Raw genomic sequence first — 230,686 nt, 5'->3', positions numbered from 1 at the left:
GCCGCTTTCTGCACCACGCCGGGCTGCAACGCGGCGGCATCCGCCAGCGGCTCATCAATCACGTTGATAATGCCGGGCGCGAAGTGCGCATCTTTGACCTGGTCGAGCACGCGCAGTTCAGCCTGCGGCGTGACATTGAGTCCCATCACCCGACGCAGCGTGTTGGCGCAACCCACCACCACGGCAGGCACGCCCGCTAACTCACCTTCTGCCAGCGCTTTAATGATGATCTCCGGGCCAATGCCCGCCGGATCGCCCATGGTAATCGCAATAATTTTACTCACTCGACTTCTCCTCAATAAAACGAATGGCTTCTACCAGGGTGTTTTCGTCACCAAAGCCACCTGCTTTGGTCATCACCGGCAGGTGTAATTCACTGTTAAGCAAAACCCCGTGCGGCACGCAGCCCGCCACAAGGCCCTGAATCTGGAAACCGCTCGCGCCAAACGCCTGTGCCACGGCAATCGCCACATCACCGCCAGAGAGATACAGCCCAGCGGGCTGCACCTCGCGGCACACGCGGCGGATTATCTGCGCGAGAAACTGGCAGATGCGCTCGCCCAATAACTGACGTGAAACCTGATGCTGTTGGCATAACTGCTCGATCTCATGACGCTGATCGGCGTGTTGCGTAGTGCGCACCACGCAATGCGCGCGGTCGTACAGCGCCTGCTGCATTGCCTGCTGCCACTGTTCAGCCTGCGGCCAGGCCGGTTGGGCAAACAGCTGGCGGATATCAATATCGATAACGCGGATGTCGCGCTGGCTGGCGAGGCGCGTAATCTGCTGCTGCGCAATCGCGCTCATCGAGCCAACCACAGCCAGCACCGGACGCGGCTGACGCGCCGCCAGCATCGCGCCAAGCGCATCGCTGAGCCCGGACGCACCGGCCAGCAATGGACGCGCCTCCAGCGTGGCTGCCGCGGCCATTAATAAGGCAATGTCGCCGTCCTGCTCGATATCCACCACCAGCAAACCTTGCTTGCTGCCAAGTACCTGCGCCAGCTGGTCGCCACGCAGCGTGGCGAGATCGAGGGTTTCACCCGGCAAGGTGCTCTGCATCTGCAATCGCGTCAGCACATGACCGCTGGTGACCGGCGTTTTAGGATCGCTGGCGAATTCGCTGTCGATCAGGCGTTGCTGATGGATCCACACTTCACCCGCACGCGTGGTGCGTCCAAGCTTCGGCACCGCCGGCACCACTAAGGCCAATGTTTTGCCGCTGGCCTGCATTGCGGCTTCGATTTCCGCGCCGGGATTGCCGCGCAGCGTGGAATCAATCTTCTTAAACAACCAACCATCGTTAGCGATGGCCTGATGTTGCTCAATCGCCGCCCGCGTGCGGCGGGCCGCTTCCTGTTCGCTGAGCGCACGGCTATCGGTGCTGATCACCAGCACATCGGCGGCATCAGCGTCATGCGGCGTGCTGCTATCAAACAGCACATGCACACGCGCTCCGGCTTGTGCCAGCCCGCTGCCCGCGTCATTGGCGCCGGTGAAATCATCGGCAATCACCAGGACTGGCGTTTTCCATGGCGGTAAAGTCATGCTCTCTCCTCTTCCGGCCGCTGCCGTGCTGCAATGATTATATTCAATCATGATTGATTATATGTGAGCAAGATCAAATTAATCGAAATCAATTTGTCCTATAAAATTAGGCACTGTAGTGATAGACCTCGCGCTGCTTGAGCAAATTTAATCATTCGGCACAAAAAAACGTAAGGGTAAGAGATGAATATCAACAGCACCGTGATCAGTGGCTTTCAGGCGCTTAATGACCTCAGCTATTTACTGCAAGGTAAAGAAAAAGCGCTGCTGGTGACCGATAAGAATATTGAAGGCATTCCGGCGGTGCAGACGCTAATCGCCCAACTGAAACAGCAGATTGCCAGCCTGAGCATCGTCAATACGGTGCCGCCAGAACCCAGCCAACACGATGTGGCAGCCATTGTCGCCGCGCTGCCGAGCACCGATGTGGATCTGGTGATTGGCGTCGGTGGTGGCAGCGTACTGGACGTCGCCAAGCTGCTGTCGATTCTGTGTGTCGAAGGCGCGCCGACACTGGATGCGCTGCTGGCGGGTGAAAAACCGCAGACGCGCACCACTTCGCTGCTGATTCCGACCACCGCAGGTACCGGCTCAGAAGCCACGCCTAACGCGATTCTGGCAATCCCCGAGAAAGAGACCAAAGTCGGCATTATCACGCCGGTGATGCTGCCAGATTATGTCGCGCTGGTGCCAGAACTTACTACCAGCATGCCACCGCACATCGCCTCTTCCACCGGTATCGATGCGCTGTGCCATTTAATCGAGTGCTTTACCGCTACCGTGTCGAATCCGGTGAGCGATAACTATGCGCTGATCGGCATGAAAAAGCTGTTTGCCAGCCTCGAAACCACCATCGCGGAGCCGGATAACCTTGAAGCGCGCCTGAATATGCTGTGGGCGTCTTATTACGGTGGCGCATCGATTGCGCATGCCGGTACGCATCTGGTACATGCAATGTCTTATCCGCTGGGCGGCAAATATCACCTGCCGCACGGCGTCGCCAACGCCATTCTGCTCGCGCCCTGTATGCGCTTTGTGCGTCCGGCGGCGGTGAGCAAATTCGCTCAGGCTTACGATCTACTGCCGGATGCCGATACCTCGCTGGACGACGAAGCCAAATCCCACGCGCTGGTGGCGTATTTTGCCGCGCTGGTGAAACGCCTGAAGCTGCCCGCCAGCCTGGAAGAGCTGGGTATCGGCCCGGATCATCTGCCGTATCTGGTGGAAGCCGCGCTCGACGTGCAGCGCCTGATGAAGAATGTACCGATGAAAGTGGGCGCCGATGACGTACGCAACGTCTACCTGACGCTATTTCCGGCTTTGAATCACTAAGGATTATCGAGGACAACATGAGCAAAAAAATTCAGGGCGTGTTAACCGCCATCGTCACCACCTTCGATCGCGACGGCGCATTCAATCCAGCCGCTCAACGCGAACAGGTTCAACGTCAATTAAGCGCTGGCAACGGCATCTTCTGCGGCGGCACCAACGGCGAATTCTTCGTGTTGAACGAACAGGAGAAGCTGGCGGTGACGCAAACCTGCGTTGATGAAGTGAACGGCAGCGCGCCGGTGGTGGCGCACATTGGCGAGATCTCCACACGTGAAACCATTCGCCTTGGGAAACAAGTGGCGAAGCTGGGCGTGGATGCGGTTTCGGTGATCACGCCCTATTTCGTGCCGCTGAAGCAGGAAGAGCTGATTGCCCACTATCGCGCGGTGGCCGACGCCATCGACGTGCCGCTGTTCCTCTACAACATTCCGGCGCGCACCGGCAACACGCTGCAGCCGGAAACCGTATGCACGCTGGCCGCGCACCCGAACATCATCGGCATTAAAGACAGCGCCGGCAGCTACGAAAGCCTGAGCGGCTTCCTGCAAGCGGCTGCAGGAATCGACAGTTTTGATGTGCTGAACGGCCCGGATTCGCTGATTCATCAGGGCTTTGTCGACGGCTGCTCAGCCTGTATTTCTGGTCTCGCTAACGTGGCACCTAAAGAGATCAATGCGATTTGGGCACGCTTTCATGCCGGCGATATCGAAGGTTCGCGCCTGGCGCAGGAAAACGTCACCGGTCTGCGCACCGATCTGTATAGCGTGGGCTTCTCTCCCGCCGCAGTGAAAAAAGCGGTGACGCTGCTGGGCTTTGAGGTTGGCGACAGCCGCTATGCGGTGAGTTTCTCTGCCGAAGAAGAGCAGAAGATCCGCCAGATTGTGAATCAGTATTTGCAGTAATGCAGGTGCGCCGTTGGTTTGGTCACCCTAAAGGGCGACCCTACGGCGTATGAATGCGGGTACGAACGCACATATGAATGCGGTTTTGTAGGGTCGCCATTTATGGTGACCTGGCCAATTTGGCAGCATTTACTAATCCCGGGAAGAATCATGAAAGTCATCTGTACTTCACCGTCATTCGCCAAATACGACGCGGCACCGATTGAGGTGCTGCAGCAGCACGGTTTTGAGCTGATCACGCTGCCCGCCGATGCGCCGCTGAGCGCACTTGAGCCACATCTGGCTGACACCGTAGCGATGATTGTGGCCTTTACCGACATCAATGAAGAACTGCTGGCATTAACGCCGCAGCTGAAAATCGTCTGTAAGCACGGCGTTGGCGTCGACAACATCAATCTGGAAGCGACGCGCGCACACGGTATTTACGTCACCAACGTGCCGGATGCCAACAAACACGCGGTTGCCGATTTCGCCTTTGCTTTGATCCTCAACAGCGCGCGTCAGATCACCCAGGCCGCCATTGAAACCCGCGCCGGCAGCTGGCCGCGAATTTTTGCCACCGACGTCTACGGCAAAACGCTGGGCATCATCGGGCTGGGCAATATCGGCAAGCAGGTTGCGCTGCGCGCCAAAGGCTTCAACATGCGGGTGATCGCGTTCGATTTTTATCCCGATGAACAGTTTGCTGCCGAGCACGGCATCGAATTCGTCACGCTGGATCAGCTGACCGAAACCAGCGATTTCATCACTCTGCACATGCCGCTTACCGACAAGACGCAAAATTTATTTGATGCCGCACGCCTCAAACGCATGAAGAAAACTGCCTTCCTGATTAATGCCTCACGCGGCGGCGTGGTGAACGAACAGGATCTCTATCAGGCGCTGCTGGATAACGTGATTGCCGGTGCGGCGGCTGATGTGTTTGTGCAGGAACCGCTGACCGAACATCCGCTGTTCACGCTCAGCAACTTCATTCCCACTTCGCACATTGCCGGTTACACCGACGGCGCAATCAGCGCGATTGGTGAACGTTGCGTGTCGCAAATTGTGCAGTGCATCCAACAGGGCGAACGCCCAATCAACGTGATGAACGGGCTGGAATAACACGCCGCCTTTCTCTGTAACCCTTTTTCGAGTGGATAATTATTATGACTAACTCTGCGCGCTCGAGTCGTATCCGTTGGTGGATTGCTGGCCTGATGTGGCTGGCCATCGCCATTAACTACATTGACCGCACCGTGCTCTCGGCAGCGGCACCGCATCTGATCAAAGAGCTCGATATCAATCCTGAAATGATGGGCTTCATCATGGCGGCGTTCTTCTGGTCGTATGCGCTGTTGCAGATCCCGGCGGGCTGGTTCGCCGATCGCTTCGGTCAGAAAAAAGGCCTCGGCATCGCCGTCGGCTGGTGGTCAATCGCGACCATGGCGATGGGCCTCGCGACCGGATTTAAATCGCTGCTGGCGCTACGTTTAGCCCTCGGCGTCGGTGAAGCCGCCGCCTATCCCAGCAACGCGGGCATTACCGCGCGCTGGTTCCCGGACCGCGAACGCGCCACGGTTTCTGGCCTGTTCGACAGCGCCTCCAAGTTTGGTGGTGCGGTGGCCATGCCGCTAATTGTCTTTATGATTGCCCTGTTCGACTGGCGTCTGACCTTCCTCGCCATTGGTGCGCTCGGTTTGTTCTGGGTGATTGCCTGGTACTTTATCTACGCCGAGAACCCGGAAGATCATAAGTCGATCAGCAAAGAAGAAGTGCGCTTCATCCGTGACGGCCAGGCGCAGAAGCACGGCGACAAAAGCGTGCGTCCGATGAAGTGGTACAAACTGCTGCGCTACCGCAATATTTGGGCGATGTGCATTGGCTTCTTCACCATCAACTACACCTCTTATTTCTTTATCACCTGGCTGCCGACCTATCTGGTGAAAGATAAAGGCATGGATTTCCTCAAAATGGGGATGGTGGCCGCGCTGCCGCTGATCTGCGGCATGGTGATTGAAGTGCTGGCGGGTTGGGCATCGGATCGTATGGTGCATAACAAAGTGCTGTCGCTGACCGCCACACGCAAACTTTTCCTCACCATCGGCCTGCTGATGGCGCTGTGCATCGGCTTTGCTCCGTTCACCGATTCAGTGTTTATGACCGTGCTGCTGCTGTGTATCGCCAAATCAGGTACGACTGTGGCGGCATCACAAGTGTGGGCCTTGCCGGGCGATGTGGCGCCGCAAAACAGCGTGTCGATTGTGGCGGGCCTGCAGAATACCGTTTCAAATATGGGCGGCGCGGTGGGCCCGATTATTACCGGCGCGATTGTTGGCGCCACCGGTCACTTTACCTGGGCGCTGGTGTTCTCGGCGGTACTGGTGGTGATTGGCATCCTTAACTATCTGTTCCTGATGGGTAAAGTTGAACCTATCGTTGATGAGGAACAGGTTTCACATTCACATTCCGTTGCAAGCGGCGCCTAAGCGCCAAACCTCGCCGCATCGTTCTGATGCGGCGTTTCCCCTACAGAAAATAAAAAACAATTGGAGGCGATAATGTCGCTTAATTCCAATGGATCACCTGCTGCAATTTCGGCAAGTAACGCGAAAGGGAAATTTCGTTTCGTCATTCTCACGGTGCTGTCGGTCGGCATCGCAATCAACTATATCGACCGCGCCGCGATGAGTGTGGCGATGCCATTCATGAGCCAGGAACTGCACTTCTCGCCCACCGACAGCGGCTTACTGCTCTCGGCGTTTTTCTGGAGCTATGTGCTTTTTCAACTGCCCGGCGGTTGGCTGGTTGATAAGCTTGGCCCACGCATCACCTTCGCAGCCAGCAGCCTCGGCTGGGGCTTAGCAACGGCGGCCTGCGGACTCGCCAGTTCGATTGCCGCGCTGGTCGGCTTCCGCTTTGTGCTCGGCGCGGTAGAAGCGCCAAGCTATCCCGCCAGCTCCTCCACGGTAACGCGCTGGTTCCCGCGTCAGGAGCGCAGCTTTGCCGCCGCCACCTTTAACAACGGCAGTAAAATTGGCGGTACGCTGGCGATCCCAATCATTTCGTTTTTGATTGCGCTGGTTGGCTGGCGCATGACTTTCGTCATTTCCGGTGTGGTGGCGATGATTTGGGCGCTGACATGGTATCTGTGGTATCGCGATCCGCGCGAACACAAGAGCGTGACGGCTGAGGAAGTGGAATTTATCGAAGCCAATCAGGACCCACAAACCGGCGATCCAATGAGCGTGCGTCAGCTGCTGGGTCAGCGCACCGTGCAAGCGATGATGGCCGGTTTCTTCTGCATTAACTTCGTCTCCTACTTCTTTTTTACCTGGTTCCCGACCTATTTGGTGGAAACCTTCCATCTGTCGCTAATGAAATTCGGTCTGCTCGGCATGCTGCCGGGCGTGGCAGCCATTATCGGCGGCTGGTGCGGCGGCTTGTTATCTGATGCGCTGGTACGTCGCGGTTATTCACTCAGCGTGGCACGCAAAATCCCCCTGGTCGGCGGCATGCTGGGTAGCGCGACCATCGGATTAGCCGCCTTCTCACCAACCGTTGGTCTGGCGTTAGCGGCGCTGTGTTTTGCTAATTTCGCCGCTACCTTTGCCTCTGCGGCTTTGTGGGCTCTGCCTTCAGACGTCGCCCCGAACCGCGCCAATGTTGCCACCATCGGTGGTATCCAGAATATGGCAGCTAATCTCGCGGGGATTATTTCGCCGATTCTGATTGGTGTGCTGATGCAGTTCACCCATTCGTTTGTGATTCCGCTGGAAATTGCCGGCGTCATCGGCGTGATTGGCGCGCTGATCTACGCATTCTGGCTGCCACGCGTGCAGCCGATGGGGACAGACAATAATGCGGCGCTGGAAGGCAACTTAAGGAGAGAAGTATGAATACGCGCTGGAAAAAACGTCCGGAGCCCTCAACATGGGGCGACTTTGGCCCGGACGATCAGCTCGGGCGTCTTAATCTGCTCACCGCCACTAAAGTGCGCGAAGGCGTGGCAGAAGTGCAGACCGGGAAAACCTTTTGCCTGAGTTTACCGCTCGATCTGCCAGGCGGCACGGCGATGAATCCGCGCCGTCAACCGCCGCAGCTCAATGCCACACGACGCGGCGAACATGCCAACATGACCTATCCCTTATCGCGCGACAATCCGCAGCTTAGCGATGTGATTTGCGATGATAGCGTGACGCTAGCGCTGCAATACTCGACGCAATGGGACAGCCTGGCGCATATGGGCCAATGGTTTGACGTTAACGATAATGGCAAACCAGAAATGGTGTTCTACAACGGCTATAAAGCCAATGTGGATATCATCGGTGAAACCGATTATCGCAGCGGCTGTGGCTGCAATCATGGCAGCCATCTCGGTGCTAAAGCATTAGGCATTGAGAACATGGCGGCGCATGGCATGCAGGGTCGCGCGGTGATGATTGATATCAAGCGCCACTTCGGTAGCGAGCGTTTTGCCTTTGGTTACGCGCATCTGCAACAGATTCTGCAGGCCGATAACATTGAGGTGCGACCGGGTGATTTCGTCTGCTTCCGCACCGGCATGGATGAGGCGATTCTCGCCATGCAGGGCAAACCGGACATGGCTTTCCTCAATAGCCACTTTGCCGGGTTGGATGGCAGTGATACGGCTTTGCGTAACTGGATTGTCGAGAGCGGCGTGGTGGCGCTGTTGGCGGATAATCCTGCGGTTGAGATATTGCCAGCGCGGCCAATGAACGATGATTTTTATCCATCACATCCGCTGCACGATCTCTGCTTGTTCCGGCTGGGCGTCTATCTCGGTGAGCTGATGTTGCTAAGTCCGTTGGCGGATTGGCTGGCGCAGCATCAGCGCTATGCGTTTCTGCTGACGGCGCCGCCATTGCGTTTGCCCGGCGCGGTGGGATCGCCGGCAACGCCGATTGCAACAGTGTAGAAAAGTGCGGTTGTTGGTTAGGTCGCCATGAATGGCGGCCCTACGTTATTTACCGGCGATAAACAGCCGATAAGCGGCAATCACCGCGAGAAAATCTTCGACGCCGCAGAAAGAGAGGCTCTCTTCGTCGTAATAGGTCATGCCCTCTTCCATGCCGTCATCTTCCAGCGCCAGCTGGTTGGCACGAATCATCACCTCTTCTTCATCCAGCCACAGCGTGTATTCATGTCCAACGCGCTGCCACTGATTAATGGTGCCTTTCACCTGCTGGGCGGCGGCCTCAACCTCATCCAGCAACGGCAGATTGTCTTTGACCTCTTCGTTGAACCAATGCCCCACCGCTTCGTGGTCCATCGACATACGCACTTTGACCTGACCGGTCAAATCACGCAGAAATTCGTACTCCATGGGTTTGCCTCATACTGATGACGCGCCGTGCGGCACCGTGTTAGTGCATTTTGTGCGCAGCACGCTGAATAAAGTGGGATCGCGCTCGCATTATGCCTGGAGATGTCAGCGGAAAAAAGGGCATAAAAAAAGGGACGATCTTCATCGTCCCCTTGTTCATCCCGAAAGCCGATCAAACGGCAGTCTGGAAGATCACGCTATCCGCTTTTTCAGTGTATTGTCCCAGCTGATCAAAGTTGAGGTAGCGATAAGTGTCAGCCGCGGTCTTATCAACCTGCAGCATGAACTGCTGATACTCGTCCGGCGTTGGCAGCTTGCCAAGCAGCGAAGCGACCGCCGCCAGTTCAGCTGACGCCAGGAAGACGTTCGCGCCGGTACCCAGACGGTTCGGGAAGTTACGGGTTGAGGTGGAAACCACCGTCGCGCCGTCCGCCACACGCGCCTGGTTACCCATGCACAGTGAACAGCCCGGAATCTCGATACGCGCACCGCTCTTACCGAAGACGCTGTAATAGCCCTCTTCGGTCAGCTGTGCGGCGTCCATTTTGGTTGGCGGCGCAACCCACAAGCGGGTTGGCAGCTGGCCTTTATGGGCATCCAGCAGTTTACCGGCCGCGCGGAAGTGACCAATGTTGGTCATGCACGAACCAATGAACACTTCGTCGATCTTCTCGCCCTGCACGTCAGACAACCAACGCGCGTCGTCTGGATCGTTAGGTGCGCACAGAATCGGCTCTTTAATCTCGGCCAGATCGATATCGATCACCGCCGCGTATTCCGCATCCGCATCGCCTTCCAGCAGTTGCGGATCGGCCAGCCATTTCTGCATGCCTTCAATGCGGCGCTCCAGCGTACGACGATCGCCGTAGCCTTCCGAGATCATCCACTTCAGCAGCACGATGTTCGAGTTCAGGTACTCGATAATCGGCTCTTTATCCAGCTTGATGGTACAGCCTGCAGCAGAACGCTCAGCCGAGGCATCGGTCAGCTCAAATGCCTGCTCTACTTTCAGTTTCGGCAGACCTTCGATTTCCAGCACGCGGCCAGAGAAGATGTTTTTCTTACCTTTCTTCTCAACGGTCAGCAGGCCCGCTTTGATCGCGTACAGCGGAATAGCGTGTACCAGATCGCGCAGGGTGATGCCCGGCTGCATTTCGCCTTTGAAGCGCACCAGCACCGATTCCGGCATATCCAGCGGCATTACGCCGGTCGCAGCAGCAAACGCTACCAGACCAGAACCTGCCGGGAATGAAATACCGATTGGGAAACGGGTGTGCGAGTCACCGCCGGTACCAACGGTATCTGGCAGCAGCATACGGTTCAGCCAGCTGTGGATAACGCCATCGCCCGGACGCAGCGACACGCCGCCACGGTTCATGATGAAGTCTGGCAGCGTATGGTGCGTGGTCACGTCAACCGGCTTCGGATAGGCGGCGGTGTGACAGAATGACTGCATCACCAGATCCGCGGAGAAGCCGAGGCACGCCAGGTCTTTCAGTTCATCACGGGTCATTGGACCGGTGGTGTCCTGAGAACCGACTGAAGTCATTTTGGGTTCGCAGTACGCGCCCGGACGAACGCCGTCTACGCCACATGCGCGGCCAACCATTTTCTGCGCCAGTGAATAACCACGGGTGCTGGCAGCGACATCTTTGGCTTGCACGAACACATCACTGTGCGGCAGGCCCAATGACTCGCGCGCTTTGGTGGTCAAGCCACGACCGATGATCAGCGGAATACGACCGCCAGCACGGACTTCGTCCAGCAGCACGTCGGTTTTCAGTTCGAAGGTCGCCAGCACTTCATCAGTTTCGTGATTGCGCACTTCGCCTTTGTATGGGTAAACGTCGATGACATCGCCCATGTTCAGACGATCAACGTCAAGCTCGATTGGCAAGGCACCCGCATCTTCCATGGTGTTGAAGAAGATTGGAGCGATTTTACCGCCGAGGCACAGACCGCCGCCCTTTTTGTTCGGCACGTAAGGGATATCGTCGCCCATAAACCACAGCACCGAGTTGGTGGCGGATTTACGCGAAGAACCGGTACCGACCACGTCGCCCACATAGGTCAGCGGGAAGCCTTTGGTCTGCAGTGCTTCGATCTGTTTGATCGGGCCAATGTTACCAGCATCGTCGGGTTCGATGCCTTCACGGGCGTTTTTCAGCATTGCCAGCGCGTGCAGTGGAATATCCGGGCGTGACCATGCATCCGGCGCCGGAGAGAGGTCGTCGGTGTTGGTTTCGCCGGTCACTTTGAACACGGTGGTGGTGATTTTTTCAGCCAGTTTTGGACGCTTCAGGAACCATTCGGCATCGGCCCAGGACTGGATGATTTTTTTCGCGTGTGGGTTACCCGCTTTGGCTTTCTCTTCGACATCGTAGAAGTTATCGAACATCAGCAGCGTGTGAGACAGGGCTTCGGCAGCGATGGGTGCTAAGACTTCATCTTCTAACGCTTCAATCAGCGCATGGATGTTATAACCGCCCTGCATGGTGCCCAGCAGCTCAACGGCTTTTTCGCGAGTAACCAGAGGAGAGTGGGCTTCGCCCTTAGTGACAGCTGCCAGGAAACCGGCTTTAACATACGCCGCTTCATCAACACCTGGTGGAACACGATTGACCAACAGGTCGGTAAGGAATTCTTCTTCACCCGCTGGCGGGTTTTTTAGCAGTTCAACCAGCGCGGCCATCTGGGAAGCATCTAACGGCTTAGGTACGATTCCCTGGGCAGCACGCTCGGCAACGTGCTTACGGTATTCTTCTAGCACGACGTTCTCCTCGCTCTCATTGTATAGCTTTCCGGTGCACCCCTTGATGCTGTCGAACAGTAGGGTGAGGTGCCCGGTTCCGCGTGGGGCAGCATAGCAGCATTTCGCCTGATTGTTAATCTGTTTACAAAAAAGCAACATCCGTGCTTTTTTTAGCAGCTTCATCTGCAAATTGAGCGGGATCACATAAAAAAGCAGGCTTTGAAAGCCTGCTAGTTCTCATTTTCGGAGGAGAGTTTTAACGATCGACCAGCACAAACTCGCTGTCGTTATAGCGCTGGCCCAGAATGTTTTTCTCGCTAAACACCTCATCCAGCGTGGCGACATCCGCATGACGTAATGCTAAATCGGCGGCGGCGCAGTTCTGTTCCAGATGGGCGATTTTGCTGGCACCGGGAATCGGCACAATATTCTCGCCTTTGGCCAGCACCCACGCCAACGCCAGCTGAGCGGCGGTTGCGTCATAACCTGCAGCCATCTCAGTGAGCTGATTCACTAACTTTTGGTTATGCGCCTACGCATCCTGCTGAAAACGCGGCAGTGAACGACGGAAGTCATCTTCCGCTAAGGTTGTGGCGGCCGGGAATTTCCCGGTGAGGAAGCCGCGCCCCAGCGGGCTATACGGGACAAAGCCGACGTTCAGTTCACGGCAGGTAGCGAGGACATCTTGCTCCGGATCGCGTGACCACAGCGAATATTCGCTTTGCAGCGCCGAAATCGGATGCACCGCATGCGCACGGCGCAAGGTGGCGGATGACACCTCAGACAAACCGAGATACTTCACCTTCCCTTCCCGCACCAGATCGGCCATCACGCCCACCACCTCTTCAATCGACACCGCCGGATCGAGACGATGCTGATAGAGCAGTTCGATGGTTTCCACTCCGAGACGTTGCAAAGATCCTTCGACCGCACGTCGAATATGCGCCGGATCGCTATTCACCCCAGTAATTCGTTCCCAACCTTCTCCCTGATCGGTAATGCGAAAACCAAACTTGGTCGCCACTTTGATATCGCTGCGCCCTTTAATTGCTTTTGCCAACAAGCTCTCGTTGGTGAATGGACCATATACTTCTGCGGTATCGAGGAAATTCACGCCCAGCTCAAACGCCCGCGCCAGCGTGTTCAGCGCCTGTTTTTCATCGTTCTGCCCATAGGCGAAACTCATACCCATGCAGCCTAATCCCAGCGCCGAAACCTGTAATCCCTGATTGCCTAATTGACGTTGTTGCATTGTTTAATCCTCTTCGCTGTTGGTGTTAATGTTATAAACCTCAGCAATCACGGCAACAATTGAGGCATTTTTGCCGATTTAGTGAGTAAAACTCAGCAATGAATAAATACCGTGCGTCTATGCAGGAACTGGAGATGTTTGCTGCCATCGCGCAGCATCTGAGCTTTCGTAAAGCAGCGGAGGAGCGCAATGTCACACCTTCCAGCCTGAGCCACGCGATGCGCCATTTCGAAGCGCGTTTAGGTGTGCGGCTGCTCAATCGCACCACGCGCAAAGTGGCGCTCACCGAAGCCGGTGAACGCTTTTTACAGCGCATTCAGCCTGCGCTTGCCGATCTGTCGCAAGCGGTGGATGAGCTCAACGACTGGCGCAGCGATCCACGCGGCGTATTGCGCATTAGCATGCCGCGATCGGCGGAAGCACTTTTCTTCGATACGCTCATTTTGCCGTTCTTGCTGCGCTATCCCGAGATTACGCTGGAGATCGACAGCAACGATTCACTGCTGGATATCGTAGAGGCCGGATTTGATGCCGGCGTGCGCTACGGCGATGTGCTGGCGCAGGATATGGTGGCAGTGCCGTTTGGCGCAGCGATGCGGGCGCTGGCGGTGGCGAGCCCGGCGTTTATTGCGCAGCATGGCGCGCCACAGCAACCCGCTGAGCTGCTGCAGTTTCCCTGCATTGAGCGACGCTTTCCCAGTGGCCGACGTTATCGCTGGGAATTTTGGCAGGATGGCCGCAAACAGGAAGTGGCGGTAAAAGGATCGCTGGTGCTGGATAACAATGAGCGAATATTACAGGCAGCGCGTGCGGGCGTAGGCATTGCCTTTCTGCATGAAGGTACGGTGCGGGAAGATTTAATTCGCGGTGAGTTAGTGGAAATATTGGCAGACTTCACTCAGGTAGAAGAAGGTTTTTGGCTTTACTATCCTAGCCGTAAATATATTTCCGCACCGCTAAGGCATTTTATTGATTGGCTTAAAGAAATTAACTTCCAATTAAAAAAACCATTACGCGATCTATTTAAATGGTTAGATAATATATAAATCCATTAATTAGAAATAATTTAAAAATTAAGATGAAATAAAAGAAGTTTGGCGTAGACTGCCTGCGGGCGCTTGAGGCAACTTGCTTCAAGCTGAAAAGATTGAGGTGGGTTGTGGAGCGTAAAACCGTGCAGTTAACTTTCATTAACCGCACGGGCAAGCGAACTACCCTACACGTCAGAAATGTCAGGGTAGTCGCTTGCTCGTGCTAAATCAAGAGGAACGTGACTATGAAGTCAATATTCAGCAAGCTGATTATCAGCGGGCTCATTCTATTAGGATTGTGTCTGGTTAATCGCAGCTCACTCTGTGAATTACGATTACGGATATTCACTGCTGAATTATCGGCTGTTATGGCTTACGAAGCACAACAGTAAAACTTCACTAGCGGGAGTTCGCTCCCGCTATTCCGGCATGACTCACAAAGTAGCTCACGCGCCTTTTTTACTTGTTTATTTAAATAGAAGCCTTAATAAAAAACGGCTCCTTAAAGGAGCCGTTAATTTATTCAAAGCGCAAACTTATTTCTTTTTCGCTTTAGGGTTCGGCAGGTCAGTGATGCTACCTTCGAACACTTCGGCAGCCAGGCCGACAGACTCATGCAGCGTTGGGTGCGCGTGAATGGTCAGGGCGATATCTTCGGCATCACAGCCCATTTCGATCGCCAGACCGATTTCACCCAGCAGCTCGCCGCCGTTGGTACCGACAATCGCACCACCGATAACACGGTGAGTTTCTTTGTCGAAGATCAGTTTGGTCATACCGTCTGCACAATCAGAAGCGATAGCACGGCCAGAAGCTGCCCACGGGAAGGTGGACACTTCGTAGCTGATGCCTTTCTCTTTGGCTTCTTTCTCGGTCAGACCAACCCAGGCAACTTCTGGCTCGGTGTAAGCAATTGATGGGATCACTTTAGGGTCGAAGTAGTGCTTCAGGCCCGAGATCACTTCCGCCGCTACGTGGCCTTCGTGCACACCTTTGTGCGCCAGCATTGGCTGACCCACGATGTCGCCGATAGCATAGATGTGCGGTACGTTGGTGCGCATCTGCTTGTCGACGCGGATAAAGCCGCGATCGTCCACTTCCACGCCAGCTTTACCAGCATCAAGGCCTTTACCGTTCGGTACGCGACCAATCGCCACCAGCACCGCGTCGTAACGCTGTGCATCGGCTGGGGCTTTTTTGCCTTCCATTGAGACGTAGATACCGTCGTCTTTCGCTTCAACAGCGGTAACTTTGGTTTCCAGCATCAGGTTGAATTTCTTGCTGATACGCTTGGTGAAGACTTTCACCACGTCTTTATCGGCAGCCGGGATCACCTGGTCGAACATCTCAACCACGTCGATCTCTGAACCCAACGCTTTATAAACGGTGGCCATTTCCAGACCGATGATGCCGCCGCCCATTACCAGCAGACGCTTCGGCACTTCTTTCAGTTCCAGCGCATCGGTAGAGTCCCACACGCGCGGATCGTTGTGCGGAATGAATGGCAGTTCGATTGGACGAGAACCGGCCGCGATGATCGCGTTATCGAAGTTAATGGTGGTTGCGCCACCTTCACCTTCAACCACCAGCGTGTTAGCACCGGTGAATTTGCCGAGGCCAGTGACCACTTTCACTTTACGACCTTTCGCCATACCCGCAAGGCCGCCAGTGAGCTGGTTAATAACCTTCTCTTTCCACGAACGAATTTTGTCGATGTCAGTTTGCGGCTGGCCAAACACGATACCGTGCTCTTCCAGGGCTTTTGCTTCGTCGATCACTTTGGCGACGTGCAGCAGCGCTTTTGACGGGATACAGCCTACGTTCAGACAAACACCGCCGAGGGTGCTGTAACGCTCAACGATTACGGTTTCCAGACCTAAATCAGCGCAACGGAAGGCTGCAGAGTAACCTGCAGGACCTGCCCCAAGTACCACGACTTGAGTTTTAATCTCTGTACTCATCATGACCTCTTGTTTGATTACCGGCAGTCAGGAGAAAGCTTTTCCCAAGCTATAATGCCCTATATCCGCCGGGACATTTCACCGCGAGAGTTTACAGAATTGTTAACAAACTGCCAACCGCGGCAACATTGAATGCTTACAACAAGGCCGGCTTTCGCCGGCCTTGATTAACTTCACATCACCAGACGGCGAATGTCGGACAGTGTGTTGTTGATGATGGTGATAAAGCGCGCACCATCAGCACCGTCGATCACGCGGTGGTCGAAGGAGAGTGAGATCGGCATCATCAGACGCGGCTCAAACTCTTTACCGTTCCACACCGGCTCCATCGCTGACTTGGAAACACCGAGGATAGCCACTTCAGGCGCGTTGACGATTGGCGCGAAGTGCGTGGTGCCCAGGCCGCCAAGGCTGGAGATGGTGAAGCAACCGCCCTGCATATCGCCAGCGGTCAGCTTGCCATCACGCGCTTTCTTGGAAATCGCCATCAGCTCGCGAGACAGTTCAGTGATGCCTTTCTTGTTCACATCTTTGAACACTGGAACCACCAGACCGTTTGGCGTATCGACCGCCACACCGATGTTGATGTATTTCTTCAGCGTCAGTTTCTGTGCATCTTCAGACAGTGAACTGTTGAAGCGTGGCATCTGCTCAAGAGCAGCGGCAACGGCTTTCATAATGAACACCACTGGCGTGAATTTCACATCCAGTTTGCGTTTCTCAGCTTCGGCATTCTGCTGTTTGCGGAACGCTTCCAGGTCGGTGATATCGGTTTTGTCGAAGTGCGTAACGTGCGGGATAACCACCCAGTTACGGCTCAGGTTGGCACCCGAGATTTTCTGGATACGGCCCAGTTCCACTTCTTCGATTTCGCCGAACTTGCTGAAGTCCACTTTCGGCCAAGGCAACAGACCTGGCAGGCTTCCGCCGCTGGCTGCAGCAGCCGGAGCCGCTTCAGCGCGTTTCACCGCGTCTTTAACGTAAGTCTGCACGTCTTCTTTCAGGATACGACCTTTACGGCCGGTGCCTTTGACTTTCGCCAGATTCACACCGAACTCGCGCGCCAGGCGACGAATCACCGGCGTAGCGTGTACATAAGCGTCGTTCTCAGCAAACTCGCCTTTTGCATCGGCTTTCGCTGCTGCCGGAGCCGCTGCAGGTTTCGCTGCTTCTGCCGCTGGAGCCGCTTCCTGCTTAGCTGCAGGCGCCGCAGCCGGTGCTGCGCCTTCCACTTCGAACACCATGATCAGTTTACCGGTGCTGACTTTATCGCCAGTCGCCACTTTCAACTCTTTCACGGTACCGGCGAACGGTGCAGGCACTTCCATTGAGGCTTTGTCGCCTTCAACCACGATCAGTGATTGCTCAGCAGCGACTTTGTCGCCCACTTTTACCAGAATCTCGGTGACTTCAACTTCGTCGCCACCAATGTCCGGCACGTTGACGTCTTTCGCGCCAGAAGCCGCAGGAGCTGCAGCTGGTGCGGCTTCCTGTTTGGCTGCTGGAGCGGCAGCGGCTGGCGCTGCGCCTTCTGCTTCGAACACCATGATCAGTGAGCCGGTGTTCACTTTATCGCCGGTGGCGATTTTGATCTCTTTTACCACGCCCGCGAACGGTGCTGGCACTTCCATTGAGGCTTTGTCGCCTTCAACGGTGATCAGCGACTGCTCAGCGGCAACTTTGTCGCCAACTTTCACCAGGATCTCAGTGACTTCAACTTCGTCGCCGCCGATGTCCGGTACGTTGACCTCTTTGCTGACCGCAGCAGCAGCGGCTGCTGGAGCAGGAGCGGGTTCCGCTTTCTTCTCTTCGGCTGGCGCTGGCGCCGCTTCTGCGGCACCTTCAGCTTCAAAGATCATGATCAGTTTGCCGGTTTCTACTTTGTCGCCGGTAGAGATTTTGATCTCTTTAACCACGCCCGCCTGTGGCGAAGGCACTTCCATGGAGGCTTTATCGCCTTCCACGGTGATCAGCGACTGTTCAGCTTCAACTTTGTCGCCCACCTTGACCAGGATTTCGGTGACTTCAACTTCGTCTGCCCCGATGTCCGGTACGTTAATTTCGATAGCCATTACTCTCTTACCTCTTAAGCCAGACGCGGGTTAACTTTATCGGCGTCGATATTGAACTTGGTGATTGCTTCTGCCACCACTTTCTTATCGATTTCGCCGCGTTTAGCCAGCTCACCCAGCGCAGCCACAACCACATACGATGCATCCACTTCGAAGTGGTGACGCAGGTTTTCACGGCTATCGGAACGACCGAAGCCATCGGTACCCAACACGCGATAATCGCTGGAAGGTACGTAGCTGCGAACCTGTTCTGCGAACAGCTTCATGTAGTCGGTTGACGCGACGGCCGGTGCTTCGTTCATCACCTGAGCGATGTACGGAACGCGCGGGGTTTCTGTTGGATGCAGCATGTTCCAGCGCTCGCAATCCTGACCATCACGCGCCAGCTCGGTGAACGAGGTCACGCTGTAGACGTCAGAACCGATGCCGTAATCTTTCGCCAGGATCTGCGCGGCTTCACGCACGTGACGCAGAATTGAACCTGAACCCAGCAGCTGCACTTTGCCTTTACTACCGTCTACGGTTTCCAGCTTATAGATACCCTTACGGATACCCTCTTCCGCACCCTGCGGCATCGCAGGCATGTGGTAGTTTTCGTTCAGCGTGGTGATGTAGTAGTAGATGTTTTCCTGCGCTTCGCCATACATACGCACCAGACCATCTTGCATGATGACCGCAATTTCGTACGCGTAAGACGGATCGTAAGAGATACAGTTCGGGATAGTCAGCGACTGAATGTGGCTGTGACCATCTTCGTGCTGCAGACCTTCGCCGTTCAGGGTAGTACGACCTGAAGTACCGCCAACCAGGAAGCCGCGTGCCTGCATATCACCTGCCAGCCACATCAGATCGCCGATGCGCTGGAAGCCGAACATCGAGTAATAGATGTAGAACGGAATCATCGGCAGGTTGTTGGTGCTGTAAGAGGTCGCCGCAGCCAGCCAGGATGAACCTGCGCCCAGCTCGTTGATCCCTTCCTGCAGAATCTGGCCTTTCTCGTCTTCTTTATAGTAAGCAACCTGCTCGCGGTCCTGCGGGGTGTACTGCTGACCGTTCGGGCTGTAGATACCAATCTGACGGAACAGACCTTCCATACCGAAGGTACGCGCTTCGTCCGCGAGGATCGGAACCAGACGATCTTTGATCGACTTGTTCTTCAGCATCACGTTCAGGGCACGCACGAAAGCGATGGTGGTGGAGATCTCTTTGTTCTGCTCTTCCAGCAACGGACGGAACTCTTCCAGCGTAGGCATTTCCAGCTTCTCGCTGAACTCCGCCTGACGCGTTGGCAGGTAGCCGCCCAACTTCTCACGCTGACCGTGCAGATAGTTGTACTCTTCAGAACCTTTCTCGAAGGTGACGTATGGCAGCTCTTCGATTTTGTCGTCGGCAACCGGCACATTGAAGCGATCGCGGATGTAGCGAACGCCATCCATGTTCATCTTCTTAACCTGGTGCGCGATGTTTTTACCTTCGGCAGTGTCACCCATACCATAACCTTTGATGGTATGTGCCAGAATCAGCGTTGGCTGACCTTTGGTGTCCTGCGCTTTTTTCAGTGCTGCGTAGACTTTCTTCGGATCGTGGCCGCCGCGGTTCAGCGCGAAGATCTCTTCGTCTGACCAGTCTTTCACCAGAGCTGCGGTTTCCGGATATTTACCGAAGAAGTGCTCACGCACGTACGCGCCGTTACGGGATTTGAAGGTCTGATAATCGCCATCAACGGTTTCGTTCATCAGTTGGATCAGCTTGCCGCTGGTGTCCTGACGCAGCAGTTCATCCCAACGACCGCCCCAAATCACTTTGATCACGTTCCAGCCAGCACCGGCAAAGATGCCTTCCAGCTCGTTGATGATCTTACCGTTACCGGTGACCGGGCCATCCAGACGCTGCAGGTTACAGTTGATGATGAACACCAGGTTGTCCAGCTTCTCACGGGTGGCGATGGTGATCGCACCTTTGGATTCCGGCTCATCCATCTCGCCATCACCAAGGAAGGCGTAAACGGTTTGTGCTGAGGTGTCTTTCAGACCACGGTGTTCCAGATACTTCAGGAATTTCGCCTGATAGATCGCGTTCAGTGGACCCAGGCCCATTGAAACGGTTGGGAACTGCCAGAAGTCCGGCATCAGTTTCGGGTGCGGATAAGAAGAGAGACCTTTACCCTGCACTTCCTGACGGAAGTTATTCATTTGATCTTCGCTCAGACGACCTTCAAGGAAGGCGCGCGCGTAGATACCTGGAGAAATGTGACCCTGGAAGAAAACCAGATCGCCGCCGTCTTTGTCGCTACGTGCGCGGAAGAAGTGGTTAAAGCACACTTCATAAATGGTCGCGGAAGATTGGAAGGAGGACATATGGCCGCCCAGCTCCAGATCTTTCTTCGACGCACGCAGCACCGACATGATGGCGTTCCAACGAATTGCGGAACGGATACGACGTTCAAGAGAGGTGTTGCCCGGATAGTCCGGCTCATCTTCAACTGCAATAGAGTTAATGTAGTTGCTGATTGCAGAGGAACCTGCGGCAACTTTCACGCCACCTTTGCGTGCTGCACTCATTACCTGATCAATCAGATACTGCGCGCGCTCAACACCTTCTTCACGGATGACCGATTCGATCGCTTGTAGCCAATCACGAGTTTCGATCGGATCCACGTCATTCTGTAAACGTTCTGACATGGGGTGTATTCCTTATCTGTGTCTAATACGTTGAAATTATCAGGAGCCTGTCTGCTTGTGCTTTGCTTCTGGTTCACAGCACAAGAAGACAGGCCCGTCGTGTTTTCCGCACGTTCGTTGCCGTGCGTTATTCCTTACGTTGCTGTAAACGACGCAGGGAGCGTTCACGACGACTCTGCTCCCGACTTCTATCCAGCAAGATTTCCTCAATGAACGCCAGGTGACGATGAGATGCCTCGCGTGCTTGTTCTGGCTCACGCGCCACAATCGCCTCGTAGATACTGGCGCGGTGACCGCTCACTTTCGCCAGCATTTCCCGACGAGCGTAGAGCAATTCAAAATTCTGACGGACGTTTTGTTCCAGCATAGGGCCCATGGAACGCAGCAGATGCAGCAGCACCACATTATGGGCTGCTTCTGTGACAGCGATCTGATACTTCATCACTGCATCGGCTTCGGCATCGAGATCGCCGCTGTCCTGTGCCTGCTGAATATGAACATGGCAGTCGCGGATGCGCTGCAGATCTTCATCGGTTCCCCGCAGTGCCGCGTAATAGGCAGCAACGCCTTCCAGCGCGTGGCGGGTTTCCAGCAGGTCAAACTGAGATTCTGGATGTTCGGCAAGCAGACCGACCAGCGGGTCGCTCAGGCTTTGCCAGAGATTTTTTTGGACGAAGGTGCCACCACCCTGACGACGTAGCAGCAGGCCTTTAGCTTCCAGGCTCTGAATCGCTTCGCGCAGGGATGGACGTGAGACATCAAACTGTTTCGCCAGTTCACGCTCAGGGAGCAGTTTTTCACCCGGCTGGAGCGTCCCTTCCATAATGAGGGATTCCAGCTGCTGCTCAATCGCATCGGAGAGCTTGGGTTGGCGAATTTTACTGTAGGCCATCTTCCCTTCTTATCAGCCAAACGTCCGGAGTAAATTGGTAATACCAATTGAAAAATGGTGCCGGTAAAGTAACAAAGTATTCACCTTGTGTCTATATGGCGGGCTTCACACTTCCGGGGACGATAGCAATGGCGCTGCACTAACTTACCGAAATAAGGTAGGAAAATGTTGGCCTGCGGCAAATGTTAAATAATTGTGTTTTTACCAAACCTTACACTGAGTTAGCGGAGTAAATGGTGCATAACCATAAGCGAAAGCTATTCGTGTTCACGGTTTTTTCATGGCAGAAATAATGCGACGGGCGCGCAGAGGATGCTGCTGCTTTTTCAGTCATCTCTCAGCACAAAAAGCAAAAGCAGGTGCAAAGCGGCGCGCTTATCACTATTCTGAACGCCGTGGTAGCTCATGCATGCACACAGCACGCCAGATACCGTAAAGAAAAGAATACATTAGGGTAAACAGCCTTACAGTGCGCGCACTGCAGGTGCACAATAACAACATCACGAGGTTTGTATGGAACAACAGCATGGCGACACGCTGCATCGCGGCTTAAAGAATCGCCATATTCAGCTGATTGCGCTGGGCGGAGCCGTAGGTACTGGTCTGTTTCTGGGCAGCGCATCAGTGATTAAATCGGCCGGTCCTGCCGTTATTCTCGGTTACGCGATCGCCGGTTTTATTGCCTTTCTGATTATGCGCCAACTGGGCGAAATGGTGGTTGAAGAGCCGGTTGCCGGCAGCTTCAGCCACTTCGCCTACAAATACTGGGGCAACTTCGCCGGTTTCGCCTCGGGCTGGAACTACTGGGTGCTGTATGTGCTGGTGGCGATGGCTGAGCTGACCGCCGTCGGTAAATACGTGCAGTTCTGGTGGCCAGATTTCCCAACCTGGGCCACGGCGGCCATCTTCTTTGTGCTGATCAACGCCATCAACCTGACCAACGTGAAAGTGTTTGGTGAGATGGAGTTCTGGTTCGCGATTATCAAAGTGGTCGCGGTCATCGGTATGATCCTGTTCGGTGGCTGGTTGCTGTTTAGCGGCAACGGTGGCCCACAAGCAAGCGTCAGCAACCTGTGGGATCAGGGCGGCTTCCTGCCACATGGCATGACCGGGCTGGTGATGATGATGGCGATCATTATGTTCTCGTTTGGTGGTTTAGAGCTGGTGGGAATCACTGCCGCAGAAGCCGACAATCCACAAGAGAGCATTCCAAAAGCCACCAATCAGGTGCTGTGGCGTATCCTGATTTTCTATATCGGTTCACTGGCGGTGCTGCTGTCGCTGCTGCCGTGGACGCGCGTAACGGCGGATACCAGCCCGTTCGTACTGATCTTCCATGAGCTGGGCGATGCTTTTGTGGCCAACGCGCTGAACGTGGTGATCCTGACGGCGGCGCTGTCGGTCTACAACAGCTGCGTTTATTGCAACAGCCGCATGCTGTTCGGCCTCGCGCAACAGGGCAACGCGCCGAAAGCGCTGCTGAAAGTTGATAGCCGTGGCGTGCCGGTCGCGACCATTCTGGTCTCAGCCGTAGCGACCCTGCTGTGCGTACTGATCAACTACCTGATGCCAGGCGAAGCCTTTGGCCTGCTGATGGCGCTGGTGGTCTCTGCGCTGGTGATCAACTGGGCGATGATCAGCCTCGCGCACCTGAAATTCCGTAAGAAGAAAGACCAGCAAGGTGTGACCACGCGCTTCAAAGCGGTGCTCTATCCGCTGGGTAACTGGATCTGCCTGGTGTTCCTCGCCGGTGTGCTGGTGATCATGCTGATGACGCCGGGTATGGCGATTTCGGTCTGGCTGATTCCGGTTTGGCTGGTGATTCTGGCTATCGGTTACACCATCAAGAACAAACTACAGAAAGCGTAATGTTGTTCTCTGCCCGGTACGCCGTTGCCGGGCAGCACTTCTGATCTGGCTCACACTTTTCCCCGCCCGCGCGTTTTGTCCATCTACCCGACAATTTGCTCCCCAGCAGATTACTGATTTAGCACAGATAATTCCTGCTCATCATATCGCTGGAGACGATCAATGAAAGGAGCAGCTCTCTCGTTCAGGGAGAAACTGGGATATGGCATGGGCGATGCCGGATGCAACATGATTGGCGGTGCCATCATGTTGTTCCTCAATTATTTCTACACTGATGTATTCGGTTTAGCTCCGGCGCTAGTCGGCACGCTGTTGCTGTCAGTGCGCGTACTCGACGCGGTTACCGATCCGATCATGGGCGCGATTGCCGACCGTACGCAAAGCCGCTGGGGCCGTTTCCGCCCGTGGCTGCTGTGGGTTTCCGTGCCTTACGTGCTGTTCAGCGTGTTGATGTTTACCACGCCGGAGTGGAGCTACGACAACAAGGTCATCTGGGCGTTTGTCACCTACTTCCTGATGTCACTCACTTACACCGCCATCAACATTCCTTACTGCTCGCTGGGCGGCGTGATTACCAACGATCCGGGTGAGCGCGTTTCCTGTCAGTCTTATCGCTTTGTGATGGTGGGCATTGCCACGCTGATCCTCTCACTTTCGCTGCTGCCGATGGCCGAATGGTTTGGCGGCGACAACAAAGCGCGCGGCTATCAACTGGCAATGAGCGTGCTGGCACTGATTGGTCTGGTGATGTTCCTGTTCTGCTTTGCCACGGTGCGCGAGCGCATTCGCCCTGCCACGCCAAGCAACGATGATTTGAAACAAGACCTGCGCGACGTATGGAAAAACGATCAGTGGGTGCGCATTCTGCTGCTGACCTTCTGCAACGTCTGCCCCGGTTTTATCCGCATGGCCGCCACCATGTATTACGTCACCTGGGTGATGGGGCAATCAACGCACTTTGCCACGCTGTTTATCAGCCTTGGCGTGATCGGCATGATGTTCGGCAGCACGCTGGCGAAAATCCTCACCGATCGCTGGTGCAAGCTCAAGGTGTTCTTCTGGACCAACATTGCGCTGGCGCTGTTCTCCTGCGGCTTCTACTGGATTGATCCGTACGCCACTGTTGCGGTGGTGATCGCCTACTTCCTGCTGAATATCCTGCATCAAATTCCGTCGCCGCTGCACTGGTCGCTAATGGCCGACGTGGATGATTACGGCGAATGGAAAACCGGCAAACGCATCACCGGCATGAGCTTCTCCGGCAACCTGTTCTTCCTCAAAGTAGGATTGGCGGTTGCAGGCGCGATGGTCGGTTTCCTGCTGTCAATTTACGGCTACGATGCTGGCGCAAAACAGCAGGCACCCAACGCCATAAACGGCATCATGCTGCTGTTCACGGTAATTCCGGGCGTCGGATATCTGATTACCGCCGGCGTAGTGCGTTTAATGAAAGTGGATCGCAACTTAATGCGTACGATTCAGGCCGATCTGGCGCTGCGCCGTGCCCATTCACACCACGAATCCCCTATCGCGTCCTCTGCGACTGCGCAACCTGGAGAGATCAAATGAGCTGGCCCAATCCTTTTATTACTCAACGCGCCGATCCCTTTATTCTGCGCCATGCCGATGGCTACTACTTTATCGCCTCGGTGCCGGAATATGACCGACTGGAGATTCGCTATGCCTCGACGCTGGCTGGCCTGATTGAGGCAGAAGCGGTAACGGTGTGGCACAAGCCGGATACCGGCCCGTTCAGCGCGCTGATTTGGGCACCGGAGTTGCATCACATCAACGGGCAATGGGTGATCTATTTCGCCGCTGCACCGACGCGTGCAATTAAAGATGGCCTGTTCCAGCACCGCATGTATGCGCTGGTATGTAATGATGCCGACCCGCTAAGCGGTAACTGGCAGCCCTGCCGCCGCGTACATACGCCCATCGACTCCTTCTCTCTCGATGCGACGTATTTCCAGCATCAAGGCAAACACTGGTATCTGTGGGCGCAAAAAGATCCGGCGATTCCCGGAAACTCCAACCTGTATCTCGCTGAGTTACTCAATCCGTGGACGTTGAAAAGCGCCCCGCTGATGTTGAGCCGACCGGAGTATGAATGGGAGTGCGCGGGATTCAGCGTCAACGAAGGACCGGCGGTAATTCAGCATGGCGACAAGCTGTTTATCACCTATTCCGCCAGCGCGACTGATGAAAATTACTGCCTGGGAATATTAAGCATTGATGTGTTAGCCGATCCGCTCAACATCAGCGCCTGGCATAAGTCCGCGCGGCCGGTATTTGCCACCAACTGGGATAATCAGCAATACGGACCGGGACACAACAGCTTTACGGTGGATGAAGCGGGAAGAGCGGTGCTGGTGTATCACGCGCGCAATTACACCGAAATTGAGGGCGATCCGCTATGGGATCCGAATCGCCATACGCGTTTGAAATACTTTGACTGGCGCGAAGACGGCACACCGGATTTCGGCGTGCCGCCCGCCGATCACACCAGCGTGCCGTAGATAGTCAACAGCGCGACCACCACCACCAGCACCAGAGAAATACGTTTCGCCAACGCCACCGCAACCCGTGGCGTTTCGACTTTATCCATGTGCGGATCGCGTGCCAGAGAGAACTGCGCCAGGCTGGTCAGCACCTGATATTGTGGGCGATGCAGATCGCCCAGCGCGGCAAACCAGGCTGGCAGCGCACGTTCACCGTGGCCGAGCAACGCGTAAGCCACGCCGGCCAAACGCACCGGGATCCAGTCCAGCACATGCAGCAGACGATCAACGCCAGACTGCGAGCGCTCCAGCGGCGAATGATGTTTGGCCAGCCAGCTCTGCCAGGCGCGCAGAAACGCATAGCCCACCAGCAGCACTGGGCCGTAAGGTCCGCCGACCACAAACCAGAACAGCGGCGCAAGATAGAAACGGAAGTTAATCCAAATCAGCGCGTTTTGCAGTTCACGCAGGAACTCGCGCTCGCTGCACTCGACCGGCACACCGTGAATCAGCGTCAGTTCGGCCGCCATCGCCTGATGCGCCGCTTCATCGTCATGGCTCGCGGCCTTGAGATAGCTGTGATAGTGCAGTCGCACCGAACCCGCGCCTATACACAGCAATCCCACCACAATCCAGAACAACAGTTGCGCCACGCCAAACAGAATGCCTTTCAGGCTCCACACCACCAGCCAGACGATCAGCATCGCTATCACTGTCATCATCAGCGTACGCAGCAGGGAAAAACGCTGACGGCCCCGGAACAGCGGCTCAAGCCGATGGTCCAGTTGCCAATGCTCACCCAATTTAAAAAGGCGTTCCCAACCTAAAACTAATAACAAGCTAAACAACGTCATACCTGCTCCTGCTGTCTCAGGGATTCTCCTGCCTGATGGATTCTTTATAGCGCAACCAGTCAAAAGAGGAACCGGGATCGGTTTTCCGCTCTGGTGCGATATCGCTATGGCCGGTGATGCGCGCAGGCGTCAACGGATAGTGCTGCAACAGCAGGTGAGTCACCTGTTGCAAAGTCGCGTACTGCGCATCGGTATAGGGCAGCGTGTCGGTGCCTTCCAGTTCAATGCCCATGGAAAAATCGTTGCAGCTTTCGCGGCCTTCAAACTGCGACACGCCGGCGTGCCAGGCGCGCTGATCGAAAGAGACGTATTGCACCAGCTCGCCGTCGCGGCGGATTAAACAATGCGCCGCCACGCGTAAATGGGCGATATCAGCAAAATAGGGATGCGCATCGGCAGGCAACGTGCCGGTAAACAAGCGATCGATCCACGGCCCGCCAAACTCACCGGGCGGTAAGCTGATGTTATGAATCACCAACAGCGAAGGCACTTCATCATTTGGACGCTGATTGAAGTGTGGTGAAGGTACTTTACGCGCGCTGGTGATCCAGCCCTCTTCCAGTTTCATGCTGTTAAATCCTAAGCAAAATCAGGCTGAGAATAACATGTTTCATCCAGCAGACTTGCGACTTAATGCGCCGCTGCAGGTGAGTTCAGGATACTAAACATTTCACCGCCAGCAACTGGCAATGACCGATAAATCAGGCTAAGGTGAGCGCACAAAATCTCGTCTTGTGGAGTGGCAAAACCATGGCAACGCGTCGTTACGATCCCGATCATCGCCGTCAGGAACTGATTAAACGTATAGAGCAGGACATCCCGGAAGCCGTTGCCCGGGCGCTTCAGGAGGATTTAGGCGGCGAAGTGGATGCGGATCGCGATATCACCGCGTTGCTGCTGCCGGCAGAAAAACAGGCGGTGGCAAAAGTCATCACCCGTGAAGCCGGTGTTTTTTGTGGTAAACGCTGGGTGGAAGAAGTCTTTATCCAGCTTGGCAATAAAGTCACCATCACCTGGCATGTTGAAGATGGACAAACACTGGTTGCCGATCAGTTGCTGTTCGAGCTTACCGGTCCGGCGCGCCTGCTGTTAACCGCAGAGCGCACCGCGCTCAATTTCGTGCAAACGCTGTCCGGCGTGGCCACCGAGGTCAGCCGTTATGTCGCCCTGCTGGCGGACAGCGAAACCCAACTGCTTGATACGCGCAAGACCTTGCCAGGCCTGCGTACCGCGCTGAAATATGCAGTGCTGTGCGGTGGCGGTAAGAACCATCGTTTAGGCCTGTCGGATGCTTTTCTTATCAAAGAGAACCACATTATCGCCAGCGGCTCGGTGCGTAACGCCGTGGAAAAAGCGTTGTGGCTCTCGCCCGATGTGCCGGTAGAAGTTGAAGTCGAATCGCTGGCGGAACTGCAGGATGCCATCGATGCTGGAGCGGACATCATCATGCTCGATAACTTCAGCCTTGAGATGATGCATGAAGCGGTTGCGCTAACCAACAAGCGAGCTTTGCTGGAAGTCTCTGGCAACGTAACCGAAACCACGCTGCCGCAAATTGCCCAGACCGGCGTTGATTATGTTTCTGTCGGCGCGCTGACCAAACATGTGCATGCGCTGGATCTGTCGATGCGTTTCCGCGAGCTCTAATGCTCTAAGTCTGCCGCCTGTTAGCGCGGCAGATATGCGAGATGGCTTCCAAAACGCTGTTATCTCCGCTGTAATCCTGACGATTCTCTGCGTGATGCTTTCCAGCCTCGCGCAGGCCTGACTTCCGCTTTTCCTCGCCCTTTTCTACCGTAGCGGTTCCACAACAAGGAGCCTCACTATGGACAGACAACGCGGTTTTACCCTTATCGAATTGATGATTGTGATTGGCATCGTCGCCATTCTCAGCGCCATCGGTTTACCGGCCTACCAAAACTACCTGCAACGCGCAGCACTCACCGACATGCTGCAAACCATGGTTTCGTACAAAACAGCCGTAGAACTCTGCGCCATTGAACGTGGCGGACCGGCGCAGTGTCAGGCAGGACAACGCGGCATTCCGGTGGCCAAAGGTTCGCGCTATGTGGCAACGCTCAGCGTCGTTAATGGAACCATCAACCTGACCGGCCAGGAAAGTCTCAGCGGATTGACGGTTGAAATGCTGCCAATCTGGAGCGCAACCGATGGCACGTTGAGCTGGCAACGCAGTTGCACCAGCGATAACAGCAGCCTACGCGATAGCTGCCTCGAGCAGTTCCGCTTTGCTGATAAGGATGCCAACTGATGGACAATCCTAATAGTGCGCTGAATGCGTTGTGCGCACGTTATCAGGCGGTGATTCTGCATCACGACGCTACGCTGCTGCGCGTTGCAGTAGCCGACACGCCCGATCCACTGCTGCTGGAGGCGTTACAGTTCGCTAGTCAGTGCAAGGTGGATGTCGAGTGCTGGCCTGCAGCACGCCTTGAGCAGTTACTGCACGAACCGGATGCCGCCGCAGCACCGCGAGAACATGCCAGCGCGGAGTCAGCGATTAACGCGGTCGATCAGATTTTGCGTCAGGCCATTCAGCGCCGTGCCTCAGATGTGCATTTCGAACCACAGCGCCATGGATTGCGGGTGCGCCTGCGCATCGATGGCGTGTTGCACAAACTGCCTCAGCCCTCAGAAGCACAACCCGCTGCGATTTTGGCGCGCCTGAAAATCCTCGGTGGATTGGACATCGCCGAACGGCGTCTACCGCAGGACGGACAGTTTACGCTGGCAATAGACGACAAACTGGCAGCGTTTCGTCTTTCAACGCTGCCGGTAAGTCAGGGTGAAAAAGCCGTGGTACGGCTGCTGCAAAGTGAAAACAGCGCCATCACGCTCGATAAACTCGGCATGCCCGCAGCACAGCTGCGTTTGCTGAAAAGTGCGCTGGCGAAACCGCAGGGTTTGATTCTGGTCACCGGCCCGACCGGCAGCGGTAAAACCTTCACGCTCTATAACGGATTAAGCGCGCTGAACGTGCCGGAAAAGAATGTATGCAGCGTGGAAGATCCGGTTGAGATCCCGCTGGATGGCATTAATCAAACGCAGATCCAGCCGCGCAGCGGACTCGATTTCAACCGTGTACTGCGCGCCCTACTGCGTCAGGATCCCGATGTGATTATGGTGGGGGAAATCCGTGACGCCGAGACGGCCAGCATCGCCGTCAAAGCAGCTCAGACCGGCCATCTGGTGCTTTCCACACTGCATACCAACTCAACCGCAGAAACGTTGACACGTCTGCGCCAGATGGATATTCCCGGCTATCTGCTGGGTCCCGCTTTGCAGTTGGTGGTGGCGCAGCGTCTGGTCAGGCGCCTGTGCGTGCATTGTCGCCAGCCGGGACAAGCTATCGCCCATCTGCCAGCCGAACTCTGGCCGGGTACGCTGCAAACCTGGCGAGCGCCCGGCTGCGATCACTGCTTCTCCGGCTATTACGGGCGGCTGGCGCTGTTTGAAGTCTTGCCGGTAACCAGCAAATTGCAAAATGCTATCTCGGCTGATATGCCGCTGGAACATCTGCTCACGCTGGCAAATGAACAGGGAATGAAAACCTTGCTGGCTGCGGGGCTGGAAGCAGTAAGTCGCGGCGATACGTCCTTTGAAGAGATGCAGCGCGTGGTGGGATTGGGCGATGGCTAATCTCTATCATTTCCGCTGGCAGGCGCTCGATATCATGGGCGTGCTGCAGGAAGGCGAATCACTCAATGCCAGCCAGGATACGTTGCTCAATCAACTCTCCGATCGCGGCATGCTGACGGTGAGCTGGCAGCGTGGAAAATGCTGGCGTTCGCGCGACTGGAAGTGGCAGCAGAAAATCGACCTGGTGCGGCAACTGGCGACGCTGCTGAAGGCCGGCTTGCCGCTGGCGGAAAGTTTGATTCTGTTGGCAGAAGGCCATCCCCATGCCGGTTGGCGGGTATTACTTAAGGGATTGCAGCGCCGCGTTATCGCCGGTGAGCCCTTCTCGCAAGCCTTGAAGGAGTGGCCGCAGATCTTTCCACCATTGTTTCCCGCTTTGATGCAAGTGGGTGAGTTAACCGGCCAGCTCGATGAGTGCTGTCGCCAGTTGGCACAGCAGCAAAGTAAACAGCAATACTTACGGCAGAAAGTGGTCAAGGCGCTGCGTTATCCGCTGTTTATCTTGCTGGTGGCGCTGGCGGTCAGTGCTGGCATGCTGCTGTTTGTTTTGCCGGAGTTTGTCTCCGTCTATGCCAGCTTTGATGCACCGCTGCCCGCTTTTACTGCCGCAGTGATGTCGCTCTCAGAACTGCTGCAAAAAGCTGCACTGCCGCTGTCGCTGATATGCGCCGTATTTATCGGGATTGTGCAGCAAATTTATCGTCGTTCAGTAGCGTGGCAAAAGCGCGTCCATCAATGGCTGCTGCGCATGCCGCTGTTATCACCGCTGTGGCGCGGCGGGCAGCTCAGCCAGATATACGCCATCCTGCAACTTACGCAGCAATCCGGTTTAACCCTGCTGCAAAGTCTGCAGGCGGTTGAGGTGACGCTGGTTTCCCGGTTGTGGCGCGATGCCATCATTCAGTTGCAGCAACACATTGCTGCGGGTGCGCCGCTGCATCAGGCGCTGCAACAACATCTGCTGTTCACTCCCCTTTGTGCCCAGCTAATCCGAGTAGGCGAAGAAGCGGGTGCGCTGGATGTGATGCTGGCGCGTCTGGCGGAATGGCATGAAGCACAAACGTTAGCGCGCGCTGATGCTCTGGCGGCATCGCTGGAACCGATGATGATGGTGGTAATTGGCGGAATTGTTGGCACGTTAGTGATTGCGATATATCTGCCGGTATTTGGTCTTGGCGATGCAATTCGCTAACGGGCACGCGCGATGCGCGCCCGTTGTCTGAGATCAACGCGTGAACACGCGGTTCTCTTGTTCAGCGACGCGGATAAAGGTGGTGCGTTTCGTCAGCTCTTTCAATCGTTCGGCACCGACGTAGGTACAGGCTGAGCGCAAGCCACCGAGGATATCTTTAACCGTCTCCTCAACCGGGCCGCGCACCGGTAGGCGCACGGTTTTTCCTTCCGCCGCACGGTATTGCGCAACACCGCCAACGTGGCGTTTCATTGCCGATTCGGAGCTCATGCCGTAGAACAGCATAAATTTCTCGCCCTGATCTTCAACGACGGTTCCTTCGCACTCATCATGGGCCGCAAGCATGCCGCCGAGCATGGTGAAGTCTGCGCCACCACCAAAAGCTTTGGCAATGTCACCCGGAACCGAGCAGCCGCCGTCGCTGACGATCTGTCCGCCTAAGCCGTGTGCCGCATCCGCGCACTCGATAACGGCCGAAAGCTGAGGATAGCCAACGCCAGTTTTAACGCGTGTGGTGCAAACCGAGCCGGGACCAATGCCCACTTTGACGATGTCTGCGCCAGACAAAATCAGCTCTTCCACCATTTCACCGGTGACCACGTTACCTGCGCAGATGGTTTTACCTGGGAAGCTTTCACGTACGCGCAGCAGGAACTGAACAAAGTGCTCAGAGTAGCCGTTAGCAACGTCGATGCAGATAAAGTTAAGCTGCGGCGATAACGCCAGAATGGCAGATAATTTGGTGAAATCTGATTCTGAGGTACCGGATGAGACCATTACATGACCCAGCACCGCCGCTGGCACGCGCTGCACAAATGTCTGCCACTCTTGCACGCTGTAGTGTTTATGCACTGCGGTCAGAACGTTAAAACTCGCCAGGGCTTCAGCCATCGTGAAAGTACCGACGGTATCCATGTTGGCGGCAATAATCGGTATGCCGCTCCAGTTCAAGCCTGAGTGTTTAAAGGTGAAGGTGCGTTCCAGTTCAACCTCGGAACGGCTTTTCAATGTGGAACGTTTTGGGCGGATCAAAACATCTTTAAAGCCCAGTTTTAGATCTTCTTCAATGCGCATAGCTGATTATCCTGGTTAGTGACGACGAACCGCGGTTCGGGTAGCGCTCACGGCTCCAGTGTCGTTATCATACGCGCCATTCGTTCCGCGACAAGACTGCGAATTTCACTTTATTTAGGCTACAATCCCTTAAATTTAGCTGAGAAAATTGATTGTGATCATGCTCTCATCTTGCTGTGGTTAATCGCCACTCACGATATAAATTTTGCGAGAACGCTATGCCTTATACCGTTGCGCTCACCGGCGGCATTGGCAGTGGTAAAACCACTATTGCCAATGCTTTCGCAGCGCTAGGCGTTGATATTATTGACGCTGACGTCATTGCCAGAGAAGTTGTTGAGCCAGGAACGCCGGCCTTAAAGGCGATTGCTCAACGTCATGGAGACACCATTCTGACGGCAGAAGGCACGCTCTATCGTGCACGGCTTCGTGAAATTATTTTCCAGCAGCCGCAAGAGAAAAACTGGCTCAATCAATTGCTTCATCCACTCATTAATGCCCGCACGCAACAATTAAAGTTACTGGCTACTTCACCTTATGTGCTTTGGGTGGTGCCGCTGTTGGTCGAAAACGGCTTACAGCATCAGGCCGATCGCGTGTTGGTTGTGGATGTGGATACCGCCACGCAGTTGCAACGCACACAACAGCGGGATGGCATTTCGCTGAGTCAGGCGAAAAATATTCTTGCCGCACAGGCCAGTCGCGAACAGCGCATAGCCTGTGCGGATGACATCATTGATAACAGCGGTACACCTGAGCAGGTGCTACCGCGTGTTGCTGAGCTTCACCAGCGCTATCTGCGCCTGGCAGCAACCGGAAAGGATTAACATCATGAGCACAGTGGTTCTGTTTGAACACCCTTTGAATGAGAAGATGCGTACCTGGCTGCGCGTCGAATATCTGATTGATCAGTTGCATGAAACGGTGCCGGTTAGCGGTTCGGTATCAGCACTTGGCGTGTTCCGCATCCTCAGTGATTTGCTGGATATTTTTGAGCGCGGCGATATGCGCACTGAATTGCTAAAAGAACTGGAGCGCCAACAGCAAAAGTTACGCGCATGGCTGGATGTGCCGGGCATTGACGAACTGCGCGTGAATAATTTGCGTCAGCAGTTGAAGCAATACTCAAGCGAACTGATGGCAGCACCGCGCATGGGCCAACAGTTACGAGAAGATCGCCTGGTTGCTCTGGTGCGTCAGCGTCTGAGCATTCCCGGCGGCTGCTGCAGTTTCGATCTACCAAGCCTGCATATCTGGCTGCATCAGGAGCAAGCGGTGCGTGATATTCAGGTCAATGGCTGGCTGGAATCACTGAATCCGCTGCGCAATAGTTTGACCATGATCCTCGACTTAGTGCGTCAGTCTGGCGTCTTTCGTCATCAAACCAGCCTCAACGGCTTTTATCAGGATAACGCCGAAGGATCTGATTTGCTGCGCCTGCAATTGACGCTGGAAGACGCGCTCTATCCGCAAGTCTCGGGCCACAAAAGCCGTTATGCGATTCGTTTCCTGCCGTTAGACAGCGAACGCGGAGAAGTACCAGCGCGACTAAATTTTGAACTAGCTTGTTGTTAGAGGAAGTTATGCCGGAAGAGATGATTACCGTACCTTGCCCCAACTGTCGTCGCGATGTGATTTGGGATGAGTTGAGCCCGTGGCGGCCATTCTGCAGTAAACGTTGCCAGCTGATTGATTTAGGTGAATGGGCAGCAGAAGAGAAACGCATTCCCAGCAGTGGTGACCAGATGGACAGCGACGACTGGAGCGAAGAACAGCAGTAAAAAGTAAGGGGCTTTCCGCCCCTTCACTTAAATTTCGCCAGCCACTAATCGGCTGATCAGTTCATGGTTCGCAGGCGGAAATTCATCCGCGATCAAATCCTGCTGTTCGACCCAACGCTGTGGCTGACCTTCACGGCCATAAGGCTCGCCGTTCCAGCCTTCAACCAGAAAGAAATGCAGCGTAACGCGCAGATCTTCATAACTGTGATCGGCCTGACCAATTGCGCTTGCCGATGTGACTTCAATACCGGTTTCTTCCATCAACTCACGCTTGAGCGCCTGCTCGGCAGATTCATCTTGTTCAATTTTTCCGCCAGGAAACTCCCATTTATTAGCCATATAGGAGCTTGCCGCACGCTGGGCAAGGAAGATTTGACGTTCTGTATTGCGAATGATGCCCACCGCAACCTGCAGGTGTTTCATAAGCTGGATTCCGCTTTTAATAAATGAGCGCTGAGTGTAAATCAGACATGGAGTGATGTTAACCGTTGAGAGGAAAGTGACGTCCCGCGCCGCACAAAAGCCAGTGATTAAGACATGTCGTAATGATCGCAACCGGGAATGTTGGGAATACTCGCAGCCACTTTCTTCTGCCAAACCCGATTACCTATGGAATTCAAAGAAACAACGTTTCTGGCGCAAAATACGCCGGAACAATTACATGCCCTACGCCATCTGGTATTTCATGACATCCTGACGTTAGACAGTGCTAAGAACACCTTAACATGGTGGCCTGAACACAAAGTTATTTCGTTGAATGAAGCGCAAAAACGATTTTTCTCCTGCCTGCTGCTGCGGATTACCTCAAAGCGTCAGATTATTGCCACGGTATGGAATGAGAGCTATCCGAGCATTAGCGACAACAATTACCATCAGCTACTGTTCCAAAGCCGGGCGCTGTTAAAGCGAGCTGGCTTGCCGGATGGTCTGCTGGTGACGCTGCCGTATCATGGCGTGCGCCTAAACGAAGAGAAACTAATGGCGATAACTCGCTAAATCGTAAGCGAAAAAAAGGAGCCCGAAGGCTCCTTTTTTATCAGGCCAGACGACCGTGGCACTGTTTGTATTTTTTGCCGGAACCACATGGGCAAAGATCGTTACGCCCCACTTTACGCTCTCCGCCTTGTGCGGCTAACGCTTCGGCTGCGGCGGTGGCATCATCAACGTGGCTCAGCTGTTGCTGCTGCGCTAAACGCTCTGCTTCCTCACGGCGCTGTTGCTCCATCGCTTCCACTTCTTCTGGCATGCGCACCTGAACTTTGCTCAGGGTGCTGATTACTTCGTATTTCAGTGATTCCAGCATCGCCGCAAACATAGAGAAGGATTCACGCTTGTATTCCTGCTTCGGATCTTTCTGCGCATAACCACGCAGATGAATACCCTGACGCAGATAATCCATCGCCGCAAGATGCTCTTTCCACAACGAATCCAGCGTTTGCAGCATCACGCCTTTCTCGAAGTTGCGCATCATCTCTTCGCCGACCACTTCTTCTTTGGCAGCATAGTTTTCCGCAGCGTGAGTCATGATGCGTTCGCGCAGCGTCTCTTCATGAAGATCGGGCTCTTTATCCAACCACTCAGCAATAGGCAGATTCAGATCAAAGTCGTTACGCAGACGCTCTTCCAGACCGGCAACATCCCACATCTCTTCCAGTGACTGCGGCGGAATGTAGGTATCAATGGTGGTTTTGTAGACGTCTTCACGAATGCTGTTGATGGTTTCAGACACATCAGACACATCCAGCAGTTCGTTACGCTGGCTGTAGATGGCGCGACGCTGATCGTTAGCAACGTCATCGTATTCCAGCAGCTGTTTACGAATATCGAAGTTGCGGCTTTCCACTTTACGCTGAGCGTTGGCAATCGCTTTGGTCACCCATGGATGCTCAATTGCTTCGCCTGGCTTCATGCCCAGTTTACGCATCATGTTCGATACGCGATCTGAAGCAAAGATACGCATCAATGCATCTTCCATCGACAGGTAGAAGCGTGAAGAACCAGCATCACCCTGACGACCCGCACGACCACGCAGCTGGTTATCGATACGGCGAGATTCGTGACGCTCAGTACCAATGATGTGCAGACCGCCCGCAGCCAGCACCGCATCGTGACGCAGTTTCCACGCCTCTTTCATCGCCTGAATCTGTTCTTCGGTTGGCTCGTCCATCGCGGCAAGCTCAGCCTGCCAGCTACCGCCCAGCACGATATCGGTACCACGACCGGCCATGTTGGTTGCGATGGTAACCGCTGCAGGTTGACCCGCCTGAGCAACGATATCCGCTTCGCTGGCGTGGAATTTGGCGTTCAGTACGCTGTGCTTAATGCCCGCGCGCGTCAGTTCGTTGGAAACGACTTCCGATTTTTCAATCGAAATGGTACCCACCAACACCGGCTGCCCTTTGGCGGTACAGGCACGGATGTCTTCGATAATGGCGTCGATCTTCTCTTTCTCGGTCATGTAGACCAGATCGGCCATATCTTTACGCACCATCGGACGGTTGGTTGGCACCACGATAGTGTCGAGTTTGTAGATGGAGCTGAATTCAAATGCTTCTGTATCTGCGGTACCGGTCATGCCGGCCAGTTTCTCGTAGATACGGAAGTAGTTCTGGAAGGTTATGGAAGCCAGCGTCTGGTTTTCATTCTGGATTTCCACGCCTTCTTTCGCTTCAACCGCCTGATGCAGACCATCTGACCAGCGGCGACCTTGCATGGTACGACCGGTGTGCTCATCAACGATGACCACTTCGCCATCTTTAACGATGTAATCAACATCGCGAGTGAAGAGTGCATGAGCACGCAGCGCCGCAGTAACATGGTGCATCAACATGATATTGGTCGGTGAGTAGAGTGACTCGCCTTCTACCATGATGTTTTGGCTTACCAGCAGCTCTTCGACTTTTACCAGACCGCGCTCGCTCATGTGTGCCTGGCGCGCTTTTTCATCGACCCAGAAATCACCTTCGCCCTGGAAGGTTTCAGAGTCTTCTTTTTCCTGACGCACCAGATGCGGGATGATCTTATTAACTTTGGTATACAGCTCAGAACTGTCTTCAGCTGGACCAGAGATGATCAGTGGCGTACGCGCTTCATCGATCAGGATTGAGTCGACTTCATCCACCAATGCGTAATGCAATTTACGCTGCACACGCTCTTCCGGGCTGAACGCCATGTTGTCGCGCAGGTAGTCGAAGCCGTATTCGTTATTGGTGCCGTAGGTAATATCAGCGGCATAAGCTGCACGCTTCGCCACGGCCGGCATGTTTGGCAGGTTAATGCCGATGGTCAGGCCAAGGAATTCAAACAGTGCACGGTTATTTTCGGCGTCACGCTGCGCCAGATAGTCGTTGACGGTAACAACGTGCACACCTTTGCCACTCAGCGCGTTCAGGTAAGCGGGCAATGTCGCAGTCAGGGTTTTACCTTCACCAGTACGCATCTCTGCGATGCAGCGCTCGTTGAGCACCATGCCGCCAATCAACTGCACATCAAAGTGACGCATACCGAATACGCGTTTACTTGCTTCACGTACGGTGGCAAAGGCTTCAGGAATCAGGCTCTCAAGGCTCTCGCCTTTTTTTAGACGCTCACGGAACAGGTCAGTTTTCGCTTTCAATTCATCGTCAGAGAGCTTAACGAAATCCGGCTCCATCTTATTGATGACGTCTACGATTTTACGCATACGGCGCAGAGTACGATCATTGCTGCTGCCGAACACTTTAGTTAACAATTTGATTAACATGATAAATTTTTCTCAATTCAGCCGTGATCTCACGGACTGCAAAATCTAATACAGGATGTGGAAAAAACGTTAGCAGTTAAGCAATGAAAGGCCCGGCGCGGATGCCATGAATAGCAGCCTGCCAATCAGCAGAGGAAAGGATTTGCGGTTCGTTGTGACGCAGGTTTTGTTGCGGCTCAACAACAGTCAGCGCTTGCGCCGGCGAAGTCAGCAGCGCCTGAAGCGAACCAATCAACGCCAGCTTTTGTGCCGCCAGCGGCACAGCTTGATCGGCCTCAGTCTGAGCGGGCGGCGTCATGCTAAACGAAAGGTGGCGAATAACCGTGCGAATCGCATGCTGGTGCCAGTAATCGACGTTAAAATTCGGTCGACGCGCGCTTTCCTGCAGACGAATAAGATGATCAAAGTGGACAACATTGCCGACAAACAAGCTGCTGATCGGCGAATCATTTGCTTTGGGCTCAGCACTTTGCGCGCAGGCAGGCAAACCTAAACTGGCCGCCACCATCCCCAACAGGAGATGTGGCCAGAAATAGCGTCTGCCTAATTGTCGCCAGCGTGAGAAAATCCCGATCACAATCCGTCCACAATGCATTGAATAAAGTGATAAAGCGGTCGCCAAAATTAGCGTTACCCAGCTTATATGAGCGCCAGATGATAGCACTTATGTGGGGCTTCGACACCAGTGATTAAAGGGGCTTCGGCGGAATTCACGTTTTTTTGTACAGGGTTTCGCCACTCACTACAGCGAATTGAGATCGGTTTGGCAGGATTAAAAGCGAGGCAATAAAAAACGGCAGGTTCAACTGAACGGAGAGGGTGTCAGCGAAACCTGCCGTTTTATGTCTGACTTACGCCAGAACTAAATTTGGTGCTTTGAATGCCAGTGGCAGTTCAGCTTCATCTTCGAAGGTCGCCCATTCCCAGGCTTCCTGCTTAGCCAGAACCGCTTGCAGCAACTTGTTATTCAACGCATGGCCAGATTTAAAGGCGGTAAACGCGCCGATAACATTGTGGCCGCACATGAACAGGTCGCCGATCGCATCGAGCATTTTATGACGAACAAATTCGTCTTCAAAGCGCAGACCGTCTTCGTTTAATACGCGGAAATCATCGAGGCCAATCGCACAATCTAAACTACCGCCCAGGCACAGGCCTTTAGACTGCAGATATTCGATTTCACGCATAAAGCCAAAAGTGCGCGCACGGCTGATTTGGCGAACAAAGTTCTCAGCCGAGAAGTTGAGCTGGTAACGCTGCGAGCTTGAGTCAATCGCTGGATGTTTGAAGTCGATAGTAAAGTCGAGTGAGAAACCGTTATACGGTTTGATCTCGGCCCACTTATCGCCATCTTCCACACGCACCGTTTGCTTAACGCGTACGAATTTCTTCGCGCTGTTCAGCTCTTCGATGCCTGCGTCCATCAGCAGATAGACAAAAGGCGCGGCACTGCCATCCATAATCGGGATTTCCGGTGCATCAACTTCGACAATAATGTTGTCAATGCCCAAGCCCGCCAATGCGGCGTTCAGATGTTCGACTGTTGAAATACGCACGCCTTCATCATTCACCAGGCAAGTACTCAGCATGGTGTCGCGCACATATTTTGCATCAGCCGGGAAATCTACCGGTGGATTCAAGTCAGTGCGACGATAGATGACCCCGGTGTTAGCCGACGCAGGGCGTAACGTCAGTGTGACTTTCTTGCCGGTATGTAAACCGACACCAGTCGCCTGAACAATACGTTTTAATGTCCTTTGTTTGATCATCGCTTTATCTCGCAATATTACCTGTCCGACCGCCAGTATAAATTACCAGCGGGCGAATACTTTAGCACAAAGAGCGGAGAATCCCAATTCTCGGGATATTCTTAGTCTGCCTGCTTACGCAAGAAGGCTGGAATATCAAGGTAATCGGGTTCTTTGCTGGATGCCGCCGGTTGGTCATTCACCACTTTCGCAGCCGGTTTCTGCTCCTGCGGCAGCGGCGCCATGCCGTGCTGCTGGTAGCGATGATCCATCACTGGCTGAGTGGCCGGTTTGTTGGTCACCAGAGTAATTTCAGGGCGCTTATCCATGCCGATGCCGGTTGCAACGACGGTCACACGCAGTTCGTCGTTCATCTCTGGATCCAGAGAAGTACCGATAACTACGGTTGCGTTGTCAGATGCGAAGGCGCGGATGGTGTTACCCACGGTTTCGAACTCATCAAGACGCAGGTCGAAGCCCGCAGTGATGTTGACCAGCACGCCGCGCGCGCCAGACAGATCGATGTCTTCCAACAGTGGAGAAGAGATCGCCATTTCTGCCGCTTCTTCTGCACGGTCTTCACCACATGCCACGCCGGAACCCATCATGGCGTAACCCATTTCTGACATCACGGTACGCACGTCCGCGAAGTCGACGTTCATCAGGCCAGGACGCGTAATCAGTTCAGCGATACCCTGTACTGCGCCTTTCAATACGTCGTTGGCTGCACCGAACGCATCCAACAGAGAAATACCGCGACCCAGAACTTTCAGCAGCTTGTCATTTGGAATAGTGATCAGTGAATCGACATGCTTCGACAGTTCTGCGATACCCTGCTCAGCAAAAGCCATACGCTTTTTGCCTTCAAAGTTGAATGGCTTAGTCACCACCGCAACAGTCAGGATACCCAAATCTTTTGCCACTTCAGCCACAACTGGCGCTGCACCGGTACCGGTACCGCCGCCCATGCCTGCTGCGATGAACACCATGTCTGCACCATCCAGCGCAGCACGCAGTGCTTCGCGATCCTCTTCTGCAGAGTTACGACCCACTTCTGGGTTCGCACCTGCACCAAGACCTTTAGTGATATTGGTCCCGATCTGGATCGTCTGGCCGACCGCTGTCTTACGCAACGCTTGCGCGTCGGTGTTTACAGCGAAGAATTCCACACCTTCGATACGCTCGCGTACCATGTGCTCTACGGCGTTGCCACCGCCACCGCCGACGCCGATGACTTTAATCACCGCGTCATTGGTTAATTCCATAGGTTCAAACATGATTTCTCTCCGTTATGTGCCTGTCGCCTGGAGATCATAAACATTGCCAGCATGATCTCCTTTTTCAAAAATTAAAATTCTTTCTTCAGCCAGCTGTTGATTCGTTTAAACCAGTTGCCCACTGAAGCACGTTTTTCCGTTTCTGCATCACCGTTCATGTGTGACTCTTTGCCGTAATGCAGCAGGCCAACTGCCGTAGAGTAATACGGCTCCTGCGCATAATCTGTCAGGCCGGTGATGTTAAGCGGCTGTCCGATGCGCACTTGCGTGTGGAACACGCGCTGTGCGCAGGCTGCCAAACCTTCAATCTGCGCCGCACCACCGGTCAGCACGATACCGGCCGCCAGATGATGTTTCACGCCTTGCTGGCGCAGCTGCTCCTGTAATTGCAGAATCTCGTCGTTGACCAGATTCAACAGTTCGGTGTAACGCGGCTCGATCACTTCAGCCAACGTTTGACGCTGCAGGCTACGTGGTGGACGTCCACCTACGCTCGGCACTTCGACATTTTCGTCTTTGCCGACAATCGAGCCCAATGCACAACCGTGACGCACTTTAATCGCTTCTGCGTCGGTCGGCGGTGTACCAAAAGCGTAGGCGATATCGCTGGTTACCACGTTCCCGGCATAAGGAATCACTTTGGTATGACGCAGTGCGCCGCCAGTATAGACAGCGATATCCATTGTACCGCCACCGATATCAACAACACAGACGCCCAGCTCACGTTCATCTTCTGTCAACACTGAGAAACTGGATGCCAGGCCGGCAAAAATCAGTTGGTCAACTTTCAGGCCACAACGTTCAACGGCTTTGACAATATTTTTTGCCATATCGTTGTGGCAGGTGATCAAATGTACTTTCGCCTGCATACGCACGCCGGAAAGTCCCACTGGATTCTTGATGCCTTCCTGATAATCGATGGCATATTCCTGCGGAATGACATGCAGGATACGATGCTCATCACGTACGCGAACGGATTTCGCCGTATGCACCACGTTCTCTACATCATCCTGAGTCACTTCCTCTTCCGAAATCGGAACCATCCCGATTTCGTTCTGGCAACTGATATGTTTGCCCGATAAAGCAAGGTAGACCGATGAAATCTGGCAATCCGCCATCAATTCAGCCTGATCGATGGCGCGCTGTACGCATTTCACCACCGACTCCAGATCGTTTACGCCGCCTTTATCCATGCCACGAGACGGGCAACTGCCCACCCCAATAATATTGACCATACCATCGGGCAGAATTTCCCCAACCAGGGCGGACACCTTCGCGGTGCCAATTTCGAGTCCTACTACCAGTTTTCTGTCCGTTGCCTTGATCATTGTGGTTTAGCCTGTGCCTGGTTCTGTTGCTGATTACTGTCCTGTGGCTCTATCGGTGCAGCGGCCCAACCGACTGCGGCGCCCGAATCGTAGCGCAAATCAACGTACGTGATGCGCTGGTTCTGACTCTGGCCCTGCTGCTGCAAATCCGGATAAAGCTCAATAAAACGGTTCAGACGCTTCATGGTATCGCTGCGACCTAATTCGATGCGCACATCGTCACTGGTCACTAATTGCCACGAGCGCCGCGCCGTCATCGACGCGACCTTCAGGGTAAACTTGTTAGCCTTTAACACATCACTCATGGTGTGATAGCCAGCTAACACCTCGTTTTCACTGCCTTCCGGGCCGTACAGCATTGGCAACGCTTCTTTACCAACGTGACTGGCCGGGACGCTGAAGGAGACGCCATCGGCGTCCACCATGTGTGAGTCGTTCCAGCGTGCCACCGGAACGTACTCCACCAGATTTATCTTCAGCTCATCAGGCCACTGCTTGCGCACACTGACCTGCTTAATCCAGGGTAAACGCTCAATCTGCTGCTGGATGATATCCACGTTCTGCGACATGAAAGTTCCCGGCGCGCCAAGCGATAAAATGGCCTGGCGAATATCGTCATGCGTGGTGTAGTGGGTTTGCCCGGTCACCACCAGCTTCGATAACGGCAAGCGTGACGCGTCATTCATCCACTTCAGCACCACGAGGCCGCCCGCCACCATAATGCCCAGCACAATCAGCAGGAACACCATGCCAAACAGTCGCGCACCGTTGCTACGCCCGGAGCGTGTCCGCTCCTGAGGTTCGCGATTGCGTACTCGTATCGCCGCCTGAGACATATCAGTCAGCTAGCTCCAGAATACGCGCTACCAGCTGCGGGAAGCTGTATCCCGCTTGCTTCGCGGCCATCGGCACTAAGCTGTGGCTGGTCATGCCAGGCGAAGTATTCACTTCCAGCAGTTGGAAGTTGCCCTCACCGTCAGCCATCACGTCGACACGACCCCAGCCGCTGCAACCCAATGCGCGCCAGGCTGACCACACCAACGTCTGCAATTCTGCTTCCTGCTCGGCGCTTAATCCGCTCGGGCAGAAGTATTCAGTATCGTCAGAAATGTATTTAGCTTCATAGTCATAGAACTCGCTGGCGGTTTTAATTCTGATGGAAGGCAGAATTTGCTCACCCACGATGCCCACGGTGTACTCCGCGCCGCTCAGAAAAGCTTCGATCAGTACGTCATCATCATGACGAAAAGCTTCTTCAAGCGCTGCGGGTAATGCATCCGCATGGTTCACGCGGCTGATACCGACGCTAGAACCTTCGCAGCTTGGCTTCACAAACAGCGGTAAGCCCAGCGCCTCAATGGCGGCGGTGGTATCGGCGTCTAAACCTTGCTCATGCTGCTGACGCGTCAGCCAGACAAATTTGCCTGAGGGTAATCCCCTGCCCTGCCACAGCAATTTGCTGCGCAGTTTGTCCATTGTGATGGCGGAAGCCATCACGCCGCTGCCGGTATAGGGCAGTTGCAGGAACTCCAGCACCGCTTGCAGCGTGCCGTCTTCACCACCACGACCGTGCAAAGCAATAAACGCTTTAGCGAAGCCCTGCTGTTTCAGATCCAGCACCGACACATCACGCGTATCGACCGCATGCGCATCGATGCCCATTTCACGCAGTCCGGCTAGCACCGCCGCACCGGACATCAGCGACACGTCACGCTCTGCCGAAGTGCCGCCCATCAATACTGCAACCTTCTCAGTCATGACGCGCCTCCGTCTTAATGGCAGGCTGCAATTCGTTTTCGGCCAGCTTGCGGGCAATCTTGCCGATGTTGCCTGCGCCCTGCACGATCACCAGATCGTCGCCCGACAGCAACGGCGCCAGCGCATCTGGCAGCGCGTCATGCTCAGAGACCAGAATCGGATCAACCTTGCCACGGTTACGAATCGCGCGGCACAGCGAACGGCTGTCAGCGCCCGGAATCGCGGCTTCACCCGCCGGATAGACATCCAGCATCAGCAACACATCCACCTGCGACAGCACATTCGCGAAATCATCAAACAGGTCACGGGTACGCGTATAACGATGCGGCTGGAACACCATCACCAGCTTCTTGTCAGGCCAGCCTGCACGTGCGGCTTTGATGGTGACATCTACTTCGGTAGGATGATGGCCGTAATCGTCGACCAGCATCGCGCTGCCTGGATTACCGTTAACGGCGGCGGTATCGAACTCGCCCAGCACGTCAAAGCGGCGTCCGGTGCCCTGGAAGCTCTCCAACGCGGCCAGAATCGCGTTATCTTCGATACCTTCTTCGCTGGCGACAGCTACCGCAGCAGCTGCGTTCAGGGCGTTGTGGCGGCCCGGCGCATTCAGCGTCACTTTCAGCACCGGCTTATCCTGACGGATGATGGTGAAGTGCCCTTGTGCGCCACGCTGCTCATAATTCTCGATACGTACATCTGCGTCATCGCTGAAGCCGTAAGTTGTTACCTGGCGGCCTACGCGCGGAATCAGGTCACGAATCACCGCGTCATCCACGCACATTACCGCGCGTCCGTAGAACGGCAGGTTGTGCAGGAAATTAATGAACGTCTGCTTCAGGTTCTCAAAATCGCCCTGATACGTGTCCATGTGATCCGCTTCGATGTTGGTGACAATCGCCACCATCGGTTGCAGATGCAGGAAGGACGCATCACTTTCATCTGCTTCTGCAATCAGGTAACGGCTGCTGCCCAGGCGCGCATGCGTACCTGCGGCTTTAACCAATCCGCCGTTAACGAAGGTCGGATCCAGTCCGCCTTCCGCGTAAATGCTGGTCACCATCGCGGTGGTGGTGGTTTTACCGTGCGTACCGGCAACAGCAATGCCGTGACGGAAACGCATCAGTTCTGCCAACATCTCAGCACGACGAATGACGGGAATACGCTGCTCACGTGCGGCAACCAGCTCAGGGTTATCCTGCGCAACGGCTGTCGACACTACGACAACGCTGGCATCGGTGACGTTTTCCGGACGATGGTTGAAATAAATCGTCGCGCCCAGCGCCGCCAGATGCTGTGTCACCGCGTTCGGTGCCAGATCAGAACCGCTAATGTGATAGCCTTCGTTCGCCAACACCTCGGCAATACCGCCCATGCCAGCACCACCGATGCCGACAAAGTGAATGTGCCGGACGCGACGCATCTCGGGCACAATAGAACGCAGTTTTGCCAATTGTTGTGTATTCATCTGTTTCAATTACCTGTTTTTCCCGTTTGCACCTGCTAAAGGTACGGGCCAAATCAACTGGCCGATTAATTACTTCGCGACGCGCGCCACTTCATTTGCAACCCGCTCGGTTGCATCGGGAATCGCGACCTGACGGGCTTTTTCTGCCATCGCCAACAATGTGGTGCGATCCCAGTGACGCAGCGTGTCCGCTACCACAGCTGCGGTAAATTGCGGCTGCTCGAAAATTTTGGCTGCGCCCGCTTTTTCCAGCGGCAACGCATTCCAGTACTGCTGACGATCTTTGTGCTGAAACGGCACGAAAATCGCCGGTAAACCTGCGGCGGCCACTTCGCTCACCGTCAATGCGCCCGAACGGCACACCACCACATCAGCCCATGCATAAGCTTCGGCCATGTCATCGATAAACTCGGTGACTTTGTGCTGCGGCTGGCCCGCTGCGCGGTAAGCCTGCTGCACGGTTTCCAGTCCACCTTTGCCGGTTTGATGCCAAACCGTAATGGCTTCACCCAACTCTGCAGCCACTTGTGGCACGGTTTGATTAAGGATGCGCGCGCCCTGGCTGCCACCGACGACCAGCACGCGAATCGGGCCGGAACGTGCGCTCAGTCGCTCTGCCGGTAACGGCAGCGCTAACACATCGGTACGCACCGGATTGCCAACCACTTCAGCATTTGGAAACGCACCGGGAAACGCCTGCATCACTTTGGTGGCGATTTTCGCCAGCCACTTGTTGGTCAGTCCGGCAATGCCGTTCTGCTCATGCAACACCACCGGGATACCGCAGCTCCACGCCGCTAAACCGCCGGGCCCCGAAACGTATCCGCCCATTCCCAGCACCACATCCGGCTGCCAGCTCTTCATGATGCGACGCGCCTGGCGCCAGGCATTGAAGATGCGCACCGGTGCCAGCAACTGCGCTTTCAGGCCTTTACCGCGTAAACCGCTGATGCGGATAAAATCAATTTCAATGCCGTGTTTCGGTACCAAATCCGCTTCCATTCGGTCAGCGGTTCCCAGCCAGCGCACCTGCCAGCCTTGTTCCATCAGGTGATGGGCAACGGCCAGACCGGGGAATACGTGTCCGCCAGTACCGCCTGCCATGACCATCAGCCGTTTGCCACTCATCGAGCACCTCGGGTAAACGCCTGCGCTTTCGCCAGACGCGTTTCATAATCTATGCGCAATAAAAACACGATGGCGGTCGACATGATGATCAGACTCGAACCACCGTAACTGATCAGCGGCAATGTCAGACCTTTGGTCGGCAGCATGCCCGCAGCCGCACCGACATTAACCAGCGCCTGGAAGCTAAACCACACGCCAATTGAGCAAGCGAGGAAGCCTGAAAAGCGCTGATCGATCTCCAGAGCACGGCGACCAATCGACATCGCGCGAAAAGCGACGAAGAATACCATCAACAGCGCTAAAACCACACCGACATAACCCAACTCTTCACCGATGATGGAGAAGATAAAGTCGGTATGTGCTTCTGGCAGATATTCCAGTTTCTGCACCGAGTTGCCTAAGCCCTGTCCCCAGAACTCACCGCGCCCAAACGCCATCAAAGATTGCGTCAGCTGGTAGCCGCTGCCGAAGGGATCTTCCCACGGGTTCCAGAAGGACGTTACACGGCGCATACGGTACGGTTCAGCAATGATTAGCAGCACCACGGCGAAAATGCCGGAGCCGATGATCGCCAGGAACTGCCACATTTTCGCACCGGCGAGGAACAGCATCGCCAGCGTAGTAACAAACAGCACAACCACCGTACCGAGGTCCGGCTGCGCCAGCAGCAGCACGGCCAGCACCACCATCACGCCCATCGGCTTACAGAAGCCCCAGAAGTTGTTACGCACCTCTTCTACTTTGCGCACCAGATAGCTGGCGAGATAGCAGAACAGCGTCAACTTCGAGAGCTCAGCCGGCTGAATACGCAGCGGGCCAAGGGCAATCCAGCGCGATGCACCGTTCACCGAGCTACCGACCACCAACACGATAAGCAACATCACCACTGAAACCATCAGCATCACGTTGCTGTAGCGCTGCCAGAAATCCATTGGGATACGCAAGGTCACCAGCGCCATGCCGAAGGCCAAAGCGATATAGAACGCATCACGCTTGGCAAAGTAGAACGGATCTTCGTTCAGACGTTGCCCAACAGGCATCGACGCCGACGTCACCATCACAAAACCGATCAGCGCCAGACCAAAGGTCAGCCACAGCAGCGTGCGGTCATACAGCACCACCGGCGCATCATCATTGTCGCGTGCGCCCATCACCCAATCGCGCAGGCGCACGGACAGATAATTGGCGATACCGGCTCCAGGAATGCGCATCAGCTCAACTCCTTCGCCAGTTGCGCGAACTGATCGCCGCGCTGTTCAAAATTACGGAACTGATCGAGGCTGGCGCAGGCCGGTGATAACAGCACCATATCGCCCGCTTTTACCTGTGCGGCAATTTGCGTCATCGCCTGCTGCATGGTTTCTGTGCGCGTGGCAATGTCGGGACGCAGTGCCGCTAACGCATCGCCATCGCGACCAAAACAGAACAGCTTCACGTTGTCGCCCTGCAGATAGCGCGCCAGCGGGCTGAAGTCAGCCGATTTGCCATCGCCGCCCAGCAGCAGCCACAAAGTGCCTTTTACCTGCAGGCCATTCAGCGCCGCTTCGGTGCTGCCAACGTTGGTGGCTTTGGAATCGTTGATCCAACGCACGCCTTTGGCTTCATGCACCAGCTGGAAGCGGTGCGCCAGGCCGGTAAAGGTGGTTAAGGCTTTCAGGCTGGAAGCGCGCGGGATGTTCACCGCGTCGGCTAATGCCAGCGCTGCCAACGCGTTGGTGTAATTGTGTTGACCTACCAGCGTCATCTCATCGGTGTTCAGGACTTTCTCGCCCTTCGCTCGCAGCCAGGTGCTGCCTTGCTGCTGATTAAGATGATAATCGCCAAGGTTGATGCCGAAGCTCACACAGCGCTGATCAACACCGCGCACCGGCATGGTCATGCCATCGTCAGCATTCACTACGCAGACGCTGGCGTTTTCGTAAATGCGCAGCTTGGCGGCACGATATTGCTGCATGCCCAGCGGATAGCGATCCATATGATCCTCGGTGAGATTAAGGATCGTCGCGGCGGCCGCTTTCAGGCTGTGTGTGGTTTCCAGCTGGAAGCTGGAGAGTTCGAGTACATAAAGCTGTGCTGGCGATTTCAGTAGTGTTAGCGCCGGCAAACCGATGTTGCCGCCCACGCCCACCTGCCAACCTGCGGCACGCGCCATTTCGCCCACCAGCGTCGTCACGGTGCTTTTGCCGTTCGAACCGGTAATCGCCACAATCGGTGCCTGCGCTTCACGGCAGAACAGCTCGATATCGCCGATGATTTCAATCCCGGCATCGGCGGCTTCGCTTAAAGCAGGATGCGCCAGCGCGATGCCTGGGCTGGCGATAATCAGATCGGACGCCAACAGCCAATCGCTATTAATACCGCCAACATAGCGCTCCACCGAGGCTGGCAGCTTGTCCAGCCCCGGCGGCGAGACACGGGTATCCATCACGCGTGGCGTTACGCCTTGCGCGAGGAAGAAATCAACACAGGAGAGGCCAGTAATGCCTAATCCAATGATGACGACTTTTCTGCCCCGATAGTCAGCCATGATTAACGTACCTTCAGCGTTGCCAGGCCAATCAGCACCAGCATCAGCGAAATAATCCAGAAGCGCACGATGACGCGCGGCTCCGGCCAGCCTTTCAATTCATAGTGATGGTGAATCGGCGCCATGCGGAAAATGCGTTGACCGCGCAGCTTGAACGATCCCACCTGCAGAATCACCGACAGCGTTTCGACCACAAACACTCCGCCCATGATTAACAGCAAGAATTCCTGACGCAGCAGCACGGCGATCGTGCCGAGCGCGCCGCCTAGCGCCAGTGAGCCGACATCGCCCATGAACACTTGCGCTGGATAGGTGTTGAACCACAAAAATCCGAGTCCGGCTCCGACAATCGCGGTACAGACAATCACCAATTCACCCGCGTGCCGTAAATAAGGAATGTGCAGATATTCGGCAAACTTGACGTTACCGGTCGCCCACGCCACCAGCGCAAAGCCTGCTGCCACGAATACCGTTGGCATAATGGCTAAGCCATCAAGGCCGTCCGTTAAGTTAACCGCGTTGCCGGTACCGACAATCACGAAGTAGGCCAGCACCACGTAGAACAGGCCCAGCTGCGGCATGATGTCTTTAAAGAACGGCACCACCAGCTGCGTCGCAGGCGTATCTTTACCGGCGATAAACAGCGCGAATGCAACGGCCAGCGAAATCACCGACATCCAGAAGTATTTCCAGCGCGCGATCAGCCCTTTGGTGTCTTTGCGCACCACTTTGCGATAGTCATCCACAAAGCCGATGATGCCAAAACCAACCAGTACCACCAGTACGCACCAGACGTATGGATTGGATGGATAAGCCCACATCAACACCGAAATGGTGATGGAGGTGAGGATCATCACGCCGCCCATGGTTGGCGTGCCGCGCTTGCTGAAGTGTGATTCTGGACCGTCGTTACGCACCACCTGGCCGATCTGCAGTTTCTGCAGCCAGGCAATCAGGCGCGGCCCCATCCACAGAGAAATGAACAAGGCGGTCAGCAGGCTGACAATGGCGCGAAACGTCAGATACGAGAAGACGTTAAAGCCGGAATAAAATGCGACCAGATGTTCGGCCAGCCAGACTAGCATGTTCCTTTCTCCTGTAAGCTCTGTACTACCTGCTCCATGGCGGCACTACGTGAACCTTTAACCAAAATAGTGATGTCCTGATGTTCGGACAGCAATGTGCGTAAACGTTCAGTCAGCGCGGTTTTGGTGGCGAAATGCTCGCCTTTCCCGCTGTTTTCACCAATCAACTGGCTCAGAGTTCCGGTGCTCAGCACGCAATCAATGCCGGCCGCTTTAGCCGCATCGCCCACCTGGCGATGACACAGTTCGGCTTCATCGCCCAGCTCAGCCATATCGCCCACCACCATCACGCGGTAACCCGGCATATCGCCCAGCACCTGCGCGGCAGCCGTCATAGAACCGACGTTGGCGTTGTAGCTGTCATCCAGCAGCAGTTGATTGGCCGCCAGACGAATCGGGAATAGTCGACCAGGAACAGGCTGCAAGGTTTTAAGGCCAGCTTGAATCGCCGTCAGCGGCGCATCCACCGACAACGCCAGCGCTGCAGCGGCTAACGCATTTGCGATGTTATGACGGCCTGGCAGCGGCAACTCCACGGCGATATCACCGCGTGGCGTATGCAGCGTGAACAGCGTGGCATCGGCACGCAGCACGATTTCACTGGCGCGGAACTCTGCATCAGCCATCGGCTGCGGCGAGAAACGCCACAGGGTTTTATCCACAAACTGTGATTGCCAGTTGACCAGATCGTTGCTGTCAGCGTTGACGATCGCAGTACCGTGTACCGGCAAGCCGCCAAAAATTTCGCCTTTAGCTTTCGCCACACCGGCCAGTGAACCAAAGCCTTCCAGATGAGCGGCGGCCAGGTTATTAACCAGAGCGGTCTCTGGACGTACCAGATCGGTGGTGTATGCAATCTCACCTTGATGGTTGGCACCCAGTTCGATTACGGCATAAGCATGTTCTTTAGTGAGACGCAGCAGCGTCATCGGCACGCCGAAGTCGTTGTTCAGGTTGCCTGCGGTGTAGAGCGTTTCACCGCACTGACGCAGAATCGCGGCGGTCATCTCTTTGACCGAGGTTTTGCCGGATGAACCGGTTAAAGCAACCACGCGCGCTTTCGCCTGTTGGCGTACCCACGCAGCGAGTTGCCCGAAAGCAATGCGCGTATCAGCAACAACTACCTGCGGTACAGAAACCTTCAGCAGCTTACTTACCAGCAGCGCCTGCGCGCCGTTATCAATCGCATCGTTAGCGAAATCGTGCGCATCAAAACGTTCACCCACCAGCGCCACAAACAGGCTGCCGGCGGTGACTTTACGTGTATCGGTGGTGACATCGGCAATGGTTAAGTCCGCGCCGTGCAGTTGACCGCCGCTGATTTCGGCCAGTGTGTTGAGAGAAACGGGAATCATGCCATCACCCCCAACAAACGGGCGACTGTGTCGCGATCGGAGTAATCCAGACGACGGTTGCCAATGATTTGATAATCTTCGTGACCTTTTCCGGCCACCAATACGATGTCATCCGCGCCGGCTTGCATCACGGCGTTGGTGACCGCCTGCGCACGACCGGAAACCACGCGCGCACGGCCCGGATCGAGCAAGCCGGTGAGAATGTCATTCACAATCGCCATCGGCTCTTCGCTGCGCGGATTATCGTCGGTGATCACCACGATGTCGGAGAATTGCTCAGCAATCGCGCCCATCAGCGGACGTTTGCCTTTGTCACGATCGCCACCGCAGCCAAACACGCACCACAACTGACCTTTGCAGTGCAGACGCGCCGCTTCCAGCGCTTTTTCCAGCGCATCTGGCGTGTGAGCGTAATCGACAACAACAGTAGGTTTTTCTGGCGCAGTAAACACTTCCATGCGACCACACACCGGCTGCAGCTGCGGCGCCGTGGCGACCAGCGCATCAAGCGGATAATCCAGCGCCAGCAGCGTAGCCAACGCCAGCAACAAGTTGCTCACGTTGAAAGCGCCCATCAGGCGGCTATCAAACTCGCCGTTGCCCCAGCTGGAGCTGAACTGAATATGCGCACCGCCATCGTGATAATCCACCGCCGTGGCTTTGAGCCAGCGACCATGACAGCCCGATTGCAGATTGTCTTCTATGGTAACCGCTACCGCATCCGGCAATTTCGCCAGCCAGCGACGACCTACTTCATCATCAGCGTTGATGATGGCTTCAGCGACCTGATGCTCAGAGAACAGTAACCATTTAGCCGATTCATAGCTCTGCATATCACCGTGATAATCGAGGTGATCGCGGCTCAGGTTAGTAAACACTGCGGCCGCAAACGGTAAAGCTGCAACGCGATGCTGCACCAGACCGTGTGAGGAGACTTCCATTGCCGTCAGGGTTGCACCCTGCCCGACCAAATTATTCAGCACATGCTGCACATCCACCGCAGAACCGGTGGTGTTTTCGGTTGCCACAAGTTGACCATAAAGGCCGTTGCCGACGGTGCCCATCACGGCGCCGGTTTCACCCAGCAAATTGGCCCACTGCGCCATCAGTTGCGTGGTGGTGGTTTTGCCGTTGGTGCCGGTAACACCGATTAATTTCAGTTTGCTTGCAGGCTGCTGATAAAAGCGTCCGGCCAGTGCAGAGAGACGCTGCTGCAACTGCGCCAGATAGATAACCGGGACGCCATGCATCTCACGGATATCTCCATCGCTGGCTTCACCTTCGGCTTCGGCAATCACTGCCGCCACGCCTTGTGCAATAGCCTGCGGAATAAAACGACGTCCATCAGCATGATGGCCCGCCACGGCGATAAACAGATCGCCAGAAGCCGCAGCGCGGCTATCCAGTGTCATGTCACGGAGTGGACGCGCCGGCGCACCCGGCACCCACGGGGCCAGTAAGTCGCGCAGGTTACGATCTGTCACTTGATTCCTCACTTCTATTCTTCACCAACTCGTTCTTATCAACTGTCGGCAGCGCATCAGGTTCGATATTCATGGTACGCAACACGCCGCCCATGATGGCGCCAAACACCGGTGCAGAAACCGCACCACCATAATATTTACCGGCCTGGGGATCGTTGATCACCACCACCAGCGCAAAACGAGGACGGCTGGCAGGCGCGACGCCTGCGGTATAAGCAATGTATTTGTTGACGTAACGTCCATCCGGTCCAACCTTCTTGGCGGTACCGGTTTTGATGGCAATGCGATAGCCCTTGATGGCGGCTTTGACCCCACCACCGCCAGGCAACGCAACGCTTTCCATCATGTGCATCACCGTTTTCACCAGGTCTTCCTGGAAAACACGTTCACCCGCTACCGGCGGGTCAACTTTGGTGATCGACAGCGGGCGATTGATGCCGTAGCTGCCAATGGTTGCGTAGACTCGCGCTAACTGTAACGGCGTTACCATTAGCCCGTAGCCAAAAGAGAAGGTGGCCCTCTCTATGTCAGACCACCGTTGTTTTTGAGGGTATAAGCCACTACTTTCCCCGACCAGCCCCAAATTGGTCGGTTTACCCAGCCCAAAGCGCGCGTAAGTATCTACGAGTGCTGAGGAGGGCATCGCTAACGCCAAACGTGAAACCCCGACGTTACTCGACTTCTGTAAAACCCCGGTAAGGGTCAATTCGTTGTAGCGCGCCACGTCTTTGATCTCATGACCATTGACGCGGTACGGCACGGTATTCAATACGCTGTTCTCTTTCACCACACCGCGCTGCAAGGCCGTCATCACCACCATCGGTTTCACGGTGGAACCTGGCTCAAAGATGTCGGTAATGGCACGGTTGCGCATCACGTCTTTCGGCGTGTTGCTGAGATTATTCGGGTTGTAAGCGGGGCTGTTCGCCATCGCCAGCACTTCGCCGGTGTTCACATCAACTAGCACGGCGGTGCCTGATTCGGCTTTGTTGAACGCTACGGCGTTATTCAGTTCGCGATACACCAGCGCTTGAAGCCGTTCATCAATGCTCAGCGTCAGGTTGTGCGCGGCGCGGCTGTCTACCGAGGAGATATCTTCAATGACGCGGCCGTTGCGGTCTTTACGCACCGTACGTTCGCCCGGTGCGCCAGTCAGCCATTTGTCGAAGCTCTTTTCGATGCCTTCGATGCCCTGACCATCAATGTTGGTGAAACCAATCAGGTGTGCGGTAACCTGGCCCGCCGGATAGTAGCGGCGCGACTCTTCACGCAGATAGATGCCCGGCAGCTTAAGCTTTTTCACGTACTCGCCAATCGCCGGATTTACCTGGCGTGCCAGATAGACAAAGCGCCCTTTCGGGTTGGCGTTGATACGTGCAGCGAGTTGATCAAGCGGAATCGATAACGCATCTGATAGCGCTTTCCAGCGGCTATCCAGCGAGACGCCGCCGTGTTCGGTCAGCTCTTTCGGATCGGCCCAAATCGCATTCACCGGCACGCTCACCGCCAATGGACGACCGGCACGATCGCTGATCATGCCGCGCGCGGTTGGCACCGATTGCACGCGCAGCGAACGCAAATCGCCCTCTTTCACCAGCTTGTCAGGGTTGATCACCTGCAGCCATGCTACGCGCGACAGCAGTCCGCCCAGCGCCAGTAAAATGCACCCGCACAGTAACGCAAAGCGCCAGCTTACAAAGCTGGCCTTATCTTCTTGTTTTTTTAACTTCAGCGTTTTGCCTGCGCCACTCATTGAGTTCTGCGATTCCTTATTTCTGCACCACAATATTTTCCTGCGAAGGATCAACATGCTGCATTTGCAGTTTATCGGTTGCTATACGCTCTACGCGGCTGTGATCGCCAAGTGCGTTCTCTTCAAGAATCAGGTTGCGCCATTCGATATCTAGCGCATCACGCTCCAGCACCAGCTGTTCACGTTGCGCCGTTAGCAGGCGCGTCTTGTGCGTGGTGGTCACAACAATCACCGAGGACACCAGCACCGCGATCAACAGCAACAGCGGGATCTTGCCAAATCGCAGCAAGTCCCCACCAATGACACCGGGTAAGCTGTGGCGCTCGTTGCCAATCATGACGCCGTTCGCTCCGCGATACGCAACACCGAACTGCGCGCACGTGGGTTTTCGTTCACTTCGGCTTCACCTGGAATCAGCTTGCCCAGCGTTTTCAGTTCACGTCCGCCTAAGGCTTTGAGCTGCGACTCGGTCATCGGAATGCCTGCTGGCACCTGCGGACCGCGGCTCTGATCGCGCATAAAGCGCTTCACTAAGCGATCTTCCAGTGAGTGGAAGCTGATGATCGACAACCTGCCGCCTGGCGCGAGAACCGATAATGCCCCTTTCAACGCAGTATCAATCTCTTCCAGCTCGCTGTTGATCCAGATACGAATCGCCTGGAAAGTACGCGTTGCCGGATGCTTAAATTTGTCTTTGACGGGCATCGCTGCGGCAATCACCGTTGCCAGCTCTTTGGTGCGCGTCATCGGCTGTTCACGGTTGCGCTCAACGATGGCGCGCGCAATACGTTTACCAAAACGCTCCTCACCGTAGGTTTTGATCACGAAAGCGATATCTGCCTCTTCCGCGCTCATCAGCCATTCAGCGGCTGATTGCCCGCGCGTTGGGTCCATACGCATATCCAGCGGCCCATCACGCATAAAGGAGAAGCCGCGTTCGGCATCATCCAGCTGCGGTGAAGAGACGCCCAGATCGAGTAGAACACCATCGATCTTGCCGGTCAGCCCGCGCTCTTCGACGTATTCCGCTAATGCCGAAAACGGCCCGTGCACGATCGAAAAACGCGGATCGTTTATCTCAGCGGCTGCGGCTATCGCTTGCGGATCGCGATCAATCGCTATCAGTTGCCCTTTCTCGCCAAGCTGAGAAAGAATTAAGCGCGAGTGACCGCCGCGACCAAAAGTGCCATCGATATAAATGCCGTCTTCCCTGATATTGAGGCCGTTTACCGCCTCATCCAGCAGCACTGTGGTGTGTTTGAAATTTTCCTGCATAGCTATAGCGACAAGTCCTGCAACCGCTCAGATAAAGGCTCCTGAGCCGACTGTTCTGTGTCAATATCATCCTTAACTTGTTGATACCAGGTCTGTTCATCCCACAGCTCAAACTTGTTGAACTGTCCAACCAGCATCACTTCTTTGGTCAGGCCGGCGTGTTGGCGTAACGTGTTCGCCAACAACAAACGACCCGCATTATCCATCTGGCATTCACTGGCATGTCCTAACAGCAGCCGCTGTACGCGACGCTCGGCTGGATTCATGCTGGATAAGCGAGACAGCTTTTTCTCAATGATTTCCCATTCGGGCAGGGTATAAAGCAGCAGGCATGGCTGGTGGAGGTCAATGGTGCATACCATTTGCCCCTGAGACTCTGCGACAAGCAATTCACGATAGCGCGTTGGTACTGCTAATCGTCCTTTGCTGTCGAGATTGACTAACGTTGCTCCACGGAACATGCCAGCCTTACCCCTCAATCACCCGTTTTCACCACTTTATCCCACTTTTTACCACGAAACGAGTTTACGGAGCCGATGAAATCCTTGTCAAGCCGCAACGGCAAGTGAATATCACTATTTACATCGGGTGAAATTAATCAGAGAGGGAATTAATCGACATGGATTCGCAAAATAAAAAATTAACCTGATGAATAATTGAATAAAAATTTTCGCACATTGAAAAATGGCGAAAAATAAAGCGCTTTTAAGCGGAATTATATTTGCCCTGCAATCTGCGACGACGGCGGCATTTTAGGGGATTTCTGAAAGGAAGCCCAGCATCATCGCGCCAGCTCTGCTACGCCTCGCTGCTGGAGATGTAAACAATTAAGAAAAGTCAGCAAGGTTAAATTGTTAGCTGGAGTGGCGATTATTTACGCTTATTTACGCCGGAAGGTTCGCAGGAAATATCTGCAGGTTAAATTAACGCTGGGCAGCGAACTGCCCAGCATTTCATTTAGCGCGGCGGCTTAATTGTCCGCGGCGGAATAAATTACGACGAATGCGGGTTAAACCCGGTTTCGGTTTACGCGGTTCATCCAGCGAGGCCAAAACCAGCTCCAGCACGCGCTCAGCCACGTCGCGATGACGCTGCCCCACCGCCAGCACCGGGCACTCAAGGAAATCCAGCAATTCGTGGTCGCCAAAAGTGGCAATCGCCAGATCGGTTGGCAAGCGGCCATCACGCTTCAGCGTAACGTCCATTACGCCCTGCAGCAGCCCAAACGACGTGGTGAATAGCGCTTCTGGCATCGGATGATCTTCGAGGTACTTCTCAAACAGCGTGGCAGCGGCGGCACGATCAAAGCTGTTGCAATAGATGTAATCAATGGGCCGTTCGTCGTCTTTCCACGCATCGCGGAAGCCGAGTTCACGCAGGAAACTCACCGACAATTCCGGCAGCGCCCCGAGGAACAGCACGTTTTTCACCGGAAGCTGACGCAATTCAGCCGCCAGCGTCTGCGCATCATCCTGATCGGCACCCACCACGCTGGTAAAGTGTTCACGATCCAGCGCGCGGTCCAGCGCGATAATCGGTAAAGGATCATTGATCCAACGCTGATAGAACGGATGCTCTGGCGGCAGAGAAGTTGAAACGATGATGGCATCGACCTGGCGCTGCAACAGATGCTCGATGCAGCGCATTTCGTTGTCCGGCTGATCTTCCGAGCAGGCAATCAAAAGCTGATAACCGCGCTGACGCGCCTGACGTTCCAGATAGTTGGCAATGCGCGTGTAACTGGTGTTTTCCAAATCAGGAATCACCAAACCAATTGAACGGGTGCGTCCGGCACGCAGCCCAGCCGCGACGGCATTCGGGTGATAGTTGTGTTCACGCACCACCGCCATCACTTTCTCGACGGTTTTTTCGCTGACACGATACTGCCGCGCTTTGCCATTGATTACATAGCTGGCCGTGGTGCGCGACACGCCTGCCAGGCGCGCAATTTCATCCAGTTTCACGGTGACACCTTAATTCTAATAAGCCAGCGCTGGCGAAAATATCCGCAGAGTAGCTATGGGTAAAACATTTGTAACATCTAACCGCAGAACACTACGCCGAGCAACCGCTTTTCTCTCGCATCCTGGATAAGCGCATAAAATAAAAAAACCCGGCATTTCGCCGGGTTAGAATCAGATGAAATCGTTACTTAAGGTGATTAACGCATTACGCGATCGCCGCGCGAAACACCCACGATTCCTGAGCGAGCCACTTCAACAATTTCTGCTACGTCGCGAACGGTGTTAAGAAACGCGTCAAGTTTATCACTGGTGCCTGCCAGCTGAACCGTGTAAAGCGTTGGCGTGACATCGATAATCTGACCACGGAAAATTTCCGCGCTGCGCTTCACTTCTTCACGGCCGTAACCGCTGGCCTGGATTTTCACCAGCATGATTTCACGCTCAACGTAAGCGCCCTGCCCCAGCTCGCTGACTCGTAACACGTCCACCAGCTTGTGTAGCTGCTTCTCGATCTGCTCCAGCACTTTCGCGTCACCAACCGTTTGGATCGTCATGCGTGACAAGGTCGGATCATCGGTTGGCGCGACAGTAAGGCTTTCGATGTTGTAACCGCGTTGAGAGAACAGTCCCACTACGCGGGACAATGCGCCGGATTCGTTTTCCAGCAGAACCGATAAAATACGACGCATAATTAAGTCCTCTCCGTTTTGCTCAACCACATCTCATCCATCGAACCACCACGAATTTGCATCGGGTAAACGTGCTCGCTGCCGTCAATATTCACATCCACAAACACCAGACGGCCTTTCGCCAGCGTATCCAGTGCCAGCTGCAGCTTCTCTTCCAGCTCCGCAGGATGCGCAATGGAGATACCCACATGACCATAAGCTTCGGCCAGACGCACGAAGTCAGGCAGCGATTGCATGTAAGACTGCGAGTGGCGGCCGGAGTAAATCATGTCCTGCCACTGCTTAACCATGCCGAGGAAGCCGTTGTTGAGATTTAATACCAGCACTGGCAAATCGTACTGCAGCGCGGTCGACAGTTCCTGAATGTTCATCTGGATGCTGCCATCGCCGGTAACGCAGATAACCGTTTCATCCGGCAGCGCCATCTTCACGCCCAGCGCAGCAGGCAAGCCGAAGCCCATGGTGCCCAAGCCACCGGAGTTGATCCAGCGACGCGGCTTGTCAAACTGGTAATAAAGTGCGGCAAACATCTGATGCTGACCGACGTCAGAGGTGACGTAAGCTTCGCCTTTGGTCAAACGACAGATGGTTTCGATGACAGCCTGCGGCTTGATTTTGTCACTGGTGCGATCGAATTCCAGACACTTGCGGCCACGCCAGCCTTCAATGGTCTGCCACCAGTCGCGCAGGCTATCGAGTTCCTGCTTCGCATCGCTTTGCGCCAGCAGCTCTAACATCTGCGCCAGCGTCTGCTTCGCATCGCCGACAATCGGAATGTCCGCGCTGACGGTTTTGGAGATCGACGTCGGATCGACATCGATATGCATAATGGTGGCGTTCGGGCAGTACTTCGCCAGATTGTTGGTGGTGCGGTCGTCAAAACGCACGCCAATACCGAAAATCAGATCGGCGTTGTGCATGGTCATGTTGGCTTCGTAAGTGCCGTGCATACCCAGCATGCCAATGCACTGGCGATGGGTGCCAGGGAACACGCCCAGGCCCATCAGCGAGGTTGTCACCGGAATATTCAGTTGCTCAGCCAGCTGCAGCAATTCTGCTTCGCAGCCCGACATAATCGCCCCGCCACCGGCGTAAATCACCGGCTTGTGCGCAGCCAGTAACGTTTGCAGCGCACGCTTGATCTGTCCTTTATGGCCCTGAATGGTCGGATTGTAAGAGCGCATGCTCACCGTTTCCGGCCAGACGTACGGCAACTTGTTGGCTGGGTTCAAGATATCTTTTGGCAGATCGATAACCACCGGCCCCGGACGACCGCTGGCTGCCAGCCAGAAGGCCTTTTTCAGCACGGTTGGGATCTCTTCGGCGTTTTTCACCAGGAAGCTGTGCTTCACCACCGGGCGGGAGATACCGACCATGTCGCACTCCTGGAACGCATCGTAACCAATCAGTGACGAAGGCACCTGACCCGACAGAATCACCATCGGGATCGAATCCATATAGGCGGTTGCAATACCGGTAATCGCGTTGGTGGCGCCCGGACCGGAAGTCACTAGCACCACGCCCACTTCACCGGTCGCACGCGCAAGGCCATCGGCCATATGCACCGCGCCTTGTTCATGACGGACCAATACGTGGTCAATGCCACCGACCGTTTGCAGCGCATCGTAAATATCGAGCACCGCTCCGCCCGGATAACCGAATACCTGCTTAACGCCCTGATCGATTAACGAACGGACGACCATTTCGGCTCCTGACAACATCTCCATTTTCTGCCTCCAGGCTTGAGGGACTGAATCCACTGACGTTCGCGTTTCCCGCACGCCACTGATATCCGGCCCCCGATCGCCAATTAAGATCAAAACCTTATGTTTATGCTCAGAAGGCGGCGTTCTGTCCGCCTTCCAGGTACAGGGAATCTACTTGAGTTAATTATATGAGAGTAGGTCGATTACCATAACCGCAGACAACCCGGCCTGCAAACGCCAGGACGCCACGTCGCGCCCAATCCGGCAATAAAGGCACTGATGCGTGATTATTGCCTGCGAGGATTAAACTAATGCTTCGTCATAACCACAGAGGAAAATGCTGGTTTAGAGATTATTTGCAGCGTGTTCTAAGAAATATGATTTTCATATTGCCTGACCACTCAGTCCACAATCTTTTGTGATAATTACTTTCTGGCGTGATTAGCTATAAAACGGCCTAATCACATCATATTCTTCTTAACAACAAGCCTAATCTTGTTTTACCAGCAATGCGCATTGTCGACATAAGCCAATAATTATCAATTAGTTAAAATAAATTCTATTTTCTAAATGATTTTTTAAGTGGATGTAATCACTTATCCTGTTACTAATTAATGCCATTGCTCTGCGCCGCTGAAAAATCACAGCACATCGCCCTTTTTACCTCACAGAAATACCCTTGCACTTAAGGTTGACTTCACACGTCAATTCCAGTACCAATATGTGCATCCAAAAATTTACGAGGTTTGAATCATGTTTCATTCTTTCCGCCTACTCGGTCTACTACTAATCGCATCCAGTTTGCGCGGTAGACTCGTGGGCGGAATCAATAACTGATTCGAACCTGCAGAAGTTTAAGAAACCCGCGCCAATGCGCGGGTTTTTTTATGCTCGTAGCACCGGCAACGTTAATGCATAAGGAAGATTACGATGAGCCAGCAAGTTATTATTTTCGATACCACTCTGCGTGATGGCGAACAGGCTTTACAGGCCAGCCTGAGTGTTAAAGAAAAACTGCAAATCGCTCTGGCGTTGGAACGTATGGGCGTGGATGTGATGGAAGTGGGCTTCCCCGTTTCCTCTCCAGGCGATTTTGAATCCGTACAAACCATCGCTCGTACCATTAAAAACAGCCGCGTCTGCGGACTGGCACGCTGCGTTGAGAAGGACATTGACGCCGCATACGAATCACTGCGTGTGGCTGAAGCGTTCCGTATTCACACCTTCATCGCGACTTCGCCGATGCATATCGCGACTAAATTGCGCAGCACGCTGCCAGAAGTGATTGAACGCGCGGTGCATATGATCAAACGCGCTCGCAACTACACCGACGACGTTGAGTTCTCCTGTGAAGATGGCGGTCGTACGCCAATCGACGATTTGTGCCGCATGGTTGAAGCCGCGATCAATGCCGGTGCAACCACCATCAACATCCCGGACACCGTTGGCTACACCTTGCCAGGCGAATACGCCAACATCATTGGCCAATTGGTGGCTCGCGTTCCCAACATCGATAAAGCCATCTTGTCCGTTCATACCCATGACGATTTGGGAATGGCGACCGGCAACGCCATCGCCGCAGTATTGGCCGGTGCGCGTCAGGTTGAAGGCACGTTAAACGGTTTAGGTGAGCGCGCCGGTAACTGTGCGCTGGAAGAAGTGATCATGGCGATCAAAACCCGCCAGCAGATCATGAACGTCCACACCAATATCAATCATCAGGAAATCTACCGCACCAGCCAAACCGTTAGCCAAATCTGCAACATGCCAATTCCAGCCAACAAAGCGGTGGTCGGTTCTAACGCCTTCGCCCACTCTTCCGGTATTCACCAGGATGGCGTGCTGAAGAACCGCGAAAACTACGAAATCCTGACGCCAGAATCTATCGGCCTGCACAAAATCCAGCTGAACCTGACTTCCCGTTCTGGCCGCGCTGCGGTGAAACACCGCATGGAAGAGATGGGCTACAAAGAGTCTGATTACAACCTCGACACTTTGTACGACGCCTTCCTGAAGCTGGCCGACAAGAAAGGTCAGGTCTTCGATTACGATCTGGAAGCGTTGGCCTTCATCAACAAGCAGAACGAAGAGCCAGAATATTTCCAGCTGAACGAATTCAACGTGCAGACCGGCTCAAGCGTGACCGCAACCGCCTCCGTGCAGTTGGGCTGCGGTGAAGAGACCAAAGCGGACGCCGCAACCGGTAACGGTCCGGTTGATGCGGTTTATCAGGCGATCAACCGCATCACCGGCTTTGAAGCCGAACTGATCAACTACAAGTTGACGGCAAAAGGCCACGGCGAGAACGCGCTGGGTCAGGTCGATATCGTGGTCAACTACAACGGTCGTAAATTCCACGGCGTTGGCCTGGCGACCGATATCGTCGAATCATCGGCGAAAGCGATGGTGAACGCGTTGAACAATATTTGGCGTGCTAAGCAGGTGGAAAAAGAACTGCAGCGTAAATTTAAAGATCAGAAGGAAACGGTGTAACTATGTCTAAGTCTTCTCATATCGCGGTATTGCCAGGCGACGGAATTGGTCCGGAAGTGATGGCGCAGGCCATGAAAGTTCTCGATGCAATTCGTACGCGTTTCGACATGCGTATCACCACCAGCGAATATGATGTTGGCGGTATCGCCATCGATCGTCATGGTGAACCGCTGCCACCGGCTACCGTTGCCGGCGCAGAGCAAGCGGATGCGATTCTGTTTGGCTCGGTAGGTGGCCCGAAGTGGGAACATCTGCCGCCTGCACAGCAACCTGAGCGCGGCGCGCTGCTGCCGCTGCGTAAGCACTTCAAGCTGTTCAGCAACTTGCGCCCTGCCGCGCTGTATAAAGGTCTGGAAGCGTTCTGCCCGCTGCGCAGCGATATCGCCGAGCGCGGTTTTGACATCCTGTGCGTGCGCGAATTGACCGGCGGCATCTACTTCGGTCAGCCGAAAGGCCGTGAAGGCAGCGGCCCACATGAGCGCGCTTTCGATACTGAGGTTTATCACCGTTTCGAAATCGAGCGCATCGCGCGTATCGCGTTTGAATCAGCGCGTAAGCGCCGCAACATCGTTACCTCAATCGATAAAGCCAACGTGTTGCAGACTTCCGTGATGTGGCGCGAGATTGTCAACGAAGTGGCAAAAGATTATCCGGATGTGCAGTTGAGCCACATGTACATCGATAACGCCACCATGCAGCTGATTAAAGATCCATCACAGTTTGACGTGCTGCTGTGTTCTAACCTGTTTGGCGACATCCTGTCAGACGAATGCGCGATGATTACCGGTTCGATGGGCTTGCTGCCTTCTGCCAGCCTGAACGAAGAAGGTTTTGGCCTGTTTGAGCCAGCGGGCGGTTCCGCACCGGATATCGCCGGTCAGAACATTGCCAACCCGATTGCGCAGATTCTGTCGCTGTCATTGCTGCTGCGTTACAGCCTGAATGCGGATGAAGCAGCCGCAAGCATTGAACGCGCTGTCAGCCGCGCGTTGGAAGCGGGTTATCGTACCCGTGATTTGGCCGGTGACGGCAAAGCCGTGAGCACAGATGAGATGGGCAGCATCATTGCCGGTTTCATCGCCGAGGAAAAATAATAAAATGAAAAGCTTATACCAGAAGTTATTTGATGCACATGTCGTCCACGAAACGCCTAACGAAACCCCGTTACTCTATATCGATCGCCATCTGATCCATGAAGTGACGTCACCGCAGGCCTTTGATGGCCTGCGCGCGCACGGCCGCAAAGTGCGCCAGCCGTCGAAAACCTTCGCCACCATGGATCACAACGTTTCGACGCAGACCAAAGATATCAACGCGTCTGGCGAGATGGCGCGTATTCAGATGCAAGAGCTGATCAAGAACTGTGCTGAGTTCGGCATTCAGCTGTATGACCTGAATCACCCATTCCAGGGCATCGTACACGTGATTGGGCCAGAGCAAGGCATGACGTTGCCGGGCATGACCATTGTGTGCGGCGATTCCCACACCGCCACCCACGGCGCGTTCGGTTCACTGGCATTCGGTATCGGTACTTCCGAAGTTGAGCATGTGTTTGCCACGCAAACCCTGAAGCAGGGCCGCGCGAAAACCATGAAGATTGAAGTGCTGGGCGAAGCTGCGCCGGGCATTACCGCCAAAGACATCGTATTGGCGATCATCGGTAAAACCGGCAGCGCTGGCGGTACTGGTCACGTTGTCGAATTCTGTGGCCCAGCGATCGAAGCGCTGAGCATGGAAGGCCGCATGACGCTGTGTAACATGGCGATTGAAATGGGTGCCAAAGCGGGCTTGGTTGCGCCGGATGACACCACTTTCGCTTACCTCAAAGACAAGCAGTTTGCGCCGAAGGGCGAGCAGTGGGAACAAGCGGTCGCTTACTGGCGCACACTGAAGTCCGACAGCGATGCCAAATTCGACAGCATCGTCACGCTGCACGCAGAAGATATCGCTCCGCAAGTGACCTGGGGCACCAATCCAGGCCAGGTGATGGCGGTCGATCAAGCGATCCCGAATCCACAATCCTTTGCCGATCCGGTTGAGCGCGCTTCTGCAGAGAAAGCGCTGGCGTACATGGATCTGCAGCCAGGCATCAAACTGACTGACGTAGCGATCGATAAAGTGTTTATCGGTTCCTGCACCAACTCACGTATTGAAGATCTGCGTGCCGCTGCCGCAATTGCCAAAGGTCGCAAAGTAGCGCCGGGCGTAGTAGCGATGGTGGTACCAGGTTCCGGTCCGGTGAAAGCACAAGCCGAAGCCGAAGGTCTGGACAAAATCTTCCTCGAAGCCGGTTTTGAATGGCGTTTACCGGGTTGCTCAATGTGTCTGGCAATGAACAATGACCGCCTGAATCCAGGCGAACGTTGCGCATCAACCAGCAACCGTAACTTTGAAGGCCGTCAGGGCCGCGGTGGACGCACGCACCTGGTGAGCCCGGCGATGGCCGCTGCGGCTGCCGTAACCGGTCGTTTTGCCGACATTCGTGAATTGACTCAGGGAGCCTAAACCATGGCGAACAAATTTACTCAACACAGCGGAATTGTGGCGCCATTAGATGCGGCCAACGTCGATACTGATGCCATCATTCCAAAGCAGTTCCTGCAGAAAGTGACGCGCACCGGTTTTGGCGCGCACCTGTTCCACGACTGGCGTTTTGAAGATGATGCGGGCACAGTGCCAACTGCCAGCTTCGTGCTGAACAAACCCGAATTCAAAGGCACCAGCATTTTGCTGGCGCGTGAGAACTTTGGCTGCGGCTCATCGCGTGAGCACGCGCCGTGGGCGCTGACCGATTTCGGTTTCCATGTGGTGATCGCGCCAAGCTTCGCCGACATCTTCTATGGCAACAGCTTCAACAACCAGCTGCTGCCGGTGAAGTTGAGCGATGCAGAAGTGGATGAGATGTTCAAACTGGTTGCCGCGCAGCCGGGCGTCTCTTTCACCGTGGATCTGGAAGCGCAAACTGTCACTGCAGGCGATAAAACGTATAGCTTTGAAATCGACAGCTTCCGCCTTCACTGCATGATCAACGGTCTCGACAGCATTGGCCTGACGCTGCAACACGAAGCGTCAATCTCCAGCTACGAAACCAATCAGCCCGCGTTCTTACGCTAAGGCAACAAAGGGCGACGTGATGTCGCCCTTCTCCTTTATACATCCCGCACGCGCGACGCCAATCCCAACGCCAGCACCGCCAGCCCCAACGCCAGCCAGTAAACCGACTCATGACCAAAGCGCTCGCTCATGGTGCCCTGAATGATGCCGGCGATAATCATGCCGGTGGAAATCGAGGTGGTGAACAATGTCGTCGCCGCACCCGCGCGGCCCGGCATTAAATCCTGGAACCACAACATGCCAATCCCTGCGATGATGCCGATAAAGGCAGCGTTGAATAGTTGCAGTACCATCAATGCAGTACGCGACTGGAACATCACCAATCCGAGATAAAACACAATCGCCGCCACCAGCGCCAGCAGCATCAGTTTGCGTTTGCCGGTGCGCCGCGCGTAATGCCCGGCCAGCAGCATGATTGGAATCTCTAGCCCGGCGGCAGTGCCCATCAGCAATCCCGCCAGCTTCTCCGGTAGGCCAAGCGTAGAGCTGATATACAGCGGCATATCAATGATATACATGGTGTTGCACGCCCACATGGTGACGGAGGCGATAAACAGCAACCGCACCTGGCTGTCTTTCCACGGGCTCAGCTGCGTCAGCACCTCTTCAGGCGATGCCACCACGCGCGGCACCGACGGCAAGGTACGCCAGATCAGCAGCATGCTCAGCAGGAAAATCCCCGCCGCCACGCAAAACAGCGTCACAAAGCCGTAGTTGAGCGCCAGCGCAAACGACAGCGGCGGCCCAATCACCCACGCCAGCGACAGCTGCGCACGCATCACCGAGCTGAACATCACCACTTCACGCGCCGACTGATCGGCATATTCGCGCGCGAGCGCAAACACCTGCGGAATCGACACGCTGGCCAGCGCCGACAAAAACACGCCCAGCGTCACCAGCGTTAAATAGTGGCGATTAAAGGCAAACAGCAGCGCATTCAGCGTCGCCATCAGGCAGCAAAACAGAATCAGGTTGCGGCGATCGCCCTGGTTATCGGAGCGTTTCGCCATCAGCAGGCTAATCACAATCCCGGCGATCGCATTGATGGTAAAGAACAAGCCGACCCAGAACGGACTTACCTGCACTTCACGCGTCAGAAACAGGCTCAGCGTCGGCGCCTGCAGCGCACCAGCCACGCCGGTCATAAACGACACTGCCATAAATGAGAGATAGACCGGATTGATGCGACGTTGACGCGTTAACAGCGATTTCATGCAGAAATCCCTTTGCGAATAAAAAAGGTAGAGAAATGAGGGTAGAAGATTCTACAGCAAAACGAAAAAAGCCAGCAGATAAAGCGCTGCTGGCGGTGAAAATGCACCCTACTCAGAAAGAGGTTCCACGTCGGCGGAACCGCTGGCAGAGCGCCATTCATTGCTGAATGCCTCCCGCTCTTCCATTGCCGGGCAGTATGCCTCTAATATGAGGCAGGAAAAACTGAGCGATTCTGACAAGGAGTTCCCCTTTTATGTCCTCATCACGTTTGCAGCAGCAATTCATCCGCTTATGGCAAAGCTGTCAGGGGCAGGATCAGGAAACCACGCTCAACGAGCTGGCCGATCTGCTGCACTGCTCGCGCCGGCATATGCGTAACCTGCTTAACGCCATGCAGAGTGAAGGCTGGCTGATTTGGCAGGCGGAAGCGGGGCGCGGCAAGCGCTCGATGCTGAGTTTCTGCTATACCGGCCTGGCGCTTCAGCAGCAGCGTGCTGAGGATCTACTTGAGCAGGATCGCATCGAACAGTTAGTGCAACTGGTTGGCGATAAAAATCAGGTGCGCCAGATGATCGCGGCACATTTAGGCCGCAGCTTCCGTCAGGGTAAACACATTCTGCGCGTGCTCTATTACCGTCCGCTGCCCAATCTGCTGCCAGGTTCGCCGCTGCGCCGCTCAGAAACCCATCTGGCGCGACAAATTTTCAACGGCCTGATGCGCATAAATGAGGAAAAGGGGGAAATCGAACCCGATATCGCCCATCACTGGCAGCAAACCTCGCCGCTGCAGTGGCGCTTCTTCCTGCGCCCGGCGATCCGTTTTCATCATGGTCGTGAACTGGAAATGGAGGATGTGATTGCTTCGCTGGAACGCGTGCGCAGCCAGCCGCTGTTTTCTCACATCAGTAAACTGGATTCGCCCGCGCCCTGGACGCTGGATATCCATCTGAGCCAGCCGGATGATTGGTTGCCGTGGCTGCTGGCCAGCGTCAGCGCGATGATTCTGCCGCGCGAATGGCCAACGCTGCGTCAGTTTGCCCGCCAGCCGATTGGCACCGGCCCGTACAGCGTGGTGCGCAATCAGCAAACGCAGCTGAAGATCGCCGCTTTCGATGATTACTTTGGCTATCGCGCGCTGATTGACGATGTGTCAATTTGGGTGCTGCCGGAGATCAGCGATGAACTGGTGTACGCCGGAGTCAAACTGCAAGGCGAAACCGCCGATGAAAAATCGGAAGAGAGCCGTCTGGAAGAAGGCTGCTACTTCTTGCTTTACGATCAGCGCTCCGCATTGGGCCGCGATGCGCATTTCCGCCGTTGGGTGAGTTATCTGTTTAATCCGATCGCCTTATTGAATCATGCTGGCGTCGGCTATCAGCGTTACTGGTTCCCCGCTTATGGCTTGCTGCCACGCTGGCACCATCGCCGCGATCTCACGCCCGCCGACAAGCCAGCAGGTTTAACCCAACTGACGCTGAGCTGGTACAGCCATCACGTTGAGCATGAAGGTATCGCCAACGCGCTGCGACCGCTGCTGGCGCAGCAAGGTGTTGAGCTGATCACCCGCGTTGTGAGCTACGAAGAGTGGTTCGAGGGCGAAGGTGAAAGTGACATCTGGCTCGGCAGCGTCAACTTTACCTTGCCGCTCGAGTACGCGCTGTTCGCCCAACTGTTTGAGCTGCCGTTGATGCATCACTGCATCCCCATTGACTGGCAAGCCGATGCCGCACTCTGGCGGCAGAAGGATTTACCGTTGGCGGAATGGAGCAAACAGCTGATCGACAGCGATTATCTGCATCCGCTGTTCCATCACTGGCTGCTGCTGGAAGGACAGCGCAGTATGCGCGGCGTGCGCCTCAATACGCTCGGCTGGTTTGACTTCAAATCAGCCTGGTTTGCGCCGCCGGAGCTGTGATCCTTTCGCGCTGTCATATAAATGTCTAGAATGAGCCGTTCTCAACGGGGTGCCTTGAAATCAGGGCTGAGAGAAACCCGTCGAACCTGATCCGGCTAATACCGGCGTAGGGATTTGAGATGCCTCACTCCTCAGATCCTTTGCGACTCAACTTATCTTCTCCTCAAGGAGCGCAAAGTGTTAAACAAAGTTCTGCCTGTGTTGCTGCTGGTTGCTGCACCGGCTTTCGCTGCCAAACCGGTTCTCACCGTTTACACCTACGATTCGTTCTCTGCCGATTGGGGCCCCGGTCCAGCGGTAAAAAAAGCCTTTGAAGCGCAGTGCGGCTGCGAACTGAAGTACGTAGCGCTGGAAGATGGCGTATCGCTGCTCAATCGTGTGCGCATGGAAGGCAAAAACAGCAAAGCTGATGTGGTGCTGGGGCTGGATAACAATCTGGTGCAGGCGGCGGAGAAAACCGGGCTGTTTGCCAAAAGTAGCGTTGATACCAAAGCATTATCGTTGCCAGATGGCTGGCACAACGACACCTTCATCCCGTTCGATTATGGCTACTTCGCCTTCGTCTACGATAAAAACAAACTGAAGAATCCGCCGAAAAGCCTGAAAGAACTGGTCGAAAGCCCGGAAAAATGGCGCGTGATTTATGAAGATCCGCGCACCAGCACGCCGGGCCTTGGCCTGCTGCTGTGGATGCAGAAAGTCTATGGCGATAACGCGCCTGAGGCGTGGCAGAAGCTGGCACAAAAAACCGTTACCGTCACCAAAGGCTGGAGCGAAGCTTACGGCCTGTTCCTGAAGGGCGAAGGCGATCTGGTGTTGAGCTACACCACTTCTCCGGCTTATCACATTATCGAAGAGAAGAAAGAGAACTACGCCGCTGCCGAATTTAGCGAAGGCCACTATTTGCAGGTGGAAGTTGCCGCGCAGCTCGCCAGCAGCAAACAGCCCAAGCTGGCGCAGCAGTTCATGCAGTTTATGGTTTCTCCGGCTTTCCAGCAGACCATTCCCACCGGCAACTGGATGTATCCGGTGATCAAAAGCGATCTACCAGCCGGTTATCAAACGCTGCAGGTACCCGCCAAGGCGTTGCAATACACGCCAGCCGAAGTGGCCGACCATCGCGCCGCGTGGATCAGCGCATGGCAAAGCGCCGTTAGCCGTTAATGCCCGGCTGGTTAATTCCCGGTAGCGCCATCGCGCTGTTGCTGTGCGCGGTGGCGCTGCTGGCGTTTGGCGCATTGGTGATGGTTGCGCCGGCCACCGACTGGCGTGCGCTGCTCAACGACAGTTATCTGCATCATGTGCTGCTGTTCTCGTTTGAGCAGGCGCTGCTGTCGGCGTTGCTCTCGGTGCTGCCCGCAATCTTGCTGGCCCGCGCGCTCTATCGCCGCCGTTTTCCCGGTCGCAACCTGTTGCTGCGCCTGTGCGCCATGACGCTGGTGCTGCCGGTGCTGGTGGCGGTGTTTGGCTTGCTCAGCGTGTATGGTCGCAGCGGCTGGCTGGCACAACTGTGCGCGGCCATTGGCTTTGACTACCACTTTTCACCGTATGGCCTGCAGGGCATTCTGCTGGCGCACGTCTTTTTTAACCTGCCGCTGGCGACGCGCCTGCTGTTACAGGCGCTGGAGAGCATTCCCGGCGAGCAGCGGCAAGTCGCCGCCCAGCTAGGCCTGCGCGGCTGGAATCTGTTTCGCTGGCTGGAATGGCCATGGCTGCGCCGTCAGATTCTGCCGACGGCGGCGCTGATCTTTATGCTCTGTTTCGCCAGCTTCGCCACGGTGCTGGCGCTGGGCGGCGGACCGCAGGCCACCACGCTGGAACTGGCGATCTATCAGGCGCTGAATTTCGACTACGATCCGGGCCGCGCGGCGCTGCTGGCGCTGTTACAGCTCGGTTGCTGTTTGCTGCTGGTATTGCTGAGCCAGCGCTTTAGCAAAGCCATTCCCACCGGCAGCCAGAGCATTCGCGGCTGGCGCGATCCGCAGGATTCATGGCAGGCGCGCATCAGCGATACGTTGTTGATTAGTCTGGCGCTGCTGCTGCTGTTACCGCCTCTGGCGGCGGTAATCGTCGATGGTTTGCGCGGCGGCGTCGCCGGTGCACTGCAACAAGCGGCGCTGTGGCAAGCCACCTTTACCTCGCTACGCATCGCCGTGGGAGCCGGCGTGCTCTGCGTGGTGCTGACCATGATGCTGTTGTGGAGCAGCCGCGAGCTGCGTCAGCGCCAAAAAGTAATCGCCGCGCAGGCGATGGAGATGAGCGGCATGCTGATTCTGGCGATGCCGGGCATTGTGCTGGCGAGCGGTTTCTTCCTGCTGTTCAACGCCACCGTAGGTCTGCCGCAGCGCGCCGATGGTTTGGTGATCTTTACTAATGCCCTGATCGCCATCCCTTACGCCATGAAAGTGCTGGAGAATCCGATGCGCGATATCAGCGCCCGTTACAGCCAGCTCTGCGCTTCACTCGGCATATCCGGCTTCAACCGTTTGCGGCTGATTGAGCTGCGCGCGCTGAAACGTCCAATTGCTCAGGCGCTGGCGTTTGCCTGCGTGCTGTCGATTGGTGATTTCGGCGTGGTCGCGCTGTTTGGCAGCGCCGATTTCCGCACGCTGCCCTTCTATCTGTTCCAGCAGATTGGCGCCTATCGCGGTGCGGACGGCGCCGTCACTGCGCTACTGCTGCTGCTGCTCTGCTTGCTACTCTTTACTCTGATGGAAAAATTACCGGGTCGCCATGCTGACACTGAATAACCTCACTTACCTTTATCAGCATCTGCCGATGCGCTTCAGTTTTGCGGCGCAGGCCGGTGAACGTCTGGCGATCCTCGGTCCGAGCGGCGCGGGGAAAAGTACCTTGCTGAGTCTGATTGGCGGCTTTTTGCCAATCAATCAAGGCGCGCTGGTGATGAACGGCGTCGATCATGCCCACAGCGTGCCGTCGGCGCGGCCAGTTTCCATGCTGTTCCAGGAGAACAACCTTTTTCCGCATCTGACGGTGCAGCAGAACATGGCGTTGGGGTTACATCCGGGCCTGAAACTGACGCGCCAACAGCAGCAGCAAGTCTTGGATATCGCCGAGCAAACTGGCCTGCAGGCAATGCTCATGCGTTTGCCTGGCGAGCTTTCCGGCGGCCAGCGTCAGCGCGTGGCACTGGCGCGTTGCCTGCTGCGCAATCAGCCAATTTTGCTGCTGGATGAGCCTTTCTCAGCGCTGGATCCGGCGCTGCGCAACGAGATGCTGCAGCTGGTTCGTTCGGTATGCGAAAGCCGTAACATCACCTTGTTGATGGTGTCGCACAGTCTGGAAGATGCTCAGCAGATTGCGCCGCGCAGTTTGGTGATCGTCGATGGGCGCATCTATTGGGATGGCAGTACTGAGAGTTTGGTGCGTGGTGAAAGTGAGGCGGCCGCCATCCTTGGCGTGACATCGCGTTAAGCGAAGAAGACTTTCCATAGCAGATGGCGGAAGATCGGCATCATTGGATGGAACTGGATCGCAATAAACGTGCCCAGGCCAATTGCCGCCATTAGCGGAGCCAGCCAGCGCAGTCGCGCAGTCGGCAGATATTTCGTTGCCCAATCGACGGTTTTCCCGCTGCGCCACCAGCGCCACAGCAGCCAGCCACCGATCCACAGCAGCAGCGCCACCAGCAACAGCAACCACTTAAAGCTGCCGCCCTGTGCGGCCTGCGGCACGTCAATCGCCACGCCCGCCAGAATGCCCGGCATCAAATAAGCGGGAGGCCAGAGAATACAGCCAATCAGGTTAGGCGGCAGGAACTTGCGCACCGGCAACTCCAGCATGCCGGCCGCCAGCGGAATCAGCGGACGCGTCGGCCCCACAAAACGCCCTACCAAAATGGTGAGCATGCTGTGCTGGTGCAATGCATGTTCGGTTTTATCCAGCAAGCCCTTGTATTTTTGTATGTATTTCCAACGATGCAGCGGCCCCTGAAATTTCCAGCCGATGCCATACGAAACCCAATCCCCGATGAGGCAGCCAGCAAAACCTGCCGCCCACGCCGGGTAAAGACCAATTTGTCCACTTCCAACCAGCGCCCCAAGGCTGGCCATTAATACCGTGCCCGGCAACAGCAATCCCACGAATGCCAGCGACTCAAGGAAAGTCACCAGCGCAACGGCGATCAGCGCGTACTCCAGCGATTGCGAAAACAGGTGTTGAATCCAGGCTTCCATAAATATCCTCTGCGGAATATAGAGGCTGGATTGTCCAGAGCACGGGAGCCAGCGTCAAGGCAAGAATTGTAGGCTTTTCCGTCATCCTTCAAATTGCAGGTGCGTTGGCTGCGTGCGCTCGCCCCGGTCACTTACTCATGTAAGCTCCCGGGGACTTACGCACTTGCCGCCTTCCTGCAATTCGAATGATGTTGGAAAAGGGAACCAAATACACTGTATAAACATCCATGTTATACTTCATGCAATTCATTCTCTGGAGTTAACGTGACCGATCCGCGCGCAGGTTTTCTGCTTACCCGACATTGGCGAGATACGCCGACCGGCAGCGAAGTGGTGCTGTGGCTGGCAACCGACAGCGGCCCGCAGCGGCTGGTGCTGCCTGCCCAGGAATCCGTGGCGTTTGTTCCCGAGGAGTTTCGCACGCAAACCGAAGCGCTGATCCGCGACGAGCGGCACACACGCCTGCAAACGCTGGAGCTGAAGGATTTCCGCCGCCGCCCGGTGTTTGGCCTCTATTGCCGCAGCAATCGCCAGCTGCAAAACCTGGAAAAGCGCCTGCGTGAAAACGGCATTCCGGTCTATGAAGCGGATATTCGCCCACCCGAACGCTATTTGATGGAGCGCTTTATCACCGCGCCGGTGTGGTTTAGCGGTGAGACGCGCGGCGACAGCGTGGTCAACGCGCGCCTGAAGCCGCATCCTGATTACCGTCCGCAGCTGAAATGGGTATCGCTGGATATCGAAACCACGCAGCATGGCGAACTCTATTGCATCGGGCTGGAAGGCTGCGGTCAGCGCCAGGTTTACATGCTTGGTCCGCCCAACGGCGATGCCAGCACGCTCGATTTTGATCTGATCTATGTTGATAGCCGCCCGCAACTGCTTGAGCAGCTCAACGCATGGTTTGAACGGCATGAACCAGATGTGATTATCGGCTGGAACGTGGTGCAGTTCGATTTGCGCGTATTGCAGAAACACGCCGATCGCTACGGCATTCCGCTGCGTTTAGGGCGTCAGAAGCAGGCGCTGGAGTGGCGCGAGCACGGCTTCAAGCCCGGCGTGTTCTTCGCACAGGCAACGGGCCGCTTGATAATTGATGGTATCGACGCGCTCAAATCCGCCTTCTGGGATTTCCCCTCTTTCAGCCTGGAAGCGGTGTCGCGCCAGCTGCTGGGCGAAGGTAAAGCCATCGACAATCCGTGGGATCGCATGGAGGAGATCAACTGGCGCTTTGCCAACGATAAACCGGCGCTGGCGAAATATAACCTCAAAGATTGCGAACTGGTGACGCGCATCTTCCAGCATACCGCCATCATGCCGTTCCTGCTGGAACGCGCCACGGTGAACGGTTTAGCGGTGGATCGTCACGGCGGTTCGGTGGCGGCCTTTGGTCATCTCTATATTCCGCGCATGCACCGCGCCGGTTTCGTGGCGCCGAATCTCGGTGAAGTTGCGCCGGAAGCCAGCCCCGGCGGCTACGTGATGGATTCACGCCCCGGCCTGTACGATTCGGTGCTGGTGCTGGATTACAAAAGCCTCTATCCCTCAATTATTCGCACCTTCCTCATCGATCCCGTTGGACTGGTGGAGGGCCTTGCGCATCCGGATGACGCCGATTCGGTGCCAGGTTTTCGCAACGCGCGCTTCTCACGCGAAACGCACTGCTTACCGGCGATTGTCGAGCAGATTTGGCAAGGCCGTGAAGCCGCCAAGCGCGACAACAACAAGCCGCTGTCGCAGGCACTGAAGATTATCATGAATGCTTTTTATGGCGTGCTCGGCACCAGCGCTTGCCGCTTCTTCGATCCGCGCCTCGCCTCATCCATTACCCTGCGCGGCCACGCCATCATGCAGCAAACGCGCGAGCTGATTGAAGCGGAAGGCTTTGATGTGATTTACGGCGATACCGATTCCACCTTCGTCTGGCTGAAAGGCGCGCGCAGTGAAGCGGAGGCGGCTGCGATTGGCCGTCACCTTGCTGAACAGGTTAATGGCTGGTGGCAGCAGCATCTGCAATCGACTTATGGGCTGGAGAGCGCGCTGGAGCTGGAGTATGAAACCCACTTCAGCCGTTTTCTGATGCCGACCATTCGCGGCGCTGAACAGGGCAGCAAAAAGCGTTATGCCGGCATGATTCGCAGCGATGGCGGTGAGCGGCTGGTGTTTAAAGGCCTCGAATCGGTGCGCACCGACTGGACGCCGCTGGCGCAGCAGTTCCAGCAAAATCTCTATGGCCGCATTTTCCGTGGCGAGCCGTGGCAGGATTATATTCGCGAAACGGTCGCGCAGCTGCTGGCCGGTGAACTCGACGATCACCTGGTGTATAAAAAACGCCTGCGTCGCGCGCTGAAAGATTATGAGCGTAATGTGCCGCCGCACGTGCGCGCTGCGCGCCTCGCCGATGAGCACAACCGCAAGCTGCAGCGCCCGTTGCAGTATCAAAATGGCGGCTCAATTCGCTATGTGATGGCAACAGCCGGCCCGGAACCGCTTGAGGCGCGGAATACGCCGCTCGACTACGATCATTACGTCACTAAACAGCTGCAACCGGTGGCTGACGGCATTTTACCGTTCGTCGGTGATGACTTTGCTACACTCATAACTGGGCAGCTGGGGCTTTTTTGACAGGTGACGAATGCCTTGCCATCCAGTACCATAGCGCCCTTCCTGATTCTCACCGCACACACAATCTGACCAAACACCCGTTTGGCGGTTGGGTATTGCCTGAGTACAGGTGAACTTCTTTATGGCATGTCAGAGAGTCGAGCAAAAAATATATGGTTTTTACACTGGGTCAACGCTGGATTAGTGATACGGAAAGTGAACTGGGATTGGGCACGGTAGTCGCGATCGATACGCGCATGATCACCATGCTTTTTCCGGCAACCGGCGAAAACCGCCTGTATGCCCGAAATGATTCTCCGGTTACTCGTGTGATTTTCAATCCGGGTGACACCATCACCAGCTACGAAGGCTGGCAGATGTGCGTCGATGAAGTCCGCAACGAAAACGATTTAATGACTTACATCGGCACGCGTCTCGACACCGAAGAAACCGGCGTCGTCATGCGCGAAGTGATGCTGGACAGCAAACTGGTGTTCAGCAAGCCGCAGGATCGCCTGTTCGCCGGCCAGCTCGACCGCATGGACCGCTTTGCGCTGCGTTTCCGCGCGCGCAAATATCACAGCGAGCAATACCGCCTGCCGATCAGCGGCCTGCGCGGTATGCGTACCAACCTGATTCCGCATCAGCTGCACATCGCCCACGATGTCGGCCGTCGTCACGCGCCGCGCGTACTGCTGGCGGATGAAGTGGGCTTAGGTAAAACCATTGAAGCCGGGATGATCATCCAGCAACAGCTGCTGGCGGGTCGTGCCGAGCGCGTGCTGATCGTGGTGCCGGAAACGCTGCAACATCAGTGGCTGGTGGAAATGCTGCGCCGCTTCAACCTGCGCTTTGCGCTGTTTGATGACGACCGCTACACCGAAGCGCAGCACGACAGCGATAACGCCTTTGAAACCGAGCAGCTGATTATCTGTTCGCTCGATTTTGTGCGCCGTAACAAGCAGCGTCTTGAGCTGCTGGCCGATGCCGAGTGGGATCTGCTGGTGGTCGATGAAGCGCACCATCTGGCATGGAGCGAAGACGCACCGAGCCGCGAATATCAGGTCATCGAGCAGCTGGCAGAGAAAACCGCTGGCGTACTGCTGCTGACTGCAACGCCAGAACAACTGGGCTTAGAGAGCCACTTTGCGCGTCTGCGCCTGCTTGACCCGAACCGTTTCCACGATTTCGGCCAGTTTGTCGAAGAACAGCAGCATTATCGCCCGGTGGCCGATGCGGTGAGCTCGCTGCTGGCCGATCACCCCATCAGCAAAGATGAGATGAACCTGATTAACGATCTGATCGGTGAACAGGATATCGAGCCGCTGCTGCAGGTGGCGAACAGCGATCGCGATGGCAAAGAAGACGCGCGAAAAGAGCTGGTCTCAATGCTGATGGATCGCCACGGCACCAGCCGCGTGCTGTTCCGTAATACCCGTAACGGCGTGAAAGGCTTCCCGAAACGTGAGCTGCACCAGATTCGTCTGCCGCTGCCCGCGCAGTATCAAACCGCGATTAAAGTCTCCGGCATCATGGGCACACGCAAAAGCGCAGAAGAGCGCGCGCGTGACATGCTGTATCCCGAGCAGATTTATCAGGAATTTGAAGGCGATAGCGGCACGTGGTGGAACTTCGATCCGCGCGTTGAGTGGCTGATGGGTTATCTCACCAGCAACCGCAAAGAGAAAGTGCTGGTGATCTGCGCCAAAGCGGCGACCGCACTGCAGCTGGAACAGGTATTACGTGAGCGCGAAGGCATCCGCGCCGCCGTGTTCCACGAAGGTTTGTCGATTATCGAACGCGACCGCGCAGCGGCCTTCTTCGCCTCCGAAGAGGATGGCGCGCAGGTGTTGCTGTGTTCCGAAATCGGTTCTGAAGGCCGTAACTTCCAGTTTGCCAGCCGTTTGGTGATGTTCGATCTGCCGTTCAATCCGGATCTGCTGGAGCAGCGTATTGGCCGTCTCGATCGTATCGGACAAATGCATGACATCCAGATTCTGGTGCCGTGGCTGGAAAAAACCGCGCAGGCGGTGCTGCTGCGTTGGTATCATGAAGGGCTGGATGCGTTTGAACACACCTGCCCAACTGGCCGCGCCATTTATGACAAAGAGTACCATCAGCTGATTGAATATCTTGCCGCGCCGGAAAATCCGCAGGGGCTCAATGAGTTCGTCAGCGAAAGCCGTAAGCAGCACGATGCGTTGAAATCACAGCTGGAACAGGGCCGCGATCGCCTGCTGGAACTGAACTCCAACGGCGGAGATGCGGCTCAGGAGCTGGCGAATGCCATCGGCGAGCAGGACAACGATACCGATCTGGTTAACTTTGCGCTGAACCTGTTCGATATCGTCGGTATCAATCAGGAAGACCGCAGCGATAGCCTGATTGTGCTGACGCCATCCGATCACATGCTGGTACCTGATTTCCCTGGCCTGCCGGAAGAGGGTTGCACCGTGACCTTTAACCGCAACCAGGCGCTGTCGCGCGAAGATACCCAGTTTATTACCTGGGAACATCCGCTGATCCTCAACGGCCTAGACCTGATTCTTTCGGGCGATACCGGCAGCTGTGCGCTGTCGCTGCTGAAGAATAAGGCGCTGCCGGTCGGTACGCTGCTGGTCGAGATGATCTATGTGGTTGAAGCGCAAGCGCCAAAAAGTCTGCAGCTCACCCGCTTCTTGCCGCCAACGCCGGTGCGTTTGCTGATGGATCGTGCTGGCAACAATCTGGCGGGCAAAGTTGAGTTCGAAAGCTTTAACCGTCAGCTGAATGCGGTAAATCGCCATACCGGCAGCAAGCTGGTAAATGCGGTGCAGCAGGATGTGCATGAGATTCTGACTCAGGCGGAGAAAGCGATCGTGCCAGAAGCGCAGGCGATTATCGCGGCAGCGAAAGTGGAAGCCGAAGAGAAGCTCGGTGCTGAGCTGTCACGTCTCGAAGCGCTGCGAGCGGTTAACCCCAACATCCGTGATGATGAGGTTGAAGCGCTGGAAAGCAATCGCGAGCAGGTATTGGAAAGCCTGGGCGATGCAGGCTGGCGTCTTGATGCGCTGCGCCTGATCGTTGTCACGCACCAATAATGTTCAGGACCGCGACATCATGCTGATGGAAGCTTACAACCCGCCGCTCGAACCCTGGCTGCATATTCTGTATCAGGACGAGCACATTATGGTGGTGAATAAACCGAGCGGGTTGCTTTCGGTGCCGGGCCGTCTGGAGGAGCATAAGGATAGCGTGATGACGCGTATCCAGCGTGATTTCCCACAGGCGGAATCGGTGCATCGTCTTGATATGGCCACCAGCGGCGTGATCGTCGTGGCCCTGAATAAAGCGGCTGAGCGTGAGCTCAAGCGCCAGTTCCGTGAACGCGAGCCCTCTAAATATTATGTGGCGCGCGTGTGGGGCCATCCGGCGGCAGAAGAGGGTTTGATCGATCTGCCGCTGATTTGCGACTGGCCGAATCGGCCTAAGCAGATGGTGTGTTTCGAGAACGGCAAAGCGGCGCAAACCGAGTATCAGGTGCTGGAGTATGAAGCGACGAACAGTGCGCGCGTCAAGCTCAAGCCAATTACCGGACGTTCACACCAACTGCGCGTGCATCTGCTGGCGCTGGGGCATCCGATTCTTGGTGACCGCTTTTATGCGCATGAAGAGGCGCTAGCGATGGCGCCGCGTTTACAGCTGCATGCGGAGTCGCTGACGATCACGCATCCGGCGTTTGGCAATAGCATGACGTTCAGGCAGCCGGCAGAATTTTAGCCAAAAAAAAGGTCGTCATAAATGACGACCCTACAAAATAATCGTCCTGGAAGACGATTATTTGAACCCCTTCTCCTTACGAATCAAATCGTAAGCCGCCTGAATCTCCTGCGCTTTCTGCTTCGCCATCTCCATCATCTCCGGCGGTAAACCTTTCGCCACCAGCTTGTCAGGGTGATGCTCGCTCATCAGCTTACGGTAGGCGCGCTTAATGGTGGTGCCATCATCGCTGCTTTTCACGCCCAACACGCTGCAGGCATCTTCAAGCGTTGGACCGCGTTGCGCCTGCTGATACGCGCCGCCACGTGAAGAACCGCCGCCGCCAAATTGCTGACCGCCTTCCATCATGCGCAGGAATTGGTCGAACTGCGCGCGTGAAATGCCGAGCTCTTCAGCTATTACATACAGCACCTGACGCTCGTTGGGATGCAGTGAACCATCGGCAAAGGCGGCCTGGATTTGGATTTCCAGAAACATCCGAATCAGATCAAATCGGCCAAAGCAGGCGCTGCGCAGTTCGCGCAGTTTACTACGCAGCGGATAGTCGCTCTGCTTGCCTTCACGGAACGCACGCTGCGCGGCAGTTCGTGCATCGCCATGCAGCTGCATGCGATCCATAAATAAGGAAGCAATCTGGATATCCGCTTCGGTGACGCGCCCTTTTGACTTGGTCAAATGGCCCATCACCTGGAAGGTGGTACTGAAAAACAGAGTTTGGCGCGCCTGATTATTGGCGAAGTAGCCCTGTCCTTTTACGCTGCGCACTTTGTCAAACATGTGACCAATGATCAGACCCAGTACAATGCCCCAAAAGCCTGCCCCGGAAAATATCCCGAGCGCCAGACCAATTACTTTTCCCCAGTAGCGCATAAACTCCTCAATTCGCCATGCTTGCGGCTGAAAATTGCATTATCATACCTGTCATTTATCTCAGCGCCTAACGGCAACGCGGACAGACAAGGATTAACACTGGCGCAACGCCGGGCAGTAAGTTAGTCTCTGACCGGATTGTCGGCATGATGCCAGTTTTCATGGAATTATCGAAACCGCGTATGAAAAAACGTATACCTACCTTGCTGGCTACCATGATTGGTGCAGCGCTTTATAGCCAGTCATCACTCGCCGACGATCTGATGTCGCAGTGCATGCTGGGCGTGCCGAGTTACAACCGCCCGCTGGTCAATGGCGACACCAACTCGCTGCCGGTCACCATCCATTCTGATTCAGCCAAAGGCAACTATCCGAATGATGCGGTGTTCACCGGTAACGTCGACGTGCAGCAGGGCAACAGCCGCCTGCGTTCCGACGAAATGCAGTTACATCAGCGTCAGCAAGATGGCCAAACCACGCCGGTTCGTACCGTGGATGCGCTGGGTAATGTGCACTATGACGACAATCAGGTCATCCTCAAAGGTCCGAAAGCCTGGTCGAATCTGAACACCAAAGACACTAACGTGTGGAACGGTGATTATCAGATGGTTGGCCGTCAGGGCCGCGGCGATGCCGATCAGATGAAACTGCGCGGTAATAATCGCTACACCATTCTGGAAAACGGCAGCTTTACCTCCTGTTTGCCGGGTTCCAACAGCTGGAGCGTGGTCGGTTCCGAAGTGATTCAGGACCGCGAAGAAGAAGTCGCGGAAATCTGGAACGCCCGCTTTAAGCTCGGCAATGTGCCGGTATTCTACAGCCCTTATCTGCAGTTACCGATTGGCGATCGTCGCCGCTCCGGTTTCCTGATCCCGAATGCGAAATACGGCAGTAATAACGGCTTTGAATTCATGCTGCCGTATTACTGGAACATCGCGCCGCAAGCCGATGCCACTATCACGCCACACTATATGGAAAAACGTGGCCTGCAGTTGCAGAACGAATTCCGTTATTTGACGGTGTTTGGTGCGGGCTTGATGGAACTGGATTATCTGCAATCGGACAATCAATACAACAAAGATAAAGCCTCTCGTCCTTTAGTCCAAAATGATACTAACGATGATCGCTGGCTATTCTTCTGGCGTCATTCAGGTGTTTACGATCAGCACTGGCGCTTCAACGCCGATTACACCAAGGTAAGCGATCCTTACTACTTCAACGATCTCGATTCGAAGTACTACAGCTCTACCGACGGCTATGCCACGCAGAAATTTAGCTTTGGTTACGCTGATACCAATTGGGACGCGACGCTCTCGACCAAAGACTTCCAGGTCTTTGGCAATACCAGCAACAGCAACGTCTATCGTGCAATGCCACAGCTCGATCTGAACTTCTATCAGAACGATATGGGGCCGTTTGATGGTCGCGTCTTTGCCCAGGCAGTGAAATTCACTAATGTTAATAGCCGTATGCCGGAAGCAACACGTTTGCATATTGAGCCAACATTAAATCTGCCGCTATCAAACGGATGGGCAAGCCTTGATACTGAAGCTAAGTTCCTGGCAACCCATTACCAGCAAGAGAATATCAATAGTTATAACAATGGCGAGATTCCAAACGTCAGTGGTGCAAGTGGACGCCTTGACGATTCCGTCAACCGTACGCTGCCACAGTTCAAAGTGGATGGCCGCTTAGTGTTTGACCGCGCGATGGACTGGGAACCTGGCTATACGCAAACGCTGGAACCGCGTGTTCAGTACCTTTACATCCCGTATCGTAATCAGAGCAATATCTATCCTTACGACTCGACGCTGCTGCAAACCGACTACACTGGCCTGTTCCGCGATCGTACTTACAGCGGCCTCGATCGCATCGCTTCGTCTAACGAAGTGGCGACCGGCGTAACCTCACGTATTTATGATAACGATCTGGTGGAACGTTTTAACGTTTCTGTGGGTCAAATCTACTCGTTTACCCCGTCTCGTACCGGCGTAAACCAGACGAACAAAGAAGATGACACCGGCAGCCTCGTTTGGGCCGGCGACACTTACTGGAAAATCAGCGATCGTTGGGGCGCGCGTGGCGGCCTGCAATATGACACCCGCCTCGACAACGTCGCGCAGGGCAATGCAGTGGTTGAGTATCGTCAGGATGCCGATCGTATGGTGCAGCTGAGCTATCGCTACAGCAGCCCGGAATACGTGGCGCAGGCGCTGAATAACTCTAACCTGGTGACTGACCCGATCTACAAAAACGGGATTTCACAGGTTGGCGCCACTGCCAGCTGGCCGATTGTGGATGCCTGGTCACTGGTAGGCGGTTATTACTACGATACCCGCAACAGTCGTCCGGCTGAACAGCTGGTCGGCCTGCAGTACAGCTCGTGCTGCTATGCCATTCGTCTGGGTTACGAACGCAAGATCAACGGTTGGGAAAACAACGACAGTAAGTATGACAACCAAATCTCATTCAACATTGAGCTGCGTGGTCTGAGTTCCAACTATGGCTTAGGCACTAATGAAATGCTGCGTCAGGGCATCATTCCTTACCAGCGCGCTTTCTGATGTTGTGATGTTTGACAGGCTCTCCCGCAGTGCGGAAACAACAATGGATAAAGTATGAAGAACTGGAGAATGCTGATTCTTGGTGTAGCGATTACCGCTAACACTGCGTTCGCAGCCCCACAAGTGGTTGATAAAGTTGCCGCCGTCGTGAACAACGGCGTGGTACTGGAAAGTGACGTTGATAATATGATGCGCACCGTGAAATCACAGGCGCAGCAGGCAAACCAGCAACTCCCGGATGACAAAACCTTGCGTCATCAAATCCTTGAGCGCCAGGTCATGGATGCCATCATTCTGCAAATGGGTGAAAGAGCGGGCGTGCAGATTAACGATCAGCAACTGGATCAGGCGATTCAGAACATTGCCGCACAAAACCGCATGAGCCTCGACCAGCTTCGTAGCCGTTTGGCCTACGACGGTATGAACTACAACGTCTACCGTGCGCAGATCCGTAAAGAGATGACGATTGCCGAGGTGCGTAACAACGAAGTACGTCGCCGCGTTACTATCCTGCCGCAGGAAGTGGATACGCTGGCTTCACAGGTCGGCGCGCAGAACTCGCAAGGTACTGAACTGAATATCAGCCAGATTCTGCTGCCGCTGTCAGAAAACCCGACGCAGCAGCAGGTTGACGACCAGGAAACGCTGGCTCGCCAACTGGTTGGTCAGCTGAAAGGCGGCGCCGATTTCGGCAAGCTGGCAGTAACTTACTCAGCCGATCCTCAGGCGCTGAAAGGCGGCAACATGGGTTGGGGCAAAATCGAAGAGCTGCCAACGCTGTTCTCGCAGGCGCTGAGCACCGCGAAGAAAGGCGATATCGTTGGTCCAATCCGTTCGGGTGTTGGCTTCCACATCCTGAAGGTGAACGACCTGCGTGGCGAAAGCAAAAGCATCTCTGTAACGGAAGTGCATGCGCGTCACATTCTGCTGAAGCCGTCACCGATCCTGACTGACGCACAGGCGCAGGCGAAGATCGAACAAATCGCAGCCGACATTAAAAGTGGCAAAACCACTTTTGCCGCAGCGGCCAAACAGTTCTCAGACGATCCAGGTTCGGCGAACCAGGGCGGCGATCTCGGTTGGGCATCTCCGGAGATTTACGATCCGGCATTCCGCGATGCATTGTTGAAGCTGCAGAAAGGCCAGGTCAGTCAGCCGGTTCACTCCTCATTTGGCTGGCACTTGATTCAGCTGCTGGATACGCGTCAGGTTGATAAGACCGATGCCGCGCAGAAAGAGCGCGCCTATCGCATGCTGTTCAATCGTAAATTCGCGGAAGAAGCGCAAACCTGGATGCAGGAACAGCGCGCCAGTGCTTACGTGAAGATTCTGGATAACAATGGTCAGTAATTATCGAGTGGTGATCACGCCCGGCGAACCCGCCGGGATTGGTCCCGACCTCACCGTTCAACTGGCGCAGCAAAACTGGCCAGTTGAATTGGTGGTCTGCGGCGACGGCGAGCTTTTGCGCCGTCGCGCTGCTTTATTGGGTTTGCCGCTGACGCTGCGTGATTATCAACCTGCAGCAGCGCAACCGCAGCAGGCTGGCACGCTAACGCTGCTGCAGGTTGATACCGCTCAGCCGGTGACCGCCGGTGAACTCAACGTTGCGAACAGCCACTATGTACTGGAAACGCTGGCGCGCGCCTGTGACGGCTGTCTGAACGGCGAATTTGCGGCGCTGATTACCGGTCCGGTGCATAAAGGCGTGATCAACGATGCCGGCATTCCGTTTACCGGTCATACCGAGTTTTTTGCCGACCGCGCCGGTGGCGATTTAGTAGTGATGATGCTGGCAACGGAAGAGTTGCGCGTAGCATTGGCTACCACGCATCTGCCGCTGAAAGATGTTTCTGCCGCGATTACCCGCGACACGCTGCATGAAGTGATCACCATTTTGCATCGTGATCTGCAGCAGAAGTTTGGTTTACCGAATCCTCATATCTTCGTCTGTGGCCTTAATCCGCATGCTGGCGAAAGCGGCCATATGGGCCGCGAAGAGATTGATACCATCATTCCGGCTCTCAACGAACTGCGCCAGCAAGGCATCCAACTCACCGGACCTCTGCCAGCCGATACGCTGTTCCAGCCGAAATACCTGCAACATGCCGATGCGGTTCTGGCGATGTATCACGACCAGGGCTTACCGGTGCTAAAATTTCAGGGGTTTGGCCGCGCGGTGAATATCACACTTGGCCTGCCCTTTATCCGGACTTCTGTCGATCACGGCACCGCGCTTGAATTAGCCGGTCTCGGCCAGGCAGAACCGGGCAGCTTTATCACGGCGCTTAATCTCGCCATCACTATGATCAAGAGCAGTAATGAATAATCGCGTCCATCAGGGGCATTACGCCCGTAAACGTTTCGGGCAGAACTTCCTGAACGATCAGTACATTATCGATAGCATTGTCTCCGCCATTCACCCGCAAAAAGGTGAAGCTATCGTGGAAATCGGCCCCGGCCTTGGCGCATTAACCGAGCCGGTAGGTGAACGTCTGGATGAGCTGACCGTGGTCGAGCTGGACCGCGACCTTGCCGCGCGTCTGCAAACGCACCCGTTCCTCGGTCCTAAGCTGACCATTTTCCAGCAGGATGCGATGACCTTTGATTTCTCTGCGCTGGCGCAAGAAAAAGGCCAGCCGCTGCGTGTGTTCGGTAACCTGCCGTACAACATCTCGACGCCGCTGATGTTCCACCTTTTCAGCTATACTGGTTCGATTAAAGATATGCACTTCATGCTGCAGAAAGAAGTGGTGAATCGTTTAGTCGCCGGTCCGGGCAGCAAAGCTTACGGTCGTTTGAGCGTGATGGCGCAATACTATTGCCAGGTAATTCCTGTGCTCGAAGTGCCACCAGAATCGTTCACGCCAGCACCGAAAGTGGATTCGGCCGTGGTGCGTTTAGTGCCGTATATGCAGCCGCAGTATCCGGTCAGCGATATTCGTCTGCTGAGCCGCATTACCACTGAAGCCTTTGGTAAACGCCGTAAAACGCTGCGCAACAGCCTGGCTCATATGTTTGCGGCTGGTGCGTTGGATCAATTAGAAATCGATGCCTCGCTGCGTGCAGAGAACGTCTCTGTGGCGCAATATTGCCAACTGGCAAACTGGTTGAGCAAGCATCAGGCTGAAACTCCGGAGAGTTGAGTGCATGAGTGAACTGGCCCGCGTCTGTATCCATGTGCATAGTCAGTATGTGGAGTCGCAATCCTTGCCCGACGAGGATCGCTACGTGTTTGCCTACACCATCACCATTCGCAATTTGGGGCGCAGCAACGTACAGCTGCGCAGCCGCTATTGGCTGATCACCAACGGCAACGGTCGCGAGACTGAAGTGCAAGGTGAAGGCGTGGTCGGCGAACAGCCGCACATTGCTGCCGGCGGCGAGTATCAGTACACCAGCGGCGCGATTCTGGAGACGCCGATGGGCACCATGCAAGGTCACTATGTGATGGTCGATGATGCGGGCGAAGAGTTCCACGTCGAGATTCCGGTGTTCCGGCTTGCGGTGCAAACCCACATTCACTAATCCCTTCCGCCCGGCCCGTCCGGGCGGCGCGTTTTAATCGGACTGACAATGAGTACATACCTGATTGGCGATGTTCATGGCTGTTATGACGAGCTTCGTGCGCTGTTAGCGCAGGTTGATTTCGATCCGCAGCAGGACACCTTATGGCTTACCGGCGATTTGGTGGCGCGCGGCCCCGGCTCGCTCGATGTGCTGCGCTATGTGAAATCGCTGGGTGATTGCGTGCGCCTGGTGCTGGGTAATCACGACCTGCATTTGCTGGCGGTGTTTGCCGGTATCAGCCGCAATAAGCCGAAAGATCGCCTGACGCCGCTGCTGGAAGCCGATGATGCCGATGAGTTGATCAACTGGTTACGTCGTCAGCCGCTGTTGCAGGTGGATGAAGAGAAGAAGCTGTTAATGGCGCATGCGGGCATTACGCCACAGTGGGATCTGGAGACAGCGCAGCTGTGCGCGCGTGAAGTGGAAGCGGTGCTCTCCAGCGATAGCTATCCGCTGTTCCTGGATGCGATGTACGGCGACATGCCAAACAACTGGACGCCGGAGCTCAGCGGCCTGGCACGACTTCGCTTTAGCACCAATGCGCTAACGCGGATGCGCTTCTGCTTCCCGAATGGCCAGCTGGATATGATCTGCAAAGAGTCGCCAGAATCTGCCCCGCCACCGCTTAAGCCGTGGTTTAACGTGCCGGGCAAAATCGACAGCGACTATACGCAGATCTTTGGTCACTGGGCATCATTGGAAGGGAAAGGCACGCCAGAGCATGTGATTGGTCTGGATACCGGCTGCTGCTGGGGCGGAACATTGACGCTGCTGCATTGGGAAACCAAACAGTATTACGTGCAGGCATCCAACCGCGAACAGGCGATGGCCGAGAGCGCGGTGAGTGCGCATCCGCCGTTAAGTGATACGCCGTAAATAAAAAACCCCGCTTCAGCGGGGTTTTTTATTGGTCGCCATAAATGGCAATTCTACGTGCGGCGATCGAGGATCTCGAAGCAGTAGCTGTGCGAGTTCTGCTCATCAGCGTCGTGGAATTCGCTGAAGGTTGACTGCCACTCGTCCGGCTCGTAGTCCGGGAACTGGGTGTCCCCTTCCACTTCCGCATCGATATGGGTCAGGTAAAGACGATCCGCGCGAGCCAGCATCTGCTCGTAAACGCGTCCACCACCAATCACCATCATCTCTTCAACATCACCTGCCGCTTTTACCGCCTCTTCCAGCGATGTCACCCAGGTAACGCCTTCGTGGCTGCCGGGCTGGCTGCTGACCACAATGTTCAAGCGTCCAGGAAGCGGACGGCCAATCGATTCAAAGGTCAGACGACCCATAATCACCGGCTTATTCAGGGTATTACGTTTGAACCACGCCAAATCTGCTGGCAGGTTCCATGGCATGGCGTTTTCCATACCAATAATGCGATCCGCTGCCAGTGCCGCGATCAGACTAATCATGTTAAAAGACCTACTGGAAAAAATTGGCGCCATCATACGTAAAGGCGAAACTTTCGTCGATAGGCCGACCCCGCTATTTGCGTAAAGCTCCGATGCCACCGCACTTTTGTTATTGGACAGAGTTTTACACCGACTTTCCCGGCAATAGCGGGGCGAGGAGCCAGAAATTGCTGACGAGGCGGCACAACTCCGCGCGAAACGTCGCATTGTCGGTATCGCAGTGTAAAGAAAAGCGCACTCTGTGCGACAAAAGAAAACGGCTCCCGCAGGAGCCGTTGAGACGCTTTAGAAATCGTAGCGCAGACGCACCAGATTCACGTTGCCCAGTGATTTGTCGGTGCTGGAGGTGATGACATATTCGTAGTCGACACGGAAACCGTAATCCAGCTGCGCACTCACGCCGACGCCGTTATCAATACGTTTGTAGTCACGTCCGTTAACGAACTCGAGACGGTCGCCCATGAAGTAAGGCTGGATGGATTTCACCGCATACTGACCGATTGGGAATTTGTAGCCAGCAAAGTATTCGATGCCCCACGCGTCATCCGCGAAGTAGTTGTTAACGGTGTTGCGTTTGGTTGGTGAGAAGTTCTCATACCAACCGGCACCGGCTGACAGCGTCCAGTTATCCGGTGTCCAGCTGAGCGCAGTGCCATAGATATTCTGGTCATAACGTTTGCTGTCACCATTACCTGGATTACGGATATCAGCGCGGGTGTAGTTCCACGCGGTTCCCCATGCCAGATCTTTGGTGATGTGGTAGTTCACACCCAGCGAACCGCCGCCTTTACGCTTATAGCGCAGGCCGTTACCTGGCAGGAATTCATTATCTTCAAACAGGTAAGACGCATACACATCCGCATCGCCGAAGGTGTTTTTGTACTTCAGCATTTTGCGCGAACGGTACGAGCCGTCGTAGTCGCCATTGATACCGTTGCCCGGTGCCTGGGCCAGCATGTCGTAATCCCAGATATCGGTTTTCGCACCAACTACATCGTAGTAAACGCTGTTCTGCTGACCAAAGTAGAGTTCACCCAGGGTGGCGCTTTTGAAGCCGGTATAGAGTTGGCGGCGCGAGGTGTTGTTCGCACCATCCGCATGATGATTGTCCCAACCCCACCAGGCTGGGAAGTTTACGCCCAGCTCGTAGTAACCCACCCAGCTTACGTCGTCGAACAGGTAATAATTGGCGGTGAAACGGAAACGTGATCCGCCGTCATAGCCATTACGTTTGTACGACTTGTCGTTGACGCCATTCTGATGCAGGTATTGCGGACGAATACTGCCGCCCACTTTGAAGTCGAGACGGCTCAGCGGATCGCCCGCCTGTGGATCCTGCTTGAGTAAAGTAATTTCCGCCTGGCTGGCGAGTGGCGCCGCTGCGAGTAACGCAGCAATAGCGCTGAGAGTGAAAGCACGCATTTGCATTTTTTATATCCCAGTTAAGGTGAGCGCTCTATTGATGAGCGAGCGAAATAGTACGGTGCGCTGACTGGGATCTTATTTATAAATTTGTGCGGATATTCCGAGGTGTAAGCCTTTCCGCATCAACTGATAAAACATATGTCAAATCAATAGGATTTTTACAGATAAGGATATTCAGCTGCGGGGAAAGGCCAAAAAAAACGGCTCCCGCAGGAGCCGCTTTATTACTATCAAACCAATGATTATTTAATTTGCGCGTGCATTTCCTGCACTGAAATCACTTGCTCAGTCGGATCCGCGTTCAGCGCCATCGCCGTGGCAAAGCCGCCGTTCAGCGTGGTGTCGTAATGCACTTTGTACTGCAACGCGCTACGACGAATCAGCTTGGAGTCTTCAATTGCCTGACGTCCCGCCGTGGTGTTGACGATGTAGGTATATTCGCCGTTCTTCAGACGGTCCTGAATGTGCGGACGACCTTCATGCACCTTGTTCACCAGACGTGGATTGATGCCCGCTTCGCCCAGCACCACTGCGGTACCGTGTGTCGCATCCAGCTCGAAACCAAACTTCTGCAGTTTTGCTGCCAGGTCGACGATACGTTTCTTATCGCCTTCACGCACTGACAGCAACGCACGACCGGTTTTCTTCATGTTGCTCTGCGCACCCAGCATCGCTTTGGCGAAGGCTTCAGCGAAGGTGCGACCTACGCCCATCACTTCACCGGTAGAGCGCATTTCTGGGCCGAGGATTGGGTCAACGCCTGGGAACTTGTTGAACGGCAGCACCACTTCTTTCACCGAGTAATACGGTGGAATCACTTCTTTGGTGACGCCCTGCTCAGCCAGCGTTTTACCTGCCATCACGCGCGCGGCAACCTTCGCCAGCGCCACGCCAGTGGCCTTCGACACGAACGGCACGGTACGCGCGGCGCGTGGGTTCACCTCAATCAGGTAAACCTCATTGTCCTTCACCGCGAACTGCACGTTCATCAGGCCACGCACGTTCAGCTCGAAGGCCAGTTTTTCCACCTGCTGACGCATCACGTTCTGGATTTCAGTGCTCAGCGTGTAGGCCGGCAGTGAACATGCGGAGTCACCGGAGTGCACGCCCGCCTGCTCGATGTGCTCCATGATGCCGCCAATCAGCACGCGTTCGCCGTCGCAAATTGCATCAACATCCACTTCAACCGCATCATCGAGGAAGCGATCCAGCAATACTGGCGCATCGTTAGAGACCGATACCGCCGTCTGGAAGTAACGCTTCAGGTCGATTTCGTCGTAAACGATCTCCATCGCGCGGCCGCCCAGCACATAAGAAGGACGCACCACCAGCGGATAACCAATACCGGCGGCTTTCTCAACGGCCTGCTCCAGCGTTGCAACGGTGGCGTTAGCCGGTTGCTTCAGACTCAGGCGATCAACCGCCTGCTGGAAACGCTCACGGTCTTCTGCACGGTCAATCGAGTCCGGGCTGGTACCAATCACCGGAACGCCAGCCGCTTCCAGCGCGCGTGCCAGTTTCAGTGGCGTCTGGCCGCCGTACTGTACGATGACGCCTTTCGGCTTCTCGATACGTACGATTTCCAGCACGTCTTCCAGCGTGACCGGCTCGAAGTAGAGGCGATCCGAAGTGTCGTAATCGGTTGATACGGTTTCCGGGTTACAGTTGACCATGATGGTCTCATAACCGTCTTCACGCAGCGCCAGCGCCGCATGCACGCAGCAATAATCGAACTCGATGCCCTGGCCGATACGGTTTGGACCGCCGCCGAGAATCATGATTTTTTCACGATCCTGGTTTGGATTGGCTTCGCACTCTTCCTCGTAGGTTGAGTACATATAGGCGGTGTCGGTGGCGAACTCAGCCGCACAGGTATCAACGCGCTTATAAACCGGATGCAGGTTAAATTGCTGACGCAGCTTACGAATTTCGCCTTCAGAAACGCCCGCCAATGTAGCCAGACGCAGGTCGGCAAAACCTTTACGCTTCAGCGCACGCAGGAATTCCGAGTTCAGCGAGTTCACACCTTCGCGCTCAACCTGTTCTTCCAGACGCACCAGCTCTTCAATCTGCACCAGGAACCAGCGATCGATGTTGGTGAGGTTGAACACGCCATCAACCGACATGCCTGCACGGAACGCATCGGCGATGTACCAGATACGGTCAGAACCGGCATCTTTCAGTTCGCGACGAATGCGCGTTAACGCTTCTGGATCGTCAAGGCTGACTTTCGGGTCGAAACCGTTGGCACCGACTTCCAGACCGCGCAGCGCTTTCTGCATCGATTCCTGGAAGGTACGGCCAATCGCCATCACTTCACCGACTGATTTCATCTGCGTTGTCAGACGATCGTTGGCACCGGCGAACTTCTCGAAGTTGAAGCGAGGAATCTTGGTAACGACGTAGTCGATAGAAGGTTCGAACGACGCTGGCGTTAAGCCGCCGGTAATGTCGTTCATCAGCTCATCGAGGGTGAAGCCCACCGCCAGTTTCGCCGCCACTTTGGCAATCGGGAAGCCGGTGGCTTTCGAGGCCAATGCTGACGAACGCGATACACGCGGGTTCATTTCGATGACGATCATGCGGCCATCTTTCGGGTTCACCGAGAACTGGACGTTAGAACCGCCGGTTTCAACACCGATTTCACGCAGTACCGCCAGTGAGGCGTTACGCATGATTTGGTATTCTTTGTCGGTCAGGGTTTGCGCCGGCGCCACGGTGATGGAGTCACCGGTATGGATACCCATCGCATCGAAGTTTTCGATCGAGCAGACGATGATGCAGTTGTCGTTTTTATCACGCACCACTTCCATCTCGTACTCTTTCCAGCCAATCAGCGACTCATCAATCAGCAGCTCATTGGTTGGCGACAGGTCGAGACCGCGTTCGCAAATCTCTTCAAATTCTTCGCGGTTATAAGCGATACCGCCGCCGGTGCCGCCCATCGTAAAGGAAGGACGGATGATGCACGGGAAGCCAACGACTTCGGTAATCGCCAGCGCTTCTTCCATGGTGTGCGCGATACCGGAACGTGCGGTGCCCAGACCAATGCTTTTCATCGCCACATCAAAGCGACGACGGTCTTCGGCTTTATCAATGGCATCGGCAGTCGCACCAATCATGGTGACGCCAAATTCTGCCAGCACGCCCTGACGCTCCAGCTCCAGCGCACAGTTCAGCGCTGTCTGGCCGCCCATGGTTGGCAGTACCGCATCCGGACGCTCTTTTTCAATAATCTTGCGTACCACTTCCCAATGAATCGGCTCGATGTAGGTCGCATCGGCCATTTCCGGGTCGGTCATAATGGTTGCCGGGTTCGAGTTCACCAGAATGACACGGTAGCCCTCTTCGCGCAGCGCTTTACACGCCTGCGCACCGGAGTAGTCAAATTCACATGCCTGGCCGATAACGATCGGGCCAGCACCAAGAATCAGGATGGATTTTATGTCTGTACGTTTTGGCATCGTGGGCTCCTGATTACTTCGCGTTAGAACGGTATGCTTCGATCAGTTCGATAAAGTGATCGAACAGTGGCGCCGCATCGTGCGGGCCTGGGCTCGCTTCCGGGTGTCCCTGGAAGCTGAAGGCCGGTTTGTCAGTGCGATGAATACCCTGCACGGTTTGGTCGAACAGCGAAACATGCGTCACGCGCAGATTGGCTGGCAACTGGCTGTCATCAACCGCAAAACCGTGGTTCTGCGCGGTGATCATCACGGTATTGTTGTCGAGATCTTTCACCGGATGGTTGCCGCCATGGTGGCCGAGTTTCATCTTGATGGTTTTGGCACCGCTCGCCAGCGCTAACAGCTGATGGCCAAGGCAGATACCGAATACCGGAACATCGGTTTTCAGGAACGCCTGAATGGCGTTAATCGCGTAGTCGCACGGCTCCGGGTCGCCAGGACCGTTCGACAGGAAAATACCGTCTGGATTAAGTGCCAGAACCTCTTCCGCCGGGGTTTGCGCCGGTACTACCGTCAGGCGGCAGCCGCGATCCACCAGCATGCGCAGGATGTTGCGCTTGGCGCCGTAATCGTACGCCACCACATGGAACGGCAGCTCTTCCGCCGTTTTCTGTTCCGGCAGGTCACCTTCCAGTGTCCAGCTACCTTGCTGCCACGCGTAGGTTTCAGCGGTGGTCACTTCTTTCGCCAAGTCCATGCCTTTCAAGCCCGGGAACGCCTGCGCTTTCTGCAGCGCCAGTGCGGCATCCGGATTATCGCCCGCAATAATGCAGCCGCTCTGTGCGCCCTTCTCGCGCAGCAAACGGGTCAGTTTGCGCGTGTCGATATCGGCGATGCCAACGATGTTATTGCGCTGCAGGTAAGCTGACAGACTTTCTTCACTGCGGAAGTTGCTGGTAATCAGCGGCAGATCGCGAATAACGAGGCCTTGAGCATGGATTTGGCTGGATTCTTCATCGGCGGCGTTAACGCCAACATTGCCGATATGGGGATAAGTGAGGGTAACGATTTGGCGGGAATAGGAAGGATCAGTGAGGATTTCTTGATAACCGGTCATTGAAGTGTTGAAAACAACTTCTCCCACTGCCGACCCCGTAGCCCCGATGGCCCGACCGTGGAATTGGGTTCCGTCTTCCAGAACCAAGAGCGCTGACTTAATCAAAACATCCTCCAGGGAATAAACAGTCACAATATTTGCATATTAATTCAAAAGCAGTGCCAGAATCAATGCAAAACCCGCCTGAGTACTCGAATTTTGGCAAATTGCGCGCATTCTAATGATCGCCCCGCACCTTGTCTACAACATGTGGTTATTTTTTTGTATATTTCGGGCAACTGAATGTTAAAAACGGTGAAAGGCGATAAAAGAGTGAGATAACTCGGAAAAATAATCGGTTGCCTGACGGCAATAATGGCAAAGTGATGCTAACACGCATAAATTTTTGACCAAATGGTCAAAATTAGCCATCACAAGCCTGATAAATGCTCATTAACTGCAACAAATAAACCCTTCGCAGTGAAAAACAATCAAACCGTCCATTTACAGATAAAATAAAGGGCAATGATAACATTGCCCTCGTCAATCAAGGTCTTACCGATTGAAATAACCACATCACGATGGTTCACAACACTCACAACATCGATAAATCCAGCACATCACGCATATCATAAAGGCCAGATTTCTTGTTCTTTAACCAACTTGCCGCTTTAACTGCACCATTTGCAAAGGTCATACGGCTGGAAGCCTTGTGGGTAATCTCTACACGCTCACCAATATCTGCAAACATCGCGGTATGTTCACCCACGATATCGCCGGCGCGCACGGTAGCAAATCCGATGGTTTGCGCTTTACGCTCACCGGTATGACCTTCACGGGCATATACCGCGTGCTCATCCAGATTCCACTTCATGGCATCGGCAATCGCCTCGCCCATCGCCAGCGCTGTACCTGATGGTGCATCAACTTTATGACGATGATGCGCTTCTACGATTTCAATATCCGCGTAGTCGCCCATCACCTTCGCCGCCTGCTGCAGCAGATTCAGCACCAGGTTGACGCCCACGCTGAAATTGGCAGCGAACACGATGCCAATCTCTTCGGCTGCCGCGCGAATCGCCGCTTTGCCGGCTTCATCAAAACCGGTAGTACCGATCACCATCGCTTTGTTGTGCTGGCGACAAAATGCCAGATACTCCAGCGTGCCTTCCGGACGGGTGAAATCGATTAGGACATCGAAGTCATTAACCACCTTTTGCAGATCGTCAGAGACGATTACGCCCGTTTTGCCGATGCCCGCCAGTTCGCCAGCATCAACGCCCAGCAATGACGAACCGCTACGTGCCAGTGCCGCGCCGAGCGCAACACCTTCCGCCTGCTGTACGGCCTGAATCAAATTGCGTCCCATGCGACCCGGCGCACCAACGATAGCAATGCGGATTTCACTCATAATTATTCATTCCTGATACAAATCTATGCATGTAAAGCGTAAACAGGTTAACGGTCAGATAACAGTCACGCCACAATAATAAAGGGATATAAGAATTTTATGCCAGCCGCGAAACATTATCAGTAAAAGCAATCACGCATGCTGGAAGTGGGATTTCTGTCTGCGACAGGCAAAGAAAAGGCCGAACAATGTCGGCCTGATTTTACTGCGGTGTGAACCGCTTACTGCACATTACGCACGTCGACGCGCAGCTCTTTCGGTACTTCAAACACAATGTTCTCTTCACGGCCAATCAGCTCAATCGCCGCTTCACCGCCGAGCTCACGCAGACGCTGAATCACCTGCTGCACCAGAATATCTGGAGCAGATGCGCCCGCAGTGACGCCGATGATCTGCTTATCTTTGACCCACTCTTCCTGAATGTCATCAGCCGAATCGATCAGCTTCGCCAGCTTACCAGCACGCTGCGCCAGTTCGGCCAGACGGTTCGAGTTAGAGGAGTTTTTCGATCCTACGACCAGCACCACTTCAGCATCTCGCGCCAGCACGCGAACAGCTTCCTGACGGTTGGTGGTGGCGTAGCAGATGTCATCTTTACGTGGACCGATAATCGCCGGGAAGCGCTGACGCAGTGCATCAATCACGTCCGAAGTATCATCGACTGAAAGCGTGGTCTGCGTCATAAAGCACAGGTTGCTCTCATCTTTGACGTTCAGCTTGAACACATCTTCCGGCGATTCCACCAGATACATGCCGCCGTTGGGATTGCTGTACTGGCCCATGGTGCCTTCCACTTCCGGATGCCCCGCGTGACCAATGAGAATCGCTTCAACACCTTTGCGACTGGCGCGCGCGACTTCCATATGCACTTTTGTCACCAGCGGACAGGTGGCATCAAACAGCATGGTGAGGTTACGCGCTTTGGCTTCGGCGCGAACCGCTTGTGATACGCCGTGCGCGGAGAAGATCAGAATGGCGTTATCCGGCACTTCAGCGATCTCTTCAATAAAGATCGCTCCGCGCTCGCGCAAGCTGCTCACCACGTAGCGGTTATGCACCACTTCGTGACGCACGTAGATGGGCGCGCCGTACATCTCCAGCGCGCGCTCAACGATGCTGATGGCGCGATCAACGCCTGCGCAGAAACCGCGTGGGTTAGCTAACAGGATTTGCATCGTTGGCCTCCAGCGCCGGATCAATCTCCAGCACTTCAATATCAAACTGAATGCGCTGACCCGCCAGCGGATGGTTGAAGTCTACGGTGATTGAGTCGCCGGAAACTTCACGGATCACGCCAGGCATTTCGCTGCCGCCACGGCCGCTGAACAGCATAATAGCGCCGACTTCCGGTTCGCCCGCGTCGTTAAAGTCACGGCGCGAGAAGTACTGAACCAGATCCGGGCTGGTGCCGCCGAAGGCATCTTCCGGCTCGAGGGTAAAGGCGTGCTTATCGCCGACTTTACGCCCCAGAAGCTGCTGTTCCAGCGCGGCTGAAAGGCTGCCATCGCCCAGACAGAACAGCGCAGGTTTGCCGTTGGCGCGCGTGGATTCAGCCGTCGAGCCATCTTCCAGCTTCAGCGTAAAATGCACCAGCAACGCGCTATCGCGCTGAACAGACTCACTCATTTTTTACCCTTTATCTTTTGCCGGTTTGCCGTTCGGGCTGAGAAAACCTTCCAGCACCACCAGCGCCGCGCCGATACAGATGGCACAGTCGGCGATGTTGAAGGTCGCGAAGTGCCAGTCTCCGACATAGAAGTCGATAAAATCGACTACAAAGCCGTGATACGAACGGTCAAACAGGTTACCCAACGCCCCGCCGATAATCAGCGCGTAAGCAATATTGGTTAATTTGTTGCTGGCAGCATTGCGATACATCATCACCAACAGCGCCACGACGATAGCAATGGCGATGCCGGCAAAGAACCAGCGCTGCCAGCCGCCTTTGTCGGCCAGGAAGCTGAACGCCGCGCCATAGTTATGCGCATAGAACAGATTCAGGAACGGCATCAGCGGCTGCGTTTCATGCAGCATCATGTTATCCATGACCCACATTTTGCTGCCAAAATCGATGGCGATCACCACCAGCACCAGCCAAAGCCAGCGCAAACCGGTCGAAGAAATAGCTTTACTCATCAGGCAAATTTCCGCTGCTCGCCGTTTCCGGACACGTTAGTGTAGCAACGGCCACATACCGCAGCGTGCTCAGGATTCTGGCCAACGTCTGTAGTGTAATGCCAGCAGCGCGGACATTTCTCGCCTTCTGCTTTGTGCAGCGCGATTTTCAGACCTTTGAACAGTTCGCTCTGCTGCGCTTCATCGCTGGCAGTGGCGTAATCCGCCACGGTTGCGCCTGAAGTTAACAGCACGAAACGCAGCTCATCACCCAACGCCTGCAGCTTGGCGGCCAGCTCGGCATCCGCATACAGCGTGACCGTGGCTTCCAGCGCGCCACCGATGCGTTTATCGCTACGCGCTTGCTCGATGACCTTGTTCACTTCACCGCGCACTTTCAGCAGATCATCCCAATAGGCGTCGTTCAGCGCTTCGTTATCCGCCAGACCAAACAGATCCTGATACCACTCTTCGGTGAACACGTATTTCGCGCGCTCGCCCGGCAGGTAGCCCCAGATTTCGTCTGCGGTGAAGGACATGATTGGTGCCATCCAGCGCACCAGCGCTTCAACGATATGCCACAGCGCGGTTTGGCAGCTGCGACGCGCCAGGCTGTCGCCTTTCGCGGTGTACTGACGATCTTTGATCACATCGAGATAGAACGAGCCCATTTCGATAGAGCAGAAGTGCATCAGACGCTGCACCACTTCGTGGAAATCGTAGTTTTCGTAGGAGTGCACGATATCCTGCTGCGCTGCCAGCGCACGGCCAACCGCCCAGCGATCCACCACCACCATCTCTTCCGGCTTGACGCAATCGGTCGCCGGATTGAAGCCAGCAAGGTTAGCCAGCAGGAAACGCGCGGTGTTACGGATACGACGATAGCTGTCTGCGGCACGCTTGAGGATTTCGTCGGAGACCGCCATCTCACCGGAGTAATCGGTAGAGGCGACCCACAGACGCAGAATATCCGCGCCCAGCTTATCCATGACATCCTGTGGCGCCACGGTGTTGCCGATCGATTTAGACATCTTGCGGCCCTGACCATCCACGGTGAAACCGTGCGTCAGTACCTGACGATAAGGCGCTTTGCCTTTCATCGCTGTGGAGATCATCAGAGAAGACATGAACCAGCCGCGATGCTGATCAGAACCTTCCAGATACATATCCGGCGTATGGCCACCGAATTCCGGACGCGCATCGACTACCGCGTAGCTGGTTGATCCGGAGTCGAACCACACGTCTAAGGTGTCTGGCACTTTAACGTAGTGGTCAGCGTCATCGCCCATCAGATCGCGCGGATCGAGATCCCACCACGCCTGGATGCCGTCCTGCTCAACCAGCTTGGCGACTTTCTCCATCAGCTCCAGCGTATCCGGATGCAGCTGCTCGCTCTCTTTGTGCACGAACAGCGCCATCGGCACGCCCCACGTACGCTGACGTGAGATACACCAGTCCGGACGATTCGCCACCATCGCTTCGATACGCGCCTGGCCCCAATCCGGGATCCACTGCACGCCTTTGATCTCTTTCAGCGACTGTGCACGCAGGCCTTTCTGATCCATGCTGATGAACCATTGTGGCGTGGCACGGAAGATGATCGGCGTTTTGTGACGCCAGCAGTGCGGGTAGCTGTGCAGCAGTTTCTCAACGTGCAGCAGCGCGCCCTTCTCTTTCAGCAGCTCAACGATCATGTCGTTGGCTTTAAAGACGTTTACGCCATCAAGCGTTGGGTAGGTGCCTGGCAGATACGCGCCATCCGGACCCACCGGATTAGCGGTTTCCAGGCCGTATTTCTGACCGATAACATAGTCATCCGGGCCGTGGCCTGGCGCGGTATGTACCGCACCGGTACCGGCTTCCAGCGTCACGTGCTCACCCAGAACCACTTTCGATTGGATCTGCTCAAGGAACGGATGCTGGAACAGTTGCAGCTCAAGCGCCGCACCGTTGCATTCGCCCAGTACTTTCCAGTCACTGATGCCGGCGCGCTTCATCACGCTCTCAACCATCTCTTTGGCGAGAATCAGGCTACGACCTTCAATCTGCAGCAGCTGATATTCAAATTCCGGATGCAGCGAAATACCGCGGTTGGCTGGCATGGTCCACGGCGTGGTGGTCCAGATCACCAGTGAAACCGGGCCTTCTGAAGCGGCGACGCCAAACTTCGCGCGCACCGCATCGGCATCAACGGCATTGAACATCACGTCGATAGATGGCGAGGTTTTGTCGTAATACTCCACTTCCGCTTCAGCCAGTGCCGAGCGGCAATCCATGCACCAGTGCACCGGCTTAGCGCCTTTGTGCAGATGGCCGTTGCCGATGATTTTACCCAGCGCACGAATGATGTTGGCTTCGGTCTGGAAGTTCATCGTCAGGTAAGGACGATCCCAGTCACCCAGCACGCCGAGACGGATGAAGTCATTTTTCTGACCTTCAACCTGCTCCGCCGCGTATTGGCGGCAAGCGGCACGGAATTCAGCCGCGCTGACTTTCTCGCCCGGCTTACCAATCATCTGCTCAACTTTGTGCTCAATCGGCAAACCGTGGCAGTCCCAACCTGGAACGTACGGCGAGTCAAAGCCCGCCATGCCTTTCGACTTGACGATAATGTCTTTCAGAATCTTGTTAACTGAGTGACCAATATGAATGCTGCCGTTCGCATAAGGAGGGCCATCATGCAAAATAAAGGTTTTTTTCCCTTTCTTGGCTTCGCGGATGATGCCGTACAGGTTGTCATCATACCAACGTTGCAGCATTCCCGGTTCGCGCTTGGCCAGATCGCCACGCATCGGGAACCCCGTTTCCGGCAAATTCAGGGTAGATTTATAGTCACTCATCAGATTCTCGATTCCGTATTTCGGTCATTAAACCGGTGTTTTTAGCCCAAAGAATTGGCGGGCCGTCACCACATCTTTCGCAATTTGTTCTTTCAGCGCGTCCAGCGAAGCGAAACGCTGTTCATCGCGAATCTTCTGTTTCAGCACCACTTCAATGTGACGCCCATAGAGATTCATATTTGTGTCGAGCAGGTGAACTTCAAGCTGCTGACGTAAACCTTTTACCGTTGGGCGCGTACCAATATTGGCCACGCCGGGCAGCGGCTGATCGCCGAGGCCCAACACTTCTACCGCAAATACGCCTTTAACCGGCGTAACGGTGCGACGCAAAGGGAGATTAGCCGTTGGGAAACCGATGGTGCGCCCAAGTGCATCACCGTGCACTACGCGACCTGAGATGCTGAACGGATGGCCCAGCAGCGCTTCGGCTTGCGCAAAATCATCCTGCGCCAGCGCCTGACGAACGGCGGTGCTGCTGATGCGCTTGCCGCTATCGCAATAGGTTTGGGTGCTGATGACCTCAAAGCCATACTCCGCACCGGCTTTCTGTAATAACAGGAAATCCCCCTGGCGACCAGCGCCGAAGCGGAAATCATCACCGACGGCCAGGAACTTGACGTTCAGCTTGTCCACCAGCAATTCGGAAATAAAACTCTGCGCCGAATGCGCAGCGAAGCGACGATCAAAACGTACGCAAAGTACGGCATCAACGCCCGCTTGTTCGAGGTACTTCAGCTTTTCACGCAAACGCGTAAGGCGCGCCGGGGCTTTATCGCCGGCAAACAGCTCAAGCGGTTGTGGCTCAAAGACCATCACCACCACCGGCAGATTGCGTTTTCGTCCTTCAGCAATTAATTCAGCCATCAAAGCCTGGTGGCCGCGATGTACGCCGTCGAAATTACCAATGGTCAGGACGCAGCCGCGATGCTGCTCTTTCAGATTATAAATACCGCGGATAAACTTCATGGCTGACTCAAACCGGTGGAAATCGGCGGATTATACCCTTGAATGGCGTTTAGGTTAACCCGTATACGTGCCTTTCCTGCTTCTGGCGCGGCTTATTCCACGCGTAGCCAGTTGCTTAGCAAGGATCTGAAGATTTTTGCTGCGAAATACTGTATTCAACGCCGCGTTGCTGGTAGAATCCTGCGCCATCAATTACGTAATCGAGTGTTGTTTTTAAAACGACGCTTATTTGCACAAATCCATTGACATAAGAAGGCGCAAAAGGCATAGTCCTCGGCCTTTGATTTGTCCATATAGATCACATTTGGGAGTTGGACCTTGGCTAATATCAAATCAGCTAAGAAACGCGCCGTAACATCTGAGAAACGTCGCAAGCATAACGCAAGCAACCGTTCAATGATGCGTACTTTCATTAAGAAAGTATACGCGGCTATCGCAACAGGCGACAAAGCTGCTGCGCAGAACGCATTCAACGAAATGCAACCACTCGTGGACCGTCAGGCTGCTAAAGGTCTGATCCACAAAAACAAAGCTGCACGTCATAAAGCAAACCTGACTGCTCAGATCAACAAACTGGCTTAATCGCCCGTCTGTTAATCGCTTTGTAAAAAAGAACCGGCGCTTAGCCGGTTTTTTTATGCCTGCAATTCAGTGGAAAATAGCGCACTGAAGTCGCGATGGCAGATCCGCTGTACCGCCGGATGCTGAATCATCCGCTCAGCAAAGATCACATGATACTCCTCCATCACCGCATCCAGACGACCAATCTCCCTGATAGCATCATCACGGTAAATCTCGTGCCCATATAATGTGGGAGCCACAAATATCGCGTTGTTCAGCGCACCAAATGCCTTCATTAAGGCCGCATCATCAAACTCACCCAGAATCTCCACCTGTAAGCCCTGGCTGTGAATCCAGTTCAGCAGTTTGCGACCCAGCATCGAGCGACGGCCTGGAATCAGCAAGCGCCGCTCTTCCAGGCAAGCGGGAAATGGCAGCGTCGGTAACGGCGTGTTACACCAGAAGCTGATCGGACATTCGCCCAGCTTGACCGAAAACAGCCCTTCCTGCTGAGTGGAATCAATTGGGCAATCGGACAGAATCATATCCAGCTTGTGCTGGCTTAACTGTTCCAGCAACATCTCATGCGTCGATTCAAAACAGCGCAGATGGATTCGCTCTTCAGCCACCACCGCCGCCTCCAGCACCTTACTCACCAACTGCTTTGACAGCGCATCCGCCACGCCCACATCAAACAGCAGATGCGACTCTTTGCGGTAGTTAACGATATCGAGCATCTCCTGACTCAGCATGAACATGCGATCGGCATAGCGGAACACCAGTTGCCCAAGCTCATTGGGCACCAAACCGCGTCCCTGACGGCGAAACAGCACGCCGCCTAGTTGGTCTTCCAGCGATTTAATCTGGCCAGTAACCGTCTGTGGCGCCAGGCACAGCACATCCGCCGCACGCACCACCGAGCCGGTTTTACACACCTGCCAGAAATAGTAGAGATGATTAAAATTGAGCTGATTCATCGGCAAAAAAAGGAGGCTTTCGCCTCCTTCCTCTTTTAACGCAGTTTGATGCGCAGCAGCGTGTAGCCAATGACCGCCGAAAGCAGCGAGCCACTGAGAATCCCCAGTTTGGAGAAGGTCACCAGTTGCTCGTGGGCGGCATCAAACGCCAGCGAACTAATAAAGATCGACATAGTGAAGCCGATACCGCATAGCACACCAATCGCCATGATATCGCGTATGGTGGTGCCTCCCGGTAGCACCGCCAGCCGCCACTTGACTGCCAGCCAGCAGAACAGCGTGATGCCCAACGGTTTACCAATCAGCAAGCCGAGAATGATGCCCAGCGGCTCTGGCGACAGCGCATCCATAAAGGTAATACCGGTCAGCGAAATACCGGCGTTAGCGAAAGCGAACAGCGGCAGAATCAGCCAGTTGACCCACGGCATCAAACCATGCGCCAGATGCTCGGCCGGAGAATGGCCGTTCTTCTCTTCCAGCGGCACGAAGAAGCCAACAATCACGCCCGCCAGCGTTGCGTGGACGCCAGACTTGAGCACCGCCGTCCACAGCACAATACCGACCAACATATAGATGGCAATATTACGTACGCCACAGCGATTAAGAATCGCCAACAGCACAATCGCACCGGCGGCCACGCTCAATGACAACACCGAAAGATCGCTGGTATAGAACAGCGCGATGATCACAATAGCGCCAAGATCATCAATAATCGCCAGGGCCATCAGGAACACTTTCAGCGCAGTCGGTACGCGACTGCCCAGCAACGCCAACACGCCCAAAGCGAAAGCAATATCGGTGGCGGTAGGAATCGCCCAGCCGTTACGCGCAATAGGATCGCCGTGGTTGAAGAACAGGAAAATCAGTCCTGGCACCACCATACCGCCAATTGCCGCGATGACCGGGAAAATGGCGCGATCGCGACTGGCGAGCTCGCCAGTAATCAGCTCGCGTTTCACTTCCAAACCAATCACCAGGAAAAACAGCGCCATCATGGCATCGTTAATCCACAGCAGCAGGTTTTTGCTGATGTCTAATGCGCCAAAGCGAATCTGCACCGGCTCAGCAAGAAACGATTGATAACCTTGAGCGGTTTCTGCGCTGTTCGCCAAAATCATCGCCGCAACGGCCGCCAGAATCAGCACCATGCCGTTACTGGCGTCACTGGCGATAAAGCTTTTCAGCAAGCTTCGAATAGAACGGGATTTGTTCACAACTCCTCCTGAGTAGAGACATTTAGGCTGAGAAGTGTAGCGATTCAGACACCTCGTTAAAAGCAGCTTATGTCTCGTTAATTGCTCGGTAATACCGATGCATAATCACCTCTTAATGGAATAAGTCCAAATGCAGGTAAAAATAAAGCATATACCAAGCGGCATAAGCCACCAGCAAATACAGGGCAAGCGCCACCAGAAACGCTAATGTGGTACCGCATGCGGTGCGGCAGAGTGGCACCTTGCGCGGCGTGAACAGGACGGCAATCAATGGAATGATAAATAAGAAATGGCCAATGAAATCGATCATACCGAACGGAATAACGGCGGCGATGACAAAGAACGCCATCAAGCCAATACCAGCATAACCCGCTGCACGACCACTAAAGATATGCCAGGCACAGCAAAACTCCACAAAGCCTGCCGCACGGACGAAGAATTCCCAGTCCATGCCCATCGCCAGATAACTATGCTCTTCTAACAGATGGTAAAAGAGATCGGGTTGCATGAATTTTTCAATTGCACCCCACAAGAATGAATATGCCAGCGTAAAACGTACTAATTCAATGGTTAGGCCACGTACTTTATCGCCGCCTAAGGTTTGCATGATCAGATAGACACCGGTGCCAATAAACACCAGATAATCCAGCATATGGAAGGTGCCTTATAATTGGGTGGCGTAGCTGTAAAGGAATAAGATACCATCGCCAGCAATTAAACTTGTACGACGGTGAAAAGCGGTCAGAGCAATTAGCGCATGTACATAACGCATCGCCGGATTTTCAACCACTAATTCTGGCGTCAGAATAATATGTGGAAAGCTTAGCGTCAGCGTTAAAAAGAATGCTGAAGTACCATAACGCATTATGGCCGGCACGCAATTCTCCAGCAGCGTTAATTATGGTTGCCATTCGGGTACATCAACTGGCGATGCCAGTTTACGATCCAGCACCGAGGTTAGAAATATAACAATCGTTGCAAGGGCCAGCAGCCCCATAAACTCCATAGACTGCAGCATATTCAATAGTGAAGCTGGGCGATTCTCGGTGTTGTAATCGACAAACCATTTAACATGCGCAGCGGCAGTTAAAGGCAACAACGACATGAGAATGAAAACTTCCCGTATATAAAACATGATTACTCCAATCAATTAACTTAATATTCACAAGCATCCCTGATGCCGCCATTGCAAATAAATGCACTTATGACCGCCGAGAGATCAATTTAGATATATAGATTGAAGTAGTATTCAAGCCTTGAATTTGAAAGTAAAACCAATAAATAGATTTCACACATCTTTAATGATTATTAAGATGGGCTTAACGGATTTTAATATCATTAATAATGAATATAAAAAAAGCGGAGAGTTTCCTCTCCGCTTTTTATACATCTAAGACGGGATTAACGCGTTAAATCGTCAAAGAACTTCTTCACACCGTCGAGGAAGCTTTTGGAGCGCGGGCTATTTTTCTCGCCGCTTGGGCCACCAAAACTCTCTTCCAGTTCACGCAGCAGCGCTTTCTGTTTGTCGTTGAGGCTGACTGGCGTTTCCACCACTACACGACACAGCAAATCACCTACCGCACCGCCACGCACTGATTTCACGCCTTTACCGCGCATGCGGAAGAGCTTGCCGGTTTGCGTTTCAGAAGGCACTTTCAGGTTCACGCGGCCATCAAGCGTTGGCACTTCAATCTCGCCACCCAATGCTGCCATCGCGAAGTTAATCGGCACTTCGCAATACAGGTTGTTATCTTCACGCTCGAAGATCGGGTGTTTTTTCACCGAAACCTGAACGTACAAATCGCCCGCTGGTGCGCCGTGTTCGCCCGCTTCACCTTCGCCGGTCAGACGAATGCGATCGCCGGTATCCACGCCTGCAGGAATTTTCACCGACAGGGTTTTACTGCGCTCAACGCGACCGTGACCATGACATGCATTGCATGGGTCTTTGATCACTGAACCACGACCGTGACAGGTCGGACACGCCTGCTGCACGGTGAAGAAGCCCTGACGCATCTGCACCTGACCAGCACCATGACAGGTATGACAGGTCTGCGGTTTGGTTCCCGCTTTCGCGCCGCTGCCGTGGCAGACATCGCACTCTTCCAGAGTTGGAATGCGGATCTCTTTGGTCACGCCGCGTACCGCTTCTTCCAGCGTTAGCTCCATGTTGTAGCGTAAATCGGCGCCACGTGAGGCACGCTGACGGCGGCCACCACCAAAAATATCGCCAAAGACGTCGCCAAAGATATCGCTGAAGTCAGCACCGCCGCCGCCGAAGCCGCCACCACCGCCCATGCCACCTTGTTCAAAGGCTGCATGACCATATTGGTCGTAGGCCGCACGCTTCTGTGCGTCGGTCAGAATTTCGTAGGCTTCCTTAATTTCTTTAAACTTCGCTTCGGCTTCTTTATTGTCCGGATTACGGTCCGGATGGTATTTCATCGCCAGGCGCTTATAAGCCTTTTTGATTTCACGCTCATCTGCGGATTTAGAGACGCCTAAGATCTCGTATAAATCACTCTTAGCCATATTTGTTCTGCCCTTAACATGATCGCACGGGCGTGGAGAGATCTCCTACGCCCGTGCTGGTTTCAACGGCTGTCAGGCCAGCCGTCGCGCCCGGTCAGGGGCAATTATTTTTTGTCTTTAACTTCTTCGAACTCAGCGTCGACAACGTCGTCATCTTTCTGTGCAGTTGCATCGCCTGCATCAGCTGCCTGACCCTGCTGCTGTGCCAGCTCCATCAGTTTGCTGGACACTTCCATCAATGCCTGCATTTTGGCTTCGATGTCCGCTTTGTCTTCGCCTTTCAGCGCGGTGTTCAGCTCGGTCAACGCCGCTTCAATTGGCGCTTTGTCTTCTGCAGACAGTTTGTCGCCTGCTTCGTCCAGCTGCTTACGGGTGCTGTGCGAAATCTGATCGCCCTGGTTACGGGTCTGAACCAGCTCTTCGAACTTACGGTCAGACTCGGCGTTCGCTTCCGCGTCACGCACCATTTTTTCGATCTCTTCTTCGTTCAGACCAGAAGACGCCTTGATGGTGATCTTCTGCTCTTTACCGCTGTTTTTGTCTTTCGCCGACACGTGCAGGATACCATCCGCATCGATATCGAAGGTCACTTCGATTTGCGGCATGCCGCGCGGTGCAGACTGAATACCGTCGAGGTTGAACTGGCCCAGTGATTTGTTATCGCCTGAACGCTTACGCTCACCCTGCAGCACGTGAATGGTCACGGCAGACTGGTTATCTTCAGCAGTCGAGAACACCTGGCTGTGCTTGGTTGGGATGGTGGTGTTCTTGCTGATCAGCGAAGTCATAACGCCGCCCATGGTTTCGATACCCAGCGACAGCGGGGTAACGTCCAGCAGCAGAACGTCTTTCACTTCACCTGCCAACACACCGCCCTGAACCGCAGCACCAACGGCTACCGCTTCGTCCGGGTTCACGTCTTTACGTGGCTCTTTACCGAAGAACTCAGTCACTTTGGCCTGAACCATTGGCATACGCGTTTGACCGCCCACCAGGATCACGTCGTTGATGTCTGAAACAGACAGACCCGCATCCTGCAGAGCCACTTTCAGCGGCTCGATTGAGCGAGATACCAAATCTTCAACCAGAGATTCCAGCTTCGCACGCGTTACTTTGATGTTCAGGTGCTTAGGACCGGTCGCATCCGCCGTGATGTACGGCAGGTTAACGTCGGTCTGCTGCGCTGAAGAGAGCTCGATTTTGGCTTTCTCTGCCGCTTCTTTCAGACGCTGCATCGCCAGCGGATCGTTGTGCAGATCGATGCCCTGATCTTTCTTAAATTCGGCCACCAGATAGTTAATCAGACGGCTATCGAAGTCTTCACCACCCAGATGGGTATCACCGTTGGTTGCCAGAACTTCAAAGGTTTTCTCGCCATCAACTTCATCGATCTCAATGATTGAGATATCGAAAGTACCGCCGCCCAGGTCGTATACCGCGATGGTGCGGTTGCCCTGACCTTTATCCAGACCGTAAGCCAGTGCTGCTGCGGTTGGTTCGTTGATGATACGTTTTACTTCCAGACCTGCGATACGGCCGGCGTCTTTGGTCGCCTGACGCTGCGCATCGTTGAAGTAAGCTGGAACGGTAATAACCGCTTCAGTTACAGCTTCACCGAGGAAATCTTCCGCGGTTTTCTTCATCTTTTTCAGCACTTCGGCCGAGATCTGTGGTGGTGCCATTTTCTGGCCCTTCACATCAATCCATGCGTCGCCGTTATCCGCGCCGATGATTTTGTAAGGCATGATTTTAATATCACGCTGTACTTCTTCGTCCTGGAAGCGACGGCCAATCAGGCGCTTAATCGCAAACAGAGTATTCTGCGGGTTGGTCACAGACTGACGTTTAGCCGGTGAACCAACCAGAGTTTCGCCATCCTGTGCATACGCAATGATCGACGGCGTGGTGCGGTCGCCTTCGGCGTTTTCCAGCACGCGCGCTTTACCACCATCCATAACTGCAACACATGAGTTGGTTGTACCCAAGTCAATACCAATAATCTTACCCATCTAAACATCTCCCACTTAAATTCTTTGCCAATTAGGGTTGTGAAACAGAGATGCGGTCAAACTGACCACTTTCAACTGCTGAAGCAGGCTTTTTTTGCTGCCTCACAACGCTCGATGACAAGTAAATGGGGCCGGTTCGATGCGCATCAAGGGTTAAAACTAAAAAAAATTTCATTCTCTGGTCGATTCAGATCAAAGTTGACCAAAATGAGGCCGCTTATTATGCAGCGCCTCGTGGCCTCAGCGGTTTGCGCGGGTAAAACACTAACAACATCTTCAACGCTGCTTCTGAGGAATTATGAGCAACACCACGCTGGCGAATCCCGCCCCGTTGGGCCTGATGGGATTCGGTATGACCACCATCCTGCTCAACTTACACAACACTGGCCTGTTTGCGATGGATGTGATCATCCTGGCGATGGGTATTTTCTACGGCGGCATCGCGCAAATTTTTGCCGGGCTGCTGGAGTATAAGAAAGGCAACACCTTCGGGCTGACCGCCTTTACCTCTTACGGCAGCTTCTGGTTAACGTTGGTGGCGATTCTGCTGCTGCCGAAACTTGGACTGGCAGAGGCAGCCGACGGCCACTTCCTTGGCGCCTATCTCGCGCTGTGGGGCGTGTTCACCGCGTTCCTGTTCTTCGGCACGCTGAAGTCGCCGAAAATGCTGCAGTTCATCTTCGCCAGTCTGACGCTGCTGTTTGCGCTGCTGGCCATCGGCCATCTGACCGATAACGCGGGGCTGCTGCGCTTTGCTGGCTGGATTGGCATTATTTGCGGATCGAGCGCGTTCTATCTGGCGATGGGCGAAGTGCTGAACGAAAAATTTGGCCGCACGGTATTGCCGATTGGCGAGTAAGAAAAGAAAAAGCGGAGCTGTTTGGCTCCGCTTTTTGCCTTATGACGAGTGCAGCGACATATCCAACTGCGCATGCTGCTGACGGCTATCGCGCCACAGCCAAATGCCCACCATAAAGCCAATCACCGCCAGCGCCAGCACATACCAGGCCGGTGCCATTGGCGTCAGGCTCATCATCAGCGTCACGCTAATTGGCGTCAGGCCACCAAAAATCGCGTAAGCAACATTGTAAGAGAACGAGATGCCGGTAAAGCGCACCGCCGCCGGGAACGCGCGCACCATCACAAACGGCACCACGCCTACCACGCCAACGCTTAGGCCCGCTAAGCCATACCAGACAAACAGCATTTCCGGCGTGCTGCCCAGTTGATGGAAGAAGTTCCAGCTGCCGATCGCCAGCAATAATGAGCCGACCATCAGCGATCGCGCCGCACCAAAGCGATCCACCAGCCATCCGGCGATAACGCAACCCAGCAGCAGCATAATGGTGGCGAAGCTGTTGGCTTGCAGACTGAGCGCTGCAGGAATGCCGTGCTGTTTCTGCATCAGCGTTGGCGCCATCAAAATCACCACCACGATGCAGGCTGACAGCAGCCAGGTGAGCAGCATCGAAATCACAATGCCGCGCTTATGACTGGCGAGGATGGTTTGCAGCGGCATTTTTTCTGCCAGCGCTTTGCGCTGCTGCATCTGCTGGAACACCGGCGTTTCATGCAGCCAGCGACGTAGATACATCGCCAGCAGGCCAAACACCCCGCCGAGGAAGAAAGGAATGCGCCAGCCGTGATCGCGAATCGCAGCAGGCGATAGCGTGGTGTTCAGCACCGTTGCCACCAGTGAACCGAGCAGAATGCCTGCGGTTAAGCCCGCCGTCAGCGTGCCGCAGGCAAAACCGATGCGTTTCTCGGGCACATGTTCGGCGACAAACACCCACGCGCCTGGCACTTCACCGCCAATAGCCGCGCCTTGCAGCACGCGCATCAGCAGCATCAACAACGGCGCAGCGATGCCGATGCTGGCATAAGTGGGCAATGCACCCATTGCTAACGTCGGCAGCGCCATCAGCAGAATACTGAGGCTGAACATCTTCTTACGCCCTACTTTGTCACCAAAGTGCGCCATGATGATGCCGCCCAACGGACGCGCCAGATAACCGGCAGCAAAGATGGCGAAGGTCTGCACCTGACGCAGCCATTCAGGGATGTCAGGCGGGAAGAACAGCTCTCCGATCACAGCGGCAAAGAAGACGAAGATAATGAAGTCGTAGAATTCCAGCGCCCCACCAAGGGCGGCCAGCGACAGGGTTTTGTAATCCTGTCCGTTGAGTCGACGCGTTGCGTGCGTATCCATAATCCAGCGGTATCCAGAGGCAAAACAACTTATGTAAAGATTGAATTACTATACCGTCAATATTTTGCCACACCAGTGCCGCTGGATTTTATGCCTGAAAATGCCGATTTTTAGTCATTTGTCTCACGACGGGCGCTTTTCGGGCGAAAAGCTGCTACCACATCGGCATGTGTTTCCACATAGGGCCCTTCCAGCAGCTGTAAACAATAAGGTACAGCTGCAAAAATCCCTGGCACTTTCACCGTTCCATCTTCCGCTTTCAACCCTTCCAGCGTCTCTTTAATCGATTTCGGCTGTCCCGGCAGATTAAGGATCAGCGACTGCTTACGAATCACGCCAACCTGACGCGACAAAATGGCGGTCGGCACAAATTGCAGGCTGATTTGACGCATCTGCTCGCCGAAGCCCGGCATTTCACGGTCGGCGACCGCCAGCGTGGCATCCGGCGTCACATCACGTCGCGCCGGTCCGGTACCACCAGTGGTGAGCACCAGGTTACAGAACAGCTCATCGACCAGCTCGCAGATCGCCTGCTCAATCATGGGTTGTTCATCCGGCACTAAACGCGTTTCGATTTCAAACGGCGTAGCCAGCGCGGCGGCGAGCCAGCTCTCTAACGCCGGAATGCCCTGATCCTGATAGATGCCGTTAGCAGCACGATCGGAAACGGAAATTAATCCAATTCGTAAAGTATCCATAGAGTTATCGCTGTGGTTGGCTGCAAGGCAGCAAATGACGTGGGAAGTAAAAGGATAATACAGGAAGCGGGGGAAAAACGTAAAACCGTGGCAGCCTGTCGCCGCCACGGCCTGGCACCTTACAGCAGTTCGGCGATCATCTTCTCAAGTTTGCCCTGATCGATGGCAAAGTTGCGGATACCTTCAGCCAGTTTGGTAACGGCCATTGGATCCTGGTTGTGCTGCCAGAAGAACTCAGCTTCGGTCATCTTCGCTGGACGCGCTTTCACTTCGCCGGTGTAGCTCAGTTTACGCTCAACGGTACCTTCGCTCTCAGCCAGCTCTTTCAGCAGGCCCGGAGAGATGGTCAGACGATCGCAGCCCGCAAGCTCAATGATTTCGCCAACGTTACGGAAGCTCGCGCCCATCACCACGGTTTCATAGCCGTGTTGCTTGTAGTAGTTGTAGATTTCAGCCACAGACACCACGCCTGGATCTTCGTGTGCTGCGTACTCTTTTTTATCGGTGTTCTGCTTGTACCAGTCGAGGATACGGCCAACGAATGGAGAGATCAGGAACACGCCGGCTTCGGCACACGCACGCGCCTGCGCGAAGGAGAACAGCAGCGTCAGGTTACAGTTGATGCCTTCTTTTTCCAGCTGCTCAGCAGCACGGATACCCTGCCAGGTTGACGCCAGTTTGATCAGGATACGGTCATTGCTAATGCCAGCATCGTTGTACAATTTGATCAGGCTACGCGCTTTAGCGATGCTCGCTTCAGTGTCGTAGGAGAGACGCGCATCCACTTCAGTCGAGATGCGACCTGGGATCAGTTTGAGAATTTCCAGACCAATGTTGACGGCCAGCTTGTCAGATACCAGCGCCAGTTGTTCTTCTTTATTGCTGCTCTGCTGACGCGCCCAGGTAATGGCTTCGTCAATCAGTTTGCGGTATTCAGGGATTTGAGCGGCGTTGAGAATCAAAGAAGGGTTGGTGGTCGCATCTTGCGGCTGGTAAAGCTTCATTGCCGCGATATCACCGGTGTCGGCGACCACAGTAGTCAGCTGACGCAAGGAAGTAAGTTTGTCCGTCATGGTTCTCTTTCTCTTAGGTTGACTGTCAGGGTGTAAAAGGCTGTTGCGATAATATCACGCACAAGTGACGGCGCAACACCACGAAGTGCCCTTTACGATAGCGCTAACAAATGGGAGCGATTTGCCGATCCATGCCGCTTTTTTGCTACACTCCTTGCGACATTTTTCCCTTCAATTCCCTGATAAACCTGCGGGTCAAAGAGGACGTACACGATGCTGATGGTTATCTCGCCAGCGAAGACACTGGACTATGAAAGCCCGCTGGCGACACAACGTTTTACCCAACCGGCGCTGTTAGAAAAATCACACCAATTAATTGACGTTGCGCGCGATCTTTCACCGTCACAGATCAGCTCACTGATGGGCATCAGCGACAAGCTGGCGCACCTGAATGCCGATCGTTTTAACCAATGGCAGCCGCCCTTCTCGCTGGAGAACGCGCGTCAGGCAATTCTGGCGTTCAAAGGCGATGTGTATACCGGTTTGCAGGCCGAAACCTTTAGCGACAACGATTTTGATTTTGCCCAGCAGCATCTACGCATGTTGTCCGGGTTATACGGTCTGCTGCGTCCGCTCGATTTGATGCAACCTTATCGTCTGGAGATGGGCATTAAACTGGCGAATCCGGCCGCTAAAGATCTCTACGGCTTCTGGGGCGATTTGCTGACCGAGAAGTTAAACGAAGCGATTGCGGAGCAAGGCGACGACGTGCTGATCAATCTGGCATCCGATGAGTATTTCAAAGCCATCAAGCCGAAGAAACTCAACGCCGAATTGATCAAGCCTGTGTTCCTGGATGAGAAGAATGGCAAGTTTAAAGTCATCAGCTTCTACGCCAAGAAAGCGCGCGGATTGATGAGCCGCTATGTGATTCAGAACCGCCTGACCAAGCCAGCGCAGCTGAAGAAGTTCGATGTGGATGGGTATTTCTTTGACGCGGCAGAAAGCAAAGATAATGAGCTGGTGTTTAAGCGCCGCGAACAGAAATAAGCAAGCCGCCATGATGGCGGCTTGATCGAGGTCGCCATGAATGGCGACCCTACATTACTTCAACAAAAACGCGCGCAGTTCCGCGAAATCGCCTTTCAGATTGTGCGACAGCAGCGGCAAATCGGCGCGCTCGGCCAGCTCTTTCGGCAGCGGCAGATCCTGACCTAAAATCTCGTCCACGCTCTCTTTGAACTTCGCCGGATGCGCAGTCCCGAGGAACAGGCCATATTCGCCCTCCTGCAGGTTGTCGCGCAGCAGTCGATAAGCAATCGCCGCATGCGGTTCAGAGATGTAGCCAATCTCAGCCAGCTCGCGCATGGTGGATTTGGTGGTTTCATCCGTTACAGCGCCGTACGCCAGATCGGTCAAACGCCAGGTTTTGCGGCGGAACAGCTCTTCCACGCGCGGCCAGTTATTTGGCTGGCTGACATCCATGGCGTTCGACAGCGTTGCAACCGTGGCGTTTGGCTGCCATGCACCGTTGCCGAGGAAGCGTGGCACGGTATCGTTAGCATTGGTCGCAGCGATAAAGCGCTTGATTGGCAGACCCAATGATTTCGCCAGCAGGCCAGCCGTTAAGTCACCGAAGTTTCCGCTCGGCACCGACACCACCAGCTGATTGCGCTTCTCTTGTGGCAGCTGCGCTACCGCTTCGAAGTAGTAGCAAATCTGCGCCAGCAGACGGCTGATGTTGATGGAGTTCGCCGAGTTCAGGCCAATCGCCTTCTTCAGCTCTTCATCATCAAACGCTTGTTTCACCAATGCCTGGCATGCATCGAAATCGCCTTCAACCGCGATGGTTTCGATGTTGCCGCCCAGCGTACAGAACAGTTTCTCCTGCAGCGGGCTGATTTTGCCCTGCGGATAGAGAATCACCACGCGCACGTTTTCCATGCCGTAGAAGGCATGCGCCACCGCTGCGCCGGTATCGCCGGACGTGGCGGTCAGAATGGTGATCTGCTCATCCGCACCGCTCACATAGGAGAGCATCTGCGCCATAAAGCGGCCGCCGAAATCTTTGAACGCCAGCGTTGGACCGTGGAACAGCTCGAGGCAAGCCACATCATCGCTGACCTTCGCCACTGGCGCCGGGAAAGCAAAGGCGTTTTTCACGCGCTCGGCCAACTGATGCGCCGCAATTTCATCGCCAATATAGGCAGAGAGAATTTTGCTGCTGCGGCTGACGAAATCCATCTCCAGCATGGCATCGATATCGGTTAGTTCGAATTCCGGCAGTTCGAGCGGGAAAAACAGCCCTTGCTGCGAGCCGAGGCCCTGTTTAACGGCCTGAGCAAAACTAACCTGCTCGTTGTGATCCTTAAGGTTGTAGAGTTTCATGCGTTATCCCAATTTACGTGCGCCAGCCGTATCAAGACGGCAGATGTGGACGAAACCTTCTTCATTCTGCAGATAGTGCTGGCTCAGCCAGTCCGCCATCCGCTGTGCCGTTGCCATCTCGTTGCAAACGGCGAAAAGTGTCGGGCCGGAACCCGAAATGCCGCAGGCCAGCGCGCCAATATCCTGCGCCGCTTTACGCGCATCGGCGAAGCCTGGCAGCAGTTTGGTGCGATACGGCTCAGCGATAACATCCTGCATAAGTTTAGCCGCAAGCCCAGGCTGACGCGTATGACAGGCGTGAATAAAGCCCGCCAGCAGGCGACCGTGCTTAATGGCATCCTCTTTACGGTACTGTGCCGGCAGAATGGCGCGCGCTTCGGCGGTGGAGACTTTAATCCCCGGGTACGCCATCACCCACAGCCATTCATCAAAGCACGGCACGTCCTGACTGATGATGCCGTTCTCTTCAATCATCAGCTGCACGCCGCCAAGGAAGCACGGTGCAACGTTATCAAAGTGTACGCTGCCGGAAATACGCCCTTCCAGCTCGCCCATCAGCGCCAGCAGTTCGGTATCGTTGAGCGGTTTACCGCAAAATTCGTTCATCGCCATCAAACCGGCAACCACCGAACAGGCGCTTGAACCGAGTCCGGAACCGATCGGCATATTCTTTTCCAGCGTCATCGCCACCGGAACTTGCTTACCAATCGCCTGGCAAAAACGCTCCCAGCACTGATAAACGATGTTCTCCTGCGGATTGGTTGGCAATTTGCTGACAAAGCGCCCGGAGTTCACCAGACTAAAGCTGTCGGCGGCTTCGACGGAAACGCAGTCACCCAACAAGGTACCATCCACCGGCGAAACCGCCGCGCCAAGCACATCAAAGCCGACGCTGACGTTACCTATCGAGGCCGGTGCATAAATTTTTACCATCATCAAACTCCCAACTTCCACGACAGCGTACGCAGCAGGTCAGCAAACACGCCTGCTGCTGTGACATCATTCCCTGCACCATATCCACGCAGAACCAGCGGGATTGGCTGATAGTAGCGGCTGTAGAATGCCAGCGCATTCTCACCGTTTTTCACTTTGTACAGCGGATCGTTGCCGTCCACCGCATCAATCTTCACTTTGCAGACGCCGCCCTCTTCAATCGCGCCGACGAAGCGTAATACTTTACCTTCGTCACGCGCTTTGGCAACGCGCGCGGCAAAGGCGTTATCCAGTTCCGGCAGACGTTCCATAAACTGCTCAACGTCGGCGATCTTGGTCAGGCTGTCAGGCAGCAGCGGTTCGATTTCGATATCGCTGAGTTCCAGCTGATGCCCCGCTTCACGTGCCAGAATCAGCAGCTTACGCGCTACATCGGTGCCAGAAAGATCGTCACGCGGATCCGGCTCGGTAAAGCCCATCTCGCGCGCCATTTTGGTCGCTTCCGACAGTGAAACGCCTTCATCAAGCTTGCCGAAGATAAAGGAGAGCGAGCCTGACAGAATACCGGAGAACTTGATCAGTTCATCACCGGCATTCATCAGGTTTTGCAGGTTTTCGATCACCGGCAAACCGGCGCCAACGTTGGTGTCGTAAAGGAATTTACGGCGCGATTTCGCTGCCGCTGCACGCATCTGCTGGTAGTAATTCCACGACGAGGTGTTGGCCTTTTTGTTCGGCGTGACGACGTGGAAACCTTCGGCGAGGAAATCGGCATACTGATCGGCGACCGCCTGGCTGGAAGTACAATCGACGATCACCGGGTTCAGCAGATGATACTCCTTCACCAAACGCATCAGGCGACCGAGATTGAACGGCTCTTTGGCTTCGTTCAGTTCTGCCTTCCAGTTGCTGAGATCGATACCGTGCACGTTGGTTAACAGCGCACGCGAGTTAGCGATACCACACACACGCAGATCGATATGCTTCTGTTTCAGCCATGTCTGCTGGCGATGCAGCTGATCCAGCAATGCCGCGCCGACACCGCCAACGCCAACCACGAACACTTCGATTACCTGATCGGTGGCAAACAGCATCTGATGCACCACCCGCACGCCGGTAGTGACTTCGTCGTTGCTCACTACCACCGAGATGGAACGCTCAGAAGAACCCTGCGCAATCGCCACGATGTTGATATTGGCACGCGCCAGCGCCGAGAAGAATTTGGCCGAGATGCCGCGCAGTGTGCGCATGCCATCGCCGACCACCGAGATCACCGCCAGCTGTTCCAGCACGTCCAGCGGATCGAGTAAGCCATCTTTCAACTCCAGATAGAACTCCTCTTCCAGCACGCGACGCGCACGCGCCTGCTCGCTTTGCGGTACGCAGAAGCTGATGCTGTATTCTGAAGAGGATTGGGTAATCAGCACCACTGAAATACCGGTGCGTGACATCGCCGCGAAAACGCGCGCCGCCATGCCAACCATACCTTTCATGCCCGGACCTGACACGTTGAACATCGCCATGTTATTCAGGTTGGTGATGCCTTTAACCGGATTTTCATCCAGCTCGCCTTCGCCACCGATTAAGGTGCCCGGCGCTTGTGGGTTAGCAGTGTTTTTGATCAGGCAAGGAATCTGGAACTGGGCGATGGGTGCGATGGTACGCGGATGCAGCACTTTGGCGCCAAAGTAAGAGAGCTCCATCGCTTCCTGATATGACATCGATTTCAGTAAGCGCGCATCGGGTACCTGACGCGGGTCGCAGGTATAAACGCCGTCAACATCGGTCCAGATTTCACAACAGTCAGCGCGCAAACACGCAGCCAACACCGCAGCGGAATAGTCAGAGCCGTTACGGCCCAGCACCACCAGTTCGCCTTTCTCGTTACCGGCGGTGAAACCGGCCATCAGGATAAAGTGATCGGCTGGGATCTGGCTGGCGGCGATGCGGCGCGTGGATTCGGCGATATCAACGGTGGATTCGAGGTAATGACCAATCGCTAGCAGCTTCTCCACCGGATCGATCACGGTGACTTTGTGGCCGCGCGCCTGCAGCAGCGCTTCCATAATGGCAATCGACAGCTTCTCGCCACGGCAGATGATGGCAGCATTAACGGCGTCCGGGCATTGGCCCAGCAGGCTGATGCCATGCAGCACCTGTTTCAGCTGCGCAAACTCCAGCTCAACGCGGGTTTTCAGTCCGTCGTAATCAAAGCCCGGCTGCGCGTCACGCAAGCCTTGCAGCAGGTCGGCAAAAATACGTTCGGCATCGCTGATATTCGGCAATGTATCCAGGCCGCTGATGGTTTTCTCAATCATCGCCACCAGATGATTGGTAATTTTTGCTGGTGCAGAGAGTACGGTCGCAACCTGTCCCTGTTGTGCATTGCTTTCCAGAATGTCCGCCACACGGAGAAAACGTTCCGCATTGGCTACTGAGGTTCCGCCGAATTTCAGCACTCGCATAGTTAAAGCTCTCCTGAATTTTTGCCGAAAAAAAAGCCCGCACTGTTTAGGTGCGGGCTTTTTTCTTTGTTTTTCCTGTATGCGTCAGCCCGCACCGTTACCTGTGGTAATGGTGGTGGTAATAATAATTGTGGTGTTCAGGCTGAGTTTACGCATTTAGATTTTTTTCTGTCTGTCTTTGTCTTGTCCGTCTGCCTTCCAGAAGTAAAGCAAAGCGCACGTTAAGTCAACGAATTTGTCTTAGCCGCGCAATCCCTGGCGCTGCGCAGTGCTGCGCTTGCTGAAGCAAAAATTATTGCGATCGTTCAGGAGATGCGGCGGATTCCCGCATCAGTCACTAGCAACTCAGGATTTATCCGAGCAATTATCTATAAGTTTTTTTTCTACGTCATGTAACAAGCGATGCAGCATGGCGCTGTCACGCTGTTCCAGCAGGCCAATACGCTGATCGATCCAGTCGGCCATTTTGACGTCATCTCTGACATCCAGCTTAACCAGCAACTGGTGGAAGCGCTGGCGCAATGCCTGCAACTGCAGCTCATTCGCCACTTCCGCGGTTTCAGCCGCTATCTGATTGAGCGCTGACAGTTGATAGCAATATACCATCACCGCCTGACCGAGATTCAGCGACGGATAATCATTGGCCATCGGAATGCCGGTCAACAGATCGACCTGCTCCAGCTCCTCATTGGTTAAACCGCTGTCTTCACGGCCAAACACCAGCGCGATGCGGCTCAGCCATTGGCGCTTCTCCTGCAGGATGTTTTCAACCTGCGCAGGCGTGGCGTAATAGCGGAATTTCGCACGGCTGCGCGCGGTGGTCGCCACGGAAAAATCGACATCCTTTAGCGCCTCGCTCAGCGTGGCGTAGGTTTTGACGTTATCGAGGATCTCACCGGCGCCGTGCGCCACGCGGCGTGCTGCCGGATCTTGCCAGGCATCGCTGGCGACAATGCGCAGCTCGCTAAAACCCATGGTTTTCATAGCGCGGGCAGCCGCACCGATATTTTCCGGACGGGCGGGAGAGACAAGGATTAAGGGGAAATGCATGATTTTTCCATCGAACTGTTAACAACTCGCATTATGTTGGCATGCAGGAGAGAAAATACCAACTGCGGCTAGCAGAGAAAATAAGATGTTAATGATGTTAAAAGAGGGATAAATCCAGCTGTAGTGGAAATTAGCAGGCATAAGCAAAATTATATGACTTATTTAATATAAAACCCTTTTCTTTCATATCATTGAAATATAATTTCCTGCGTGTTTTAGTTTTGGTTGTATAAGGGATAAATGTAGCAAAAATGCTGCATTTTGTGAGCTAAACTAGCAATCCTGGAGAAGTTTTTCATAAAAGTGTTAACGTGCTACACTTGCATTTGATATAAGTCAACGAAGCGTTGTTTTTATGCTTATCGGTTGTTGTTGGTGCTGTTAGGTTGCTGTTAATACGGTTAGGATGAGCGCCTGTCCGATATCCTCGGGGCGTGCAAATATCCATCCTGACTGGCTGAGCTAACACTGAAGTTGACGTAGATGGATGGTGTATTCCGAAGATTATTTCGTATACCGGTTGCAGCAAAATAGCGTAACCGACGTACGCCCTGTTTTCGATTTGTTGGCAAATTTTAGGTAGCGAAACATGCAGACCCCGCACATTCTTATCGTTGAAGACGAACTGGTCACGCGTAACACCCTCAAAAGTATCTTTGAGGCAGAAGGTTACGTGGTCTATGAAGCCACCGACGGCGCCGAGATGCATCAGGTTTTGACGGAAAATGACGTCAACCTGGTGATTATGGATATCAACCTGCCAGGTAAAAACGGTTTGCTGCTGGCACGCGAACTGCGTGAGCAAGCAAACGTCGCGCTGATGTTCCTGACCGGCCGTGATAATGAAGTGGATAAAATCCTCGGTCTGGAAATCGGTGCCGATGATTACATCACCAAACCGTTCAACCCGCGTGAATTGACGATTCGTGCACGCAACTTGCTGTCGCGTACCATGAATCTGGCGATGCCAAGCGAAGAGCGCCGTACCGTTGAAAGCTATCGCTTTAATGGCTGGGAGCTGGATATCAACAGCCGCTCACTGATCAGCCCGAACGGCGACCAGTACAAGCTGCCGCGCAGTGAATTCCGCGCCATGCTGCACTTCTGTGAGAATCCAGGCAAAATTCAAACGCGTGGTGACTTGCTGAAAAAGATGACCGGCCGCGAGCTGAAGCCGCATGACCGTACCGTGGATGTCACCATCCGCCGCATCCGTAAGCATTTCGAATCCACGCCAGACACGCCTGAAATCATCGCCACTATTCACGGCGAAGGTTACCGCTTCTGCGGCGAACTGCAGGATTAAGAGTTGAAAGAAAAAACGCCCGTCAGGGCGTTTTTTTATGTCTGCATTAATGCCACGGCATAATCGGCACGGCGCTCAGCGCATTCTTCGGCGATCCATCCACTACTTTGTCGGAATAGCTTAGGTACACCAGCGCATGGCGTTTCTGGTCAAAGAAGCGCACCACCTGCAGCTTCTTGAACACCAGCGATGTGCGTTTCCTGAACACCACTTCACCTTGCGCCTTGCCTTGTGCGATTTTATCGCTAAGCTCTACCGGCCCAACCTGTTGGCAGGAAATGGCCGAGTCGGACGTATCTTCCGCCAAACCCAATCCGCCTTTGATCCCGCCGGTTTTTGCCCGGCTGATATAACAGGTTACATTTTTTACGTCCGGGTCATCGAAGGCTTCCACCACGATCTTATGATCGGGGCCAAACATCTTGAATACCGTGTCTACCGAGCCGATCTCTTCGGCCTGAACGCCAGCACTGAATACATATGTTGCCAACGTGATTATAAGAATACGAGCTATTGTCATTGAGTTACCATTGCCAATCGAATAGATGAGAATGTAATGTACTGTCAATCGAACACAGAACCAAACCTAAACGGGTTTTAACCCGCATTGACTTAGCACACTCGATTAGCAAACCGCCCCCACGCTTTTGTGCATTTCGTGCTATTATTCGACGACTTCATAGTTGCGCCACCAGAGAGTTATGAGGATGTTTTATGGACCAAGCCGGTATCATTCGCGATTTGCTTGTCTGGCTGGAGAGCCATCTGGATCAACCGCTTTCATTAGATAACGTTGCGCAGAAAGCAGGCTATTCCAAGTGGCATCTGCAGCGGATGTTCAAGGAAGTAACCAGCCACGCGATTGGTGCGTATATTCGCGCGCGTCGGCTGTCGAAAGCCGCGGTGGCGCTACGCCTGACCAGCCGCCCCATCCTCGACATCGCACTACAATATCGCTTCGATTCGCAGCAGACGTTTACCCGTGCGTTTAAAAAGCAGTTCAACCAAACGCCCGCCTGGTATCGTCGCTCATCGGAGTGGAACTCGTTTGGCATTCGCCCACCGATTCGTCTCGACGATAACAGCATTCCGGAAGCGCAGTTTGTTACGCTGCCTGAAACGGTGCTGGTCGGCCAAACGCAGAGTTACTCCTGCACGCTGGAGCAGATTTCCAGCTATCGCGATGAGATGCGCATGCATTTCTGGAAGCAGTTCCTGCTGGAAACCGACACGGTGCCGCCGGTGCTGTATGGTCTGCATCAGGTGCGTGCCAGCCATGAAAAGGATGATGAGCAGGAGATTCTCTACACCACTGCGGTGCCCGCCGACCAGCTGGCAAAAAGCATGCAGTCGAATCAGAGCGTAGTGCTGGAAGCAGGAGATTACGTGCAGTTCACCTACAACGGTGCGCGCAGCGCGCTGGGTGAATTCATCCTGCTGCTGTACGGCACCTGCATGCCGACGCTGGGATTAGTGCGTCGTCAGGGACAGGATATCGAGCGTTTCTTCACGCACGGTGGTAAGAAGCGTAGCGAGCCGCCAACGGAAATCCGCTGCGAATACCTGATTCCGATTCGCCCGCAGAACCATTAATCGTCGTAGGGTCGCCATTCATGGCGACCTTAGCGCAGAACTGCATGATTTCGTAGGGTCGCCATTCATGGCGACCTCTTTATTTACAACGTCCGATCAGCGCTGCAACTCATCCAGCGCAGGCGCATCCAGATGCGACACATCGCCCGCCGTCTCAACCACCCAACCGGCCGCCAGCCACGCGCTCTGCTGATGATCCACACGTGAAATCGAGCAGTTACGCAGACGCAAACGACGTTCCGCATGCGCAGGCAAACCGAGAATGGTGCTAACCAGCACGCCCAGCGCCATACCGTGACTGACAATCAGCGGACGGCTACCTGCAGGCAGCTCGAGCAGCGCATTCAGCGCTTCGTGCATACGCGCGGCCATTTCCGCCATCGATTCGCCACCCGGAATACGTCCAGCGGTGGTGCCATCCACCAGCGTTTTGCGCCAGTTTTCCTCTTCTTCGGTCAAGCCGTCGAGTGGACGTTGTTCCAGGCAGCCCATATTCAACTCGCGCAGCCGCGCATCGAGCGTAACGGTGCAGCCACACGCGTCGGCGATAATCTCTGCCGTACGACGCGTACGTCCCAAATCACTGGCAATCACGTGAGTAATGCCCAGCGATTTCACCCGCTCGCCCACCTGATGTGCCTGCTGCTCACCTTTTTCCGTTAACGGGCTGTCAGACTGCCCCTGAATGCGTCGGGCCGCATTCCATACCGTTTCACCGTGACGAACAAGATAGACCTGTAGCATGCTTAATTTCCGTTATACTGCGACAAATTTGCCTCGAGGGTTCAAACAATTATGTACCATGTTGTCGCAGCCACCATCAACCCGGCAAAAATTCGCGCGATTGCTCAGGCGTTCAACGACGTTTTCGGCGAAGGATCCTGCCACATCGAAGGGGTTGAGGTCGAGAGCGGCGTCGCAGCCCAGCCACTTAGTGATGTTGAAACGCGAACTGGCGCACGCCAGCGGGTAGAGAACGCGCTTCAGGCGCGTCCACAGGCCGATTACTGGGTGGCGATTGAAGCGGGTATTGAAGGCGATTGCGCCTTTGCGTGGATGGTGATTGAAAACGCGCAGCAGCGCGGTGAATCACGTTCGGCCAGCTTTACGCTGCCGCCGATCGTCGTGGCAGGCTTAGCTGCCGGGCATGAATTGGGTGATGAGATGGCACGCTTAACCGGCGTGGAGAATATCAAACACAAAGGCGGCGCGATTGGAGCCTTAACCCACGGCCTGCTGAGCCGCTCCAGCGTCTACCATCAGGCGTTGATTCTGGCGCTGTGTCCGTTCACGCATCAGCTCTACAGCCAGCGTTAATCGCGGCCAAGACGCGCTTCCAGCCAGCGTTTTAGCTCTGGCGGCGCCTCTTTCAGGCTGTTAGAGCCACGCGTAATGGTGGCGATGCCCACGCCCAACTCATTCTTCAGTTCACGCTGGCTCATCTCGCCACTCATCAACTCTTCAATAATGCGCAAACGCGTCCCGTAGGATTCACGTTCATCCGGCGTCATCATCAGTTGTAATAACGGCAGCGCCACGCCATCGGCAAAAGCGTTTTGCATCAGTTCGATAAAACGCAGCCAGTTATCTTCAACAGGCTGAGCCGATTCCGGCTGGGAAGAAAGGGGTTGGCTCATGAAGGGCTTCCGTACTCATTAACGAGTACGGAAGCATAGCACAGTCAATACTGGCGATTCCACTCACTGTCGGCGAGAATCTTGTCCGGCTTGCCCATGAAGTAGCGGTAATAGGCATCGTAGGCCAGCACGTTTTTCACGTAGCCACGCGTTTCTGAGAACGGAATGGTTTCGATAAACGCCACCGCATCCAGATTACCGCCGCTGGTTTTCTGCCAACTGCGCACGCGTCCCGGACCGGCATTATAGGCGGCCGTAGAGAAGATGCGGTTCTGACCAAACTGCTGATAGACGTACTCCAGATACTGTGTCCCGATCTGAATATTGGTCTGCGGATCCAGCAGCTGGCTGCTGTTCACATAGCCGGGAATGTTATACATCTTCACGGTATGCGTCGCCGTGCCAGGCATCACCTGCATTAATCCGCTGGCGCCCACCGGTGAACGCGCTTTCGGGTTCCACGCGCTCTCCTGACGCGAAATCGCCATCGCATAACTTTGCGGAATGCCTTTGTCGCTGGTGTATTGCTGATAAAGGTTTTGCCACGCCAGCGGGAAGCGCTCTTTCAGGCTATCCCACATTTTCGCGGTGATGGTGGCCTGCACGCTGAGATCCCACCAATCCTGCTCGTTGGCGTAACGCGCCAGCATCTGCTGCTGCGAACGGGTTTTGCTGGAGATCAGATTGGCCCATTCACTGCGCGCCAGGTTATCCAATCCCCAATACATCAGCTCACGCACGCGCGCCATTTCCGCACCTTGCGTCACGCTGCTGTCAGCTGCCGGTGCCTGATCGACCTGCAACGGATACTCCACGCCCAAACGCTGCGCCGCGACCATCGGATAGAAGCCGCGCGCCTGCATCAGCTTACGCAGAATATCGTTGGCTTCCTCTTTGCGGCCTTGCGAAATCAGCAGATCGGCCTGCCAGTATTGCCACTCATCTTTCTCTTTGGCTTCCACCGGCAAACGCGCGATCCAGGTATTGAGACCACGACGATCGTTCTGGCTCAGCGCCAAACGCACGCGACGCTCCACCAGCGCGGTGGATTCGCTGTTCATCACCACCGCATCACGCCAGCGCGCCTGCTCGCTGGTGAGATCCGCGCCCATCATGCGCCACACCACGGTCTCTTTCAGATCCTGCTCATCGGCCTGGCTCATCTTCTGCGCCTGCACCAGCTGCGGGATCATCATGCGTGCATTGTCCATATCCTCACGCGCCACGCGGGCGAAAGCGTAGCTGGTCGCCATGCGGGTGAAATCGGTTGGCCCCATGGTGCTGGCAAAGCTGGTGACGGTTTGCGGATTCTGCTGCAGCGCAATCAGCGCGCTGGCGGTGGTTTGATAATCCGCCGGCAGCATTTTCGCCAGGTAATTCACCAGGCTGTCGTTACCGGCTTTCATCGCCAGACGAATGCGCTCGAGGATGGTGATCGGCGAGAGTTGTCCGCTGGCCTGCCATACCGAGAACAGCTTGTCGCAGTCGTTGGGTAACGCGGTGCCGCGCAGCCAAATCTCTTTCGCACCGGCAAATGCCGCCTGCTGCTGGCCGGTGGCCCACTTGGCGTAATACCAGTTACAGCGCGCCTGCACCGGCTTGGGTTCCTCCGGGCTGAAGCTGAGCACGCCCTGCCAATCCTGACGGTTCGCCAGCACATTCACAAAGCGCGTTGAGAGCGAGCGCGCCGGTGGCAGCGTGGGATATTGTTGAATAAAGTTCTTCACCGCCAGCGGCGTCTCTTGATCGAGATCCTGCGCCAGCAGGCGATATTGCAGATATGGGTAGAGCGGATAATCCTGCAGCGTCGGCATCAGCTGCGTCACCTGGTCCATCTGTTTGTTATCCCAGGCTTGCTTGATTTGCGCATAGCGCTGTCGCTGCTGATCCAGCGAATCGGCCCATACGCTGCTGGCCGTGCTGACCAGACAGATCCCTAGCATCCAGTAACGCCACTTCTCCATTACGCTCTCCTCTCAGTGCTGCGATCCAGCTCATGCCAGACATCCTTCATGCTAACCAGGCCAACCGGCTCTTGCCATGTTCTTCACAAAATTTACGCTCGCGCACCGCCATTGCGCAGCCTTTGCGCCGCCGTTGTGCAATTTATCATCAGAAAAACTTATTACACATCAATTAACTACGCGGTTTCATCGGCTTACAAAAATGGCACGCGCCTTGCTCTGTTGAATTCCATCTTGTATACCAGTTGGAATTCACTCATGGCATCGACCTTTGGCTTTACGCTCCAGGATTGGCAACGCAGTTACCAACAGGATCCACAACAAATTACCGCCTTGCTGGCGGCCCATCTCGACGCAATCGACGCGCAGGATAACGCCTGGCTCTATCTCGCCACGCCCGCGCAGCTGCAGGCACAAACTGAACCGCTGCTGGCGAGCTATCAGCGCAATCCGGCGGCGCTGCCGCTGTTTGGCGTGCCATTTGCGGTAAAAGATAATATTGATGTCGCCGGCTGGCCGACCAGCGCCGCCTGCCCGGCCTTCACCTACACCGCCGAAGCCGATGCCTTTGTTGTCGCGCAGCTCAAAGCAGCAGGCGCGGTGGTGATTGGCAAAACCAACCTCGACCAATACGCCACCGGCTTAGTCGGCACGCGTTCGCCATTTGGCGCGGTGAGCAACACCTTCAATCCTGATTACGTCAGCGGCGGCTCCAGCTCAGGTTCGGCTTCGGTACTGGCGCGCGGTCTGGTGGGCTTCTCGCTCGGCACCGACACCGCCGGTTCGGGCCGCGTGCCCGCCGGTTTCAACAACATCGTTGGCCTCAAGCCGACCAAAGGCTGGTTCTCCGCCAGCGGTGTGGTACCGGCTTGCCGCCTCAATGACACCATTTCCGTGTTCGCGTTAACGGTCGAAGATGCCTTCGCGGTGGCTACGGCAGCGGGCGGCTATGACGCGGGCGATGCCTATTCGCGCAGCAATCCGCACACCGCACCAGCCAGCTTCAAAGCGCAGCCCGATTTCGCCATTCCCGCCACGCCCGAGTTCTTCGGCGACAAACAGGCCGAAGCCGCTTGGCTGGCGGCGCTGGAGCAATTGCAGGCTGGCGGCGCAACGCTGCATCCGATCGATTTTTCCCTGTTCCATCAATTAGCCGAGCAGCTCTATTACGGTCCGTGGGTTGCCGAGCGCACCGTGGCGGTGGGCGAGATGATCAATCGTCCAGAAGAGATGGATCCGGTGGTGTACGGCATCGTCAGCAGCGGCCTGAAATACACTGCGGTCGAAGCCTATCAGGCGGAATATCTGCGCGCCGAACTGACGCGCCAGATTCAGCAAACGCTGGCGCAGTTCGATGCGCTGGTGGTGCCCACCTCGCCAACCATCCATACGCTGGCCGAAATGCAGCAAGAGCCGGTGCATTACAACTCGCAGTTCGGCACCTACACCAATTTCACCAACCTCGCCGATCTCAGCGCGCTGGCGCTGCCTGCGCCCTTCCGCGCCGATGGTTTGCCTGCCGGCATCACGCTGATTGCGCCTGCCTGGCAGGATCGTGCGCTGGCCGGTTTTGGTCTGCGCTGGCAGCAGCAGATGGCGCTGCCGCTCGGTGCCACCGGCAAAGCGCAGCCTGCTCAACAAGACGCATTGCCGGTTTCCGCCGATCACGTCCGCGTGGCGGTGGTGGGCGCGCACCTCACCGGCATGCCGCTCAACTTCCAGCTCACTACACGCCAGGCAGTTTTAGTAGAAGAGACACAAACCGCCAGCAATTACCGCCTGTTCGCCCTGCTCGATGGCCCGATTAAGAAGCCGGGTCTGCTGCGTGGCGAAAGCGGTGCGGCGATCACCGTGGAACTGTGGGATATCCCGCTAGCGCGCTTTGGCGAGTTCGTGGCGGAAATCCCGGCGCCGCTCGGCATTGGCTCGTTGACGCTGGCCGACGGACGCATCGTCAAAGGCTTTATCTGTGAACCGGCGGTGCTGTCGCAGGCGCTGGAAATTACCGAATTTGGCGGCTGGCGCAACTGGCTGGCATCTCAGGGGAGTAAATAAGCATGTTCAGCACCGTTCTGATTGCTAACCGTGGCGAAATCGCCTGCCGCGCCATCCGCACTTTAAAACGCCTCGGCGTGAAAAGCGTTGCCGTCTATTCCGATGCCGATCGCAACGCGCGCCACGTCAAAGAGGCTGACGTCGCCATCGCCCTCGGCGGCGACAAAGCCAGCGATAGCTATTTACGTATCGATAAAATCCTCGCCGCCGCACAGGAAACCGGCGCGGAAGCCATCTGGCCGGGCTACGGTTTCTTGTCAGAAAGCCTGCCGTTTGCCGATGCCTGTGAAAAAGCCGGCATCGCCTTTGTCGGCCCGACCGCGCAACAGATTGGCGAGTTTGGCCTGAAACACCGCGCGCGTGAGTTAGCTGCCAGCGCGGGCGTGCCGATGACGCCGGGCACGCCGCTGCTGAGTTCGCTGGAAGAAGCCTTGAGCGCCGCCGACACCATCGGCTATCCGGTGATGCTGAAAAGCACCGCGGGCGGCGGCGGCATTGGCCTGACGCGCTGCGCCGACGCCGATGCGCTGGTTAATGCGTGGGAAAGCGTGCGCCGTCTGGGCGAGCAGTTCTTCAGTGATGCAGGCGTGTTTTTAGAACGCTGCATCGACCGCGCGCGCCACGTCGAAGTGCAGATTTTTGGCGACGGCAGTGGCAAAGTGATCGCGCTCGGCGAACGTGACTGCTCGTTGCAGCGCCGCAACCAGAAAGTGGTTGAAGAGACGCCAGCACCGAATCTGCCGCAGGCAACGCGTGAAGCGCTGCTCTCCTCTGCGGTGCGCCTTGGCGAGCTGGTGAATTATCGCAGCGCCGGAACGGTGGAATATATCTACGACGCCGAACAGGATGCCTTCTACTTCCTCGAAGTGAATACCCGTCTGCAGGTTGAGCATCCGGTCACCGAATGCGTTACCGGCCTCGATTTAGTCGAGTGCATGCTGAAAGTGGCCGCTGGCGATGCCATCGACTGGGCGCGTCTGCAACAGGCTCCGCAAGGCGCATCGATTGAAGTACGTATCTACGCTGAAGATCCGCTGAAAAACTTCCAGCCAAGTCCGGGCGTGTTGACCGGCGTCTGTTTCCCGGATGATGTGCGCGTCGATGGCTGGATCGATACCGGCACCGAAGTCTCGGCGTATTACGATCCGATGGTCGCCAAGCTTATCGTGCATGCCGACACGCGCGAAGCGGCACTGGAAAAGATGCAGCAGGCGCTGGCCGCCACCCAACTGCATGGCATCGCCACCAACCTTGATTATCTGCGCCAGATCGTCGCCACCGACGCCTTCCGCAGCGGCAAAGTGTGGACGCGCTTCCTTGATAGCTTCACGCCAGCCGCCAGCGTGATTGAAGTGCTGCAACCCGGCACCTTCAGCAGCATTCAGGATTTCCCTGGCCGCCTCGGCTACTGGGATATTGGCGTGCCGCCGTCCGGACCAATGGACGATTTCGCCTTCCGCCTCGCCAACCGCATTGTCGGCAACCACGACAGCGCTGCTGGTCTGGAATTCACTCTGCAAGGCCCCACGCTGCGCTTCCACAGCGATGCGGTGATTGCCTTAACTGGCGCCGATTGCCCAGCCGACGTCGATGGCGAAAGCATTGCGTACTGGCAGCCCGTTAGCGTCAAAGCAGGACAAACGCTGACGCTGGGCCGCGCGCAGAGCGGCTGTCGCACCTACTTAGCGGTGCGCAACGGGTTCGATGTGCCGGAATATCTCGGCAGCCGCTCCACCTTCTCGCTCGGCCAGTTTGGCGGCCACGCCGGACGCACCTTGCGCGTCGCCGACATGCTGCCGATCTCCCAGCCGCAGCTCGCCGCTTGCACCACGCCCGCGCCGGTCAGCGCACCGCAGGCGCTCGATCATGCGCTGGTGCCGCATTACGGTACGGAATGGCGCATCGGCGTGCTGTATGGACCGCACGGCGCACCGGATTTCTTCACCCAGGCGGCGATTGATGAGTTCTTTGCCAGCGACTGGCAGGTGCACTACAACTCCAACCGCCTCGGCGTGCGTTTGGTGGGCCCGAAACCAACGTGGACGCGCGCCAACGGTGGTGAAGCTGGTCTGCATCCCTCCAACGTGCATGACTGCGAATACGCCATCGGCGCGGTGAACTTCACCGGCGACTTCCCGGTGATCCTGACGCACGACGGCCCAAGCCTCGGCGGCTTCGTCTGCCCGGTAACCATCGCCAAAGCTGAGCTGTGGAAAGTTGGCCAGGTGAAACCGGGCGATAAAATCCGCTTCCACCCGATCAGCGCCGACGAAGCGGTGGCGCTGGAAAAAGCCCAGGCGCACAGCGTGGCAACCCTGCGCAGCAGCCACGCGCCAGCCTTCGAAGTGCCCTCTTTAGCGGCCAGCGCTATCGGTTCCGCTACCTTGCTGGCGGCGCTCCCCGCCACGGCAACCACGCCAGCGGCGGTTTATCGCCAGGCGGGCGACAAATATGTGCTGATTGAGTACGGCGACAACGTGCTGGATCTGGCGCTGCGTCTGCGCGTGCATCTGTTGATGAATGCATTGCGTGAACGCGCGGTGCCGGGCGTGGAAGAGTTGTCGCCGGGCGTGCGCTCTTTGCAGGTGCGCTACGACAGCCTGATTCTCAGCCAGAAACAGCTGATGCAGCTGCTGCTGGAACTGGAAGCCGGGCTCGGCGATGTAAGCCAGCTGAAAGTGCCGTCGCGCATTGTCTGGATGCCGATGGCCTTCGAAGACAGCGCCACGCTCGGCGCGGTCGAACGCTATCAAGAAACCGTGCGTGCCAGTGCGCCGTGGCTACCGAATAACGTCGACTTTATCCAGCGTATTAATGGTTTAGAGAGCCGTGAAGCGGTGCGCGACACCATTTTCGATGCCAGCTATCTGATTCTCGGCCTCGGCGATGTCTATCTCGGTGCGCCGTGCGCGGTGCCGATCGATCCACGCCATCGCCTGCTGAGCTCCAAATACAGCCCGGCGCGCACCTTTACCGCCGAAGGCACGGTCGGCATTGGCGGCATGTACATGTGCATCTACGGCATGGACTCACCCGGCGGCTATCAACTGGTAGGCCGCACGCTGCCAATCTGGAACAAGTTCCTCAAGAACGAACAGTTCGCGGACGACGAGCCGTGGCTACTGCACTTTTTCGATCAGGTGCGCTTCTACCCGGTAACGGAAGACGAACTGACGCAGCTGCGCGATGACTTCCGTGAAGGCCGCGCCACGGTGCGCATCGAAGAAACGGTATTCGACTTCGCCGCTCATCATCAATTCCTAGCGGAAAACGCCGCGTCGATCAGCGATTTCCGTCAGCGTCAGTCCACCGCCTTCGAGCAGGAAGTGACGCTGTGGGCGCAGGAAGAGCAGAACGCGCCGCTCACCAGCGAGGAAAATCTCGAGGTAGTTGAGGCCGATGACGATGCGCTGGCGGTGTGCGCCGATATGAACGGCAACATCTGGAAAGTGCTGGTGCAGCCGGGCGATGCAGTGGAAGCCGGTCAAACGCTGATCATCGTGGAAGCGATGAAAATGGAGCTGGCGATTGTCGCGCCGCAGGCAGGCACGGTGAAACGCATTGCCTGCCAGGCAGGACGTCCGGTGAGTCCGGGCGATGCCCTGCTGTGGCTGGAATAAGGAGTTTGCATGAACACGAGCCCTCGTAGCAAAGGTCGTCCGGAAGCGCTGGCCGAGAAGGTTTATCAGGCGCTGAAGCAGGACATTTTTGAGTTTCGACTGATGCCGGGCGACCGCTTCAGCGAAAACGAAATCGCCGATCGGCTGGAAGTGAGCCGCACGCCGGTGCGTCAGGCGCTGTTCTGGCTGGAGCGTGAGGGCTACGTCGAAGTTTGGTTCCGCAGCGGCTGGCAGGTGAAGCCGTTCGACTTCGAATATTTCGAAGAGCTGTACGACTTCCGTATCGTGCTGGAGTGCGAAGCGGTGCGCCGCTTGTGCGCGCTGCCCGCACCGCTATGCACCGACATGCTGACCGCGCTGAAAAGCTTCTGGATCGATGCGCCGCCGCTGGCCGATGGCAAAGCGGTTTCGGCGCAGGATGAAGCCTTTCACATGGCGCTGGTGGCCGCCGCTGGCAATCAGGAGATGGCACGCATCCACGCCGAACTGACCGAAAAAATCCGCATCATTCGCCGTCTCGATTTTACCCGTGACGACCGAATGGAGGCGACATACCGCGAGCACGCTCAGATTTTACGGGCGATTTTCCAGCAACAAACCGAGGAGGCGCAGCGCATTTTAACCGACCACATCGCCGTCAGTAAGGCAGAGGTCAGAAAGATCACATTGCATATGTTACAGCAGGCTCGACTTCAACCCATTGAATAACAATACAAACATAGTAAGGGGTTTACTGATGAAAAGACGTTCGTTGCTCAAGGCTTTCGCGCTCTCTGCCTCTGTTGCCAGCATGGGCTTTGCCTTCGCGGCACAGGCTGCTGACACCATCAAGGTGGGCATTATGTCCTCGCTCTCCGGCACCATGGCGATCTCCGAAACGCCGCTGAAGGATGTAGCGCTGATGACTATCGATGAGATCAACGCCAAAGGCGGCGTGCTGGGCAAAAAGCTGGAACCGGTGGTGGTCGATCCGGCTTCTAACTGGCCGCTGTTTGCTGAGAAAGCGCGCCAGCTGCTGACCCAGGACAAAGTGGCGGCGGTGTTTGGCTGCTGGACCTCGGTATCGCGTAAATCGGTGCTGCCGGTGTTTGAGGAGCTGAACGGCCTGCTGTTCTATCCGGTGCAGTACGAAGGCGAAGAGATGTCGCCGAACGTGTTCTACACCGGCGCCGCGCCGAACCAGCAGGCGATTCCGGCGGTGGAATACCTGATGAGTGAAGATGGCGGTAGCGCAAAACGCTTCTTCCTGCTGGGCACCGATTACGTCTATCCGCGTACCACCAACAAGATTCTGCGCGCCTTCCTGCACACCAAAGGCGTACAGGATAAAGATATCGAAGAGGTCTATACGCCGTTTGGTTACAGCGATTATCAGACCATCGTCTCCAACATTAAGAAGTTCTCTGCCGGTGGCAAAACGGCGGTGATCTCCACCATCAACGGCGATTCCAACGTGCCGTTCTACAAAGAGCTGGCCAACCAGGGCATCAAAGCCACGGATATTCCAGTGATCGCCTTCTCGGTCGGCGAGGAAGAATTGCGTGGCATCGATACCAAACCACTGGTCGGACAGTTAGCGGCGTGGAACTACTTCGAGTCGGTGGATAACCCAACCAACGCCAAATTTGTCGCGGATTACCGCGCATACGCCAAGGCGCACAACTTGCCGAACGCTAACACCGTGGTGACCAACGACCCGATGGAAGCCACCTACGTTGGCCTGCATATGTGGGCGCAGGCGGTAGAGAAAGCGGGCACCACCGATGTGGACAAAGTGCGCGCGGCGATGGCGGGACAAACCTTTAAAGCGCCAGACGGTTTCACCCTGACCATGGATAAAACCAACCATCACCTGCACAAACCAGTGATGATTGGCGAAGTGGAAGAGAACGGTCAGTTCAACGTGGTGTGGCAGACCCAGCAACCGGTACGCGCCCAGCCGTGGAGCCCGTACATCGCGGGTAACGATAAGAAGCCTGATCATCCGGTGAAATCAACGCAGTAAGGGGTTGTGCTGGCTGTCCCCCTCCTCGGTCCTCCCCCATAAATGGGGGAGGAAGACGTTGCCCAATGCCAGCAATGAACATGCATGTGGCAGCGTCTCCTTCCCCCATTTATGGGGGAAGGCCGGGATGGGGGACAACCACACCAATCCAAACCCAACACAACTTCTCACCATCAGGGCCAGAACCATGACAATCCGCCGTTATCTCTGCTGTCTGCTGTTACTGCTGCCCTGGCTAGCCCAGGCGGGCGATGGCGCAGACTTCGCGGCCGCCAGCCGCACGCAACAAGCCACGCTGCTCCAGCAGTGGGCCGCCGCACCGCAGGCTAATCGCCTGCCGCTGCTGCAGGCGCTGCGCAATGAAACCGTGGTCATCGACCAAAAACAGCAGCCGTTCAGCAAACAGGGCGAGACGTTGCAGCCGCTCGACAGCGCGCAACAGCCCGACGGCGACACCAAAAAGCTGTTTATGAATAACCGCCTGCGCGTGCTGATCGCCAGCGCCCTCGCCGCCCACCAGCTGGTGAGCGACGATGCCGCGATCCGTTTACGTGCCGCACAACAACTACAAAACGATGGCGTCGCTGACATGCTGCCGCTGATTGAGCAGCGTCTCGCGCTGGAAAAAGACGCGAAGGTGCACGACGTGCTGCTCATGGCAGCGGCCAACCTGCAACTCGCCAGCCCGGATGCCGCGCTGCGCCTCAAAGCCGTCAAACTGCTCGGCGAATCCAGCGATCCCAATATGCAGGCCAGCCTCACGCGCTTAACTCAGGCCAGCAATGAACCCGATGCCAACGTGCGTGACGCCGCCGCAGCCAGCCTGAAGCAGATTAAACAGCGCCTGATGTGGGGCGATCTGCTCGGTCAGGCGTTTACCGGCCTGTCGCTGGGTTCGATCTTGTTATTAGCGGCGCTGGGCCTTGCCATTACTTACGGTTTGCTGGGCGTGATCAATATGGCGCACAGCGAAATGCTGATGCTGGGCGCCTACGCGACCTGGTTTGTGCAAAGCCTGTTCCAGCAGTTCGCACCGCAGTGGCTGGCGTGGTATCCGCTGCTGGCGCTGCCAGTGGCGTTTCTGGTCACCGCCTGCATGGGCATGCTGCTGGAGCGCACCATCATCCGCCATCTGTACGGACGTCCGCTGGAAACGCTGCTCGCAACCTGGGGCATCAGCCTGATGCTGATTCAGCTGGTACGCATGCTGTTTGGCGCGCAAAACCTGGAAGTGGCGAACCCAGGCTGGCTCTCCGGCGGGTTGCAGCTGCTGCCCAATCTGGTGCTGCCTTACAACCGTATCGCGGTGATCCTGTTTGTGTTTGCCGTGCTGGGCCTCACCTGGCTGCTGCTGAATAAAACCCGCCTCGGCCTTAGCGTGCGAGCCGTAACGCAGAACCGCGCGATGGCCGACTGCTGCGGCGTGCCGACCGGACGCATCGATATGCTGGCGTTTGGCCTTGGTTCTGGCATTGCCGGACTCGGCGGCGTGGCGCTGTCGCAGCTTGGCAACGTTGGGCCGGAGCTTGGTCAGGGCTACATCATCGACTCCTTCCTCGTGGTGGTGCTGGGCGGCGTCGGCCAACTGGCGGGCACCGTGGTGGCGGCCTTTGGCCTCGGCATTCTCAACAAAGTGCTGGAGCCGCAGATTGGCGCAGTGCTCGGCAAAATCCTCATCCTCGTGCTGATCGTGCTGTTTATCCAGAAACGTCCGCAGGGCCTGTTTGCCTTCAAAGGGAGGGTGATTGACTGATGAGCCAGCCAATGACGTTAACCATCGCGCGCAAAGCACCGCGCCTGACTATCAGCCTTGGCGTGGTGATCACCGCGCTGCTGCTGGTGCTGCCGTTCTGCGCCCTGCTGCCCACCACGCATCCGCTGGCGATCTCCACCTACACGCTGACGCTGGTCGGCAAAATTCTCTGTTACGCCGTGGTCGCGGTGGCGCTTGATTTGGTGTGGGGATACGCCGGGCTGCTGTCGCTGGGTCACGGCCTGTTCTTCGCGCTCGGCGGCTATGCGATGGGCATGTATTTGATGCGTCAGGCCTCCGGTGACGGCCTGCCCGCGTTTATGTCTTTTCTTTCATGGAGTGAGCTGCCGTGGTTCTGGGCGGGCACGCAACATTTTGCCTGGGCGCTATGCCTGATCATGCTGGTGCCGGGTTTGCTAGCGCTGGTGTTTGGCTTCTTCGCCTTCCGCTCGAAAATTAAAGGCGTCTACTTCTCGATCATGACGCAGGCGCTGACTTACGCCGGCATGCTGCTGTTTTTCCGCAACGAAACCGGCTTCGGCGGCAACAACGGCTTTACCGGCTTCACCACGCTGCTCGGCTTTAACGTCACCGCGACCGGCACGCGCATCGGGCTGTTTGTCGCCACGGTGCTGCTGTTGTTGGTGAGCCTCGGCATTGGCTTCGCGCTGGCACGCAGCAAGTTTGGTCGCGTGCTGACCGCCGTGCGCGATGCGGAGAACCGCCTGATGTTCGTCGGTTACGATCCCAAAGGCTTCAAGCTGTTTGTCTGGACGCTTTCGGCGGTGCTGTGCGGGCTGGCGGGCGCGCTCTATGTGCCGCAGGTCGGCATTATCAATCCCAGCGAGATGTCGCCGACCAACTCAATTGAAGCGGCGATTTGGGTGGCGCTGGGAGGACGCGGCACCTTGATTGGCCCACTGCTCGGTGCCGCCATCGTCAACGGTGCCAAAAGCTGGTTTACCGTCGCCTTCCCGGAATATTGGCTGTTTTTCCTTGGCCTGATGTTTATCCTGGTCACGCTGTTCCTGCCGCGTGGCGTGATTGGCCTGCTGCGCCGGAGGCGTGATGACTGAACAACTGTTTACCCAACCTCATCCCTCGGATCGTCATCGTGAACAAACCGATCCGGTATTGCAGCTGGAGAAGATCAACGTGTCGTTCGACGGTTTCCGCGCGCTAACCGATCTCTCACTAAAGATCGGCGTGGGCGAACTGCGCTGCGTGATCGGCCCCAACGGTGCGGGAAAAACCACGCTGATGGATGTGATCACCGGTAAAACCCGGCCGGATAATGGCCAGGTGATCTACGACCAGGATACCGATCTCAGCAAAATGTCGCCGGTGGAGATCGCGCGTGCCGGTATTGGACGCAAGTTCCAGAAACCCACGGTTTTCGAAGCGTTAACGGTGTTTGAGAATCTGGAAATCGCGCTGAAAAACGACAAATCGGTGTGGGCCAGCCTGCGTGCGCGACTGAACGGCGAGCAGCAGGATCGCATTGATGAGGTGCTAAAACTGCTGCGGCTGGGCGGTGAACGCCAGCGCAAAGCAGGTTTGCTATCGCACGGTCAGAAGCAGTTTCTGGAAATCGGCATGCTGCTGGTGCAGGACCCGCATTTGCTGCTGCTGGATGAACCGGCGGCCGGCATGACCGATGCCGAAACCGAGTACACCGCCGAGCTGTTTCGCAGCCTCGCCGGTAAGCATTCGCTGATGGTTGTCGAGCACGACATGGGCTTTGTTGAAACCATTGCCGATCGCGTCACCGTGCTGCATCAGGGCCAGGTTTTGGCTGAGGGATCGTTACGCGAAGTGCAGGCGGACGATCGGGTTATCGACGTTTATCTGGGGCGTTAACATGCTGCAAGTCGCGGAACTGAATCAATATTACGGCGGCAGCCACATTCTGCGCGGCCTGTCATTTGAAGCGAAACCGGGAGAAATTACCTGCCTGCTGGGACGTAACGGCGTGGGCAAAACCACGCTGCTGAAATGTTTGATGGGGCTGATTCCGGCCAAGTCCGGCGAGATTCGCTGGCAGGATAAAGTGATCAACAGCCGCAAGCCGCATCAGCGCGTGCAGGCGGGTATCGCTTATGTGCCGCAGGGGCGCGAAATTTTCCCGCGTCTGACGGTGGAAGAGAATCTGCTGATGGGGCTGGCGCGTTTTTCTGGCGCCCAGGCCAAAGCGGTGCCGGAGGAAATCTATCAACTGTTCCCGGTGCTGCGTGAGATGAAAGCACGACGTGGCGGCGATCTGTCGGGCGGACAGCAACAGCAATTGGCGATCGGCCGCGCCCTCGCCTGTTCCCCAAAGCTGTTGATCCTCGATGAGCCCACCGAAGGGATCCAGCCGTCGGTGATCAAGGAGATCGGTACGGTGATCCGCCAGCTGGCGCAGCGCGGCGATATGGCGATCCTGCTGGTCGAGCAGTTTTACGATTTCGCCGCCGAACTGGCCGACAGCTATCTGGTGATGTCGCGCGGCGAGATCGTGCAGCGCGGCGCCGGTTCAAGCATGGAAGCCGATGGTGTACGGGGGTTAGTGGCGATTTGATTGAGCTTGATAATTCAAATGGGCGGCCTAACGGCCGCTTCTAATAGCAGAAGGCACTCCGGTTAGAGCATTTTAAATATCTTAATTAATTTTCAAATTCAAAATCTGCCATGCCAACTTTGCTGCTCACTGACACTATTTTTCCACTCCATCCGAAAGTGACATGACCATTAGCTGATATTTTAATTGAGCGGATGCTTCCCACACCTTCAATGAGAGGTTCCAATGTTTTAAGTTTATTTAAAACTTGTTGTTCATTACCGGTAATCTCACTGGTTAAATAATATCGATAAATAACCGGAACAGTGGCACCGCCAGCACTGTATTCGGTCATATAAAGCCAGGAAGATTGATTGATTTTTTGACTGCGTTTCAACACATCATTATCGCGTGAACTTTCATTACCAATCACTAAAAAAGCAATAATAATGATCAGAAGAAGAGTCAGTATGAAATGAAATCGCTTAATAACCGTGCTGTTTAGCATACTCAATTCCTTCGCGTATGTTGCGTTGATCTGTGGGATCATCTCCATAGGGAGGGACATGATACCACTTTCCCCAGCGAGGTTTTGATGTGCCAGCGAGTGCTTGAGCAAATCCCGCGCCCATCAGCAAAATGTCATCGGGTATGCCAGCCGCTCTGCCAGAGGCACCAAAATTGAAGTTTCCAAAAGCAGCCCAGTTATAGTCAAATTGTTTGTAATCCCAGCGACCACGATTTCGTACTTTTTGATAAAACCAGTAATAAGTTGCCGGTGTCGCCATACCCTTGGACATACCATTAAATCTGGCTTCTCGCATATTATTCTGAATAATTAACGCACCAGGTCCTATCGGTACAGATGCCATCATTTTTTCCTGAGAGTTAGCATTAATTGGTTAACTATAATGCACACTCTCTCATGCTATTTTTTGACCTTAATCATTAGGGTTTGCAAATAATAGAAATGAAGTGGCCTTTGTTTTTCATCCAACATTAACGGTAAGCTTAATGACGTTATTGTAAATAAATGGATATCGGCGGTTATTTATAATTGCGGAGGTTGCTTTTTTCATAGGGTGCGCATTCATGCGCACCTGGAATTCAGGTCGCCATGAATGGCGACCCTACGAATGGTGCATGGAATGGAATTACAATATTCCTGTTTCAACGCTGAAGTGACGCTGCTCACCCGGAGCCAACTCAATCAGCGTGCCGGCGCGCTGCGCTGCTTTAAAACCTTCCGGGCGGCAGGTTGACGGCAGTACATAGGCGGCGACCTGCTGATCGCGGTTATGCAGCATCCAGCGCGTGGCGTGCGGAAATTGCTGGCTGGAGAAGCGCGTCATCAGGGCAAATCCCTGCGGTGAATGCAGCTCAAACTGCATCTCATCGCCGTACTGCTGGAGATCGTCGGCGAAGAACACGATCTCCGGGTCGCACATCTCCGGCTGATCGAGTTGCTGAAACGCCTGCGGATCGCGCGCTAGCCGATCGGTATACGCGCGCCACTGCGGCGTGGGCTTTACGTGCGCCGGGATCGAGCTACGCAGCTGGAACGCATCGGTCGGGAGCGACTGCTGGAAACGGCCTTGATCCAGCCAGGCGCTGTTCAGATGACACATATACTGCAGCGGCATCGGCGCACCCGCCAGGTTGGTGACGTTCATCTCAATGTGCAGGCGCGCCGCATTGGCCTCAAGGCGCACCGCCGGTGCGGCAAGATAGTGATGGCCGAAGCCCTTCACATACTCGGTTTCGCCTTCCAGCGACACGCGATCCTCCTCCAGCACCATCCATGCGCTGTCCATGCGCGCGCAGGCCATTTCGCCGTGCAGCGGATGATCGTCGTCTTCCGCCGGGCAACCGTTGGCCAGCAGCCCGGAGTGGAAAGCAAAGCAGCCATAAGTATCAATAATCGAACTGCCGGGCAGCGGCTGCTTAAAGCTGTGGCCCATGGTCAGCGAATGGCCGTCAAAGTTGGCGTCCCACACCATCTGACCGTAAAACGGCAGCACGATTACCGTGCCGCGTGGGTTGCTGATGCGCACCGCTTCCACGCCGGCTGGATAGCGAAACAGCTCGACGTGAAACGTCTCGTTGCGCAGCAGCGTGGCGGGCGTTTCGTGAAACTGCTCACGACGTAACGGTAAACGGGTTTTCATGGCATCTCCTCGACTAAACGACCGGCCGCTTCCGCCTGTTTTTTATGACGCAGCTCGCCCCAGAAGAAGTAACCAACCCAGGCGAAACACAGCAGCGAAACGCCGAACGCCAGTTGCATCGATCCCAGATGATCGGAGACGAAGCCCTGAATCGCGGGAATAAAGGCGGCACCGACAATCGACATCACAATAAACGCGCCTGCCACTTCGGTGTATTTGTTATCGACAGTCGCCAGCGTACCGGCGTAGATCGTCGCCCAGCATGGACCAAACAGCGCGCTGACAAAGATCGCTGCATAGACAGCGGTAAAGTTCGGCACAAACATCACATACGCCAGCGCAAGAACACCCAGCAGCGAGTAGGCGATCAACACTTTCTCCGCACGGAAGCGCGTCATCAGGAAGTTGGCGATAAATTTACCGATAAAGAAACCGATGAAGCTATAAATCATAAAGTTAGAGGCATGACGTTCATTGATCGCGCCAAGCGTCAGCGCCAGACGAATGGTGAACGACCACACCGCCACCTGCATGCCGACATACAGGAACTGCGCCACGATGCCGCGTTTGAAGTGACGATTCGCCGCCAGATAGCGGAAGGTCTCGCCGAGCGACGGCAGGGATTTTTCACTGCTTTCCGGCTTGCAGCGCGGATAGCGGGTGAACAGGAACAGCAGCATCACCACCACCAAAACCATCACCAGATATTTGTACGGTTCCAGCGTGTGCTCCAGCATGGTGAGACGGAACGCATGCGCCTGTTCAGCATTCATGCCCGCCAGCTGACTTTCCAGGCTGTCACCCTCCTGGAACACCAGATATTTGCCCAGCACGATGCCCATCAGCGCACCGACTGGATAGAACGTCTGGCTGATATTCAGGCGCAGCGTGGCGTGATCGCGATGACCAATCATCGAGCTATAGGTATTGGCGGCGGTTTCAAGGAAGCTCAAACCGATGGCAATGGCGAAAATCGCTGCAAGGAACATGGTGTAGGTCGCCATGTGCGAAGCGGGATAGAACAACACGCAGCCCACGATATACAGCGCCAGTCCCAGCAAAATCGCCAGTTTATAGGTGGCTTTGCGGATCACCAGCGAGGCCGGAATGGCGATCAGGAAGTAGCCGCCGTAGAACGCACTCTGCACCAGCGCGCTGGCGAAATCGCTTAACGCGAACACGCTTTTGAACTGGGTGATCAGGATGTCGTTCAGACTCGCCGCACAGCCCCATAACGGGAACAGGCACGAGAGCAAAATGAACTGGAACAGCGGCGTTTTATTCAGATAGCCATCAGATTGCTGAACAATGTTCGGTTGCATAACTCGACCTCAGTGAACGTTGAGAAAACGCTGGAAGGTTTCCGCGTCGGGATAGGAGCGCTGCGTGCCGCGACCGGTCACGCTGCAGGCGGCATAAGCAGAGGCTTGCGCCATCGCGGCCGGGATATCGCCGCTTTTCACTAGCTCGTGAGCAAAGCAGCCGATAAAGGCATCGCCCGCGCCGCTGGTGTCCACCGCTTTTACCGCAGTGGGTGCAACCTGATGCACATTGTCGCCGGACATCCACAGCGAACCGCGTCCGCCCAGCGTGATGATCAGGTTTTTCAGCCCACGTTTAAGCAGTGACTGCCCCGCCAATCTCACCTCTTCATCGGTGGTGACCGGCATGCCGGTGAGGATCTCCAGCTCGGTTTCATTCGGCATGAAAAAGTCGCATTTGCAGGCGTATTCGATATTGAGATCCGCTACCGCCGGTGCCGGATTGAGGATCACTTTAATGTGGTGCTGGCGGGCAAAATCAATGGCGTAATAGACGGTTTCCAGCGGGATCTCCAATTGCAGGATGATCAGCTGGCAGCTTTTCAGCGCCTCGGCGGCGACATCAATATCCGCCGGTTTCAGCTGCTGGTTCGCACCTTTGATAATCAGAATGCGGTTCTGTGACTGATCGTCAACGAAGATCGGCGCCACGCCGCTGGAAGTATCTGGCGCGGTGGTGACGAAACGGGTATCAACGCCCTGCTGTTGCAGATTGGCTACGGTATTCGGCGCAAACAAATCGTCGCCGACTTTGCTCACCATCATCACGCTGGCGCCCATCTTCGCGGCTGCCACCGCCTGATTGGCACCTTTACCGCCACAGCCGATAGCAAAATCAGGTGCTTCCAGCGTTTCGCCCGCTTTCGGCAACTGATTGGTATAAGTAATGAGGTCCACCATATTTGACCCAATAACCGCAATATCCATTGTTTTCTCCCGGTGAATTTTAAGCTTTATAATGTTATTAAAATCACAATATCAGGTTAATAAAGTTAATTATGTGATAAATTTCACACCTAAACATCATGACAAAAAGCCGATAAACAGCCATTCATTCATGGAAATGAATGTTATTATTCTAACAATGCAACAACATTGGGCAGGCAACCTGGCGGCGAGCGAAGCGGCTAGAGAGCAACATATTGGCGGCACTGCGTGAGGTTTGCGGGCCGATCTCATTACAGGTAAGATTGAAAACTGGCCTGCTGGATACGTCGCAAATCATTAAAATATGTGAGATTTATCGTGATTTTTGACCAGGCTACTTCGACTTCAGGATTAATTACGCAGAGATGATCATGGAAACCCGGCGCGACGAACGTATTCACAAGTTGGCTCAGGCGCTGAAACGCACCGATAAACTGCATCTGAAAGACGCGGCGCAGCTGCTGGGCGTGTCGGAAATGACCATCCGCCGCGATCTCACTGAACCGGCTTCAACCGTGGTGCTGCTGGGCGGCTATATTGTTAGCGATCCGAAAAGCCACGCTGGACACTACTTCATCTCCGATCAGCACGGTCAGAACGCCGCACGCAAACAGCGCCTGGCGCAGGCTGCCGCGGACCTGATCAGTGAAAATGACACGGTATTTTTTGATTGCGGCACTACGCTGCCGTACATCGTGGATGCGATCCCTGACACCTTGCCATTCACCGCCATCTGCTGCGCGATGAACACCTTCCTGGCGCTGAAAGAGAAACCGGCCTGCAACGTGATCCTGAGCGGCGGCGAGTTCCACGCCGACAACGCGCTATTCACGCCGATTGGCGCGCATTCGATCCTCGACGATCTCTGCCCGACGCTGGCGTTTATTTCAGCGGCGGGCATCGATCAGGAACAGGGCGCAACCTGCTACAACATCAACGAGCTGGCGATGAAGCACCACGCAATGCTGCGCGCACGTCAGCGCGTGTTAGTGGCAGACAGCAGTAAATTTGGCAAAGTGCTGCCGGCACGCATTGCTGAACTGCGCCGTTTTGATTTGCTGGTCAGCGATAGCGCGCCCGAACCGGCGCTGAAGAGTTGGCTGGCGCAACAAAACATCCCGCTGCGTTTGCCATAAGTTGATGATATTGCATGTGGTCACCATAAATGGCGACCCTACAAAAGCGTGCAGATGTGTTGTAGGGTCGCCATTTATGGTGACCGATAAAGACCGCGGCAAGCCGATGTATGACGGGTATGAATAAAAGGTGAAAACAGCTAAACTTCTGTACCTAAAGTTCATAACTCACAGACCAAAAGGCTCAATACAACGTGGCTCAATTCGTCTATAGCATGCATCGCGTCGGCAAGGTCGTTCCGCCGAAGCGTCACATCCTGAAGAATATTTCTCTTAGCTTCTTCCCTGGAGCAAAAATCGGTGTACTCGGCCTGAACGGCTCGGGTAAATCGACGCTGCTGCGCATCATGGCCGGTATCGATACCGATATCGAAGGGGAAGCACGCCCGCAGCCGGGCATCAATGTGGGTTATCTGCCGCAGGAACCGCAGCTGAACCCGGAGCACACCGTGCGTGAATCCGTTGAAGAAGCGGTTTCAGAAGTGGTTGGCGCGCTGAAGCGTCTTGACGAAGTTTATGCGCTGTATGCCGATCCCGATGCGGATTTCGATAAGCTGGCCGCTGAGCAGGGCCGTCTGGAAGAAGTGATCCAGGCGCATGATGGTCACAACCTCGATACCCAACTGAACCGTGCGGCTGATGCGATGCGTCTGCCAGACTGGGATGCCAAAATCGCTACCCTTTCCGGTGGTGAGCGCCGCCGCGTGGCGCTGTGCCGTCTGCTGCTGGAAAAGCCAGACATGCTGCTGCTCGACGAACCAACTAACCACCTGGATGCTGAATCCGTGGCGTGGCTCGAGCGCTTCCTGCATGACTTCGAAGGCACCGTTGTGGCGATCACGCACGACCGTTACTTCCTGGATAACGTGGCTGGCTGGATTCTGGAGCTGGACCGCGGCGAAGGTATTCCGTGGGAAGGTAACTACTCTTCCTGGCTGGAGCAGAAAGATCAGCGTCTGGCGCAGGAAGCTTCTTCTGAAGCGGCGCGTCGCAAATCTATCGAGAAAGAGCTGGAGTGGGTGCGTCAAGGCGCGAAAGGCCGTCAGTCGAAGGGCAAAGCCCGTCTGGCACGCTTTGAAGAGCTGAACAACACCGATTACCAGAAGCGTAACGAAACCAACGAACTCTTCATTCCACCTGGCGCACGCCTTGGCGACAAAGTGCTGGAAGTGACCAATCTGAAGAAATCGTATGGCGATCGCGTGCTGATCGACGATCTGACTTTCTCGGTACCAAAAGGCGCGATTGTCGGCATCATCGGTCCGAACGGCGCGGGTAAATCTACACTGTTCCGCATGATGTCAGGTCAGGAGCAACCGGATTCCGGCACCATCGAGCTGGGCGAAACCGTCAAGCTGGCGTCGGTTGATCAGTTCCGTGACGCGATGGACAACTCCAAAACCGTGTTTGAAGAAGTGTCTGGCGGTCAGGACATTATGCGCGTGGGCAACACCGAGATGCCAAGCCGTGCTTATGTTGGTCGTTTCAACTTCAAAGGCACCGATCAGGGCAAACGCGTTGGTGAATTGTCAGGTGGTGAGCGCGGTCGTCTGCACCTCGCCAAGCTGCTGCAAGTCGGCGGCAACCTGTTGCTGCTCGATGAACCAACCAACGACCTCGACATCGAAACCCTGCGCGCGCTGGAAAACGCCCTGCTGGAATTCCCTGGCTGTGCCATGGTGATCTCGCATGACCGTTGGTTCCTTGACCGTATCGCCACCCACATCATCGATTATCAGGATGAAGGCAAGGTGGAGTTCTTCGAAGGCAACTTTACCGAGTACGAAGAGTACAAGAAACGCACCCTCGGCGCCGACGCGCTGGAGCCGAAGCGTATCAAGTACAAGCGTATGACGAAGTAAGGCTTTTGCTGTGAAAAAGGCGCCGCATGGCGCCTTTTTTTATGGCTGAATCAACTGCCCAACATCTGCTTCACTAACTCGACGCAGCGCAGGAAGCGCGTGTCGTAGTCATCTTCTTTGACGTGAACAAACTCGATATTGTTTTCACGCAGCATGGTGATCAGCATGGTCTGGAACTCGCGGCGATCCATGGAGCTGCCGAGGCTGCGCAATCCATCCGCCACCCAGGGCACGTTATTTTCCAGCAAAATTACCAGGTCGAAACGGTACTCATCAATTAACGCCTGCACAAACGGGTGCTCGCGTCCTTCGTACTTGAGGCAAAACGCCTGCGTGGTGATGAAATCGGTATCGATAAAGGCGACTTTACTGGCGTACTTCACGGCGAAGTCGATGTACTGCGCCTGGCCCAGCGCGATTTTGTCGTAGTCGGAATACTGCAGCGCCATTTCGTCGCCACCGAGGTGAGAGAAAACATAATCGCGGCCATATTCCCATGCGCTGGTGGTATTGAAGATATTCGCCAGCTTGTTCACCAGCGTTGATTTGCCACTCGACTCGCCGCCCAGCACCGCCACGGTGCGCACGAAGAACGGCTTCACTTCGGTTGGAATGTATTCCCAGTAACGGAACGGATCCTGACGAATCTGGCCGCCGCTGATATTCATAAAGGATCGATTTGGATCGATCACCACCGCCGGAATGCCAAGGTGCTGTTCGTACATCGCGGCGTCGGGTTCTTCACTGGTGTAGACACAATTCGGCTCGATGCCCTGCTCGGCCAGAAAGGTTTTAACGCCGCCGCTCCACACATCCCAGCCGTGCGGATAAGGCTCAATGCCCTCTTCGTCGAACGAATGGATGCGGATATTCTTCTGGTATTTGAAGGTTTGCAGCAACCAGCGTAATCGATCGCTAATTGTCGGCTGCTGCGACATGGCGCTGTTTTCAAACAGTTCACGATCGCGCGGATCGTCGTGGCCCATGATGATATGCAGTTCATCGACCTGGCTGCAGGCGCGCTGAATCAGATAAATATGGCCGGTATGCAGCGGATAAAATTTACCGAACACCACGCCTACGGTTTTATCGCGGCGCGGAAATTCCAGGCCAAGAAAACGGTGCAGCGCTTCCAGCTTCTGCGCGCTCGGGCTTTTGATTTTGGCGTTGAGCAGCTGGCTTAAGTAGCCTTTGGTCATTCCGCTGGCGTCGGCAACCTGCTGCAGCGTGTGGCCTTGCTGGCGAATGGCTGTTTTCAGGTAGTCAAATGATGACATTGCGTGCCTCCTGCGTGGAATAAAGGGCGGTGCGGCCTTTAAGACGGTGCGCATAAATGCGCACCCTACAAATGTAGGGTCGGCATTCATGCCGACCGGTAAAACTTACAACTCATCCAGAATCGCTAACGCATCCGCCAGCTTCTTCGCGCTATACACCTTCATGCCTTCTACCGGTTTCTTCGGTGCATTACCAGCCGGGACGATGGCGCGCTTGAAACCGTGCTTCGCCGCTTCGGAAATACGCTCCTGACCGCTCGGCACCGGGCGAATTTCGCCGGCAAGGCCCACTTCGCCAAAGATAACCAGATCCTGCGGCAGCGGACGATCGCGGAAGCTCGATACCATCGCCATCAGCAGCGCCAAATCGACGCTGGTTTCGGTGACTTTTACGCCGCCGACCACGTTAACAAACACATCCTGATCCGCCATCTGCAAGCCGCCGTGGCGATGCAGCACCGCTAACAGGATCGCCAGGCGATTCTGCTCCAGCCCCACCGCGACGCGGCGTGGATTGCCCATCATCGAATGGTCCACCAGCGCCTGAATCTCGACCAGCAGCGGACGCGTGCCTTCCCACAGCACCATCACCGAGCTGCCCGAGGTGATCTCATCACCGCGCGACAGGAAGATGGCTGAAGGATTGCTGACTTCGCGCATGCCTTGTTCGGTCATAGCAAACACGCCGAGCTCATTCACCGCGCCAAAGCGGTTTTTATGGCTGCGCAAGGTACGGAAACGGGAATCGGCATCGCCATCAAGCATCACCGAACAGTCAATACAGTGTTCCAGCACTTTCGGGCCGGCCAGCGAACCGTCTTTGGTGACGTGACCGACCATAATGATCGCCACGCCGCGCGTTTTGGCAAAGCGCGTCAGGTAAGCGGCCGTTTCACGCACCTGCGCCACGCTGCCTGGCGAAGATTGGATCTCTGCCATGTGCATCACCTGGATCGAGTCGATCACCATCAGTTTCGGCTGCTCCTGCTCGGCGATCAGACAGATCTGCTCGATGCTGGTTTCCGACAACATGTTGAGGTTTTCGGTGGGTAATCCCAGACGATGGGCGCGCATCGCCACCTGTTGCAGTGATTCTTCGCCAGTGACGTACAGGGTTTTCATCCCTTCCGCCAGCTTGCACATCACCTGCAGCAGCAGCGTCGATTTACCGGCGCCCGGATTACCACCAATCAAGATGGCGCTGCCCGGCACCACGCCGCCGCCCAGTACGCGATCGAACTCTTTAAAACTGGTGGAGAAACGCGGCAGGGCTTCGAGGCTGATCTCCGATAGCTTCTGCACGCGGCTAACGCCTGCATTGCCGCCGGCATAGCCGCTCAGACGCTCGTTACGCGCCGCCGCAGGCGAGGCGGCAATGCGCACCTCGGTGATGGTGTTCCACGCATGGCAGGCGCTGCATTGCCCCTGCCAGCGCGGATAATCAGCGCCGCATTCGTTACAAACGAAGGCGCGTTTTGCCGCTTTGGCCAAATCAAATCCTCTGTTAACGCTCTTCGTGAATCAGGCTGCCGGTCAGGATGCAGAACACGCCCATCAGGTCAGCATGGCGGATGATGATTTCCGTCTGCTCATTCACTTTAGGTTTAGCATGATAGGCGATACCCAGCGCCGCCGTTTTAATCATCGGCAGATCGTTGGCACCATCGCCAATCGCCACGGTCTGTTCCGGGGCAATATTAAAGCGATCGGCCAGATCGTTCAGGGTATCGGCTTTAAATTGGGCATCGACAATCTGTCCCAGCACCTGGCCGGTCAGCTTGCCATCGCGAATTTCCAGCTCGTTGGCTACCGCCGCAGCTAAATGCAGCGTCTGGCGCAAATAGTCGGCGTAGAAGGTGAAGCCGCCCGAGGCGATCGCCACCTGCCAGCCCAGCGCCTGCAGTTTCTGCACCAGCGTGGTTAAGCCTGGCATCAGTGGCAGCGCGTCGCGCACCTGCATCAGGATATTGGCATCGGCGCCCGCTAAAGTGCCGACGCGCTCGCGCAGGCTGGCTTTGAAATCCAGCTCGCCGCGCATGGCGCGCTCGGTGACTTCCGCTACCTGCTCGCCGCAGCCCGCCAGCTTGGCGATCTCATCGATGCACTCAATCTGGATCGCGGTGGAATCCATGTCCATCACCAGCAAGCCAGGCGTTTTCAGATGCGGGATTTTGCCAAGCGGCGCCACATCAAAACCGGCTTCATGCGCCAGTTTGCTGGCGCGCGGCGTCAGCGAGCCTGCCAGACGTATCACCTGATACTCATCGACATTCCAGGCGCTGACGATCACCATCGCCGCACCCAGCTTATGCTGATAATCGGTGAGTTTTTGTTTATCGAGCCCGCGCCCATACAGCAACCAGCCAGTTCGACCGGCACGGTAATCCAGCGGCATCACTTCATCACCGCTGAGGGAAAGGGGTAAACCCGGCCAAAGTGAAACATCGGCGGGCAGATCGCACCAGGTAAGACGATTTGGCATTACAGCTCCTGTAGGGACAACAAAACCACGCAAGAGGCTACCTTGTCTGCGCGGGTTCTGGCAACATAATTGCCAGCCTTTCTGCTGTTACATCACACGGGTTTCTGATGGTTAAAACCGCACTGAAATTTCGCCTGCATCGCACGGTGATTGTTCTTATCTCGCTGGCTCTGTTAGTGGTTCTGATGCAAGGTGCATCCTGGTTTAGCCTCGGCCATCAAATGGCACGCTCTGAACAAGTGGAAGAACTGGCGCGCACGCTGACTAAACAGGTGGCGTTTAGCCTTAAACCGTTGATGGATAACAGCGACGATAACCGTACGCAGATTGCCGCGATACTCAATCAGATGACCGACAACAGCCGCATTCTGGATGCCTCCGTTTACGCCGATGATGGCAGCCTGGTGGCGCACAGCGGTGAAAGCATTAATGTGCGCGATCGCCTGTCGCTGGATGGCAAACGCGCCGGCAGCTACTTCAACCATCAAATTGTGCAACCGCTGGAAGGCAAAGATGGCCCGCAAGGTTTTCTGCGCGTCACGCTGGATACCCACGTGCTGGTAACGGAATCGCGTCAGGTGGATAACACCACCAACATCCTGCGCCTGATGATGTTACTGGCGCTGGCCATCGGCATTATTCTGACGCGCACCCTGCTGCGTGACCGCCGCACCCGCTGGCAGCAATCGCCCTTCCTGCTGACGGCGAGCCGCACGGTGAAAGAGGATAAAGAGAAAGAGGAAGAAGAAGCGCAGACGGCAATATCAGAGACAGAAAAAGAGCGTTAACGATATCTCCGCTTTACCTCCTCAGCACCTTCATGAATAGATTCGTGAATAGATTCGTGAATAGATACTTGAATAGATTTTTTGCACAAAAAAGCCCGCACAGCGGGCTTCTTAGCATCATCACGATGGTAACGATGAATAGATACTTTTAACCTTTGGTAATAATCGCTTCCAGTTCGGCCAGCGTCTTAACCTGCCAGGTTGGCGTGATGTGATCCGGTAACGGACGCGTGCCATGATCGATCCAGCAAGTCTTCAGGCCGGCCTTCATGCCGCCGAGAATGTCCGATTCCGGCGTATCGCCGACCATCAGCACGCGGCTACGATCCGGGTTGCCCAGCAAGGCCAGCGTGTGGTCAAAGATCGCCACGTCAGGTTTCGGTACGCCAACTTCTTCAGAAATTACTAGTGCATCAAACACATCGCGGAAACCGGTGCGCTCAAGGCGCGCCTGCTGTAACGCGGTGAAACCGTTGGTGATGATGGCGATCTTCACCTTGCCTTTCAGCGTCTCCAGCAGATGCGCTGCGCCTTCGAGCGGCAGGCAGATATCGGCCATTGCGCTGAGGAAATCGCTGTTGAGCACTTCCGGCGCGACGCTGAGCTTTTCGCCCCACAAGGTGAAGCGGCGCGTTTGCAGCTGCAGCGCGGAGATGGTGCCGTTTTGATAATCGACCCACAGCGGCTTGTTGATCGCCTGATAATCGGTGTAATCCTGCGCGGAAAATTGCACGTCATAGCTGGCAAACATGCGCTGCAAACCGGCATAAGCATCGAAATGGAAAAGCGTGTCGTCTGCATCAAACAGGATGCAGTCCCAATCGTTTAGCATGGTGCTCCTTAAAGGGTTAGCGCCATAATGATGGCATCTTCTCGTCCGCTGGCAGTGGGATAATAGTTGGGGCGTACGCTCACCTGATGGAAATCCAGCTGCTCATACAATGCAATCGCTGGCGTATTTGAGGCGCGCACTTCCAGCCACAGCGTCATGACGTCGCGCTGTTCGAGTTCAGCAATCAGATGCTGTAACAGCTGGCGCGCCAGACCGCGACGCTGGAAGTCGGGATCCACCGCAATGTTGAACAGCGACGCTTCATCCAGCACCACCTGAGTGATGGCGAATCCGGCCAGCTTACCTTCAACATCAATACGGAAATTAACAAAACGTTCGCCTTGATTGCTACTAAACGTCTGCTCGCTCCACGGAAAGGCATGCGCGCGGCGCTCAATCGCCAGCAGCTGCGGCTGGTCTTCAGGGGTGACTAAAGAGATGGCTGTCATGGTTACACATCTGTTGCCACAGGGCGCGTTTTGCGGCGCCGCTGCTGATCAGTTCATTGAAAACGGCGGTGTTAAAGGTAATGCCGTTAAAGGGATGTTCGCTTTCGACGCCCAGCAGCCAGCCAGCGCAGTCGACCTGCTCCGGCAGCATTTGCAGCTGATCTGGCGTTAACGCCATCACCTGCGCGGGTTGAAGGTTCAGCGCGCGCAGCACGTCGCGAATCAGCGGTTCTTGTAGCGTTGGTGCCTGTTCGGCCACCAAAACCAAACGTGTGTCGGGCAAAAGCGTGACGGCAATTTCCCCTTGCAGCACGCGCGGACGCCGCAGCTGGTACTGCGTAATCCCCATTTGCTGTAGAAGCCAGTCGCGCCTTGTGCTCATGCTATTACCCGTTATGCTGCCAGAATGCGACGCTATGCTAGCAAACCCATCGAACATGCGCCAACAAAGCACCATACACAAAATAATTCGAGTTTCAGGACAAAAACGCCAAGCGTTTTTGAACAGCGCTAGCGCTGGCCCCGAAGGGGTGAGGCCTTCGGCCGAATAACGCGGCAAACGAGTGAGGCCCGATGAGCTTACTTCAGGTAAGTGATTCGGGTGAGCGAGAGCAGCCAACGCACCTGTAACTTGAAGTATGACGTGTATATAATCGTCGCTCTGATTTAACAGGAGTGCTCCATGTCTGCTTTTACCCCGGCCAGCGAAGTGATTCTGCGCCACAGTGATGAATTTACCGCCCGCCACGTGTTGTTTGCTGGCGACCTGCAGGATGACCTGCCCGCCCAGCTAGAAACCGCGTCGAGCCGCGTGCATACCCAGCAATATCATCACTGGCAGAACCTTAGCCATCGCCTTGGTGAACGTGCGGTTTACAGCATGGTCGCAACCGCTGCCGATGTTGAAGGCTGCGATACGCTGGTTTATTACTGGTCGAAGAACAAACCCGAAGCGCAGTACCAGCTGCAAAACCTGCTCTCTCTGCTGCCGGTTGGCTGCGATATCTTCGTGGTGGGTGAAAACCGCAGCGGCGTGCGCAGCGCCGAAGGCATGCTGGAAGAGTGGGCAACGCTGGAGAAAGTCGACAGCGCGCGTCGTTGCGGCTTGTATCACGGTCGTCTTGATAAGCAGCCGACCTTTGATGCCAGCAGCTACGGCAATACCTATCAGCTCGAGGATCTCACCATCCATACCTTGCCAGGCGTGTTCAGCCGCGATGGTCTGGATATCGGCAGCGATCTGCTGCTCTCCACGCTGACGCCGCACTTCCGTGGCAAAGTGTTGGATATCGGTTGTGGCAGCGGCGTGCTGGCGACCGTAATGGCGAAAGTGTCGCCGCGCGTACGTTTGTGGCTGTGTGATGTGCATGCTGCTGCGATTGAGGCGAGTAAAGCCACACTGGCCGCCAACGAACTGGAAGGTGAAGTGTTTGCCAGTAACGTGTTCTCTGACGTTACCGGCCGTTTTGACATGATCATCTCCAACCCGCCGTTCCACGATGGCTTGCAAACCAGCCTTGAAGCAGCCAACACGCTGATTCGCGGTGCGCTTAAGCATCTGAACAGCGGCGGCGAACTACGTATCGTGGCTAACGCCTTCCTGCCGTATCCGCAAATTCTCGATGAAACCTTCGGCAATCACGAAGTGCTGGCGCAAACCGGACGCTTCAAAGTCTATCGCGCCGTCTACGGTCGCGGTGCCAAAACACGTTAATTCAAGCGCGGCGGCAGAAACGTTGCTTTTTACAGCGATCGTTTTGCCGTCGCGAAATATGTGTTGACGCAATGAGTAAAATCTCTAAAATGCGCCTCCGTGGTTAGCAATACTTTAGGGTGTTGTTAGTTTGCGATGGTGGCGGAATTGGTAGACGCGCTAGCTTCAGGTGTTAGTGTTCTTACGGACGTGAGGGTTCAAGTCCCTCCCTTCGCACCAAACTAAAATCACACAGTTTATATCTGCGCACTGAGCGATGGTGGCGGAATTGGTAGACGCGCTAGCTTCAGGTGTTAGTGTTCTTACGGACGTGAGGGTTCAAGTCCCTCCCTTCGCACCAATGCGACGATATAAACAGACAACTAAGATGCGATGGTGGCGGAATTGGTAGACGCGCTAGCTTCAGGTGTTAGTGTTCTTACGGACGTGAGGGTTCAAGTCCCTCCCTTCGCACCAACAGTTGTCACTCCTTTCGAGCAGTAAATTCCCAAAAAGATTTTCAACGAACTTCACGCTCTCAGCGTGATGTTGTCGTTTCTGCGATTTGATCAGATGACGTGGAAATTGACCGACACCGCCGCTAATCCGCCCGCCAATGCCAGACAAGACGGCAGCAATAAATAGTGACGCAGGCGATGATGAAACAGCATCACCACGGTCAGCAGCAGCGCCACAATCATTACCACCCGCCACTGACTGAAACTCGGTTCCCATAACGCGAAAACCGGCATAGCCGCGCAGGGTAATAATACGCCCCAGCCGCTATCCAGACGTTTACCCATTATCCAGCTCACGCCCCAAAGTCCGCAGGCGGCCATTATCGCCATGATCATCGCGCAGCCCTCAAATGATAAATATTCGTATTATCATATGACAATATTTCTCATCTTGCAGCGAATTTTTTGTCGCAAGCCATGCCGGATGACAGAATTACTGGAAAATGCTAAATTGCCGCCGATAACAATATCGCTAACACAACAATAACGTGCTCTCTATCCGGGTAGGTAAACTATTACTTACGGGTAGCGCTTTGATATATCAGGGCTGTCACGAGAATAATAATGAAATTACAATCTTATGATGAGTTGAAACAGAGTAAATATCGGCTGTCGCTGATGCTATTTCTGTTTCTTAATGTCGCCGTTTCGCTTTTTTGCCTGCTGCCGATTTTAGGCAGCGACAGCCCAATCCGCTCGCTGCCGGTGGCCGTTGTGGCGGGCTTCAGCTCCACGCTGCTGGTTATTTGTTTAATGGCGTCAAAACAAAAATTACCGCTATTAAATCCTGTCGCTTTTATATTGGGTGCGCTGTGGGCGTGGCATATTAACCACAGATATCATCTGGTTTACTATTTTGATGGCAGCTTTTTAATTATCAGCCTGTTAAGCGTTTTCTTTATCAGTGCAATTGCGCTGAGTGATTATTTGATCGCATTTTGTTTACACATCACGCCGCCGGTATTAACCGTGCTGTTATTGGATGATGGTCAGCATTTAATGATGATCTTATTCACTATTACACTGCCGTTAATCGGCTTTTCACTGCACCATTTAATGCGTCGTCGCTTTGATACCTTTACCCGTCGGCTGGTGAGCCAGCTGTATGAGGAAAAAGAGAGCTTCAGCGATTTAAGCATGCTCGATCCGCTTACCGGCTTGTACAACCGCCGTGGATTGAAGAATCGGCTTGATACCATTATGGAAAACCACGCCGGCAGCCACTTTGTGCTACTGCTGGATATCGACCACTTCAAAGCCTACAACGACAATTACGGCCATGCGATGGGCGATCAGGCGCTGGCGCGCGTGTCCGTGGCAATCCGCGACGCGGTGCGTTCGCGCGATGTGGTGACGCGCTACGGCGGCGAAGAGTTTCTGGTGCTGATGACCAACGTGAACGCCTCGATTGCGATGAAACTGGCGGAGCGCATTCGTCAGTACGTGGTGGATTTGGAAATTCCGCATCGCTTCAATGAGAAAGTGTCGACGCACGTCACCATCAGCGCGGGGATCGCGCCCATCTTCGACGAAGATTTTGACCAGGCGGTGGCCAATGCCGATCGCGCACTGTATGTGGCGAAAAATCAGGGACGTAACACCATTTTAGCGTGGGAAGATTTGCCGAAATTGACCCAGGCGAGTGACAACCTGGCGTAAGGTTTTGCTGGTCGCCATGAATGACGACCCTACGCTTACCTCGCCAAGCTTTGCCGTATGTGCAGAAATGTTGTTCAAAACGACGGGAACGATTATCATTTGTCTCTCGATTCCCGTTATCACTCAGGACCGGCATGGCCATCATCACGCGTCAGGATCATCGCTTTAGCGAGCATCCACTGATCTTTATGCAGAGCGATCGCAGTTTAGCGAGCGCGCTGGAAGATCTGATGCGCGATCAACGCAGCTACATGCTGGATAACCTCAAGCTCGGCCAACCGGCACCCGCCGGGACCTTAACGCTGGCCGAGTGGTCCAATCCGCTTCACTATCGCCGTCTGACGCAGCGCTACAGCGATTATCTCTATCGCGATCATCCCGATGTGCAGCAGGAAGCTAAGCCGCTGCAGTCACTGTGGGCGCAATGGTATTTTGGTCTGCTGCTGCCACCGCTAATGATGGCGTTATTGCAGGAACCGCGCGCGCTGAACTGCTCGCCACATCTGATTCACGTTGAGTTCCACGAAAACGGTCATCCGTGCGCTTTCTGGCTGGATGTGCAGGAAGATGACGATGCGCGCTACCTCAATGCCCAGCAGCGTATCGATCGCCTGATTCAGCAATGCCTGATTCCGGCAGTGAACGGCATGACGCAGCACGGTGATATCAATGCGAAGCTCATCTGGAACAACATGGGCTTTTCGTTTTACTGGTTCCTCGGTGAGCTGAAAAACCAGCTGCCGGAAGAGACGATTTTGCAGTTAGAGCAGGCGCTATTTTTCACTCAGTCACTGCTCGATGGCAGCGATAACCCGCTGTATCGCACCATGATCCCGCGCAATGGCGAAATGGAGCGACGCAGCTGCTGCCAGCGCTATCGCATCCCCGATGTAGAACGTTGTGGTAACTGCACGTTAAAAGCGGTGTAGCACCCGCGCATTCTGTTACAGATTCTCCTTTTCTCCCGTTTACACTTTTCCAGGCTTATGGCATTTTTTTGGCTCTGTTTTTACCGGAGATAACAATGAGCCTGGAGTCGGTACGGCACTTTTTTGCCGAACATGCACCGGATATCGACATCATCGAGATGCCGGAAAGCACCGCCACCGTTGAGCTGGCCGCACGCGTTCATGGCGTTCAGCCTGGGCAAATAGCCAAAACCCTGTCGCTGAAAGTGAAGGATGCCATCGTGCTGATCGTCACGCGCGGCGATGCGCGTCTCGACAACCGCAAGCTGAAAGCTGCGCTCGGCGCCAAGGCGCGCATGTTAAGCGTGGATGAAGTGGTGAACTGGACCGGACATCCGGTCGGCGGCGTCTGTCCGTTCGGGCTGGAAAATCCGCTGACCGTCTATTGCGATGTGTCGCTGCGCAGCTTTGACGAAGTGCTGCCAGCAGCAGGATCGATTCATAGCGCGGTACGCATTGCGCCGCAGCGCATGGCAGAACTCACTGCGGCGAAATGGGTTGACGTCTGCGAGGCGCTTTAACGCGACTCGCGCGCGGCAGCACCGGAGATTTCGATGCCGCGCGTCTCCCGACCAAAAGCCACCAACACGCAAATCAGCACCGCCACCGTTCCGGCGACAATCGCCATCCCCAAACCATAATTGCCGCCGTGTGCCTCGGCAATACGCGACTGCACCGTCGCATTCACTGAGGCAATCAAATTCCCTAGCTGATAGACAAATCCCGGCAGCACCGCGCGCGCGTTGGCGGGCACCAGTTCGGTGAGATAGGTCGGCACCACACCCCACGCGCCCTGCACCATAAACTGCATCAGAAACGCGCCGATACCGATCATCCATGAACCGCTGGAGAAGGCCCACAGCGGCAGCACCGGCAGCGCGAGGAACGACGCCAGAATAATCGCGCGCTTGCGACCAATGCGCTCGGAGAGTGCGCCAAAGGTAATGCCGCCTAGCATCGCCGCGATGTTGTAGCTAATAGCAATGATGCTGACGGTGTGCGGATCAAACTGATGCTGCACTTTCAGGAAGGTGGGATAGAGATCCTGCGTACCGTGGCTAAAGAAGTTAAAGCAGGCCATCAGCAGCACCATATAGATACAGATTTTCCAGTGCTGGCGGATAATCGGCAGCAGCGCATTGCTCTCTTTACGCTCGCGCGCCGCCAGCCACACCGGCGATTCTGGCACTTTAAAGTAGATAAACGGTAGCAGCAGAATCGGCAACGCGCCGATCAGGAACATGCCGCGCCAGCCGACCGTTTCGAAGAACAAACCAAAAATCACCGACGCCAGCAGATAGCCGCATGGATAACCGGCCTGGAAGATGCCAGACATCAAGCCGCGCGAGCGATCCGGAATGGTTTCCAGCGCCAGCGACGACGCCACGCCCCAAATGCCGCCCATCGCCACGCCGTAAATCACGCGGAAACCAAGGAACGCCGTGAAGGTTGGCGACCACGCCGAAAGCAGTTCAAACGCCGAGAACATCACGATATTGAGCATCAGAATCGGTCGGCGGCCATATTTCTCCGCCAGCCTTCCAAACAGCAGCGCGCCGATCGGACGCACGGCGAGCGTGAGCATGATGGCGAGGGAAACATCGGAGACGCTGGTATGGAAATACTGGGCAAGATCGCTGAGGACAAACACTAAGATAAAGAAGTCGAACGCATCCAGCGTCCAGCTCGCGAAACTGGCAAAAGCCACGTTGCGCTGGGTCGCAGTCCAGTTGAACATGTTGTTATCCTGTCTGATTAGCTTCCGGATCGTTGGCCGGATTTATTGTAGAAGTTACCGCGCGAATAATTTCACGAGTTACTATTATGTTAACTATTTGTATATAGCATGTCAGAAAGGCGGGCTGGGACGGGAATTGTCAGCGAGTGATTCGCGGTGTAAAAAAGCGTGTCATGTTGAAGAGGAAGGTCGCCATAAATGGCGACCCTACAGTGACGGACGTTACAACTGATTAAACGCCTTTTCGATCATCTCCAGCAGCAGCGCGTTATTGACGGTTTGAATCACATGCACCAATGCGCCGGTCTGCGGCGGCACGCCGATATCCAAACGCAGCGGCGTGCGATAACGCCAGCTTTTGCCACGCGTGGCACCGGGACGCAGCTCAATATCCACATGATAATCCACGCCGTCGGCGACACGCTGATTCAGCAACCATGCCACCACCAGCGCATCATGAATCCAGCAGCCGGGCAAATGGCGGGTGCGAATCGAATAATCGATCCACGGACGTAACGTCTCGCGCACAAACTGTGGCAACGGATGATCGTTGGCGGTGAGCCGCGTGAGATCCTGCTGCGTCATCAAGGTTTGCGTGGTGGCATCCATCGGTACCAGCGTGATGGTCGCGCCGCTGTGCAGTACCTGATGCGCCGCTTCCGGATCGAGGCCAAAATTGGTGTCTTTGATGTAATCATCCAGCGCGAACACGCCGCCCATAATCACAATCTCTGCCACCGATTCCGCCATCGCCGGATAACGCTGCAGCGCCAGCGCCACGTTAGTCAGCGGGCCGATCGCCACCAGCGTAAACTCGCCGGGATTGTCACAAATCAGTTGGCCCATTACGCCAGCCGCATCATGCCCATCTGCCGGAATACGCTGTGGCTGCCGCACGCCGCGCCACAGTTCACCGAGCTTTTCATCGGCAACGTGGTCGAGACGCGCACGCCACGGCGCAGGATCTTCGCGCAGCGCCTGCAACGCGCCCTGCACCACCGGAATGTTGCGTCCCAATCGCTGCAGCAGATCTTTGGCGACCTGCGCACCGACCGCGCTCGGCGTGTTGCCGGTGACGGTGGTAATCAGTTCCAGCGACAGCGACTTTGAAGCCAATGCTAACGCCAGCGCAAGGCCGTCGTCGGTGTTGGCGCCCGCTATACCGTTTCCCGGATCACAATCGATAATCAATCTTTTCATAGTGTTATAGTTTTATTGTTGTTGAGTAAGCTGGCAGCCACAGGACTCACCGATTTCTAAATGGTGAGGGAATTCCGCCAGCTTTGCGTCGCCATCCCAATTTTTGAGCATGGCAATCGCACTGCGCGCCATATCACGCAGCGGCTGACGGACGGTGGTGAGCGTCGGCACATGAAACGCCGACTGATCGGTACCGTTAAAACACACCAGCGCGACATCCTGCGGCACGCGCAGTCCATGCTCCGACAGCGCACGAATGCAGCCAATCGCCTGGCCTTCATTACTGGTAAACAGCGCGCGCGGCACACGCCCGCTAGCCACCATGCGCTGCGCGGCGTCGTAACCGCCCTGCCGCGTGTAGCTGGCCGGGAAAATCATCGCCTCATCCGCCAGCAATCCTTTCTGCGCCAGCGCATCGCGCCAGCCCTGAATACGATCCTGCGCGTTAAGCATGTCCAGTGGACCGCTGATCATCCCAACCTGCTGATAACCGTGGCTGAGCAGATGCGCCGTCACCTGGCACGCCGCTTCGCGCTCATTGACGCGCAGCATGCCGACGCCCGGACGTGGCTCAATGCGATCCAGCATCACCAGCGGCGTTCCGCTGGCCTGAATCACATCAATGTAGGGATGGCGATCGACGCTGTTGTAAAACAGGCCATCAACCTGACGATTTAACAGACCCTGAATAATCTCCAGCTCGCGTTTGCGATCGTCACCGGCATCACCCAACAACATGACGTGGCCATGATTCATCGACTCCTGCAACAGCATGTGCGCCATCGAAGCAACAAAGGGATTACCGATGTTCGGCACCACTAAACCAAAGGTTTTGGTGCTGCCCGAAGCCAGCGCGCGCGCCACCGCATTAGGGCGATAGCCGGTCTGTTTGATCGCTTCCAGCACGCGCTGACGCGTGGCTTCTGCCACCGGTCGCGGGCCGTTATTGATCACGTAACTGACCACCGCCACCGAGGTGCCGGCGATTTTTGCCACGTCCGTGCGCGTTACGTTTCCGGTTGGAGATTTCGCCATTCCTTTGCCCCTGCGTAAATGCCATTGACCGGAATCTCCGGCCAATGGTGATGATGGTTTACGCGATCCTGCTGGTCAGATGGCATCTTCCGGCAGATTGAGATCGCGCCCGCGCGTTTCCGGCGCCACGAAAGTGGTGAGAAAACCGATGCTGGCCATCGCCGTGAAGTAAACCGCAATCGGCCACCAGTGTCCGGTAAACGACAGCAGCGCCGCCGCCACTAATGGCGCGGTGCCTCCTGAAAGGATAGACCCCAGCTCTTTCGCTACCGCCATCTTGGTGTAACGACGCTTCACGCCAAACATCTCGACGCCCCACGCCGCCTGCACGCCGAAAATACCCAGCGATGCCAGCGCCATACCGACCACGATCACCGCCATCACAATCGCCGGATCGCGGCTGTCCATCAGGCTAAAGGCAGGCCAGGCGTAGAACATCAGCAATAAGCAGAAGCAGCGATAAGTAATGCGGCGACCAAAGCGATCCGACAGCCAACCGGCAAACGGAATAATCAGGAAGCCAAGTAAGGACGCGATGAATACCGCCGTGGTGGGCACCGATTTGTCGAGCATCAGTACTTTGGCGACATAACCGACAATAAAGCCCTGCGCCAGATAAGAAGGGCCGTTTTCACCGATACGTAAACCGACCATGGTCCAGAAGGCGCGGGTGCGGCGCCAGAAGCTGCGCGTATCCACTTCTTCTTTCGCCTGCGCCAGCGTGGCGTTTCGTTCGGCCTGCAATTCCGCCTGTTGGCGTTCAAACACCGGCGTTTCACGCAGATTGCGACGAATCCACAACGCCACCACCGCAATCAGCACGCTGCTGAGGAACGGAATACGCCAGCCCCACGCCAGCAAGCTCTCTTTGTCCATCTGGATCACCGCCAGCCATACCAGCGACGCAATCAGCGTGCCGCTGTTTGAGCCCAGCGCAATCACCGACGAAACCAAACCGCGACGTTCAACCGGTGCATATTCGCCCAGCATCACCGTTCCGCCGGACAACTCTGCGCCCGCCCCCAAACCCTGGGTAAAGCGCAGCAGCACCAGACATGCGGGAGCCCAGACGCCAATGCTGGCATAGGAAGGAATCAAACCGATCAGTGTTGTGGAGGCGCCCATCAGAATGATGGTTGAGATCATTACCGTTTTGCGTCCCTTGCGATCGCCAATCCAGCCGAACAGCAAGGCACCAATCGGGCGAGCAATAAAGCCCACCGACCAAGTGGCAAAACTCGAGAGCAAGGCGATAGCAGGCGTGGCTTCGGGGAAGAAGACGTCACCAAAGATAATGCCGGCGGCGAGGCCATAGAGCGCAAAATCCGCATATTCCATCGCGGTGCCAAGCCAGCAGGAGAACGTGGCGCGCCAGAAATCTTTACGGCCGGAAGATGTTTCAAGCCGCGCGTCGGCAGCTGAGGAGGATGTCAGTGAGCTTTGTTGCGAAACCGTCATAACCCATTCCCTGAAAGAGGTAAAAACAGCAAACGCCCTTCCGTGGGTCAGTTCCCTTGCAACAAGCGGAACTCCCCGGTGGCGACGTTCAGTAGGCAAACCTGGATGAAAAATCAGTAATGAATTCCCTGGTGTTGGAATCCGCTTCTTCGCCTGTTCCCGCCGATGTAATTTTCATCGATCGCATTAGTGAGGCAAATGTAACTGGGTCATCTCAAGGCCAACTTCGTCTCTGGCACCGTGAGTTATCACTATGGAGATAGTCTATCTACGCGCGTAGATAAATCAAGTGATAATAGAGAAATTTATTAGATAAACTTCACTATAACTCATGAAAACAAGGCAAAAATGGCGTCAAATTATGACATTACATCTAATGCATGGCGCAAGAATTGTCTTATTGAAGCTTGATTGACGATTATTGCTTACCATTTAACGGCGCAGGCTAACTCTTCATCGCGCTGTTTTTCGCACAGTTCAGTTAAGGTTTAATGACAAACAGGCAATACTCTTAAATCCCGTCATGGATGCGCGACTTACTCAACGTCTGCATTACACTGGAGCAATACCACTCAGGAGCGCTATGACCATTATTCTTATGCGACACGGTAAACCCGATCATCCGGTCAATGGGCGCTTTTCGGCGCGGGCATTGGCTGACTGGTGTGAAGGTTACGATCAGGCTGATATTTGCGACTCCCCGCCGCCGCGCAGTCAGACCATTGCGCGCCTCGCGAGTGTGATCGCCACCAGCCCGCTGCCGCGCGCCCGTTCGTCGTTAACGCGTCTGGGTTTACAGCCGCACGCGGTGGATGAGGTTTTTAGCGAAGTCGCGATACCGACGTTGCCGTTTGAGCGCCTGCATCTGCCGCTCAACGTCTGGCTGGCGCTATTACGCCTGTTATGGCTGTGCGGCTATAGCGGCCATGTCGAATCGGTGCAGCATGCGCGTCAACGCGCCCGTCTGGCGGCAGATAAACTGGTGACGCTGTCGCAGCAAGGCACGGTGTTATTGGTCGGTCACGGCATTATGAACAAGCTGATTGCGCGTGAGTTACGCAAGCGCGGCTGGCAGGCCGAAAAACATGCCAGCAGCCGCCACTGGAGCAGTGCGATTTATCATCGTCCATTCATTTAAGTTGGAAGTAGCTCAGCACCTCACAACCGGTACCGGCTTGCGGCGTGGCAATCACCTTCATCTGCTGCAAATCAATCAGGCTGAGCGAACCGTCGCCCTCATTCGCAATCAGCAAGCTGCGATTATCCTCACTGAAGCAGCCATCCATCGGCTTATTGCCAACCTGAGTGTCGCCGAGCGGATTGAGCAGATCGTCAAACAGCGTTACCACCGGCTCCTGATCGCCAATCGCCACCAGCCGCTCGCCGTTGGCACTGAAACGCACTACCTGACAGGGTTGCTGATGGCCCGGCAATGTCAGGCGCTGGCGGATGCGATGACTTTGCCGATCCACCACATACAGCAACGGCGCATCGGCGGCGCTCGCCACCAGATAAGGATGTTTAGGCGAAGCGGCGATGCCAGAAATTGGGCCGGGCATCAGGATGTTGTCGATAATCCGCCCTTCCGCCTCACACAAATCCACCACGGTAATGCTGGCGTCCTCTTCATTTTCGGTAAACAACTTGCGGCCGCTGGGCGACAAGGTAAGTCGGTGCGCATTGTGCGAAGGCAGTTGAATGGTTTTCTCCACGCGATCGCTAACCGGATCAATCACTGCCACCAGCGCGCTGTTTTCACAGCAGAGATAAACTTTGCCGTCACGTCCTAACTGGCCGCTGTGCGGTGCCTTTAGCGGCGACAAATCGATAAAACCGCTGATCTGCCGCAGGCGTAGATCGATGATCGCCACTTTATGGCCAGGATGCGGATTGTCGCCGTGAATGCCGTCGCCGTAGATCGGCACGTAAGCTTTTTCCAGCTGTGGCAGCATCAGAAGCTCGTGTGGACGCGGCGGAAAAGCATTTAACTCTTGCTCAACGGCAAAGGTTTCGGGATTGAGAAACAGCACGCGATTGCCCTGCTTATCGACCGCCAATAATCCACGGTTGTGTCGCTGCATAGTGTCTCCTTTTGTTGATCACCAGCTTTAAGCGTAGCTAACCCTCACTCAGGGTGGGATTTTCCCGGCAGACCAGCGAAAAATGCAGCCAGGTTAACAAGTGATCTCACGCGCACTTTTTAATCTCACCCGCGACTTACGCCACGCCCTGCTTATTTTATTAGGAATAGTCTTAATGCGATAAAATAGAATAACCAACAATTCACGCGATTATTTATTGTTAATTTAAAGCTTAACGGATCCTTGATTTTCCGGTTTATCTGAAAGGATCAAAAAGTGATAGCCGCATCGCACAGAATGTTTTATTAAGCATAGGAGAGTACTTTTTTTTACACACAGCCTAAAGGACAATCAAGAGCGCTCAGCGCCGCGATCAGGGACGCCTTGCCACCATAATCACAATAATCAGGTGCATCATGAATAAAAAACGCCTTCAGCCAGCGTTAACCCTCTGGCATAACTGGAAAAGACTCGCTTTTACCAGCCAGACTTTCCTGCAGAAAAAACAGCATACTGCGCTCTGTGCGCCGGAATACGATCCCAGCGAAGAGGACAATATCGTGTTACTTTCTGGCGAAAAAGATCTGCCAGAGATTACAAAGAAAGTCTGGATGTATTGGGATAATGAATATTTACCGAAATCACTGGCATTAAATATTAAAAAGATTCGTCAGGATAATCCCGACCATGAAATCCATTTATTAAATCGTTTAACGGTAAAAGAAGTTTTACCGGATTTTATATTCACCTCGACCCAATTAACCGCCCAGCAAAGAAGCGAAGTGATTCGCCTGGAATTACTGCTGCGCTATGGCGGCATTGCCATTGATTGCAGCACCTTATTATTTGAAGATCTCTCCTGGGTGCATCGCGCGCATCAGGAACGTTGTATGGATGTGATTGGTTATTATCACGAAAACGCCACCGTCAACTATCTCGCGCCGGTGATTGAGAGCTGGTTCCTGGCGGCGACCGCCAATAATCCCTTTATCCGCGAATGGCAAAAACATTACGCGCCGATCAAACATCTCGGCGAACAGAATTACTTCAGTGAATTGACCAAGCGCGATGATTATTCCCTGCTAACGCAGAAGATTGCGCAGCCGGAGCAGCAATTAGGTTCACTGGCGCAGCAGATCGCCATGCGCGAACATCGCCGGGTGAATCTCTACCTGCGTAAATGCGAGGCCAACGCCTATTACTATCAGCGTTTAAGTGGCTGGAAGAGCGAGGCGTTTGCCCACGCGGTGCTGTTTCACCAGCGTCCACTCACGCCACCGCCAGTGATTAAACTCAGCGGCAATGAGCAGCTGCATCTCGACTTCAACCTGCGGCTCGGCCATTACAACCGCAGCAGTTTGTTGGGTCAGATGATGCAAACGCCTGCGCCGATCGCGCTGGCTTCACCCATCAACAAAGCGCGCGCGTAACCAATGGATAAAGGTGGTCACCGCCCGTGGCACCTGTGCGGCATACGGGCGCACCACCCACAACCGGGCGGCGAAGGCATCCACCGCTTGCCACTGCGGCAGCACCTGCTGCAGCGTGCCGCTGGCTAATGCCGCGCTGGCGCTGAAGTCCGGCAGCATCGCAATGCCCAAACCTTGCAATGCAGCATCACGGATCGACTCGCTGTTGTTGGTGGCAAAATTACCCTGAATCTTTACCTGCACGGTTTCGCTGCCGCCGTCCGCTAATCGAAAGCGCCACTGCGGCGACTCGAGTCCGCGCGGGTAATAAAGACAATTGTGCTGCTGCAACGCCTGCGGTGAATCCGGCAAACCGTTCTGCGCCAGATACGCCGGCGACGCCACCAGCAGCGCGCGGGTTTCACACAGCGGCAGCGCAACATGTGTTTCCGGCAGGCTATCGCTGTGGCGAATCGCCAGATCAAACCCTTCACTGCCGAGCGACACCAGACGATCGGTGACGTCCAGCTGCAAGCGCACCTGCGGATAGTCGCGCAAGAAATCGCCGATGATCGGCACCAGCTGCTGACGCGCAAACGCCACCGGCGCAGTCACGCGCACCATGCCGCGCACCGGACCCGCTTCATCACGTACGCTGAAAAAGCTCTGTGCGATACGCGCAAAGGGATCGCGCAGCTCATCCACCAGCTTTTCACCGGCAGAGGTCAGCCGCACGCTGCGCGTGGTGCGCTGCACTAACGCCACACCCGCCATCTTTTCCAGCTCTTTAATCTTCTGACTCATTGCCGCTTTGCTGACGTCTAATCGTTCCGCCGCGCGCGTAAAACTGCCGAGCTCAGCCAGCACGGTTAACCAGTGCAAATGGACCCAAAGGCTATCTGTTTTAATTTCTTTCATATCGATTGTTCAAAATAATAAATAATCATTTCAACCAGCGCGCTTTTTCTTTCCGGCAGCAAGCGGCAGCATAGAGCCACATCCTACTCTTTTCATGTGAGCAAAAACGAGGGTTTATTTATGCCGTTACTGACATTCGACGTTATTCAGGGCCGTTCAGAATCAGAAATACGCACTTTGCTGGATGCCGCACATCGCGCGGTATTAACCGCATTTAAAGTCCCGGCCCGCGATCGTTACCAGATTGTTCATGAAAACAAAGGTTATCAGATGGTCTTTCAGGACACCGGCTTAGGCTTTGAGCGAACCGACAATCTGGTGATGGTGCGCGTGTATACCAGCCCGAGAAGTGAAGAACAGAAGTGCCTGTTTATGGCAGAGTTAGCGCGCGAGCTGCTGGAAAGTTGCGGCGTTCAGGGCACGGATTTGATGATTAGTTTTATCACCAACAGTAAAGGCGACTGGAGCTTTGCCGACGGCGAAGCGCAATACCTCACTGGAAAACTCTAATCCCCCTTCTCTGCCATCACTGGCAGCAGCGCATCCGTTGCTGCCAGGCGAAACCACAGTCAGCCTTAACCCGCCTTAAACGAATCGGAATGCATCGCACAAATCTGGTTGGATGTGTTGCAGCCTTGTGACACCCAATATAGATTGACGCAAAATCCCCGCAGAGGGTCGTTGGCGCAAGGATTGCGTATTCATTCAACATGAGGATCTAACGTTGTCCGAATTGGTTTCGATTGTACTCTTTTTGGCTGCGATTGCGGTCTACTCCTCTAAAGCCGGGCGAAATAAATTTTGGTTTAGTCTGATCCTGCTGCTACTCACGCTGTTTATCGTGCTTAACGTCACGCTGGTCGCCAGTAACTATTTTACCGGCGATGGCATTAATGACGCGGTGCTGTATACCCTGACCAACAGCCTGACCGGCGCGGGCGTGAGCAAATATGTGGTGCCGGCCATCGGACTGATCATCGCGCTGTTCTCGCTATTTTGCCTGCTTTCGTGGTTACTGCGCCGCCGTAAGCGGCCGCATCACCTCGGCTGGAGTTTACTGGCGATTGCCTGTGCCGCGGGTTCGGTACAAACCACGCCTGCGTTTCGCCAGGTGAAAGAGCTTATCGCCTCACATTCGCGCCTCGCCGATTCGGATTTCGAAAGCTATTACAAAACGCCTAATAAGGTGATCGCCGAGCCCAAGCTCAATCTGGTCTACATTTATGGCGAAAGTCTTGAACGGACCTATTTCGATCAACAGGCATTTCCCGGTCTGGCCCCGGAACTCAGCAGGGAAAAAGATAACAGCATCGATTTCAGCCAAACCGAACAGCTGCCCGGCACCGATTACACCATCGCCGGCATGGTGGCTTCACAGTGCGGCATCCCGCTGTTTGCGCCTTTTGATGGCAATGCCTCGGCTTCGCTCTCCAGCTTCTATCCGCAGAACATTTGTCTGGGCGACATCCTGAAGAACTCTGGCTACGAGAACTGGTTTATTCAGGGCGCCGATTTACGCTTCGCCGGTAAAGACACTTTCCTGCTGTCGCATGGTTTTGATGCGGCCAATATGTATGGCTCGCAGGAGCTGAAGAGTCGCGTCGTCGATCCCAGCTATCGTAATAACTGGGGCTATTACGATGACACGGTGATGGACGAGGTGTTTGAGAAATACGAGGAGCTATCGCGCGCGCAAAAACGCTTCGCATTGTTCACGCTCACCGTCGACACCCATCATCCGGATGGTTTTATCTCGCGCAGCTGCCAGCGCAAAAGCTACAGCTATGATGGCAAACCCAATCAATCCTTTAGCGCGGTGGCCTGTTCGCAGGAGCATGTGGCGCGTCTGATTGAACGCATCAAAGCGTCACCGTGGTTTAAAAACACCATCATCGTGGTAACTTCCGATCATCTGGCGATGAACAACACCGCGCATCAATACCTGATCAAGCAACCGCGCCATGACCTGTTTATGGTGATTCGTGGCGATCAGCCACAGGCGGAAGTGCTCGATGGCAAACGCAGCACGCTGGATAACGGCGCCACGGTGCTGGATATTCTCGGCGGGGATAACGCGATTGGACTGGGTCGCAGCGGCCTCTCTTCGAAATCGCTATCAACCGAGTTCGACGACATGGCAAAGCGCGTCACATCGTGGAAAGCGGACATTATTCAGCTGTGGAATTTCCCCAGCAAGATGGACAACTTCACCGTCGATCAACAGAAAAACACTTTCAGCTTCTCTGGCGCGACCTTCAAATTACCGATTCTGTTCCGCGTCTCCGACAAACATGTCGAACCGCTGCCGGAAGGGGAATACTCGGAACCGCTGCGTTATCAGCTGGCGAGTTTTGCTGCCGCCGACAAGTTCGTTTGGGTCGATCGCTGCTTTAAGATGGCGCGCCTGTGGCAGCCAGAGTTAGCGCTGTCGAACGATTTGTGCGTGTCGATGGGACAAATGGGCGCCAAACCCAGCGTAACCCGCATCGATAAACTGCAGTGGAAAGGTAAAGTCAGCTTCCCGAAAGCAGAAGTCAGTGCGGCAACCTTCCAGCTCAACGAGCAGCAAATACGCATCGAAGACAATGCGATTCGCTACAACGCCGACAGCTTCCTGTTAACGGTGCCCGGCGCGCCAAACAGCGTGAAGAGTTTTAAAGGGATATCACGTCCAGAAGAGTGGGGACGCTGGTCGAATGCCAATCTGGCACCGGAAGTGAATATTGAGTACACCGATCCGCTGCCTGAACGCTTTGATGTGGTCATCACCGCGCGGGCGTTCGGTCCGAATGCGCACCGACCGATTCCCGTGCGCGTTGGCGATGAAGAGCAGCAACTGAATTTGGGAGATGAGTTCTCCACCACCACGCTGCATTTCACCAATCCAACCGGCAGCCGTAATTTGATCATTGCGCCACCGGAGCCGCAGGAGTCGAATGTCGGCAATATCATCGGCCAGGATCCGCGCAAACTGGGGATCGGCATGGTGGATATAAAAATAATTCCGCAGCCGCAAAGTTAAGCGAATACAGCTGGAGTTCAAGGCCTGCCTGCGTGCAGGCCTTTTTTATTGGCTGAACGTGTTACTCGTTGTACGGATTGATTTTTTTCGAGGCGTCGCGCAAAGTTTGCACACTCAAATAGAGTAACCCTCACAACCGGGATAACCTTCTCCTCAGCAAAGGAGCTAGCCGGGAGAGACAAGGATGAGAATGACGATGATAAACACCCATAAAGCCTATCTGGCGCTGCAACAGGCCGGCGTGGCGGATAAGCAAGCTGAAGTAATGGTCGAGATCTTTGCTGAAATGCAGCAAGAAAACTCGCTGACTAAAATCGATCTGTCGCAGGCCATGGAAGGTGTGGTGCGTATGCAGCACGCTACCAATAATCGTATTGATAATCTTGAACAGCGATTTGACCATTTTGAGAAAGATGTAACGGGTCAATTTCAGACGATTTATAAGCACTTCGAGAAAATCGATGAGAGATTTGAAAAAATCGATGAGAGATTTGAAAAAATCGATGAGAGATTCGAGAAAATCGACGAGAGGTTCGAGAAGATAGATCAGAGGTTTGAGAAGATCGATCAGAAGTTCGAGAAACTGGATATTCGCTTAGGTGCAATGGATCAGCGTATGGACCAAAACTTCACGGCCCTAAAAAAAGATTCTCAATGGCTTAAAGGAATCCTGATGGCAATCGTCTGCACCATGATTCCTGCCACCGCAAAATATATGTTCATGAGTTAACCGGGCTGCAAGCCCGGCTTTTAATTACCTCTGACGCAGCGCCTCCAGTTTTTCGCGTTGCGCCCCTTCCGCCGTAAAGTTCTCTGCCGCCAGCCAGCGTTCGAAGCCTTGTTTCACCTGCGGCCAGTCGCTGTCGATAATCGAGAACCAGCAGGTATCACGGCTGCGGCCTTTATAGACAATCGCCTGCCGGAAGGTGCCTTCAAACTGAAACCCTAAACGCAGCGCCGCGTTGCGTGATGGCTGATTGCAGCTGTCGCACTTCCACTCGTAGCGACGATAGCCCAACTGCTCAAAGGCGTAGCGCATCAGCAGATAGTGCGCTTCGGTAGCCATGCGCGTTTGCTTGAGCAGCGGCGAGAAGGCAACGTGGCCGATCTCCACCGATCCGTTTGTCGCATCAATGCGCATCAACGCCAGGCTGCCAACCGCGCGATTGCTAACCGGATCGATCACCGCGAAATGCATGGGATCGCGCCCATTTTCCAGCTTACGCGCATAGGCAACATAGGCTGCTTCATCGGCAAAAGGTTCGGCGAACATATAGGTCCAGTCACGCCCATCAGCAGTCAGCGCATAGGCAGCATAAAGTTCGCGGCCATGACGCTCAGCACTCAGCGGTTCAAGGCGGCAATAGTCGCCGTTGAAGGTTTCATAGCTCGGCCAGGCGCGGGGTTGCCAATCTGGCAGCGGAAATCCTACCGGTTGTCCGTAAGCATTGGTGTGTTGCGACATTCCTCAATTCCTTTATCAGTCAGGACCAGAAATGCAGAGTGCCACTTTGCTGGCGTGTTAAAAAGCGCCACAATGCCCGAAATTGATGGATCCACGGAACTGCGTAAATGAGTGATATTAAGCTACATCGATTATTGCTGGCCCCGCTGGAAACCAACGGCGAGCAGACGCTGCAACAACAGCTGTTTCAGCGTATCAGGCAGGCGATTCTGACAGGCAAACTCGCCGCCGGTACGCGTTTGCCCGCGACACGCCAGCTGGCCCAGGATCTCGCGGTTTCGCGCAATACGGTGATCGCCGTCTGGGCGCAGCTGCAGGCGGAAGGATTTTTGCTGAGCGACCGCCAGGGCAGTCGTATCAGCAATATGGCGCAGCTGCCGCAGGAAAATCAGTCGCATATCAGCGACGAAATCACCTTGTCGCCGCGCATTGCTGAGCTGCGATCCAGCCATCGCAGCTTCAGTCAGGAGATGGCGCTGCGCCCCGGCGTTCCTTCGCTGGCACATTTCCCGCTGGCTCAGTGGCGGCGGGCGTTGAACCGCGTGATGCTGCATCAGCCGCAGCAACTGCTGGGCTACGGCGACCCGCTCGGTGAACGCACGCTCCGTGAAGCGCTGGCGCAGCATCTGGCATTGGCGCGCGGCGTGCGCTGTACGCCCGAACAAATCGTGATTACCGAAGGCGCGCAGCAGGCATTAACGCTGTGCGTGGCGCTGCTCAGCAGCCCAGGCGACATTGGTTGGGTGGAGGAACCGGGATATCGCGGCGCAAAAGCGGCGATGCGGTTGGGAGATATGCGTATTGAACCAGTAGCGGTTGATGCACAAGGGCTGGCACCGCAGCCGCAGGATTGGCAGCAGCGTGCGCCGCGCCTGATCTACACCACGCCAACGCACCAATATCCCACCGGCGTGATCATGAGCGCACCGCGTCGTCTGGCGCTGCTTGCGGCCGCACGGCAACAGCAAACGTGGATTATCGAAGATGATTACGACAGCGATTTTCGCTACAGCGGCGAGCCGATCGCCGCCATGCAGGGCATGACGCAACCAACGCCGGTGATCTACGTCGGCTCGTTCAGCAAAACGCTGTTTCCGGCGCTGCGCCTCGGCTTTATGGTGCTGCCGCCACAGCTGGTCGCGCCGTTGCGCCCTGCGCTACATGAACTGCTGCGCGGCGGAAATCGTCCTGAACAGCAGGCGCTGGCGCTGTTTTTACGCAGCGGTGATTTTAGTCGTCATCTGAGCAAAATGCGCCGTCTGTACCGTCAACGCCAGACGAGTTTGCGGCAGGCTTTGCAGCAAACATTTGGCGCACAGGTTCCGTTGCTGGGCGGCGAATGCGGCATGCATCTGGTGTTATCGCTGGCTGCGGATCAAAACGATATGAGATTGGTGGATCGGCTGATCCAGAGCGGCTACGCGCCGGGCGCGCTGTCGGGATTTTATTCGGGTGAGCAGAAGCAGCAAGGGCTGGTGCTGGGTTACGGTAACACCAGCACCAGCCAGATTACGGCGGGCGTCGCGCAGTTAGCGCGTCTGCTACGCGGGAATTAACCGCGGAAGAAGATTTCGCCTGATTTGCCCATCACGATCTTACCGCTGTCATCGGTGATCAGGATGTAGTTGGCATTGATGTACGCCCAGTGCGTGCCTGGCTGCGGCGCTGGCAGATGGCGTGGCTTCCACTCAACAATGGTGTACTGCTTTTTACGATACTCATCTGGCACCACATCGCCCACTTTGTACTCTTTGTAGTCGATGATGATGGTAGTCAGATCGTAGTTATTCGGAGCCGTCGCATTGCCGCTTTGCGGTGGACGAATTGGCGCGACATCGCCACTGGATTCAGCCGGTTCATTGCTGGCTGGCGCATCGGCTGCCGGAGCCTGCGTTTGCGGGTCTGCGGCTGGCGCCTGGGTTTGGGCATCGGGTGCGGTTTGCTGCACTTGTGGCGGCATCGGTACGGCGTCTGTTTGCTCGCCTTCCGCCAGCGCGGCCGGAGCAAGGCTTAAAGCGCCCAGAAAAATTCCTGCAGAAAGAAGATTGACGTGTGTCCTGCGCATTGGTGATTTCCACTCTGGTTAATTATTAACTGTCCATTTAACTGACAAGTTAAGCACGCAGAAGGTTCCCCCGGCGCGCTTAGCGCGTCAAATTTCGCTGCTCAGCATACCTCAGCTCACGCGTTTTTTGGCGCAGTAAAATTGCAAGCAACCATGTTAGTTTTTGTCGTGCGCTTTCTGCGCCAGATCCATCAATAACGCGATGCCCAGATAGTTACTCCAGTTAAACGCGTTCTGCAGCACCACAATCGCATTGCCGTTCTGCTTATCAAAGCCAATAAAACTCGAGTAGCCGCCGATATAACCCACCTGATAGGTGATCTGCTGATCACCATAACTGTCGGTTACCCACGCGATATTTTGAGACTGATTGCCGTGCTGTTCATAGCCGTGATTAACCTGCGCAAAGGCCGCGTTGAGCGAAGCCCCCGCGCCGTCATGCAGATGCGCATCCAGATAGCGAATCAAATCGCGCGCGTTGCTGTAGAGGCTGGCGGCCGCCACCATATTGTTGTTAAACGCCCAATCCGGCGTAATTTGCCCGCGTGGAATCAGCTTAGGTTGATCGCCCGCATGGCCGAGCGCACGCCACGGATAGCCACGCAGACTCTGCGGCTTGAAGCTGCTGCTGGTCATGCCCAGCGGCTGGAACAGATTGCGCTGCGCCAGCGTTTCGATGTCCTGATGAAAGCGATGTTTGAGGATGTAGCCCAACAGCGCATAGCCAAGATTGGAATAGCGCGCAGTGGGATGCGCGGGCGCGTCAAAATCGGCCAGATAATCCAGCACTGCGTCGCTGTCGAGGTTGCCGTAAAAGTTCTCGCCGCTACGCAGATAGCCCATAAATTTCATGAACATCGGTAAATCCATATCCTGGCGCGGCAAGCCCGAGGTGTGCGTCACCAACTGCAACAGCGTGATGCGTTTGGCATCGTCGCTCAGCGGCACGTTGGGCGGCAAAAGCGTCGCGAGCGTATCGTTCCAGTGCAGTTCGCCGCGATCCACCAGCTCAATAATCACCTCAGCGGTGATGCCTTTACTCAGCGATCCGAGCGCAAATAAGGTATCTGGCGTGATGGGATAACGGTGCACCGCATCGGTGACGCCAAAACTGTAAAATTTAGGCTGGCTGCGTTGATGGATGATGGCGATGCTGATGCCGGAAACCTGCTTCTGATGCATGTAATGGCGCACGATGTCATCGACGTTTTCATTAAAGGTCGCGTGCGAAAGATAGACTTTATCGCTGACGGGCGCAGAGGTTTGTGACAAGGTGCCGCAGGCGCTGAGCAATACGCTCATGCCCAGCAGAATGATGCATGTTACTAAACGATGGCACAGCACCCGTTTATTCCTGGCAAAGATAATCATGGCAATGGATTGAGCGAATTTTTATGTTTTATAGTGGGTGCGACGGGTGTTGGTGGCGAAATATAACACAGAAGAAAGTCAGCGCCACCTGCCAAAACCAGGTGGCGGCGGGGATTATTGATTAACGGGAATAACCGATCCTTGGTAGTGCTGGTTAATAAATTCAGCGGTTTGCTTTGACTCCAGATCTTTCGCTAATTCCAAAATACGCGGATCGTGCGCCAGTTTCGGCGTGGTGACCAGCACGTTGGCATACGGATTATCCTTCGCCTGTTCCAGCGCCAGCGCATCCTTCGACGGCACTAAACCAGCCTGCAACGCGTAGTTGCCATTGATGATCGCCAACTGCGCATCATCCAGCGCGCGCGGCAGCTGCGGCGCTTCCACTTCGATAATCTTGAGATGGTGCGGGTTGTCAGTAATGTCTGCGGAAGTCACCAGCGTATTGGCGCTGCTGCTCTTCAGTTTTATCAACCCATTGGCCTGCAACAGATAAAGTGCGCGGCTCAGATTGGTGACATTATTCGGTACCGCCACTTGCGCGCCATCAGGCAGATCTTTCAGTGATTTCACTTTGTGCGAGTAGATGCCAAGCGGCTCAATATGCACCGTGGCAACCACAGAAAATTTCTCTCCCAGCGCTTTTTCCTGATCGCGCAGGTAAGGCACATGCTGGAAGTAGTTGGCATCGACGTCACCGCGCGCCAGCAGTTCGTTGGCGTTGAGGTTGCCGTTGAGTTCAATCACCTTGAGATCGAGCTTCTTGTCGGTCTGTTTGATGTGGTTGAGGATTTCGCTGTGCGGCACGGCATCGGCCGCCACGCGCAGTGCGGCCGCCGAGGCGTAACTGCTGAACACCGAAACCATCGCTAACGCGGCTATCACCTTTTTATTCATCTGCTTCCCTTAGTTTCTTATGATTTAACGCTATTGAGAGTGTCAGCGTAATAACGCTGCGCCACGTCGCGATGCGATCGCAAACGCCCTTTGAGATAGTTCCAACCCACTTCACGCAGCAGCGGATTGCTGGGATCGCTGGTGGGTCCGCGCGCTTCTGCCGCCAGCTGCGGCGGTAACTGATACAGCGGCACTTCGGCATCAAGCTGGGCACCGAGGAAGAAAGCGATGGAGATGCGCTGCTGATTTGCCGACGGCGACACCACGCGATGCACGGTGGCGCGCAGATAACCGTTGGTGGCGATTTCCAGCAGTTCGCCGATATTCACCACAAAAGCGCCCGCTTTCGGCAGCGCATCAACCCACTGATCCGGCGTGACTTCAACCTGCAATCCCGGTTGATCGTCCTGCAACAGAAAGGTCAGAAAGCCGGAATCTTTATGCGCGCCAACACCTTGCTGGCTGGCAGCGGCATCCTGACCTGGATAGCGAATCAGCTTCACATGTTCGTTGGGATGCGTGCCGTACAGCGCATCAAAAGCGTCCGCCGGCAGCGCCAGTGATTTGGCGAAGGCGCGCAATAAACGCAGCGCCACGTCGGTCATCGCCTGCTGCCACGCGTGGATAACCGGACGCAGCTGCGGCAGCGCCTGCGGCCACAAATTGGGCCCTTGCAGCTGCTTCCATGCTGGATCGTCTGGCTGCAATGTCAGCGCGGCGCGTTCTGCGCCGATATCAAATTGCTCGCGCTGATCGCGCTGATCACGGGTATATTCCACGCCCGCACGGTTGTAGCCGCGAAAATGCGGCGAATGAATCATCGAAACGCGCTGCTTCTCTTCATCCGGCAAGGCAAAAAAGGCGTGCGTGATGCTTTGCACGTTCTGCAACAGTTGCGGATTGATGCCATGATTCACCAGATAGAAGAAGCCGACGTCACGCGCGGTTTCGCGCAGTTCGGCAAGGTATTGCGCCTGTTCCACATCCGGCAGTTCCAGCAGGGCTAAATCCAGTACCGGCAATGTGCTGGCCATAATTTGCATCCTTTATGCAGAAAAATTCTGCCTTTACGCTGCCATCTGTCGACAAAAGCAGCCAATACTGTTGCGCGATAAGTTATGGCGAATCATTTTTAGGAGAGGTTCAGCAATCGATATGCAAAAAGCGATAAATCGCGCCCGCTTCTCGCTATAATCGCCGCCAATTAACTTTGGGCATTGCCCATCAATGAAAGCAGGAGATGCCGTATGAACCAGGGTCCGTTAACCGAAAAAGAGCTGAACTGGCTTGAAGATATGCTGGAGAAATACGGCAACGAACACTCGGTGGTGGACACCGCTGAGCTGGACGGCATGCTGACGGCGCTGCTCTCAGGCCCGAACGACATCGAACCGAGCGAATGGCTGGTGGCGATGTGGGGCGGCAAAAAGCACATTCCAAAATGGTCGAATGAGCGCGAGATGGATCGTTTTATGACGCTGACGTTCCAGCATCTCAACGACATCGCCGAGCGCCTTGCCGAATTCCCGGAGCAGTTTGATCCGCTGTTTGGCACGCAAGAGATGGAAGGCCAGGAATTCACCGTGGTGGAAGATTGGTGCTACGGCTATCTGCGCGGCGTGGCGCTGGATGCAGATTGGTCGCTGCTGCCAGAATCACTGCAGCCGATGATGGCGGCGATTGCCTTGCACGGCAGCGAAGATCATCTGGCGAAGCGCGAAGCCTTCACGCCGGACGAGTTTGAAGCCAGCATCGAGGCGATTCGCCCTGCGGCGCTGGAGCTACATGAATACTGGCAGGAACAGCGCATGGCGCAGCCCGATCCAGAACCTCAACTGCCGCACTTTGCCGGCGAGAAAACCGGCCGCAACGATCCTTGCCCATGCGGCAGCGGTAAAAAATATAAGCAGTGCTGCGGCAAGTAGGGTCGCCATTTGTAGGGTCGCCATTCATGGCGACCTGACAACCAGGCGCGCATAAATGCGCACCCTACGGGATTGAAGCCGCTTTCACCTCGGTAACCCAGGTTGGCAACTGCCATGCGCCGCCCGCGCGAATCGCGCGGCACATGCCGGTGGTAGCATCGCTGCTCTGCTCAAACGCTTTGCCATCCCAAACCCACGCCGCCGTGCTCCAGCAGTCGCCGATGCCGCGCCCTTTCTGCGCTTCGGAGATCACACCTTCGCTGTAATCAGAGCCAGAATCCGTCACCAGCTGAGGTGTGCCCTGCAACGCTTTGTCGATCAGCCAATAGCCATAACCTTCGTTATACGCCCCGCGCCAGCACAAGGCGGCGATCAGCACGTGCGCATCATCAACCGGCGTTAACGTCAGCGGCTCCGCGCCCTCTTCCGGCTGATCGTCGGACGGTGCCAGATTGTCGCAGCTGTCGTCATCGGTGAGCGAAGCAATCAGCTTCGGCTTCAACAGCGCCAGCTCATCGGCCGTCAACGGACGCGCATCAGCCTTCACCACTTTCACCTGTTGAATCACCGGCATCGCCACCGCTGCCGGTACGCTGTTTTCCGGCTTGTTGCCTTTACGCACCAGCGCGCCCGGCGTGCTAAGACGACCTTGCGCATCATCCATCTTCAGCAGCACCGCAAACGCGCCATTGCTGGAGAGATCGAAAGGCTCCTCGCCACCGCGAAACTCCACTTTGCCGCTGCCTTTAATACCGTTGATCAGCGCCTGGGTTTGTTCATCGGTCAGCGTCCATTCGTCGTTGTCGGCTTTCGCCACGTCGCCCAGCGCACGGTCATCAATCCACAGCGCTAAGTTGTTCACCACTTTAGAATCATCATCGCCGGTATCGGCCAGCACCACGCGACCGTGCGTCACCGCATTGGGGCCACCGGCACGCACCAGCAGCACCGAGCCGCCCGCGCCCTCTTCGGCGCTGTAACCGGCGGCGCGACAGGTCAGCGTGTTATCGCAGGCCAGTTCCCAGTCTTTGTGGCTAAAGGAGACGCCGTCTTGATCTGCCAACAGCGGCGCACTCAGGCTGGCAAGTAGCGACATCGCCAGCAGCAATCGGGTAATCATGCCATCTCTCCATAATGGTAAAGGTGGCTAGTGTGATGATTTTTGTGATGCGGGAGAAGTGAATTTTTTGCGGCGAAGCTGATTTAAAGCGCCGCCACAATCTGCTGCCGCAACCACTGCTGAGCCGGGTCGCGATGCAGGCGTTCATGCCACAGCAGCAAAATATCAAAGCCCGGCACCTCCAGCGGTAAATCGATTACCTGAAGGTGCAAAGTTTGACGCACCAGCCGCTCGGGCAGCACCGCCACCAAATCGCTGTTCGCCAGTGTTTCCTGCATAAACAAGAAATGCGGCACCGACAACACCACGCGGCGTGAACGTCCCAGCTTCGCCAGCGCAGTGTCGGTGGCGGCGCTGAAGCCGCCGCCATCCGGCGACACCATGACAAATTCCAGCTGGCAGAATTGATCCAGCGTCGGCGGACGTTGCAATAGTGGGTGATCGCGCCGTCCCGCCAGCACGTAGCGCTCGCTGAACAGTTTGCGTTGATGCAACGTCGGCGGCGCGTTATCGCCGGTATGAAACACCACATCCAGCTCACCTTTTTCCAACTGCTGTGCTATCAGCGGTGGATTGAGCGCCAGAATCGCCATACGACTCTGCGGTGCAGCAGCGCGAATCAGGTTGAGGGCGGGCAGCACCAAAGCCGATGAAGTGTAATCTGTGGCTGCGATGCGCCAGGTGACTTCGGCATTGGCCGGATTAAAGGTATCGGGCGGGGCGACCGCACGTTCTACCGCCTCAAGCGCCAGACGCAGCGGCTCACGCAACGCTTCAGCGCGCGCCGTTGGCAACATGCCGCGCGGCCCAGGCAACAACAGCGGATCCTCAAAATGTATACGCAAGCGCGCCAACTGAGCGCTGACGGAAGGTTGCGAGAGATGCAGACGCTGCGCCGCGCGCGTCACGTTGAGTTCGGTTAGCAGCACGTTGAGCGTCTGCAGCAGATTCAAATCCAGTGAGTTGATATTCACCCTGTCTATACCTGAGATATCAGCAATTGATTTCTAGTATAGCCAGCACCGACTTAATCTGCAGTGGTTTTCATCTCACAGGATTAAGCCCATGAATGTACTGATTGTGTATGCCCATCCGGAACCGCGTTCGCTGAGCGGTTCACTCAAAGATTTTGCCGTGCAGCATTTAGAGCATGCCGGACATCAGGTGCAGGTCTCTGATCTCTATGCGATGCAGTGGAAAGTGCAGCTCGATGCTGATGACACGCGCGCCCCATTAGTGGGTGACCATTACGATGCGACAGTGGATTCACGCTTCGCCTACGATCATCAGCTGCAGGCTGGCGATATCGCCGCCGAGCAGGAAAAATTGCGCTGGGCTGATACGGTGATTTTCCAGTTTCCGCTGTGGTGGTTTTCGATGCCCGCCATCATGAAAGGCTGGTTTGACCGGGTTTACGCCAACGGATTTGCCTACGGGGTGGGCGAGCACAACGAACAGCATTGGGGCGATCGCTATGGCGAAGGCAATCTCAGCGGTAAACGCGCGATGCTGGTGGTGACGACAGGCGGATGGGAATCGCATTACAGCCCGCGCGGCATTAACGGCCCAATTAACGATCTGCTGTTCCCGATTCAGCACGGCATGCTGTTTTATCCCGGCTTTAGCGTGCTGCCACCGCTGGTTTTCTATCGGGTACAAAAGTCGGCAGCAGAGCGTTTTGCTGGCTGGTGCGATGCGCTGGCCACAAGGCTGGATACGTTGGAAGAGACAGCGCCAATTGCCTATCGTCAGCAAAACGGCGGCGACTATGAGATTCCTGCGCTGACGTTGAAAGCGGAGTTTGTAGCGGAAGAGAACGGCTTTGGCGTGCATGTAAAGCGGTGAAAGGCAGCAGGCTCGGCGCTGAGCCTGCGGTTACTCGTACAGCCAGCGCCCCGCTTTCGCCGATTCAATCAACATTCCCAGCGTGAAATCAGGTACCACCGGCACTTCACGCTTATTGAATGGATTGAGAATCTGCGCCAGCGAGGGTTCATCGGGATAGTAGGTTTCGATGACAAATCCGCCGCGATCGACGCTGAACTCGCCGAAGAACTCATCCATCAGCGCAGCAGCTTCTTCACGTTCGAAGTTGAGATCGCTATCGATATCAATCTGCGGCGTCAGCGTTTTTTGCTTAAACAGGTAAACGCCGTCGTAACGTCGCACCAGCTCGTAGATACGCTGCTCAATTTCAACTGTCATCGCTTCTGCACCTCCACTGATTTCACCGGAGCGCCATTCTGCCATGCAATCCCGACAGTTGGATGAAAAAAATCTCTGCGGGAGAATTTTGAGACAAAGCGCGAATTTTCTGGGCGGGACGCCCGGTTTATTGCGTCAATGCGTCCTGTGCTTGTTTCAACTCTTCACGCGCGTCGGCCAGTTTACGCTGCTGCTTCTCAATTTTGTCGCTGCGGCCTTTGGCCTGCGCCTCTTGTAAATCCTGCTCACGCTCCTGCACTTTCAGCTGCTTCTCGGCTACTTTCTCCTGGCGCGCTTTGAGCAATCCGCTGTCGGTGCAATGTTCGCTGGCTTCACGCAACGCTTTCTCCAGACCCGCGATGCGCGCAGCATTGCCATGCTCACGCGCCATCGCCAGTTCTTGCTGGATATCCTGTTTTTTGGCAGCACAACCGGTGGCTGGGTTGGCAGCCTGAACCGAAGTCACAGTCAAAGCGGAGAAAAGAATCGAAAGGGAAATCAGGGTGTTTTTCATGGTGAACTCTTGGTTTAAGTTGATGGGAGCTATTATACGAAGAGTTCTTAACAGGATCTTAAGGGCAACAAATCAATACTAACTTTGATAAGAATTAGTATGGTTTTGCCGTGATAACTACGGGAACGGTATAAATTGAATTATTATAATTATAGGCAGGAAGATTATTAAAAGAAAAAATCTTACCTTTGACATTCAGATAAATCACTCCATTTTCAACCTTAATGAGTGCGTTAGGATCAGAAGTAATCAGAAAGGGCGAATAATCATTACTTAAAACCTTCTTGAAGTCCTTAACGGTTTTACTTGAATCGTATAAGTAATAACGATATGAGAAATCTGTCGTAGCGCCTGCACTTGCCTCAGTAATAAAAATATTAGTCTGAGTATTAACAGCTTGCTCATGGACAATTGATTGTTCCAGCGGAGACAGCTTTGATAACGAGTAAACAGCAAAAAAAATCACCATTAAAAAAAACATCATTAAAAAATGACGTTTCTTAAAAACCTGAGCGTTTAGCATATTCAATCCCTGCTCTTATCCAATATTGGTCTTCAGGATCGTCGCCAAATGGGCTTGAACCATACCAACTTCCAAATTCTATGTTACTTGTCCCTGCACGGCTTTGCGCCCACCCTGCCGCTCTGAGTAATACAGCCTCAGTTATTCCAGCCGCATGTCCAACAGCACCATAATTGAAGTTCCCAAAATTGGCATATTGTTTACCACTGTAATTTTTATAATCCCATGGACCATGTCCTCTAACTTGACTATAGAACCATGCGTAGGTCATGGCTGACGGCCCTTTGTGTAGGCGGGCTAACATCATATTATTGAGAATTGAAACCCCCGGCGGGCTAAACGAGATAATATCAAATGGAGGCTGCGGCGATGCAGCAAGAGTTGGATAGCGCATTGATTATGCTCTCTCATTCCAGCTATCGGAGAACATAATATTGCCGTCACAATATTTCCAGGTAATTTTTTCATATGCAAACTCAACACATTCGAGGTGATTATGCTTCTCTTTTTCAGGGTCCTTTGTATCGTGCATTACTGGTGACACACCAATTATTTTCACACCTTCGATCAGGATATTGAAATATTCCACTTCCTGACCAGCATCATTAATGTGATACCACCTAAATTCAGCTGATGTTAAGTTTTGACCAGTTGCTACAGCCTTGTAAAGATACGGTGATGAAGCATCAAATTCTTTTTGAATGATTATTGGTGCATGCTTTCGTGTACCAGTAGGTTTACCTGTTTGAGGATCAGTTGGGAGTCTAACGTTATGAGAAAATCCGGTAACTTCAATACTGCCCTCACGATTTAGCACATCAACGGAGCCACGAATATCAGCCCCGCCATCATCTTTTAGCCAGAGATTTGCTGGAATAGGCATTTCACATCGTCCTTTTTTTGTTCATCCTTAAAGTGAAGATACACAAAAAAACAAATAACACGTAGTTATTTTATGGTCTTTTGGGGGAATTGTGATTCAAACATTATTATTGAATTTTGTGGGTTGAGAATTGAAATATTTGGAACTGTTCCCAATGAGAAGGAAAACCCTCAGTTTATATTAGGCGTTCACATAAGAGGATTTGTTAATAATTTGCAATAACAAAGCCATTCTTTTCAATTTGAAAGTATGCTTGATGAAGGATGTGTAATGAACTCCATTTTGTGCATTTTTCTACGGAGCTACAGAGGATTTCAGACACAAAAAAAGCCGCTCGTAAGCGACTTAATTTTGCATCAATCGATGGTGCCGAAGGCCGGACTCGAACCGGCACGTATCTCTACGGTTGATTTTGAATCAACTGCGTCTACCGATTTCGCCACTTCGGCACTGAAGAGGATGCGGAAAACGTTGGGGATTATACCGTTACGAGCAGAGTGCGCAACTGGAATCGTTGGGGATGTGTGCTAAGCGTTGAAAAAAACAGCGTTTCGCAGATAACTGCTTGTTATACCGTCAATCACGCTAACCAAAGTTCAAAAACCAAAACCCAGAACGGTCCCAATTTGCCCCAATCCGCCCGCTTAACTGGAACTTTCCGCTGCCAAACCTCTCTTAACCAAAACTGACGCAGTCAGAACATAAAAGACAACGAGGTTGAGATGAAATTACAAGGCATGATTTGGGGATGGGGCATCGCGGCAGCCATGGTTGCGGGAAGCGCATCGGCGGCAAGCTGGCAGGATCAGCTGAGCAGCGCGGCATCGCAGCTGTCACAGCAAAACAACAACACCAGCACCACGCAGAACGGCGGCATGTCGCTCTCATCGCTCACCGGCCTGCTGAACGGCGGCGATAAAGCGGTGAGCTCCAACAGCATGACCAACGCCGCGGGCGTGATGTCGTATTGCGTGCAGCACAACGTGGTGGATAACAATGTGTCATCGGTGAAGGACCAGGTGCTGAGCAAGCTCGGTTTAAGCACGCCAACGGCACAAGCGCAGAAAACCGATTATCAGCAGGGTTTGCAAGGCTTGCTGAACACCGGCAACGGTCAGCAGCTGAACTTGCAGAGTCTGAGCAACTCGCCGATGGGTGAGAAGCTGAAAACCAAAGCCTGCGACGTGGTTCTGAAGCAAGGCAAAAAATATATCGGCATGTAAGGACGCGCCGGTATCAAGGCGCGAGCTGTCCCTCGCGCCTTTTCTTTAACCCAATAACGCTCGCGTCTCCTGCACCGTTCTCTGCAACAACTCCCGCGCCTGCTCCACCGATCGAACATTGGTATAGCCAATCACCAGGCCATAGCGTTTCTGCGTCTGCATGTACCAGCCGGAAAGCGGTAATACGCGCAGCTGATGTCGCTGCCAAATCGCCGCCAGCGCCGCGTCCTGCGTGCCGCGTGGCAGGAAGGCGACAATGTGCATGCCGCCATCGGTCAGTTCAAAATCAAATACATCCGGGAAACACGCCTGTAAGGCATCCAGCATCATGCGGCGTCGCTGCTGATAGAGAGTGCGCATCTTTTTGATGTGGCGATAGAAATGCCCTTCGCTCAGGAACTGCGCCAGAATCTTTTGCGGCAGCAGCGACATGCCGGTTTCGAGGATTTCTCCCAGCTCGCTAAAGCGCGCGATGGTCTCTTTCGGCATCACCAGATACCCCACGCGCATCGCCGGCATCATGGTTTTGCTGAAAGTGCCGGTGTAAATCACTCGATCGTGCACATCGAGGCTTTTCAGCGCCGGAATCACTTTGCGCGTGTAGTGAAACTCGCCGTCGTAATCATCTTCAATGATCCAGCTGTCGTTGTGCTGCGCCCACTCAAGCAGCTGATGCTTACGCGGCAGCGATAAAGTTACCGCCAGCGGGCTGTGATGCGTAGGCGTGACGATGGCGAAACGCGCATCGGCGTGATAGCGCAGCAGATAATCCACATCCATACCTTGCCGATCGACTGGCACGTAATGCAGATTCGGCGCGATGCGCTTCAGCAGTTTTTGCCCGAAAAAGTAGCCGGGATCTTCAAACATCACCTTGTCGCTCGGCTGCGCCAGCACCGCCAGAATCAGTCGCAGGTTGGCGCGATAACCACTGGTGATAAAGATCTGTTCCGGCTGGCAGTTGAGCCCGCGCGAGATGTTCAGATAGCTGGCGATGGCTTCGCGCAGCGGCTGATAACCCATGATCGGCGGCAAAATCATCTCATCCGCACGCAGGCTGCGCGCCGCTTTGCCGGAAATCAGCAGCCACTTTTTGTGCGGAAACTCATCCAGTGCCGGGATGCCAAGCCGCAGCTCGCCCTTTGGTTCACGCAGTGAAGCATCAGTGGCTGGCGGCGCTGGCAGCGCTGTTTCCTCGGTTGCTGCCGCCAGAATCAGTTCCGGATTAACGCGCGTGCCCTTCGCGCCCTGGCTGACGAAATAGCCTTCGCCGATCAGGATTTCATAGGCGGCTTCCACCGTCTTTCGCGCCACCCGCAACTCACTCGCCAGTGTGCGGATCGCCGGGACGCGGTCGCCCGGCTTCAGTTGCCCTGCGAGAATCTGCTGGCGATATCGCGCGTAAATCTCTTTATATCCCACGCCATGTCCTACCTGTTTTCACGGTTTTTGACCCTTTTCACTCAGACATAGAAGTTTAAGATGCACGCATCAACCACGCAATGCATCGCCATCTCGCTTAAGGAACACATGAATGAAACTGCTGCACATCAAAGTCAGCCCCGATTTGGCGGGTTCAGCGTCACGCATCGCTTCGGCCCATTTAGTGGAGAAACTGCGAGCGCAGCATGCCGACCTCGAAGAGACGGTGCTGGATTTGGCGCAACATCCGCTGCCGCATCTGGATGCTTTTACGATTGGCGCTTTCTTTACTCAGCCGGATCAGCGTGATGAAGCGCAGCGTGCTGCCATCCAGACGTCGGAGCGTTTGGTCGATCAGCTGTTTGCCTGCGACACGCTGGTGATCTCCTCGCCGATGTGGAACCTCAGTTTGCCGTCGGTGCTGAAAGCCTGGTTTGACCATATCACCCGCGCCGGACGCACCTTCGCCTTCACGCCGGATGGCTGCAAAGTTGGATTAGTGAACGGCAAAAAGGTGTATAGCGTCGTCGCCAGCGGCAGCGTGTTTGCCCACGGTCCGTTTGTGCAGGATGACCAGTTCACGCCTTACATCCGCGTGGCGCTCGAATACATCGGCATCACCGATGTGGAATTTATCCGCGTTGACGGCACGCACGATCCCATCAATCGCGCCACCGCTTTACCGCATGCCCTGCAATCCATTGAACGTCTATTTTGAACAGAGAGGACAACACCATGACTTCACGCGTTAACCATTTCAAAAACATTCCCGCGCTGGTGAAAACCTTAGGCGACGCCACCGCTGCGCTGGGGAAATCGTCACTCGACACCACCATTAAGCATCTGGTCGATCTGCGCGCTTCGCAGCTCAACCAATGCGCCTTCTGCGTCGATATGCATGTGAAAGAGGCCAAACTGCACGGCGAGCGCGAGCTGCGTCTGCATCACGTGGCAATCTGGCGCGAATCCCCGCTGTTCACCGCCAAAGAGAAAGCGGCACTGGCGCTGACCGAAGCGTTGACGCATCTGGGCGATCACGGCATCGACGAAGCGCTGTACAACGAGGTGCGCGCGCACTTCTCTGAAGTGGAGACCAGTGAGTTGACGTTCTGCATCGCGGTGATCAACACCTGGAACCGCCTGATGGTGCTGTCGCAGATGACGCCGGGCGCATTGGACAGCGCTTATGGGTTGGATCGTGCTGATTTACGTTAATTTTTACCGCCAGTAGCCGATGCTGCTGGCACCACCATGTTCATCTGCGCTGCCTGAGGCTATAGTGAGATTTTGCACCACACAGGACAGCGCACATGAAAGGCATCAACATTGCGATTTACTTCGATCCCGACCAGATTCACATCTGCGTTCACCAGCAGGATGACAGCTATCTCAGCCAAACCTTTATTTACGACGACAGCGTAATTGAAGAGATTTATCAGTGGCTGGAGCAGTTCACGCCTAATCGCACCCACATTTGCCTGATTGAGCACGATACCGCCGATATCCTCGCCGATGAGTTGGTGGATAACGGTTATCACGTCCATCAGGTGACGCAACACGATCTCTTGACCTGGTTCGCCAACGAACCGCCTGCCGAACCCGATGGTTCACCGGTGCGCGCGCTGCTGCGTTATCTGGAGAACGAGCAGCCATCCGAATACCAGTCACGCACGCCGCAGATTGAAGCCTTGATGGATTTGCTGGATGAGCTGGACGATCTCGAAGGTGTGGATGAAGTCGAAGATGAAGACAATCTGCCGGATGATGTGCTGCGCCTGATGAAGCAGAAGAAGATCAGCGCGCAAGACGCCGCCCAGCGTTTGCTGCCCGATGTGAATGAGCGCATTCGTGAGCATTTGATCAACTATCCCGAACTGATGACGCCGGAACTACTGCAGGATTTCTTCCCCGAGTTGATTGAAGCGCTGGATACGCCGAAGCATTGATGTTCGGGTAGGTGCGATGCCTGACACGGTCGCCATAAATGGCGACCCTACGAAGGGCATTGCCGCATTTGTAGGGTCGCCATTTATGGCGACCTGGAATTCTGAGGACATTTCATGCTGGAATTGTTTAAAGCCATCGGGCTGGGATTGGTGGTGATTTTGCCGCTCGCCAATCCGCTGACCACCGTGGCGCTGTTTCTCGGCCTGGCCGGTGAGATGAATTTCCAGGAACGTAATCGCCAGGCAATGCAGGCCTCGATCTACGTGTTCCTGATCATGATGGTGGCGTGGTACGCCGGCAGCGCAGTGCTGCACACCTTTGGTATCTCGATTCCCGGCCTGCGCATGGCGGGCGGATTGATTGTAGCGTTTATCGGTTTTCGTATGCTGTTTCCGGCGAAACCGGTGGGGCATTCGGTTGAAGCCGAACATAAGCAGGATGAGCTGGACGCAACCGATAACAACCGCGAAAGCGTCAACATCGCGTTTGTGCCGCTGGCAATGCCGAGCACCGCTGGGCCGGGCACCATCGCGATGATCATCAGTTCCGCGTCGACGGTTAAATCGGGTGTGGACTTCCCGGCGTGGGTGGTTGCCGTTGCGCCGGTGCTGATATTTCTGACCGTGTCGGTGATTCTGTGGATTTCACTGCGCAGCTCGGGCGCCATCATGAAGCTGGTAGGTAAAGGCGGGATCGAAGCGATTTCACGTTTGATGGGCTTTTTGCTGGTATGTATGGGCGTGCAGTTCGTGATTAACGGCGTGTTAGAAGTGATTCACAATTATCATTGATATCAAGACATTAAAAAAAGGTCGCCATGAATGGCGACCCTACGGTTTTATTTCAACGTTTTACGCACTTCGGCTACCTGATCTTTCGTCACCGCTGGCGCATTGTTGCTCCAGCCCTGACGAATAAAGGTCGCCAGTTTAGCCACTTGATCATCATCCAGACGCTTAGCAAAACCTGGCATCGCCAGCGTTGATGGCGCCTTCTCGGTCGATGGCTGCTGCGCACCGGCCAGAATGGTGTGGATCAAACCGCTTGGATCTTTGGCATTGACGATCGTTGCCTGATCCAGCTCCGGGAAGATCCCCGGCGCGCCTTTACCGGTGACAAAGTGGCAAGCGCCGCAGTTGTCGATATACAGACGCTCACCTTCCGACAAACCTTTCGCGGCAGTCAGTTTCGCTTCCGTCGCCTGCTGTTTCTTCACGTCATACGCCTGCAGCGCCGGGTTGCCGCCAAGGAACTTCAGATAGGAGGCAATCGCTTTCAGGTCAGCATCGGTCATGTGCGAGCTCGAGTGCTCAATCACTGACTTCATCTCACCGCCCACCGCCGCTTTATCGTTACGACCGGTTTGCAGGTAATCAACGATCTCCTGCTCGCTCCAGCGCGGCAAGCCACGCAGTGACGGCACATCCCAGTTATTCAGGCTGCCACCAGCAAGGAACTGATCGTCGCCGCTATCCAGCGCTTTCTCGTTCATGCCGAGGCCGCGTGGCGTATGGCAGCTGCCGCAGTGACCCAGGCTTTCCACGATGTATGCACCGCGATTGACCTCTTCTGACGCGCCGCCAATCGGCTGGAATGGCTTGTCAGAGGTAAACGCCCAGTTCCAGAAGCGCATGCCCCAGCGCTGGCTGAACGGGAAGCTGAGATCGGTTTTCGGCGGCTGCTCGCTGCTCGGCTTCACGCCTTTCATGAAGTAGACATACAGCGCGTGCATATCGGCGTCGGAGATTTTGGCGTAATCCGGATACGGCATCGCCGGATAGAGACGCGACCCGTTCGGCAACACGCCTTTGCGCACCGCGTCCGAGAACTGCTGTTCGCTGTAGTTGCCGATGCCGTGCTCTTTGTCTGGCGTGATGTTGGTGGAGTAAATAGTGCCAAGATTCGACTCAATCGCCAAACCACCAGCGTAATCCCCTTTGCCGGAAACGGTATGGCACGCCATACAGTCGCCGAGACGCGACAGGTATTCACCCTGCTTGATCAATTGAGCTTCATCTTCCGCGTGTGCCTGCACTGCAAAGCTGCCCAGCAGCACGGCGTTGGCGATTAACAATGATTTTAATTTCATGCGCTTATGCCTGTACCAGTGGACCGGGATTTTTCAGATAATGTTCTTTAATCGCTTGTGCCGCCATCAAGGTGATCGCGCCGATGGTATCGGTCGGGTTCGCCTGGAAGTTTTGCGGGAAGGCGTTGCCGCCCGGCACAAACACGTTATGAACATCCCAGCTCTGCAGGTACTTGTTCAGTGCAGAGGTTTTCGGGTTATCGCCCATCACCGCGCCGCCCACGTTGTGGGTCGAAACATATTTGGTGAGGTCAAAATCCGCGCCCATCGGCAGGAAGCTCATGCTCATGCTGTCTGGGTTCAGCTCTTTAGCGATGTTGCCGACGATGCCTTTCAGATGCTGTTGCAGCTTCAGTTCGTTCTCTTTCCAGTTGAACGTCATACGCAGCAACGGCTGACCGCGATGGTCGGTGTAGTTTGGATCCAGATCCAGATAGATATCGCGGTACGACTGGCAGGTGGTGGTGATGCTGATCTTCATGGAATGGTTGTACCACTCCTCCAGACCTTCCTTGTAACCCATGCCCCAGCTCGGTGTACCTTTCGGCAACGCAGCAGCCATTGGCGTACCGGTGGCCTGCGAACTGTGGATCTTGGCGCCGCCCAGGAAGCCAAGGCCCGGACCGTCGAAGTTGCCTGGTGAGATGTCGTTGAACATCTGGCCGGTGGCGCCTGCGGTGGCGTAAGAGTTGAAGTTTTTGTCTTTGAAGAACAGAGTTGCGCCGCCGTTCGACAGGAACGCGTAGTTACGCCCCACCACACCTTCTTCGGTGATTGGGTTATACGGCTTGCCGATACCGGACAGCAGCATCAGGCGCACGTTGTAGAGCTGGAAGCTGGAGAGCACCACGATCTTCGCCGGCTGGAATACTTCGTTGCCGTCCACATCGTAGTAAATCACGCCTTTGGCGGTTTTCTGATCGTCGTGCAGCACTACTTTCACCACTTCGGCGTGCACTTCGTAAGAGAAGTTTGGCATGCGCTTCAGCGCATCCATCACCGCAGTTTGTGGTGAGGCTTTTGAGTAGTTGAGGCACGGATATTTCGAGCAGTAGCCACAGTAGTTACACGGTGCGATCTGGTTGCCGTAGGGGTTTTTCCACGCGCGCGATACGCAGGCAGAAGGGTTCGGGAACGGATGATAGCCGAGCTTGGTGGCCGCCTCTTTGAACATCACGTTGTTCAGCGTGTCTTCAAGCGCAGGCAACGGATAAGGTTCAGAGCGTGGGCCTTCAAACGGATCGCCGCCCGGCAGAATCTGACCGCGCAGATTGCCGGTGTTACCCGATTGACCGCAGATCAGCTCAAACTTGTAGTAATACGGCTCGATCTCTTCCCATGTGAACGGGAAGTCCATCACGCGCATATCTTCCTGCAGGATGCCCGGCTTGTAGGCCTCATCGACGTAGGTTTTCAGCTTGATATCGGTTGGGGTGGGACGAATCAGCACCGCCGTCCAGTGCATGCCCGCGCCGCCCACGCCGGTACCCGGCGCAAACGCGCCCCATTTACGGGTTGGCAACGCCGTCTGGCTGCTGTTGTAACGCACGGTAACCGCCACTTCTTTCGGGGTAGCGAACACTTTGTTACGCACGTTGTAGGCGTATTCATCGGCCGGTTTCGGATAGGCGAAATCCGGGTAATCACGCTCGCCGCCACGCTCTAATGCGCGCACTTCGAGTCCCGCCATCGCCAGTTCGATACTCATCAACGAGCCGGCCCAGCCGAGGCCGCAAACGACGACGTCGACTTCTTTCTTTGTAATCTGTGCCATGTTAATCCTGTCTCACATACCAAAAACGGGGGGTGTGCTTACGCGCTTTCACCCAAGAGGCTGACCGGTCCCAGCGGGTACGGCACGTTGTGCTGCTTCACCCATTCGGTAAAGCTGGCGCGTGCGCCCGGGAAGCCGATGGCAATCCAGGCTTTCATGCCTTTGTTGCCGCCGTACATCGGGTCAGCGAGGTAGCCGTGTTTGGTATCTGCAAGCAGTTGGCCGAAGAACTGCGAGGCTTTCAGGTTCTCTTCGCCCAGCGCGGCGAAGTCGATACCGTCGTTTTTGTTCACTTTGGTGAGGACGGCATCTTTCTCTTCCAGTGACAGCTCATGGAACGGTTTCTGGAAGTTGCTTTGCGTCCATTGATTCACCAGCTTGATACCGGTTTGGTACATCTGCTGTGGCGTGAACGGGATTTGATAACCCATGGTGGCAGGCGCATGCACGTTGAAAGGACCTTGCATGTAGATCTCTGCCCCGAACTCCGGGCTGTGCAACTGCTGATCGATAAAGATCGGTACGTTGGTTTCCAGTGCACCTGGCGCTTTACCTTTGCCGCCGGCGGGGATCAGACGATCGGCTGCGGCCAGAATAAATTGCCACTCATCGGCACTGAAAAAGATCGGTTTATAGTCGGCGAGCTCAGGTGCTGCCATTTCCGCAGCTTGCGCCGCAGTCAATCCCTTAAATACCAGGTCACTTAATGGCAAAGCCAGAAGGGACCCAAGTAAAAACTTACGTCTGGTGGTCGGTTTATTTAGAAGCATGGCGCGACGACTCTCACTTGCTAAGAAAGATAATTATTTTTGTTAATAGCTTTATAAATCGGTAAATAACCTGGCAATCTTAGGGATATAGGTATTTCTGAATGTAAAAATTCAATTAAGGATGTGTTTTGATGAAATTCAATCATCATGTTGAATTTAGGTTAAGGCTTAGTAAAAGGCTTTCGAGGCGAAAAACACGGTTTTAACCGTACATTTGATGGGATATTGGCACTAATCAGTGGGCATTTGACCAGGTATTATCGCGCAAAGAAATAATCGCAGAAATGAATCAATGAAAAAAAATCATACTTCCATACCAGAGAATTATTCTCATTTATAACATCCTATTTACTTTATTGACCAGCAGATGAACGATCTATTTCGTGGAAATGACAAGTCGCGCACAAAATAAACGTAATAATACCTCAAGGTAATCAATTGTTATTTTCCGGCACAGCTCAGAACAAACCGGCATTTTGCCAACGCGACGGCAGAGATAGAGTGAATTTATCTATCACTCAGGACAATAATAATGCGCTCACTGATTTTGCTCGTCGCTTTATGGGGCAGCAGCTTTGCACTGCACGCCGCCACACCGAAAGATACCCTTGTCGTCGCCGTCCCGCTCGACGGCATTATTAGCTTCGATCCCGCTGAAAGCTTCGAAACCGTCAGTAACAGCGTGCAGCGCAACATCTACCAAACGTTAGTGGAGGCGGATCGTAATGACCCACAAAAACTGGCACCGCTGCTGGCCACCAACTGGCAACAAGGCAGCACGCCGCACAGCTTAGTGTTCAACATCCAACCCGATGCACACTTCTCCAGCGGCAATCCGGTGACGGCGCAGGATGTGATCTTCTCACTGACGCGCGCGGTGCAGCTCAACAAAGCGCCCTCTTTCATCCTCGCTGAATTTGGCTGGACCAGGGAAAACATCGCCAGCCAGTTCAAAGTGCTGAATGACCATCAGCTGGAGATTCAGTGGCCGGCGCAGATTGGTCAAAACCTGGCGCTACGTCTGCTGACCGCGCCGGTTGCCTCGGTGGTGGATAGCAAAACCGTGCAGCAACATGTTGCCAATAACGATCTCGGCAACGGCTGGCTGCATACTAACTCCGCCGGCAGCGGCGCCTTTACCATTCAGCAATATGTGCCGCAGCAGGCGCTGGTGCTGAGCGCTAACCAACAAGCTAAGCCGCAGCCGAAGCTGAAACGCATTTTACTGAAAGGCGTGGCGGATGCCGGTGCGCGTCGTTTGCTGATTCAGCAAGGCGATGTCGATGTGGCGTACCAGCTTGGCCCGGACCAGATTGATGCGCTTAAGAGCGACAAAAACCTGCGCATTGAAGCCTTCCCATCCAGCCTGGTTTACTACCTCGGTTTCAATACCAAAGACAAAGCGCAACCGGCATTAGGCAATCCGGCGCTGTGGCAAGCCGCGCGCTGGCTGGTGGATTACAATTCCATCTCGAAGGATTTGCTGAAAGGTCAGTACCGCATTCATCAGAGCTTCCTGCCGCAGGGCTTTGACGGCGCGCTGGACGATCAACCGTTCCACTACGATGTGGCGAAAGCCAAAGAGATTTTAGCCAAAGGCGGCATCAAGCCGGGTACCAGGTTTGCGCTGACGGTGATCAATCAGCCGCCTTACATTGACGTGGCAGAGGCGCTGCAGGCCAGCTTCGCCAAAGCTGATGTGCAGATTGAGTTGCAGCCGGTGGCGGAATCCGAGTTGTGGAGCAAAATGCGCGGTCGCGATTTCCAGTCGATCTTCATCTATTGGGGCGCGGACTATGTCGATCCGAACACCAATGCCAGCGCTTTTGCGTATAACGTGCCGGGCGGTTCCAAAACCCTGGCGTGGCGCGTCGGCTGGGATATTCCAGATCTGAGCGCGAAAACCCGTGCTGCAGCCGGTGAAAGCGATGCCGTTAAGCGCCGTGCGCTCTATACCGATTTGCAGAAAACCGTGCAACAGAACTCACCGTTCGTAGTGACGCTGCAGGGCGCACAGCAGGTGGCGGTGCGGAATAACGTGAATCATGTGCAGCAAGGGATCGGCGTGAGTTTGCTGTTTTTTGATACGGTGCAGAAGTAATCTCATTTCAGCGTTATTGTTCGGTGCGCATAAATGCGCACCCTACAAAACCGTAGGGTCGCCATTCATGGCGACCGTTATGAACCTCGACTGACAAACATTACGCGATACACCGCGCCGCTTGCTATCCTTTCTGGCATAACCTATTGCCTGAGAGCGAAAAAATCATGACCACTCCGTTACTGATTGCCCAAACGCCTGACGTTCAACTGCATCTTCTCTCCAACATGGCCAACCGCCACGGTTTGATCACTGGCGCCACCGGCACCGGCAAAACCGTCACGCTGCAAAAGCTGGCGGAATCCTTCTCCGATATCGGCGTGCCGGTGTTTATGGCCGATGTGAAAGGCGATCTCACCGGCATTTCCGCTGCGGGTGAAGGTTCAGAGAAGCTGCTGGCGCGTCTGGCGAAAATTGGCGTTACCGACTGGCAGGCGCAGAAAAATCCGGTAATGGTGTGGGATATTTTTGGTCAGCAAGGCCATCCGGTACGCGCCACGGTCTCCGATCTCGGCCCGCTGCTGCTGGCGCGTCTGCTCAACCTCAACGAGGTGCAATCGGGCGTATTGCAAATCATCTTCCGCATCGCCGACGATCAGGGCTTGTTGCTGCTGGATTTCAAAGATCTGCGCGCCATGACGCAGTACATCGGCGACAACGCCAAAGCCTTCCAGACGCAATATGGCAACATCAACAGCGCATCCGTTGGGGCGATTCAGCGCGGATTACTGGCGCTGGAGCAGCAAGGTGCTGAACACTTCTTTGGCGAGCCGATGCTGGATATCCGCGACTGGATGCGCTGCGACAGCAACGGCAAAGGCTTTATCAACATCCTCTCGGCGGAAAAGCTCTATCAAATGCCGAAACTCTACGCCACCAGCCTGCTGTGGCTGCTGGCCGAGCTGTATGAGCACTTGCCCGAAGCTGGCGATCTCGATAAGCCGAAAATGGTGTTCTTCTTCGATGAAGCGCATCTGCTGTTTACCGATGCGCCGCCGGTGCTGCTGGAGAAAGTGGAACAGGTGATTCGCCTAATCCGTTCGAAAGGCGTTGGCGTCTATTTCGTTACGCAGAATCCCGCCGATATTCCCGACAACGTGCTGGGCCAGCTCGGCAACCGCGTGCAGCACGCGCTGCGCGCCTTTACGCCGAAAGATCAGAAAGCGGTAAAAAGCGCCGCCGAAACCATGCGCGCCAATCCGGCGTTTGATACCGTCGAGGCGATTCAGGCGCTCGGCACCGGCGAAGCGCTGATCTCCTTCCTCGATGAAAAAGGCAGCCCATCAATGGTGCAGCGGGCGATGGTGATTGCGCCCGGCTCGCGCATGGGGCCGGTAAGCCAGGATGAACGTAACGGCCTGATTAACAACTCACCGCTGTACGGTAAATACGACACTGAAGTGGATCGCGAATCAGCGTTCGAAATGCTGCAAAAAGGCGTGCAGGCCACCACGCAGCAAGCCAATGCGCCAGAAGCCAAAGGCAACAACGTTGCCGTCGATGACGGTATTCTCGGCGGCCTGAAGGACATCTTGTTCGGCAGCACCGGCCCGCGCGGCGGCAAGCGTGACGGCGTGGTGCAGAGCGTGGCCAAAAGTGCCGCGCGTCAGGTCACCAATCAGATCATTCGCGGTGTATTAGGTAGCCTATTAGGCGGCCGCCGTCGCTAATACCCGTCATACTTCAAGCCGCAGGTGCGTTGGCTGCATGTCTTCCTGCAACTCGAATTATTTAGGGTATTTAAGGAGCTATGGATAAATTTCAACAACTCAAGCGCAGCAAACGTCTGGCGCTGTCGCTGCTGCTGATTGCGGCAGCGACTTTTGTGGTAACGCTGTTTTTGCCCCCCAACTTTTGGGTACTCGGGCTGAAGGCGATTGCCGAAGCGGCGATGGTCGGCGCATTAGCCGACTGGTTCGCCGTGGTGGCGCTGTTCCGCCGCGTGCCGGTGCCGTTTATCTCGCGTCATACTGCGATTATTCCGCGCAATAAAGATCGCATTGGCGAGAATTTGGGTCGCTTCGTGCAGGAGAAATTCCTTGATACCGATTCGCTGCTGGCGCTGATTCGCCGCCACGATCCATCGCAGATGCTGGCGCAGTGGCTGAACACGCCGGGCAACGCCGATCGTATTGGCCGCCATCTGTTGCAGGTGATGCGCGGTTTTCTCGATCTCACCGATGATCAACGCATTCAGCGTTTTCTGCGCCGTGCGGTGCATCGCGCGTTGGATAAGGTCGATCTCACCCAATCCAGCGCGCTGCTGCTGGATAGCCTGACGAAAAATAATCGTCATCAGGAGCTGCTGGATGCGGCGGTACAACAGCTGCTGCGCCTGCTGCACAAGCCCGGTACGCGCGAGTTTATCGCCGCGCAGATTGTGCGCTGGCTGAAGCGCGAGCATCCGATTAAAGCCAAAATGTTGCCGACCGAATGGCTTGGCGAGCACAGCGCCGATTTGGTGGCGAATGCGGTGGATTCGATACTCGATCAGGTGGCGCTCGATCAGGGACATGAGTTACGTCTCGGCTTTGACCGGGCGGTGCAGCGCCTGATTGAGCGGCTGAAAAGCGATCCTGAGATGGCGGAACGCGCCGAAACCATCAAGAGCTGGCTGAAGGAAGATGAGTCTTTCAATCGCTACATTGGCGAGCTGTGGCAGGATTTACGTGGCTGGCTGAAAGACGACCTGAGCAGCGAGGATTCGCGGGTGCAGGAGCGCGTCCGGCTGGCTGCGCTGTGGCTGGGCGAAACTCTGGCGGCCGATGAAGCGCTGCGCGCTTCCATGAATCAGCATCTGGAAGACGCTGCACGTAGCGTCGCGCCGGAGTTTGCCGCCTTCCTGACGCGCCACATTAGCGATACGGTGAAAAGCTGGGACGCCCGCGATATGTCACAGCAAATTGAGCTGAATATTGGCCGCGACCTGCAGTTTATCCGCATTAACGGCACGCTGGTTGGCGGGACAATTGGGCTGATTTTGTATTTGCTTTCACAATTGCCAGGGTTGATTCAGCAGTTGCATTAGTCAGGTCACCATAAATGGCGACCCTACAGGGGCGCACATGCGTTGTAGGGTCGCCATTTATGGTGACCTTATGATGCAAACACCATCACTTGCTTTCATCTATTTTCACTTCATAGATCACAAAATCCACAGATCGCGATTACTTTCACTTTAACTTTCATTTACTGTCACATTGTCATGTTAATTGAAAGGAAGAGAAAATGAATCGCATCACCCAACAAATGGCGCGCATGATCGACCTCAGCGCGGTGCAGGCCACCAATACCGAAGCTGATATCCGCCAATGTGCCGAGCTGGCGATCCGCTACAACATCATCGCCATCCACGTGTTGCCGTGCTGGACGCGCTTTTTGAGCACGCTGCTACCGGAACAAGGCCGCGGTGAGATCATGATCGGCGGGCCGGTTGGTTTCCCAAGCGGCGGCCACGCTACCGACACCAAGGTGCAGGAAGTACGTCAGCTGATTTGCGACGGTGCGCGTGAGGTCGACATGGTAGTTAACATCGGCAAAGTGTTGTCCGGCCGTTTTGATGAAGTGAAACAGGATCTGCAACGCGTAGTTGAAGCAGCAGCTCCCATCGAAGCCAAAGTGATCCTCGAAACCCATTATCTCAATGAAGAGCAGATCCGCCGCGTATGCGACATCGCGGTAGAAGCGGGCATGAAGTGGATCAAAACCTCTACCGGCTGGGCACCGACCGGCGCAACCGAAGAGAAAGTGGCGATCATCGCCGATCAGCTCAAAGGCCGTTTGCGCATTAAAGGATCGGGCGGCATCCGCGATCTCGACACCATCCGCACCCTGTATCGTCTTGGCGTGCGCCGCTTTGGCATGAGCGCCAGCGCCACCGAAAAAGTGCTGGCCCAGCTGGAACAAGATCCGTCGCTGTTCCCGGAACTGGCGCAGAACTAAGTTAAAACGCTGCAACTCTCCGGCGTGATATGGAGTGAATAATGAAAAAATACCTTCTTACCCTCGACATTGGCACGGGCAGCACGCGTGCTGCTCTTGTTACTACCGACGGCGACATCGTCGGTTTTGCCCAACGTGAATATTTACAGACAAGCCCGCAGCCCGGCTGGGTTGAACAAGCCCCATCGCTGTGGTGGAACTCTGTTTGCGACGGCATCCGGGAATTAAATACGCGCTTTGCCGCTGAGATGACGCAGATTGCCGCCGTTGCAGCCTGCGGGCAGATGCACGGCACGGTACTGCTGGATAGCGCTGGTCGTTTGGTCGAAGACCGCGCGCTGCTGTGGAACGACAAACGCGCTTGGTCGCAGGTCGCTGCCTTCCGCGAGCAGGAAGATGCGCTGTTTTGGCTTGAGCATCTGAATAATCCACCGACGCCGGCCTGGCCCGCGTTCAAGTTGCAATGGATTCGTGAGCACCATCCTGACGTCGGGTCGCGCATCGCCAGCGTGTTGATGCCAAAAGATTTTATTAACTTCCAGCTGACCGGCGTGCGCGCCACTGATTACAGTGAAGCCTCCTGCTATTACCTAATGGACAGCGCCACGCGCCAATGGTCAAATCGCGCGCTAGATCACTTCCAACTGCGCGCTGATTTATTGCCGACCATTCACGCCGCCAGCGATGTGATTGGCAGCATCAGCCCACAAGCGGCACGGGAAACCGGCCTGCAACCCGGCATTCCGGTGGTCGCAGGCACCGCCGATATGGCCGCTAGCCTGTTGGGCTCTGGCGTGTATAAGCCTGGCCAGGCCTCCGACAGCACCGGCACATCCACTTTAATTACCGTGGTCAGCGATGCGCCGTTGCTACACACCCAAGTGAACAATTTGCATCTGAGCAACAACGCATGGGGTGGATTTACCTTACTGGATGCCGGTGGCGATGCGATGCGCTGGGCGCGCGAAGCCTTTGGCAGCGGTCAGCATTCCCATCCAGACATGCTTCGACTTGCCGCCGAAACCAAACCGGGCGCAGAGGGCTTGCTGTTCCTTCCTTATCTCACCGGCGAGCGTCTGGCCGAAAAGTGCAACTCACGCGGGCAGCTGTTTGGTTTGCAGCGCCGTCACCAAGCGGGACATCTGTATCGCGCGGTGTTGGAAGGCGTAGCCTTTGCTTCGTGGCGCAATCTGCGTCAGCTCAGCGAGTGTTGCACCATGCCAGATAGCATCATCGCTTCAGGCGGCGGTTCGCGCAGTGAACTGTGGCTGAGCATCAAAGCGTCGGTCTACAACCGCCCGATGCTGCAAACCGCTAATCAGGAAAACGGCACGCTGGGCAGCGCCATTCTCGCCGCCACCGGCATCGGCCACTTTAGCGATCTTGGCCACGGCGTGCAGCGTATGGTGCAGATTGCCGCTGAAATCCAGGCCGATGCACGTCTGCACGATGCCTACCAACGTCAGTTCGACATCTTCGACCAACTTTATTTGCAGGCTCAGCCGCTTTGGGATCGTCTCGATGCTGCGTCCGCCTGTTTTGAGGAGCAGGGATCATGAGCGAAATAACCATTAAGAAGCAGGATGAGGTCGCTGGTGCACATGGCGAAACGCTGGATCGCAGCGCGTATTTATCTTCCACGCCGTGGCTGCAATTACTGATGGTGTGCTGCCTGTTTGCCTTGTGGGGCATGGCAGGCAACCTGAATGACATCCTGATTGCCCAGTTTAAAAAGGGCTTCAACCTCAGCGATACGCAAACCGCACTGGTGCAGTCGATCTTCTTCCTCGGCTACTTCCTCGTTGCCTTGCCTGCCGCGGCGGTGATCAAACGTTACTCGTACAAAGTGGCGATTATCATTGGGTTGTGTTTGTACGCCGCGGGCTGCTTCCTGTTTATCCCGGCTGCGCACGTCATGACCTACGCCGCGTTCCTTGGCTGTTTGGGCGTGATCGCCAGCGGATTGTCGTTCCTTGAAACCTCGGCGAATACCTATTCGAGCCTGCTCGGTACCGCGGAAACCTCAACCCAACGCATCAACTTTTCGCAGATCTTCAACTCGGTTGGCGTGATTATGGGCGTGGTGATTGGTCAGCAGCTGATCTTCAATAAAGACGATCTGACGCACGATCAACTGGCCGCATTGCCGGCTGAAGTGGCTGATGGCATTCGTCAGCAAATGGTGTCGCAAGTGGTCACGCCGTACCTGATCATCGGTTCGATTCTGGTGGTGCTGGCGCTGGTGTTTGTGGCAGTGAAATTCCCGGCCTGTAAACCGGCGGCTAAAGATGACGCGCCAAAAGTCCCGCTCGGTCAATCGCTGAAGAAACTGTGGTCGATTCCGCGTTTCCGCATGGGCGTGCTGTCGCAGTTCCTCTACGTTGGCGCGCAAGTGGGCTTGTGGAGCTTCACCATTCGCTTCGTGCAGTTGATTGAACATGGCACCAGTGAACACTCCGCCACATGGTGGTTGATCGCCACGTTGCTGTGTTACTCAGCCGGTAAAGTGGTGACCACCGCGCTGATGAAACGTTATAGCCCAGCGCTGCTGCTCGGCATCTTCTGCTCTATCTGTGTGGCGCTGCTGTTGTTTGCGGTGAGCGAAAAAAGCATGGCGGCGGTAGTCGCAATTATGGCAGTCAACTTCTGTATGGCGCTGTGCTGGCCGACCAACTTTGGCTTAACCATCAAAGGTATGGGCGCGGAAACCCAGCTGGCCGGTTCCATCGTGGTAATGTCGATTATCGGCGGCGCGGTGATTCCGTTGGTGATGGGCATTATGTCGGATATGAATGGCGGCGACATGCAATTCGCCTTTGTCATCCCGCTGGTGTGCTTCATCTATGTCGCCTTCTTCGGCTTCTGGTGCCAGCGCAAAGGGGTGTAATGATGATTAAATCATTAGCGCACATTGGCTTACGCACGCAAAACATCGCCGCGTCACGTGACTTTTATCAGTCGCTGGGATTTGAGCCGCAGCGCCATCTGGAGATTGCAGAGCCTCGCGGGACCATTCTGGTGCAGTTTTTGCAGCAGCAAGGCATCATGCTGGAGCTGTATCAGCTGCCGTGGCAAACCAACGCGCGCCTCACGGAAGACAGCGGCATTGATCATCTGGCATGGCAAGTGGACGATCTCGCCTCTGCCGAAAACTGGGTGAAAACGCTGGGTTATCCGCTGGTCGAAGGACCGTGCGATCATCCCGCGGGCAGCCGCTACTTCATGATCGCCGGACCCGATGGCGAACGCGTAGAGTTTCTGCACCCCCTTCCCCGCTGAGTGAATTATCCGGGCGGAGTTCACGCCGCCCGGAAGCTGCGCTAGAGTGTGGCAGTTTCCCCCCGTTCGAGGCCGATATGTATCTAGAGGAAAGACAAGAAAAAATCCTCGCCATCCTGAAAGAGAAACGCAAAATCTCGGTTGGCGAAATGAGTGAGCGCTTTAATGTGTCGGGGGCCACCATTCGTACCGATCTGCGTTTGATGGAGGAATCCGGCCAGCTCACCCGTACCCACGGCGGCGCGATTTTGCGTACCCGCGCCAGCTTTGAGATCGGTTCGGAGCTACGCCAAAGCCTGAATATTGATGCCAAAGCGCGTGTCGGCGAACGTGCTGCAAAATTGGTGGAAGACGGCGACATCATCGTATTGGATACCGGCACCACTACGCTGCACATCGCGCATCATCTGCGTGAACGTAAAAATCTGACCGTAATTACCAACGATTTCGCCATTGCCCGCGTGCTGGAAGAAGCCAACGGCATCCAATTGGTGCTGCTCGGCGGTATGGTGAAGAAAGGCTATCACTGTGTGATTCCCGCGGCTGGCCGACAAATGATAGATCATCTCAACGTCGATAAAGCGTTTATGGCGGTTAATGGTATTTCGCTCAAGCAAGGTGCCTGCGTCGCTGACATTATGCTGGCGGAAAGTAAGCGCACCATTATCGAACACGCCAGCCAGGTGATTGTGGTGTGTGACAGCAGCAAGCTTGGAAATACCTCGCTGGCACAGTTCGCGCGCAGCGATCAGGTGGATATGTTGGTGATGGATGCGTTACCAGAAGACGCCGAAGCCTGGCAGCAGGCAGGAATTGCATTGGTGACGTTGGAAGATTGAACGATTTTTTGCGGAAATTGAAAAGGTCGCCATAAATGGCGACCCTACGGAGTGTATGTGTGTTGTAGGGTCGCCATTTATGGCGACCGCCCAACATTACCGGCGCTTCATCAGCAGGAACAAGCTGATGGCGAAGAACGCGCCGCTTGGCAAAATCGCACCCAGAATCGGCGGCAAACCGTAGACCAGACTCAGCGGACCAAAGATCTGATCCAGCACGTAGAACAGGAAGCCAAAGCTGATACCCGTCACCACGCGCACGCCCATTGATACGCTACGCAGCGGACCAAAGATAAACGACAGCGCCATCAGCATCATCACCGCGACAGAGAGCGGCTGGAAGATTTTGCTCCACATATTCAGCTGGTAGCGTCCTGAAACCTGGCCGCTCTGCTTGAGGTATTTACTGTAGTTATACAGGCCGGTGATCGACAGCGCGTCCGGATCCAGCGCCACCACGCCAAGCTTATCGGGCGTCAGGTTGGTTTTCCATTCGCCGCTCAGCGTTTGCGAGCCGGTAATCTGTTTGGCGTCTTGCAGATCCGATTCATCGACCTGCGACAGCGCCCACAGCTTTTTATCCGCATTCCAGGTAGCACTCGCCGCATAGCGAACACTCAGCAAACGGCGTTGATCGCTGAACTTGTAGATGCTGACGCCATCAATTTCGTTATCACCTTTGATGCGCTCGATGTAGATGAAGTCGTTGCCGTCCTTCGCCCACAGACCGTTTTGCGTCGAGACCAGCGAGCCACCGTAAAGCTGCTGTGCGCGGTAGTTACGCGCCATCTGTTCGCCCTGCGGCGCAACAAACTCGCCCACCGCCATGGTTAACAGCACCAGCGGAATCGCCGTTTTCATCACCGCCAGCGCCACCTGCATGCGGGTAAAGCCCGATGCCTGCATCACCACCAGTTCGCTACGCTGCGCCAGCGTGCCCAAACCCAGCAATGCGCCCAGCAGCGCCGCCATCGGGAAGAAGATTTCGATATCTTTCGGCACGCTGAGCAGCGTGTAGTAACCGGCGTCCAGCGCGGTATATGCGCCCTGCCCGGTTTTACGCAGCTGATCAACGAACTTGATAATGCCCGACAGCGACACCAGCATGAACAGCGTCAGCATGATGGTGTTGAAGATGGTTTTGCCGATATAGCGGTCAAGAACCTTAAACATCAGACCGATCCTCCACGGCTAAAGCGCGCACGGATGCGACGCATCGGCACGGTATCCCACAGGTTCAGCAGCACCGCCAGCGCCAGATAGGAGAAGTTCACCACCCACATCCAGATGGCCGGATCGAAGCGGCCTTTCGCGGCGTTGGAACGCAGCGAACTCTGCAGCAAGAAGAAGATCAGGTACAGCAGCATGGCAGGCAGCATCGACAGCACGCGGCCCTGACGCGGGTTCACCACGCTGAGCGGCACCACCATCAACGCCATAATCAGCACCGCAAACACCAGCGTTAAGCGCCAGTGCAGCTCCGCCTGGAACTGCGGGGTTTTGTTCTGGAACAGCGTGCTGATATCCGCCTGATCGGCATCGTTCGGATCGAGCGTGGCTTCTTTGTAGCCCACCAGCGCCTGATAATTCACAAAGTCGGTGATACGGAAGTCACGCAGCATCGCCGTGCCTTCAAAACGCGTGCCTTTATCCAGCGTCACCACTTGCGAGCCATCTTTGTGCTGCTCCATGTGACCGCTGTCAGCCAGCACCACCGATGGACGTGCATTGCCTTTCGGACGCAGTTGCGCCAGGAACACGTTACCGAAATGGTTGCCCTTCACATCTTCGACAAACAGCACCGCATTACCGTCGCTGGAGGTCTGGAACTGTCCAGCTGCCAGCGCGGCCGCGCCTGGGTTCGCTTTGGCGTTTTGCGTCACTTCCTGCTGATAACGTGAGGACCATGGCCCTAACCAAATGACGTTGACCGCCGCCACAATCGATGTGAACAGCATCAGAATCATCGCGGCTTTGATCAGCACACTTTTCCCCAGGCCGCAGGCATGCATCACCGTGATTTCACTTTCGGTGTACAGCCGCCCAAGGGTCATTAAAATCGCCAGAAACAGGCTTAGGGGCAGGATAAGTTGTGCCATTTCAGGCACGCCAAGTCCTAACAATGTTAGAACTAAGTTTGTTGGAATTTCGCCATCCACCGCAGCTCCCAAAATCCGCACTAACTTCTGGCAAAAGAAGATAAGTAGCAGGATGAAGAGGATAGCCAGCTGGCTTTTGAGCGTTTCCCGAACCAGATATCTAATGATGATCACGCTTAGTACGCCTGTGATAACTTGTCTTTTTGCAGGAAAATCGCTAGTTTCAACGCTTATCAGCCATTTTTCTTCATCAATGGCCGTCATCGTAGCTAAAATAGTATGACGAACGCGTTAGCGTGGTGAAAAAACAACATACTTGTCACCACAACTCATTATGACTACCGGCGTTGAATTGTCATGGCGTCGTAACGAATTAATGAGTTACGAGCGCGCTACATTCTAACGACAGCTTAGGCCGTTGTCTTTAAGATTCAGGAGAGTGCATGGAGTTCAGTGTAAAAAGCGGTAGCCCGGAAAAACAGCGTAGCGCCTGCATTGTTGTTGGCGTTTTCGAACCGCGCCGTTTGTCACCCATTGCTGAGCAGCTGGATAAAATCAGCGATGGCTACATCAGCGCCCTGCTGCGCCGCGGTGAACTGGAAGGAAAAGTGGGCCAAACGCTGCTGCTGCACCATGTGCCGAATATCCTCTCCGAACGCATCCTGCTGATCGGCTGCGGTAAAGAGCGCGAGCTGGATGAGCGCCAGTACAAGCAGGTGATTCAGAAAACAATCAATACCTTGAATGACACCGGCTCGATGGAAGCGGTGTGTTTCCTGACTGAACTGCACGTCAAAGGTCGCAATACCTACTGGAAAGTGCGTCAGGCGGTCGAAACCTCGAAAGAAGCGCTCTACAACTTTGATCAGCTGAAAAGCAACAAAGTCGAGCCGCGCCGTCCGCTGCGTAAACTGGTGTTCAACGTGCCGACCCGCCGTGAACTCACCAGCGGTGAACGTGCCATTCAGCACGGTTTAGCTGTGGCTGCCGGTGTGAAAGCCGCTAAAGACCTCAGCAATATGCCGCCAAATATTTGTAACGCCGCGTATCTGGCGTCGCAGGCGCGTCAGCTGGCGGATGCCTACAGCAAAAATGTAACCACCCGCGTTATCGGCGAACAGCAGATGAAAGAATTGGGTATGAACGCCTATCTGGCGGTCGGTGCCGGTTCCCACAATGAATCGCTGATGTCGGTAATTGAATACAAAGGCAATAACGATCCTGAAGCACGTCCAATCGTATTGGTCGGCAAAGGGTTAACCTTCGATTCCGGCGGTATCTCGATCAAACCCGCCGACGCGATGGATGAGATGAAGTACGACATGTGCGGTGCGGCGTCGGTGTACGGCGTGATGCGCATGGTGGCGGAACTGAATCTGCCGCTGAACGTGGTGGGCGTGCTGGTGGGCTGTGAAAACATGCCAGATGGCAAATCAATGCGTCCGGGTGACGTGTTAACCACCATGTCAGGCCAAACCGTTGAAGTGCTGAATACCGATGCCGAAGGCCGTCTGGTGCTGTGCGATGCGCTAACCTACGTTGAACGCTTCGAGCCAGAAGTGGTGATTGACGTCGCCACGCTGACTGGCGCCTGCGTGATTGCGCTGGGTCATCATGTCAGCGGTTTGATGTCGAACCACAATCCGCTGGCGCACGAGCTGATCAGCGCATCTGAGCAGTCCGGTGACCGTGCCTGGCGTCTGCCGATGGCGGATGAGTATCAGGAACAGCTGGAATCCAATTTTGCTGATATGGCGAACATTGGCGGCCGTCCTGGCGGTGCGATTACTGCAGCCTGTTTCCTCGCGCGCTTTGCGCGTAAGTTTAACTGGGCGCACCTGGATATCGCCGGTACCGCATGGCGTTCCGGTAAAGCCAAAGGCGCAACCGGTCGTCCGGTACCGCTGCTGTCGCAGTTCCTGCTGAATCGCGCAGGGTTGAACGGCGACGATTAAGTTGTCGCAGTGCGGTCATTGAAATGGTGCGCATTAATGCGCACCTTACTCCGTAGGGTCGCCATTTATGGCGACCTTATTGTTGGACGCACGAAACCCGATGACGCACAATGCGCCCCACTGTCATTTATGGAAATGAGTCCGCCATGAAAAACGCCACTTTCTATGTGATGGAGTCTGAGAGCGCCAGCGACGGCTTAACCGCCATCGAAGCATTGGTGTGCTCTCTTGCCGAGACACGCTGGCGTGACGGCAAACGCATCCTGATTGCCTGCGAAAACGAAGAACAAGCCAATCGGCTGGATGAAGCGCTCTGGCAGCTTCCGGCCAACGCCTTTGTACCGCATAACCTCGCCGGTGAAGGCCCGCGTTACGGCGCGCCGGTTGAGCTGGCCTGGCCACAGCGTCGCGGCAGTTCACCGCGCGATCTGCTGATCAGCCTTCTGCCACAGTTCGCAGATTTTGCTACTGGTTTCCATGAAGTGATAGACTTCGTTCCTTATGAAGAATCCCTAAAACAACTGGCGCGCGATCGCTACAAAGCCTATCGCAGCGTTGGTTTCCAATTGAATACGGCGACGCCACCCTCGCCGCAAACGACAGTGTAGAAATGGAAAAGACATATAACCCGCAAGATATCGAGCAGCCGCTCTACGAGCACTGGGAACAGCAGGGCTACTTTAAACCGAATGGCGATACCAGCCAGGAAAGCTTTTGCATCATGATCCCGCCGCCGAACGTCACCGGCAGCTTGCATATGGGTCACGCTTTCCAGCAGACCATCATGGATACCATGATTCGCTACCAGCGCATGCAGGGTAAAAATACCTTGTGGCAGGCCGGTACCGATCACGCCGGTATCGCTACGCAGATGGTGGTAGAACGTAAAATCGCCGCTGAAGAGGGCAAAACGCGCCAGGATTATGGCCGCGATGCGTTCATCGACAAAATCTGGCAGTGGAAAGCGGAATCTGGCGGCACTATTACGCGCCAGATGCGTCGTCTCGGCAACTCGGTTGACTGGGAGCGCGAGCGCTTCACCATGGATGAAGGCCTGTCCAACGCGGTGCGCGAAGTGTTTGTCCGCCTGTACAAAGAGAACCTGATTTACCGTGGCAAGCGCCTGGTGAACTGGGATCCAAAACTACGTACCGCCATCTCCGATCTGGAAGTGGAAAACCGCGAGAGCAAAGGCTCGATGTGGCATATCCGCTATCCGCTGGCTGACGGCGTGAAAACCGCTGAAGGCAAAGATTATCTGGTGGTGGCGACCACGCGTCCGGAAACCCTGCTGGGCGATACCGGCGTCGCGGTTAACCCGGAAGATCCACGCTACAAAGATCTCATCGGCAAAGAGCTGATCCTGCCGCTGGTGAATCGTCGCATTCCGATCGTTGGCGATGAACACGCTGACATGGAAAAAGGCACCGGCTGCGTGAAGATCACCCCTGCGCATGACTTCAACGACTACGAAGTGGGTCGTCGTCATAAGCTGCCAATGATCAACATTCTGACCTTTGATGGCGATATCCGCGAGCGCGCGGAAGTATTCGACACCAATGGCGAAGTCAGCGACGAGTGCGCCGACGACATCCCGGCACAGTTCCAGAAGATGGAGCGTTTCGCCGCGCGTAAAGCGATTGTTGCTGCCGTTGATGAGATCGGCCTGCTGGAAGAGATCAAACCGCACGACCTGACCGTGCCTTACGGCGATCGCGGCGGTGTGGTGATCGAGCCAATGCTGACCGACCAATGGTATGTGCGCACCGCACCGCTGGCGAAAGTTGCGGTTGAAGCGGTAGAAAACGGCGACATCCAGTTCGTGCCGAAGCAGTACGAAAACATGTACTTCTCATGGATGCGCGACATTCAGGATTGGTGTATTTCACGTCAGCTGTGGTGGGGACATCGCATCCCAGCATGGTACGACAACGACGGCAACGTCTATGTTGGCCGCACCGAAGACGAAGTGCGCCAGGAAAACAATCTGGCCGCCGACGTGGCGCTGCGCCAGGACGACGACGTGCTGGATACCTGGTTCTCGTCCGGTCTGTGGACCTTCTCGACGCTGGGCTGGCCAGAGAACACCGAAGCGCTGCGTACCTTCCATCCAACCAGCGTGTTGGTGAGCGGCTTCGACATCATCTTCTTCTGGATTGCGCGCATGATCATGCTGACCATGCACTTCATCAAAGATGAAAACGGCAAACCGCAGGTGCCGTTCAAAACCGTCTACATGACAGGTTTGATCCGTGATGAAGAAGGCCAGAAGATGTCCAAGTCGAAAGGCAACGTCATCGATCCACTGGATATGATTGACGGTATTTCGCTAGAAGATCTGCTGGAGAAGCGTACCGGCAACATGATGCAGCCGCAGCTGGCTGAGAAGATCCGCAAACGTACCGAGAAGCAATTCCCGGACGGCATCGTGCCTTCAGGTACCGATGCGCTGCGCTTTACCCTCGCCGCGCTGGCGTCTACCGGTCGTGACATCAACTGGGATATGAAGCGCCTCGAAGGTTACCGCAACTTCTGTAACAAGCTGTGGAACGCCAGCCGCTTCGTGCTGATGAATACCGAAGAGCAGGATTGCGGCCAAAACGGCGGCGAAATGAAGCTGTCGCTGGCGGATCGCTGGATCCTGAGCGAGTTCAACCGCAGCGTGAAAGCCTATCGCGAAGCGCTGGATAGCTATCGCTTTGATATCGCGGCCAACATTCTGTACGACTTCACCTGGAACCAGTTCTGTGACTGGTATCTGGAGCTGACCAAGCCGGTGATGACCAGCGGTAGCGAAGCGGAACTGCGCGGTACGCGTAATACGCTGGTCACCGTGCTGGAAGCGCTGCTGCGTCTGGCGCATCCAATCATTCCTTACATCACCGAAACCATCTGGCAGCGTGTGAAAGGTCTGAAAAACATCGACCACGATACCATCATGCTGCAGCCGTTCCCGCAGTATGAAGCGGCGAAAGAGGATGCCGAGGCGCAGGCCGATATCGAGTGGATGAAGCAGGCGATCGTTGCGGTGCGTAATATCCGTGCTGAGATGAACATCGCACCAAGCAAGCCGCTCGACGTGCTGCTGCGTGACTGCTCTGCCGCCGCTCAGCGTCGCGTAGAAGAGAACCGCACCTTCCTGTCGCGTCTGGCGCGTCTGGAAAGCCTGACCATTCTGCCTGCGGGCGAGAAAGGCCCGGTTTCGGTCACCAAGATTGTTGAAGGCGCTGAGTTGCTGATCCCGATGGCGGATCTGGTCAACAAAGAAGCCGAGCTGGAGCGTCTGGCGAAAGAGCTGGTGAAACTTGATGTCGAAATCGAGAAGATCCAGACCAAGCTGGCGAACGAAGGCTTCGTCTCACGTGCGCCGGAAGCGGTTGTCGCGAAAGAGCGTGAGCGCGTGGCTGAGCTTGAGCAATCAAAAGCAAAACTGTTTGAACAGCAGGGCGTGATTGCGGCATTGTAAGCGCTTCAGTCCAACTGCTTAATCGAAGCCGGGCACTGCCCGGCTTTTTTATACCGGAAGATAATGATGACCACCGACGCCTCCATCAATTTAAAGGTGCGCCCCATTACCGCTGCCGATAACTCGCTGATCGCGCAGGTGATCCGTGATGTGTCAGCTGAATTTGGCCTGACGGCGGACAAAGGCTACACCGTGTCCGATCCCCATCTCGATCGCCTGTTCGAACTCTACAGCGAAGCCAATAGCGCCTACTGGATTGTGGAACATGATGGTGTGGTGGTGGGCGGCGGCGGCGTTGCTCCGCTGGCGTGTAGCGCGCCGGATATCTGCGAGCTGCAGAAGATGTATTTCCTGCCGCAGGTGCGCGGCTTAGGGTTGGCGCGCGATCTGGCGCTGCGCGCCATGGAATTTGCCCGTCAACGGGGTTTTCAGCGTTGCTATCTGGAGACGACTGGCAGTTTGACGCGTGCGATTAAGCTGTACGAGTCGTTGGGGTTTGAGCTGATTGATAGCGCGATGGGTTGTACCGGGCATGTGGATTGTGAAGTGCGGATGTTGAAGGTGTTGTGATGATTGAGGTCGCCATGAATGGCGACCCTACGGTTTATAGCCGGTTTTTTGTAGGGTGCGCATTCATGCGCACCAGGAAGCAGCCATTGCTTAAACCGCCGGCACACCGCTATGAAAGCGTAACTCGCCATCCGGCTCACTGATTAAGCGTGCTTCTGTTTCACCAAACACCTGCACGCGCGGGGCAATGTCCTTCGGCGAAATCTGCTGTGCCAGCTTCAGGTAATCCTGATAGTGACGCGCTTCCGAGCGCAGCAGCGAAATATAGAACTTCTCCAGTTGCTCATCCAGATAAGGCGCAAGACTGGCGAAACGCTCGCAGGAACGCGCTTCGATGTACGCCCCGCAAATCAGCTTATCCACCAGCGCTTCCGGCTCATAAGTGCGAATTTCGCGAATCAAACCTTTGGCATAGCGGCTTGCGGTGATTTTGCGATACGGCAAACCGCGCGACTGCATGATCTCCCACACCTGATAGAAGTGATGCAGCTCCTCTTTCACCAGCAGCACCATCATCTCCACCAGATCGTCGGCCCACGGCAGTTCGTTGCGCACGATAATGCTTTTGGTCAGATTCTTGTGGGCATTGATAAAGTTACTGTCCTGCTCATCGCGGTAGATAAAATCTTCATACGGCTTGAGCCACGCCAGAATGGCATCACCACTCGGCTTATCCGCCACGTATTTACGGATGATAAACACCGCAGTTTGCGCGGCCTTTAATTCGCAAACCATGTGATCGGTGAGCAACAACGTCAGATTTTCCGGCTTGCGCGCTTCATCAATCCACGCTTGTGGCGTGCGGCAATGCAGGAATTGATAGATCGGTTCTAATAGCGGAGCGTAATTCATGGGCAGTCTTTGTCTTACGGGGAGAGGTTTCAGGGCGGCGAGCGCCGCCCATTAATGCTTAGTGACGCACACCGTTGTCTTCTTCGTCGTCGATGAACTCGCCATCGTCGTCTTCATCTTCGGCATCAGGATCTTCAAAGTAGGTGCCCCAACCGTCGTAATCGACGTTGTAGCTGCCCGCCAGATTCACCAGTTGCTCAACCTGCGCATCAATCAGCTCAGGCTTCAACGCGCCTTCGCTCAGGATATCCACACACATCACGGTGGTGCCATCTTCCAGCTCCAGCTCTTCTGGCTCGCTGACTTCGTAGCCCAGTTTGAAGGCATCAACCGCGACCTTCTCCAGCGAGTCAAAGTTGTTGCAGGAGAGATGATGTTCGATAGTGTAAAGCGCATCTGGATCGCTGCCGTCTTCCAGCAACTCTTCAATGATCAGTCGCGTCTCTTCGCGCTGTTCTTCCAGCAATGCTTCATATGCCATGGGTGTGTCCTCAAATATTCGGCTGAATACAATTATTTTCCCACACTGCCTCGCGCGCCACTACACAAAACAACAAGTTTCTTAACGCTGGGGTTGAAAATGCATATTCATACGGTTAGATTGAATTTTAATTCATTTTAATGTGGGCACCCGGAGCGCTGTATGAGTCAGCTACATCAAAGACATTTCCTGAGATTGCTGGATTTCACCCCAGCCGAAATCGATTCTCTGCTGAGTCTGGCAGGTGAATTAAAACACGCAAAGAAAAATGCCAGCGAAACGCAATACCTGAAAGGCAAAAACATCGCGCTCATCTTCGAAAAAGACTCGACTCGTACCCGATGCTCTTTCGAAGTTGCCGCTTACGATCAGGGCGCTAACGTTACCTATCTCGGCCCAAGTGGCAGCCAAATCGGCCATAAAGAGTCAATGAAAGACACCGCGCGCGTGCTGGGACGCATGTATGACGGTATTCAATATCGCGGTTACGGTCAGGAACTGGTGGAAACCTTGGCAGAATTCGCTGGCGTGCCGGTATGGAATGGCCTGACCACCGAATTCCACCCCACGCAACTGCTGGCCGATCTGCTGACGATGCAGGAACATTTGCCGGGTAAAGCGCTGAATGAAATGACGCTGGTTTACGTTGGCGATGCGCGTAACAACATGGGTAACAGCATGCTGGAAGCCGCTGCGCTGGTCGGCCTGGATCTGCGTCTGGTGGCACCAAAAGGCTGCTGGCCGGAAGCGGAACTGGTCGAGCAATGCCGCGTGGCCGCGCAGCAAACCGGTGGCAAAATCACCCTAACCGAAGATATCGCCGAAGGCGTGCAAGGTGCCGACTTCATCTACACTGATGTGTGGGTGTCGATGGGCGAAGCCAAATCGGTGTGGGAAGATCGCATCGCTCTGCTGCGTCCTTATCAGGTTAACAGCGCGATGCTGGCACTGACCGGCAATCCGCAGGTGAAGTTCCTGCACTGCTTGCCTGCCTTCCATGACGACAAAACCACGCTGGGCCGGCAAATGGCCGAGCAGTACGGTTTGCAGGATGGCATGGAAGTGAGTAATGAGGTGTTTGAATCTGCGCACAGCATCGTGTTCGATCAGGCTGAAAACCGCATGCACACCATTAAAGCGGTGATGGTGGCGACACTCGGCAAGCTATGATTGGTCGCGCCGCAAACGTTTACCTCGTGCGCGATATTTGCTTGATGCAAATCAGTGAATGCGTATAATGCGGCCCAATTTGCCGGAGGAAACATGCAACAGCGCAGCGCACAATTTGACGCTCAACGACGCCTGACAGCGGGCGGCGCATCTGTTTCTTTCCGTCATCAATCGATCGTAAAAAAAGCCCCTTAAGCAGGGGCTTTTTTTTGTCCGCAATCCGGCAGCGCAGAGGAGAACGCTATGGCCAACCCGCTATATCGCAAGCACATTATTTCCATCAACGATCTCAACCGCGACGAGCTGGAGCTGGTGCTGCATACCGCTGCCCAGTTGAAAGCCAATCCCCAGCCGGAGCTGCTGAAACACAACGTGATCGCCAGCTGCTTCTTTGAAGCTTCAACGCGCACACGCTTGTCGTTTGAAACTGCGATGCATCGTCTCGGTGCGTCGGTGGTGGGCTTCGCCGACGGCAGCAATACCTCGCTCGGCAAGAAAGGCGAAACCCTCGCCGATACCATTTCGGTGATTGGTACTTACGTCGATGCCATTGTGATGCGTCATCCGCAGGAAGGCGCGGCGCGTCTGGCGACGGAATTCTCCGGCGGCATTCCGATTCTCAACGCGGGTGACGGTGCCAACCAGCATCCGACGCAAACGCTGCTCGATCTCTTCACCATCCGCGAAACGCAAAACCGCCTCGATAACCTGAATGTGGCGATGGTCGGCGACCTGAAATATGGCCGCACCGTGCATTCACTGACGCAGGCGCTGGCGAAGTTTGATGGCAACCGCTTCTTCTTTATCGCGCCGGATGCGCTGGCGATGCCGTCGTACATCACCGATATGCTGGATGAGCAGAACATTGCCTGGTCGCGCCACGACACCATCGAAGAAGTGATGCCACAACTCGACATTCTGTATATGACGCGCGTGCAGAAAGAGCGCCTCGATCCGTCGGAATACGCCAACGTTAAAGCGCAGTTCATCCTGCGCGCCGCCGATTTAGCCGGTGCGCGCGACAACATGAAAGTGCTGCATCCGCTGCCGCGTATTGACGAGATCACCACCGACGTGGATAGCACGCCGCACGCCTGGTATTTCCAGCAGGCTGGAAATGGCATCTTCGCTCGCCAGGCACTGCTGGCGCTGGTACTGAATCGCGAACTGGCACTGTAAGGAGCAAAGCGATGACACACGATAATAAATTGCAGGTTGAAGCCATCAAACGCGGCACGGTGATCGACCATATCCCGGCGCAGGTCGGCTTTAAGTTACTGTCGCTGTTTCGTCTGACCGAAACCGATCAGCGCATCACCATCGGCCTCAACTTGCCCTCGGGCGAGATGGGCCGCAAAGATCTGATCAAAATCGAAAACACTTTTCTGACCGACGATCAGATCAATCAGCTGGCGGTGTATGCGCCGCTCGCCACGGTGAACCGCATTGACGAATACGAAGTGGTGGCGAAGATCGCCCCAACCTTGCCGGATCGTATTGACCGCGTGCTGACTTGCCCGAACAGCAACTGCATCAGCCGCAACGAGCCGGTGTTCACCAGCTTTGCGGTGAAAAAGCGCGAAGATGATGTACATCTGAAGTGCAAATATTGCGAGAAAGAGTTCGCGCGCCACGTGGTGCTCGGTCACTGGTAATCGCCTGCGTCGTCCCTATAATGGGACGATTCATTTCGCGGCGGACATCGGTCGGCCGCGCACTTTCAAGGAGAAACAATGTCTCGCGAAATCAGTACTTCAAACGCACCCGCAGCGATTGGCCCCTACGTGCAGGGCGTGGATCTCGGCAGTATGATCATCACGTCAGGCCAGATCCCGGTTGATCCCGCCACTGGCGCCGTTGCCGACGATGTTTCTGCGCAGGCACGTCAATCACTGGAAAATGTGAAGGCGATTGTCGAAGCCGCAGGCCTGAAAGTGGGCGATATCGTGAAAACCACCGTGTTTGTGAAGGATCTGAATGACTTCGCCACGGTGAACGCAACTTACGAAGCGTTCTTCACCGAGCACAACGCCAGCTTCCCAGCGCGTTCTTGCGTGGAAGTGGCGCGTCTGCCGAAAGATGTGAAGATTGAGATTGAGGCGATTGCGGTTCGTCGTTGATTGATCGCGGTGCGCATAAATGCGCACCCTACGCTTTTCGTAGGGTCGCCATTAATGGCGACCTCTGTTATTTAAACGATCGCAGTAACTTCTCCAGCGGCCGCACTAGCGCCAGCACCGTTTCATCCTGCACCTGCGCTGCCGCGTCCAGTTGCGTATGCATCTGCGCCACTTCGCCTGCGCCATACGCCTGATTACGCTCCAGCGCGTTGACCAAATCCAGCCCCATCCGGCTCAGTTCTGTCACTTGCTGCACCTGCTGCTGTAGCGGCTTGAGCTGATAGCTACCCAGAATCAGCGGCATCACCGCATCACTGTTGTTCTGCCAGCGCTGCAGCTGCTGACGGATGGCATGCGCCGCCGCGTGATCGGCGCGATTGGCGATCAAGCGATCAACCTGCTTATCCAGCAAACGCACCGCGTTACTCTCGGCAGGCAACACATCCGCCAAACGATTGAGCGGTTCAAAATAGTCGTAATGTCCCGCCTGGAATTTCAGATGCTGGCGCGTGTAGTACTGCGCCGGTTCCAGCACTTCGGCCAATATACGTAACGGCGTGATGTCGCTGCTGTTCGCCAGTCGCATCATCTGCACTTCAGCCTGCTGATGCTGCTGCAAACCGACTGAAATGGTGCCCCAGCGATCCACCGCGCTCAGGCGTTGATACATGTTATCGCTGTCGGTGACATCCTTTGCCGACCATAACCGCTCAGCCACCACAAAAGCGCGCGGCCACAGGCGCGTATCAATCACCCGGCTATTAACGTTCTCCGCCCACAGCGCCGCTTCGCCGCCAATAAGGTTGTTTTGCATCTGCTCCGGCGTCGGCAATGATGGCGCAATGCCGGTTGGCACTTGCGCCAGCTTGCTGCCTTCCGTGGGATAACGTACGTTGCCCACCAGCATATAACCGGTCAGCTTGTCTTGCGTCAGCGTCACCATCGGCTGGAACGGTCCCATCCATGTATCGACGCTGAAGGTCAGTTGCGTAGGCGACAGCCAGCGGATATCGCTGACCATACGACGTGCTTTGCCGCTGAAATCGATAAAGCCGCGCCAGCCGTTTTTCCCCTCAATCAGCGTAAAGCTGCCTTTCAGCGCACTGCCTTTCAGGCGCGGCATGGTGAATTGCCAGCTCTGCGTCTGCTCACCGATTTGCACCTGATCCGCGCCGTTAAGCCCTTGCGGCCAGGGTTCATTGCGATAGTGATAGGCGGCGGTTTGCGGCTGATCGAGATAGAAACCGGTGGAGAGAATGCCGCGGAAGTCGTTTTTCGCCACGGTGCCCAACGCATCCTGTCCTTGCCACGATTGAATCAGAATGCTTTTTGGCAGATCAGGATGGTAAACCTCATCCCAGCCGATCATGCGGCGCTGATGCGCTTCAAGGATTTTCTCAACGCGCTGGTTAAACCAGGCTTGCAGCGCATGCGTATCCTTCAGGCCGTGGTCGCGCATAAATTGCTGAATACGCGTGGAATCATTCCACTGGCTTGGATCGACCTCATCGCCGCCGATGTGAATGTAGGGATCGGGGAAGATCGCCGTTACTTCGCCCATTAAGGTGTCGATAAAGCGGAATACTGCTTCGTTGCTGGGATCGAGCAGCGGCTTAAACACGCCCCAGCCGCGCTCCATCTGATACGGGCCCGGCGCGCTCATCAGCTCCGGCATCGCCACCGCGATCGCCGAGGCATGACCAGGCAGATCGATTTCCGGTACCACGCGCACGCCGCGCTGCGTGGCATAGTGCACTACATCGCGCATCTGCTGCTGCGTGTAGTACAAGCCGTCGCTGGCTTTCTCCTGCAGCTGCGGATAGTGGCTGGAGGCAAAACGCCAACCTTGATCGTCGGTTAAGTGCCAGTGAAACACGTTCATACGCGCAGCGGCGATGCCATCGATTTGCCGCTTAACGGTTTCAATCGGCAGGAAGTGGCGCGCCGAATCAATCAGCACACCGCGCCACGGAAAGCGCGGTTTATCGTCAATGGTGACGTAGGGGATTTCGGTGCCGTTTTCGGTGTTTTCAATCAGCTGCAGCACGGTTTCCATGCCGCGCATCGCACCAAAGCGCGTGTTGGCTTTCAGTAACACGCCGTCGCTGTTAACCAGCAGATGATAACTTTCGTCGCTGTCCGGCTGGGGAATCGGATCAACCGCCTGCGCGATTTGCACTTGAATGTTGGGATGATCGCTGGATGCGCTGGCTGGCAGCAGCGGCCAGCCGGTTTGCCGCGCAATGCGCGCGCGCCAGCGCGATTCAGCACCTTCCAGATGATCGCCCGAGATATGCAACGTGAGCTGCGGTGTTAAAGCATACGCCCCGCCGCCGCTCGGCTGCACCACGCTTTGTGGCCACGGCATCAGCGGTAAATCTCCGGCGGGCGCGGCGAAGGCGGAAAAAGTCATGGATAAACAACAGGCAAGCAAGGTTCTCTGCAATGGCATTTGGGCATCCTTGTAAATGAAACAGCGGACCAAAATGGGCAAAAGGCCCATTAAACCTGTTTCGCTTTGCAAAGCAAGTGGCGACAAACCGAAATCAAGGCGGGTTAAAACTTTTGTATTTTATACCGTCATACTTCGAGCCGCAGGTGCGTTGGCTACGCACGTTCACCTTAGTCACTTACTTCAGTAAGCTCCTAAGGACTCACGTACTTGCCGCCTTCCTGCAACTCAAAGTATTTAGGTATAACGCAAAATTAACCATTGTATAGCTTTCGAACTTGGTTGTGGCTTCCTTGCTGTAAGTCAATTGCGACGCGATTAATTACTGCGTAAATACCATATATAGCGATTACACTCCTTAAAATTATCTACATATAGTTTAATGGAGAAGAAATGGCGACGGTGGTGATTAAGCGTGACGGCTGCAGAGTGCCGTTTGATGCGCAGCGGATCGAGGCGGCAGTAAGCGCGGCCGCGCGTGCGGCACAAATCGATGATACGGCCTGGTGCGCGCAAGTGGCGGCGCAGGTTAGCCAGCAGCTGGCTGAACAGGCCGAAGTGGATATCCGCGACATTCAGTGCGCGGTGGAAGAGACGCTGATGAGCGGACGCTGGCCGCAGCTGGCACGCGCCTATATCGAATATCGCCATGACCGCGATCTAGCGCGTGAACAGCGCGGTAAACTGCATCACGCCATTCGCGGTTTGGTGGAGCAAACCAACGCGGCGCTGCTCAACGAAAACGCCAATAAAGACAGCAAAGTGATTCCAACCCAGCGCGACCTGCTGGCCGGCATCGTCGCTAAACATTACGCTCAGCAGCAACTGTTGCCGCGCGATGTGGTGCTGGCACATGAGCGCGGCGACATCCACTATCACGATCTCGACTATTCCCCGTTCTTTCCGATGTTTAACTGCATGCTAATCGATCTGCACGGCATGCTGACCAACGGTTTCAAGATGGGTAATGCCGAGATCGAGCCGCCCAAATCGATCGCCACCGCCACGGCGGTGACCGCGCAGATCATCGCACAGGTTGCCAGCCATATTTACGGCGGTACCACCATCAACCGCATTGATGAAGTGCTGGCGCCGTTCGTCACGCTCAGCCTGGAAAAACACCGCGCGGTGGCGCAACAGTGGCAGATTCCCGATGCCGAAGCCTATGCGCGCGTGCGCACCGAGAAAGAGTGCTACGACGCGTTTCAGTCGCTGGAGTACGAAGTGAATACGCTGCACACCGCCAATGGCCAGACGCCGTTTGTCACCTTTGGCTTTGGCCTCGGCACCGACTGGGCGGCGCGCCTGATTCAGCAATCCATTCTGCGCAACCGCATTGCCGGACTGGGTAAAAATCATAAAACGGCGGTATTCCCGAAACTGGTGTTTGCTATCCGCGAAGGCGTGAATCGTCGGCCTGGCGAAGTTAACTACGATATCAAACAGCTGGCGCTGGAGTGCGCCAGCAAACGCATGTATCCGGATATCCTCAACTACGAAAAAGTGGTGGAAGTCACCGGCTCGTTTAAAACGCCGATGGGCTGTCGCAGCTTCCTTGGCGTTTACGAGGAGAACGGCGAGCAGATTCACGAAGGCCGCAACAATATCGGCGTCATCAGCCTCAATCTGCCGCGTATCGCGCTGCAAGCCAAAGGCGACGAAGCGCAGTTCTGGCGCTTGCTGGATGAACGTCTGGCGCTGGCGAAGCGTGCCTTAATGACGCGTATCGCCCGGCTGGAAAAAACCAAAGCGCGCGTGGCGCCGATTCTGTATATGGAAGGTGCCTGCGGCGTGCGCTTGAAAGCGGATGACGAAGTGGGCGCCATTTTCCGCAACGGCCGCGCCTCGATTTCCCTTGGCTACATCGGCCTGCATGAGACGCTGAATGCGCTGAGCGGCAACGAAGTACATCCGTATGACGCCGAATACTTGCGGGCAAAAGGCGTGGCGATTGTTACCCATCTGCGTAACGCGGTGGATGCCTGGAAAGAGGAAACCGGCTACGGCTTCAGCTTGTATAGCACGCCGAGCGAGAATCTGTGCGACCGCTTCTGCCGTCTCGATGCCGCCGAATTTGGCGTGGTGGCAGGCGTGACCGACAAAGGGTATTACACCAACAGCTTCCATCTCGACGTGGAGAAAAAGGTCAATCCCTACGACAAGATCGACTTTGAAGCGCCCTATCCCGCCATCGCTAACGGCGGATTCATCTGTTACGGCGAATACCCCAACATCCAGCACAACCTCAAAGCGCTCGAAGACGTTTGGGATTACAGCTATCACCGCGTGCCCTATTACGGCACCAATACGCCGATCGATGAGTGCTACGAATGCGGCTTTAGCGGCGAGTTCAGCTGCACCAGCAAAGGGTTTACCTGCCCGCATTGCGGTAATCACGATCCGGCGCGCGTATCGGTAACGCGCCGCGTGTGTGGCTATCTCGGCAGCCCGGATGCGCGTCCGTTTAACGCCGGTAAACAGGAAGAGGTGCAGCGGCGCGTTAAACATCTGGAGACAGGAAAGCTGGGATGATGCGCATCCATGGCTATTATCCGGTCGATATCGTTAACGGGCCCGGCACGCGCTGCACACTGTTTGTCGCGGGCTGTGAACATCAATGTCGCGGCTGCTATAACCAAAGCACGTGGCGGCTGGATTCCGGCGTACCTTTTACGCTGGAGATGGAAGAGCAGCTGATCGCCGATCTTAACGATCGGCGCATTCCGCGTCAGGGCTTGTCGCTGAGCGGCGGCGATCCCCTGCATCCGCATAACGTGCCGCATGTGCGCCGCCTTGTGAAACGCGTGCGACGTGAATGTCCGGATAAGGATATCTGGCTGTGGACCGGCTACCAGATGGCGGAACTCAGTGCGGCACAGCGCGAAGTGGTGGATGAGATTGATGTGCTGATTGACGGACGTTTTATCGAAGCGGAAAAAGATGTGCGGCTGCTGTGGCGCGGCAGCCGCAATCAGAAGATTTGGTGGTTACGCCAGCCACAAGGCGAGCACGCCGAGCAGCATGCCGCTGCCTGCCACGCCGATCAGCGCGATCCACAGCGCCCGTGCGGGAAAGGCGCGATGCAGCATCAATAACGACGGCACACTCACGGCGGGCAGCGTGACTAACAACGCCAGCGCGGGCGCAACGCCCATGCCCGCCAGCATCATGGTCTGCACAATCGGGATTTCCGCAGCGGTGGGAATCACAAACAGACAGCCAGCAATCGCCATCAATATCACCCAAAACAGCGTATTGCCCACCGCGCCATCCGCGTGTGGGAACAGCCAAACGCGCGCGGCACCGAGCAACAATACCGCGACGATGTACAGCGGAATGGTGTTGCAGAACAGTCGCCACATCACTTGCAGCCAGCGCGTCAGAAACGGCTGCTCATCGCGAGCCGGTATAACGGGCGCGGCAACGGCCTGATCCGGCACGCTGCGCTGCACCAGCCACGCGATGCCCAATACCATCATCAAACCTGCCACCAGCCGAATCGCCGCAAAATTCCAGCCGAGCACAAAGCCCATAAAAATCAGCGTGGCGGGATTGAGTAGCGGATTGGCCAGCCAAAACGCCATTGCCGCGCCGCTGGAAACCTGCGACTGACGCAAGCCTGCTGTCACCGGCGCTGCACAGCAGCTGCACATCATGCCTGGCAAACCTAATCCAGTGCCCATCAGCGTCGAGCCAAAGCGCGAGCTGCCCATTAGACGCAGCAGCCAGGCGCGTGGAATCAGTACCTGCACCAGCGAGCCGAGGATCACGCCGAGCACCGCCGCTTTCCACACGGCGAGGAAATAGACCATCGCGTAATCGAGCGCCGCGCGCCACGGTGAGTCTGCTGCATTGGCCAAAATCGATTTACCAATTGAGTGTGTTTCGGCGGCAGAGAAGGCTTTGCCGTAATAAGGCTGCCATTTGACATACCACAGACCGATTACCACCACGGCGAGGAACAGCAGCGGTTTCCACCAGGCGAAGCGTGCCGCAGGAGCGTGAGAAGAGAGTTGGGTCATCACAGAATTCCGTATTCAACTGAATAACGATGCCGCGTTGGGATGTGCGGCGGATAGGCCTTAGTGTTATTCAGGTCATTTCATTCCGCCATGTGGAAATCGCTCAAACTTGATCCGGGGCGGAAATTTACCTCTTGCGCCTACGTGTCGCTGCGGTGCCAGACAATCTTTTTGCCAAAGCCCAGCGCATTGTCGGTCATCTTCACCTCGTCGAGCATGATTTCCCACAGCGGCGCAGTGACTTTCTTCGCCACCGGAAAACGCTTCTGATAGGCGTGACGCGCCATCGTTTCCCTTTCTCCGCTTAGAAGCTGAATCACGCCGCGATACTGCACGCCTTTGATCAACAACACGCTTTTCGGCTGGCCATTCACGGTGCCTGCCACGCGAGGATTTGCCTGGATTAATGCGCCATGGCGCGTGTCAGGCTCGGTCATCAGCCAGAACGCCATGTTCGCTGCATCAAACACATAGAAGCAGTTGGCGCACCACAGATCGTCGCCGTGGCTGGCAGATAACGACAGCACATGCTGTTTTTTTAAGTAGCGAATCAGATGAGCATGGTCAGACAAAATCGGACTCCGTGCGGCGAATAGCGATGCGGCGTGAAGCGCGCTACACTGCCTGCCAGCTAATTTTCGAGATGAGTATGATGGAACAAGGCTGGCAGCTTTATCTGCTACAAACCGCCGCAGGCATGCTGTATACCGGCATCACCACCGATGTTAATCGTCGCTTGCAACAGCATCAGCAGGGACGCGGCGCGCGTTCGCTGCGTGGCAAAGGGCCCTTAACGCTGGTGTTTCATTGCGATGCCGGCGATCGCGCTGCGGCGTCACGCCTTGAGTATCAGGTGAAGCAGCTTAGCCGCGCGCAAAAGCTGCTGCTGGTTGCGCAGCAGCCGCCCTGCTTAGTAGCTTGGTTTAGTCGAAACGATTAAACGGTTCGGCGAATTCGATCAGCCCTTCGACACCAACAAACGCATCGTCTGCCAGTTTGTACACCTGGAAGGCCGCTTCGCTGCCTAACCAACGACAGTGCAAGCCATGACGTGCCGCCGGTTCAAAGCCGAGTGGATTGTAAAACTCAGGATCGCCCAGCACCACCACGGCGCTGTAGCTGAACTCATTAAGTGAATCCAATCCTTCATACACCAGCTGTTTAGCAAGGCCCTGTTTGCGCACCGATTCATCCACGGCGAGCGGCGCCAACGCTACCCAGTTGCGGTCTTCTCCTTGCAGGGTCACCGGACTGAAAGCGGCATAACCCAGCACCTGACCTTCATCATCCGTGGCAACGACACCAAGAGTCAGCAAGCCATCTTCGCGCAGTTGCTGTATCAGTTCCGCTTCGGCAGCGGTAGCAAAACTGCGCTTTAACAGGCTATCGATGCCTGCTGCATCAACGCCAATTTCAGTACGAATCAACATGAGATCCCCGCGCGCGCCTCAGCGGCCTTCGCGTCCTGTTTCATTCCTGCCTCAATAAAAGCAGCGAGCTGCTGCAATCCCGTGCGTAATGGCGTGGGCATGGCATCCAGTTCAATGGCATCCATTAGGTTTTTCACCTCAAGTCCCAGCTCCGTGTCACCTTCAATCACCAGACGGCGTTGAAAGAACAACATATCGGGATCCGCTTTGCGTGCTGCCACCAGCAACAGATCGTTGGCTTCACCGCGAAACCAGACATCAGCCTCGGTGTCGCGCGAAACGGTCAGGCGCCCTGCTTGCAGGGTGGTGATCCAGCGCAGATTCACATCGGCAACCTCGATCCCCAGATAACGCCCTTCCAGAAAGTCTAACTCACCTTCAGACAAAGCATGACGAAATTGCCAGTTTAGGAGTTGTTGCAGAATAGCTTTTTTTAGCGGGAAAGGGGTAATGGAAACGGGTAAAGCAAGGAATTCTGGGCCTTTTTCCACAATCAGACCGCGTAAGCGCGCAAACATCATTGACATTCCCTTCAGAAAATTTCATCTATTTTGCCACATCTGACCGGCGTCGCCTCCACTGAGATCAAGTAAATCGCCGCCTGGCTGGACGAAAAAGCTTCACTCCCGATCATCAATGCCGCTTTCACTGCCTTAAATCAACATTGCTGTCGGGTCAGTTATTTACACTCTTCGGCTTCAGAATCCGGGGAGGAAAATGTATGGAACTGCTGTGTCCGGCGGGGAATTTGCCTGCGCTGAAATCGGCGGTGGAGCATGGTGCTGACGCGGTGTATGTCGGCCTGAAAGACGATACCAATGCCCGCCACTTTGCTGGCCTCAATTTTACCGATAAGAAACTGGCTGAAGCCGCGCGCTATCTGCATCAGCATCGCCGCAAACTGCATGTGGCCATCAACACCTTCGCCCATCCTGATGGGATGAATCGCTGGCAAAGCGCGATTGATGTTGCCGCCCAGAACGGTGCGGATGCGCTGATTCTGGCGGATATTGCCACGCTGGAGTACGCGGCAAAACGCTATCCGCAGGTTGAGCGTCATCTTTCGGTACAAGCCTCCGCCACCAATTTGCAGGCCATTCATTTTTATCATCGTCACTTTCAACTTAGCCGCGTTGTGCTGCCACGCGTGCTATCGATGCATCAGGTCAAACAGCTGGCGCGTGAGACGCCGGTGCCGCTGGAAGTGTTCGCCTTCGGTAGCCTGTGCATTATGGCCGAAGGCCGCTGCTATCTCTCATCCTGGCTGACCGGCGAATCGCCTAACAGCGCAGGTGCCTGCTCGCCAGCGAAATTTGTCCGCTGGCAACAGACGCCAAAGGGCATGGAATCACGCCTGAATGAAGTGCTGATTGACCGCTACGCGCCCGACGAGAGCGCGGGCTATCCCACGCTGTGTAAAGGGCGTTATGAAGTGGATAACCAGCTCTATCACGTGCTGGAAGAACCCACCAGCCTGAACACCTTGACGCTGCTGCCTGAACTGCTGCGCGCCAACATTGCCTCGGTGAAAATTGAAGGGCGTCAGCGCAGCCCGGCCTATGTGGCGCAGGTGGCAAAAGTGTGGCGTCAGGCAATTGATCGCTGCGTGGCATCGCCTGAACAGTATGTCGTGCAGGAACCCTGGATGCAGGCGCTGGGCGAGTTATCAGAAGGCAGCCAAACCACGCTCGGTGCTTATCACCGCGACTGGCAATAAGGAGATCGCATGAAATACGCCATCGGGCCAGTGCTGTGGTACTGGCCAACAGAAACGCTGGAAACCTTTTATCAACGCGCCGCCGAGAGCGGTGCCGAAATCATCTATCTCGGCGAAGCAGTGTGCAGCAAGAGACGCGCAACGTCGTTCAATCAATGGATGGATATCGCGCGCATGCTGGCGCTGCAGGGCAAGCAAGTGGTGCTGAGTACGCTGGCACTGCTGCAGTCGCCATCGGAAGTGAAGGAGCTGCGGCGCTATGTCGAGAACGGTGAGTTCCTGCTGGAAGCCAATGACATCGGTACCGTGAACATGGCGGCAGAACGCAAATTGCCATTTGTCGCCGGACCAACGCTCAACGTATATAACGCGCAGACGCTGCAACTGTTGCTGCAAGAAGGCATGACACGCTGGTGCATTCCGGTGGAGATGTCTCGCGACTGGCTAATTCAGCTGCTGCAGCAGTGCGATGCGGCGGGCGTGCGCGAGCAATTTGAGGTGGAAGTGCTCGGTTATGGCCATCTGCCGCTGGCGTTGTCGGCCCGCTGCTTCACCGCACGCGCCGAGAATCGTGGTAAAGATGATTGCCAAACCTGCTGCATCAATTATCCCACTGGCCGCCGCGTGCTTTCACAGGAAGGCCAGCAGGTGTTTGTCCTCAACGGCATACAGACCATGAGCGGCTATTGCTACAACCTCGGCAATGATTTGAGCGGCATGCATAACTGGATCGACATTGTGCGTCTGTCGCCACAGGGCGAAAGCACGCTCGCCGAAGTGGATCGCTTCCGCGCCAACGAAGCCGGTCAGGCCCCACTGATGATGGCGCGCGGCAGCGACTGCAACGGATATTGGCGTCGCCTGGCCGGGATGGCGCTTGAAGGCGAGCGGTAAAGGCACATTCCGGCTATATTCCTGCGGTTATTAGCAGTTTTAATATGGGTAACGATGAGTAATACTCACAAGCGCAGGTCCGACTAAACACCTGCGCCATCCCTATTTGGAGTGCCCATGTCTGAGAAAAAAACTGTTCGCCTGTCCGTGTTGGATCTGGCGCCTATCCCACAAGGTTCCGCTGCACGCGATGCGTTCCATAATTCGCTGGCGCTGGCCCGTCAATCTGAAGCGCTGGGTTTCCACCGCTACTGGCTGGCTGAACACCATAATATGACGGGGATTGCCAGCGCCGCGACCTCAGTCTTGATCGGCTATCTAGCCGCCAATACCGAAACGCTGCGCCTCGGCTCAGGCGGCATCATGCTGCCCAACCATGCGCCGCTGGTGATCGCCGAACAGTTTGGTACCCTCGAATCACTCTATCCTGGCCGTATCGATTTGGGACTGGGCCGCGCTCCCGGTTCGGACCAACGCACCATGCTGGCGTTGCGTCGTCATCTTTCCAGCGCCCAGGCGGATAGTTTCCCGGAAGATGTCTCTGAACTGATTCGCTGGTTTGACGCCGAAGAGGGTGAACATCCGCCAGTTCAACCGGTTCCGGGTTTAGGATTGAAGATTCCGGTGTGGCTGCTCGGTTCCAGTTTGTATAGCGCGCAATTGGCCGCTCAGCTTGGTTTGCCGTTTGCGTTTGCCTCGCATTTCGCACCCGATCTGCTGTTCCAGGCGCTGCATATTTATCGTGAGAAATTCAAACCTTCGGCGCGTCTGGCGAAGCCGTATGCGATGGTGTGCGTCAACGTGGTGGCGGCCGACAGCGAACGTGATGCGCGCTTCCTGTTCACCTCGATGCAGCAGCAGTTTATTAATCTGCGCCGCGGCAAGCCGGGTCCGCTGCCCGCACCGGTGGAGAACATGGATAATCTGTGGTCACCGTCCGAGCAATATGGCGTGCAGCAGGCCCTGAGCATGTCGATTGTCGGCGATAGCGATAAAGTGCGCAGCGGCCTCGCAGCGTTGATGCGTGAAACCCAGGCGGATGAAATCATGGTCAACGGCCAGATTTACGATTCGCAGGCGCGTCTGCGCTCGTTCGCACTGGCAATGGAAGCGGCGCGCACGCTGTAAACCTCATTGCGGTGGGTTTATCCACTCTGCACCCACCGCAATGGTTCGCGCGTCACGCGCCGGTGACTGGCCGTGAAAGCGGCTGTATTCGCGACTGAACTGCGAAGCACTTTGATAACCCACCCGATAACCCGCCGTTCCGGCATCCAGCTTCTCAATCAGCATCAAACGACGCGCCTCGTTGAGCCGCAGCTGCTTTTGATATTGCATCGGCGTCATCGCCGTTACCGCTTTAAAGTGATGATGCAGCGACGAAATACTCATCCCCACGCTGCTCGCCAGATGATCCATTTTCAATGGATGATGAAAGTTTTCCCTTAGCCAGCGTGCGGCACGCGCCACTTTGTTGCCTGGCCGCTCCGTCAACGCCATGTTGAGAATACGCGGCCCTTCTGGCCCGGTCAGCAGACGATAGAAAATCTCCTGCTCAATTAACGGTGCCAGCGCGGCAATATCCTGCGGGTGATCCAGCAACTCCACCAAACGCATCACTGCATCCACCAACGGCGGCGCAACTTTATGCACGGCGATACCGCGCTCGCTAACCGCCGTGCTGCCGAGATGATGGTGCGGAAAGTGTTCCAGATAACGCATCAGACGCGTTTCATTAATGGTGATGCCTACGCCGAGATTTGGCTTCTCCGGCGTCGCCATCACCACGCAGGATTGCACCGGCATATCGAGCGTCACCAGCAGTAAATCGCCCGGCCCGTAATGCATCACTTCATCGCCCATGCGCAGCGCTTTTTGCCCCTGCGCGATCAGGGCAAAGCTGGCCCAGGTCGCCACATGCGCCAAACTGGTGGGCTGAGAGCTGCGGCCGAAAGAGAGAAAATCGATCGGGCAATAGTGACGACCATCCTGCGGCGCATGGCGGGCAATGATTGCCACCAACTGCTGCCATTGTTCCTGATGAATCATGCGTTCTGCGCTCCGCGATAAGAAATCACTGAGTTGATATTCTCGCTTGTCGCTGGCGTTGCGCCTAGTCCTTGAGCAGCAGATTTGCAGGATCGTGCAAGAAGCTTGCAGGATTGCGCTACCACCCGATTGTATGGACAGCGCATGCTTTATCTTCCCCGAAATCTCAGGTGGAGAGACACGATGAAAACACTTGAAGGCAAAATTGCGCTGGTGACGGGCGCTTCGAAAGGCATTGGTGCCGCCATCGCCATGACTTTCGCGGCGGCCGGTGCTCGGGTGGTGGTGAATTATCTTCAGGACGAAGTGGGTGCGGCGGATGTAGTGACCGACATCCAGGCGCTGGGTAGCGACGCCATCGCCGTACAGGCTGATATCTCACGCGAGGCCGATGTGCAGCGCCTGTTCGCTAGCAGCATTGAGCAGTTTGGCGCACCCGATATTGTGGTGAATAACGCCGGCATTTTTCACCACGGTGACTTTGCTGACCTTAGCATCAGCGAAATGCAGCAGCAGCTGAATGTGAATCTGCTGGGCACCTTACTGGTGTGTCAGCAGGCGGCAAAACATTTCCCCGCACGCGGCGGTTCCATCATCAATCTAAGCGCCTTAAATAGTCAACGCAGCACGCCCGGTTCGGTGCTGTGGGCGGCAACCAAAGGCGCGATCGATACCTTGACGCAAGGCCTCGCACGCGAGCTTGGCCCACGCAATATTCGCGTCAATGCGTTAGCACCCGGCATTATTTTGACCGAAGGTTTGCTGGCGGCGAAGAAGATGCATCCGGAGTTGAAAGCACAGCTGATTGCCGCTACGCCGCTTGGACGCTTTGGCTTGCCGGAAGATGTGGCGCAAGTCGCGCTGTTTTTAGCGTCGGAAGAGGCGGCATATGTTAGCGGTGAACGCGTACTGATTGCCGGCGGCGTGTAAATTTTACTTTCCACAGGCATAAAAAAAAGGGACGCATTAGCGTCCCTTTTTACTTTTAGCGTTTAACGCTTATGCGTCACGACGACGTGGTGCAGCTGCGCCTTCTGGACGCGGGCCACGGCCACCTTCACGGCTGAAGCGTCCGCCTTCGCGGCCACCTTCACGACGCTCGGAGAAGCGACGTGGAGCGCCTTCGCCACGTGGAGCACCCTCACCGCGCGGTGCGCCATTGCCACGACGTTCGCCGCCAGCAGATGGACGACGTTCGCTACGCTCGTGCACCGGTGCATCACCCATCAGCTGCATATTCATCGGCTTGTTCAGAATACGCGTACGAGTGAAGTGCTGCAGTACTTCGCCCGGCATGCCTTTCGGCAGCTCGATGGTTGAGTGAGTACCAAACAGCTTGATGTTACCGATGTAACGGCTGCTGATGTCGCCTTCGTTAGCGATCGCGCCAACGATGTGACGAACTTCAACACCATCATCGCGGCCTACTTCAATGCGGTACAGCTGCATTTCGCCAACGTCACGACGTTCACGACGTGGACGATCACCATCGCGGCTGTCACGGCTTTCGCGTGGACCACGAGAATCACGTGAATCGCGACGCTCACCACGGTCAGGACGATCGCTGAACTCACGACGCGCTGGACGTGGTGCTTCTGGTGGCAGAATCAGTGGACGTTCGCCCTGAGCCATTTTCAGCAGTGCTGCGGCCAGAGTTTCGATATCCAGATCTTCGCCCGGCTGCATTTTGCTCAGCAGTGCGCGGTACTGGTCCAGATCGCTGCTTTCCAGCTGCTGCTGTACTTTAGCCGCGAACTTAGCCAGACGACGCTCACCCAGCAGTTCTGCGTTCGGCAGTTCAACTTCTGGAATGGTCAGCTTCATGGTGCGTTCGATGTTGCGCAGCAGACGACGCTCGCGGTTCTCAACGAACAGCAACGCACGACCTGCACGACCTGCACGGCCGGTACGACCGATACGGTGAACGTAAGACTCTGCATCCATTGGGATATCAAAGTTTACTACCAGGCTGATACGCTCAACGTCCAGACCACGTGCGGCAACGTCGGTCGCGATCAGGATGTCGAGACGACCATCTTTCAAACGCTCCAGCGTCTGCTCACGCAGTGCCTGGTTCATATCACCGTTCAGTGCTGCGCTGTTATAACCGCTGCGCTCCAGCGCTTCGGCCACTTCCAGCGTGGCATTTTTGGTACGCACGAAGATGATGGCTGCATCGAAATCTTCTGCTTCCAGGAAGCGAACCAGTGCGTCAGTTTTACGGCCGTAAGCGGTCCAGTAAGACTGAGAAATGTCTGGGCGCGTAGTCAGGCTTGACTGGATGCGCACTTCCTGTGGATCTTTCATGAAGCGCTTGGTGATACGACGAATCGCTTCTGGCATGGTTGCTGAGAACAGCGCGGTCTGATGACCGTCTGGAATCTGCGCCATGATGGTTTCAACGTCTTCGATGAAGCCCATACGCAGCATTTCATCAGCTTCGTCCAGCACCAGACCGCGTAGGTTAGACAGATCTAACGTGCCACGCTTCAGGTGATCCAGCAGACGACCAGGCGTACCCACAACAACTTGTGGGCCCTGACGCAGTGCGCGCAGCTGTACGTCATAACGTTGGCCGCCGTACAGGGCTACAACGTTAATGCCACGCATGTGTTTAGAGAATTCTGTAACGGCTTCAGCAACCTGTACCGCCAATTCGCGGGTCGGTGCCAGCACCAAAATTTGCGGTGCTTTAACAGTAGGATCAATGTTGTTTAGCAGCGGCAGTGAGAAAGCCGCAGTTTTACCACTACCGGTCTGCGCCATACCCAACACGTCACGGCCAGCCAGCAGGTGAGGAATACACTCAGCCTGGATTGGAGAAGGCTTAACGTAGCCCATACCGTTCAGTGATTCGAGGATGTCGGCGTTCAGGCCAAGGTCAGCAAAAGTGGTTTGAATATCAGTCATGTAGTACACGTGCCTCTTAGATTGCGGCGGCCAGTCTACATAACTCGTCGTGAAAACTTTCAGTCATTTTCATCAAAAAGTGTGAACCGGCTCAAATTAGAAGTTTTGACGAACAGAAAAGCCCTCATCTCTGAAGATGATGACTTTACAGGTATTCAGGCAATAAAAGTTCGTCAGCTATTGCTGGTCAGATTCTGATAAATCGTCTTGTGTCTGGCCGAGTTGCGCCAGTTCCAACAATGCGTATCGGTGCTCAACAAAGTTGTTTACGTTGTTGGCCACCGCCAGTTTGAACAACGCTTTCGCGTCGTCCTTCTCCCCCAGACTTAGGTAGTACTTACCTAAATAGAAGTTGGTTTCACTGAGATGTTCAGCGAGCGAGGTGTTATCCGTTGCGTCCGCCTTGAGACGTTCCATCAGCGTTTTTTCACTGATGTCGCCAAGGTAGAACTCGACAATATTCCATCCCCATTGATCGCGAACCGCTTTGTCATGACGCTGTCTCAGCGTAACTTTTGCCTTGTCGGCATCCATATCGCTTTCAACGAGATAGAGCCAAAGGCTGCGGAATGGATCGTTAGGATCGTCTTGATAAAACGCCAGCAGATCATCTTGCGCTAACTTGTATCGACCGCCGTAATAGAGGGCGATACCACGGTTTAAATGCGCATAGTTGTAAGTTGGATCAAGCTCAAGTACAGAATCAAACGCTTCATAGGCAGCATCAAAGTTGCCTGCCTGCGTTA

The 230,686-nt window shown here is 55.2% G+C and carries 207 protein-coding genes, 4 tRNA genes, 1 pseudogene, 1 riboswitch and 1 other annotated feature (2 of these 214 cut by a window edge); of the genes and pseudogenes, 98 read left to right on the top strand and 114 right to left on the bottom strand.

Annotated features, from left to right (window positions below; translation table 11 throughout):
- Both VIJ98_RS03595 and dtnK read right to left on the bottom strand, forming a co-directional pair.
- A protein-coding gene (locus tag VIJ98_RS03595) for a D-threonate 4-phosphate dehydrogenase (RefSeq protein WP_323272320.1) crosses the window boundary here: on the bottom strand, positions 1–284 show its 5' portion. Its footprint begins 697 nt before the window's first position; the window shows 284 of its 981 coding nt (coding positions 1–284); it begins with the start codon at positions 282–284; the stop codon falls past the left edge of the window.
- Positions 277–1,548 (bottom strand): D-threonate kinase, encoded by a 1,272-nt coding sequence (gene dtnK / locus VIJ98_RS03590; protein WP_323272318.1) that lies wholly within the window; start codon positions 1,546–1,548, stop codon positions 277–279. The genes VIJ98_RS03595 and dtnK overlap by 8 nt, the downstream gene beginning before the upstream one ends.
- A gap of 183 nt (positions 1,549–1,731) precedes the next feature.
- Here dtnK and VIJ98_RS03585 point away from each other — a divergent pair, with 183 nt between their 5' ends.
- The 6 genes from VIJ98_RS03585 to VIJ98_RS03560 all read left to right on the top strand — a co-directional run bounded on the left by VIJ98_RS03585 (position 1,732) and on the right by VIJ98_RS03560 (position 8,700).
- Complete coding sequence (locus tag VIJ98_RS03585; protein ID WP_323272316.1) at positions 1,732–2,880, top strand: iron-containing alcohol dehydrogenase; 1,149 nt, start codon at positions 1,732–1,734, stop codon at positions 2,878–2,880.
- Between the two features lie 17 nt (positions 2,881–2,897).
- On the top strand, positions 2,898–3,782 hold the full coding sequence (locus VIJ98_RS03580) for a dihydrodipicolinate synthase family protein (protein WP_323272314.1): 885 nt from the start codon (positions 2,898–2,900) through the stop codon (positions 3,780–3,782).
- 150 nt (positions 3,783–3,932) lie between these two features.
- On the top strand, positions 3,933–4,886 hold the full coding sequence (locus tag VIJ98_RS03575) for a phosphoglycerate dehydrogenase (protein WP_323272312.1): 954 nt from the start codon (positions 3,933–3,935) through the stop codon (positions 4,884–4,886).
- A gap of 44 nt (positions 4,887–4,930) precedes the next feature.
- On the top strand, positions 4,931–6,250 hold the full coding sequence (locus tag VIJ98_RS03570; protein WP_323272310.1) for an MFS transporter: 1,320 nt from the start codon (positions 4,931–4,933) through the stop codon (positions 6,248–6,250).
- Between the two features lie 72 nt (positions 6,251–6,322).
- Entirely contained in the window at positions 6,323–7,660 is a 1,338-nt protein-coding gene (locus VIJ98_RS03565) for an MFS transporter (RefSeq protein ID WP_323272307.1), read from the top strand.
- The gene (locus tag VIJ98_RS03560; protein WP_323272305.1) at positions 7,657–8,700 is read left to right on the top strand and encodes a cyclase family protein; all 1,044 of its coding nucleotides are present in this window, start codon (positions 7,657–7,659) and stop codon (positions 8,698–8,700) included. The genes VIJ98_RS03565 and VIJ98_RS03560 overlap by 4 nt, the downstream gene beginning before the upstream one ends.
- 45 nt (positions 8,701–8,745) lie before the next feature.
- Here the strand turns inward: VIJ98_RS03560 and yacL are convergent, their stop codons facing one another.
- The 3 genes and pseudogenes from yacL to VIJ98_RS03545 form a co-directional block, all read right to left on the bottom strand.
- Entirely contained in the window at positions 8,746–9,108 is a 363-nt protein-coding gene (gene yacL / locus VIJ98_RS03555) for a protein YacL (RefSeq protein WP_008108552.1), read from the bottom strand.
- Positions 9,109–9,280: 172 nt separating this feature from the next.
- Positions 9,281–11,878, bottom strand: coding sequence for a bifunctional aconitate hydratase 2/2-methylisocitrate dehydratase (gene acnB, locus VIJ98_RS03550; protein WP_323272303.1), 2,598 nt, complete (start codon positions 11,876–11,878; stop codon positions 9,281–9,283).
- A 238-nt stretch (positions 11,879–12,116) separates the two neighbouring features.
- Positions 12,117–13,112, bottom strand: a pseudogene (locus VIJ98_RS03545) (aldo/keto reductase).
- A gap of 98 nt (positions 13,113–13,210) precedes the next feature.
- Between VIJ98_RS03545 and VIJ98_RS03540 the strand changes: the two are divergent.
- Entirely contained in the window at positions 13,211–14,158 is a 948-nt protein-coding gene (locus tag VIJ98_RS03540; protein WP_154154162.1) for a LysR family transcriptional regulator, read from the top strand.
- Between the two features lie 230 nt (positions 14,159–14,388).
- A complete protein-coding gene (locus tag VIJ98_RS03535; protein ID WP_137385164.1) occupies positions 14,389–14,535 on the top strand; it encodes a Hok/Gef family protein in 147 nt (48 codons plus the stop codon).
- Between the two features lie 144 nt (positions 14,536–14,679).
- Here VIJ98_RS03535 and lpdA read toward each other — a convergent pair whose 3' ends face one another.
- The 4 genes from lpdA to pdhR all read right to left on the bottom strand — a co-directional run bounded on the left by lpdA (position 14,680) and on the right by pdhR (position 21,749).
- Positions 14,680–16,104: a dihydrolipoyl dehydrogenase gene (lpdA, locus tag VIJ98_RS03530; RefSeq protein ID WP_008108560.1), complete on the bottom strand. Its 1,425-nt coding sequence runs from the start codon at positions 16,102–16,104 to the stop codon at positions 14,680–14,682.
- A 173-nt stretch (positions 16,105–16,277) separates the two neighbouring features.
- Positions 16,278–18,176: a pyruvate dehydrogenase complex dihydrolipoyllysine-residue acetyltransferase gene (aceF, locus tag VIJ98_RS03525; protein ID WP_323272300.1), complete on the bottom strand. Its 1,899-nt coding sequence runs from the start codon at positions 18,174–18,176 to the stop codon at positions 16,278–16,280.
- Positions 18,177–18,190: 14 nt separating this feature from the next.
- Entirely contained in the window at positions 18,191–20,857 is a 2,667-nt protein-coding gene (aceE, locus tag VIJ98_RS03520; RefSeq protein WP_008108564.1) for a pyruvate dehydrogenase (acetyl-transferring), homodimeric type, read from the bottom strand.
- A gap of 127 nt (positions 20,858–20,984) precedes the next feature.
- Positions 20,985–21,749, bottom strand: coding sequence for a pyruvate dehydrogenase complex transcriptional repressor PdhR (gene pdhR, locus VIJ98_RS03515; protein WP_008108566.1), 765 nt, complete (start codon positions 21,747–21,749; stop codon positions 20,985–20,987).
- A 513-nt stretch (positions 21,750–22,262) separates the two neighbouring features.
- On the opposite strand from pdhR, the gene aroP reads away from it, so the two are divergent.
- From aroP to VIJ98_RS03500, 3 genes are all read left to right on the top strand, one after another.
- The gene (gene aroP / locus VIJ98_RS03510; RefSeq protein WP_008108568.1) at positions 22,263–23,618 is read left to right on the top strand and encodes an aromatic amino acid transporter AroP; all 1,356 of its coding nucleotides are present in this window, start codon (positions 22,263–22,265) and stop codon (positions 23,616–23,618) included.
- Positions 23,619–23,780: 162 nt separating this feature from the next.
- Positions 23,781–25,187, top strand: a complete 1,407-nt coding sequence (locus VIJ98_RS03505) for an MFS transporter (protein WP_323272298.1) — start codon at positions 23,781–23,783, stop codon at positions 25,185–25,187.
- Entirely contained in the window at positions 25,184–26,137 is a 954-nt protein-coding gene (locus tag VIJ98_RS03500) for a family 43 glycosylhydrolase (RefSeq protein WP_323272296.1), read from the top strand. The genes VIJ98_RS03505 and VIJ98_RS03500 overlap by 4 nt, the downstream gene beginning before the upstream one ends.
- Here VIJ98_RS03500 and ampE read toward each other — a convergent pair.
- Both ampE and ampD read right to left on the bottom strand, forming a co-directional pair.
- Positions 26,119–26,973, bottom strand: coding sequence for a beta-lactamase regulator AmpE (gene ampE, locus VIJ98_RS03495; protein ID WP_008108573.1), 855 nt, complete (start codon positions 26,971–26,973; stop codon positions 26,119–26,121). The two genes, VIJ98_RS03500 and ampE, sit on opposite strands and share 19 nt — an antisense overlap.
- A 16-nt stretch (positions 26,974–26,989) precedes the next feature.
- Positions 26,990–27,541 (bottom strand): 1,6-anhydro-N-acetylmuramyl-L-alanine amidase AmpD, encoded by a 552-nt coding sequence (ampD, locus tag VIJ98_RS03490; protein WP_008108575.1) that lies wholly within the window; start codon positions 27,539–27,541, stop codon positions 26,990–26,992.
- Between the two features lie 182 nt (positions 27,542–27,723).
- On the opposite strand from ampD, the gene nadC reads away from it, so the two are divergent.
- From nadC to hofC, 4 genes are all read left to right on the top strand, one after another.
- A complete protein-coding gene (nadC, locus tag VIJ98_RS03485; protein WP_323272294.1) occupies positions 27,724–28,620 on the top strand; it encodes a carboxylating nicotinate-nucleotide diphosphorylase in 897 nt (298 codons plus the stop codon).
- A gap of 178 nt (positions 28,621–28,798) precedes the next feature.
- Positions 28,799–29,242: a prepilin peptidase-dependent pilin gene (gene ppdD / locus VIJ98_RS03480; RefSeq protein ID WP_154154180.1), complete on the top strand. Its 444-nt coding sequence runs from the start codon at positions 28,799–28,801 to the stop codon at positions 29,240–29,242.
- Entirely contained in the window at positions 29,242–30,630 is a 1,389-nt protein-coding gene (gene gspE, locus VIJ98_RS03475; protein WP_323272292.1) for a type II secretion system protein GspE, read from the top strand. Before ppdD ends, gspE begins: the two co-directional genes overlap by 1 nt.
- The gene (hofC, locus tag VIJ98_RS03470) at positions 30,623–31,822 is read left to right on the top strand and encodes a protein transport protein HofC (protein ID WP_323272290.1); all 1,200 of its coding nucleotides are present in this window, start codon (positions 30,623–30,625) and stop codon (positions 31,820–31,822) included. Before gspE ends, hofC begins: the two co-directional genes overlap by 8 nt.
- Before the next feature lie 33 nt (positions 31,823–31,855).
- Here the strand turns inward: hofC and VIJ98_RS03465 are convergent, their stop codons facing one another.
- Positions 31,856–32,896, bottom strand: a complete 1,041-nt coding sequence (locus VIJ98_RS03465) for a GMP reductase (protein WP_258144602.1) — start codon at positions 32,894–32,896, stop codon at positions 31,856–31,858.
- Between the two features lie 218 nt (positions 32,897–33,114).
- On the opposite strand from VIJ98_RS03465, the gene coaE reads away from it, so the two are divergent.
- From coaE to yacG, 3 genes are read left to right on the top strand one after another with little or no spacing between them, the layout of a single operon-like run.
- Entirely contained in the window at positions 33,115–33,723 is a 609-nt protein-coding gene (gene coaE / locus VIJ98_RS03460) for a dephospho-CoA kinase (RefSeq protein WP_256695615.1), read from the top strand.
- Positions 33,724–33,727: 4 nt separating this feature from the next.
- Positions 33,728–34,471, top strand: a complete 744-nt coding sequence (gene zapD, locus VIJ98_RS03455; protein ID WP_154192989.1) for a cell division protein ZapD — start codon at positions 33,728–33,730, stop codon at positions 34,469–34,471.
- Positions 34,472–34,479: 8 nt separating this feature from the next.
- Positions 34,480–34,677, top strand: coding sequence for a DNA gyrase inhibitor YacG (gene yacG / locus VIJ98_RS03450; RefSeq protein WP_064737573.1), 198 nt, complete (start codon positions 34,480–34,482; stop codon positions 34,675–34,677).
- A 27-nt stretch (positions 34,678–34,704) separates the two neighbouring features.
- On the opposite strand, the gene mutT is transcribed toward yacG, so the two are convergent.
- Entirely contained in the window at positions 34,705–35,100 is a 396-nt protein-coding gene (mutT, locus tag VIJ98_RS03445) for an 8-oxo-dGTP diphosphatase MutT (protein WP_179451974.1), read from the bottom strand.
- 186 nt (positions 35,101–35,286) lie between these two features.
- Here mutT and VIJ98_RS03440 point away from each other — a divergent pair, with 186 nt between their 5' ends.
- A complete protein-coding gene (locus VIJ98_RS03440; RefSeq protein WP_110867527.1) occupies positions 35,287–35,673 on the top strand; it encodes a response regulator in 387 nt (128 codons plus the stop codon).
- Between the two features lie 40 nt (positions 35,674–35,713).
- Here the strand turns inward: VIJ98_RS03440 and secA are convergent, their stop codons facing one another.
- From secA to ilvI, 21 genes are all read right to left on the bottom strand, one after another.
- Entirely contained in the window at positions 35,714–38,419 is a 2,706-nt protein-coding gene (gene secA / locus VIJ98_RS03435; RefSeq protein ID WP_154154201.1) for a preprotein translocase subunit SecA, read from the bottom strand.
- A 76-nt stretch (positions 38,420–38,495) separates the two neighbouring features.
- Positions 38,496–38,996, bottom strand: a complete 501-nt coding sequence (gene secM / locus VIJ98_RS03430) for a secA translation cis-regulator SecM (RefSeq protein ID WP_323272285.1) — start codon at positions 38,994–38,996, stop codon at positions 38,496–38,498.
- Positions 38,997–39,270: 274 nt separating this feature from the next.
- Complete coding sequence (gene lpxC / locus VIJ98_RS03425; protein ID WP_007888639.1) at positions 39,271–40,188, bottom strand: UDP-3-O-acyl-N-acetylglucosamine deacetylase; 918 nt, start codon at positions 40,186–40,188, stop codon at positions 39,271–39,273.
- 101 nt (positions 40,189–40,289) lie between these two features.
- Positions 40,290–41,444 (bottom strand): cell division protein FtsZ, encoded by a 1,155-nt coding sequence (gene ftsZ, locus VIJ98_RS03420; RefSeq protein ID WP_008108602.1) that lies wholly within the window; start codon positions 41,442–41,444, stop codon positions 40,290–40,292.
- A gap of 71 nt (positions 41,445–41,515) precedes the next feature.
- Positions 41,516–42,772 carry a cell division protein FtsA gene (gene ftsA, locus VIJ98_RS03415; protein WP_007888634.1) on the bottom strand — a complete coding sequence of 419 codons (1,257 nt, stop codon included), beginning with the start codon at positions 42,770–42,772 and terminating at the stop codon, positions 41,516–41,518.
- Positions 42,769–43,608: a cell division protein FtsQ gene (gene ftsQ / locus VIJ98_RS03410; protein WP_154192991.1), complete on the bottom strand. Its 840-nt coding sequence runs from the start codon at positions 43,606–43,608 to the stop codon at positions 42,769–42,771. Before ftsQ ends, ftsA begins: the two co-directional genes overlap by 4 nt.
- Position 43,609: 1 nt before the next feature.
- Positions 43,610–44,530, bottom strand: a complete 921-nt coding sequence (locus tag VIJ98_RS03405; RefSeq protein WP_154181788.1) for a D-alanine--D-alanine ligase — start codon at positions 44,528–44,530, stop codon at positions 43,610–43,612.
- Positions 44,523–45,998 (bottom strand): UDP-N-acetylmuramate--L-alanine ligase, encoded by a 1,476-nt coding sequence (gene murC, locus VIJ98_RS03400; protein ID WP_008108609.1) that lies wholly within the window; start codon positions 45,996–45,998, stop codon positions 44,523–44,525. Before murC ends, VIJ98_RS03405 begins: the two co-directional genes overlap by 8 nt.
- Before the next feature lie 69 nt (positions 45,999–46,067).
- Positions 46,068–47,126, bottom strand: coding sequence for an undecaprenyldiphospho-muramoylpentapeptide beta-N-acetylglucosaminyltransferase (gene murG, locus VIJ98_RS03395; RefSeq protein ID WP_323272281.1), 1,059 nt, complete (start codon positions 47,124–47,126; stop codon positions 46,068–46,070).
- The gene (gene ftsW, locus VIJ98_RS03390) at positions 47,123–48,337 is read right to left on the bottom strand and encodes a cell division protein FtsW (RefSeq protein ID WP_008108611.1); all 1,215 of its coding nucleotides are present in this window, start codon (positions 48,335–48,337) and stop codon (positions 47,123–47,125) included. The genes murG and ftsW overlap by 4 nt, the downstream gene beginning before the upstream one ends.
- Positions 48,337–49,653: a UDP-N-acetylmuramoyl-L-alanine--D-glutamate ligase gene (gene murD / locus VIJ98_RS03385; RefSeq protein WP_323272279.1), complete on the bottom strand. Its 1,317-nt coding sequence runs from the start codon at positions 49,651–49,653 to the stop codon at positions 48,337–48,339. The genes ftsW and murD overlap by 1 nt, the downstream gene beginning before the upstream one ends.
- Before the next feature lie 2 nt (positions 49,654–49,655).
- Entirely contained in the window at positions 49,656–50,738 is a 1,083-nt protein-coding gene (gene mraY / locus VIJ98_RS03380; RefSeq protein ID WP_008108613.1) for a phospho-N-acetylmuramoyl-pentapeptide-transferase, read from the bottom strand.
- Positions 50,732–52,093 (bottom strand): UDP-N-acetylmuramoyl-tripeptide--D-alanyl-D-alanine ligase, encoded by a 1,362-nt coding sequence (gene murF / locus VIJ98_RS03375; protein WP_323272277.1) that lies wholly within the window; start codon positions 52,091–52,093, stop codon positions 50,732–50,734. Before murF ends, mraY begins: the two co-directional genes overlap by 7 nt.
- A complete protein-coding gene (gene murE / locus VIJ98_RS03370; RefSeq protein WP_323272275.1) occupies positions 52,090–53,577 on the bottom strand; it encodes a UDP-N-acetylmuramoyl-L-alanyl-D-glutamate--2,6-diaminopimelate ligase in 1,488 nt (495 codons plus the stop codon). Before murE ends, murF begins: the two co-directional genes overlap by 4 nt.
- Entirely contained in the window at positions 53,564–55,330 is a 1,767-nt protein-coding gene (locus tag VIJ98_RS03365) for a peptidoglycan glycosyltransferase FtsI (protein ID WP_008108616.1), read from the bottom strand. The genes murE and VIJ98_RS03365 overlap by 14 nt, the downstream gene beginning before the upstream one ends.
- A gap of 16 nt (positions 55,331–55,346) precedes the next feature.
- The gene (gene ftsL, locus VIJ98_RS03360; protein WP_008108617.1) at positions 55,347–55,667 is read right to left on the bottom strand and encodes a cell division protein FtsL; all 321 of its coding nucleotides are present in this window, start codon (positions 55,665–55,667) and stop codon (positions 55,347–55,349) included.
- Entirely contained in the window at positions 55,664–56,605 is a 942-nt protein-coding gene (gene rsmH / locus VIJ98_RS03355) for a 16S rRNA (cytosine(1402)-N(4))-methyltransferase RsmH (protein WP_008108618.1), read from the bottom strand. The genes ftsL and rsmH overlap by 4 nt, the downstream gene beginning before the upstream one ends.
- A 2-nt stretch (positions 56,606–56,607) precedes the next feature.
- Positions 56,608–57,066, bottom strand: a complete 459-nt coding sequence (gene mraZ, locus VIJ98_RS03350) for a division/cell wall cluster transcriptional repressor MraZ (protein ID WP_007885013.1) — start codon at positions 57,064–57,066, stop codon at positions 56,608–56,610.
- A gap of 492 nt (positions 57,067–57,558) precedes the next feature.
- Entirely contained in the window at positions 57,559–58,569 is a 1,011-nt protein-coding gene (gene cra / locus VIJ98_RS03345) for a catabolite repressor/activator (RefSeq protein ID WP_323272273.1), read from the bottom strand.
- Between the two features lie 197 nt (positions 58,570–58,766).
- On the bottom strand, positions 58,767–59,258 hold the full coding sequence (gene ilvN, locus VIJ98_RS03340) for an acetolactate synthase small subunit (RefSeq protein ID WP_007885011.1): 492 nt from the start codon (positions 59,256–59,258) through the stop codon (positions 58,767–58,769).
- A 2-nt stretch (positions 59,259–59,260) separates the two neighbouring features.
- On the bottom strand, positions 59,261–60,985 hold the full coding sequence (gene ilvI, locus VIJ98_RS03335) for an acetolactate synthase 3 large subunit (protein ID WP_008108621.1): 1,725 nt from the start codon (positions 60,983–60,985) through the stop codon (positions 59,261–59,263).
- Between the two features lie 732 nt (positions 60,986–61,717).
- On the opposite strand from ilvI, the gene leuL reads away from it, so the two are divergent.
- From leuL to leuD, 5 genes are all read left to right on the top strand, one after another.
- Positions 61,718–61,801, top strand: a complete 84-nt coding sequence (gene leuL, locus VIJ98_RS03330) for a leu operon leader peptide (RefSeq protein ID WP_407330297.1) — start codon at positions 61,718–61,720, stop codon at positions 61,799–61,801.
- A 93-nt stretch (positions 61,802–61,894) separates the two neighbouring features.
- Positions 61,895–63,457 (top strand): 2-isopropylmalate synthase, encoded by a 1,563-nt coding sequence (gene leuA / locus VIJ98_RS03325; RefSeq protein WP_008108623.1) that lies wholly within the window; start codon positions 61,895–61,897, stop codon positions 63,455–63,457.
- 2 nt (positions 63,458–63,459) lie between these two features.
- A complete protein-coding gene (gene leuB / locus VIJ98_RS03320; RefSeq protein WP_008108624.1) occupies positions 63,460–64,551 on the top strand; it encodes a 3-isopropylmalate dehydrogenase in 1,092 nt (363 codons plus the stop codon).
- A 4-nt stretch (positions 64,552–64,555) separates the two neighbouring features.
- Positions 64,556–65,962: a 3-isopropylmalate dehydratase large subunit gene (gene leuC, locus VIJ98_RS03315; RefSeq protein ID WP_008108626.1), complete on the top strand. Its 1,407-nt coding sequence runs from the start codon at positions 64,556–64,558 to the stop codon at positions 65,960–65,962.
- Between the two features lie 3 nt (positions 65,963–65,965).
- Positions 65,966–66,571: a 3-isopropylmalate dehydratase small subunit gene (gene leuD / locus VIJ98_RS03310; RefSeq protein WP_323272270.1), complete on the top strand. Its 606-nt coding sequence runs from the start codon at positions 65,966–65,968 to the stop codon at positions 66,569–66,571.
- Between the two features lie 35 nt (positions 66,572–66,606).
- On the opposite strand, the gene VIJ98_RS03305 is transcribed toward leuD, so the two are convergent.
- Positions 66,607–67,785, bottom strand: a complete 1,179-nt coding sequence (locus VIJ98_RS03305; protein ID WP_036649573.1) for an MFS transporter — start codon at positions 67,783–67,785, stop codon at positions 66,607–66,609.
- 254 nt (positions 67,786–68,039) lie between these two features.
- Here VIJ98_RS03305 and sgrR point away from each other — a divergent pair, with 254 nt between their 5' ends.
- The 4 genes from sgrR (at position 68,040) to thiQ (ending at position 73,136) form a co-directional block, all read left to right on the top strand.
- On the top strand, positions 68,040–69,701 hold the full coding sequence (sgrR, locus tag VIJ98_RS03300; protein ID WP_323272267.1) for an HTH-type transcriptional regulator SgrR: 1,662 nt from the start codon (positions 68,040–68,042) through the stop codon (positions 69,699–69,701).
- Between the two features lie 35 nt (positions 69,702–69,736).
- Positions 69,737–69,832: riboswitch (TPP riboswitch) on the top strand.
- Positions 69,833–69,878: 46 nt separating this feature from the next.
- Positions 69,879–70,865 carry a thiamine ABC transporter substrate binding subunit gene (thiB, locus tag VIJ98_RS03295; RefSeq protein WP_258144588.1) on the top strand — a complete coding sequence of 329 codons (987 nt, stop codon included), beginning with the start codon at positions 69,879–69,881 and terminating at the stop codon, positions 70,863–70,865.
- Positions 70,865–72,451: a thiamine/thiamine pyrophosphate ABC transporter permease ThiP gene (gene thiP / locus VIJ98_RS03290; RefSeq protein ID WP_258144587.1), complete on the top strand. Its 1,587-nt coding sequence runs from the start codon at positions 70,865–70,867 to the stop codon at positions 72,449–72,451. Before thiB ends, thiP begins: the two co-directional genes overlap by 1 nt.
- On the top strand, positions 72,435–73,136 hold the full coding sequence (gene thiQ, locus VIJ98_RS03285) for a thiamine ABC transporter ATP-binding protein ThiQ (RefSeq protein WP_323272263.1): 702 nt from the start codon (positions 72,435–72,437) through the stop codon (positions 73,134–73,136). The genes thiP and thiQ overlap by 17 nt, the downstream gene beginning before the upstream one ends.
- Here the strand turns inward: thiQ and VIJ98_RS03280 are convergent.
- Complete coding sequence (locus tag VIJ98_RS03280; protein ID WP_323272262.1) at positions 73,133–73,897, bottom strand: DedA family protein; 765 nt, start codon at positions 73,895–73,897, stop codon at positions 73,133–73,135. The two genes, thiQ and VIJ98_RS03280, sit on opposite strands and share 4 nt — an antisense overlap.
- A 264-nt stretch (positions 73,898–74,161) precedes the next feature.
- Here VIJ98_RS03280 and polB point away from each other — a divergent pair, with 264 nt between their 5' ends.
- From polB to rluA, 3 genes are all read left to right on the top strand, one after another.
- Positions 74,162–76,522, top strand: a complete 2,361-nt coding sequence (polB, locus tag VIJ98_RS03275; protein WP_323272260.1) for a DNA polymerase II — start codon at positions 74,162–74,164, stop codon at positions 76,520–76,522.
- A gap of 152 nt (positions 76,523–76,674) precedes the next feature.
- The gene (gene rapA / locus VIJ98_RS03270; RefSeq protein ID WP_323272259.1) at positions 76,675–79,581 is read left to right on the top strand and encodes an RNA polymerase-associated protein RapA; all 2,907 of its coding nucleotides are present in this window, start codon (positions 76,675–76,677) and stop codon (positions 79,579–79,581) included.
- A gap of 19 nt (positions 79,582–79,600) precedes the next feature.
- Entirely contained in the window at positions 79,601–80,260 is a 660-nt protein-coding gene (gene rluA / locus VIJ98_RS03265; RefSeq protein ID WP_154154246.1) for a bifunctional tRNA pseudouridine(32) synthase/23S rRNA pseudouridine(746) synthase RluA, read from the top strand.
- Between the two features lie 57 nt (positions 80,261–80,317).
- Here the strand turns inward: rluA and djlA are convergent, their stop codons facing one another.
- Entirely contained in the window at positions 80,318–81,130 is an 813-nt protein-coding gene (djlA, locus tag VIJ98_RS03260) for a co-chaperone DjlA (RefSeq protein ID WP_061718138.1), read from the bottom strand.
- Between the two features lie 182 nt (positions 81,131–81,312).
- On the opposite strand from djlA, the gene lptD reads away from it, so the two are divergent.
- Genes lptD through apaH form a run of 6 tightly spaced genes read left to right on the top strand, consistent with a single transcriptional unit; the run spans position 81,313 to position 88,140 of the window.
- On the top strand, positions 81,313–83,694 hold the full coding sequence (lptD, locus tag VIJ98_RS03255; RefSeq protein WP_323272257.1) for an LPS assembly protein LptD: 2,382 nt from the start codon (positions 81,313–81,315) through the stop codon (positions 83,692–83,694).
- 54 nt (positions 83,695–83,748) lie between these two features.
- Positions 83,749–85,044, top strand: a complete 1,296-nt coding sequence (surA, locus tag VIJ98_RS03250) for a peptidylprolyl isomerase SurA (protein WP_008108645.1) — start codon at positions 83,749–83,751, stop codon at positions 85,042–85,044.
- Complete coding sequence (gene pdxA / locus VIJ98_RS03245; RefSeq protein ID WP_008108646.1) at positions 85,034–86,023, top strand: 4-hydroxythreonine-4-phosphate dehydrogenase PdxA; 990 nt, start codon at positions 85,034–85,036, stop codon at positions 86,021–86,023. The genes surA and pdxA overlap by 11 nt, the downstream gene beginning before the upstream one ends.
- Positions 86,016–86,840: a 16S rRNA (adenine(1518)-N(6)/adenine(1519)-N(6))-dimethyltransferase RsmA gene (gene rsmA / locus VIJ98_RS03240; protein ID WP_154193013.1), complete on the top strand. Its 825-nt coding sequence runs from the start codon at positions 86,016–86,018 to the stop codon at positions 86,838–86,840. The genes pdxA and rsmA overlap by 8 nt, the downstream gene beginning before the upstream one ends.
- A gap of 4 nt (positions 86,841–86,844) precedes the next feature.
- Entirely contained in the window at positions 86,845–87,222 is a 378-nt protein-coding gene (gene apaG, locus VIJ98_RS03235; RefSeq protein WP_061718143.1) for a Co2+/Mg2+ efflux protein ApaG, read from the top strand.
- A gap of 48 nt (positions 87,223–87,270) precedes the next feature.
- Entirely contained in the window at positions 87,271–88,140 is an 870-nt protein-coding gene (gene apaH / locus VIJ98_RS03230; protein WP_154154257.1) for a bis(5'-nucleosyl)-tetraphosphatase (symmetrical) ApaH, read from the top strand.
- Positions 88,141–88,193: 53 nt separating this feature from the next.
- Here the strand turns inward: apaH and folA are convergent, their stop codons facing one another.
- The 10 genes from folA to ribF form a co-directional block, all read right to left on the bottom strand.
- Positions 88,194–88,676 (bottom strand): type 3 dihydrofolate reductase, encoded by a 483-nt coding sequence (gene folA / locus VIJ98_RS03225; RefSeq protein ID WP_323272251.1) that lies wholly within the window; start codon positions 88,674–88,676, stop codon positions 88,194–88,196.
- Between the two features lie 285 nt (positions 88,677–88,961).
- Positions 88,962–90,104 carry a porin gene (locus VIJ98_RS03220; protein WP_061718146.1) on the bottom strand — a complete coding sequence of 381 codons (1,143 nt, stop codon included), beginning with the start codon at positions 90,102–90,104 and terminating at the stop codon, positions 88,962–88,964.
- A 239-nt stretch (positions 90,105–90,343) separates the two neighbouring features.
- Entirely contained in the window at positions 90,344–93,565 is a 3,222-nt protein-coding gene (gene carB, locus VIJ98_RS03215; protein ID WP_154154260.1) for a carbamoyl-phosphate synthase large subunit, read from the bottom strand.
- A gap of 13 nt (positions 93,566–93,578) precedes the next feature.
- The gene (carA, locus tag VIJ98_RS03210) at positions 93,579–94,727 is read right to left on the bottom strand and encodes a glutamine-hydrolyzing carbamoyl-phosphate synthase small subunit (RefSeq protein ID WP_256695575.1); all 1,149 of its coding nucleotides are present in this window, start codon (positions 94,725–94,727) and stop codon (positions 93,579–93,581) included.
- Positions 94,728–95,196: 469 nt separating this feature from the next.
- Positions 95,197–96,012, bottom strand: coding sequence for a 4-hydroxy-tetrahydrodipicolinate reductase (gene dapB / locus VIJ98_RS03205; protein WP_008108654.1), 816 nt, complete (start codon positions 96,010–96,012; stop codon positions 95,197–95,199).
- A 221-nt stretch (positions 96,013–96,233) separates the two neighbouring features.
- A complete protein-coding gene (gene ispH / locus VIJ98_RS03200; protein ID WP_008108655.1) occupies positions 96,234–97,187 on the bottom strand; it encodes a 4-hydroxy-3-methylbut-2-enyl diphosphate reductase in 954 nt (317 codons plus the stop codon).
- Positions 97,168–97,638 carry an FKBP-type peptidyl-prolyl cis-trans isomerase gene (gene fkpB / locus VIJ98_RS03195; protein WP_008108656.1) on the bottom strand — a complete coding sequence of 157 codons (471 nt, stop codon included), beginning with the start codon at positions 97,636–97,638 and terminating at the stop codon, positions 97,168–97,170. The genes ispH and fkpB overlap by 20 nt, the downstream gene beginning before the upstream one ends.
- 3 nt (positions 97,639–97,641) lie before the next feature.
- On the bottom strand, positions 97,642–98,148 hold the full coding sequence (lspA, locus tag VIJ98_RS03190) for a signal peptidase II (protein WP_008108657.1): 507 nt from the start codon (positions 98,146–98,148) through the stop codon (positions 97,642–97,644).
- On the bottom strand, positions 98,148–100,967 hold the full coding sequence (gene ileS, locus VIJ98_RS03185; protein ID WP_008108658.1) for an isoleucine--tRNA ligase: 2,820 nt from the start codon (positions 100,965–100,967) through the stop codon (positions 98,148–98,150). The genes lspA and ileS overlap by 1 nt, the downstream gene beginning before the upstream one ends.
- A gap of 27 nt (positions 100,968–100,994) precedes the next feature.
- Entirely contained in the window at positions 100,995–101,933 is a 939-nt protein-coding gene (ribF, locus tag VIJ98_RS03180) for a bifunctional riboflavin kinase/FAD synthetase (RefSeq protein WP_061718149.1), read from the bottom strand.
- A gap of 318 nt (positions 101,934–102,251) precedes the next feature.
- Here ribF and rpsT point away from each other — a divergent pair, with 318 nt between their 5' ends.
- Complete coding sequence (gene rpsT, locus VIJ98_RS03175; RefSeq protein ID WP_036619798.1) at positions 102,252–102,515, top strand: 30S ribosomal protein S20; 264 nt, start codon at positions 102,252–102,254, stop codon at positions 102,513–102,515.
- A gap of 53 nt (positions 102,516–102,568) precedes the next feature.
- Here the strand turns inward: rpsT and nhaR are convergent, their stop codons facing one another.
- From nhaR to dnaK, 7 genes are all read right to left on the bottom strand, one after another.
- The gene (gene nhaR, locus VIJ98_RS03170) at positions 102,569–103,471 is read right to left on the bottom strand and encodes a transcriptional activator NhaR (RefSeq protein WP_323272241.1); all 903 of its coding nucleotides are present in this window, start codon (positions 103,469–103,471) and stop codon (positions 102,569–102,571) included.
- Between the two features lie 35 nt (positions 103,472–103,506).
- The gene (gene nhaA / locus VIJ98_RS03165) at positions 103,507–104,685 is read right to left on the bottom strand and encodes a Na+/H+ antiporter NhaA (protein ID WP_008108662.1); all 1,179 of its coding nucleotides are present in this window, start codon (positions 104,683–104,685) and stop codon (positions 103,507–103,509) included.
- A 112-nt stretch (positions 104,686–104,797) separates the two neighbouring features.
- On the bottom strand, positions 104,798–105,337 hold the full coding sequence (locus VIJ98_RS03160; protein ID WP_323272239.1) for a hypothetical protein: 540 nt from the start codon (positions 105,335–105,337) through the stop codon (positions 104,798–104,800).
- Between the two features lie 12 nt (positions 105,338–105,349).
- A complete protein-coding gene (locus tag VIJ98_RS03155) occupies positions 105,350–105,562 on the bottom strand; it encodes a hypothetical protein (RefSeq protein ID WP_323272237.1) in 213 nt (70 codons plus the stop codon).
- Between the two features lie 21 nt (positions 105,563–105,583).
- Positions 105,584–105,820: a hypothetical protein gene (locus tag VIJ98_RS03150; RefSeq protein ID WP_323272236.1), complete on the bottom strand. Its 237-nt coding sequence runs from the start codon at positions 105,818–105,820 to the stop codon at positions 105,584–105,586.
- Positions 105,821–106,086: 266 nt separating this feature from the next.
- The gene (gene dnaJ, locus VIJ98_RS03145) at positions 106,087–107,220 is read right to left on the bottom strand and encodes a molecular chaperone DnaJ (RefSeq protein ID WP_008108664.1); all 1,134 of its coding nucleotides are present in this window, start codon (positions 107,218–107,220) and stop codon (positions 106,087–106,089) included.
- Between the two features lie 104 nt (positions 107,221–107,324).
- A complete protein-coding gene (gene dnaK, locus VIJ98_RS03140; protein WP_008108665.1) occupies positions 107,325–109,229 on the bottom strand; it encodes a molecular chaperone DnaK in 1,905 nt (634 codons plus the stop codon).
- A 298-nt stretch (positions 109,230–109,527) separates the two neighbouring features.
- Here dnaK and satP point away from each other — a divergent pair, with 298 nt between their 5' ends.
- Positions 109,528–110,088, top strand: coding sequence for an acetate uptake transporter (satP, locus tag VIJ98_RS03135; RefSeq protein WP_008108667.1), 561 nt, complete (start codon positions 109,528–109,530; stop codon positions 110,086–110,088).
- A 39-nt stretch (positions 110,089–110,127) separates the two neighbouring features.
- Here the strand turns inward: satP and VIJ98_RS03130 are convergent, their stop codons facing one another.
- The 3 genes from VIJ98_RS03130 to tal all read right to left on the bottom strand — a co-directional run bounded on the left by VIJ98_RS03130 (position 110,128) and on the right by tal (position 113,209).
- Positions 110,128–111,438, bottom strand: coding sequence for an MFS transporter (locus VIJ98_RS03130; protein ID WP_061718159.1), 1,311 nt, complete (start codon positions 111,436–111,438; stop codon positions 110,128–110,130).
- A gap of 110 nt (positions 111,439–111,548) precedes the next feature.
- A complete protein-coding gene (gene mog / locus VIJ98_RS03125; protein ID WP_154154282.1) occupies positions 111,549–112,136 on the bottom strand; it encodes a molybdopterin adenylyltransferase in 588 nt (195 codons plus the stop codon).
- Positions 112,137–112,255: 119 nt separating this feature from the next.
- A complete protein-coding gene (gene tal, locus VIJ98_RS03120; protein ID WP_061718163.1) occupies positions 112,256–113,209 on the bottom strand; it encodes a transaldolase in 954 nt (317 codons plus the stop codon).
- A gap of 213 nt (positions 113,210–113,422) precedes the next feature.
- Between tal and yaaA the strand changes: the two genes are divergently transcribed.
- Complete coding sequence (gene yaaA, locus VIJ98_RS03115; RefSeq protein ID WP_323272229.1) at positions 113,423–114,199, top strand: peroxide stress protein YaaA; 777 nt, start codon at positions 113,423–113,425, stop codon at positions 114,197–114,199.
- 54 nt (positions 114,200–114,253) lie between these two features.
- Here the strand turns inward: yaaA and thrC are convergent, their stop codons facing one another.
- The 5 genes from thrC to VIJ98_RS03090 all read right to left on the bottom strand — a co-directional run bounded on the left by thrC (position 114,254) and on the right by VIJ98_RS03090 (position 119,985).
- Complete coding sequence (gene thrC, locus VIJ98_RS03110; protein ID WP_008108676.1) at positions 114,254–115,537, bottom strand: threonine synthase; 1,284 nt, start codon at positions 115,535–115,537, stop codon at positions 114,254–114,256.
- A 3-nt stretch (positions 115,538–115,540) separates the two neighbouring features.
- On the bottom strand, positions 115,541–116,470 hold the full coding sequence (gene thrB / locus VIJ98_RS03105; protein WP_008108677.1) for a homoserine kinase: 930 nt from the start codon (positions 116,468–116,470) through the stop codon (positions 115,541–115,543).
- Between the two features lie 2 nt (positions 116,471–116,472).
- Positions 116,473–118,935, bottom strand: a complete 2,463-nt coding sequence (gene thrA / locus VIJ98_RS03100) for a bifunctional aspartate kinase/homoserine dehydrogenase I (RefSeq protein WP_323272227.1) — start codon at positions 118,933–118,935, stop codon at positions 116,473–116,475.
- Between the two features lie 26 nt (positions 118,936–118,961).
- Positions 118,962–119,084, bottom strand: a sequence feature (Thr leader region).
- Entirely contained in the window at positions 119,020–119,091 is a 72-nt protein-coding gene (gene thrL, locus VIJ98_RS03095; protein WP_071531027.1) for a thr operon leader peptide, read from the bottom strand. Its footprint overlaps the feature before it by 65 nt.
- A gap of 189 nt (positions 119,092–119,280) precedes the next feature.
- Complete coding sequence (locus tag VIJ98_RS03090) at positions 119,281–119,985, bottom strand: tRNA/rRNA methyltransferase (protein ID WP_323272225.1); 705 nt, start codon at positions 119,983–119,985, stop codon at positions 119,281–119,283.
- A gap of 589 nt (positions 119,986–120,574) precedes the next feature.
- Here VIJ98_RS03090 and arcA point away from each other — a divergent pair.
- Complete coding sequence (gene arcA, locus VIJ98_RS03085) at positions 120,575–121,291, top strand: two-component system response regulator ArcA (protein ID WP_008108686.1); 717 nt, start codon at positions 120,575–120,577, stop codon at positions 121,289–121,291.
- 46 nt (positions 121,292–121,337) lie between these two features.
- Here arcA and creA read toward each other — a convergent pair whose 3' ends face one another.
- Positions 121,338–121,811 carry a protein CreA gene (gene creA / locus VIJ98_RS03080; RefSeq protein ID WP_008108688.1) on the bottom strand — a complete coding sequence of 158 codons (474 nt, stop codon included), beginning with the start codon at positions 121,809–121,811 and terminating at the stop codon, positions 121,338–121,340.
- Positions 121,812–122,005: 194 nt separating this feature from the next.
- Between creA and robA the strand changes: the two genes are divergently transcribed.
- Entirely contained in the window at positions 122,006–122,884 is an 879-nt protein-coding gene (robA, locus tag VIJ98_RS03075; protein ID WP_008108690.1) for an MDR efflux pump AcrAB transcriptional activator RobA, read from the top strand.
- Between the two features lie 96 nt (positions 122,885–122,980).
- On the opposite strand, the gene gpmB is transcribed toward robA, so the two are convergent.
- Positions 122,981–123,628 carry a 2,3-diphosphoglycerate-dependent phosphoglycerate mutase GpmB gene (gene gpmB / locus VIJ98_RS03070; RefSeq protein WP_061718168.1) on the bottom strand — a complete coding sequence of 216 codons (648 nt, stop codon included), beginning with the start codon at positions 123,626–123,628 and terminating at the stop codon, positions 122,981–122,983.
- Between the two features lie 51 nt (positions 123,629–123,679).
- Here gpmB and yjjX point away from each other — a divergent pair, with 51 nt between their 5' ends.
- On the top strand, positions 123,680–124,201 hold the full coding sequence (gene yjjX / locus VIJ98_RS03065) for an inosine/xanthosine triphosphatase (RefSeq protein WP_323272221.1): 522 nt from the start codon (positions 123,680–123,682) through the stop codon (positions 124,199–124,201).
- On the opposite strand, the gene trpR is transcribed toward yjjX, so the two are convergent.
- Both trpR and sltY read right to left on the bottom strand, forming a co-directional pair.
- Positions 124,198–124,521, bottom strand: a complete 324-nt coding sequence (gene trpR, locus VIJ98_RS03060; RefSeq protein WP_008108696.1) for a trp operon repressor — start codon at positions 124,519–124,521, stop codon at positions 124,198–124,200. The two genes, yjjX and trpR, sit on opposite strands and share 4 nt — an antisense overlap.
- A gap of 44 nt (positions 124,522–124,565) precedes the next feature.
- On the bottom strand, positions 124,566–126,485 hold the full coding sequence (gene sltY / locus VIJ98_RS03055) for a murein transglycosylase (protein WP_323272218.1): 1,920 nt from the start codon (positions 126,483–126,485) through the stop codon (positions 124,566–124,568).
- 258 nt (positions 126,486–126,743) lie between these two features.
- Between sltY and atzF the strand changes: the two genes are divergently transcribed.
- From atzF to urtE, 8 genes are all read left to right on the top strand, one after another.
- Positions 126,744–128,540, top strand: a complete 1,797-nt coding sequence (gene atzF / locus VIJ98_RS03050) for an allophanate hydrolase (RefSeq protein ID WP_323272216.1) — start codon at positions 126,744–126,746, stop codon at positions 128,538–128,540.
- A 2-nt stretch (positions 128,541–128,542) separates the two neighbouring features.
- A complete protein-coding gene (gene uca, locus VIJ98_RS03045; protein ID WP_323272213.1) occupies positions 128,543–132,160 on the top strand; it encodes an urea carboxylase in 3,618 nt (1,205 codons plus the stop codon).
- Between the two features lie 9 nt (positions 132,161–132,169).
- Positions 132,170–132,868 carry a GntR family transcriptional regulator gene (locus tag VIJ98_RS03040; protein ID WP_323272211.1) on the top strand — a complete coding sequence of 233 codons (699 nt, stop codon included), beginning with the start codon at positions 132,170–132,172 and terminating at the stop codon, positions 132,866–132,868.
- A gap of 28 nt (positions 132,869–132,896) precedes the next feature.
- Entirely contained in the window at positions 132,897–134,165 is a 1,269-nt protein-coding gene (urtA, locus tag VIJ98_RS03035) for an urea ABC transporter substrate-binding protein (RefSeq protein WP_008108706.1), read from the top strand.
- A 187-nt stretch (positions 134,166–134,352) separates the two neighbouring features.
- Positions 134,353–135,918, top strand: coding sequence for an urea ABC transporter permease subunit UrtB (gene urtB / locus VIJ98_RS03030; RefSeq protein ID WP_323272209.1), 1,566 nt, complete (start codon positions 134,353–134,355; stop codon positions 135,916–135,918).
- Positions 135,918–136,994, top strand: a complete 1,077-nt coding sequence (urtC, locus tag VIJ98_RS03025; protein WP_323272207.1) for an urea ABC transporter permease subunit UrtC — start codon at positions 135,918–135,920, stop codon at positions 136,992–136,994. Before urtB ends, urtC begins: the two co-directional genes overlap by 1 nt.
- Positions 136,987–137,778 (top strand): urea ABC transporter ATP-binding protein UrtD, encoded by a 792-nt coding sequence (gene urtD, locus VIJ98_RS03020; protein WP_323272205.1) that lies wholly within the window; start codon positions 136,987–136,989, stop codon positions 137,776–137,778. The genes urtC and urtD overlap by 8 nt, the downstream gene beginning before the upstream one ends.
- Position 137,779: 1 nt before the next feature.
- On the top strand, positions 137,780–138,478 hold the full coding sequence (gene urtE / locus VIJ98_RS03015) for an urea ABC transporter ATP-binding subunit UrtE (protein ID WP_323272203.1): 699 nt from the start codon (positions 137,780–137,782) through the stop codon (positions 138,476–138,478).
- Positions 138,479–138,563: 85 nt separating this feature from the next.
- Here urtE and VIJ98_RS03010 read toward each other — a convergent pair whose 3' ends face one another.
- The 5 genes from VIJ98_RS03010 to rbsK all read right to left on the bottom strand — a co-directional run bounded on the left by VIJ98_RS03010 (position 138,564) and on the right by rbsK (position 142,874).
- Positions 138,564–138,965 (bottom strand): hypothetical protein, encoded by a 402-nt coding sequence (locus tag VIJ98_RS03010; protein WP_323272201.1) that lies wholly within the window; start codon positions 138,963–138,965, stop codon positions 138,564–138,566.
- Positions 138,943–139,332: a polymorphic toxin type 44 domain-containing protein gene (locus VIJ98_RS03005; protein ID WP_407330289.1), complete on the bottom strand. Its 390-nt coding sequence runs from the start codon at positions 139,330–139,332 to the stop codon at positions 138,943–138,945. Before VIJ98_RS03005 ends, VIJ98_RS03010 begins: the two co-directional genes overlap by 23 nt.
- Before the next feature lie 279 nt (positions 139,333–139,611).
- Positions 139,612–140,625 carry an aldose 1-epimerase family protein gene (locus tag VIJ98_RS03000; RefSeq protein WP_323272197.1) on the bottom strand — a complete coding sequence of 338 codons (1,014 nt, stop codon included), beginning with the start codon at positions 140,623–140,625 and terminating at the stop codon, positions 139,612–139,614.
- Positions 140,622–141,947: an L-fucose:H+ symporter permease gene (fucP, locus tag VIJ98_RS02995; protein ID WP_008101752.1), complete on the bottom strand. Its 1,326-nt coding sequence runs from the start codon at positions 141,945–141,947 to the stop codon at positions 140,622–140,624. The genes VIJ98_RS03000 and fucP (VIJ98_RS02995) overlap by 4 nt, the downstream gene beginning before the upstream one ends.
- A gap of 9 nt (positions 141,948–141,956) precedes the next feature.
- Positions 141,957–142,874, bottom strand: a complete 918-nt coding sequence (gene rbsK, locus VIJ98_RS02990; protein WP_323272195.1) for a ribokinase — start codon at positions 142,872–142,874, stop codon at positions 141,957–141,959.
- A 31-nt stretch (positions 142,875–142,905) separates the two neighbouring features.
- On the opposite strand from rbsK, the gene VIJ98_RS02985 reads away from it, so the two are divergent.
- From VIJ98_RS02985 to ettA, 3 genes are all read left to right on the top strand, one after another.
- Positions 142,906–143,106, top strand: coding sequence for a hypothetical protein (locus VIJ98_RS02985; protein ID WP_323272193.1), 201 nt, complete (start codon positions 142,906–142,908; stop codon positions 143,104–143,106).
- Positions 143,107–143,245: 139 nt separating this feature from the next.
- Positions 143,246–144,010 carry a DNA-binding transcriptional repressor DeoR gene (gene deoR, locus VIJ98_RS02980; protein ID WP_008101762.1) on the top strand — a complete coding sequence of 255 codons (765 nt, stop codon included), beginning with the start codon at positions 143,246–143,248 and terminating at the stop codon, positions 144,008–144,010.
- 194 nt (positions 144,011–144,204) lie between these two features.
- Positions 144,205–145,872 (top strand): energy-dependent translational throttle protein EttA, encoded by a 1,668-nt coding sequence (ettA, locus tag VIJ98_RS02975; protein WP_008101764.1) that lies wholly within the window; start codon positions 144,205–144,207, stop codon positions 145,870–145,872.
- 50 nt (positions 145,873–145,922) lie between these two features.
- Here ettA and nadR read toward each other — a convergent pair whose 3' ends face one another.
- From nadR to serB, 3 genes are all read right to left on the bottom strand, one after another.
- A complete protein-coding gene (gene nadR, locus VIJ98_RS02970; protein ID WP_008101769.1) occupies positions 145,923–147,149 on the bottom strand; it encodes a multifunctional transcriptional regulator/nicotinamide-nucleotide adenylyltransferase/ribosylnicotinamide kinase NadR in 1,227 nt (408 codons plus the stop codon).
- Positions 147,150–147,254: 105 nt separating this feature from the next.
- Positions 147,255–148,640: a DNA repair protein RadA gene (gene radA / locus VIJ98_RS02965; protein WP_007886867.1), complete on the bottom strand. Its 1,386-nt coding sequence runs from the start codon at positions 148,638–148,640 to the stop codon at positions 147,255–147,257.
- 13 nt (positions 148,641–148,653) lie between these two features.
- The gene (gene serB, locus VIJ98_RS02960) at positions 148,654–149,631 is read right to left on the bottom strand and encodes a phosphoserine phosphatase (protein WP_154154333.1); all 978 of its coding nucleotides are present in this window, start codon (positions 149,629–149,631) and stop codon (positions 148,654–148,656) included.
- A gap of 107 nt (positions 149,632–149,738) precedes the next feature.
- On the opposite strand from serB, the gene VIJ98_RS02955 reads away from it, so the two are divergent.
- On the top strand, positions 149,739–150,419 hold the full coding sequence (locus VIJ98_RS02955) for a YtjB family periplasmic protein (RefSeq protein ID WP_008101775.1): 681 nt from the start codon (positions 149,739–149,741) through the stop codon (positions 150,417–150,419).
- Positions 150,420–150,567: 148 nt separating this feature from the next.
- Here VIJ98_RS02955 and yjjG read toward each other — a convergent pair whose 3' ends face one another.
- The 3 genes from yjjG to VIJ98_RS02940 are packed head-to-tail and all read right to left on the bottom strand — an operon-like array spanning position 150,568 to position 152,082.
- On the bottom strand, positions 150,568–151,251 hold the full coding sequence (yjjG, locus tag VIJ98_RS02950) for a pyrimidine 5'-nucleotidase (RefSeq protein WP_323272187.1): 684 nt from the start codon (positions 151,249–151,251) through the stop codon (positions 150,568–150,570).
- An 8-nt stretch (positions 151,252–151,259) separates the two neighbouring features.
- A complete protein-coding gene (gene rimI, locus VIJ98_RS02945; RefSeq protein ID WP_008101780.1) occupies positions 151,260–151,700 on the bottom strand; it encodes a ribosomal protein S18-alanine N-acetyltransferase in 441 nt (146 codons plus the stop codon).
- A complete protein-coding gene (locus VIJ98_RS02940) occupies positions 151,672–152,082 on the bottom strand; it encodes a DNA polymerase III subunit psi (RefSeq protein WP_036647611.1) in 411 nt (136 codons plus the stop codon). Before VIJ98_RS02940 ends, rimI begins: the two co-directional genes overlap by 29 nt.
- Positions 152,083–152,382: 300 nt before the next feature.
- On the opposite strand from VIJ98_RS02940, the gene rsmC reads away from it, so the two are divergent.
- The 4 genes from rsmC to VIJ98_RS02920 all read left to right on the top strand — a co-directional run bounded on the left by rsmC (position 152,383) and on the right by VIJ98_RS02920 (position 153,870).
- A complete protein-coding gene (gene rsmC, locus VIJ98_RS02935; RefSeq protein ID WP_008101784.1) occupies positions 152,383–153,414 on the top strand; it encodes a 16S rRNA (guanine(1207)-N(2))-methyltransferase RsmC in 1,032 nt (343 codons plus the stop codon).
- 132 nt (positions 153,415–153,546) lie between these two features.
- A tRNA-Leu gene (locus VIJ98_RS02930) sits at positions 153,547–153,633 on the top strand.
- Positions 153,634–153,667: 34 nt separating this feature from the next.
- Positions 153,668–153,754, top strand: a tRNA-Leu gene (locus VIJ98_RS02925).
- Positions 153,755–153,783: 29 nt separating this feature from the next.
- Positions 153,784–153,870 (top strand) — tRNA-Leu (locus tag VIJ98_RS02920).
- Between the two features lie 92 nt (positions 153,871–153,962).
- On the opposite strand, the gene VIJ98_RS02915 is transcribed toward VIJ98_RS02920, so the two are convergent.
- Positions 153,963–154,247, bottom strand: a complete 285-nt coding sequence (locus VIJ98_RS02915; RefSeq protein ID WP_008107719.1) for a DUF1435 domain-containing protein — start codon at positions 154,245–154,247, stop codon at positions 153,963–153,965.
- 228 nt (positions 154,248–154,475) lie between these two features.
- On the opposite strand from VIJ98_RS02915, the gene VIJ98_RS02910 reads away from it, so the two are divergent.
- From VIJ98_RS02910 to VIJ98_RS02900, 3 genes are all read left to right on the top strand, one after another.
- Positions 154,476–155,570 (top strand): diguanylate cyclase, encoded by a 1,095-nt coding sequence (locus VIJ98_RS02910; RefSeq protein ID WP_008107720.1) that lies wholly within the window; start codon positions 154,476–154,478, stop codon positions 155,568–155,570.
- A 134-nt stretch (positions 155,571–155,704) separates the two neighbouring features.
- Entirely contained in the window at positions 155,705–156,499 is a 795-nt protein-coding gene (fhuF, locus tag VIJ98_RS02905; RefSeq protein ID WP_323272183.1) for a siderophore-iron reductase FhuF, read from the top strand.
- 95 nt (positions 156,500–156,594) lie between these two features.
- On the top strand, positions 156,595–157,059 hold the full coding sequence (locus VIJ98_RS02900; protein WP_277976776.1) for a YbaK/EbsC family protein: 465 nt from the start codon (positions 156,595–156,597) through the stop codon (positions 157,057–157,059).
- Here the strand turns inward: VIJ98_RS02900 and VIJ98_RS02895 are convergent.
- The 4 genes from VIJ98_RS02895 to VIJ98_RS02880 all read right to left on the bottom strand — a co-directional run bounded on the left by VIJ98_RS02895 (position 157,056) and on the right by VIJ98_RS02880 (position 161,969).
- Positions 157,056–158,276 (bottom strand): MFS transporter, encoded by a 1,221-nt coding sequence (locus VIJ98_RS02895; protein ID WP_008107723.1) that lies wholly within the window; start codon positions 158,274–158,276, stop codon positions 157,056–157,058. The genes VIJ98_RS02900 and VIJ98_RS02895 overlap by 4 nt on opposite strands.
- Positions 158,277–158,498: 222 nt before the next feature.
- Positions 158,499–159,476 carry a nucleoside hydrolase gene (locus tag VIJ98_RS02890; RefSeq protein ID WP_008107729.1) on the bottom strand — a complete coding sequence of 326 codons (978 nt, stop codon included), beginning with the start codon at positions 159,474–159,476 and terminating at the stop codon, positions 158,499–158,501.
- A gap of 12 nt (positions 159,477–159,488) precedes the next feature.
- A complete protein-coding gene (locus tag VIJ98_RS02885; protein ID WP_323272179.1) occupies positions 159,489–160,511 on the bottom strand; it encodes a LacI family DNA-binding transcriptional regulator in 1,023 nt (340 codons plus the stop codon).
- Positions 160,512–160,586: 75 nt separating this feature from the next.
- Complete coding sequence (locus VIJ98_RS02880; protein ID WP_154154355.1) at positions 160,587–161,969, bottom strand: MFS transporter; 1,383 nt, start codon at positions 161,967–161,969, stop codon at positions 160,587–160,589.
- 583 nt (positions 161,970–162,552) lie between these two features.
- Here VIJ98_RS02880 and VIJ98_RS02875 point away from each other — a divergent pair.
- On the top strand, positions 162,553–163,107 hold the full coding sequence (locus VIJ98_RS02875; RefSeq protein WP_154193074.1) for a histidine phosphatase family protein: 555 nt from the start codon (positions 162,553–162,555) through the stop codon (positions 163,105–163,107).
- Here VIJ98_RS02875 and VIJ98_RS02870 read toward each other — a convergent pair.
- Positions 163,100–164,050 (bottom strand): WD40 repeat domain-containing protein, encoded by a 951-nt coding sequence (locus VIJ98_RS02870; protein WP_323272177.1) that lies wholly within the window; start codon positions 164,048–164,050, stop codon positions 163,100–163,102. The genes VIJ98_RS02875 and VIJ98_RS02870 overlap by 8 nt on opposite strands.
- A 416-nt stretch (positions 164,051–164,466) precedes the next feature.
- Between VIJ98_RS02870 and VIJ98_RS02865 the strand changes: the two genes are divergently transcribed.
- Positions 164,467–165,480 carry a capsular polysaccharide synthesis protein gene (locus VIJ98_RS02865; protein WP_323272174.1) on the top strand — a complete coding sequence of 338 codons (1,014 nt, stop codon included), beginning with the start codon at positions 164,467–164,469 and terminating at the stop codon, positions 165,478–165,480.
- On the opposite strand, the gene VIJ98_RS02860 is transcribed toward VIJ98_RS02865, so the two are convergent.
- The gene (locus VIJ98_RS02860; RefSeq protein WP_154193080.1) at positions 165,454–166,377 is read right to left on the bottom strand and encodes a LysR family transcriptional regulator; all 924 of its coding nucleotides are present in this window, start codon (positions 166,375–166,377) and stop codon (positions 165,454–165,456) included. The two genes, VIJ98_RS02865 and VIJ98_RS02860, sit on opposite strands and share 27 nt — an antisense overlap.
- 120 nt (positions 166,378–166,497) lie before the next feature.
- Here VIJ98_RS02860 and VIJ98_RS02855 point away from each other — a divergent pair, with 120 nt between their 5' ends.
- The 3 genes from VIJ98_RS02855 (at position 166,498) to VIJ98_RS02845 (ending at position 170,129) form a co-directional block, all read left to right on the top strand.
- Complete coding sequence (locus VIJ98_RS02855) at positions 166,498–166,887, top strand: tautomerase family protein (protein ID WP_061718445.1); 390 nt, start codon at positions 166,498–166,500, stop codon at positions 166,885–166,887.
- A gap of 214 nt (positions 166,888–167,101) precedes the next feature.
- Positions 167,102–169,399: a phosphatidylglycerol--membrane-oligosaccharide glycerophosphotransferase gene (gene opgB, locus VIJ98_RS02850; protein WP_323272171.1), complete on the top strand. Its 2,298-nt coding sequence runs from the start codon at positions 167,102–167,104 to the stop codon at positions 169,397–169,399.
- A gap of 190 nt (positions 169,400–169,589) precedes the next feature.
- Entirely contained in the window at positions 169,590–170,129 is a 540-nt protein-coding gene (locus VIJ98_RS02845) for a hypothetical protein (protein WP_323272169.1), read from the top strand.
- A 24-nt stretch (positions 170,130–170,153) separates the two neighbouring features.
- Here VIJ98_RS02845 and VIJ98_RS02840 read toward each other — a convergent pair whose 3' ends face one another.
- Entirely contained in the window at positions 170,154–170,864 is a 711-nt protein-coding gene (locus tag VIJ98_RS02840; RefSeq protein WP_323272167.1) for a GNAT family protein, read from the bottom strand.
- Between the two features lie 107 nt (positions 170,865–170,971).
- On the opposite strand from VIJ98_RS02840, the gene VIJ98_RS02835 reads away from it, so the two are divergent.
- Positions 170,972–172,420 (top strand): PLP-dependent aminotransferase family protein, encoded by a 1,449-nt coding sequence (locus VIJ98_RS02835; RefSeq protein WP_323272165.1) that lies wholly within the window; start codon positions 170,972–170,974, stop codon positions 172,418–172,420.
- On the opposite strand, the gene VIJ98_RS02830 is transcribed toward VIJ98_RS02835, so the two are convergent.
- The 4 genes from VIJ98_RS02830 to VIJ98_RS02815 form a co-directional block, all read right to left on the bottom strand.
- A complete protein-coding gene (locus VIJ98_RS02830) occupies positions 172,417–172,929 on the bottom strand; it encodes an RcnB family protein (protein ID WP_008107748.1) in 513 nt (170 codons plus the stop codon). The genes VIJ98_RS02835 and VIJ98_RS02830 overlap by 4 nt on opposite strands.
- A 156-nt stretch (positions 172,930–173,085) precedes the next feature.
- A complete protein-coding gene (locus VIJ98_RS02825; RefSeq protein ID WP_323275726.1) occupies positions 173,086–174,231 on the bottom strand; it encodes a serine hydrolase domain-containing protein in 1,146 nt (381 codons plus the stop codon).
- 183 nt (positions 174,232–174,414) lie between these two features.
- On the bottom strand, positions 174,415–175,197 hold the full coding sequence (locus VIJ98_RS02820) for a MetQ/NlpA family ABC transporter substrate-binding protein (RefSeq protein ID WP_154154376.1): 783 nt from the start codon (positions 175,195–175,197) through the stop codon (positions 174,415–174,417).
- Positions 175,198–175,214: 17 nt separating this feature from the next.
- A complete protein-coding gene (locus tag VIJ98_RS02815) occupies positions 175,215–176,234 on the bottom strand; it encodes an isopenicillin N synthase family oxygenase (RefSeq protein ID WP_323275724.1) in 1,020 nt (339 codons plus the stop codon).
- A gap of 210 nt (positions 176,235–176,444) precedes the next feature.
- On the opposite strand from VIJ98_RS02815, the gene VIJ98_RS02810 reads away from it, so the two are divergent.
- The gene (locus VIJ98_RS02810; RefSeq protein ID WP_258144552.1) at positions 176,445–177,122 is read left to right on the top strand and encodes a YecA family protein; all 678 of its coding nucleotides are present in this window, start codon (positions 176,445–176,447) and stop codon (positions 177,120–177,122) included.
- Positions 177,123–177,186: 64 nt separating this feature from the next.
- Here VIJ98_RS02810 and VIJ98_RS02805 read toward each other — a convergent pair whose 3' ends face one another.
- Both VIJ98_RS02805 and VIJ98_RS02800 read right to left on the bottom strand, forming a co-directional pair.
- Positions 177,187–178,242: a DUF1176 domain-containing protein gene (locus tag VIJ98_RS02805; RefSeq protein WP_154154385.1), complete on the bottom strand. Its 1,056-nt coding sequence runs from the start codon at positions 178,240–178,242 to the stop codon at positions 177,187–177,189.
- Positions 178,243–178,325: 83 nt separating this feature from the next.
- On the bottom strand, positions 178,326–179,216 hold the full coding sequence (locus VIJ98_RS02800) for a LysR family transcriptional regulator (protein WP_323272163.1): 891 nt from the start codon (positions 179,214–179,216) through the stop codon (positions 178,326–178,328).
- Positions 179,217–179,307: 91 nt separating this feature from the next.
- On the opposite strand from VIJ98_RS02800, the gene VIJ98_RS02795 reads away from it, so the two are divergent.
- Positions 179,308–180,087 (top strand): NAD(P)H-dependent oxidoreductase, encoded by a 780-nt coding sequence (locus VIJ98_RS02795; protein WP_154154388.1) that lies wholly within the window; start codon positions 179,308–179,310, stop codon positions 180,085–180,087.
- Positions 180,088–180,117: 30 nt separating this feature from the next.
- Here the strand turns inward: VIJ98_RS02795 and VIJ98_RS02790 are convergent, their stop codons facing one another.
- The 6 genes from VIJ98_RS02790 to VIJ98_RS02765 all read right to left on the bottom strand — a co-directional run bounded on the left by VIJ98_RS02790 (position 180,118) and on the right by VIJ98_RS02765 (position 182,816).
- A complete protein-coding gene (locus VIJ98_RS02790) occupies positions 180,118–180,447 on the bottom strand; it encodes a DUF1493 family protein (RefSeq protein ID WP_008107769.1) in 330 nt (109 codons plus the stop codon).
- Between the two features lie 127 nt (positions 180,448–180,574).
- On the bottom strand, positions 180,575–180,961 hold the full coding sequence (locus VIJ98_RS02785; RefSeq protein WP_154154391.1) for a DUF1090 domain-containing protein: 387 nt from the start codon (positions 180,959–180,961) through the stop codon (positions 180,575–180,577).
- A 94-nt stretch (positions 180,962–181,055) separates the two neighbouring features.
- On the bottom strand, positions 181,056–181,484 hold the full coding sequence (locus VIJ98_RS02780) for a hypothetical protein (RefSeq protein ID WP_154154394.1): 429 nt from the start codon (positions 181,482–181,484) through the stop codon (positions 181,056–181,058).
- Entirely contained in the window at positions 181,462–181,878 is a 417-nt protein-coding gene (locus VIJ98_RS02775) for a polymorphic toxin type 44 domain-containing protein (RefSeq protein WP_154193106.1), read from the bottom strand. Before VIJ98_RS02775 ends, VIJ98_RS02780 begins: the two co-directional genes overlap by 23 nt.
- Positions 181,879–181,881: 3 nt before the next feature.
- Positions 181,882–182,367 (bottom strand): Hcp family type VI secretion system effector, encoded by a 486-nt coding sequence (locus VIJ98_RS02770; protein ID WP_154154398.1) that lies wholly within the window; start codon positions 182,365–182,367, stop codon positions 181,882–181,884.
- A gap of 364 nt (positions 182,368–182,731) precedes the next feature.
- A tRNA-Leu gene (locus VIJ98_RS02765) sits at positions 182,732–182,816 on the bottom strand.
- 273 nt (positions 182,817–183,089) lie between these two features.
- Here VIJ98_RS02765 and VIJ98_RS02760 point away from each other — a divergent pair.
- Complete coding sequence (locus VIJ98_RS02760; RefSeq protein WP_323272157.1) at positions 183,090–183,590, top strand: DUF2501 domain-containing protein; 501 nt, start codon at positions 183,090–183,092, stop codon at positions 183,588–183,590.
- Positions 183,591–183,635: 45 nt separating this feature from the next.
- On the opposite strand, the gene VIJ98_RS02755 is transcribed toward VIJ98_RS02760, so the two are convergent.
- Positions 183,636–185,012 (bottom strand): PLP-dependent aminotransferase family protein, encoded by a 1,377-nt coding sequence (locus tag VIJ98_RS02755; RefSeq protein WP_323272155.1) that lies wholly within the window; start codon positions 185,010–185,012, stop codon positions 183,636–183,638.
- A 112-nt stretch (positions 185,013–185,124) separates the two neighbouring features.
- Between VIJ98_RS02755 and VIJ98_RS02750 the strand changes: the two genes are divergently transcribed.
- From VIJ98_RS02750 to VIJ98_RS02735, 4 genes are all read left to right on the top strand, one after another.
- Entirely contained in the window at positions 185,125–185,730 is a 606-nt protein-coding gene (locus VIJ98_RS02750) for an NAD(P)H-dependent oxidoreductase (RefSeq protein WP_323272153.1), read from the top strand.
- 17 nt (positions 185,731–185,747) lie between these two features.
- Entirely contained in the window at positions 185,748–186,227 is a 480-nt protein-coding gene (locus tag VIJ98_RS02745) for a carboxymuconolactone decarboxylase family protein (protein ID WP_323272151.1), read from the top strand.
- Positions 186,228–186,322: 95 nt separating this feature from the next.
- On the top strand, positions 186,323–186,958 hold the full coding sequence (locus VIJ98_RS02740; protein WP_008104221.1) for a hypothetical protein: 636 nt from the start codon (positions 186,323–186,325) through the stop codon (positions 186,956–186,958).
- A gap of 114 nt (positions 186,959–187,072) precedes the next feature.
- On the top strand, positions 187,073–187,750 hold the full coding sequence (locus VIJ98_RS02735) for a MarC family NAAT transporter (protein ID WP_323272149.1): 678 nt from the start codon (positions 187,073–187,075) through the stop codon (positions 187,748–187,750).
- A gap of 47 nt (positions 187,751–187,797) precedes the next feature.
- Here the strand turns inward: VIJ98_RS02735 and VIJ98_RS02730 are convergent, their stop codons facing one another.
- From VIJ98_RS02730 to VIJ98_RS02720, 3 genes are read right to left on the bottom strand one after another with little or no spacing between them, the layout of a single operon-like run.
- Entirely contained in the window at positions 187,798–189,048 is a 1,251-nt protein-coding gene (locus VIJ98_RS02730; protein ID WP_323272147.1) for a cytochrome c, read from the bottom strand.
- Between the two features lie 4 nt (positions 189,049–189,052).
- Complete coding sequence (locus tag VIJ98_RS02725) at positions 189,053–190,822, bottom strand: GMC family oxidoreductase (RefSeq protein WP_008104227.1); 1,770 nt, start codon at positions 190,820–190,822, stop codon at positions 189,053–189,055.
- 38 nt (positions 190,823–190,860) lie between these two features.
- Positions 190,861–191,592 carry a gluconate 2-dehydrogenase subunit 3 family protein gene (locus VIJ98_RS02720; RefSeq protein ID WP_008104229.1) on the bottom strand — a complete coding sequence of 244 codons (732 nt, stop codon included), beginning with the start codon at positions 191,590–191,592 and terminating at the stop codon, positions 190,861–190,863.
- A gap of 532 nt (positions 191,593–192,124) precedes the next feature.
- On the opposite strand from VIJ98_RS02720, the gene VIJ98_RS02715 reads away from it, so the two are divergent.
- The 8 genes from VIJ98_RS02715 to VIJ98_RS02680 all read left to right on the top strand — a co-directional run bounded on the left by VIJ98_RS02715 (position 192,125) and on the right by VIJ98_RS02680 (position 201,753).
- Positions 192,125–193,693, top strand: coding sequence for an ABC transporter substrate-binding protein (locus VIJ98_RS02715; protein ID WP_323272144.1), 1,569 nt, complete (start codon positions 192,125–192,127; stop codon positions 193,691–193,693).
- Positions 193,694–193,860: 167 nt separating this feature from the next.
- The gene (locus VIJ98_RS02710) at positions 193,861–195,363 is read left to right on the top strand and encodes a helicase HerA-like C-terminal domain-containing protein (RefSeq protein WP_179451911.1); all 1,503 of its coding nucleotides are present in this window, start codon (positions 193,861–193,863) and stop codon (positions 195,361–195,363) included.
- A gap of 80 nt (positions 195,364–195,443) precedes the next feature.
- Positions 195,444–196,721, top strand: coding sequence for a DUF445 domain-containing protein (locus VIJ98_RS02705; protein WP_323272143.1), 1,278 nt, complete (start codon positions 195,444–195,446; stop codon positions 196,719–196,721).
- A gap of 200 nt (positions 196,722–196,921) precedes the next feature.
- Positions 196,922–197,635, top strand: a complete 714-nt coding sequence (deoC, locus tag VIJ98_RS02700; RefSeq protein ID WP_323272142.1) for a deoxyribose-phosphate aldolase — start codon at positions 196,922–196,924, stop codon at positions 197,633–197,635.
- Between the two features lie 41 nt (positions 197,636–197,676).
- Positions 197,677–199,194: an FGGY family carbohydrate kinase gene (locus VIJ98_RS02695; protein ID WP_323272140.1), complete on the top strand. Its 1,518-nt coding sequence runs from the start codon at positions 197,677–197,679 to the stop codon at positions 199,192–199,194.
- Entirely contained in the window at positions 199,191–200,522 is a 1,332-nt protein-coding gene (gene fucP, locus VIJ98_RS02690) for an L-fucose:H+ symporter permease (protein ID WP_323272138.1), read from the top strand. The genes VIJ98_RS02695 and fucP (VIJ98_RS02690) overlap by 4 nt, the downstream gene beginning before the upstream one ends.
- Positions 200,522–200,914 carry a VOC family protein gene (locus tag VIJ98_RS02685; protein ID WP_323272136.1) on the top strand — a complete coding sequence of 131 codons (393 nt, stop codon included), beginning with the start codon at positions 200,522–200,524 and terminating at the stop codon, positions 200,912–200,914. Before fucP (VIJ98_RS02690) ends, VIJ98_RS02685 begins: the two co-directional genes overlap by 1 nt.
- A gap of 77 nt (positions 200,915–200,991) precedes the next feature.
- Positions 200,992–201,753, top strand: a complete 762-nt coding sequence (locus VIJ98_RS02680; RefSeq protein ID WP_323272134.1) for a DeoR/GlpR family DNA-binding transcription regulator — start codon at positions 200,992–200,994, stop codon at positions 201,751–201,753.
- 96 nt (positions 201,754–201,849) lie between these two features.
- Here the strand turns inward: VIJ98_RS02680 and lptG are convergent, their stop codons facing one another.
- Both lptG and lptF read right to left on the bottom strand, forming a co-directional pair.
- On the bottom strand, positions 201,850–202,926 hold the full coding sequence (gene lptG, locus VIJ98_RS02675; protein WP_008104239.1) for an LPS export ABC transporter permease LptG: 1,077 nt from the start codon (positions 202,924–202,926) through the stop codon (positions 201,850–201,852).
- Positions 202,926–204,026 carry an LPS export ABC transporter permease LptF gene (lptF, locus tag VIJ98_RS02670; protein WP_312663289.1) on the bottom strand — a complete coding sequence of 367 codons (1,101 nt, stop codon included), beginning with the start codon at positions 204,024–204,026 and terminating at the stop codon, positions 202,926–202,928. Before lptF ends, lptG begins: the two co-directional genes overlap by 1 nt.
- 269 nt (positions 204,027–204,295) lie before the next feature.
- Here lptF and pepA point away from each other — a divergent pair, with 269 nt between their 5' ends.
- The 4 genes from pepA (at position 204,296) to VIJ98_RS02650 (ending at position 209,843) form a co-directional block, all read left to right on the top strand.
- Positions 204,296–205,807 (top strand): leucyl aminopeptidase, encoded by a 1,512-nt coding sequence (pepA, locus tag VIJ98_RS02665; RefSeq protein ID WP_256698304.1) that lies wholly within the window; start codon positions 204,296–204,298, stop codon positions 205,805–205,807.
- Between the two features lie 146 nt (positions 205,808–205,953).
- Entirely contained in the window at positions 205,954–206,415 is a 462-nt protein-coding gene (locus VIJ98_RS02660) for a DNA polymerase III subunit chi (RefSeq protein WP_008104246.1), read from the top strand.
- 2 nt (positions 206,416–206,417) lie between these two features.
- Positions 206,418–209,273 (top strand): valine--tRNA ligase, encoded by a 2,856-nt coding sequence (locus VIJ98_RS02655; protein ID WP_154154416.1) that lies wholly within the window; start codon positions 206,418–206,420, stop codon positions 209,271–209,273.
- A 66-nt stretch (positions 209,274–209,339) separates the two neighbouring features.
- Entirely contained in the window at positions 209,340–209,843 is a 504-nt protein-coding gene (locus VIJ98_RS02650; protein WP_061718228.1) for a GNAT family N-acetyltransferase, read from the top strand.
- A 90-nt stretch (positions 209,844–209,933) separates the two neighbouring features.
- Here VIJ98_RS02650 and miaE read toward each other — a convergent pair whose 3' ends face one another.
- Positions 209,934–210,695 (bottom strand): tRNA isopentenyl-2-thiomethyl-A-37 hydroxylase MiaE, encoded by a 762-nt coding sequence (gene miaE, locus VIJ98_RS02645; RefSeq protein ID WP_323272126.1) that lies wholly within the window; start codon positions 210,693–210,695, stop codon positions 209,934–209,936.
- Between the two features lie 58 nt (positions 210,696–210,753).
- Positions 210,754–211,176, bottom strand: coding sequence for a ribonuclease E inhibitor RraB (rraB, locus tag VIJ98_RS02640; protein WP_008104254.1), 423 nt, complete (start codon positions 211,174–211,176; stop codon positions 210,754–210,756).
- Positions 211,177–211,338: 162 nt separating this feature from the next.
- On the opposite strand from rraB, the gene argF reads away from it, so the two are divergent.
- The 4 genes from argF (at position 211,339) to ridA (ending at position 214,466) form a co-directional block, all read left to right on the top strand.
- A complete protein-coding gene (argF, locus tag VIJ98_RS02635; RefSeq protein ID WP_154154422.1) occupies positions 211,339–212,346 on the top strand; it encodes an ornithine carbamoyltransferase in 1,008 nt (335 codons plus the stop codon).
- A 243-nt stretch (positions 212,347–212,589) separates the two neighbouring features.
- A complete protein-coding gene (gene pyrB, locus VIJ98_RS02630) occupies positions 212,590–213,525 on the top strand; it encodes an aspartate carbamoyltransferase (protein WP_176970202.1) in 936 nt (311 codons plus the stop codon).
- An 11-nt stretch (positions 213,526–213,536) separates the two neighbouring features.
- Entirely contained in the window at positions 213,537–214,001 is a 465-nt protein-coding gene (gene pyrI / locus VIJ98_RS02625) for an aspartate carbamoyltransferase regulatory subunit (RefSeq protein WP_007886734.1), read from the top strand.
- Positions 214,002–214,079: 78 nt separating this feature from the next.
- Positions 214,080–214,466, top strand: coding sequence for a 2-iminobutanoate/2-iminopropanoate deaminase (gene ridA / locus VIJ98_RS02620; protein WP_061718232.1), 387 nt, complete (start codon positions 214,080–214,082; stop codon positions 214,464–214,466).
- Positions 214,467–214,533: 67 nt separating this feature from the next.
- On the opposite strand, the gene VIJ98_RS02615 is transcribed toward ridA, so the two are convergent.
- Complete coding sequence (locus VIJ98_RS02615; RefSeq protein ID WP_323272119.1) at positions 214,534–216,918, bottom strand: family 20 glycosylhydrolase; 2,385 nt, start codon at positions 216,916–216,918, stop codon at positions 214,534–214,536.
- 393 nt (positions 216,919–217,311) lie between these two features.
- Here VIJ98_RS02615 and nrdD point away from each other — a divergent pair, with 393 nt between their 5' ends.
- Together nrdD and nrdG are read left to right on the top strand one after the other, a co-directional pair.
- A complete protein-coding gene (nrdD, locus tag VIJ98_RS02610) occupies positions 217,312–219,450 on the top strand; it encodes an anaerobic ribonucleoside-triphosphate reductase (RefSeq protein ID WP_323272117.1) in 2,139 nt (712 codons plus the stop codon).
- Positions 219,447–220,013 (top strand): anaerobic ribonucleoside-triphosphate reductase-activating protein, encoded by a 567-nt coding sequence (nrdG, locus tag VIJ98_RS02605; RefSeq protein WP_323272115.1) that lies wholly within the window; start codon positions 219,447–219,449, stop codon positions 220,011–220,013. The genes nrdD and nrdG overlap by 4 nt, the downstream gene beginning before the upstream one ends.
- Here nrdG and VIJ98_RS02600 read toward each other — a convergent pair.
- On the bottom strand, positions 219,906–220,940 hold the full coding sequence (locus tag VIJ98_RS02600; RefSeq protein ID WP_323272114.1) for a permease: 1,035 nt from the start codon (positions 220,938–220,940) through the stop codon (positions 219,906–219,908). The genes nrdG and VIJ98_RS02600 overlap by 108 nt on opposite strands.
- A gap of 140 nt (positions 220,941–221,080) precedes the next feature.
- A complete protein-coding gene (locus VIJ98_RS02595; protein ID WP_323272111.1) occupies positions 221,081–221,512 on the bottom strand; it encodes a YhbP family protein in 432 nt (143 codons plus the stop codon).
- A gap of 80 nt (positions 221,513–221,592) precedes the next feature.
- Between VIJ98_RS02595 and VIJ98_RS02590 the strand changes: the two genes are divergently transcribed.
- Entirely contained in the window at positions 221,593–221,880 is a 288-nt protein-coding gene (locus tag VIJ98_RS02590) for a GIY-YIG nuclease family protein (RefSeq protein WP_277976986.1), read from the top strand.
- On the opposite strand, the gene VIJ98_RS02585 is transcribed toward VIJ98_RS02590, so the two are convergent.
- Positions 221,864–222,370, bottom strand: a complete 507-nt coding sequence (locus VIJ98_RS02585; protein WP_323272109.1) for an N-acetyltransferase — start codon at positions 222,368–222,370, stop codon at positions 221,864–221,866. The two genes, VIJ98_RS02590 and VIJ98_RS02585, sit on opposite strands and share 17 nt — an antisense overlap.
- A complete protein-coding gene (locus VIJ98_RS02580) occupies positions 222,364–222,888 on the bottom strand; it encodes an SCP2 domain-containing protein (protein ID WP_036648365.1) in 525 nt (174 codons plus the stop codon). The genes VIJ98_RS02585 and VIJ98_RS02580 overlap by 7 nt, the downstream gene beginning before the upstream one ends.
- A 203-nt stretch (positions 222,889–223,091) precedes the next feature.
- Here VIJ98_RS02580 and VIJ98_RS02575 point away from each other — a divergent pair, with 203 nt between their 5' ends.
- From VIJ98_RS02575 to VIJ98_RS02565, 3 genes are all read left to right on the top strand, one after another.
- Positions 223,092–224,087: a peptidase U32 family protein gene (locus VIJ98_RS02575; RefSeq protein ID WP_323272108.1), complete on the top strand. Its 996-nt coding sequence runs from the start codon at positions 223,092–223,094 to the stop codon at positions 224,085–224,087.
- 9 nt (positions 224,088–224,096) lie between these two features.
- Positions 224,097–224,981 (top strand): U32 family peptidase, encoded by an 885-nt coding sequence (locus VIJ98_RS02570; RefSeq protein WP_323272106.1) that lies wholly within the window; start codon positions 224,097–224,099, stop codon positions 224,979–224,981.
- Between the two features lie 117 nt (positions 224,982–225,098).
- The gene (locus VIJ98_RS02565; protein ID WP_061718241.1) at positions 225,099–226,109 is read left to right on the top strand and encodes a luciferase-like monooxygenase; all 1,011 of its coding nucleotides are present in this window, start codon (positions 225,099–225,101) and stop codon (positions 226,107–226,109) included.
- Between the two features lie 3 nt (positions 226,110–226,112).
- On the opposite strand, the gene VIJ98_RS02560 is transcribed toward VIJ98_RS02565, so the two are convergent.
- Positions 226,113–227,030 (bottom strand): AraC family transcriptional regulator, encoded by a 918-nt coding sequence (locus VIJ98_RS02560; protein ID WP_323272103.1) that lies wholly within the window; start codon positions 227,028–227,030, stop codon positions 226,113–226,115.
- Positions 227,031–227,213: 183 nt separating this feature from the next.
- Here VIJ98_RS02560 and VIJ98_RS02555 point away from each other — a divergent pair, with 183 nt between their 5' ends.
- Complete coding sequence (locus tag VIJ98_RS02555; RefSeq protein WP_008104284.1) at positions 227,214–227,960, top strand: SDR family NAD(P)-dependent oxidoreductase; 747 nt, start codon at positions 227,214–227,216, stop codon at positions 227,958–227,960.
- A gap of 69 nt (positions 227,961–228,029) precedes the next feature.
- Here the strand turns inward: VIJ98_RS02555 and VIJ98_RS02550 are convergent, their stop codons facing one another.
- The 3 genes from VIJ98_RS02550 to nlpI all read right to left on the bottom strand — a co-directional run.
- Positions 228,030–229,940, bottom strand: coding sequence for a DEAD/DEAH family ATP-dependent RNA helicase (locus VIJ98_RS02550; protein WP_008104286.1), 1,911 nt, complete (start codon positions 229,938–229,940; stop codon positions 228,030–228,032).
- A 16-nt stretch (positions 229,941–229,956) separates the two neighbouring features.
- On the bottom strand, positions 229,957–230,007 hold the full coding sequence (gene yrbN / locus VIJ98_RS02545) for a protein YrbN (protein WP_152689941.1): 51 nt from the start codon (positions 230,005–230,007) through the stop codon (positions 229,957–229,959).
- Positions 230,008–230,117: 110 nt separating this feature from the next.
- Positions 230,118–230,686, bottom strand: partial view of a lipoprotein NlpI gene (gene nlpI / locus VIJ98_RS02540; RefSeq protein WP_008104288.1) — the 3' portion only. The gene runs 316 nt beyond the window's last position; only the last 569 of its 885 coding nucleotides appear in the window; its start codon lies off the right edge, out of view; its stop codon occupies positions 230,118–230,120.

The organism is Pantoea sp. S18, assembly GCF_045689705.1.
Classification (GTDB): Bacteria; Pseudomonadota; Gammaproteobacteria; order Enterobacterales; family Enterobacteriaceae; genus Pantoea; species Pantoea symbiotica.
The sequence above is the reverse complement of the archived record's forward strand: the minus strand, read 5'-3'. Positions and strand labels throughout refer to the sequence as shown.

Excerpts from the sequence above, each read along its gene's own strand:
- dtnK (WP_323272318.1), bottom strand. The coding sequence starts at position 1,548 with ATGACTTTACCGCCATGGAAAACGCCAGTCCTGGTGATTGCCGATGAT.
- VIJ98_RS03585 (WP_323272316.1), top strand. The coding sequence starts at position 1,732 with ATGAATATCAACAGCACCGTGATCAGTGGCTTTCAGGCGCTTAATGAC.
- VIJ98_RS03580 (WP_323272314.1), top strand. The coding sequence starts at position 2,898 with ATGAGCAAAAAAATTCAGGGCGTGTTAACCGCCATCGTCACCACCTTC.
- VIJ98_RS03575 (WP_323272312.1), top strand. The coding sequence starts at position 3,933 with ATGAAAGTCATCTGTACTTCACCGTCATTCGCCAAATACGACGCGGCA.
- VIJ98_RS03570 (WP_323272310.1), top strand. The coding sequence starts at position 4,931 with ATGACTAACTCTGCGCGCTCGAGTCGTATCCGTTGGTGGATTGCTGGC.
- VIJ98_RS03565 (WP_323272307.1), top strand. The coding sequence starts at position 6,323 with ATGTCGCTTAATTCCAATGGATCACCTGCTGCAATTTCGGCAAGTAAC.
- VIJ98_RS03560 (WP_323272305.1), top strand. The coding sequence starts at position 7,657 with ATGAATACGCGCTGGAAAAAACGTCCGGAGCCCTCAACATGGGGCGAC.
- yacL (WP_008108552.1), bottom strand. The coding sequence starts at position 9,108 with ATGGAGTACGAATTTCTGCGTGATTTGACCGGTCAGGTCAAAGTGCGT.
- VIJ98_RS03540 (WP_154154162.1), top strand. The coding sequence starts at position 13,211 with ATGAATAAATACCGTGCGTCTATGCAGGAACTGGAGATGTTTGCTGCC.
- VIJ98_RS03535 (WP_137385164.1), top strand. The coding sequence starts at position 14,389 with ATGAAGTCAATATTCAGCAAGCTGATTATCAGCGGGCTCATTCTATTA.
- lpdA (WP_008108560.1), bottom strand. The coding sequence starts at position 16,104 with ATGAGTACAGAGATTAAAACTCAAGTCGTGGTACTTGGGGCAGGTCCT.
- aceF (WP_323272300.1), bottom strand. The coding sequence starts at position 18,176 with ATGGCTATCGAAATTAACGTACCGGACATCGGGGCAGACGAAGTTGAA.
- aceE (WP_008108564.1), bottom strand. The coding sequence starts at position 20,857 with ATGTCAGAACGTTTACAGAATGACGTGGATCCGATCGAAACTCGTGAT.
- pdhR (WP_008108566.1), bottom strand. The coding sequence starts at position 21,749 with ATGGCCTACAGTAAAATTCGCCAACCCAAGCTCTCCGATGCGATTGAG.
- aroP (WP_008108568.1), top strand. The coding sequence starts at position 22,263 with ATGGAACAACAGCATGGCGACACGCTGCATCGCGGCTTAAAGAATCGC.
- VIJ98_RS03505 (WP_323272298.1), top strand. The coding sequence starts at position 23,781 with ATGAAAGGAGCAGCTCTCTCGTTCAGGGAGAAACTGGGATATGGCATG.
- VIJ98_RS03500 (WP_323272296.1), top strand. The coding sequence starts at position 25,184 with ATGAGCTGGCCCAATCCTTTTATTACTCAACGCGCCGATCCCTTTATT.
- ampE (WP_008108573.1), bottom strand. The coding sequence starts at position 26,973 with ATGACGTTGTTTAGCTTGTTATTAGTTTTAGGTTGGGAACGCCTTTTT.
- ampD (WP_008108575.1), bottom strand. The coding sequence starts at position 27,541 with ATGAAACTGGAAGAGGGCTGGATCACCAGCGCGCGTAAAGTACCTTCA.
- nadC (WP_323272294.1), top strand. The coding sequence starts at position 27,724 with ATGGCAACGCGTCGTTACGATCCCGATCATCGCCGTCAGGAACTGATT.
- ppdD (WP_154154180.1), top strand. The coding sequence starts at position 28,799 with ATGGACAGACAACGCGGTTTTACCCTTATCGAATTGATGATTGTGATT.
- gspE (WP_323272292.1), top strand. The coding sequence starts at position 29,242 with ATGGACAATCCTAATAGTGCGCTGAATGCGTTGTGCGCACGTTATCAG.
- hofC (WP_323272290.1), top strand. The coding sequence starts at position 30,623 with ATGGCTAATCTCTATCATTTCCGCTGGCAGGCGCTCGATATCATGGGC.
- VIJ98_RS03465 (WP_258144602.1), bottom strand. The coding sequence starts at position 32,896 with ATGCGCATTGAAGAAGATCTAAAACTGGGCTTTAAAGATGTTTTGATC.
- coaE (WP_256695615.1), top strand. The coding sequence starts at position 33,115 with ATGCCTTATACCGTTGCGCTCACCGGCGGCATTGGCAGTGGTAAAACC.
- zapD (WP_154192989.1), top strand. The coding sequence starts at position 33,728 with ATGAGCACAGTGGTTCTGTTTGAACACCCTTTGAATGAGAAGATGCGT.
- yacG (WP_064737573.1), top strand. The coding sequence starts at position 34,480 with ATGCCGGAAGAGATGATTACCGTACCTTGCCCCAACTGTCGTCGCGAT.
- mutT (WP_179451974.1), bottom strand. The coding sequence starts at position 35,100 with ATGAAACACCTGCAGGTTGCGGTGGGCATCATTCGCAATACAGAACGT.
- VIJ98_RS03440 (WP_110867527.1), top strand. The coding sequence starts at position 35,287 with ATGGAATTCAAAGAAACAACGTTTCTGGCGCAAAATACGCCGGAACAA.
- secA (WP_154154201.1), bottom strand. The coding sequence starts at position 38,419 with ATGTTAATCAAATTGTTAACTAAAGTGTTCGGCAGCAGCAATGATCGT.
- lpxC (WP_007888639.1), bottom strand. The coding sequence starts at position 40,188 with ATGATCAAACAAAGGACATTAAAACGTATTGTTCAGGCGACTGGTGTC.
- ftsZ (WP_008108602.1), bottom strand. The coding sequence starts at position 41,444 with ATGTTTGAACCTATGGAATTAACCAATGACGCGGTGATTAAAGTCATC.
- ftsA (WP_007888634.1), bottom strand. The coding sequence starts at position 42,772 with ATGATCAAGGCAACGGACAGAAAACTGGTAGTAGGACTCGAAATTGGC.
- ftsQ (WP_154192991.1), bottom strand. The coding sequence starts at position 43,608 with ATGTCTCAGGCGGCGATACGAGTACGCAATCGCGAACCTCAGGAGCGG.
- VIJ98_RS03405 (WP_154181788.1), bottom strand. The coding sequence starts at position 44,530 with ATGACTGAGAAGGTTGCAGTATTGATGGGCGGCACTTCGGCAGAGCGT.
- murC (WP_008108609.1), bottom strand. The coding sequence starts at position 45,998 with ATGAATACACAACAATTGGCAAAACTGCGTTCTATTGTGCCCGAGATG.
- murG (WP_323272281.1), bottom strand. The coding sequence starts at position 47,126 with ATGAGTGGCAAACGGCTGATGGTCATGGCAGGCGGTACTGGCGGACAC.
- ftsW (WP_008108611.1), bottom strand. The coding sequence starts at position 48,337 with ATGCGCATTCCTGGAGCCGGTATCGCCAATTATCTGTCCGTGCGCCTG.
- murD (WP_323272279.1), bottom strand. The coding sequence starts at position 49,653 with ATGGCTGACTATCGGGGCAGAAAAGTCGTCATCATTGGATTAGGCATT.
- mraY (WP_008108613.1), bottom strand. The coding sequence starts at position 50,738 with ATGCTAGTCTGGCTGGCCGAACATCTGGTCGCATTTTATTCCGGCTTT.
- murF (WP_323272277.1), bottom strand. The coding sequence starts at position 52,093 with ATGATTCCCGTTTCTCTCAACACACTGGCCGAAATCAGCGGCGGTCAA.
- VIJ98_RS03365 (WP_008108616.1), bottom strand. The coding sequence starts at position 55,330 with ATGAGTGGCGCAGGCAAAACGCTGAAGTTAAAAAAACAAGAAGATAAG.
- ftsL (WP_008108617.1), bottom strand. The coding sequence starts at position 55,667 with ATGATTGGCAACGAGCGCCACAGCTTACCCGGTGTCATTGGTGGGGAC.
- rsmH (WP_008108618.1), bottom strand. The coding sequence starts at position 56,605 with ATGCAGGAAAATTTCAAACACACCACAGTGCTGCTGGATGAGGCGGTA.
- mraZ (WP_007885013.1), bottom strand. The coding sequence starts at position 57,066 with ATGTTCCGTGGAGCAACGTTAGTCAATCTCGACAGCAAAGGACGATTA.
- ilvN (WP_007885011.1), bottom strand. The coding sequence starts at position 59,258 with ATGCGTCGTATTTTATCGGTTCTGCTGGAAAACGAATCCGGCGCATTG.
- ilvI (WP_008108621.1), bottom strand. The coding sequence starts at position 60,985 with ATGGAGATGTTGTCAGGAGCCGAAATGGTCGTCCGTTCGTTAATCGAT.
- leuL (WP_407330297.1), top strand. The coding sequence starts at position 61,718 with ATGTTTCATTCTTTCCGCCTACTCGGTCTACTACTAATCGCATCCAGT.
- leuA (WP_008108623.1), top strand. The coding sequence starts at position 61,895 with ATGAGCCAGCAAGTTATTATTTTCGATACCACTCTGCGTGATGGCGAA.
- leuB (WP_008108624.1), top strand. The coding sequence starts at position 63,460 with ATGTCTAAGTCTTCTCATATCGCGGTATTGCCAGGCGACGGAATTGGT.
- leuC (WP_008108626.1), top strand. The coding sequence starts at position 64,556 with ATGAAAAGCTTATACCAGAAGTTATTTGATGCACATGTCGTCCACGAA.
- leuD (WP_323272270.1), top strand. The coding sequence starts at position 65,966 with ATGGCGAACAAATTTACTCAACACAGCGGAATTGTGGCGCCATTAGAT.
- VIJ98_RS03305 (WP_036649573.1), bottom strand. The coding sequence starts at position 67,785 with ATGAAATCGCTGTTAACGCGTCAACGTCGCATCAATCCGGTCTATCTC.
- sgrR (WP_323272267.1), top strand. The coding sequence starts at position 68,040 with ATGTCCTCATCACGTTTGCAGCAGCAATTCATCCGCTTATGGCAAAGC.
- thiP (WP_258144587.1), top strand. The coding sequence starts at position 70,865 with ATGCCCGGCTGGTTAATTCCCGGTAGCGCCATCGCGCTGTTGCTGTGC.
- thiQ (WP_323272263.1), top strand. The coding sequence starts at position 72,435 with ATGCTGACACTGAATAACCTCACTTACCTTTATCAGCATCTGCCGATG.
- VIJ98_RS03280 (WP_323272262.1), bottom strand. The coding sequence starts at position 73,897 with ATGGAAGCCTGGATTCAACACCTGTTTTCGCAATCGCTGGAGTACGCG.
- rapA (WP_323272259.1), top strand. The coding sequence starts at position 76,675 with ATGGTTTTTACACTGGGTCAACGCTGGATTAGTGATACGGAAAGTGAA.
- rluA (WP_154154246.1), top strand. The coding sequence starts at position 79,601 with ATGCTGATGGAAGCTTACAACCCGCCGCTCGAACCCTGGCTGCATATT.
- djlA (WP_061718138.1), bottom strand. The coding sequence starts at position 81,130 with ATGCGCTACTGGGGAAAAGTAATTGGTCTGGCGCTCGGGATATTTTCC.
- lptD (WP_323272257.1), top strand. The coding sequence starts at position 81,313 with ATGAAAAAACGTATACCTACCTTGCTGGCTACCATGATTGGTGCAGCG.
- surA (WP_008108645.1), top strand. The coding sequence starts at position 83,749 with ATGAAGAACTGGAGAATGCTGATTCTTGGTGTAGCGATTACCGCTAAC.
- pdxA (WP_008108646.1), top strand. The coding sequence starts at position 85,034 with ATGGTCAGTAATTATCGAGTGGTGATCACGCCCGGCGAACCCGCCGGG.
- rsmA (WP_154193013.1), top strand. The coding sequence starts at position 86,016 with ATGAATAATCGCGTCCATCAGGGGCATTACGCCCGTAAACGTTTCGGG.
- apaG (WP_061718143.1), top strand. The coding sequence starts at position 86,845 with ATGAGTGAACTGGCCCGCGTCTGTATCCATGTGCATAGTCAGTATGTG.
- apaH (WP_154154257.1), top strand. The coding sequence starts at position 87,271 with ATGAGTACATACCTGATTGGCGATGTTCATGGCTGTTATGACGAGCTT.
- folA (WP_323272251.1), bottom strand. The coding sequence starts at position 88,676 with ATGATTAGTCTGATCGCGGCACTGGCAGCGGATCGCATTATTGGTATG.
- VIJ98_RS03220 (WP_061718146.1), bottom strand. The coding sequence starts at position 90,104 with ATGCAAATGCGTGCTTTCACTCTCAGCGCTATTGCTGCGTTACTCGCA.
- carB (WP_154154260.1), bottom strand. The coding sequence starts at position 93,565 with ATGCCAAAACGTACAGACATAAAATCCATCCTGATTCTTGGTGCTGGC.
- dapB (WP_008108654.1), bottom strand. The coding sequence starts at position 96,012 with ATGAGTGAAATCCGCATTGCTATCGTTGGTGCGCCGGGTCGCATGGGA.
- ispH (WP_008108655.1), bottom strand. The coding sequence starts at position 97,187 with ATGCAAATCCTGTTAGCTAACCCACGCGGTTTCTGCGCAGGCGTTGAT.
- fkpB (WP_008108656.1), bottom strand. The coding sequence starts at position 97,638 with ATGAGTGAGTCTGTTCAGCGCGATAGCGCGTTGCTGGTGCATTTTACG.
- lspA (WP_008108657.1), bottom strand. The coding sequence starts at position 98,148 with ATGAGTAAAGCTATTTCTTCGACCGGTTTGCGCTGGCTTTGGCTGGTG.
- ileS (WP_008108658.1), bottom strand. The coding sequence starts at position 100,967 with ATGAGTGACTATAAATCTACCCTGAATTTGCCGGAAACGGGGTTCCCG.
- ribF (WP_061718149.1), bottom strand. The coding sequence starts at position 101,933 with ATGAAGTTTATCCGCGGTATTTATAATCTGAAAGAGCAGCATCGCGGC.
- nhaR (WP_323272241.1), bottom strand. The coding sequence starts at position 103,471 with ATGAATCAGCTCAATTTTAATCATCTCTACTATTTCTGGCAGGTGTGT.
- VIJ98_RS03160 (WP_323272239.1), bottom strand. The coding sequence starts at position 105,337 with ATGCTGGATTATCTGGTGTTTATTGGCACCGGTGTCTATCTGATCATG.
- VIJ98_RS03150 (WP_323272236.1), bottom strand. The coding sequence starts at position 105,820 with ATGTTTTATATACGGGAAGTTTTCATTCTCATGTCGTTGTTGCCTTTA.
- dnaJ (WP_008108664.1), bottom strand. The coding sequence starts at position 107,220 with ATGGCTAAGAGTGATTTATACGAGATCTTAGGCGTCTCTAAATCCGCA.
- dnaK (WP_008108665.1), bottom strand. The coding sequence starts at position 109,229 with ATGGGTAAGATTATTGGTATTGACTTGGGTACAACCAACTCATGTGTT.
- satP (WP_008108667.1), top strand. The coding sequence starts at position 109,528 with ATGAGCAACACCACGCTGGCGAATCCCGCCCCGTTGGGCCTGATGGGA.
- VIJ98_RS03130 (WP_061718159.1), bottom strand. The coding sequence starts at position 111,438 with ATGGATACGCACGCAACGCGTCGACTCAACGGACAGGATTACAAAACC.
- mog (WP_154154282.1), bottom strand. The coding sequence starts at position 112,136 with ATGGATACTTTACGAATTGGATTAATTTCCGTTTCCGATCGTGCTGCT.
- tal (WP_061718163.1), bottom strand. The coding sequence starts at position 113,209 with ATGACGGACAAACTTACTTCCTTGCGTCAGCTGACTACTGTGGTCGCC.
- yaaA (WP_323272229.1), top strand. The coding sequence starts at position 113,423 with ATGCTGATGGTTATCTCGCCAGCGAAGACACTGGACTATGAAAGCCCG.
- thrC (WP_008108676.1), bottom strand. The coding sequence starts at position 115,537 with ATGAAACTCTACAACCTTAAGGATCACAACGAGCAGGTTAGTTTTGCT.
- thrB (WP_008108677.1), bottom strand. The coding sequence starts at position 116,470 with ATGGTAAAAATTTATGCACCGGCCTCGATAGGTAACGTCAGCGTCGGC.
- thrA (WP_323272227.1), bottom strand. The coding sequence starts at position 118,935 with ATGCGAGTGCTGAAATTCGGCGGAACCTCAGTAGCCAATGCGGAACGT.
- VIJ98_RS03090 (WP_323272225.1), bottom strand. The coding sequence starts at position 119,985 with ATGCATTTCCCCTTAATCCTTGTCTCTCCCGCCCGTCCGGAAAATATC.
- arcA (WP_008108686.1), top strand. The coding sequence starts at position 120,575 with ATGCAGACCCCGCACATTCTTATCGTTGAAGACGAACTGGTCACGCGT.
- creA (WP_008108688.1), bottom strand. The coding sequence starts at position 121,811 with ATGACAATAGCTCGTATTCTTATAATCACGTTGGCAACATATGTATTC.
- robA (WP_008108690.1), top strand. The coding sequence starts at position 122,006 with ATGGACCAAGCCGGTATCATTCGCGATTTGCTTGTCTGGCTGGAGAGC.
- gpmB (WP_061718168.1), bottom strand. The coding sequence starts at position 123,628 with ATGCTACAGGTCTATCTTGTTCGTCACGGTGAAACGGTATGGAATGCG.
- yjjX (WP_323272221.1), top strand. The coding sequence starts at position 123,680 with ATGTACCATGTTGTCGCAGCCACCATCAACCCGGCAAAAATTCGCGCG.
- trpR (WP_008108696.1), bottom strand. The coding sequence starts at position 124,521 with ATGAGCCAACCCCTTTCTTCCCAGCCGGAATCGGCTCAGCCTGTTGAA.
- sltY (WP_323272218.1), bottom strand. The coding sequence starts at position 126,485 with ATGGAGAAGTGGCGTTACTGGATGCTAGGGATCTGTCTGGTCAGCACG.
- atzF (WP_323272216.1), top strand. The coding sequence starts at position 126,744 with ATGGCATCGACCTTTGGCTTTACGCTCCAGGATTGGCAACGCAGTTAC.
- uca (WP_323272213.1), top strand. The coding sequence starts at position 128,543 with ATGTTCAGCACCGTTCTGATTGCTAACCGTGGCGAAATCGCCTGCCGC.
- VIJ98_RS03040 (WP_323272211.1), top strand. The coding sequence starts at position 132,170 with ATGAACACGAGCCCTCGTAGCAAAGGTCGTCCGGAAGCGCTGGCCGAG.
- urtA (WP_008108706.1), top strand. The coding sequence starts at position 132,897 with ATGAAAAGACGTTCGTTGCTCAAGGCTTTCGCGCTCTCTGCCTCTGTT.
- urtB (WP_323272209.1), top strand. The coding sequence starts at position 134,353 with ATGACAATCCGCCGTTATCTCTGCTGTCTGCTGTTACTGCTGCCCTGG.
- urtC (WP_323272207.1), top strand. The coding sequence starts at position 135,918 with ATGAGCCAGCCAATGACGTTAACCATCGCGCGCAAAGCACCGCGCCTG.
- urtD (WP_323272205.1), top strand. The coding sequence starts at position 136,987 with ATGACTGAACAACTGTTTACCCAACCTCATCCCTCGGATCGTCATCGT.
- urtE (WP_323272203.1), top strand. The coding sequence starts at position 137,780 with ATGCTGCAAGTCGCGGAACTGAATCAATATTACGGCGGCAGCCACATT.
- VIJ98_RS03010 (WP_323272201.1), bottom strand. The coding sequence starts at position 138,965 with ATGCTAAACAGCACGGTTATTAAGCGATTTCATTTCATACTGACTCTT.
- VIJ98_RS03005 (WP_407330289.1), bottom strand. The coding sequence starts at position 139,332 with ATGATGGCATCTGTACCGATAGGACCTGGTGCGTTAATTATTCAGAAT.
- VIJ98_RS03000 (WP_323272197.1), bottom strand. The coding sequence starts at position 140,625 with ATGAAAACCCGTTTACCGTTACGTCGTGAGCAGTTTCACGAAACGCCC.
- fucP (WP_008101752.1), bottom strand. The coding sequence starts at position 141,947 with ATGCAACCGAACATTGTTCAGCAATCTGATGGCTATCTGAATAAAACG.
- rbsK (WP_323272195.1), bottom strand. The coding sequence starts at position 142,874 with ATGGATATTGCGGTTATTGGGTCAAATATGGTGGACCTCATTACTTAT.
- VIJ98_RS02985 (WP_323272193.1), top strand. The coding sequence starts at position 142,906 with ATGTTATTAAAATCACAATATCAGGTTAATAAAGTTAATTATGTGATA.
- deoR (WP_008101762.1), top strand. The coding sequence starts at position 143,246 with ATGGAAACCCGGCGCGACGAACGTATTCACAAGTTGGCTCAGGCGCTG.
- nadR (WP_008101769.1), bottom strand. The coding sequence starts at position 147,149 with ATGTCATCATTTGACTACCTGAAAACAGCCATTCGCCAGCAAGGCCAC.
- serB (WP_154154333.1), bottom strand. The coding sequence starts at position 149,631 with ATGCCAAATCGTCTTACCTGGTGCGATCTGCCCGCCGATGTTTCACTT.
- VIJ98_RS02955 (WP_008101775.1), top strand. The coding sequence starts at position 149,739 with ATGGTTAAAACCGCACTGAAATTTCGCCTGCATCGCACGGTGATTGTT.
- yjjG (WP_323272187.1), bottom strand. The coding sequence starts at position 151,251 with ATGCTAAACGATTGGGACTGCATCCTGTTTGATGCAGACGACACGCTT.
- rimI (WP_008101780.1), bottom strand. The coding sequence starts at position 151,700 with ATGACAGCCATCTCTTTAGTCACCCCTGAAGACCAGCCGCAGCTGCTG.
- VIJ98_RS02940 (WP_036647611.1), bottom strand. The coding sequence starts at position 152,082 with ATGAGCACAAGGCGCGACTGGCTTCTACAGCAAATGGGGATTACGCAG.
- rsmC (WP_008101784.1), top strand. The coding sequence starts at position 152,383 with ATGTCTGCTTTTACCCCGGCCAGCGAAGTGATTCTGCGCCACAGTGAT.
- VIJ98_RS02915 (WP_008107719.1), bottom strand. The coding sequence starts at position 154,247 with ATGATCATGGCGATAATGGCCGCCTGCGGACTTTGGGGCGTGAGCTGG.
- VIJ98_RS02910 (WP_008107720.1), top strand. The coding sequence starts at position 154,476 with ATGAAATTACAATCTTATGATGAGTTGAAACAGAGTAAATATCGGCTG.
- fhuF (WP_323272183.1), top strand. The coding sequence starts at position 155,705 with ATGGCCATCATCACGCGTCAGGATCATCGCTTTAGCGAGCATCCACTG.
- VIJ98_RS02900 (WP_277976776.1), top strand. The coding sequence starts at position 156,595 with ATGAGCCTGGAGTCGGTACGGCACTTTTTTGCCGAACATGCACCGGAT.
- VIJ98_RS02895 (WP_008107723.1), bottom strand. The coding sequence starts at position 158,276 with ATGTTCAACTGGACTGCGACCCAGCGCAACGTGGCTTTTGCCAGTTTC.
- VIJ98_RS02890 (WP_008107729.1), bottom strand. The coding sequence starts at position 159,476 with ATGAAAAGATTGATTATCGATTGTGATCCGGGAAACGGTATAGCGGGC.
- VIJ98_RS02885 (WP_323272179.1), bottom strand. The coding sequence starts at position 160,511 with ATGGCGAAATCTCCAACCGGAAACGTAACGCGCACGGACGTGGCAAAA.
- VIJ98_RS02880 (WP_154154355.1), bottom strand. The coding sequence starts at position 161,969 with ATGACGGTTTCGCAACAAAGCTCACTGACATCCTCCTCAGCTGCCGAC.
- VIJ98_RS02875 (WP_154193074.1), top strand. The coding sequence starts at position 162,553 with ATGACCATTATTCTTATGCGACACGGTAAACCCGATCATCCGGTCAAT.
- VIJ98_RS02870 (WP_323272177.1), bottom strand. The coding sequence starts at position 164,050 with ATGCAGCGACACAACCGTGGATTATTGGCGGTCGATAAGCAGGGCAAT.
- VIJ98_RS02865 (WP_323272174.1), top strand. The coding sequence starts at position 164,467 with ATGAATAAAAAACGCCTTCAGCCAGCGTTAACCCTCTGGCATAACTGG.
- VIJ98_RS02860 (WP_154193080.1), bottom strand. The coding sequence starts at position 166,377 with ATGAAAGAAATTAAAACAGATAGCCTTTGGGTCCATTTGCACTGGTTA.
- VIJ98_RS02855 (WP_061718445.1), top strand. The coding sequence starts at position 166,498 with ATGCCGTTACTGACATTCGACGTTATTCAGGGCCGTTCAGAATCAGAA.
- VIJ98_RS02845 (WP_323272169.1), top strand. The coding sequence starts at position 169,590 with ATGACGATGATAAACACCCATAAAGCCTATCTGGCGCTGCAACAGGCC.
- VIJ98_RS02840 (WP_323272167.1), bottom strand. The coding sequence starts at position 170,864 with ATGTCGCAACACACCAATGCTTACGGACAACCGGTAGGATTTCCGCTG.
- VIJ98_RS02835 (WP_323272165.1), top strand. The coding sequence starts at position 170,972 with ATGAGTGATATTAAGCTACATCGATTATTGCTGGCCCCGCTGGAAACC.
- VIJ98_RS02830 (WP_008107748.1), bottom strand. The coding sequence starts at position 172,929 with ATGCGCAGGACACACGTCAATCTTCTTTCTGCAGGAATTTTTCTGGGC.
- VIJ98_RS02825 (WP_323275726.1), bottom strand. The coding sequence starts at position 174,231 with ATGAGCGTATTGCTCAGCGCCTGCGGCACCTTGTCACAAACCTCTGCG.
- VIJ98_RS02820 (WP_154154376.1), bottom strand. The coding sequence starts at position 175,197 with ATGAATAAAAAGGTGATAGCCGCGTTAGCGATGGTTTCGGTGTTCAGC.
- VIJ98_RS02810 (WP_258144552.1), top strand. The coding sequence starts at position 176,445 with ATGAACCAGGGTCCGTTAACCGAAAAAGAGCTGAACTGGCTTGAAGAT.
- VIJ98_RS02805 (WP_154154385.1), bottom strand. The coding sequence starts at position 178,242 with ATGATTACCCGATTGCTGCTGGCGATGTCGCTACTTGCCAGCCTGAGT.
- VIJ98_RS02795 (WP_154154388.1), top strand. The coding sequence starts at position 179,308 with ATGAATGTACTGATTGTGTATGCCCATCCGGAACCGCGTTCGCTGAGC.
- VIJ98_RS02790 (WP_008107769.1), bottom strand. The coding sequence starts at position 180,447 with ATGACAGTTGAAATTGAGCAGCGTATCTACGAGCTGGTGCGACGTTAC.
- VIJ98_RS02785 (WP_154154391.1), bottom strand. The coding sequence starts at position 180,961 with ATGAAAAACACCCTGATTTCCCTTTCGATTCTTTTCTCCGCTTTGACT.
- VIJ98_RS02780 (WP_154154394.1), bottom strand. The coding sequence starts at position 181,484 with ATGCTAAACGCTCAGGTTTTTAAGAAACGTCATTTTTTAATGATGTTT.
- VIJ98_RS02775 (WP_154193106.1), bottom strand. The coding sequence starts at position 181,878 with ATGCGCTATCCAACTCTTGCTGCATCGCCGCAGCCTCCATTTGATATT.
- VIJ98_RS02770 (WP_154154398.1), bottom strand. The coding sequence starts at position 182,367 with ATGCCTATTCCAGCAAATCTCTGGCTAAAAGATGATGGCGGGGCTGAT.
- VIJ98_RS02760 (WP_323272157.1), top strand. The coding sequence starts at position 183,090 with ATGAAATTACAAGGCATGATTTGGGGATGGGGCATCGCGGCAGCCATG.
- VIJ98_RS02750 (WP_323272153.1), top strand. The coding sequence starts at position 185,125 with ATGAAACTGCTGCACATCAAAGTCAGCCCCGATTTGGCGGGTTCAGCG.
- VIJ98_RS02745 (WP_323272151.1), top strand. The coding sequence starts at position 185,748 with ATGACTTCACGCGTTAACCATTTCAAAAACATTCCCGCGCTGGTGAAA.
- VIJ98_RS02740 (WP_008104221.1), top strand. The coding sequence starts at position 186,323 with ATGAAAGGCATCAACATTGCGATTTACTTCGATCCCGACCAGATTCAC.
- VIJ98_RS02735 (WP_323272149.1), top strand. The coding sequence starts at position 187,073 with ATGCTGGAATTGTTTAAAGCCATCGGGCTGGGATTGGTGGTGATTTTG.
- VIJ98_RS02730 (WP_323272147.1), bottom strand. The coding sequence starts at position 189,048 with ATGAAATTAAAATCATTGTTAATCGCCAACGCCGTGCTGCTGGGCAGC.
- VIJ98_RS02725 (WP_008104227.1), bottom strand. The coding sequence starts at position 190,822 with ATGGCACAGATTACAAAGAAAGAAGTCGACGTCGTCGTTTGCGGCCTC.
- VIJ98_RS02720 (WP_008104229.1), bottom strand. The coding sequence starts at position 191,592 with ATGCTTCTAAATAAACCGACCACCAGACGTAAGTTTTTACTTGGGTCC.
- VIJ98_RS02715 (WP_323272144.1), top strand. The coding sequence starts at position 192,125 with ATGCGCTCACTGATTTTGCTCGTCGCTTTATGGGGCAGCAGCTTTGCA.
- VIJ98_RS02710 (WP_179451911.1), top strand. The coding sequence starts at position 193,861 with ATGACCACTCCGTTACTGATTGCCCAAACGCCTGACGTTCAACTGCAT.
- VIJ98_RS02705 (WP_323272143.1), top strand. The coding sequence starts at position 195,444 with ATGGATAAATTTCAACAACTCAAGCGCAGCAAACGTCTGGCGCTGTCG.
- deoC (WP_323272142.1), top strand. The coding sequence starts at position 196,922 with ATGAATCGCATCACCCAACAAATGGCGCGCATGATCGACCTCAGCGCG.
- VIJ98_RS02695 (WP_323272140.1), top strand. The coding sequence starts at position 197,677 with ATGAAAAAATACCTTCTTACCCTCGACATTGGCACGGGCAGCACGCGT.
- fucP (WP_323272138.1), top strand. The coding sequence starts at position 199,191 with ATGAGCGAAATAACCATTAAGAAGCAGGATGAGGTCGCTGGTGCACAT.
- VIJ98_RS02685 (WP_323272136.1), top strand. The coding sequence starts at position 200,522 with ATGATGATTAAATCATTAGCGCACATTGGCTTACGCACGCAAAACATC.
- VIJ98_RS02680 (WP_323272134.1), top strand. The coding sequence starts at position 200,992 with ATGTATCTAGAGGAAAGACAAGAAAAAATCCTCGCCATCCTGAAAGAG.
- lptG (WP_008104239.1), bottom strand. The coding sequence starts at position 202,926 with ATGTTTAAGGTTCTTGACCGCTATATCGGCAAAACCATCTTCAACACC.
- pepA (WP_256698304.1), top strand. The coding sequence starts at position 204,296 with ATGGAGTTCAGTGTAAAAAGCGGTAGCCCGGAAAAACAGCGTAGCGCC.
- VIJ98_RS02660 (WP_008104246.1), top strand. The coding sequence starts at position 205,954 with ATGAAAAACGCCACTTTCTATGTGATGGAGTCTGAGAGCGCCAGCGAC.
- VIJ98_RS02655 (WP_154154416.1), top strand. The coding sequence starts at position 206,418 with ATGGAAAAGACATATAACCCGCAAGATATCGAGCAGCCGCTCTACGAG.
- VIJ98_RS02650 (WP_061718228.1), top strand. The coding sequence starts at position 209,340 with ATGACCACCGACGCCTCCATCAATTTAAAGGTGCGCCCCATTACCGCT.
- miaE (WP_323272126.1), bottom strand. The coding sequence starts at position 210,695 with ATGAATTACGCTCCGCTATTAGAACCGATCTATCAATTCCTGCATTGC.
- rraB (WP_008104254.1), bottom strand. The coding sequence starts at position 211,176 with ATGGCATATGAAGCATTGCTGGAAGAACAGCGCGAAGAGACGCGACTG.
- argF (WP_154154422.1), top strand. The coding sequence starts at position 211,339 with ATGAGTCAGCTACATCAAAGACATTTCCTGAGATTGCTGGATTTCACC.
- pyrB (WP_176970202.1), top strand. The coding sequence starts at position 212,590 with ATGGCCAACCCGCTATATCGCAAGCACATTATTTCCATCAACGATCTC.
- pyrI (WP_007886734.1), top strand. The coding sequence starts at position 213,537 with ATGACACACGATAATAAATTGCAGGTTGAAGCCATCAAACGCGGCACG.
- ridA (WP_061718232.1), top strand. The coding sequence starts at position 214,080 with ATGTCTCGCGAAATCAGTACTTCAAACGCACCCGCAGCGATTGGCCCC.
- VIJ98_RS02615 (WP_323272119.1), bottom strand. The coding sequence starts at position 216,918 with ATGCCATTGCAGAGAACCTTGCTTGCCTGTTGTTTATCCATGACTTTT.
- nrdD (WP_323272117.1), top strand. The coding sequence starts at position 217,312 with ATGGCGACGGTGGTGATTAAGCGTGACGGCTGCAGAGTGCCGTTTGAT.
- nrdG (WP_323272115.1), top strand. The coding sequence starts at position 219,447 with ATGATGCGCATCCATGGCTATTATCCGGTCGATATCGTTAACGGGCCC.
- VIJ98_RS02600 (WP_323272114.1), bottom strand. The coding sequence starts at position 220,940 with ATGACCCAACTCTCTTCTCACGCTCCTGCGGCACGCTTCGCCTGGTGG.
- VIJ98_RS02590 (WP_277976986.1), top strand. The coding sequence starts at position 221,593 with ATGGAACAAGGCTGGCAGCTTTATCTGCTACAAACCGCCGCAGGCATG.
- VIJ98_RS02585 (WP_323272109.1), bottom strand. The coding sequence starts at position 222,370 with ATGTTGATTCGTACTGAAATTGGCGTTGATGCAGCAGGCATCGATAGC.
- VIJ98_RS02580 (WP_036648365.1), bottom strand. The coding sequence starts at position 222,888 with ATGTTTGCGCGCTTACGCGGTCTGATTGTGGAAAAAGGCCCAGAATTC.
- VIJ98_RS02575 (WP_323272108.1), top strand. The coding sequence starts at position 223,092 with ATGGAACTGCTGTGTCCGGCGGGGAATTTGCCTGCGCTGAAATCGGCG.
- VIJ98_RS02570 (WP_323272106.1), top strand. The coding sequence starts at position 224,097 with ATGAAATACGCCATCGGGCCAGTGCTGTGGTACTGGCCAACAGAAACG.
- VIJ98_RS02565 (WP_061718241.1), top strand. The coding sequence starts at position 225,099 with ATGTCTGAGAAAAAAACTGTTCGCCTGTCCGTGTTGGATCTGGCGCCT.
- VIJ98_RS02560 (WP_323272103.1), bottom strand. The coding sequence starts at position 227,030 with ATGATTCATCAGGAACAATGGCAGCAGTTGGTGGCAATCATTGCCCGC.
- VIJ98_RS02555 (WP_008104284.1), top strand. The coding sequence starts at position 227,214 with ATGAAAACACTTGAAGGCAAAATTGCGCTGGTGACGGGCGCTTCGAAA.
- VIJ98_RS02550 (WP_008104286.1), bottom strand. The coding sequence starts at position 229,940 with ATGACTGATATTCAAACCACTTTTGCTGACCTTGGCCTGAACGCCGAC.